The sequence below is a fragment of the Ruegeria sp. BC6 genome, from assembly GCF_056539185.1.
Genome location: NZ_JBQFUM010000004.1, coordinates 114,651 through 345,336, shown reverse-complemented (window position 1 = coordinate 345,336; position 230,686 = coordinate 114,651). Strand labels below are relative to the sequence as shown.

Here is a 230,686-nt window from a genome sequence, read left to right as displayed (position 1 = left end):
GGGGCTGGACGCGGCAAATGGTTGACGCGCCCCGCCCTGCATCGGATATGAGGCCCCACCGACCGATAATCCCCTTGACCTTGGCGGGTCGAAAGGGTCCCTGATGGTCGGGATTATTGATTTGCGTTCGAGGGTTTCATGCAACGGGTATTGATTACGGGCACTGCGGGCTTCATCGGGTTCCACCTGGCCAAGCTGCTGTTGTCCGAAGGGTTTCAGGTCCATGGCTATGACGGGATGACGGATTACTACGACGTCACTCTCAAACAGCGCCGCCATCAGATGCTGTTGCAGACGCCCGGCTTCTCAGCAACCGAGGATCTGTTGGAAAACCACGAACGTCTCATGCAGGTTGCCGACGAATTCCAGCCCGAGGTTATCGTTCACCTCGCCGCTCAGGCGGGTGTGCGTTACAGCCTTGAACACCCGCGCAGCTATATCGATTCAAACGTTGTGGGTACGTTCAACGTGATGGAGGTGGCCCGTCAGCACAAGGTCGGGCACCTGCTCATGGCATCTACCTCTTCGGTTTATGGGGCAAACGAAGACATGCCCTTTACCGAGGTGGAAAAGGCCGACACCCAATTGACGATCTATTCTGCCACCAAAAAGGCGAACGAAGCGATGGGACATTCCTATGCCCATCTCTGGGATCTGCCCACGACCATGTTCCGGTTCTTCACCGTATACGGCACCTGGGGCCGTCCAGACCTGGCCCTGTACAAGTTTGTCGATGCAATTCTGGATGGGCGCCCGATCGACATCTACAATCACGGCGAAATGTATCGCGACTTCACCAATGTAAACGACTTGGTGCGCGGGATCCGGTTGTTGATCGATGCGGTCCCCGCCCGTCCGGACAGCCCCGAGGATATCGAGAAGGGTGACAGCCTGTCGCCGGTCGCGCCCTATCGTGTGGTCAACATCGGGAATGGTGACAAGGTGCGTCTCATGGATTTCGTCGAAGCAATCGAGGAAGCCGTGGGCAAGAAGGCGATCCGGAATTACATGCCCATGCAGATGGGTGATGTTCCGGCGACATGGGCCAATACCGACCTACTGCAACGCCTGACCGGGTATCGTCCGCAGACCGATTTCAAGGATGGAATCGCTCAGTTTGTCGAATGGTTCCGCGAATACCACGGCAAATGATCTAGTGACCCGGACCTGACGTATGCTTGAAACGAACCCCAATTCCCGTCGGATCGCCGTGATCGGTCTGGGCTATGTCGGCCTGCCGTTGGCCGCTGCCTTTGGCAAGATCGGACCGGTTCTGGGCTTTGACATCAATCCCACGCGCATCGACGAGCTGCGCCAGGGCAATGACGCCACGCATGAGGTCAGCGAAGACGAGCTGTCCGCCGCCGGGGGTCTTAGGTTTACCACTGACCCCGCTGATCTGGCGGACTGTGACACGTATATCGTGACGGTGCCCACACCGATCACAGCACAAAAACAGCCAGACCTTGCACCGTTGCTGCGCGCCTCAGAAACGGTTGGACGGGTGTTGAAGCCTGGTGATCTGGTTATCTATGAATCAACCGTCTACCCCGGCGCGACCGAGGAAGACTGCGTTCCGATCCTTGAGGGGGAGTCCGGCTTGCGTTTCAACGTGGGTTTCTTTGTCGGGTACAGTCCTGAAAGGATCAATCCCGGCGACAAGGCGCATCGCATCGCCGATATCTGCAAGGTCACGTCGGGATCGACGCCTAAGGCCGCCGATCTGGTGGACGCGCTTTATGCGCGGATCATCACGGCGGGGACGCACAAGGCCGAAAGCATCCGCGTGGCCGAGGCTGCAAAGGTGATCGAGAACACACAGCGCGATCTGAATATCGCCCTGGTGAACGAACTTGCCATGATCTTCGGCCGCCTCGGCATCGACACTGATGCGGTGCTGCGGGCGGCGGGCACCAAATGGAATTTCCTGCCCTTCCGCCCTGGCCTTGTCGGTGGGCATTGCATCGGGGTCGACCCCTACTACCTGACCCACAAGGCCGAGGCCGTTGGCCATCATCCTCAGGTCATTCTGGCGGGGCGGCGCCTGAACGATGGAATGGGCGCATATGTAGTGTCCCAGTTGGTCAAGCGGATGATCCGCGAGCGGATCGAGATGACGGACGCCCGGGTCTTGGTCATGGGGCTGACCTTCAAGGAAAACTGCCCTGATCTGCGAAACACCCGGGTCGTGGACATCGTTCACGAGTTGCAGAGCTATGGGGTGACCGTGGACGTTCATGATCCCCATGCCGACCCACAAGCCGCACGTGACGAATATGGGATCGACCTGCTGGAGCACCCCAAGCCCGGCACCTATGACGGTATCGTCCTTGCGGTTGCCCATGATGCATTTCTTGCGATGGATCCAGCCGAAATCCGAGCGTTCGGAAAGGCCCGGAATGTCCTGTTCGACGTCAAATCCTGCCTGCCGCGCAGCGCCAGTGATCTGAGGCTCTGACCTGCGCCAGCACACTGACTTGAGAGCCACTCTCTGACTGTGAAACCTCTGTCCGCAAGGTCCGAGGCCCTGTGGGTTGCCGCCGGCCAATTCAGCCTTCTGACTGGCGGGCTGGCGCTTGGTCCGCTGTGCTGCGCGTCCTTGCTGTTGTGTCCGCGCTGAATGGCGCAGCGACCACCGCGCTGATTGCGATGGGGAATGCAGCACGTTCTCGTCGGGTGGGGTCAGGGCCGGGGCCTATTTCCTGTTGCGAAACGTGATTTGGCTCGGATTTTTGGATAGCCGCCAAGGGCGGCGGTTTCACCGGCTGCAGGGTCTTTGGTACAGTCGTCGTGTCAACCGGACGTTGGCGTTTGTAGAACGCTGCATGCGGAGCAACCGCGTTGAACCACCAACGGCAATACGCAGCGTTTTGGGTCTTGATGCTACAAAAATGAAACCGGCGCAATTTTGCGCCGGTTTTTTCTTAGCCACCAAAGTCGTCCAGCATGATGTCTTCGCGATCAACACCCAGATCCAGCAGCATGTTGATGACCGACTGGTTCATGATTGGCGGACCGCACATGTAGAATTCGCAGTCTTCGGGTGCCGGGTGGTTCTTGAGGTATTCCTCGAACAGAACGTTGTGGATGAACCCTGTGTAGCCATCCCAATCGTCGCCCGGTTGCGGGTCGGACAAAGCAACGTGCCACTCGAAATTTTCGTTTTCGGCGGCCAGCTGGTCGAAATCTTCAACGTAGAACATCTCGCGGCGCGAACGGGCACCGTACCAGAAGGTGATCTTGCGTTTCGTGTTCAGACGCTTGAGCTGGTCGAAGATGTGGCTGCGCATCGGGGCCATGCCTGCGCCGCCACCGACGAACACCATCTCCTTGTCGGTCTCGCGTGCGAAGAATTCCCCGAACGGACCCGAGATCGTAACCTTGTCGCCCGGCTTCAGGTTGAAAATGTAGGACGACATCTGCCCGGGCGGAATGCCTTCAGACCCCGGCGGGGGCGAGGCGATCCGTACGTTGAGCATGATGATGCCTTTTTCGTTGGGGTAGTTGGCCATCGAATAGGCGCGCTCGATCGGTTCGGTAACCGTGGATTTGTACTGCCACAGATTGAACTTGTCCCAATCCTCACGGTATTCCTCGGCGACGTCGAAATCGCTGTAGTCGACCTTGTGCGCCGGGGCGGCGATCTGGATGTACCCGCCCGCGCGGAAATTCACATCCTCGCCTTCGGGAAGTTCCAGCACCAGTTCCTTGATGAAGGTCGCAACGTTGTCGTTCGACCGGACGGTGCATTCCCATTTCTTGACGCCAAAGACTTCTTCGGGAACTTCGATCTTCATGTCCTGCTTGACGGCCACCTGGCACGACAGACGGTCACCGCAGGTGGCCTCGCGCTTGGTGATGTGGCTTTCTTCGGTTGGCAGGATCGACCCGCCGCCCTCCAGCACTCGCACCCGGCACTGCGCGCAGGTACCGCCGCCGCCGCAAGCCGACGGAACGAACAGCTTTTCGGCTGCCAGCGTCTGCAGCAGCTTGCCGCCGGCAGGAACCGAGATGGTTTTCTCACCGTTGATGGTGATGTTGACGTTGCCCGATGAAACCAGCCGAGACCGGGCCGCCATGATAAGCGCCACCAGGGCCAGAACGATCAGGGTGAAAAGGACAACGCCGAGCGAGAAAGTTTCCATGCCCCTGCCCCTTTACAGTTTGACGCCTGAGAAGGACATGAAGGCCATCGCCATCAGACCTGCGGTGATGAAGGTGATGCCGAGGCCCTGCAGTCCGTCCGGGATGTCGGAATATTTCAGTTTTTCGCGCACGCCCGCCATGGCGGTGATCGCCAGCGCCCAACCAAAGCCCGAGGACAGGCCATAGGTTGCGGCCTCGGCAAAGTTGTAGTCGCGTTCGACCATGAACAGCGAGCCGCCCAGGATGGCGCAGTTCACCGTGATCAGCGGCAGGAAGATACCCAGCGCGTTGTAGAGCGGCGGGAAATACTTGTCCAAAACCATCTCGAGGATCTGCACCATCGCGGCGATAACGCCGATGTATGAAATCAGGCCGAGAAAGGTCAGGTCCACATCCGGGAACCCGGCCCACGCCAGTGCACCCGGCTTGAGCAGATAGCTCAGCAACAGGTTGTTGGCCGGAACGGTGATGGCCTGCACGACCATGACCGAGATCCCGAGCCCCAGCGCCGTCGAGATTTTTTTCGACACGGCGATGAAGGTACACATGCCCAGGAAAAAGCTGAGCGCGAGGTTTTCGACGAAGATGGCCTTTACGGCCAGTGAGATGAGACCTTCCATCAGTGCGCCTCTACCTGCTGGATCTTGTATTCACGTTCCTCGACCTGGTTCGGCTTCCACGTGCGGAAGGCCCAGATGATCAGGCCGATGATGAAAAAGGCCGACGGCGGCAGCAGCAGCAAGCCGTTGGGCACGTACCAGCCGCCGTTGTTCACGGTTTCCAGAATGGTCACCCCGAACAGAGAGCCCGAGCCGAACAGCTCGCGGATGACGCCGACCAGCATCAGGATCAGGCCATAACCCATGCCGTTGCCCAAGCCGTCGATGAAGGACGCCACGGGCGGGTTCTTCATGGCAAAAGCCTCGGCCCGGCCCATCACGATGCAGTTGGTGATGATGAGGCCCACGAAAACCGACAGCGTCTTCGAGATCTCGAAGGCATAGGCCTTGAGGATCTGGTCGACCAGGATCACCAGAGACGCGATGATGACCATCTGTACGATGATCCGGATCGAGCCAGGGATCTGGTTGCGCAGGCATGAGATGAAGAAGGACGAAAACGCCGTCACGAACATCACCGCCAGCGACATCACGAAGGCCACCTGCAGCGACGAAGTTACCGCCAGCGCCGAGCAGATGCCCAGCACCTGCAACGTGATCGGGTTGTTGTCGACAAGCGGGTCGACCAGCAGATCTTTCTTGGTCTGTGACATCAGATCTCTCCTGCTTGCAGCTTGGCCAGGAACGGAGCATAGCCCGCGTCTCCCATCCAGAATTTCACCAGGTTGTCGACGCCGACCGTCGTCAGGGTCGCGCCGGCCAGCGCATCGATATAGAAGTCAGGCCCTGCGGCGGGCATCGTTTTGGCGACCGTGATCTGCAGATCACCCGCATCGTCACGCAGCTTCTTGCCGCTCCAGAGGGCTTTCCAGCGCGGGTTGTCCACCTCGGCCCCCAGGCCCGGCGTTTCGCCGTGCTGGTAGAATTGCAGCCCGAAGATGTCGTTGCCATTCGCTTCGAGCGCGATGAAGCCATAGAGCGTGGACCACAGCCCATAGCCGTGGACCGGCAGGATCACCTTGTCCAACGCGCCGTTTTCGTCGCGCAGCAGGTAGATCACGCGGTATTTTGCCTTGCGGCCGATGCCGGCAGGGTCGTCGGCAAGCGGCTCGCTCAACTCGGGGACACTGGCGGCGGCAACGTCGTCGAACGTGGCCGGGTCGAACTGGTCGTCGACGAATTCACCCGTAGCCAGTTCCAGCACGTGCGGTTCGAATGCGGCAAAAGCCTCGGCCACGTCGATGCCCGGCTCATAGACCCCCGCGACCTGCAGAACGTTAATCTGCTTGTCCTTGAGCTTGTTGGCCTCTTGCACCGGGCGCAGGCTGACCGCCGCTGCCGACACGATCATCGAAGCAACCAGACACACGGCAACCGCGATGAAGATCGTCTTGCCAACCGAGTCCGGCGAGGCCGCCAGGAACCTGGCGATGGCGCCTTTGGGTTCAGGGGATTGCGTATCAGACATGGCGACGCGCCCTCCGTTTGATGTTTGCCTGAACGACGAAATGGTCGATCAGCGGCGCAAAGACGTTGCCGAACAGGATGGCCAGCATCATGCCTTCGGGGAAGGCCGGGTTCACCACCCGGATCATCACGACCATCACCCCGATCAGCGCGCCGTAGATATAGCGGCCCATATTGGTGTGGCTGGCCGAGACCGGCTCGGTCACCATGAAGGCCAGACCGAACGCATAACCGCCCAGCACGACGTGCCAGTACCATGGCATCGCGAACATCGGGTTCGTATCCGATCCGATCAGGTTCAGCAGCAGGGTAAAGCCGATGGTTCCCGCCAGACAGCCCACGATCAGGCGGTAGTTGGCAATCTTGGTCATCAGCAGGAAGGCGAGCCCGACCATGCATGCCAGGGTCGATGTCTCACCAAAGCTGCCTTGGATCGAGCCGAAGAAGGCGTTCCACCATGTGATGCCCTCGGCCGCCAGCGCCTGATAGCCGTCAGCGGCCGAAACGGCCAGCGCGGTCGCGCCGGAAAAGCCATCGACCGGGGTCCAGACCGCGTCACCCGACATGGATGCGGGATAGGCGAAATACAGAAAGGCCCGCCCCACCAGCGCGGGGTTGAGGAAGTTCTTGCCGGTGCCACCGAACACTTCTTTGCCGATGACCACACCAAAGATGATCCCCAGCGCCACCTGCCACAACGGCGCGGTGGCCGGCATGATCAACGTGTACAGCATCGAGGTGACAAGAAAGCCCTCGTTCACTTCATGCCCGCGCACGGTGGCGAAAATCACCTCGAAGGTGCCGCCCGCGACCAGCGTGACTATGTAGATCGGCAGGAAATACATCAGCCCGTGCATCACGTTGGCAAAGATGCTGGACGGGTCCAGAGAAATGCCCAAGGCCTGCAGGACTGCGATGCGCCAACCGGTTGCCGACTCCGGGCCCAGAGTCGCGATGGCCGAGTTGGCCTGGAACCCGGTATTGTACATGCCCCACAGGATGCAGGGGATGGTGGCGATCACGACATAGGTCATGATCCGCTTCATATCCACGTAGGATCGCGCGTGCGGCGCCACGGATGTTACGGTTTTCGGAGTGTAGATGAAACTTTCCACCATCTCGTAGATGGGGAAGAACTTCTCGTACTTGCCGCCCTTGGTGAAGTTCGGCTCGATCCGGTCAAAGAAGCTGCGCAAACCCATGTGGATCAGCCCTCCTTTTCAATCTTGGTCAGGCAGTCGCGCAGCGCCAGCCCGTATTCATACTTGGCCGGACAGGCAAAGCCCACAAGGCCCAAATCCTCTTCATCCAGCTCCAGCGCGCCCAGGGCCTGCGCCGTGTCGGTATCCATCACCAACAGCGCCCGCAGCAGTTGCGTCGGCAGGTAATCCTGCGGCATGAGCTCTTCGAAGGTACCGGTGGGCACCATGGCGCGGCGGCCACCGTTCAGGTTCGACGTGAAGGCGAACAGCTTTTTGGCAAAGGCCGAACCCAGAACCGGCTGCACCGCGTATTTCGACGGCATCGGACGGATCCAGCCCATCGGGATCTGGTCGTGATCCTCGCGGATGATGCAGATCTGGTGCGCGAAGCGTCCCAGATAAGCGAACGGCCCGGTGGCGTGACGCCCCGACAGGACCGAGCCTGAAATGACGCGGGCCTCGCCGTCGACATTGATCTCGTCGCGGGTCAGATCCTCGGTCGAGGCCCCCATGACGGTGCGGATCAGACGCGGCTGACGCGCGCCAGGGCCGGTCAGGGCCACCACAACGTTCGGGTCCAGATGGCCCGACTGCAGCAGCCGCCCGATGGCGATCACGTCCTGATAGCCGATGGTCCAGACGGTTTTCGCGGCGGTCACGGGTTCGAGGAAATGGATATGCGTCCCGGCCAGGCCCGCCGGATGGGGGCCGCTGAAGGCCGCAGCCTCGACGCCCGGCAGATCGGCGCCGGGGATCGTGTCGCCATCCTTCTGGCACAGATAGGTCTTGCCTTCGGTCAGCTTGGCCACGGCGGCCAGACCGGCGGCAAAGGCCTCGGCCGCGTCATTGATGATCAGCGCGGCATCGGCAGCCAGCGGCTCGCTGTCCATGGCGGTGACGAAAATCGCGGCGGGCGCGGTGCCCGGCTGCGGCATCTTGGAATAGGGCCGTGTGCGGAACGCGGTCCACAGGCCGGCGGCGCACAGCTTGGCGGTGAGGCCCTGTGCGGTCTCGGCATCGCCCACGCCCGAGAAATCGACGCCGGGGTCGTTGGGGTCCGACACTTCGATGACGACGCTCTGCAACACGCGCCGCGCGCCGCGGTTGATGGCCACGACCTTGCCGGTCAGCGGCGCAACCATCATCGCCTCGGGCGCGTCCTTGTGGCAGAACAGCGGCGTGCCGCGCTGGACGGTGTCCCCTTCCTGCACCAGCATCCGTGGTTTGAGCCCGATATAGTCTCCACCCAGCACGCCCACCGAAGAATATGCTGGCCCAGGCTGAATGACCTGTTCAGGCGATCCCTCGATCGGAAGGTCCAGTCCCTTTTTCAGTTTGAAAGTTTGCATGTCGCTACGTTCTTCCAAGCCTTTTTCTTGCGCCCGTCATACAGCGCCCTTTGTTTTGGGCACTGAATAGCGCGGAGTCCCGTCAAGCCCGTCGTAAAAACGATGAGGACCAGCCGAAATCCGCGGGCGTCGCTCTGATTACGGCCCCTTTACGCGGCGAAGCGGCCAAACGCAAACCTGTTACCGCCCAAATCGCGCGCCGTGTAGCTATTTTTACCCGAAACCACGGGCGGAGTACCAAAAACTTGGTAGGAAATTTCGTGTCGCACGAATGGCCCTGCTGATATAAGCAGCCGGAATGGAAGAAACCGATCTTGAGATTTTTCTGGCCGCGACACCCGGTCTGGAGGCTCCCCTCCTCGCCGAAGCGCAGGAGGCCGGATTCGCAGAGGCCCGGCTCGCCCCCGGAGGTGTCACGGTTCGTGGCAACCTGCGCGAAGTCTGGCGGGCCAATCTCCAGTTGCGCGGGGCCAACAAGGTGTTGGTTCGGGTGGGTTCGTTCCCGGCTGTGCATCTGGCTCAGCTGGACAAGCGGGCACGAAAGTTTCCGTGGGGAGATTTTCTGAAACCCGATGTCCCGGTTCGGGTTGAGGCCACCAGCCGAAAATCTCGCATCTATCATGCCGGCGCCGCACGGCAACGGATTGAAGGCGCAATCTCTGACACGTTGGGGGCTCCGATCTCGTCCGAGGCGACGGTCCGTGTTCTGCTGCGAATCGAGAAAGACATCTGCACATTTTCCCTCGACAGTTCCGGAGAAGCGCTGCACAAGCGCGGGCACAAGGAAGCGGTCGCCAAGGCTCCCATGCGCGAAACGATGGCGGCGATGTTTCTGCGCAATTGCGGCTTTGACGGATCGGAGCCGGTACTGGACCCGATGTGCGGCTCGGGCACTTTCGTGATCGAAGCCGCCCAGATCGCTCTGGGCCTGCCGCCCGGCCGCGACAGAGCCTTTGCCTTTCAGGAATTTGCCGGATTCGACCCCAAGGCTTGGGCGGAACTCCGCGCCGACTGGGTCGTGACGCAGAGAGATACCGCGTTCCATGGCTCGGACCGTAATGACGGGGCGATCGCGGCCGCGCAGGCGAATGCCAGCCGCGCCGGGGTGGACGGCGCGACACAATTCCAAAAACGCGTAGTCGCTGACCTGAAACCACCCATGGGCGGGCCGGGCCTGATAATCGTCAACCCACCGTATGGGGCACGCATCGGCGATGAAAAACGCCTGCGGTCGCTGTATGGCAGCTTTGGCAAGGTGATGTTGTCCAGGTTTTCCGGCTGGCGTGTCGGCGTCGTCACCAGCAACCAGTCTCTGGCGCGCGCCACCCGCCTGCCGTTGCTACCTCCGGGTCCGATCGTCGATCATGGCGGCACGAAGATCCGCCTCTATCAAACCGAGGCCCTGCCCTGACCGGCCAATTCCTGCGGGTCCAAGCGGCAGAGTTAGTTCGGACAAAAAGCACACAGAATCCCTCTTGCGCATCAAATCCACTGGGTATAGATCACGCGCCACGGTCGGAGTGTAGCTCAGCCTGGTAGAGCACTGTCTTCGGGAGGCAGGGGTCGGAGGTTCGAATCCTCTCACTCCGACCAGTAAAACAAGGCGCCCTGTGGCGCCTTTTTTTGGTTGGTCGTATCTCCAAACATGTCCGGGGCAGCAACGTGATGAATTATTTGGCATCCGCGCACGATCTGCCATCTGGATAGGCGCTTCCCAGGGAATTGAGCGCAGCGCTCCGAGGGTGGCATTGCCTCGCTCTGCCTGCTTGGTCAGTTCGATGTTATGAACCAAACGTTGACCGTTGTTGTAGTCGAACAGAACCCGGACCGCGCCGATGCGATCCTCGAGGCCCTGAAAGCGGCGGGGAGCGTCGAGGCGCACGTGATCGATGGCGTGTCTGAATTGCCGCGCAAGATTGCTGTCCACAATCCCGATGTCGTTCTGATCGACATCGACAATCCATCTCGGGACATGCTTGAAGAACTGACAACCGCCTCCGGCCCGATGGAGCGGCCGGTTGCCATGTTCGTATCCGGGGCTGCAGGCGGCCTGTCCAAAGCTGCGGTCGAAGCAGGTGTCTCGGCCTATGTCGTCGACGGTCTGCATCCCGAAAGGGTCAAGCCCATCATCGACACCGCCATCGCCCGTTTCCAAGTACTGCGCCAAATGCGGACCGAGTTGGCCGAAACGAGACGCGCATTGGAAGAGCGCAAGGTGATCGACCGCGCGAAAGGGCTGTTGATGAAAGCAAAGGGCATTCAGGAAGATGAAGCTTATGCCCTGCTGCGCAAGACCGCCATGAATCAGAACCGCCGGGTGGCCGATGTGGCCGAGGCATTGGTGACCGCTTCGGGGCTGTTGTCATGAGGGCGGTCTCGCTCCGAGCGGCCTATATGCCGTTGGTCGATGCAGCCCCCCTGATCGTGGCGCACGAGATGGGATATGATCAGGCCGAAGGCATCTCTTTGGACCTGCGCCCTGCCCCGTCCTGGTCCTCGTTGCGGGACATGCTGGCCTTCGGACATGTTGATGCGGCGCATCTGCTGTCCCCTGTCCCGGTGGCCATGGCGCTGGGGCTTGGGGGGATCGTCACGCCCCTTTCGGCCGTATCGGTCCTGTCGGTAAATGGAAACGTGATCGGCGTCGGCCGCCAACTGGAAGCGCGGCTACGCGAAAATGGCTATGCCTTCGATTTCAGCGATGCTTTTGCGGCCGGAGCGGCCTTGGCAAAGGCGGCCGGTGGAACGCTGACCTTCGGGGTTCCGTTTCCGTTTTCCATGCATGTGGAACTGCTGCGATATTGGGTCAGCGGTACGGAACTCGCCTCGACCCAGGTTGAGATCCGCACCGTTCCCCCACCGTTGATGGCCCAGGCCCTGGCCGCCGGTGAGATCGATGCTTTCTGCGTGGGTGAGCCGTGGGGGTCGTTTTCCGTCGACGACCGGGTGGGTGCGCTTCTGCTGCCGGGGAACGCGATCTGGTCCTGTGCCCCGGAAAAGGTATTGGCCGTGCGAACGGATTGGGCACAGACGGAACCACATCTGACGGGCGCGCTGCTGCGGGCGATCTGGCGGGCGGGCCGGTGGCTTTCAAATCCCGAGAGCCTGACCACGGCGTCGGAGATGCTGGCGCAAAGGCTCTATCTGGATGTTCCCGCGGACCTGGTCGACCGGGCATTGACCGGTCAATTTGCGATTTCAGCGCGCGGAGACCAGCGTCAGGTCGACCGGTTTGTCACTTTTCATGAAGGCGCAACGGGCTTTCCTTGGCGCAGTCAGGCCAAATGGATCGCGCATCACATGGCGCGAAGATATGGACTGGATCCGTCAGATGCCGAGCGTACGGCAGCCGATGTGTTCCAAAGTGACCTGTATCGGCGCGAGCTGCAGGGAATCGGTGTTGTCATGCCCGCCGATTCTGAAAAGCCCGAGGGTGCCGGCAACGACCCGACGCTAGTGTCCGGCCCGGGTGGAAAGTTGATGTTGCCGCAAAACGTCTTTTTCGACAGTCGGATTTTTGAGCCTTCCCAGTAAGTGCGCCTAATTTTTTTGCACTGCAGCGTCAAATTATGCTGCGTTGCAGAATTTTCACCTGATGGCCGTCAATTTCGGATGACTCATCTGCTCACCGGTGCCTTTATCAGGACAACGGCAGGCAACGTCGCCCACCGTAGGAATTCGCCTGATGTCTTGGGCAAAACTTCTGAGCAAAGCCGCTCGACCAACCGCCTTCTCCTTCCGGCGGTGTGTGTCGGCGGCTTTTTTTTGGCCCGAACGTTGCTCGGGTCGCCACCCAGCCCGGTTTGGGCCGGACCGAAAGGAACAAAGATGAAAAAACTCATTCTGAGTCTTGTTGCGACGACAGCCCTTGTTGCGCCGGCCACCGCAGAAATGCTGGAGCTGGAAAAGGACGAACTGACCTTCGGCTTCATCAAGCTGACCGACATGGCGCCGCTGGCCGTTGCCTATGAGCAGGGGTATTTCCTGGACGAGGGCCTGTTCGTGACGCTCGAGGCGCAGGCCAACTGGAAGGTTCTGCTGGACGGCGTGATCGGCGGCCAGCTGGACGGTGCGCATATGCTGGCCGGTCAACCGCTGGCGGCGACCATCGGCTATGGAACCGAGGCGCATATCATCACGCCTTTCTCGATGGACCTGAACGGCAACGGCATCACGGTATCCAACGAGGTCTGGGCGGAGATGAAACCCAACATCCCGGTAATGGACGATGGCCGCCCGCAGCACCCGATCAGCGCCGAGGCACTGGCTCCGGTGGTCGAGAAGTACAAGGCCGAGGGCAAGCCCTTCAACATGGGCATGGTGTTCCCGGTTTCGACCCACAATTACGAGCTGCGCTACTGGCTGGCCGCCGGGGGCCTGAACCCGGGCTATTACAGCCCTGAAAACGTGACCGGCCAGATCGGCGCGGACGTGTTCCTGTCGGTCACACCGCCGCCGCAGATGCCCGCCACGCTCGAGGCCGGCACGATCCATGGCTATTGCGTGGGCGAGCCGTGGAACCAGCAGGCGGTGTTCAAGGGCATCGGCGTTCCGGTCATCACCGATTACGAGCTGTGGAAGAACAACCCTGAAAAGGTATTCGGCATCACCGCCGAATTCGCCGAGCAATACCCGAACACGACCTTGGCCGTGACCAAGGCGCTGATCCGTGCGGCGATGTGGCTGGACGAGAACGACAATGCCAACCGTCCCGAGGCGGTCGAGATCCTCAGCCGCCCGGAATATGTGGGGGCCGATTACGAGGTGATCGCCAACTCGATGACCGGCACGTTCGAATACGAAAAGGGCGACAAGCGCGAGGTGCCCGATTTCAACGTGTTCTTCCGCTACAACGCGACCTATCCGTTCTATTCCGACGCGGTCTGGTACCTGACCCAGATGCGCCGCTGGGGGCAGATCCCCGAAGCCAAGGCAGACAGCTGGTATGACGAGGTCGCCAAGTCGGTCTACAAGCCCGAGATCTATCTGCAGGCCGCGCGCCTTCTGGTCGAAGAAGGCCTGGCGGACGAGGCTGATTTCCCGTGGGACAGCGACGGCTACAAGGCGCCCACCCCGGCCGAGGACATCATCGACGGCATTCCCTTCGATGGCCGCGCGCCGAACGCCTATCTCGAAAGCTTGCCGATCGGCCTGAAAGGCGACCAGAAGGTCGTCGGGACCGAAGTCCAAGGCTGACCCCGAACCGCCCTGCCCGGCTGCGGTCGGGCAGGGCCCCTGAAACGCCCCGCCATCGCAAGGACGCATCAGATGACAACGGTCGATCCGGAATTCAACGCAGACGCCGCACGGGACGCGCGCCGCGCCCGTCTATTCACCCGCATCAACGCCGCCGACAAATGGTTCCAGGTGCTGGGTCTCAGCTGGGCCACCCCGGTTCTGAAGGCCGCCGCCGGCGACAATCCCCGCGCCCAGATGGCCGAGATCTGGCGGCTGCTGATCGTGCCAATCCTGTCGATCTGCGCCTTTCTTCTGCTGTGGGCGACGCTGGCGCCCAAGGTGCAGACCTCGCTTGGGGCGGTACCCGGCCCGGCGCAGGTCTGGGAGGAAATGGTCAACCTGAATCAGGACGCTCAGGCCAAGGCCGCCAAACGCGCCAAGTTCGAGGCGATGGTCGAAAAGCGGAACCAGAAGTTGATCGAGGCCGGACGCGCGGACGAGGCCAAGCAGGTCGCTTATACCGGCGCGCCGTCCTACTACCAGCAGATCTGGACCTCGATCAAAACCGTGTTCTTCGGCTTTCTGATCGCCACGGTCGTGGCGGTGCCGCTAGGCATCGCGGCGGGGCTGTCGCCTACCGCAAACGCAGCGCTGAACCCGTTGATCCAAGTGTTCAAGCCGGTCTCGCCGCTGGCCTGGCTGCCGATCGTGACGATGATCGTCTCGGCCGTCTATGTCACCAATGACGGCTGGTTCGCGAAATCCTTCCTGATCTCGGCCATCACGGTGACTCTGTGTTCGCTGTGGCCCACGCTGATCAACACCTCGTTGGGCGTGGCCTCGATCAACAAGGATCTGGTGAACGTGTCCAAGGTTCTGAAGATGAACACCTGGACCAAGATCACCAAGCTGGTGCTGCCCTCGGCGCTGCCGCTGATCTTCACCGGGCTGCGCCTGTCGCTGGGCGTGGGTTGGATGGTCCTGATCGCGGCCGAGATGTTGGCGCAGAACCCGGGCCTGGGCAAATTCGTCTGGGACGAGTTTCAGAACGGCTCGTCCAGCTCGCTGGCCCGGATCATGGTGGCGGTCTTTACCATCGGCATCATCGGCTTCCTGCTGGACCGGGTGATGTACGCGCTGCAGTCCCTGTTTACCTTTACCAACAACCGGTGAGCGTGATGAGCATCCTCAGTTTCGAAAACGTCTCGAAATCCTTCGGCGAAGGCACCGGGCGCACCGACGTTCTGAACGGTATCGACCTGCAGGTGCAGGAGGGCGAGTTCCTGGTGATCCTGGGCTTTTCCGGCACCGGCAAGACCACGCTGATCAACCTGATGGCCGGGCTGGACATGCCTAGCCGCGGGCAGGTCACCTTCAAGGGCGCGCCGATCAAGGGGCCGGGGCCGGAACGCGGCGTGATCTTTCAGAACTACTCGCTGATGCCGTGGCTGACGGTCAGCGGCAATGTCGGGCTGGCGGTCGATACGGTCTTTCCGGGCCTGCCCAAGGCCGAGAAGGCCGCGAAGGTAGCCCATTTCGTCAAGATGGTCGGCCTCAGCCACGCGGCGTCGCGCCGGCCGGCCGAATTGTCGGGGGGGATGCGCCAGCGGGTCAACGTGGCCCGGGCGCTGGCTATGAACCCCGAGGTCTTGTTGCTGGACGAGCCGTTGTCGGCGCTGGACGCGCTGACCCGCGCCAACCTGGCCGACGAGATCGAGCGCATCTGGGAAGCTGACCGCAAGACCTGCGTGCTGATCACCAATGACGTGGACGAGGCAATCATCCTGGCCGACCGGATCATCGCCCTGAACCCCGACGGCACGCTGGGGCAGGAGTTCCGCGTCACGATCCCGCGCCCGCGCGACCGGGCGGCGATGAACACCGATGAAACCTTCAAGCGCCTGCGCGCCGAGGTCACCAAATACCTGATGGATGTGGGGATCGAGGCCAAGGTCGAAGGCACCCGCATCCTGCCCGAGGTCACGCCGATCCACGGCGTGCCCGCCGCCGTGACCGAGGCACAGAAGGGCATGATCGACAGCCGTTTTTTAGATTTCTCGCAACTGCACAAGGTCTATCCCACGCCCAAGGGGCCGCTGACCGTGGTCGAGGATTTCGACCTGAAGATCGACAAGGGCGAGTTCATCTCGCTGATCGGCCATTCGGGCTGTGGCAAATCCACGGTGCTGACCATGGCGGCGGGGCTGAACGAGATTTCCAAGGGCGCGATCAAGCTGGATGGCCGCCACGTCGAAGGCGCCGACCCTGAACGCGCGGTAGTGTTCCAGTCGCCCAACCTGTTCCCGTGGCTGTCCGCGAAAGAGAACGTGGCGATCGGGGTCGACAAGGTCTATCCGAACGCCAGCCAGGCCGAGCGGCAGGACGTGGTGGAATACTACCTGGAACGCGTCGGTCTGGCCGATGCGATGGACAAGCAGGCCAGCGACCTGTCAAACGGCATGAGACAGCGCGTCGGCATCGCCCGCGCCTTTGCCCTGTCGCCCAAGCTGCTGCTGCTGGATGAACCTTTCGGGATGCTCGACAGCCTGACCCGCTGGGAGCTGCAGGAGGTGCTGATGGAGGTCTGGTCGCGCACCAAGGTCACCGCGATCTGCGTCACCCATGACGTGGACGAGGCGATCCTGCTGGCCGACCGGGTGGTGATGATGACCAACGGCCCGCAGGCCACGATCGGCAAGATCACCCGCGTGGACCTGCCCCGCCCGCGCACCCGCAAGGCGTTGCTCGAACATCCCGACTATTACGCCTACCGGCAGGAAGTGCTGGATTTCCTCGAAGAATACGAACACGGCGCCAAGCCGAAATCGCCCGCCCCCAAGGCCATTGCAGCGGAGTGACCCCATGAAACAGAAACTTGTCGTGATCGGTGCCGGGATGGCGTCGGGCCGCGTGCTGGAACATCTGACCGAGATCGCGCCCGATGCGTTCGACATCACCCTGTTCAACGCTGAACCGCGCGGAAACTACAACCGCATCATGCTCAGCCCGGTTCTGTCGGGCGAGAAGACCTATGAGGACATCGTCACCCATGACGGCGACTGGTACGCGCAGCGGGGCATCTCCTGCCGCTTTGGCGAGCATGTGGTGAAGATCGACCGCGAGATTAAAGTGGTCGAGGGCGAAAACGGTCATGTGCCCTATGACAAGCTGCTGATCGCCACCGGCTCGGCCCCGTTCATCATTCCGGTTCCGGGCAAGGACCTGCCCGGCGTCATCACCTATCGCGATCTGGACGACACCAACGCGATGATCGACGCGGCCGCCAAGGGTGGCAACGCGGTGGTTATCGGCGGCGGGCTTCTGGGGCTCGAGGCCGCGGCGGGGCTGGCCGAGCGCGGCATGACCGTCACCGTGGTGCACCTGATGGGCCACCTGATGGAACGGCAGCTGGACGAAGCCGCCGGATACCTGCTGCGCAAGGATCTGGAACGCCGCGGGATCACCGTGCGGACCCAGGCCTCTACCAAAGCCATTCTGGGCGAAGGGCGTGCGGAGGCGGTGCTGCTGGAAAGCGGCGAAACGCTGCCCGCCGATCTGGTGGTGATGGCCGTCGGCATCCGCCCCGAAACCCGGCTGGCCACCGATGCCGGGCTGGACGTTGCCCGCGGGATCGAGGTGAACGCGCAGATGCAGAGCTCGGACCCGGATGTGTTGGCCGTGGGCGAATGCGTCGAATTCGACGGCCATCTATTCGGCCTGGTGGCGCCGCTTTACGATCAGGCCAAAGTCGTGGCCAATACCCTGCTGGGGCAGCCCGATGCCTTCGTGGTCAAGGAGCTGGCCACCAAGCTGAAGGTCACAGGCTGCGATCTGTTCAGCGCCGGAGACTTCGCCGAGGGCGAGGGACGCGAGGACATCGTGTTCCGCGACCCGGCGCGCGGGGTCTACAAGCGGCTGGTGATCGAAGACGACCGCCTGATCGGCGCGGTCATGTATGGCGACACCGCCGATGGCAGCTGGTTTTTCGGCCTGATCAAGGACGGCACCGACATCGACGAGATGCGTGACACGCTGATCTTTGGCCCGGCCTACCAGGGGGGCGACACCGCGGACCCTCTCTCAGCCGTTGCAGCATTGCCGCCTGAGGCGGAGATCTGCGGCTGCAACGGCGTATGCAAGGGCACCATCGTCGAGGCGATCGCCGCCGGGGCCACCGATCTGGCCGCCGTGCGCGCCAGCACCAAGGCCAGCGCATCCTGCGGAACGTGCACGGGTCTGGTCGAACAGGTCCTGCGGGTCACGCTTGGCGATGAGTTCCAGATGCCGGCGGCGCAACCGATCTGCGGGTGCACTGACCTGACCCACGAGGACGTGCGCCGCCTGATCAAGGCGCAAGAGCTGAAAAGCCAGGCCGCCGTCTGGCAGGAGTTGGGCTGGGAAACGCCCAATGGCTGCCATGTCTGCCGGCCGGCGATCAACTATTATCTGCTGGCCGACTGGCCGCTGGAATACCGTGATGACCCGCAAAGCCGGTTCGTCAACGAACGCAAACACGCCAACATCCAGAAGGACGGCACCTTCAGCGTCGTGCCCCGCATGTGGGGCGGCATCACCAACCCGGCCGAGCTGCGCGCCATCGCCGACGCGGCCGAGAAATATGACGTGCCCACCGTCAAGGTCACCGGCGGTCAGCGCATCGACCTGCTGGGCGTCAAGGGCGAGGACCTGCCCGCCATCTGGGCCGACCTGAACAAGGCCGGCCTGGTCTCGGGGCACGCTTATTCCAAGGGTTTGCGTACGGTCAAAACCTGTGTCGGCACCGATCACTGCCGCTTCGGAACCCAGGACAGCACCGGCCTTGGCATCAAGCTGGAACAGATCCTGTGGGGCTCGTGGACACCGCACAAGCTCAAGCTCGCGGTCTCGGGTTGCCCGCGCAACTGTGCCGAGGCGACCTGCAAGGATATCGGCGTAGTCTGCGTGGACTCGGGCTATCAGATCGGTATCGGCGGGGCGGCCGGGATGGACGTCAAGGAAACCGAGCTGCTCTGCCAGGTCCCGACCGAGGACGAGGCGATCGAGGTTGTGATGGCCGTCACCCAGGCCTATCGCGAGGGCGGCAAGTATCTGGACCGGTTGTACAAATGGCTGGCCAAGGTCGGCATGGACTGGGTCAGGGCCAATGTGGTCGACGACCTCGAAAACCGTCGGGCATTGGTCGAGCGGTTCGAACTGTCGCAGAGCATCTATCGCAAGGATCCCTGGGCCGAGCATGTGCGCGACAAGGCGCCGAGCTATGCCCCGATTGCAGATTTCACCCTGGAGGCCGCGGAATGAGCTGGATCGACATCGGACATATCGACGACGTGCCGCTGCGGGGCGCCCGTCTGGTGAAAACCCGTCTTGGCTGCATCGCCATCTTCCGCACGGCCGAGGCGGAACTGTTCGCGGCCAGCAATGCCTGCCCCCACAAGGGAGGGCCGCTGTCCGAAGGCATCGTGCATGGCCAGTCGGTGACCTGCCCGCTGCACAATTGGGTGTTCGACCTGAATACGGGCGAGGCCCAAGGCGCGGATGAAGGCCGGATCACCACCTATCCGGTTCGGCTGGAGGGCGGGCGCATCCTGCTGGACGCCCGCGCCGTCACCGAGCGGAGCGCCGCGTGATGGACGGCTCGAACCTGCCCGAGGTGCGATCCACCTGCGCCTATTGCGGCGTGGGCTGCGGCGTGCTGCTGCGCCCGGACGGGGCGGGAGGTCTGACCGTGCGGGGCGACCCGGACCACCCGGCGAATTTCGGACGGTTGTGTTCCAAGGGCACAGCTTTGGGAGAAACGGTCGGGCTGGAGCACCGCCTGCTGACCCCGTGCGCCTTTGGCCGGGACGTGGGCTGGGACGAGGCGCTGCAACTGGTGGCCGACCGGTTCCGCGAAACGATCGCGGCGCATGGGCCCGACAGCGTGGCCTTTTATGTCTCGGGGCAGTTGCTGACCGAGGATTACTACGTGGCCAACAAGCTAATGAAGGGCTTCATCGGATCGGCCAATATCGACACCAATTCGCGGCTGTGCATGGCCTCGACCGTGGCCGGGCACAAGCGGGCCTTTGGCACCGACACCGTGCCGGGCACCTACGAGGATCTGGACCAGGCCGATCTGGTGGTGCTGGTAGGGTCGAACCTGGCGTGGTGCCACCCGGTTCTTTATCAGCGGGTTCTGGCGGCCCGGCAGGCGCGCGGGACCCGGATCGTGGTGATCGACCCACGGCGCACCGCCAGCTGCGATCAGGCCGATCTGCATCTGGCGCTGAATCCGGGCAGCGACGTGGCGCTGTTCAACGGGCTGCTGACCGAGATTCATCGGCTAGGGGCCGTAGACCCGGGCTTTGTCAAGCAAACCTCGGGTCTGGAAGCCGCTCTGGAAACGGCCGGAAACGACCAGATCTCGGAAACCGGCCTGCCTGCCGAAAAACTCGCCGCATTTTTCGATCTATGGATCAATACCCCCCGCGTCGTGACGGTCTTCAGCCAGGGAGTGAACCAGTCTTCCAGCGGGACCGACAAAGTCAACGCCATTCTGAACTGCCATCTGGCCACCGGTCGGATCGGGCGGCCGGGAATGGGCCCGTTCTCGGTCACCGGCCAACCCAACGCGATGGGTGGGCGCGAAGTGGGTGGTCTGGCCAACACGCTGGCTTGCCATCTGGACATCGAAAACTCTGATCATCGCGCCGCGGTTCGGGCGTTTTGGCAATCCCCTGCAATACCGCAGTATCCGGGGCTGAAGGCCGTGGACATGTTCCGCGCGGTCGAAGATGGGCAGATCAAGGCCCTTTGGATCATCCACACCAACCCGGCGGCAACCATGCCCGAAGTTGACAGGGTCAGCCGCGCAATCGCCGCCTGCCCGTTCACGGTCGTCAGTGACCTGACGTTGCACACCGATACGGCACGTCTGGCCGACGTCGTGCTGCCTGCCGCCGGGTGGGCCGAAAAGAACGGAACGGTCACGAATTCCGACCGAACCATCAGCCGGCAACGCGCCGTTCTGCGGCCACCGGGCCAAGCGCGTCCGGATTGGGACATCCTGGCCGAAGTTGGCCGCCGCATGGGATGGAAAACCGCGTTCGACTACGCTTCACCAGCCGAAATATTCCGGGAATACGCCGCCATGTCCCAAATCGCCGCGCGGTTCGGGAAAGACTTCGACATTTCGGGCTTCTCCGAAATTGACGAGGAAGGCTATGCCGAACTGGAACCCACCCGCTGGCCATTGGGTCGCAGGCGTGCACGTGGGAGATTTTTTGGTGACGGACACTTCTTTCACTCCGACAGGAAGGCCCGGATCGTTCCCGTTGCCCATCGACCTCCGGCAGCCCTACCCGGACAGCAATATCCCTTTGTGATGAACACCGGACGCACACGGGATCAATGGCACACCATGACCCGGACCGGTCTTTCAGCCCGCCTGTCCGCCCATCTTGCCGAGCCGTTTGTGGACATTCATCCCCAGGACGCCGCCCGCGAGGGGATATCCAGCGCAGACCTTGTCGAGGTCACCAGTCCCGCTGGGCGTGGCATTTTTCGCGCGCGCATCACCCAAGATGTTCGCATCGGTCACGTCTTTGCTCCCATCCATTGGACTGCGGAAACGGCCCCTTCGGGCCGGGTGGACATGCTGGTTCCCGGCACCACTGATCCGTTTTCCGGACAACCCGAAAGCAAGGCCACACCCGTTTCGATCTCGGTCATGCAGGCGGCGTGGTACGCCTTTGCCGTCTCCAGGAAACCCCTGAAACCCTCGGTCGCCTACCGCGCGACGGTCCGAACGGACAACGGTTACAGGACAGAGCTGGCTGATCATGCCCGGATACAGGATTGGGAACAAACCGCCCGCGAATGGTTTGCGCTGGCGGATGCGGACGCGGTCACGGCAGGTGATCCGGCCCGCGGGTCATTTCGCATTGCGTTGTCGCAGAACGGATGCCTGCAAGCGGCACTGTTCGTGTCGCCGCGCGCCCTGCCCCTGATGCGGGACTATCTTGCGACGATGCCTGACATATCACCCGCACAGGTTCTGACCGGCCGCGCACCCGCAGATGCCAAGGACACCGGACCGATCATCTGCGCCTGTTTTGGCGTCGGGTTGAAGACGATCGTCGACGCGATCTCGTGCGGGAAAGCGATCAGTGTCGACGCTATCGGCGCGGCGTTGAACGCCGGAACAAATTGCGGGTCTTGCCGGCCTGAATTGGGGGCCCTGATCGACCGGTATGCCCCGGATGCCGCTGACAACCTAAGCCGACAATTGCAGGGAGACGTCGCCTAACCCGATCGCATTTCTGTTGACAGGTGATCCCGCGATGGGCAGCATTTTTCCATCGGATCGACAATCAGAGTGACCCAGCCGTGATTGACTGCACCAAAGATACCCAAGGCCGCCGGGCAACCGGTTGCGACCTCGTCGTCTGACGAGGGACGGATTTTTTCGCAGTCTCCGGATGCTGAACCAACAGCCCGGTACGATCTGAAACTTCTGCCCATGGCTTCGTTTTATGCACAATCACGCTGGGCTTCGGCTGGCCGTCGATATTGGCGGCACGTTTACCGATACCGTTCTGATGGACGGGCAATCCAATATCCTCGCAACGACGAAAACTCCGACGACACCCGACAACCCAACCGTCGGTGCATTGACTGGTGCAAAGCGCGTTCTGGATGACGCCAATGCCGGTTTCTCGCAGGTTTCCGGGTTCATTCACGGCACCACTCTGGCCACCAATGCCCTGATCGAGCGGCGCGGTGCCCCTGTCGCGACAATAACCTCCGACGGGTTTCGGGACATACTCGAGATTGGGTATGAACGTCGTTACAGCCAGTATGACATCAATCTGGTCAAGCCCGACCTGCTGGTCCCACGCGCTCGTGCCTTCACGATCGGCGGGCGAATGGATGCACGTGGTGACGAACTGACACCGCTGGATGTCGCCGGAATGAGCGATCTGGTGCGCCGGATTGAGGATAGCGACGCCCAGGCCGTGGCGGTATGCCTGATGCATTCCTATGCCAACCCAAAGCACGAGCTGGCTCTGCGAGACCAGTTGCTCAGGGCGCTCCCCGACCTGGCCATCTCGCTCTCGCACGAAGTCAGCCCCGAGGCGCGCGAATTTGACCGCCTGTGCACCACCATCGCCAACGCCTATATCCAGCCCCAGATGGCCGGGTATCTGGCCGAGTTCCAATCCCGCTTCGCCGCAGAGGGGCTGACCTGCCCCATTCTTATGATGACGGCCGGCGGCGGTATGACAACCCTGGAAACGGCCGCCCGCCTGCCGATCCGGTTGGTCGAATCCGGCCCGGCCGGTGGGGCCATCCTTGCTGCACGGATCGCGGCTGAAACCGGTGCGCGCGCCGTAACCAGCTTTGACATGGGGGGGACGACGGCCAAGCTGTGTCTGATTGATGCTTTCCGCCCGCAGACCGCGCGCAGGTTCGAAATCGCAAGGGCCGCGCGCTTCATCAAAGGCTCAGGCATGCCGGTGCGCATCCCCGTGATCGAGATGATCGAAATCGGCGCAGGCGGCGGCTCGATTGCCAGAGTCGACCGGCTGGGTCGCCTGCAGGTTGGCCCCGAAAGTGCCGGCGCACAGCCAGGCCCTGCCGCCTTCGGCAATGGCGGCAGGGCGGCGACCGTAACAGACGCCGATGTGGTGCAGGGCCTGATCGAACCCGGCCGGTTTGCCGAAGGCCGACTGACGATTGACACGGCAGCCGCCGAACAGGCCATCACCGTGGAAATCGGGAGCGCACTGGATTTGGCGCCGGACCTGGCCGCACGTGGTCTCAGCGAAATCGTCGACGAAAGCATGGCCGCCGCAGGTCGAATGCACGCGGTCGAGTCCGGAAAAGAGTTGGCAACCCGAGTGATGATCGCCTTTGGCGGCAATGGGCCATTGCACGCAACGCGAGTGGCCCGGCGGTGTCAGGTCGACCAAATCGTGATCCCGAAGGACCCGGGCGTGGGGTCAGCAGTCGGGTTTCTATATGCGCCGGTCGCCTTCGAAATCGTCCGGTCGCGCTATGCCACGCTGGATCAGCCGGATCTCGACGGTCTCAACGCTTTTTTTGACGAAATGACAGCCGAGGCGCTGACCGTGGTCCGTGCCGGTGCACCTGAAGCCGAGTTGTCGATCCGAAAACAGGCTTTCATGCGGTACCACGGCCAGGGTCATGAGATCGAGATCACGCTTCCGGATCGGGCACTTGGGCCTGCAGACATCAAAACCCTGCGCCGGGATTTCGAATCCGAGTACAGCCGGTTGTTCCGCCGCGCGGTACCGGGAATGTCGATCGAGATTCTCAACTGGTCCGTCGAGGTGTCGTCACCCGCCCCTGCCCTCAGCCGGGTTCCTGACGCAGCCCACCAGCGCACGGTGCGCCCGTGCGGCCATCGACGCATTCTGTGTGATGTCAGCGGGCATTGGTGCGACGCCGGTATCTACGATCGATCCGGGCTTGAACCCGGCGATAGCTTGCGTGGGCCGGCGCTGATTACCGAGCCTCAAACCACCACATTCGTCAGCGCGGATTTTCAGGCCAGCGTCGATGGCGGCGGCAATCTCTGGCTCAACCGGATACTGGAGGACGCCGAATGAACACGACGAATACTCGTCTGCAGGTCATGTGGAACCGGCTGCTAGCGGTGGTCGAAGAACAGGGCCAGGCGCTGATCCGCGCCGCCTTTTCTCCGATCGTTCGTGAATGCGGCGACATATCCGCCGGTATTTTTGATGTACGCGGCCGTATGCTGGCCCAGGCCGTTACCGGAACGCCGGGCCACATCAACACGATGGCCGAAGCAGTTAAGACCCTGTGCGGGCGATACTCCAGCTCGGAAATGAAGCCGGGCGATATTTTTCTGACCAACGATCCTTGGATCGCATCCGGCCATTTGAACGATTTCCTGCTGATGATGCCGGTCTTTCATCGTGGCAATGTGGTTGGGTTTACGGCCTGCACCTCGCATCTGGTCGACCTCGGCGGTTTGGGCATGGGTCCCGAAGGCTCGGATATCTTCGATGAGGGACTCCGTATCCCGCCGTGCAAACTGGTCGACCAAGGTCAGTTGAACGCGCTGCTGATGGATATCGTCAAAGCCAACTCGCGCGAGCCCATCGCCAACGAGGGCGACATTTACGCATTGATCGCATGCTGCGAAACAGGCACAGCGCGTCTGGCCGATATGATGGTCGAGTTTGGCATCGATACTCTGGACAGCCTGGCCGATTACATCATCGAAACCTCGCGCCGCGGCACGATCGAGGCCATTTCGGCGCTGCCGAAGGGCACGTGGCACAATGTGCTGACCGTCGATGGATACGAGTGCGAGATCGATTTGCACGCAGCCCTGACCATCACGGACGACCGGGTTCTGGTCGACTTTTCGGGCACATCGGGCCTGTCGCGCAAAGGCATCAACGTGCCGCTCAACTATGCAACGGCTTACACGGTATTTGCCCTGCGCTGCATCATCGGCCCAGACATCCCCAACAACGCAGGCTCTTTGGCGCCATTCCACGTGACGGGACCGGCGGATTGCATTCTGAATGCGCAGCCACCCGCTCCGGTGGCCATGCGCCATACGTTGGGACAGATGACCCCGGATCTGGTCTATGGCTGCCTGTCGCAGGCTCTGCCGGACGCCGTGCCGGCCGAAGGCGCATCATGCATGTACGACCTGCCTCTGCGCCACGCACCCGAGGCGGTTTCGCGTGGCGGCACGCAGTTTGCTCTGGAATTGGTGTTCAGCGGCGGAACCGGCGCAAGGCCAAGCCTGGATGGCCTGTCGGCGACGGCCTTCCCCTCGGGTGTTTGGGGCAGCCAGGTCGAGGCAACCGAGGCTGTCGCGCCTGTCCTGATCACACGTCGCGAGTTGCGCCAGGACAGCGGTGGCCCCGGCCGCCAGCGCGGCGGATTGGGGCAGGACATCGAAATACGCTCCTGCACCGGCGAGGATTTCATGCTGTTCCTTTCGGTCGAACGCATCGCAAACCCAGCCAAGGGACGGCACGGCGGACTGGCGGGCGCGCCCGGTCGCATCCGTCTCGGCCCTGACGGCCCGGACTTGCCGGGCAAGGGCGAGGTGCGGATCGGCGGCGGCGAAACGCTGATTTTCCAAACTCCGGGCGGCGGCGGATTTGGGCCACCCAATGAAAGGTCACCCGTGGCCGTTCGACAGGATGTACGGGACGAGCTTGTGAGCGCCCGGGCCGCGCAGCATGTTTATGGGGTAAAGCCATGATCCGCCCCGTTTCCCATGTCGCTGCCATGTCGCCCTACGCGTTGGCTCAGCTGGATCCGCCGGCAGGACAGCGCCTTGTTTCGCTGTCGCAGAACGAAAGCCTGCGCCCGCCAAGTCCCTTGGTTGGACAGGCCGTCGCAGAGGCGGCCGCGAACGGCCAACTCTACCCGGACCCGGACTGGACGGCATTGCGTGCGCGACTGGCCGAGCTTCATGATCTGCCCGAGCAAGGTCTGTTGTGCGGGAACGGGTCGATGGAGTTGATTGCGGGTCTGGCGCTGGCCTTTGCCGGACCAGACGCCGCCGTTCTTGCCCCTGCGAACGCATACCCGTTTTTTCGTACCGTTGCGCAGTTGGCTCGCGCCCGTTTCGACACTGCCGCCGAGGTGGACGGATGCGTATCCGTCGATGCGCTTCTGGCAGCCATGCAGCAGGATACCAGGGTGGTATTTGTGGCCAATCCCGGCAACCCGACAGGGACACGTATCTCCCGCCGCGATCTGGTGCGGCTTCGGGAAGGGTTGCGGGACAACACACTGCTTGTGATCGACGAGGCCTATGGCGAGTTCGCCGATGATCTGAACGAGCCGATGTTCGACCTTGTCGCGCGGGGGGACACGGTCGTTCTTCGAACTCTGTCCAAGGCCTATGGGCTGGCCGGGTTTCGCGTCGGTTGGGGCCTGTTCCCACCGCAGATCGCCGTCCAGATACGCAAGGTGATCAACCCAAACAACGTGTCCGTGTGCGGACAGGCGGCCGCCTTGGCCGCACTGAACGATCGGGACTACATGCACGAGACATGTGCCATCACGGCCGAGCTGCGCGACCGGTTCGCCGATCGCCTTCGGTTTGCCGGATTCGACATTCCCAAAAGCCATACCAACTTTCTTCTGGTCCGCTTTGCGGACCAATCCACCGCGACCAGAGCCGACAAAGCCCTTCGGAAGAAAGGCATATTCCTGAGACCGCAATCCGGCGCGGGACTGGCCAATTGCCTACGTGCCACCATCGGTCAGACTGCAGACCTCGAACTCATGGCCGCGGTTCTGGAACGTTGGGCCGAGGAGTTTCAGCCATGACGCAGAGAAATTTCCACCCATCCCGGGGCCGGTCCTGTTTCGGCATTCTCGTGCCGTTCACGAACACCAATCTCGAACCCGACATGACGATGCTACGGCCCGAGGGCGTTTCACTGCACTTTGCCCGGATGGGTGGCTATGATCAGGAAGAAATACCCGATGCTGCCCAAATGCACGGTCTTGGCGCCGCCGATCTGGATGAGCCGCTCAGGCTTTTGCTCGGTGTCCGGCCGGATGTCATTCTTTATGGGTGTACCTCGGCAACGCTGACCCATGGCCCGGCCTTCGATCGCGAACTTGCCGACCGTATCAGGACCAGCAGCAGGGCGCAGACCGTTACGGCCGCGGGCGCCTTGGTGCATGCGCTGCGTACGCTGGGGGCAACACGCATCGGCTTTGCCTCTCCCTATGTCGCAGACATCAATGACTTGGCAATCCGGTTCCTGGCCGAGACTGGCACTTCAACCGTGTCGCGGTCCGAAGTGACAGGCCAGCTGGACAATTACGGCCAAAGTGCCCTGACCCCGCAGGCGGTGTTTGACCTGGGTTTGGCCGCAGACTGCCCCGAGGCCGAAGTGTTGGTTTTGTCCTGTACGGACATGCGCAGCGTGGAAATCATCGACCGGCTTGAGAAAGCTGTTGGCAAGCCCGTCGTCACTTCAAATCAGGCGATGGCATTTCAGGCAATGCAAATGGCCGGGATCACCACGCCGCCGGCCGGATTTGGCCGGCTGATGCTGAACCTGCATCGCTGAAGTCTTAGCCAAGAATGCGCTGTCGTTTCAGCCGAGACTTTTTAGGGTGTGCAAATCTTAAACGCCCTCAATGCCCTGGATTGCTCGTGCTGGAAATACCCGTTGCGGTCACACAGGTCGTTCAAATCGGATTGCAGTTCCTTGGCCTCCTTCGTTCTGCCTTCCTGCGCCAGAACCTGCACTTCGGCCGACAGCAGCCAGGCGACGAAGGCTTCCATTTCCATGTCCCGCGCCAGTTCGAGACCTCGGTTCAGGACCAGCCGGGCATCTGGAAGCTCACCCAACACCGACTGCACCCGAGCCAGAGGAGCCGCTGCGAAACAGCACAAAACATCGATTCCAGCATCGTCCGACACGCGCAAGGCGCGGCGCAACGCAATGGCGGCGTCAGCCGGTTCGTTTCGCTGCCAGCACCAGATCCCCCGCGCGATCAGCGCAAAACTCAGGTCATAGGCCTTGCCGGTTTCTTCCGCGATCGACAGCACTTCGCGGATCCCGGCATCCGCTTCGTCAAACCGATGCATCATGCTGTTGGCGTTGGCACGGGTCGCAAGCCCGAGCACCGAAATCGACCCGGTGGTGCCCGCTTCGGCCACACGGAACATCGTCTGGAACAGATCCGCATGTTGATCAATCGCCGCCCGTGCGGCCGCGAAGTTGCCGTGAAACCACGCAGCCTGGGCCAGCGCAAAGGCCGCGTTTGCCTGCAGTCGCGGATCTTCGGCGACGGTTGCGCTCCGCAGCGCGCGCTCAGACACCTCCATCGCTTGCCGCACATCCGCCAGGATCGTCAGCATGATCGCCTGGTCGACCTGAAACGCAACGCGCGCGGATGTGTCCCCCAACGCGTCGGACAAGGCTTCCGCCTCGCGTGAGATGGTCAGGATACGGTTGAAGTTCCCGCTGGCGACAAGCGATACGCGCAGACCGCGCCGGGCGCGTAGCCCGAGGTCAACAGCCACCTGAGTGCCGGTACGCTTTTGAACTTGGTCGATGCACCGCAGGGCGTTTTCGAAATAAGAGACGGCGGCCTCGAATGAAAACAGCTTGATCGACATCTCGCCGCACCGCGTATAAGCCTCGGCAGCCTCCAGCCACAACTCGCCCTTGTCCGCGTGACGGGCGATGGACTGTGCCACGTCCAGATCGTCGGATGTGCCGCGGCTCAGCAGAGTTTCATAGATCGCACGGTGCAGCCTTGCGCGGCGCTGGCGTGGAATACTGCGATACCCAACCTTCTGCACCAACGCATGGCTGAACCGCAGCTGCTGACCGTCCTGAGATTCCGGCAGCTCAAGAAAACCGCGTTCAATCAATGTCGAAATCTGGGTTTTGGCGTCGAAGCCCAGCCGTTGAAGCGTGTCGGCCAGAACACCCCACGTCCACTGCAACCCGCCGACGGCAACCAGCTGCAGAGCTTTGCGGTCCTCGCTTTGCAGGGCGTCAATCCGGGATGCGATCAACGGTTGAACCCGGGCGGGGATCTCGATGTCGCCCAGGCTGTCCATCGCTCCGTCCTTGAACCCGGCTTGCGACATGCGGTCCCGCATGTGGTGGGCAAATTCTTCAACGAAAAGCGGTGTGCGGCCGCTCATGGCTTCGATGTATGAGCCCAGCTGACCATCGATGTCGCTCTGGCCCAGCAAGCGCGTGATCAGGTCCTTGCAGGCCGCCTCGCCCAGCGGGGCGACCGGAACGACCTTGAGCAAACCCATCGGGTCGTTCGTGAACAGGTTCGCGTTGCGCGAAGTCAGGAGGATCAGTACATTCGTTCCCCGCACCTGACCCAGCAGGTTGTCGATGACGTCCAGAGTGCCCTGGTCGGCCCAATGCAAATCCTCGAACAACAGAAGCAGGGGCTTGTCCTGTTTCATCGACAGAACCAGCCGCGACAGCATCTGGTTCAATTGCCTCCGTCGGCGAGACGGGTCTACAGCCGACAGTGCCGGTTCCATTTGGAAACGGCTGAACAGCGAATACAGGGCCGATCGGGTATGCGCATCCAGGAACTTGGTCCCGCCCAGAACGTCGGACAGCTTTTGGTCCAGTTCTGCATCGGATTTGGTGTCCGACAGTCCCAACCGGGCATTGATCACGCGGGTGATTGGCAGATACGCAGCTTCCTGATCCAGCGAAAAGCAGTTGAACTCCAGAACCTGGTGCGCGCCCAGAGGCCAGTTCTCGACCAACTCATGCAGCAGCCGGGATTTGCCAACGCCAGCCGCCCCCAACAACAGAACGGAGTTGCCCTTGCCGTCGCGCGCCTGGTTCCACGCCGCAACAAGCTCGGCCAGTTCCCTTTCGCGTCCGACAAATGGCGAACGTTCGCGGCGCGCCCGCGCCATCCAGCGCGACACCTGTTCTTTGCGGCCGGTGATTTCGAACAGCTTGATCGGACCCGCACCCCCGTCCAGCTCGAGATCGCCCACATGTGTATGGTCGAACAGATCACCGGCATTCTCCAAAACCTGACCGGAAACCGTGACCACGTTCTTTCTGGCGGCGGCCTCGATCTTGCTGGCGATGTTCATGACCGGTCCTAGAAAGGCCTGCTCTTCCCCGAGGGTGTGTTGCAACTGGCCCACCAGCAATTCGCCGGAATGAACGCCAACCCGCACATCCAACTGCCGATCGTCCAGCTTGCCGATGCGGTCGATGATCCGCTGGGCGCTGGCTATTGCCTTGACCGCGTGATCCTCGTCCGCGTTCGGTGATCCAAAAACCGCGAGCGCGCCATCGCCGGTGAACAACGTGGTTGCGCCAAACTTTTCGCAGATCGACATGATCAGTTCGATGGCAGGGCCCAGATGGCTGACGGCGTCTTCGGGATCCAAACTGCCGATCATCATGGTCGAACGAACAATGTCGGCGAACAGAACCGTGCACATTCTGCGCTCGGTCGGTTCGATCTGGACCTGTTTCCTCATGTTCAAGCGCCCCCCGACTGCCCGAGTTCAGTATGTCGCTGATCAAGGCCTTTTTCCAGACACCACGCAAGGGTGGCGCGGACCATCCACGGCATTGATATTGAGTAAAAAAACTATTAACAATTGGCCTTGTATTGCGAAAGGAACAATTATGAGTGACCACCATACTCGGGGTTTGACCCTGGAAGATGTTCAGCAGATCATTGGCCGCGGCATCCTTGACGAGGCCTTTCGAAAAGAATTCATCGACAACCCCGAAGGCGTAGTAAACCGCTTGGGAATCTCGCTCGATCAGGATGGCGAGGCGCGCAAGCTGTTGGCCGCGATTGGGAACGTCTTTTCCGGTGAATCCGACCTGAAGTCGGCGATGCAAGACATCAAGAATGCCTACGAAGATACGTCCGACGGTGTGATCCGGCCCCGCTGCGCGTAACTTCGCATGAGCGAAAGCGCGGCCGTCTCCAGTCAGGACCAAGGCGCAGCCCTGCATCAGCTGTGTCTGGTGTCCATGCCGTTTTCTTCGCTGCAACATCCCGGGCTTGGGATGTCTCTTCTCGCACAGCTGGCGCGGGACAACGGCTTTGCGACGACCGAGAAATACTTCAGCTTCGACTATGCCGAGGCGATCGGTCTCGATGAGTATTTCATGCTGTCTGATGGCCGCTGCTATCAGGCGCTGCTGGGTGAATGGATATTCAGCGATCTGATCTATCCGCGCAGCGATCTGGACGCGATGGACTACCTGACCACGGTGCTTGGTGACTATGTGTCCGGAGTCGAGTGGCTGGCGTTCATGCAAAACGCCATTGCCGCCCGAAAGCAAGCCGGAGCATTCGTCGAACGTTGCGCCGATGAGGTGATGGAACAGAACCCGACCGTGATCGGGATTACGTCGTCGTTCCAACAGGTCATGGCCTCGATCGCACTGGCCCGGGCCGTGCGGAAACGGTCAGCCGACGTAATCATCGTCATGGGCGGCGCTAATTGCGAGGGGCCGCTCGGGCGCGCGCTTTTGCAGGCGCATCCTGAACTGGACGCGGTTTGCATAGGCGAGGGCGACCATGCCTTTCCCGAGTTTCTGAAAGCTCTGAAGCCCAGCAGACCCTTGCCCGTGGTCGAGGGGTTTCTGAACCGGAGCCAATTGGATAACCCGCTGGAGGAGTCTCGACCGCGCCTGACCACGGATCTGGACAAGCTGCCCATACCGGACTTCAACGCCTTCTTTGATCAATTTCAAAACACTGCGGGACTATCAGAGCGCCTTGTGCCATCTGCTACGATCGAAACATCGCGTGGCTGCTGGTGGGGAGCGAAACACCATTGCACTTTCTGCGGGCTGAACGGCCAATCGATGACCTATCGGAGCAAGTCAGCCGAGCGGGCTTATGCCGAATTCTGCACGCTTGCCGATCTCTATGGCCCGGATCTTGTCGTGGTCGACAACATTCTGGATCACCGCTACCTCAAGACCCTGATCCCGAAACTTGCGCAGGACACGAGACCATTCCTGATGCATTACGAGGTCAAATCAAACCTCTCGCCGACCGTGATCGCCCGTCTGGCCGATGCCGGCGTTCGAAAGATCCAGCCGGGGATCGAGACCTTCGATACTCCGACCCTTGCGCATATGAGGAAAGGGGTCAGCGGAATTCAGAACATCCAGACGCTGAAGCTGTGTGCCGAGGCCGGAGTTTTTGTCGAGTGGTGTTTCCTCTACGGGTTTCCCGGTGAAAGCCCCGAGGCCTTCGAACGGATGGCAAAGCTTATTCCGCTGCTGCATCACCTGCAACCACCCGGCTCGATTGGACCCGTGCGAGCGGACCGGTTCAGCCCGTATTTCGAACACCCCGAGGCATTTGGGGTCGAGGTCGAACCAGCGAAGCCGTATTCCTTCATATTCGACCTGCCGCCCGAAGAAGTCTGGAATTTCGCCTACCATTTCGACATCGTCGACAACGGTCCAAGCCCGCCAGCGCAGCGCGCGGCGTCGACGCTGGATGCTCTTTCTGTATGGCAAAGCGAGGCCGGTACGTCAGCCCTCTACGTCGAGGGCAACACGGTGATCGACCGGCGAGCGTCAGGCAAACGCGTTGTTCACCAATTGGACGATGCGGCTCGGGCCATCCTTGACCTGAGCCCAGTGATCATCGGCAGGGCGCTTCTTGGTGATCAGGTATCCGACTTGTACGGGGTGGACGCTTTTGACTCTGCGATGGACCGCCTTGAGAATCTTGGGCTGATTTATGTCGAGGACAAATCGGTGCTGTCCCTGGCCCTCAGATCGCCTGGCTTCCAGCGGGCGCCGACCTGGTCCGAGATCCGCAATGAGCCAGAACGTGCTTTCGCCGCTCAATTTCCCGCAGAATTCGCAAGTGAACAGGTAGCGGGACCACAACCCGCGGAATGAGACCGGACCCGGAGCGTATCAATTCCCCGGATCCGACTAACACTTATAGAGCGGCCCTGAACAATCCGGTCAGGTTTTCCTCGGTCAACTCGATGGGGTTGCCACCGCACGAGGGGTCGATGATCGCACCCTTGACCAGCTCCGGGATCGCATCCTCGGTCACGCCCAAATCGGACAGCTTGCGCGGGATACCCAGCGAGTCGTTGAATTCCTGCACGAAGGCCCTGAACCCGTCGAACCCGCCCGAAATGCCCAGATAGGCTGCGGCTGCTTCGAATCGGTCGGCGATTACAGGCGCATTGAACTCCAGAACCGCGGGCATGCAGACCGCGTTGGTGGTGCCGTGATGGGTGTTGAACACCGCGCCGATCGGGTGGCTCATGGCGTGGATCGCGCCCAGCCCCTTCTGGAAGGCCGTTGCACCCATGGCGGCTGCGCTCATCATCTGGGCGCGGGCTTCGATGTCGGTGCCGTCCGCATAGGCGCGCGGCAGGTACTCCTTTACCAGCCGCATCCCTTCCAGCGCGATGCCCTGGCTCATCGGGTGGTAATGCGGGCTGGAATAGGCCTCGACACAATGCGCGAACGCATCCAGGCCGGTTCCGGCGGTGATGAATTTCGGCATCCCCACGGTCAGTTCAGGGTCGCAGATCACCACGGTCGGCAGCACCTTGGGGTGGAAGATGATCTTCTTGGCATGGGTTTCCGAATTGGTGATGACACTGGCGCGGCCGACTTCCGAGCCGGTGCCGGCCGTCGTCGGCACCGCGATGATCGGTGCGATCGCCTCGGCATCCGCGCGGGTCCACCAATCGCCAATGTCCTCGAAATCCCAGACCGGGCGAGTCTGACCGGCCATGAAGGCAACCATCTTGCCCAGATCCAGCCCCGAACCACCGCCAAACGCGATCACACCGTCATGCCCGCCCGCCTTGTAGGCGGCCACACCGGCCTCGAGGTTCTTTTCATTCGGGTTCGGATCGACCTCGCTGAACAGGCCCCGGCCCAGCCCGGCGGCCTCAAGAATGTCTAGCGTCGCGGCGGTGATCGGCAGATCGGCCAGGCCGCGGTCGGTCACCAGCAGCGGGCGTTTGATCCCAGCCGCCGCGCAGGCCGCGGACAGTTCCTTGATGCGGCCCGCACCAAATTTGATCGTGGTCGGATAGGACCAGTTTCCAACAAGACTCATGTCAGCTTTCCTTGTGTCTAAGGCCTGCCCCGGCGAGGGGGTCGGTCCGGGGCAGGCAAATCGTCCTCAGCCCGTCACCTTCTTCAGGTGGTAGGATTTGGGACGTGTCAGGTTGTGATATCCGATGATCGACAGGCCCCCGCCGCGGCCGGTATTCTTGCACCCGGTCCAGCACAGACCCGGGTCCAGATAGTCGGCCCGGTTCATGAACACGGTTCCGGTCTCGATCCGGTCGCCGATGCGTTCGGCCCGCGCCACATCGCGCGTCCACAGCGAGGCGGTCAGGCCAAACTCGCTGTCGTTCATCAGGGCGATGGCCTCGTCATCCGAGGACACCTTCATGATCCCCACGACCGGGCCAAAGCTTTCGTCGCGCATCACGCGCATGTCGTGTGTGACATTGGTCAGGATCTGCGGCGTCAGGTAGGCGCCGCCGTCATCCTCGGCAAAGGTCTCGATATGCGCCACTGCACCGGCGGCCACGGCCTCGGCGGCCTGCGCGCGCACCTCGTCGGCGAAGCGAACGTTGGCCATCGGCCCCAGCGTCGTCTCCGGGTCCAGCGGGTTGCCCAGCTTGTAGCCCCTGACGATCTCGACCGCCTTGGCGACGAAGTCGTCATACAGGCTTTCATGCACATAGATCCGCTCGATCCCGCAACAGCACTGGCCCGAGTTGAACATGGCCCCGTCGATCAGCGTGTCGACCGCCGCGTCCAGATCGGCGTCCTCCATGACATAGCCCGGGTCCTTGCCCCCCAACTCGGTGCTGACGGGGGTAAAGGTACCGGCCGCCGCCCGCTCCATCGCCTGCCCTCCGGCGACCGAGCCGGTGAAATTCACGAAATCGAACGCCTTGCCGGCAATCAGATCGTTGGTCACGTCATGGCTCAGGAACAGGTTCTGGAACACGTCCTCGGGCACGCCAGCCGAGTGGAAGGCCCGCGCCATCCGCTCGCCCACCAACAAGGTCTGCGTGGCATGTTTCAGCACAACCGTATTGCCCGCGATCAAGGCTGGCGCCACCGTGTTGATCGCCGTCATGTACGGATAATTCCAAGGCGCCACGACGAACACAACACCATGCGGCACCCGCTTGATGTAGCGCTTGAACGCCTCGTCCTCGCCCACGGCAATATCAGCCAGCGCATCGCGCGCGATGCCCGCCATATAGGTCGCGCGTTCGCTGAAACCGCCGAACTCGCCGCCATAACGCACCGGCCGCCCCATCATCCGGGCCAGTTCCGGCACGATCTCATCATTCATCGCCCCCACGGCCGCGACGCCGGCCATCACCAGATCGATGCGCTCCTGCAGGGGCCGCGCTGCCCAATCCGCCTGCGCCGCCCGCGCCCGGCCCGCTGCGGCAAATGCCGCGTCACGATCCAGCGTGTCCCGCTCGGCAAACACCGATCCGTCGATCGGCGAGATACATTTCAACACCTGACCCATTGGTCACTCCATCCTCAAGCAAAGCAGGCCCGCTGCTTCATCTGGCCAAAAATATTCCGGGGAGCGTGAGGGGCTGGCCCCTCACATCCGCCCTCTAAGCCCGCTCGAACCCGCGGGCAATCTCCCAATCGGTCACCACGCGCTCGAATTCCTCGATCTCGACCTCGGCGGCGCGCACATAGTGGTCGACCACGTCATCTCCCATGGCCGCCCGCAGCATGGACGACCCATGCAACGCATGCCGCGCCGCGCGCAGATTGCCCGGAATCATGCCGGTATCCCCCTGATAGACATCGCCCTTGGTCGGCGGCTGCAGCTCCAGCCCTTCCTCGATGCCCGCAATCCCTGCGGCCAGCATGCCCGCGATGGCCAGATAGGGGTTCATGTCCGAACCCGGAATCCGGCACTCCACCCGCACCGCCTTGGTGCCATCCCCGCACAGCCGGAACCCCGCGGTGCGGTTGTCCACCGACCAGATGATGCGCGTCGGCGCAAAGGTGCCCTTCATGAACCGCTTGTAGCTGTTGATGTACGGCGCCATGAAACAGGTATAGTCGGGCGCGTATTTCAGCAGGCCCGCCATGTAGTTTTTCATCAGGTCCGACATGCCCAGCGGATCGGCCTTGTCAAAAAACGCCGGTTGCCCGTCCGTCCACAGCGACTGATGCACATGCGACGAACTCCCGACCCGGTCATGATGCCATTTCGGCAGGAAGGTCGCTGCATGGCCGTTCTGCCACGCGATCTCCTTGGCCGCGTTCTTGGCGATCGAGTGATACTCGGCCGTCTGCATGGCCGGGGCGTATTTGATGTTCAGTTCTTCCTGCCCGGCCTCGGCCTCGCCCTTGGAATTTTCGACCGGAATGCCCGCATCCCACAGGTGATTGCGGATCGGCCGCATCACATGCTCTTCCTTGGTGGTCTGCAGGATGTGGTAATCCTCGTTGTAGCCCGAGATCGGTTCCAGATCGCGGAAACCTTCCTTGCGTATCTGGTCAAAGCTCTTCTCAAAGAGGAAAAACTCCAGCTCGGTGGCGCACATCGCGTCATAGCCCATGGCCTGCAGCCGGTTGACCTGCTTCTTTAAAATTGACCGAGGCGCGTGCGGCACCTCCTCGTGCGTGTGGTGATCCAGCACGTCGCACATCACCATCACCGTGCCCTCCAGCCACGGCACCGGGCGCAGGGTGCTGAGGTCGGGCTTCATGACATAGTCGCCATAGCCGCGCTCCCAGCTGGTCGAGGCATAGCCGTCCGGCGTCGCCATCTCGAGATCGGTGGCCAGCAGGTAGTTGCAGCAATGGGTTTCTTCCCAAGCCCCGGCCACGAAATGACCGGCGTGGAATCGTTTGCCCATCAAGCGGCCCTGCATGTCCACCATGCAGACCAGAACCGTATCGACCGAGCCTTCGGCAACTTGGGTCTTGAGCGTGTCGAAGTTGAGCATGAGCCACCTATTTCTGCGCCGGCGCCACCTGCCGGACTGACGTTTTCGACGGCCTGCCCCCGGTATGAGGGCAGGCCGGTTTCACCTTAGCCGTACCGGTAGGGACGGCCAGCCTTTTGCATGTCGGCATTGTACTTCTTGATGATCTCGACAACCTTCGCTTTGGTCTCGGACTCGGCTGCAATCTCATCCCAGAAGGCCACTGCGGCGGCTTCGACCTGCGCCCATTCTTCATCCGGGATCGAGGTCAGCTTCATCTTGTCACCATTCACGCGCAGCGATGCCTCGCCGCCCCAATACCACCACTGACGGTAGTAATGCGACTGATCGGTGCAGACGCGGAACAGGGTCTGCAGGTCTTCGGGCAATTCGTTCCAACGGTCCATGTTGGCGAAGAACGACCCGGCCCAAGCTCCCGAGATGTTGTTGGTCAGGAAGTAGTTGGTCACATCCGCCCAGCCGACGGTGTAGTCCTCGGTGATGCCCGACCAGGCGATGCCGTCCAGCTCGCCGGTCTGCACGGCGACCTCGATGTCCTCCCACGGCAAGGTCACCGGGACCACGCCGAACTGCGACAGGAACCGGCCCGCCGTCGGGAAGGTGAAGACCCGCTTGCCCTGAAGGTCCGCCAGGCTGTTGATCGGGTCCTTGGTGGCGAAATGGCACGGATCCCAGGCGCCGGCCGAGATGTGCTTGACGCCCACCTTGGAATATTCTTCGTCCCAGATCTCGTTCAGACCGTACTGGTTGAACAGGACGGGAACGTCCAGCGAATAGCGCGATGCAAACGGGAAATAGCCGCCGAACACGGTCACCTCAGTGGGCGAGGCCATCGAGTCGTCATCCGACTGCACCGCGTCGATCGTGCCGCGCTGCATGGCGCGGAACAGCTCGCCCGTGGGCACCAGCTGGTCGGCATAGAACAGCTCGATCTGCATCCGGTCGCCGGCGATCTGGTTGAACATCTTGATGGCCGGGTCGATCACATGCTCAGCCAATGCCGGGCCGGCATAGGTCTGCATGCGCCAGCGGATCGTGGATTGCGCCAGCGCCGGGGTGGCCAGCGCGGCTGCCGGGGCTGCGGCGGCCCCTTTCAGGAATGTGCGTCTGTTCGTCATCTTCTCTCTCCGTTGTCGGTTTCGATGGGCGAGAGACCAACCTCTCGCATGTGCCCCGGTATGTCCGGGGTCATTTGTTGTAGATGTAGTCGGGCAGCAACAGCGCGATCTGCGGGAAGGTCATGATGATGGCGAGCGCCAGCGTCATCACCATCACGAAGGGCAGGATCGAGCCGTAGATGTCGCGCAGCGAAATCTCGGGCGGGGCCATGGCCCGCATCAGGAACAGGTTATAGCCGAAGGGCGGCGTCATGTACGCGATCTGCGTGGTGATCGTGTACAGCACGCCGTACCAGATCAGATCAAAGCCCAATTCCCCCACCAGCGGCACGTACAGCGGCGCCACGATCACCAGCATCGCGGTGTCGTCCAGGAAGGTGCCCATGACGATGAAGCTCAGCTGCATCAGGATCAGGATCAGCCAGGGGTTCAGGCCAAGGCGCTCGGTGAACAGGGTCTCGATCGCGCGCACGGCGCCCAGCCCGTCGAACACCGCGCCAAAGGCCAGCGCAGCCAGGATGATCCACATGAACATGCAGGTGATGCCCAGGGTCGAGCGCACCGAGACCTCGAACACCTGCCGCGTCATCCGCCCTTTCAGCACGGCGGCCGCAAAAGCCGTCAGCGCACCGATGGCCGAGCTTTCGACCAGCGAGGTCCAGCCATTGACGAATGGCACCATCATCGCCGCGAAGATCGCCAACGGCAGCAGTCCCGCGCGCAGCAGCCGCAGTTTTTCCGCCATCGGCACGTCGCGCTCTTCCTTGGACAGGGCCGGGCCGAGTTCCGGGTTTATCCGGCAGCGGATCACGATGTACAGGATGAACATGCCCGCCATCATCAGGCCCGGCAGGATGCCCGCCAACCACAGCTGCCCCACCGGCTGACGCGCGATCATCGCATAGAGAACCAGTACAACAGAGGGTGGCACAAGTATCCCAAGTGATGATCCGGCCTGGATCACTCCGGTCACCATCCTCTTGTCGTAGCCCCGTTTGAGCAGTTCGGGCAGCGCAATCGTGGCCCCGATCGCCATGCCTGCCACGCTCAGCCCGTTCATCGCCGAGATCAGCACCATCAACCCGATCGTGCCGATGGCCAGCCCGCCATTCAGTCCACCCATCCAGACATGAAACATCTTGTACAGGTCGTCGGCGATTTTGGACTCGGCCAGAACATAGCCCATGAAGATGAACATCGGCAGCGTCAGCAGCGGGTACCATTTCATCAGCTTCATCGCGGCCGAAAACCCGATGTCATAGCCGCCACGGTCGCCCCAGAGCAGAAGCGCAGCCACCACGGCCACGAAACCGATGGCGCCGAATACGCGCTGACCGGTCAGCAGCATCAGCATCATGGTCGAGAACATCAGGATGGCGATCAACTCATACGACATCAGATCACCTCGCGCGGGATGTCATCGCCCTTGAGGCGCAGAATATCTTTGAACAGTTCGGAAATGGCCTGCAGCAGCATCAGGATCAGCCCCACGACCATGATCACTTTGATCGGCCACAGATAAGGGCGCCACGCGGTCGGGCTGCGCTCGCCATATTGCAGGGAATAGCTGAGCGAGTCGAAACCGCCATAGATCATCACGCCGAGGTAGAAGATCAGGAACAGAACGGTGATGGCGTCGGTCCAGGCCCGGCGCCGGTGCGACCATTCGCTGTAGAGAAGGTCCATCCGCACGTTCGAACCCATCTGGATCGAATACGGCCCGCCCAGGATGTAATAGGCGACCATCGCAAACTGCGCGACTTCGAGCGTCCAGAGCGACGGAAGGAAAAAGGTCTTCGAGATCGACGACCACAGCAGGATGCCCATCATCACGAAGATGCCGTACATCACGACCCGCCCGATCCAGCGGTTCATGCGGTCGATGACCGCAATATATCCCCGCATGAAACTCATACCTGCACCCCTGCCCTCATGTGTTCTGCCCTGCGTCGGAAAAGGTTTCGACCGTGGCGGCCAGTATTGGCGTCAATAGCCCCACGATCCGATTGACCCCGGTCGGCGTGTCGATCAGATCATTGCGGATCTCGATCATCACGTTGGGCAAGCCCCGCGCGATACCGTGCTCGCGCAGGGTGTGCGTGACACCATCCTCTGGCGAATACGGTTCGTTCAACGCCACTCTCAGCCCGCAATGCGCCGCATGATTCAGCATGACCTGAGCCGCACGGTCATCAGAATCATGCAATATCCCCAGTTCGACCGCGCGGGTCTTGCCGTTGTAGATTGGTGTGAAACTGTGGATCGTAATCAGAACAGTCGGTTCTGGGCGGCGATCCAGCGTTTGCGACAAGAGACCCCGGAACGGTTCATAAATGTCGCGAACTCGCTGGGCGCGCTGTTCCGCCGTCAGACCCTGATTGCCGGGCACCGCAAACACCTCGCTGCGCGGAGGCATCGAATCTTCCCGTTCGGGCGGACGATTGCAGTCATAGACCAGCCGACTGACCCGCGAGTGTACGAGAGGCGTATCCAGGGCGCCGGCCAGTTCAACTGCAACCTCCAGTGCCCCGATATCCCAGGCCGCGTGTGAACGGGCCGCCACGTCGTCCAACCCCAGCCCATCCAAAGCCGCAGGAATGAACCGGCTTGCGTGTTCGCACACCAGAACCGCGCGTGCTTCGCCACGCGCGTTCAACAGACGTGCGGCGGGCGCTTCCAGCGGGGATAACAGGGATGACTCGGTCTTGGACTGCATGCGTAGCATTTGTTACAGCGGCCTTGGGCCTGTCAAGAAAATTTCTGTAGACAAAATTACAATCACTCATATCCTGTAGCAAATTGAATAACATGAGGGCGCCGATGGCCTCCGTCGCCAAAACGGTCAAACAACGCATTCAGGACGAACTTGAAGGCCTGACCCGCTCGGAACGGCAGCTGGGATCGGTTCTGTTGCAGGATTATCCGATGGGTGGGCTGCAATCGATCACCAAGCTGGCAGCGGCGGCGCAAGTGTCCACCCCAACGGTCATTCGCATGGCGCGAAAACTGGGTTTCGATGGGTTTCCGGCGTTGCAGGAGGCGCTGCGCGAAGAAGTTGCGGCACAGATCCAAAAGCCGATCTCAAAACGCGACGCCTGGATCGTGGATGATGAAACCGAGCATCCGATCACGCGTTTTGCTCAAGCCGTATGGACCAATATGCGCCACACGCTGGAGCGGCTGGACAAGTCGATGTTCGACGCGGTGGCGCAGTTGCTGGCCGATACCGAACGCCATTTGTATGTCGTGGGCGGCCGCATCACCCGCTCGAACGCCGACTATCTGTTCAACCACATGCAGATCATCCGGCCCAACGTGACCATGCTGGGCAACTCGGCCAACGTATGGCCGCAATACCTGCTGGACATGGACGAAAGCTCGGTTCTGGTCATCTTCGACATCCGCCGCTACGAGGCGCATCTGGAAAAGCTGGCGCAAGTTGCGTCCGATCGCGGGGTGAGCGTCGTGCTGTTCACCGACCAATGGGGGTCGCCTATCGGCAAATCGGCCAACTATACCTTTCACGCTCTGGTCGAAGCTCCATCAAGTTGGGATTCAACGATCGCACTTCAACTCATTTCGGAAACCCTGATCGCCGAGGTTCAGGAAGCCCGCTGGGAAGAAAGCAAAGAGCGTATCGAGGAGTTGGAACGCTATTTCTCGACCACACGGATTTTCCGCAGCCACGAGGCGTGACGAACAAACCACCGCCTTTAAGCCGGATTTTAGTTGTGAATGCCGCATCTGCTTGGTCGCCATCGCAGACGTCATTGGGAAATCTCCAGGAAATCCAGCTTAGGCAGTGCTGCTAAGACTTGCCTGAGTTTGCAAGAAGGCACGATACCTTTTGGCTCACGTTTTGCCTCCCGCGAATAGCCAGCTCACACCGCTTCGAGATTCCCAAGCAGGACCGACTTCATGTCCACACTGAACACCCCATCCAGGACGGCAACCGCAGCGCCGGTTTGATAGTCGACATTCGTGGGCGTGATTGAGGAAAGATCGGCGTTCTGGTCCAGATAGACCCATTCCGGCTCGTGTGCGGTGGGCAACCCAACGGCAACCTGCAGGATCGCCAGGGCATCCATTGCATTGACGGTGCCATCCTGGGTGATATCGGCCGCGATGAGGTTTTCGGGGGCTGCAGGTCCCCAGGTTGGTCCCAAACCGACCGCTATCCGCAAAACCTGCAGCGCATCCAGGGCCGTGATCTCTCCGCTGGCGTGGGAATACGATTTGATGATGTCCACATCACCCGACAACGAACCTGATGGCAAATCAAGATCGAATTGGCCCTGATCGTCGGCCTGTACCGATATCGGGCTGTTTCCAACTGGCGTGAACACGATCTCAGCATCGCTCAGCGCGGGGTTTGAACCGGAAGACTCTACCGTGATTGGACCCGTCACACCGGCCGAGGCCTCGGGCCCCGTGAGCACGCCAAAGTCAACGGGGATATGATCCGCCCCCTCAAAACCGGACCCGAAAATTTCGGCGCTGGTGAGTGTGCCACCGTCGGTCGAAAATAACTCGACGGTTTCATCCATGAACTCAATCCTAGCCCCTTGTGCCGTTGACGTCACGGTCAGCTGGCCGGGGTTGCGCAACATCGGGTAGTCGAACAGATCCAACCGATCAGTTCCGGCCTCGAAATCCGTGATCGTCGTCAATCCACTGCCGAACCGCATAACGAAGATGTCCGCGCCGGAACCGCCCTGCATGGTGGTTTCACTGCGACCGGCAATCAGAATGTCGTCACCGGCACCGCCCTGCAAATCAGTGTCTAGGACGCCTGCGCTCAGCATGTCGTCCTGAGCGGTTCCGGTTACGATTCCATTCCCCTCGATGACATTGCCCAAGGATTCCAAAGACACTGTCAGCTGGGTAAGCCCTGCATCCTGCTGCGATGCCACAAAGATTTGAAGGTCGCCGCCAACATGGGCCACCTCGATGGTCTCAACATTCTGAAGACCGCTATCCAGCGTATCCGCAAAGCTGTCCAGGTAGATCAGCTTGCCATCAGGGGTCATCGTCAGCAGGGTCACCCCGTCATCTCCGCCACCGGCAACGACAAAGACACGTCCATCGACTTCGACGGCCTTCATGTCCTGAACTGCGCCAAAACGGGTACCCAACGTGTCCAACGCATGATCCTGTGGAACCAGTGTTCCGTCTGCGCGCAGCTCCATCACGCTGATGGAGTTGCTGCTGGACCCGGCCACCAGAATCCAGGTGTGTCCATACGCATCAACGGTTTCCAACGCTGTCGGAGAACTGATCCCAAGCGTTTGGGTTGTCGTGTTGTCCACTTCGATCAGCGTCCCGCTTCCCTGATCGGCGCTGAACACCCGGATCGCATTGTCGGCGGCATTGGCGGTGACGACATACTGGTTGCTGCCCACCGCCGCGGTCTGCATCGCCCCGGCATTACCCGCGACCGAGCCGACATGACTGAGCGAACCATTCGAGTTCACCACGTAGGTGCCGATGAGCCCACTGTCCTGATGGGCCACCGTCAGGTAGTCGACCGCCCCCACCGAGTACTGGACCAATGCGGTGACATCACCGCCTCCGGGAATCGCCGCCGTTTCCTGCAGCGCCCCGATCGTGCCATCCGTATTCAACTCGTACCCGACAAGGCCTGAGGCGTTGTCGACGTCCAGTGCCAATAGGTCGCTTGCGCCCAATACGACCAGAGCACCAAGGCTGCCGACCTGCAACGATATAGTGCCGCTGAAATACTGATCGTCGTGGAATTGCGGAGCGCCACCGTCCACAAGCTGCCAGACCACGATGCCGCCGCCAGCCCGGGTCGTGCTGTACAGATACGTAACACCGTTAAGCGTTTTTAAAGCCGTATCGCCGATACCTGAATCGAGCGCCGGACTCCCCGTTGCAACCACTCTTTCGAACTGAAGCATCAACTCAGATCACCCCCAATGCCATCTCTGGCAGTCCCTTCGAGGGTGACGCGGTGCCAAGGCAAAGACGAGAACGAAATTGTGGTGAAAACGAGGAATTCGGCTCCAGATTAACTCAATTTTTCAAGGTCCGACCGCATGAAAAACTCGGCAGCAGGAAAGAAGAACAGAACTTGGCTTCTTCGGTCTTGCCGCGCGGGTATCCGCGGCCACCAATTGTGAGGACATGATGACGATGAAACCTGTTTCACACGAAGTCTCCATCCAGAAGGACTCACCAGATGCAGGGCATGAGAAGCATGTCCGCAAATGGGTCAAAGCGCGTCTGCGCCGATGGGCCGGATCGGGCGTCGGCGGTGGCTTGGCCTCTGCCCTTCTGGCCTTGCCGGCGCTGGCCCAAGCCACTGAGGAGGAGTTGAGCACATTTCAGTTTGCCGATGTCCTGCCCGGTGTCCAGTCGGTCAAACTGCTGCCAAACGGCGACGTTCAACTGAAGCTTTTGGACGGTCGCACAGTCCTGGTTTCCGCGGAAAACGTGCACGTTCTGGAAAACGGTTCGATCATGATTGCCGAAGACGTGGCCGTTGAAGTCGCGCAGCTTGCAGTGGCCGCTGAAGCCGCCGGAGCAGCGGCAGCCGGTGGTGGCGGCATGGGAGCCGCAGGCGCGGTGCTGGGTGGTTTGGGTCTGGCCGGTGCGGCCGCCGCTGGCGGCGGTGGCGGCGAAGATGCCGCGACGCCCGCGGAATCGTCACGCCCGCCCAGTCTGAACCTGTCACAGTTGCAGGGAAATTCGCTCAACAGCACCACCGCCAAGGCGACAGCACCTGATGGCACCGTTTCGGTCGAGGTAACCATCGGGTCGGTCACCAAAACCGTTTCAGCGGGGCCGGACGGCAGTTGGAGCGTTTCGCTGAGCCAAGTCGAGGCGGCAGGGTTGCCTCAGGGGGTCACATCCGTGACGATCCGACACCTGGATGGAGCCGGAGGTGAGATCGCTGTCGAAACAGCCACGTACAACATCGACACCATCGCTCCGAACATCGCGATCACAGGATTTTCCCACGGGGCGGTCATGAATGCGGCCGAGAGCGCGTCAGATCTGGAAATCAGTGGTACGACCGATGCGGAAAACGGTCAGATGGTGACTGTGGGGTTGAACGGTCAGATCTATACCGCAACCGTGTCCGGCGGCACTTGGAGCGTCACGGTTCCGGCCGCCGATCTGGCGTCTCTGCCCGATGGCGCGACCGTCACTGTGACCGCTGATGTGGTGGATCGGGCAGGCAATCCGGCGGCTCAAGCCACCAACAGCTTTGATACTGACTTTTCCGCCCCAGCCATAACAATAGACCCTGTCGCAGGCGGCCAGATTGATCTTGTAGACGTCGGATCGGACCTGACGATTACCGGCACGACGACCGGCGAAGATGGCCAACCGGTTGTGCTGACCTTCAATGGCCAGACTTACAGCGGCATCGCCTCAGGCGGTGCTTGGAGTGTGACCGTTCCCGCAGCCGACCTCGGCGTTCTGGTCAGTGGCAGCCCCATCAGCATCAGTGCCGCGATCAGCGATGCCGCCGGAAACCCGGCCACGCCTGCTGCGGTTTCGGTACCCGTGGATCTGAGCGGACCGTCCATCTCGATTTCGCCTCTATCCGTCGGTGCGGTGTTGAACGCAGTCGAAGTCGGGGCGGATCTGACGATCAGCGGCACGACCGGAAATGTCACCGATGGCCAGACAGTCACCGTAACTTTGGACGGGCAGACCTACACGGGCCCTGTGTCCGGAGGGACGTGGAGCATGACCGTGCCGAGCGCGGATTTGATTGCCTTGGCCGACGGCGCAACTTTCACCATCACCGCCGACGTGACGGATGCCGATGGCCTCGTGGCCCCGCAGGCGAGTGCAGGAGTTTCCAAAGACGCAACCGCCCCAACGATCAGCATCGACACGTTTTCGGACGGCGTGGTCATGAACGCGGTCGAACAGGGAACCAACCTCAGCATATCCGGAACGACGACCGCCGAAGACGGCCAGACCGTGACCATAGGAATGAACGGCCAAACCTACAGCGCCACCGTTTCAGGTGGAAACTGGAGTGTCAGCGTTCCCGCAGCCGATCTGGCCGGCCTCTCCGACGGAGCCACCGTCACCGTGACCGCCGATGTTTCGGACCTTGCTGGGAACCCGGCCGCACAGGCCACTGGCAGCTTCGACACGGACTTTACGGCCCCCACTCTGTCAATCTCGACGGTATCGGCCGGGGGCACCATGAACCTGGCAGAGCAATCCGGCGGAATGACCGTCTCTGGCATTTCCGACGCGCCTGATGGCACGATCGTCTCGATCCAGGTTCAACGAGCGGACGGGACTGTGGATGTCTCAGGCACCGCTACAGTGACGAGTGGCGCGTGGACCTACACCGCTTCACCCCTCGACCTTAGCGGCCTGCAAGATGCCGAATCCTACACGATTTCCGCGTCGGTCAGCGACGCAGCCGGAAATACACAGACGACTTCGACTGGGTTCAACACCGATTTCAGCGCCCCGACCATCTCACTGACCCCCCTGGGAACTGGATCGGTTCTAGACGTCACCGAGAAGGACAGCGACCTGACAGTATCGGGGACAACGACAGCCGAAGATGGGCAAACCATTACTGTAGGGCTGAACGGGCAGACCTACACAGCCACCGCTTCGGGTGGGGTCTGGTCGACCACCATACCTACAGCTGATCTGAACGCGCTTTCTGACGGAACAACCTATTCTATCACCGCATCGGTTTCGGACATCGCTGGCAACCCCGCTTCTCAGGCGGCAGCCTCGGTGACCACCGACTACCGACCCATCCTGACCTTGAATGAGGTCGGAACCAACGACGCGGTTTCGCTGAGTGACGCGCAATCCAGCGGCCTGACGGTCAGCGGTTCATCGATAGGTCTAGGCGCGGGACAAACCGTTGAGGTGATGCTGAACTCGGTCTCTGTCGGCACAGCCACGGTTGCGGCCAACGGCACGTGGAGCCTGAACGTACCTGCCACGGCGTTTTCGGGTACAACGGCGGGTGACCTTTTGGATTTTTCGGTTTCAGCGACGGTTGCCGGAGGACCGAACCCCCTACCCACGACAGACGTGGCGACGGCTCACGTTCCAGCGGCCTATTTCATCTCCGAGGCAGGCCGGAGCGGGTCGACGATAACTTTCGAAATACATGCCGATGCGGACCGGGACATATCCAGTGGGTTGGCTTTCACGGCCAACTTGGGTTTTGACCCCGCGGTCGTGACCTATGACACGGGATCCGAGGTCGAAAACACCGATTTTGATCTGTTTCTGGCAAATCCGAACGGGGCGGCGGAAATCGGTTTTGCCGGGGCCGCAACAAGCGTCAGCGACCTGACCCAGCCTGTCGTCACGTTCACGATGACGGTGCTGGACCCGACGAAGCCGATCGAGTTGACGATCAACACGCCCGACGGTGGCCCGACCCATTGGGTATTGGGAACAGACGGCGCAGACACATTGGCGGCCACGGGTATCGACGATGTCATCCGCGGTGGGGACGGCGACGATGTGATCGATCTGGCCGGCGCTGGCCGGGATCTTATCGTTTTCGAAGCGGACCCGACGGCCAACGGCACCGACATCGTAACGGGTTTCACCCTGGGGCCTGCAGCCGACATGGCCGACGCCATTATGTTCAGCGAGTTGGATGTCTCATCGCTTCGCGGTGATGGAACAGGTGTCGAAACACTGGCGATTGGCGACATGATCGCGACCGACACAGGTTTTGTAGGGCTGACAACCACACTCACCGATCTGACAACCGATACTCTGGAAGCCGCTGCCGAAACGCTTACTGGGGCTCAAGCCGGAGATGAGATCTATCTGCTGGCCAGCGATGGAACTGACAGTGTGCTGGTCAAGGTGGACTATTCCGCCCCAACCTCTGCCACGGTCAGCACGGTCGCGCAGTTTGACGGCCTGGGTGATCTGAGCGGTCTGAGCAGCGACAACATACTGCATACCGATCCGACCGGCGCGTCAAGTTGATCCTGACAAACATGAAAAGGTGGGGCCGCCCCGGCCCTTTCTTAACGGACCAGCGGAGACCTCAATGGCAAAGAACGGCCCAGTACCCGTCACTCTCGACAGACATTCCGATCGCTCGTGGCACAGATTTACATCCTACGATTTCGCGCGCTGCAGATTGGAGTGCGAGATCGTAAGTGCGGAAGTCTCAGAAGCAGCCGCCTCATTTCCAATTGCGTTTCGATCCTCTGGGGGCGGGGTATCGCCACATGCAATTCTGGCGACCGCAGCTTCTCCGGAAACACCATTTGTTTCGTACCAAGGACGCTGGCGGGCCACCTATGTTCCTTCCTTGCTGAGATGCCATCCGTTCTCAATCGAAATGGTCGGTGGCGAAGATGGATCGCGCACCAACTCAGGCAAGCTTGTTGTAGATGAAACCACCGGACTCGTGTCCTGTGACCAATCCGGCAGCCCGTTCTTTGCAAAGGACGGCTCGATCTCCTCTGAACTGGAAACGCTGAAGGGCTTCTTCAAGAGCTTTCTGGCCGATCGCAACGCAACCCGACGTGCCTGCGCGCTGATAAAGGAATTGGGCCTATTCGTCGAATTGACCCGTTTTCGGGATGCGGAGTTGCTCGACGGTTGGATGAGCGTGGACTTTCGACGCTTCAACCAACTTGGGCCGGCGCAGACAGCGGTTCTGCAATCTAGCGGAGCGATGCAGTTGATTTACGCTCATCAAGTCTCGCTCAACCATCTTCTGTGGATGCACCACTGCCAGACGCATTCTCCCAAGGTGATCAGCACTCCTGCAAACGGCAGGGACCCCGACCTTATGAGGTTCTTGGATGCCATTGCCGCGGAACGAGACTTGTCGGACGCGGAGGCCAAATATGCCTGCCTTTGATCGACTCATCTTGCCTCTACTGGTCGGTTCGGTGGCCGTGCTCACTGCGGCTTGTGAGCCGGTTCCGGATCTTGCCCCGATTGAGATGGCTTTTTCAGAAGGATCAACGGGCGCTGGCGCGACAAAGCCGTCGGGTCATCTGACTCGCAGTTCATTCGGCCAGAGAATACGGCGCGCGGTAGAAACCAGCCCGAACCTGGCGCAGAGCGAGACCGGCGTTGACGCAGCCTTTGCAGATATGGACGCGGCAGAAGGAGCCTTTCTTCCGCAGGTGTCACTTGGCGTAAATGCCCGATCGGAACGGGTGGACTCGGATATTGCGGATGTATCGCCATATCTGCGGGTTTCACAGCTTGTATACGACGGGGGAGCTGCCGCCGGAGACTTGGCAGCGGCGCGGGCCCGGGTCCTCGAAAGCCGCGGCGATCAGCTTCAATCCGCAGCCGCGACGGCCCTTGCCGCAATTGAAACCTATGTGTTGGTCATCGATCGGCGGAAAATCGTTGAAATCGCTTGGGAAAACGTCCGCCGCCATGAGGAGATCGAGAAACAGATCTCCGACCGCGCCGCGCAAGGGGCCGGTCCCGCTGCCGACGTTCTGACGGCGCGTTCTCGGGTCGCGGATGCCAGGACCAAGTTGGCGGATGCCCGGGCTCAGGCTGATCGTGCCAATGCGCGATTCCAAGAGGTGTTCGGGACCCCACCAGGCAAACTGGATCCCCCTGTCCCAGCGCCCAACCAGTCGAGAAGCGACGCCGACATCGTGATGGACAGCCCGCAGGTTCGACGCGCAGACGCTGCGGTTCTGGCGGCACAGGCAGACCGCTCTGCCGCAATTGCGAGGCGTCAGCCGGACGTGCGGGTTTCGGCATTTGCCAATCAGGACGACAGCAGGGACGCGAATTTCGGCGTAGACCTGTCGGTCAACTACGAGCTGGACAGCACCGGTCAGCGGCGGGCGGCAATTGCCGCCGCCGAAGCGCGGGTCAAACAAGCGGAATATGCCCGTGAGGTTCTTTTTCGGGAAATCCAGCGCGAGCTGGGTTTCATTCGATCCGACCAAAAGGCCGGTGCCCAGCGTCTGCGTGAGGCCCGCATCGCAGTTGCCGCAAATGCCGACAGCGTTGCCGCCACTCAAGAGCAATTCCAGATCGGGCGAAGCAGCTTAATCGAAATACTGGACGCGCAGCGCGATTATGTGAACGCCCAAGAGCGACTGATCCTGGCGGAGCAGAATTTCTTCCTAACGAACTACGCCGCGCTCAGCCTTACGGGCGACATCATTGATCTGCTCGGCATCCAGCTCAGAACATGGGGCAACAGACCATGACCCAACGCAGCCAGCCTCCTACATCCCTGCCCCTCACCAACTTTGAGGCATGTCTGCTGCATGTGGCGGCAGAGCTTGGCCGGCCATTGACCAAAGCCAGCCTTTTGGCGGCCCAATCCTCGGTCTCTGGTGGGTTGAAGGTGCAGGACGCGATCGCACTGGCCCATGACCACGGATTGCAGGCGGGCTTCGGGCCGCGCCGGCTGTCGGAGTTTGATCCCAGCCTCGCACCGGCGATACTGTTGCTCGAGGACCAGCGGGCCGTGGTTTACCATGGCCGTTCGAAGTCTGGCCGTCTGTTGATCCACGACCCAGAGCTTGGAGACAGCATTGGTGAGATGGATGAATGCCAGCTCGACGCCGTCTATTCCGGCTATGCGATGTTATTTCGTCGAGCATACTCCGAGGAAATTAAAAACAACCCAAGCCAACCAAGCCGTCACTGGTTCCGATCAGCGCTTGTGGCCAATCGTTGGTCGTACTTGCAGGTTGCTCTGGCCGCGGCTCTGACCAATATCCTGGGGCTTTCAACCTCGGTTTTCATCATGACCGTTTATGACCGGGTTCTGCCAAATGAAGCCGTGGAATCTCTGGTCGCTTTGACCATCGGTGTCGGCATCGCGCTGTTTTTTGACTTTGTGCTGAAGATCCTGCGCGCCAGTTTCATCGACAGGGCAGGACAGAATGCGGACATGTTGATGGGTCGGCGTGTTTTCGATCAACTTCTGAATATCCAGATGAAGTCCCGAACCGGCTCAACAGGCGCCATGGCGAACACGGTGCGTGAGTTCGAAACACTCCGCGAGTTCTTCACATCGGCTACGCTGGTCTTGGTGGTTGATTTGCCGTTCATCGGTCTGTTTTTGCTTACGATCTACATGGTCGGCGGACCGCTAGTTTTGATCCCAGCTCTCGCCGTACCAGTCGTGCTGGTCGCCGGGCTCGCCATTCAGCCGCTCTTGTCCCGCTTGGCGGAACGCAGTTTTTTTGATGGCCAGTCAAAGCAATCCGTGCTGATCGAAACTCTGGCCGGTCTGGAAACGATCAAGACGACCACTGCGGCCGGTACTATGCGGCGACGCTGGGAAGAGGCGATCGAACGACAATCCGGCAACAGTGTTCGGTCGCGTGCCATCACTCAATTCGCCTTGAACCTGACCGGTTTCACTCAGCAGGCGGCCCAGGTCTTGATCGTGTTTTATGGTGTTTTTCTGATAGCGGACGGCCTGACCAGCATGGGCGCTTTGGTCGCTTCAGTGATGCTGACCGGAAGGGCTTTGGCACCGTTGGGTCAACTGTCTCAAACCCTTACCCGGTTCAACCAGGCCCGTAGTGCGTATCGGAATCTGGACGCAATGATGCAAGCCGACAGTGAGCGGCCATCGGGGCGCACCTGGATCAGCCGCTCCAACTTCAAAGGGCGCATCACGTTCAACAACGTGTATTTCGCCTACCCAGACCAGGATGAGGACACACTGAAAGGCGTGTCCTTCGACATCAAACCGGGGGAAAAAGTTGCGATTCTCGGGCGGATCGGATCAGGAAAAAGCACCATCGCACGACTGCTTCTGGGATTGTACCAGCCCCGTGTCGGTTCGGTTCTTCTGGATGGGATTGACATCCGCCAGATTGATCCGGGGGACCTTCGGCGCAACATTGGATCGGTCCTGCAGGATATTTGGCTGTTTTCGGGCTCGGTCCGTGAAAACATCGCGGCCGGTGCGGTCCGCCCGCGCGACGAAGATCTAATCCGGGCCGGGCGTATTTCGGGCGTCGAAGACTTTGTATCGCGGCATCCCAGCGGGTACGATCTTATGCTGGCCGAACGTGGCGAGGGGCTCTCGGGCGGGCAACGTCAGACGATCGCCTTAGCCCGGGCATTGATCGGGCAGCCGCCCGTCCTGTTGCTGGACGAACCCACCAGCGCGATGGATCTCAAGAACGAGGCGAACATCATTCAGCGGCTGAAGGCAGCGGCTGCGGATACGACTATGGTCATCGTTACCCATCGGGCCAGTCTGTTGGAACTGGTCGACCGGGTCATCGTGATCGAAAACGGCCAAGTGGGCGTTGACGCCGTCAAGTCAGTTCTCACCAAACGAGCCAAAGACGCGCGGGGGCACATGAATGTCGCGGCATCCTGACCTTGCAAGATTAGCCCGCGAGATGAACGGTGGCTCGGGGTTTCGCGGTTCGGTTTTGCTGCTGGCCATAATGGGCTGCATGCTGACGGCCGGCGTCTGGGCTTTCGTCACCGAATTGGACGACGTGGTCCGCGCGGACGGTCGCGTTGTGCCGTCTGGCGACGTTCAGGTGATCGAAGCAACCGAACCCGGGGTTCTTCAGGCTGTTCATGTTCAAGAGGGTCAGATCGTCGACAAAAACGCTTTGCTGATGGAATTGGACGCGACACAAGTCGGCAGCGAGTTGGACGCCGAGCGGCAAAGGGCATTGGGACTAAGGGCGCGTATTAAGCGATTGCAGGCCGAAATTGACGGATCCGATTTGCGGTTCGAGCCCGAGCTTGTGCAACAAGCACCGGACGTCGTTCGCTCGGAAACGGCTCTTTATCTCGGCCGAAGATCGGAGTTGGCCGACGAGATCGCCATTCTGGAACGCCAACGTGAGCAGAGGCAGCGCGAATTGGAAGAGGGGTCGGTGGACCGGGTCACTGCAGAAGAAACACTCAAGGTCCTGTCCGAAGAGCGCGCTTTGATGGAGCCTCTGGTCCGCCGCAAGATGGAACCTGCGACAACTCTGCTGGCCCTGCGACGCAGCGAGGCCGAATGGAAGGGGCGCAAGGTAAGAGCCGAGGCCGCTGCAAACCGTCTGGAAACCGGGCTGAGTGAAATCGATGACCGCATCACGGCTACCAAAAGCCGGTTTCGCAGCGCGGCACTGACCGATCTTGCCATTGCCACTGCGCAGCTTGCGGCGCTTGAGCCCGCCCTGCCCGCGTTGGAGAACCGCGCGGCGCGCGCGCAGGTTCGTGCGCCAGTCCGGGGCATCGTAAACCGAATCCACCGCACGACTTTGGGCGGTTTGGCCCGCAGCGGCGAGGATCTTGTCGAAATCGTTCCGCTGGACGACAACCTGCTGGTCGAAGCCTATGTCCGCCCTGACGACATCGCATTTCTACGCGCAGGTCAGCAGGTCAAGGTCAAGATCACCGCCTATGATTTTGCCAGATACGGCGCGCTGGACGGCGAAATTGTTCGCATCGGTGCGGATACGATTACACGTTCAGAGCGGCAGGACGAGGAAGTTTTCGTGGTCGAAATCCGAACCAGCGGAACCTTGTTGGACGCCGATGGCTTGGAGGTAGAGATCATTCCGGGGATGATCGCACAAGTTGACATTCTGGCCGGCAGGAAGACCGTTCTCGACTATCTCATCCAGCCTGTTCTCAAGGTAAAGAACCAGGCTTTGCGGGATTGATTATGCAGCCGGTGTCTTGAATTGCTGATCGAACAGGCGGCGGAAGCTGCCATTCTGTTCCATCAACTCATCCAACTTGCCCTGTTCGATCACCTGACCGTCCTGAACAACCATGATCTTGTCTGCCTCAAGCACGGTCGACAGCCGGTGAGCGATGACGATCGTGGTCACGTTCTCCGTCAGCTTATCCAACGCCTGCTTCACCAGAGCCTCGGACTCGGCATCCAGCGCGCTGGTCGCTTCGTCGAGCAGCAGAATTTCAGCCTTCCGAAGAATGGCGCGGGCAATGGCCAACCGCTGTTTCTGCCCTCCCGACAGAAACGCACCGTTCTCTCCGACTTCGGTGTCGTATCCCTTGGGCAGCGACATGATGAAGTCATGCGCATGCGCGGCTTTGGCCGCATCGCGAATCTCGTCCTCGGTCGCATCGGGACGGGCATATCGCAGGTTTTCCATGACCGTCGCGGAAAACAAAAACGTATCCTGGCCAACATAGGAAATCTTGCGCCGTAGGGAGGCAAAGCTGACATCCTGCAAATTCTGTCCGTCGATCTCGACATAGCCTTGGTCAGGATCGTAGAACCGCATGATGAGGCCAAAGATCGTGGACTTGCCTCCACCCGACTGCCCCACCAGAGCGGTTGTCTTTCCAGCCTCGAAGGCCAGGTTCATTCCATTGATCACCGGCATACCACCGCTGTAGCCAAAGGTGACGTTCCGCAGGCGTACCTCGCCCGGACCGGACCGCAGCTCTTGCGGTTGCGGGCTTTCACGCATTGGGTCTTCCTGATCCAGCAGTTCGAACATCATCTCGATCGGAACCAACGTGGATTCGATGGTCACCCGCATCCGGGACAGCCGCTTGGCCGGTTCATAGGCCATCAGAAGCGCCGTGATGAAGGACATCAGCTGACCCGCGGTCGGCGGTTCAGTTCCGGCAATTCCCATTGTGCTGACGACCAACACGCCGGCAACGGCTACACCGGCCAGAAATTCCATCATTGGGCTGGCGATGGACTGCAGCTTGGCAATTTCGTTCGAGCGTTTTTCAACGCTTCTTATGGCCGAGTTCATCCGCTCGGTCATTCGATCTTCGAGTGCGAAGACCTTGATGATTTTGATCCCGGCCGATGTTTCCTGCAGAACCCGGATGATTTCGGCCAGTGATTTGAGCTCAGATTGCATGATCGAGCGGACGCTTTTCAACAGATAGCGCACGCTCAGCAGCGCGACCGGCCCAACAATGAAAAACAGCCCCGAAAGCACAGGCTGCTGGTAAACCATCACAAAAATGAGACCCACGAGCGTCAGCGCATCCCGAACGAACGTGGTCACGATCACGTCGACCAGCGTCCGCGCTGCCCCCGCGCCCCGGGTCACACGCATCAGAAGGTCTGAAGACTCGCTTTTGGAAAAGAAATCCACCCCACGCCGAAGCAGTTTTTTGTACAACTTCTCCTGCTGCTCGGCGATGATGCGGTTGCCGGCGCGCGCCAGAAACACGGACTGGACGTAAGATGCCAGCGCCTTGACCAGGAACAGCACGATTACTGCCGACGCGATGATATGAACCTGAGACCGCATGTCAGGCGACGTCATGGCATCGACGATGTTTTCCATCATCCAGGCCGTCCCTGCGGTGGTCGCGGCAACGATCATCATGGCAAACATGGCAACCGCATATTTCTTGCCTTGCGCCCGTAGGCTGTCACCCACCAGCCGACCGATATGGCCGGATCGCCACTTGGCCCAGGTTTTCCTGATCATAAGGGTCTCCAAATCAAGCTGACGCTTTCTTGCGCGTCAGCGCAGAGTTTGCAAGCTGCCATAGTTACGCGCTTCAATACCGCACCGCAAAGTGTAGCCGGCAGAAGTTAAGGTCGCTTCAGCCGGATTCCCAGAGGCAGCCCAAGAAACAAGAGCGCAGCACCAATGGTTTGGTTCGTCGTCGTGCAGGTCAAATCCAGCCCGCGGAATTGGTCAATCCCATGCGACATCCCCCAAAAAGATATACCCTGCGCCGTATATCGTCTTGATCAGGCGCGGGTTTTTCGGGTCTTCACCAAGTTTCGTGCGCAGGCGGGAAATACGCACGTCCATCGCCCTGTCAAAGCTTTCACCGGCTGCGCCACCCAGTGTTTCCTGCATCTGCGCGCGGCTGATCAGGCGTTTGGGACTTTCCAGAAACAACCGCAACACTTCGCCTTCGGCATGGCTGAACGGCGTTTCAGCGCCGGTATCGGACTCCAACACATAGCGATCGAAATAGGCGGTCCAGCCGTTGAACCGGGCCACATCCGAATGGTGTTGCTGTGCCTTGGGCGCACGCAGACGGGCGCGGATGCGGGCCACCACCTCGGCCGGGTCGAAGGGTTTGGTGATGTAGTCATCGGCCCCCAACTCCAGCCCCGTCACCCGGTCCTGCACCTGTGCCCGCCCCGAGATGATGATGACCGCCGCCCCCTGTTCCAGCGCCAGCCGGTGCACCAGTGCCAACCCGTCTGTATCCGGCAGCGACAGGTCCACCAGGCAGACATCGGGCGTGACCCGCTTCAGAGACGCTTCGAATTCGCGGGCGCGGGCAAAGCTCTGCGTTCTAAACCCGGCATCCTCAAGCGCCTCAGTCAGAATCCGGCGGATTTCGGGTTCGTCGTCCAGAATGGTCACCAGGGGTTGGGTCATCAGGCGGCCTCGGTTCGGATCAGCGCGGACAATTGCGCGCGGGTGAAGGGTTTGCGCAGCACCGGTGCCTTGGCAAGAGCCTGACGGTGCAGCGGATCATCATAGGGCAACGAGGTCATCAGGATCACGGGAATTGGCAGAGCAAGCCGTTCGACCAGATCAATGCCGGTGGCAGCGCCCTCCAGCCGGATGTCCGACAGGATCAGCGAGATGCCGTCCAGGCTGGTGGCCAGGACCAGCGCCTCATCCGCCGAGGTCGCCTCGATCACCGACAGACCCAGATCAACCAGCATGTCGCGGAACTGATGGCGCAGGTCGTCGCTGTCTTCGACCAGCAGCGCCAGGCCGGACTGAACGGGCGGCGCGGGCCGGTAGGGCAGTCGCAACATCACGGATGCGCCCGAGGGCGTGTTGCGCAGTTGCAGGTCTCCGCCTGCCAGCTTCACCGTATCATAGACCATCGGCAGGCCCAGCCCCGACCCCTTGCTGCCCTTGGTGGTGAAAAACGGGTTCAACGCCTTGTCCAGCGCATCCGGCGAAAACCCAGGACCGGTATCGGATACGGTGATTTCCACCCAGATCCGGCCGATCGCATGAGCACTGATGGTGATCTGACCGCTGCTGCCACAGGCGTCGCGGGCGTTCAGCACGAGGTTCAACAACGCGTCCTGAACCATGCCCGGGTCCAGCATCAGCGCCTCGTCCGGCAGGGTGTTGACCACCGACAGCCCCACCCCACGCGGGAGCGAAGGCGAGGCCAGCACCCGCAGATCCTCGAGCAGACCGCGCATGTCGGTGGCCTGTGGTTGCGGGGTGCGGTTGCCGGTCATGTCGGCGATGCGATTCAGAAGTTGCCCGCCGCGCCGCGCGGTCTGCTGGGTTGCTGCGACAAGCCCGGCGGCGTCTTCGGGTAGGTCCATCTTTTCCAGCTTGGCCTGCATCCCCAGGATGATGGTCAGCAGGTTCGAGAAATCATGCGCCAGTCCACTGGTCATCTGCGCCGCCATCGCCCGGCGTCGGGTCTGCTGCAGGGCCACGCGGGCCTGCGTTTCCTCGGTGATGTCCACCGACATGATATAGACGCCGCCCGTGCCATCGGGCGTGAACGAGACACGGATGCGGCGCGAATCCTGATCCTCGGTGAATTCGAACACCGAGGCCTGACCGTCATAGGCCTGTTGCAGATGCGGCCGGACCCGCTCGTAGGCATGCGCGCCGAGCGCCTGCGAGATGTGCAGCCCGAGGATGTCCGACGGCCGCCCCGGCAGGACCGAACTGAGCCGCCGGTTGGAATAGTCGTACCGCCCCTCGGCATCCAGATGCGCAATATGGGCCGGCATCATCTCGGTGGTCATGCGTGTGCGCGCTTCGATCTCGGTCAGCTGGCGCTTGGCCTCTTCCAGCGCGCTGATCGTGGCCGCCAGTTGCCGGTTGGTCGCCGAAAGCTCTTCGGCATGGCTCAGCAACTGGTCCGACAGCTCCTCAGACCGGCTGCGCAGCAGCTCTTCGACCCGCTTGGTGCTGGTGATGTCGGTATAGACGGCAACCCAGCCACCGGTGGGCAGCGGCGCGCCCTCAATCGAGATCACCTGTCCGTTGGGGCGCACGCGCTCCATGTAGTGCGGCTCGAACGCCAAGGCCTGTTCGACCCGGACGCTGACCAGATCCTCGACCGATTGATCGTGGCCATATTCGCCCCGGCTGGCCAGAAAATGGATCGTGTCGCTGAACAGCGCACCGGGCTGCACCAGGGCTTCGGGCAGGTCGAACATTTCCTGAAAGCGCTTGTTGCTGACCACAAGGCGCAGCTTGTCGTCATAGATCGACAAGGCCTGACCGATCAGGTTCAGCCCTGCGGTGGTCATCTCTTTGATGCGCTGTTCGGAAATGTCCAAGCCGATCCTCCCCTGGGCACAGGCCTATCACCAGATTTCGGGCAGGTGTAGGGGGCCCAGCTGCGACCGGTTGGCCCCTAGCCGGGTTTGCGGGCGATGATCCAGACGGGGTGATAGGTCAGGCGCACGCCTTCGGGGCCGGAAAACGCGGCGCGATAGCGCGCGCTGAAATCGGTCAGGTCGGCGCGGGTCCAGACCTGCGCCGCGCGGCCGTTCACCCCGGTCTCACGCAGGTGGCGCAGCACGTCCAACGGCGTGTCGAACCACAGCGGTTGCCGATCCTGCCACAGGTCGAGGATTTCAACCTCGGGGCCGATCCCCGCGGCCAGATCATTAGGGGCGCGCAAGCCGGGCGCGCGGGCGGCCGACCCCAGCGCGGACAGCTCGGCGTACTGGTCGGGGCCAAATCCCGAAATGGCCACCCACCCGCCGGGCGCGACCTGATGCAGGGCGCGGCGGACCACGGCCGCCGGATCGTCCAGCCATTGGACCGTTGAGGCCGAGGCGATCAGGTCGGGCCGCGCGGGCCATGTCACATCGCGGATATCGCCGGGCAGGAAACCCGCGCCCCATCGCCGCGCAGTCTCCTGGGCCTCGGCCATCAGGTCGTTGAGCGTGGACCGGGTGAACGAAAACTGCTGGTGCAGCGCCTCGGTCAGATGGCCGGTGCCGCAGCCGATTTCGAACAGGGTGCCAAATTGCAGGGACGCCCCGAGATCGACCAACCGCTGCGCCAACGCGCGGGCGATCCGGGCCTGCGGGCCAGCGGCGCAGTGATAGCTGCCGAAGCTGCGGCTGAAACTGCGCCGGATGCGGTCCGTCGGCATGGCGTTCATGCGAACCACTCCGCCCAGGTCTGCCCCGCCGCGAAAGGTTGGTGCGGGCCGGGGATGCCGCGCACGGTGTCCGATTGGCCCCAGGCCATTTCCTGCGCAGCCGTCGGCACGATGCGGTCCGAGGCGGAAATCCAGACCCGGTCGAACCCGGGATCGGGCGCAGGTCCGCGCGCTACGATGGCTCGCAGTTCCTCGGCCGCGGCGGCAACATCGATCCCGGGCGCGGGGCCATCCAGCCCGGCCCGGCGGCAGAACCGGGCAAAACTGGCAGCGCTCAGGCCATCGGCCGTGGCCGCCACCGTCTCGGGCGCGATGCCCCGGTCCGCATCCGCCGGAAACAGCGTGCCGTTGACCGCAACCTTGCGGATGCACATCAGCCCGTGGCCCGCCAGCCAATGCGCAGCCGACGCGACGCCGAAGGAATAGGCCAGCAGCCGGACCGTGTCATAATCGCCGGTTTCGGGCAGCGGGTCGTCGAGGCTGCGATAGTCGTCAACCACAAGAACGTCCGCCGCCCCGGTCAGGCGCGCAAACGGCGCAGGCCCCAGCGCCCACCCGCCGAACACCAGCGTCAACTGCGCTCCACCGTCACGGGTTAACCAGTGCCGCCTCATGCGTCGCCCCGCGCCAGTTCGATCATTGCCGCCGTCACCCGGCTCAGCTCGTCGCCCGAGATCACATAGGGCGGCATACAGTAGATGTTGCGCGCGAAGGGACGCAGCCAGACACCGGTTTCCGGCGCCCGCCGATGCGCGACACGCGGATCGACGGTGTCCTCCATCTCGATCACGCCGATGGCGCCCAGCACCCGCACATCGGCGACGCCGGGCAGGCCGCGCGCCGGTTCCAGTTCGGTCTTCATCTGCGTCTCGATAGCCCGCACGCGATCCTGCCAGCCGCCGTCCTCAAGCAGCCCCAGGCTGGCGATGCCGGCAGCGCAGGCCAGCGGATTGGCCATGTAGGTGGGGCCGTGCATGAACACGCCAGCCTCGCTGTTGCCGATGCCATAAGCCACCTGTTCGGTGGTCACTGTCGCGGCGAACGAGATATGCCCCCCCGTCAGCGCCTTGCCCAGGCAGATGATGTCCGGCGTCACGCCCGCATGGGTGGTGGCAAACAGCTCTCCGGTGCGGCCGAATCCGGTGGCGATTTCATCGAAGATCACCAGAACGTCATGGGCCTGACACAGAGCTTTGGCCCGGCGCAGCCACTCGGGGTGATAGAAATACATGCCGCCCGCGCCCTGCACGACCGGTTCAAGCACCAGCGCAGCCAGCCGGTGCGCCTTGTCCCGCAGCAATTGTTCTAGGGCGTCGAGCCCGTTCTGCGCCGGGTCCTCTGGCCAGTCATCGCCCAGGCGGACGGACGGGCGCGGCAGAAAGTGCTGGATCGACAGCGCGCCGCGGAACAGCCCGTGCATGCCGTTGACGGGGTCGCAGACGCTCATCGCCTTCCAGGTGTCGCCGTGATAGCCGCCGCGGATCGTGGCAAATTCGACCTTGTCGGTGCGGCCATGGGCCATCTGGAACTGCACCGCCATCTTCATCGCCACCTCGATCGAGACCGAGCCGCTGTCGCAATAGAAGATCCGATCCAGCCCCTCGGGCAGCAGGGCCACCATCTTGCGGCCAAGATCAATGGCGGGCCGGTGGGTGAGGCCTCCGAACATGACATGGGGCATCCGGTCCAGCTGTTGCTGCATGGCGGCGGTGATCGCCGGGTGGCGGTGGCCATGGATGGCGCACCACCACGAGGACATGGCGTCGATCATCTTCACCCCATCCTCGCGGTACAGATACACGCCCTCGGCCCGGTCGATCAGATGCATCGGGCCCGGGTCGGCCACGTTCGTATAGGGGTGCCACAGGTGGCGGGCGTCAAATTCCAGAGGGGTCACAGGGCACCTCGGATCGTGTCCATGTCGATCGCCTCGAAGGCGTGGCGCAGGGTGTCGGGCGTCAGAGTCTCGATCCGGCCGAGGCGTCCCAGGTGGGGCACCTGCGACATCTGGATGATGGTCTGTTCGACCTCGGGCTCTGGGTCCCCGATGAAGGCAACGCCAACCACCGGGCAACCGGCGTCACGCAGCGCCATCAGAGACAGGGTTGTGTGGTTGATCGTGCCCAGGGCCGTCCGGGCCACCAGGATCACCGGCGCCTGCCAGCGGACGAACAGGTCAAGATAATAGGCCTGCCGGGTCAGAGGCACCATGACGCCCCCTGCCCCTTCGACCACCAGCGGGCCATCGGTCTGCGGCAGGGTCAGCCGATCGAGGTCGATCTCGACCCCCTCGGCCTCGGCCGACAGGTGCGGCGAGGCGGGCAGGTTCAGCAGATAGGCCTCGGGCAGGATCGATTGGCCGGACAGGCGCGCCACGATTTGGCTGTCGGTTTCGTCCTCAAGCCCCGATTGCACGGGCTTCCAGTACTGCGCGCCGAGGGCCGCGGTCAGCCCGGCGGAAAACACGGTTTTGCCGACGCCGGTGTCGGTGCCGGTCACGATCACTGTGGTCATGCGGGTCCTGCCTGTTGTTCGGCGATGGCCTGAAACACCGCCGTGATGTCCTGTGCGCCGACGTTGCCGGTGATCGAAACCCGCAACCGCGAGCTGCCGCGCGGCACGGTGGGCGGGCGAATGCCGCGCACGTCAAAGCCCATCTGCTGGAGTTTTGCCGCGCGATCCATCGTGGCCGCGTCCTCGCCCACGATGACGGGCATGATCTGGCTGTGAAATCCGGTCAACGCGCACAGGCGCGCGGCCTCGGCATGGGCATAGGCCATCCGGTCGCGCGCGGCCAATGTCAGGCCCGGGTCCTGCCCCACGGCCCGCAACGCGCCCCGCACGATGGCGGCGTCCAACGGCGACGGGGCCGTCGCAAAGATGAACGGCCGTGCCCGGTTGATCAGGGTGTCGATCATTTCACGCGGTCCGCAGATCAGCCCGCCGCTGGCGCCCAGCCCCTTGCCGCAGGTGTGCAGGGTCAGCACCTCGGCGTCCAACCCATGCGCCAGCCCCTGCCCGTTCGGACCGAAGACGCCCGTGGCGTGGGCCTCGTCCACCACCAGCACCGCCTGCTCGGTTCGGGCCAGTTCGGCCAGGGCGGTCAACGGGGCCAGATCGCCCTCCATCGAATAGACGCTTTCGACCGCGATCCAGACCTGGCCCGTGCCGCCTTGCGCACGCCAGTCGGCCAGCACCGCGCGTGCCGCCGAAATGTCGTTATGCGCAAAACCACGGGCCTCGGCCCTGCCCAGGCGCATCCCCTCATGCGCGCTGGCATGGACCAACGCGTCATGCAGGATCAGATCCCCGGCGGCGGGCAGGGTCGAGAAAATGGCTTGATTGGCCTGAAACCCGCCGCCCATGTACAGCGCCGCCTCGGCGCCGAAAAAGGCGGCGGCCTCGGCTTCCAGCGCCTCGTGCTCGGGATGGTTGCCGCGCAGCAGGCGCGACCCGCCCGAGCCCAGCGGAACGCCCCGGTCCAGCGCGTCCTGCGCCGCGCGTTTCAGAACGTCGGACCCGGCCAGACCCAGATAGTCGTTGGATGCGAAATCCAGCCCCGTGCGGGGCGCAAGCCTGCGCAGCCGATGGCGCGTTTCCAGCACCTTCAGCGCATCGCCCAGCCTTGCGGTCGCTGTCATTCGGCCGCGTCCACGCGGGCCTCGGACTCCGCCTCCATCGGCTGGATGCCCAGCTTGGCGAAGAGGATCGCGTCCTTGCTTTCTTGGGGGTTCTCGGCGGTCAGCAGCGTGTCGCCGGCAAAGATCGAGTTGGCACCGGCAAAGAAGCACATGGCCTGCATCTCGTCGCTCATGTCGCTGCGGCCAGCGGACAGGCGGACATGGGATTTCGGCATCATGATCCGCGCCAGCGCGATGATGCGCACGAAATCGATCGGGTCGATCGGCTTGGCGTCAGCCAACGGGGTGTCGGCCTGCGGCATCAGCATGTTGATCGGAACCGAGTCCGGCGCCTCGGGCAGGTTAGCCAGCGTCACCAGCATGTCGATCCGGTCCTCGCCATTTTCGCCCATGCCCAGAATCCCGCCCGAGCAGACCTTCATCCCCGCCTCGCGCACGCGGTTCAGCGTGTCGATCCGGTCGGCGAAGGTGCGGGTGGTGATCACCTCGGGGTAGTAGCGCTCAGACGTATCGATGTTGTGGTTGTAATAATCCAGCCCGGCATCGCGCAACTGCACCACCTGGGTGTCGTCCAGCATGCCCAGCGTCATACAGGTTTCCATGCCCATCGCCTTGACGCCCTGAATCATAGCCACCAGCGCATCCATGTCACGCGCCTTCGGCTCACGCCAGGCGGCGCCCATGCAGAACCGGGTCGAGCCGGACTCGCGCGCCTTGCGCGCCTCGGCCAAAACGCGCTCGACCTCAATCAGTTTCGAGGCGCTCAGCTTGGAGCCGTTGCGCGCGGATTGCGAGCAATAGGCGCAATCCTCGGCGCAGCCGCCGGTCTTGATCGACAGAAGCCGCGACATCTGCACCTTGTTGGGGTCAAAATTCTCGCGATGTACGGTCTGCGCCCGATACAGAAGATCCATCAGCGGCAGGTCATAGATGGCCTGAGCGGTTTCGCGGGTCCAGGTGTTCGATGTAGCCGACATTTTATAGATAATTTTTCCCGATGATTCAGATTTACCCGGGTTTATCAATAAAGCCGAAAAACGCAACATCTGCGATGTCACAGGCGCAGAAAATGACCGTGACCGCTAACGGCGATTCAACCGTGAAGTGGCTTGTTGTTCGCCGCCCGATAGGCCTGCACATAACCGCGCGCGACCGAACGGACGGCGCGGCCGATCTGGGTGTACGCCTCGTCCGGCAAATTGGCGAACGATACCCGCGCGGACCAGTTCGGCGCATCGAAACCGCTGCCGTTCAGCAGCACGATCCCGTAGTCCTCGGCCAGTTTGAACGCGATGTCCAACGGGTGGACGTTCTTCTTGATCCAGTCCACGACCTCTTCGCCGACGTATTTGCGCAGCCAGAATTCGAAGTCGATGATGCCGTAGTAGGCATCGTAGTGATCGCCCGGCTGGACCTCGATCCCCAAGGCTTCGGTCAGCAGGTGGAACCGTCGATGCACCAGTTCGATACAGGCGGTCTGATAGGCTTTCTTTGTGTCGGCCAGCTCGCAGAGCGAGAACAACGTCATCATGACCTGCTGCGGCAGGGACAATCCGGCGGTGTGGTTCAGGGCCACATCCCGGCTGTCGGCCACGAGCCTGTCGACGAATTTGATCTCGCTGGGGTGCAGGCTGAGCGTGCCGTAACGCTTGTCGAGCTTCTGCTTGATCTCGGCCGGGTGCGCGGCGAGCTTTTCGTCAAAGATATTATCCTGCGCGACGGCGATCACGCCGAGCCGCCAACCGGTGCAGCCGAAATACTTCGAATAGGAATAAACACCAATCGTGTTGCGGGGCATGAAGCCCATGACCGAGGTGAAATCATGCACGAAAGTGCCGTACACATCATCGGTCAGGATAATCAGGTCCGGCCGGTGGTTCTCGACCAAATCCGCGAGTTTGCGCAGAGAAGCATCGCTAAGGGCCACCGACGACGGGTTGCCCGGATTAACCAGAAAGAAGGCCTTGACCTTGGGGTCCTTCAGCTTTTCGACTGCAGCATCGGTCAGTTGGAACCCATCTTCCTCGTCCGTTTCTACGTGAACCGACTCGAGGCTGTAATCCTCAAGTTCGGGCATTTCGAGATAGGGCGTGAAGATCGGCGTGCACAGGGCGATCGTGTCGCCCGGGTTCAGCAGCCGGTTGGCCTTGAGCGATTTGAAGATATAGCACATGGCCGCCGTACCGCCTTCCACCGCAAACAGGTCGAACTGCGCATCGGGACGGTGCCCGGCACACATGGCCCACATCAGGTATTCATGGGCGATGGCGGCGTTGTGCTTCAGAATTCGGTCGGGAACAGGGTAGTTGTCGCCGATGATCGAATCCGTCAGTTCGTGCACGAATTCGTCAGCGTCGAAACCAAAGGCCCGGATGGCGTGGTCGACCACATCCAAAAGCGTGTCGGCGCCCGGCATCTCGGAATTGGCCCTGCCCCACTCCAACAGACGGTCATGGCAACCTGCCATTGCCGGCATCCCCCCCAGACCCGCCGGATGATTCATGACGCGGCGCGACTCGGTCACCGCAAACTGGCCAAGCGCAAAGAACGCTTCGCGCGGGCGGGTGGCGACCCAATTGGGATTGCCCCGGCCTGCATTCAAAAAGGCGCTGTTGGATTTACGCGCCTCGACCGAGGCCAGCTTGATCAACTCGTCCTTGATCTGAAAGGGGCTGAGGACTTCGTAATCGTGCAGCTTCAATCTGTCCATGACTCAAGACCTTTCCAAATCAACTGAGGATCAAAACGACGACCATCCCGAATATCGTCAGCAGGGTGTTTCCGATCGCGTAGGGCATGCCGTAGCCCAGGGCTGGAATTCTGCTTTGCGCGGCCTCCTGGATCATGCCGAGCGCAGCCGTCGTAGTGCGGGCGCCCGCGCAGGCGCCAAACAGGATGGCAGGGTGGAATTTGAATACGTAATGCCCGACATAAACCGAGAAAATCATCGGCAAAGACGTGGCCACAATACCCCATAACAACAGCGCTATACCCGCCTGCTGCAAACCGGCCACGAAACCGGGCCCGGCCGATATCCCGATCACCGCGATGAAGACATTCAGGCCCAGTGTATTCATCAACCACAGCGACGGTGCGGGAATACGACCGAAGGTCGGGTGAACGGTGCGCAGCCACCCCAGCAGCAGCCCGGCCAGCAAGGCGCCACCGGTGGTCGACAGACTGATCGGAAAACCGCCCATTGTAATTGCAAGCGTGCCGATGACACCCCCGATGAAAATGCCCCAGCCCACAAAGGCCAGATCGGTCGTGTCAACGGGCCGGTCGGCGTACCCGATTTCGGCGATGGCCGCCTCGACATGGCGCTTGCTGCCCAAAATGGTCAGAATGTCACCGCGGTGCAGAACCGTGCCCGGCAGCAGCGGCAGATCAATCATGTTCCGCGTCAGCTTGGAAACATACACGCCACGGGCCTGAGGCATCCTGCTGAGCTCATCCAATGTCTTGCCGTGCACGTCCTTGCTTGTGATCAAAACGTCCAGTTTTTCCGATGGGATACTCAGCAGCTCGGGCGCATCCGCTTCCTTGAGGCTGGGCTCGAGCGCTCCGACAAGATCACCGCGCCGGCCTGAGAACATCACGACATCACCCGCTTGCAGCACCGTGTCCGCGTCGACCTCAACGATCTTGCCACCTCGGCTGAGGCGTTCGGCATAGACGCGGACACCGGGCAACAGGTCCTTGACCGGCTGGCCGAGCAACTCGCTACCTTCGGGAATCTCAAAGGCGCGCGCCTCGATCGCGCGATAGGCCGAAACGATGCCACCACCGGTCTCGACATCCTCGCCGCCACTCAGCTTGGCCTCGTATTCCTTGCAGGCTGCCACCAGATCGACACCGATCAGACGCGGGCCGATCTTGGCCAGAATGATCGCCGATCCGATCGTGCCGTAGATATACGTCACCGCATAGGCGACTGGGATCTGGTTGGAATAGGTTTTGGCCTGCTCAGCCGACAAACCCAACTGGTTGATCTGGTCGGTCGCCACTCCGATCGCCGCCGAAATCGTTTGCGAGCCGGCATACAGGCCCGCGGCGTAGCCAAGCTCGAGCCCGGCGATCTTGGCCGACACGACCGGAACGATCAGACACAGGGCGAGAACGCTCAGCGCAAAAAGCACCTCGCGCGCGCCGTCAACCTTGAGGCCGCGAATGAACTGTGGCCCAACGCCGTAACCAACTGCGAAGATGAACAGGATGAAGAAGGTGGACTTCACAGCTGAATCGATACTGATCTGTGCCTGCCCGATCACGACGGCCGCCAACAGGGTGCCCGTGACCGAACCCAGACTGAACCCCATGACCTTGATTGGTCCGACCAAAAACCCGATGCCGATGGCGAGGAAGACAGCCAGTTCCGGATAGGTTTGCAGGATATTCACCAGCCAATCGACCATACTGCGCCTTTCGGGTTTGTTGCGTCGCTCAGTCCACCCTGAACGTCAACTGTCCGGAGGCCCGGACGATTGCAATCAGCGCAGGAATTTCCAAGGTCACGATACCCCACGGGGACCGTTTGTCCATTGAATTATCTGAATTTGTTTGGCACCGGGGCCGCGTGGAACTGTGTCCGCCAGCGGCGGCACAGATTTTGAAAATCGTCGGCAACCGAATGGATCAATCGAACCTGCGCACTGATTTCGGCCCCTGCGATGTCACGGAATGCAGGGACAGGAAATGATCCATGTTCCGCATACGGTGGCGCAGCATTTCACGTCCAAGCCGCGCCAAATCAGCTGCGTAGTCAGGGTTTGCGGCGACATTCTCGGCCTCGCCCCGACCGTGGTGGTCGAACAACAACGGCGGCAGGTCGGCTGCAAACTCGACCAGGGTAAAGCGCTCGTCACGCAGGATGCCCAGACACGAGTCGCTGTGACCCGTCCCAAGATCACCCTGAAACTGAGTGGGCGTCAGCGGATCGGCAAAGTCCAGCTCACTAAAGGAATACCGGCGCCAGTCCTGAGGCACGGCACCACGCAGCAGCGGCAACAAGGATCGACCATCCATCGAGTTCGGGATCTCTTGCCCAACCCAGTCCAGGATCGTGGGCGCGACATCAATTGACTCGGTCGGCACCTCGACACGCTGGCCGGCCATCTGAGCGTTGCCAGGCATGCGAATGATCAGCGGCGTGTGGTAAGCCGCATCATACACCGACATTTTGCCCCAGGAATAATGATCGCCCAACATCTCGCCATGATCCGCGGTGATCACCACCAGCGTGTCATCGTACTGGCCGCTGTCCTTGAGAAAGCGGATGACCCGGCCGATATGATGGTCGACCTCGGTTGCCAATCCAAGATAGACGGCCCGCAGGGTCTGAGTGTTCTCATCCGTCGGCTCCACCTCGGCAAAACCTTGCACGCAGTCTTTTGGTGTATTCGAGTCCAGAGCGGGTCCAAAGAACGGGTGCACGGCCTTTTCGTCCTCGGGGCCGGGCAGACGGCTTGGCAAAGGCAACGCGTCGGGATCGTACATCCGGTTGTAGGGCGCGGGGGCCACCAGTGGCGGATGCGGACGGATATACGTCAAATGCGCGAACCATCCCGAGCTCCGATAGGCGGTAATTCCGTCCAGAAAACTGTTGGTCAGAAATGCGGTGTCGCTGTCCTCGGCCTTGTAGAGGGCCGGGTCGTTCAATTTTGGGGCCGACCCATCCGGCGAAACCGGCTTGTAGAGATCCCAGTAGTCTTCGAACTCGTATCCCCGGCGCATCAAGTAGGAACGCCAAGGATAGGACTCCTCAAGGCGCATTTCGAGTACTTCGTGAAACCCGTGCATCGGATTTTCGTAGGTCTTCACCGACGGATCATTCGGATGATGAACCCGTGGATCGGCCGAGGTGTCCGTATAGCCGAACAGCATCGGCAGATAGCCGGCTTTTCGCATCTCGGTCGCGATGTTCGGCGTGTCATGGCGCAGCGGCGTGCCATTGCGGACCGAACGATGGTTCATCGCATATTGCCCGGTCAGGATCGAGGCGCGGGACGGTCCGCAGGGATTGGTTACGGAAAAATGCCGGTCGAACGAAACGGCCTCGTCCATGAAGGCGCGCAGATTGGGCAGGTTGACATGATCAGCCAGAGCACCGCGCAGACAATCGGCCCGCAATTGGTCGATGATGATGAAAAGAACGTTTCCTGCTTGGCTCATGCCGTGATTCCCATTGGAAAACTGGTGTTCGACGGTGCGGACTGTGTCGGGGTTCCCTCGGGCAGGCAACCGGTTTTGCGCCAATTCTCGCCCCTTGGGCGACCCGGGCCGTGCAAACCGGTAACCCCCGCACCCAAATCGCCGCCCGGTTGAACAAAGCCATTGCGGCCCGGAACAGTTTCCCGTCTGATACCGGCATGACGAAACCCTCGATCGCAGTCGAACAGGAAGGCGGTAAAGCGCGCGTGATTGTGTCTGGCGAAATGCTGACACAGTCGTTGAGCGCCGTCGAAGACGCCTTTCGCGCCACCCGCCCGGATGCGGCGCATGTGACGGTCGATATGTCCGAAATCGATGCGCTGGACACCGGCGGCGCGTGGCTGATCGCGGACCTGAAAAACCGCTGCGCAGCCATGGGGGCGACCGTGGCTTTCGACGGGTTGAAACCGGCACATTCCGCGCTGTTGGAAACCGTCTCGGAGAACATTCCCAAGGACATTCCCGCCGAAGCCCCGCCACAAGGCTTCATGCCTTGGCTTGAGAGCCTGGGCCAATCAACGGTGGGCGCCGGGCGCGACACCATGTCGATCCTCGGCTTTCTGGGCCTGACCCTGCACCGGCTGGGCCGCACGATGATCATGCCGTGGCGCCTGCGCCGCGCCGCGGTCGTGTCACAGATGGAGGAAACCGGGTTCAAGGCCCTGCCCATCGTGGCGCTGATGGGGTTTCTGATCGGCGTGGTGCTGGCTTTTCAGGGGGCCACCCAGTTGAAACAGTTCGGCGCGGAAATTTTCGTGGTCGAGCTGATCTCGATCTCGGTACTGCGCGAGCTGGGTATTCTGCTGACCGCCATCATCGTGGCTGGTCGATCCGGCTCGGCCTTCACGGCCTCGATCGGCTCGATGAAAGTGCAGGAAGAAATCGACGCCATGCGCACATTGGGTCTGGACCCGATCGAGGTGCTCGTCATTCCACGGGTTCTTGCACTGCTTATCATGCTGCCGATCCTGGGCTTCGTGGCCGACATCGCAGGCCTTTTTGGCGGCGCCCTGATGAGCTGGATCGATCTGGGCGTCAGCCCCGGAATGTTCATTACGCGCCTGAAGGAAAACACCAGCGTCTGGCATCTGGCGGTTGGGCTGATCAAGGCGCCTTTCTTTGCCATGGTCATCGGGGTGATCGCCTGTTGGCAGGCAATGCAGGTCAAGGGTTCCGCCCAAAGCGTCGGCCAACGCACCACCGCGTCGGTTGTTCAGTCGATTTTCATGGTTATTGCCATCGACGCGCTGTTTTCCATTTTCTTCTCCGAGATCGGTGTCTGACATGGATGGATCCGCTCAGACATCGACCGCCAAGCTGGACGCGCAACGCGAAGCGGTGATCCGTGTGCGCAATCTGCGCAACCAGTTCGGACCACAGGTGGTGCATGACGACCTGAACCTGGACGTCTGGCGTGGCGAAGTGCTGGGCATTGTCGGGGGGTCCGGGACAGGCAAGTCCGTCCTTCTGCGCACCATCGTCGGGCTGAACAAACCGGCGGCAGGCAGTATCGAAGTATTGGGTGTCGACGTGCTGAACGGCCCCGAGGCCGACCGCCGCCGCATCGAGAAACGCTGGGGCGTCGCCTTTCAGGACGGGGCACTGTTTTCCTCGCTGACCGTGCTTCAGAACGTCATGGCTCCGTTGCGCGAACACACCGGCCTGAGCGAGAGCTTGATGCGGGCGCTCGGCAGCCTCAAAATCAGCCTTGTGGGGCTGCCACAGCTGAGTTGCGGCAAGTTCCCGTCAGAGCTGTCAGGCGGGATGCGCAAGCGGGCCGCGCTGGCCCGAGCATTGGCATTGGACCCCGAGATCGTGTTTCTGGACGAGCCCACCGCCGGACTGGATCCCATCGGCGCCGCGGCCTACGACGAATTGATCGGAGAATTGCAACAGGCCTTGGGATTGACCGTTTTCATGGTAACACATGACCTGGACAGCCTGTACGCGATCTGCGACCGCGTTGCGGTTCTTGCAGAAAAGCGTGTGCTGGTGGAAGGTCCGATTGAAGACATGACCAAGGTCGACCACCCTTGGGTGCAGGAGTACTTCACAGGCCCCCGGGCCCGCGCGGCGCAACAGAAGGGGCAGGACAGGTAGAGGCGATGGAAACCCGGGCGAACTATATCCTGATCGGCGCATTTACACTTGCGGGCATCCTCAGCGCGTTCGGCTTCTTCCTGTGGCTGGCCAAGTTCGAAGTCACGCGCCAATACGCGTATTATGACGTGCTGTTCGACAACGTATCGGGCCTGTCAGCCGCCGGTGGCGTCAGCTATAACGGTCTGCCCGTGGGACAGGTCATTTCGCTGGACCTGGATGACGATGATCCGTCCAAAGTAAGGGTCCGGCTTGAGGTTGATGCTGACATTCCGGTGACCACGGACACGATCGCGCAGTTGCAGTCGCTGGGGGTGACCGGCGTCAGCTATGTCGAGTTGTCGGGCGGGTCGCCCGATGCCGAACGGCTGCCGCAGAACAGCGTCATCAAAAGCAAGCGCAGCGCCATCCAATCCCTGTTCGAAGGCGCACCCAAGGTCCTGGACGAGGCGGTGACCTTGCTGGAGAACCTGAACGCAGTGGTGGATGACAACAATCGCAAGGCCGTGTCGGATATTCTCGACAACCTAGCTTCGGCCTCGGGCCGCTTGGACAAGACTCTGAACGATTTTGAATCCCTGTCCAGCGATCTGGGCGGCGCGGCAAAAGACATCGGGGCCTTCACCAAACGCCTGGATCAGTTGGCCGATACTGCAGAAACCACGCTGACCACCGGAACCGATACGCTGAACAGCATCAAAACGGCCTCGGAATCGGCAAAAACCGCACTGGACAGCGCGAACGAGACGCTGGCCACGGCAAACAAGGTCATCGAAGACGACGTCCGCCCCTTCATCGAGCGCGGGTCGCAACTCGCGGACCGCCTGATCGGGTTGTCGGACGAAGCCGCGGTCACCATGGCAACTGTCAACAACACGTTCGCAAACGCCAACCAAACGCTCGACTCGGTGACCTCGGCCATGGATACGGCGAAAGGAACTCTGGCATCCGCAGAACGCGCGTTCGACTCGGCCAATCGCGTGATGGACGAAGATGTCGCACAGGTTGTTGACGACATCCGAAACGCCGCCACCAAAGTGGCCGAAACGGTAACGAACGTGACCGACAAGATCGACCAGATTTCAGCGGACGTTCTGAGCGCGTCGCAATCGGCATCGGACCTGTTGGGAACGATCGACGGCATCGTTCAACAAAACCGCCGGCAGGTTTCAGACTTCCTGCGGGTCGGACTGCCACAGTTCGTTCGTTTCGTGGAAGAATCCCAACGCCTTGTCATCAGTCTGGACCGCCTTGTCGACAAGGTCGAGCGCGACCCCGCGCGTTTCCTTCTGGGCACTCAAGCATCGGAGTTCCGTCAATGATCAGGCCCCTTCTTCTGACCCTTGCAATCACGACGCTGGGCGGATGTGCCGGTCTGGGCACGTTGAAACAGGCCTCGAAACCGAACGACCTGTATCTGCTGACCCCCAAGAGCACGTTCTCGCAGTCTTTGCCCCGGGTGCAGAAACAGATCGTCATCCAGGAACCCACTGCGACCGCTGCGGTGAACACCGACCAGATTGCCGTGCAGCCGACGCCCCTGCAGGTTCAGTATCTGCCGCGTGCCCGGTGGGTGGACCGAGCACCTTTGATCGTTCAGGCGTTGATGGTCGAAAGCTTTGAAAACAGCGGTCGCGTCGCCGCCGTGGGCCGTTCGACGGTCGGCCTGCGCGCCGACTATGTCATCGTCCCGGACCTGCGCGAGTTCCAGGGGATTGTCGTCGGAGAAACCGAAAACTCGAAAACCGTAAAGATCGAAGTGCGAATGAACATCAAGATCATCGACGAATTCGAAGACAAGATCATCGCTTCAAGCTCGTTCCAGGAAGCCGTTGTCTCGACCAGCGACGAAACGCCGGATCTGGTTGCCGCGTTCGACACCGCCTTGGGCAAAACCATGCGCGACGCAGTTGAGTGGAGCGTGCGGAAGATTCATTCGCACGCTGCCAACAATCCGCGCCCGTCGTTGAACTGACGCGGATTGCCCACCCTTTATTTTGACAGGGATTGCGCCAGACGCATCAGGGTCACGGCTTCGGTCCGGTACCCGAAAGGATCGGCCCCACGGGCCGTGTTGCCCATCGCAATTGCATCATCATAGCTCCAGTCGGACAGGTAAGTGCCGCCGCGCAACAGCTGGCCGAAACCTGCAATCGCGACGGAAAACCTCACGTCATCCGTCTGGCGGCCCTGCCCGTCCAAGATCGGTTGCTCGATCAACTGGCTGCGCGTGTCGCCAGGTGTTTTGTACCGCAGCTTGAAATAGCCGATTTCATCACTGTCCGAAGCGGGGGCGGTGTTTCCATACCGTAGCGGTGCATTGCGAATTGCGTTGGAGCCGACCGGCGTGACTTCGTAGATCGCGGTCACGCTGTGGCCTGCGCCTATGTCGCCCGCATCAACAGTGTCATTCGAAAAGTCCTCGCGCCGCAAAGCGCGGGTTTCGTATCCGATCAGGCGGTATTCGGCGATTTGGGCAGGGTTGAATTCGACCTGAATCTTGACGTCGTTGGCAATCGGAAACAGCGCACCGGTCAGTTGGTCAACCAGCACTTTGCGGGCCTCACCCAGCGTGTCGATGTAAGCCGCCTGTCCGTTTCCGTTCTGGGCCAGGGCCTGCATCGTCGCGTCATCAAGGTTACCGCGCCCGAAACCCAGAACGCTCAGATATGTTCCGCTGTCGCGCTTGTCAGAGATAAACTCCTTGAGAGCTTCGGGATCGGACAGGCCAACGTTGAAATCCCCGTCCGTGGCCAGAATGACTCGCGTCACCTCGCCCTCGGCGGCCATGTCTGCAGCAACCTGATAGGCTTGCTGAAGCCCGGCTTGTCCCGCTGTGGATCCGCCCGCGTCCAATTGTTCGAGCGCCCGCAGGATCTTGGCCTGATCGGCCGCGGATGTCGGCTCCAGAACCTGGCCCGCACTGCCGGCATAGGTCACGATCGACACCTGATCCTCGGGTCGCAACTCGGGCAACATCAAGCGCAGGGACTGTTTCAACAAGGGCAACTTGTTGGCGTCCTGCATCGAGCCCGAGGTGTCGATGAGAAAGACAAGATTGAGCGCCGGACGCTCCTCGATCACCGGAAGCATTCCCTGAATGCCGATATGGACCAGTCGAGTACCGGTATTCCACGGGCTGTGCATGACCGTGATGTTTGGCTGAAACGGCACCGCGCCGTCCGGCGCCGGGTAGGAATAGGGAAAATAGTTTACCATTTCTTCAATCCGCACCGCGTCACGCGGGGGCAAGTGACCAGCCAGAAGCGAGGACCTGACGATGGCGTAAGATGCGGTGTCGACATCAATCGAAAACGTCGAAACCGGTTCTTCCGCGGTGACCTTGAGTGAGTTGGTTTCGGCGTTTGCAAATTCTTCGGACGACTGCTCGGGTCGCACTGGCGGGTGAAAAGCGTCGCTCGAGACCGAAGGGGCCACTGTGCTGTCTACGAGGCTTCCTTGCGAGAGAAGGCTGCGTTTTGCCAGAGGTTCCAGCGCTTCTTCCACAACCATCGGCGCTTCGACAACGGGTTCCTCAAGAACCATCTCGACCGTTTCAGCGTCTGATTGTCCGGTTGGCCGAACCGCCTGCGGCTGGCCGATCACCCGGGTCTCGGTACCGAACCTGGGGGACAGCACACCGTCCCGTGTCTGCGGCACGATCATGATCAGTGCCACGGCAGCGATGGCCGTTGTAGCGGCCAGCGCGCCGCGGGTCGAAATTGCATTCAACATGGCTTTGGTTCCTTCTGTCACGCGGGCCAACAGGCCTCGCTTGACATTGGGACGCGTACCGGGTCGGGATCCTTGGAGATCAGCAAAGTTTTTTCTAGCCAGCTCCAGATTGACGGCCCGCCGCTTTTCATCCGGTGCAGGCGTTGCGGCATCCATCAGTGTTTTCAGATCATCGAGCTCATCACTCATTGGGCAAGCTCCTCTTGTTTGATCGCGCGCAGGCGCTTTCGGGCTTCGGACAGGCGCCATGAGACCGTGCCCTCGGACACGCCCAGCACGTCGGCGGCCTGCGCATGGGTCATTTCATCATCCAGCGTCAGCGCCAGTGTCTGGCGCAGATCTTCGGGCAAGCTCTGCATGGCCCGTTGCAGCCATGACAGGGCCTCGGCCGTCTCGACGGCTTCGGCGCGCCGCATCTTTTCCACATCGCCCCAGCCGATAGCTGCCCGGTTTCGGCTGGCGGTTCGACGCCGCGCATCGTGTGCCGCGTTGCATACGACCCGATACAGCCAGGTCGTGAACTTTGAACTCGCTCGAAAGCCGACAATTTTTGCGGGCAAGGCTGCACATATGTCCTGCGTCAGATCTTCGGCGACCTCGGCGCTGCCGGTCAGCCGAAAGGCCAGCCGGAACACGCGGTCATAGTGCCGCCCAAGCAGCGTCGCGAACGCTTCCGCGTTCCCGTTGGTGGCCGCATGGGCCAATTCTTCATCCGAGGTCAGTTTGCTCATTCTGACTATTCAGACGCAAGACAGGAACGGATCCTTGGAACATTCGAGAAAAAATCAGAAATGGCTCGCCGACGCCTTCTGCCAATCCGCTGCAAATTCCTGCGGCACTGTGTCTTTCAACAAGGCACCCGGCTCGATAAAGGTGTAAAGTTCCGCATATGAGCACTCGCGCTCGTTGGCAATTCGGCGGTAGATATCGGATGGGCCAAGGTCAGATACGCGCTCTTTCCCCATTGCACCCAATATTTCGCGAAAGCTTTCCAGGGTGGCGTCATGAAAGCGGTGAACCCGCTTGCGTTTCTGCGGCACGTTGACCGCGCGCCCGCGAATGGGATCCTGTGTTGCGACGCCCGACGGGCAGCGGTTCGTATTGCAATGCAGGGCCTGAATGCAGCCCACGGCGAACATCATCGCCCGCGCCGCATTGCACATGTCAGCCCCCAGCGCGAATTTCTCGATCATGTCATAGCCGGTTGCCACTTTGCCCGAACAGATCACCCGGATCTTGTCCCGCAGACCTACTCCGCGCAGACAGTTGTTCACGAAGATCAGCCCTTCGTTCAACGGTACGCCCAGACGGTTGGTAAATTCCACAGGCGCCGCGCCGGTCCCGCCCTCGGCCCCGTCTACGGTGATGAAATCGGGCAGAATGCCCGTTTCCAGCATGGCCTTGCAGATCCCCATGAACTCGGACCGGTTGCCGATGCACAGCTTGAACCCGACCGGTTTGCCCCCGGACATTTCGCGCAGGTGCTGCACGAAATGCATCAGGCCCGTTGGCCCGTCAAAGGCCGAGTGAATGGGTGGCGAAATCACATCCTGATGCACGGGTACGCCACGAATAAGAGCGATTTCTTCGTCGACCTTGGCCGCCGGCAGAACACCGCCATGGGACGGTTTCGCGCCTTGGGACAGCTTGATCTCAATCGCCTTTACGACATCCTTCTGGGCATTCTGGGCGAACTTGTCCTTGTCAAAGCCGCCCTCTGCCGTCCGACAACCGAAGTATCCGGTGCCAATCTGCCAGATGATATCGCCGCCTTCGGCAAGATGGTGCGGCGACAGCCCGCCCTCGCCCGTGTTGTGTGCGAAACCACCATCCTTGGCCCCGCCGTTCAGGGCCCGGATCGCGTTGGCGCTAAGTGCTCCGAAGCTCATCGCTGAGACGTTCAGCCGCGATGCGAGATAGGGCTTTTCACACTGAGGACCGCCCAGCATCACACGCTCTTCGCTTTCCGGAACGTCCTTGGGCGCAAGCGAGTGATTGGCCCGGTGATACCCGACTTCGGTAATATCGTACTGGGTGCCGAAGGCCTGAGTGTCGACCTGTCCCTTTGCTCGTGAATACACCAGCGCGCGAATGATCCTGTTGAAGGGCCGCCCGCTTTCGTTGGTTTCCACGAAATACTGGCGGATTTCCGGGCTGACGAACTCCAGCATATACCGGAAATGGCCCAGAACCGGATAGTTGTTCAGTACGTTGTGTTTGGTGGTCAGCATGTCGTACAGCCCGACCAACGCGTAAGGGACCAGCAAAATCAGCAGCCAGAATGCCGGAGGCCAGTACACGCCCCAGACCACGGTCAAAGGCAGAACCACATAGGTCACGACATAATAGATTCGACGTACGATCATCTTGCTCTCCCTTGGGCCAACCGGTCAGAGATTGGCCTTGAGTTCCTTGACCCAGTTGTCCCACTGCGCGTGTTCACCCTTGGCCAGCAGGATGCCTTCTTTCAGTTTAGACATGCCGAAACCCCAGGCCATCTTGGTATCGATATGCGGAGGCATGACCAACTCGCCGGGCGTTACCACGGCGTCGATGATGAATGGCTTTCGGCTGGCTTTGGCCCGCGCGACGGCCTCGGGGATGTCAGCCGCATGTTCCACACGGACCCCATCTCCACCGCAAACCCTCGCGTATTCCGCAAAGTCCGGGTTCACCAGATCGGTAGCAGCGGGGTTCAGCGGATAACCCGCCACCTCCATCTCCATCTTCACGAAGCCGAGCGTCTGGTTGTTGAAGACCAGCACCTTGATGGGCCACTCGTAGCGCACGGCAGTCACGAAATCCTGCATGGACATGCCAAAACCGCCATCCCCGCAGAACGCCCAAACCTCGCGCTGCGGATCCAGCGCGGCGGCTCCCAACGCCGAAGGCAACCCGGACCCCAGTGACGAATGGTTGAACGACCCCACCATGCGCCGTCCGCCTTTCATCCGGGTCTGACGCGCCACCCAGACCGTGCATTCGCCGATATCCATTGCAAATATCGCGTCATCGGCAGCCTGGTCGGAGACCTGCCGCGCGAATAGCTGCGGGTGGAGTGGCTCGTTGTCGCGCTCGAGGCTGGAGTCGCGGTCTTGCTGCGCCAGCCATTTCGTACACAGCTTGACCTGACGATCGGCAAACGCCCTGTCGTCCTTTGCGGCCAGCTTTGGCAAGAGCAGATCCAGCGTCGCGCCCACATCTCCCAGCAATCCCGATGCGATGGGCGCGCGGCGTCCCAGATGTTCGACGTTGCGATCGATCTGGATGATTTTCGCTTTTTCCGGCAGGAACCACTCGTATGGGAAGTCCGTCCCCAGCATCACCAGCACATCGCAGTCGCGCACTGCGTGATACCCGCCGGGATTGCCGATCAACCCGGTCATCCCGACCACGTTGGGATCATCATAGTCAAAAATGTCCTTGCCCTTGAGGGAATGCGTGATCGGCGCGTTCAGCCGCTGCGACAGAGCCAGAACCTTGTCCTTGGCTTCTCTGCATCCCACGCCGGCGAAAAGGGCGACTTTCCTGCCCGCGTTGATGATCTCGGCCGCACGGTCGATTTCGGATTTGGGCGGGATCAGCGTTGATGGCGTTTTCAGGATCGGGTGCAGTTGGTGCAAGCTGGGCACCTGCTGTTCGGATACGTCGATGGGCAGTTCTATCCGCACGACCTCGCGGTTGATCAAGGCGCGTTGCACGGCAATCTGAGCCAGTCGCGGCATCTGGTCCGGCGAATTGATCACGGCCTGATAGCCGCAGACATCCTCGAACACTTTCTCAAGATTGACTTCCTGGTGGTATCCGGTCCCGCGCTCCCGATGAGCAACCTGACCTGTGATCGCCACGACCCCTGCACCCTCACGCCGGGCGTTGTACAGTCCATTGATCAGGTGAAGCGCTCCGGGACCGACGGTTCCGGCACAAATCCCGATCCCGCCGGTCAGATGCGCCTGGGCATAGGCTGCGTAGGCTGCGTTTTCCTCGTGCCTGACCCCGATCCATTCGAACCGGCTATCCCCGCGCATGGCTTCAAGCAGGGGGTTGAGCGCATCGCCCGTCACGCCGAAGATCTGGCGCCCTCCGGCATCCGCGAGAATATCCAGCAATACCTTGCATACGGAATTCGACGTCATGACCTGCCCTCTGGTTCCGACCCCATCGGGCCTGTCCCGATAGATCGTGGGCAGGTTGCCCTTTGATTGCAAGCCTTTGTACGGCCACCCCTAGCATCGGGCGGATTTGCGGTGGCTTGGTTGCGGCGGTTGAACCCGGGCGGCACAGCCGCTATCCAAATCCAAACCCCACAGGCGGAGAAGCGTCCTTGGCCAAAACTCAGGCGGCAGTTTCGGGGAAGCCCATGATGTACGCCGCCGTCTTTGTCGGCGGGGCGGCTGGGTCGATCCTGCGCGAACTGTTTGCGCTGGAAATTCCGGGGATGCCGTTGCTGACATCGACCTTCGGCATCAATGTCGTGGCCTGTTTCATTCTGGGATGGCTCTACGCCATACGAGGCCGGGTGCATGCCCATGTTCTGCACCTCGGGGCCGTTGGTTTCTGCGGCGGATTGTCGACGTTTTCGTCCTTTGCCGCCGAACTGGAACGGATCGCTGAAACCGACGGCTGGTCGGTCATCTTCCCGTTGGCGGCCGAAGTCATCTGTGGTTTGGGCGCGGCCATTCTGGGCGAAGCGATCGGACGCCGCCGCCGCTCAGGAGGGCCGGCCGAATGACCGATCTGTATCTGCATGCGGTGTTCGGGCTGGGCGGCGGACTGGGAGCAGTCCTTCGTCACTGGGTCGCACGGGCCATCACCCACGACCTCCCGGTCTCGACGCTGGTCGTGAACGTATTGGGCAGCCTGTTGTTGGGGCTTTGGATCGGGTACTTAGGCGGGCCCGTGGAGATGGCCGAAGAAGAAAAGCGCCTGGTTTTCGGCTTTTGCGGAGGGTTCACGACATTCTCCAGCTTTGCCTACCAGTCTCTTGAACTGCAGCGTGAGCGGACGATTGTCCTTGCGGGTGGAAACATCCTGCTCAGCCTCGGACTGTGCTGGCTGGCCTTGTGGCTGGGACTGTGGGTGATGGGCTAGCCGGTCGCTACATGCCCGGCATGTGCATCCGCATAGCCAGATTGCCCAGGATCCAGACCGTTCCAAGAATGATGATCAGGAGAACCAGCGTCGAGAACAGGACCAAATCCAGATCTTCGCGGCTGCTGCGGCGACGGTCGATATGCAGGAAATAGACCAGCTGAACAATCAGCTGCGCCAGACCCAACAGCCCAATTGCCAGATAGACACCTTTGGTCTCGATGCCGAACCAGTAGGCGATCGCAAACACGATGAGTGTCAGCAACAGCGAGCCGCCATAGCCGATCACATACCGGCGCCGCTCGCGCCTGTGCATCTCGGACCGTTTATCCATAGGTCAGCCCTCCGAAATACACGATGGTGATGATGCCGATCCAGATCAGGTCGAGGAAGTGCCAGAACAGTGCCAGCCGCACCACGCGCGAAATCACGAGGTCGGTCATCCCCATGACCCGCAGTTGAATGCCCAGAACGACCAGCCACACACAGCCCGCAGCGACATGCAGCCCGTGCAGAGGCACCAGCCCGTAGAAGGCGGACAGGAAACCGCTGCGCTGCGGGATGCCGCCCTTTTCCGCCATCGACATAAAATCGCGGATCTCGAGCACCAGGAAACTCAGCCCTAGCAGCAGCGTGACCCCGAACCACAGGACGATGCGACCGCGCGGCAGGTTGTATTTCAGCGCCAGCATGGCAAGACCAACAGTCAGGCTGCTGGTCAACAAGATCAGCGTCTGGGCAAAGATGCTGTAGAGATCGAACAACTCGTGCGGACCCGGACCACCGGCCTGCGCGTCGATCATGGTGATGTAGACGCCGAACATCAGCCCGAAATAGACCAGGTCGCTCATCAGAAAGACCCAGAAACCGAAGGTCACCACTTCGGTCGCCTTGTGCGCGCTGGCATGACGCCGCCCAAGGTTCAGACCGGGGTAACTGTGGGTTGGTGCAGGCTTCATGTCGCCGCCTCCAGATCCGGTCGGGCAAGCCCGGTGTTTTCTGGCGCACCTTCGTGATCCCGATTCACAGGGGTCGCGTTGCGGACCAAGTCCAGCCAGGCTTCGTGCTGCCTGCGCACCTCGTCAGCAGAAACCACTTCTTCGGTATCGGTCTGAAAGGTCCACAGGATAAACGACAGGATCATCATCACTGTCACCAACGCCGCCAGCCACCAGATCCACCAGACCAGCGCAAACATCCACACACCGCTGAGCACGCAGAGCACGAAACCGATGCTGGTGTTGCGCGGCATGGTGATGTCCTCGTACCGGTCGGGGTGCGGGTAAGCCTCGCCACGCTCTTTCGCGGTGGCGAAATCGTCGCGGTCCGTGACATGCGGGATGATCGCGAAATTGTAGGGCGGCGGCGGCGCCGGGATCGACCATTCCAGCGTGCGGGCGTCCCAGGGGTCGCCAACCGGAACGCGGCTCTGTTCGCGATTGCGGATGCTGACCCACAGCTGCACGACGACCGACAAAAGCGCGGCCAGAATGACCATCGCACCGATGACGGCCGTGATCATGTAGGGGTGAAAGCTCGGGTCCTCCCAGCTGTAGGAGCGGCGCGGCATACCCATCAGACCCACGAAATACAGCGGCAGGAAGGTCAGCATGAAGCCCACCGTCCACAGCACGACCGAAATCCGCCCCCAGGCCTCATCCAGGCGGAAGCCGAACGCCTTGGGAAACCAGTAATTGTAGCCCGCAAGCAATCCGAACAGGACACCCGGCAGCAACACGTTGTGGAAATGCGCGACCAGGAACAGCGTATTGTGCACCTGATAGTCAACGGTTGGGTTGGCCAGGATCACCCCGCTGAGCCCACCGATCACGAACAACATCAGAAAGGCCAGCCCGTACAGCATCGGCACCGAGAACCGGATGCGGCCGCGATACAGGGTGGCCATCCAGTCATAGACCTTGACGCCGGTGGGTATGGCGATCAGCATCGTGGCGATGCCGAACACCGCATTGATCAGGGCGCTTTGGCCCATGGTGAAGAAATGGTGCAGCCAGACGGTAAACGACAGCACCGCAATCGACATGGTCGCGATCACCAGCGAGTTGTAGCCATAGAGCCGCTTGGCCGAGAAAGTCGCGAAGACTTCGGAAAAAATGCCATAGGCCGGCAGAACCAGCAGGTAGACCTCGGGGTGGCCGAACAGCCAGAACAGGTTGGCATAGTTCATCATGTTGCCGCCCAGGTCATTGGTGAAGAAATGGAAATCAAGATATCGGTCGGCGGCCAGCAACAGCGCCGCCACCCCCAAGGGCGGCATGGCGAATACGATCAGGATCGAACTGCAGATGATCGTCCAGCAATACATCGGCAACCGCATGAATTTCATCCCCGGCGCGCGCAGCTTGTAGATCGTGACGGCAAAGTTGATCCCCGTCAGGGTGGTGCCAATGCCCGACACCACGATCGCCCAGATCCAGTAATCCGGCCCCACACCCGGATTGAAGGCCGCGCCGGTATAGGGCGGATAGGCCGTCCAGCCGCCGGTGGAAAACTCGCCCACCACCAGGCTGACCATCAGCATCATCCCCGCCGAAACCGTCAGGCCGAGGCTGATCTGATTCATCACCGGAAAGGCCACGTCGCGCGCGCCGATCATCAGCGGGACGAGGAAATTCGCCAGTCCGAACACGAAGGGCACCGCGACGAAGAAGATCATGATCGTGCCGTGGGTGCTGAACAGTTCGGCAAAGTGTTCGGCTTCTAGGAACCCTTCGCCCGGCCCGGCCGCCTGTTGGGCGCGCATCACGACGCCTTCCAGAACGCCGCGCGCCAGCATGACGATGGCAAAGACGATATACATGATGCCGATCTTCTTGTGATCCGCGCTGGTCAGCCAGTCGCGCCACAGCGGCCCCCACAGGCGAAACCAGGTGAGCAGCCCCAGAACCGCAACCACACCGACGATCACCACGCCCGCCGCGGCATTGGCCACGATTTCATTCGTATTGGGATCCTGGATCAGCCCGGCGATGGGGAAGGCATCCCAGGTCAGACGGCCGAAGAAACCGGACTCGGCAGATGTCATTGCTCGTCCTCCTGCCCGTATTGAGCGGTTCCCGGCTGCTGATCCTGCTGCAGAGGTTGCCCGTTGTGATACCGACCCAGAATGCTGTGGAACAGATCGCCATCATCCAGACGGAAATACAGCACATTGTCCGGCATCTGCGCAGTGCCAAGCGCGGCCTGAACCTCGTCCCGGTCCGTCCGCATGGCCAGCGTCCGGTAGGTTGCCGGGTCCAAAACGATACCGTTCTGCCGAACACGGTCGACCCATGAGTCGAAGCCCGGGTGCGGCATCGCGACAGTCTGGAATTTCTGCTTGGTGAACCCGCGCCCGTTGTACTGGGTGTTTTCGCCCTGCATTTGTCCGGGGGCATCAGCCACGAGATGCAATTGGGTCGTCATTCCCGGCATGGCATAGATCTGCCCCGCCAGGGCGGGAACCATGAATGACTGCATCACCGTGTCCGTCGTCAGTGTCAGGGCGACTTGTTGTTTTGTTGGCACCCCGAACTCACCCACCGTCGCGATGCCCAGGTCGGGGTAGATGAACAGCCATTTCCAATCCAGCCCCACCACCTGCACACGCAGGGCCGGTTCATCGCCGAACGGGGCCGCGTAAGGGTCCAGCCGGTGGGTTGCTTTCCAAAGATAAAAGGACAGCAGCGCCACGATCACCACCGGCACACCCCACATCGCGGTTTCCAGCATGGGCGAGAAATCCCATTTGGGCCGATAGGCAGCCGGGCTTTGCGCGCGGCGCCGATAGCGAAGAGCGATCAAGGGAACCAGAACCAGAACCGGAATGACCGCAATCAGGATCAACGCGGTCGCGCGCACCAGGTGTGTTTTTTGGACCGCCGCAATAGGGCCTTGAGGATCCATGAAACTGTCGCTGGCCAGAGCCGATTGCGCCGTGCCCAACCACAATACGACCACGATCAGCGCTGTCAGTACCGCAGGTATAGTCCTGTTTCCGCTCACGCCGGATCGCCCTCATCAAACTTCAGGTTGGTGCAACTATCGGCAGAGTCAGCAGATTTCACAAGGTTTTTCCCCGGCAGCCGGGAACCACCTCACCATCGAGTTGACTTGACCAGTGGCTCGCGTCAGTCATTGGGTCATGCGTTTACTGCTTATTCTGATTGGACTGATCGCGTTTTCCGGCGCAGCGATCGCGCAGGACCGAGCCGCGGTTGAGCGGCAGTTTCAGGACTGGTTGCAGCAACAGGTCTGGCCGTTGGCTCGGGCGCAGGGTGTATCGCGCCGCACGTTTTACAGCGCAACCGACGGGGTTCGCCTGAATTGGGAACTGCCCGATCTTGTTCCGCCGGGCTCTCCGGCGCGGACGCCCAAAAAGCAAAGGCAAGCCGAGTTCGGGTCCCCCGGCCGGTATTTCAACGCAAATTCGGTTCAGGGTGCCGCCGCCGGCGGTCGGCGTATGGCCAAGCGTCATGAGGAAACGCTGCGCCGGGTCGAGGAACAGACCGGCGTTCCCGCCCGGATCATCCTTGCGGTCTGGGGCCGAGAAAGCGGCTATGGGCAGGTTCCGATCCGGCATGACGCAATCCAGGTGCTGGCCACCAAGGGATTCATGAGCACCCGCGCGGATTATTTTACCGGCGAACTGATCGCCGCGCTGCAGATCGTCGAGGCTGGTCACGTGAACGGCCGCGCGATGAAAAGCAGCTGGGCCGGCGCGTTGGGCCAGCCCCAATTCATGCCGACCAGCTTTTTGAACCACGCGGCCGACGGCAATGCAGACGGCCGGGCCGACATATGGGGGTCGGCTGACGACACGATCGCATCGATCGGAAACTACCTCGCGCGGCACGGTTGGGTCAGCGGCCGCGATTGGGGGTTCGAGGTGACCGTACCGGCATCTGTGTCCTGCGCGCTTGAGGGTCCCGATCAGGGTCGCCCGATCCGCGACTGGGTCGCCATGGGCGTCACCCGCGTCTCGGGACGCCCTTTTCCCGAACACGAGCTGCGCGGAGAGGGCTACCTGATGATGCCGGCTGGCCGGAACGGTCCGGCCTTTGTCGTAACGCCTAATTTCTACGTTCTCAAAGACTACAACATGAGTGACCTCTACGCCTTGTTCGTGGGCCATGTGGGCGATCGCATTCAGTATGGCGTGGGCGATTTCAAAGGGCGCTGGGGCAAGGTGGGCGGTCTTTATCGATCGGATATCGCCGCCATGCAGCAGGCGTTGATCGCGATGGGGCACGACGTGGGCGGTGCCGACGGGCTCCCGGGATACAAAACCCGCCGGTCGATCGGCCGCTGGCAGGAAGAAACCGACCAGCCCCCCACCTGTTTCCCCGAAGCCGGGATGAAGTCGCGGCTGCGTCCCTGACCGCTGGCGATTCGCCTGATCGGGCGAAAGCGAGCGGCGAAATTCTGCCGAAACAGATCGCGCCTCGGGCTGCAATCCGGGCGGCCTGGGCACAAAAATATCGCAACGATACACGCCATCGTTACAAAATTTCAGCGACCACGCGTCACGAAGTTTCTTTCTACCTTTAGGCGATCCGGACTCATGGGAAGGCTTTAACCCTGCCCAAAATAGTGGCACGGTCTCGGCCAGCGAGAGGAAGCTCTTGCATCCACTTCACCGACTGCAATCCAGAAAGCTGCGACGCAGTGTTCCTTGCGAATTGGCACAACCCAAAATTCAAAAGAACCGGGTCCCAGCGGATGTCGGGCAACCAGGGCCGCCGGACGCCATCCCATATGGATGCGCAGACCGCCGCCACAATAATTGGGAGAAGATCATGAACACCATCCTTCGAAACTCGGTGGCGGGCCTGCTGTGCTCGACCTTCATCACCGGAGCCGCGCTGGCCGCGGGCACCCATCCGGTCACCGGCGAGCCGCTGGCCGATGACCAGACCTTCGTCTACCGCGTGCTGGACGAGCACAGCTCGGTCGACCCGCAGGTGGTCGAGGACGTGTCGGGCGCCGAGATTGTCCGCGACCTGTTCGAAGGTCTGATGAACCAGGACGAAGACGGCAACCTGGTTCCGGGCGTGGCCACCGGCTATACCACCAACGAAACTAAGGACGTTTACACCTTCACCCTGCGCGACAACGCCAAGTGGTCGAACGGCGATCCGGTCACCGCACATGATTTCGTTTTTGCGTGGAAACGCGCCGTCGATCCGGCCCTGTCCTCGCCCTATGCCTGGTTCATGGAACTGATGTCGATCGAGAACGCCGCCGAGATCATCGCGGGCGACAAGCCGGTCGACGACCTGGGCGTCAAGGCGATCGACGACCACACGCTGGAAGTGAAACTGAGCGCGCCGCTGCCCTATTTCCCGCAGATGACCACGCACTCGACCACCTTCCCAGCCCCGCAGAAGGTCATCGAGCAGTTCGGCGATGAATGGACCAAGCCCGGCAACATCGTCTCGAACGGCGCCTATGTCCTGACCGAGCACCTGCCCAACGAACGCTCGTTGCGCGAGCGCAACCCGATGTACTGGGACAACGACAACACCATCATCGACAAGGTCGTGGCGCTGGTCATCAACGATGAAAACGTGGCCCTGACCCGCTATCTGGCCGGTGAGCTGGACCGCACCGAGGTGCCCGCAGGCCAGTTTCCGCGCCTGAAGAAAGAATACCCGAACGAGGCGATCAGCTTCCCGCGCCTGTGCAACTACTACTACACGTTCAACCTGTCCGACGGCGGCCCCGAGGCCTTCAAGGACCCGAACGTGCGTCAGGCCCTGTCGCTGGCGGTTGACCGTAAGATCATCACTGAGAACATCCTGGCCGGCGGTCAGCCCGAAGCCTATACCTTCGTGCCCGAAGCCACCGCAGGGTTCACCCCGCCGGTCGTGGAAATGGCGTCGATGACGCAAGCCGAGCGCGACGAGCTGGCCAAGGAACTGCTGGCCGAGGCCGGATACGGTCCCGACAACCCGCTGAGTTTCGCGATGGTCTACAACACCTCCGAGGCGCACAAGAAAGTCGCCGTGGCCCTCAGCCAGATGTGGAAGCAGAAGCTGGGCGCGCAGGTCGAGCTGGCCAACATGGAATGGAAGATCTTCCTGGAAGAACGCGGCAACCAGAACTTTGAACTGGCCCGCGGCGCATGGTGCGGCGACTACAACGAAGCCTCGACCTTCCTGGACCTGCTGCAGTCGGATTCCGGCTACAATGACGGCAAGTACAACAATGCCAAGGTCGACGAGCTGCTGGCTCAGGCCAAAACCTCGGACGATCCGGCCCCGCTGTACACCGAGGTTGAGCGGATCATCGCACAGGAAACCCCTGTGATCCCGATCTACCACTACGCCGGTGTCTACATGATGGACAGCGACGTGGGGAACTGGCCGGTGAACAACGTCGAGCAGAACTGGTACTCGAAGAACCTCTACAAGATCGCCGAGTAATCATCATCCTTTGATCGCGCCCTGCCCCGGACATGCTCTGGGGCAGGGCCAATAATTGGGGGCATGAAATGCTTGCCTATGTCATCCGGCGACTGCTGATCGCCGTTCCGACGATCCTGTTGCTGATCGTCGCCAGTTTCTTTCTGATGCACTTCGCGCCCGGCGGGCCCTTCACCTCGGAGCGGCCGTTGCCGCCGCAGGTTCTGGCCAATATCGAGGCGCGCTACGGGCTGGACCAGCCGCTGTGGAAACAGCTGTGGGATTACCTGTACAACATCGTGGTGCATTTCGATTTCGGCCCGTCCTTCAAGTTCAAGGACCGCGACGTGAACGACATCATCGCGCAGGGCTTTCCGATTTCGCTGACCTACGGGATGCTGTCCTTCCTCGTGGCCACGCTGGTGGGCGTCAGTTTGGGCATCGCCGCCGCGATCCGCCACAACAGCTGGATCGATTATTTCGCCGTGGGTCTGGGCATCGCCGCCCAGGCGCTGCCGAACTTCATAATGGGTCCGATCCTGATCCTGACCTTCACCCTGTGGCTGGGCTGGCTGCCGGGCGGCGGCTGGAACGGGGGCCAGTGGCAATACCTGATCATGCCCGTCATCGCGCTTGCGACCTCGTACATGGGCTCGATCGCGCGGATCACGCGTTCGTCGATGCTCGAAGTTCTGAATTCGAACTTCATCCGCACCGCCCGGGCCAAGGGCCTGCCCACCCGCACCGTGATCTGGCGCCATGCGCTGAAACCCACGCTGCTGCCGGTGGTGTCCTATCTGGGGCCGGTCTTCGTCTATGTGCTGACCGGGTCGGTGTTTGTTGACATCTACTTCTCGACCGGTGGGCTGGGGCAGGCCTATGTGGGTTCGGCCTTGTCACGCGACTATGCTGTGCTGCTGGGGGTCACGATCCTCTATGGCGTTCTGACCGTTCTGGTGAACCTGCTGACCGACCTGGCTTATGCCTGGTTCGATCCGAAAATCCGTTACTGAGGGGGCTGGCAAATGCTTGGAAAATCTCAGAAAGCCGCCCATCTGGCCGAAGACATCACCGATTACACGGTCATTCAGGGACGTTCGCTTTGGCAGGACGCGCGGATGCGTTTTGTCCGCAACAAAGCCGCCATGGCCAGCGTGTTCATCCTGGGCCTGATCGTTTTGTTCACGATCATCGGGCCCTACTTTGCCGTCTGGAGCAACGAAGAAATCGACTGGAACGTCATGGGCGACGTGGCCGGCATGGGGATGCCGTCCATCGAGACAGGGCATTATTTCGGCGTCGACGATTTGGGGCGCGACCTGTACAGCCGGGTCATCCAGGCCACCACCACCTCGTTGCTGGTGGGTCTGATCGGGGCGGCCACCGCGCTGATCGTGGGCACGTGCTATGGCATCGCCGCCGGTTACATCGGCGGACGCGTCGACGGCGTGATGATGCGCTTCGTCGACATCCTGCTGGCTATTCCGGCCACGCTGGTCATCATCCTGCTGCTGGTCGTAGCGGGGCGGTCGTTCTTCATGCTGTTCATCGCGCTGGGTGCGGTGGGCTGGCTGACCATGGCGCGGATCGTGCGCGGCCAGACCCTGACCCTGAAAAACCGCGAGTTCATCGAGGCCGCCCGCGCCGCCGGTGTCAGCGAGTTCACCATCATGTACCGCCACATCCTGCCCAACCTGCTGGGCGTGGTGATCGTCTATGCCTCGCTGCTGGTGCCCGAGATGATCCTGACGGAAAGCTTCATCTCGTTCCTGGGGCTGGGGATCTCCGAGCCCTATACCTCGTTGGGTCGTCTGATCGCCGAGGGCGCCGGAACCATGGGTTACGGCACGTTGTGGCAACTGATGTACCCCCTGGCATTTTACGTCACAATCATCATAACGATGTTCTTCATCGGCGATGGCCTGCGTGACGCACTGGATCCGAAGGACCGCTGACATGAGCCTGCTTTCCGTAAAGAACCTGAGCGTTCAGTTCGACACGTCCGACGGGGTGGTCGAGGCCGTCAAGAACATCAGCTTTGACATCGCGCCGGGCGAATGCCTGGGCATCGTCGGCGAAAGCGGGTCAGGCAAAAGCCAGACCTTCATGGCCGCGATGGGGCTGCTGCCGCCGGCGGGCCGGGCCACCGGGTCGGTGCTGCTGAACGGGCAGGAAATTCTGAACCTGCCCGTGAACAAGCTGAACCAGATCCGCGGCGATGACGTGGGCATGATTTTTCAGGACCCGCTGACTGCCCTGACCCCGCATTTGCGGGTCGGCCAGCAGATGCGCGAAGTCTTGCAGGTGCACGAAGGCCTGCAGGGTTCGGCCGCGCGGCAACGGTGCCTGGAATGGCTGGACCGCGTGCGCATACCCGAGGCCGCGCGCCGTCTGGACCAGTTCCCGCACGAGCTGTCGGGCGGGATGCGCCAGCGGGTGATGATCGCCATGTCGATGCTGTGCAATCCCAAGCTGCTGATCGCCGACGAACCGACCACCGCGCTGGACGTGACCGTTCAGGCCGACATTCTGGATCTGATGGTGCGACTGCAAAAGGACGAAGGCACCGCCATCGCCCTGATCACGCATGACATGGGCGTCGTGGCCCGCATGTGCGACCGGGTGCAGGTCATGCGCCTCGGTGAGTTCGTCGAGGCCGGCGACACGCGCGAGATCTTTCACGCGCCCAAGCACGACTATACCCGCACCCTGATCGAGGCCATGCCCCGCATCGACGCGGGTGACGCGCCCAAGGCGGTGGAGACCGACGCGGCGCCGCTGCTGAAGGTCGATGACGTCAAGGTGCATTTCCCGATCCACGTTCCGGGCGGCATCTTTGGCCGCAAGGTGCCGTTGAAGGCGGTGAACGGCGTCAGCTTTGACATCCGCAAGGGTGAAACCCTGGGCGTGGTCGGTGAATCGGGCTGCGGCAAGTCCACCCTCGCCCGTGCCGTGCTGCAGCTGATCGAACCGAGCGCCGGCAATGTCAGCTGGCTGGGCCATCCGATCGTCGGGCTGAAACGGGCCGAGCTGAACAAGTACCGCAAGGATCTGCAGATCGTGTTCCAGGACCCGCTGGCCAGCCTGGACCCGCGAATGACGATCTCCGCCTCGATCGCGGAACCACTGAAAACCTATCGCCCCGACCTGACCGAGCGCGAGCGCAAGCAGATGGTCGCCGAGATGATGGAACGAGTCGGCCTGAACGCCAACATGATCAACCGCTACCCGCACGAGCTGTCGGGCGGTCAGAACCAGCGGGTGGGTATCGCACGGGCGATGATCAACAAGCCCAAGCTGATCATCTGCGACGAGGCGGTCTCGGCGCTGGACGTGTCGATCCAGGCGCAGATCGTGCAGCTGCTGAAGGAACTGCAGCAGGAGTTTGGCCTGTCGATGATCTTCATCAGCCACGACCTGTCGGTGGTGCGGGCGGTGTCGAACCGGATCATGGTTCTGTATCTGGGCCGCATCGTCGAACTGGGCGATGGCGAGGTGATCTGCTCGAACCCGGTACATCCCTACACGCAGTCGCTGATCTCGGCGGTGCCGATCCCGGACCCTGATGTCGAGCGCAGCCGCCAGCGACTGAAACTGCCGGGCGAGTTGCCCTCGCCCATGGATCCCAAGGCTGCGCTGCGGTTCCTGCCCAGCCGTCTGGCGGCGGGTCAGACCGACTATGTTCCCGCGCTCAGCGAGATTGCGCCCGGGCATTTCGTAGCCGAGCATGATCCGCTGGAAGCGATCATGGCGGGCGCTTGATCCTGTCCCCGAAGCCGGGCAGCCGGCTTCGGGGTGCTTGCCCGTTAGGGCAGAGTTATTGGGACTGGGTGTTTTGACTTTGCCATGACCAGATGGCACCCTTCGGTCGTTTTCGGCCTGTTTTTTCGGGCATCATTGATTGATCCGGTTTCGCAGCCTAAGAGGAAGCCCCGGATGCACCACGTCCACCGGCTAAGTTTTTGAATTTGAGAGGTCACATGTCACGCAAGGTCACCAAGGCGATTTTCCCTGTCGCAGGATTGGGCACCCGGTTTCTTCCGGCAACGAAATCCGTTCCGAAGGAAATCATGACGCTGGTTGACCGGCCTCTCGTTCAATATGCCATCGACGAAGCCCGCGCTGCGGGTATTACCGAGTTCATCTTCGTCACATCACGCGGGAAATCGGCGCTCGAAGACTATTTCGACCACAATCTCGTGCTGGAGCAGGAGCTGAAGGCCAAAGGCAAGGATGATTTGCTGGAGGTTCTCGAGAACACCAACATGGAAAGTGGTGCTATCGCCTATATCCGCCAACACAAGGCTCTGGGGCTGGGACACGCCGTCTGGTGCGCCCGCCGCCTGATCGGCGATGAACCCTTTGCGGTCATGCTGCCGGACGACGTTATTGCAGCCGACAAACCCTGCCTGCAGCAGATGGTTGAGGCTTATGAGGAAACCGGCGGCAACATGGTCGCCGCGATGGAGGTCGCACCCGAAAAAACCAGCTCGTACGGGATTCTGGACGCCGCCGACAGTTCCGGCAAGGTGATCCGCGCCCGCGGCATGGTCGAAAAGCCCAAAGCCGACGAGGCACCGTCGAACATGGCGGTGATCGGTCGATACATTCTGGGGCCATCGGTGCTGTACAACCTCAATCAGATGAAGAAAGGCAGCGGCGGAGAGATCCAGCTGACCGATGCCATCGCCGAAGACATCGGCAACGGTGTCCCGGTTTTCGGATACCGCTTTGATGGTCAACGCTTCGACTGCGGATCAAAAGCGGGCTTCCTGCAGGCTACCGTGGCCTTTGCCCTGGCCCGGAATGACCTGCGCGACGACCTGAGCGCCTATTTGAATGATATTGTTGCCACAGGTCGGGCCGCCCAATAAGCAGCGGTCCTTCACCCACCCTGTGATGACTGCGATAAAACGTCAGAAAATCAGCCGAAAAGCCCATTCGTCATGACCACCATCTATCCTGTCATTCTGTGCGGCGGCTCCGGAACCCGGCTTTGGCCGCTGTCCCGAAAAAGCTATCCCAAACAGTTCGTGCCTCTGGTCGGAAACAGCAGCCTGTTGCAGGACTGTGCGGACCGGATGCGAGGGCCCAAGGACGCACCGTACGCCAAGCCCCTGATACTCACCAATGAATCGTTCCGCTTCATCGTCACCGAGCAGCTTACCGCCATTGGTGTCGACCCCGGTCCGATCCTTATCGAGCCTGAGGGCCGCAACACGGCTCCGGCGGTCTTGGCGGCCGCGCTTTACCTGTCGAAGGTAGACCCGGATGCTTTGATGCTGGTGGCGCCGTCCGATCACGTCGTTCCCGACAAGTCCGCGTTCCACGCGGCGGTTTCGCAAGGTGTGACCGCCATCGAGAGGGACCGCCATCTGGTGACGTTCGGGATTACTCCGGACCGGCCGGAAACCGGATATGGATATCTGAAGCTCAGCGCTGCGCCCGACGCGACAGGTGCTGCGGTCGCATTGGACCATTTCGTTGAAAAGCCCGATCTGGATCGGGCCAAGGCCATGATCTCCGATGGCAGTTACCTGTGGAATTCCGGCATTTTCCTGTTTGCGGTGCGCGACATCATCGCTGCGTTCCAGGATCATGCACCCAACCTGTTGCCGCCGGTGCAGACTGCCGTCGAGGACGCGAAGGCCGATCTTGGCTTTCTGCGACTGGACGCATTGGCCTGGGGGAAAGTCGAAGACATTTCGATCGACTACGCGGTCATGGAACGGGCCAAAAACCTGAGCGTTGTTCCCTATGCCGCCGGCTGGTCGGATGTCGGCAGCTGGTCGGCCGTCCAGGAGCTGAGCAGCCCCGACGAAAACGGCGTTGCGACCACCGGTGAGGTGACGACGATCGACTGTAACAACGTGTTGATCCGGTCCGAGTCAGCCTCCCAAGAAGTCGTGGCCATGGGGCTCGAGAACATGATCGCTGTGGCCATGCCGGATGCCGTTCTGGTGGCCAGCATGGACAAGGCACAGGATGTCAAACAGGCCGTGGCCGCCCTGAAGGCCAAAGGGGCACCGCAGGCCGAAGCTCTGCCGGTCGACCATCGCCCCTGGGGCTGGTTCGAGAGCCTGGTCGTGGGCGAACGATTCCAGGTCAAACGGATTCACGTAAACCCCGGCGCGGCCCTGAGCCTGCAGTCCCACCACCACAGGTCCGAGCATTGGATCGTCGTAGAAGGTACCGCCAAGGTCACGATCGATGACGAGGTTCGTCTGGTCAGCGAAAACCAGTCTGTCTACATCCCCCTTGGCGCGGTTCACCGCATGGAAAACCCCGGCAAGGTGCCTATGGTCCTGATCGAGGTTCAGACCGGCGCCTACCTCGGAGAGGACGATATTATCCGGTACGAGGATGTCTACGCCCGCAACTGATCCTGGCTGAACACCGCGGCTCCGGTCGCCAACGGTTCACGCTTTGGGCGTACAGGTCAGAATCAGCTGACCGACCTCCATACTAAAAATATCCACAGCCGCCCCAAAAGGGCGGCTTTGTTTCGTATTTGGAAATCCACAAGTAACCAAATCCTTTTTGTGTCGTTCGCACGTGAAAGCGGGGATTCATCCCATCCGCGGCAGGGTGGCGCGCAGCGAATTCCGTGAATCGATGGCCCAAGGAGGATCCCGCCCGTGTCCCAAATCACCCCCCGTTTGAATCTGCCGTTTCTGCAACCCTCACAGGCGCAAAAACACGTCACCCACAACGAAGCGCTGCGGCAGCTGGACCTGATCGTGCAGCTGAGTGTTGTGGCTCTGGATGAAACCATTCCACCTGCGGAACTAGATCAAGGTGCCATCTACGGCTTGGGGGCCAGCCCGACAGGCGCCTGGGCGGGGAAGCCTGGGCAACTCGCGGCTTGGCTGGACAATGCTTGGGTCTTTGTCACTCCAGCAAACGGATGGCGCGTTTGGGACCAAGCCAACGCCGCGCTCAAGGTCTGGGACAACGGCGGATGGATCGATCCTCCGGTCAATACTGCGAACCTTGCCGGGGTCGGGGTCGCAACCGGATACGATCCGACCAACCGCCTGTCGGTTCGGGGTCCCGCCACATTGCTGAGCCACGACGGGAGCGGCCACCAGTTGAAGATCAACAAAGCGAGCGCGACTGACACGGCCTCACTCCTGTTTCAGTCCAACTGGACCGGCCACGCCGAGATGGGCCTTGCGGGCAGTACCGATTTTTCCATCAAGGTTTCACCGGACGGAGGCTCTTGGACCGAGGCGGTGCGCGTGGATGCCAAATCGGGAACGATCAGCGGCGCGGCCGTTCAAGCAAACCCTGAAGATGTAACACCCGGACGGCTGATGCGAGCCGACTACGGATATGGACCGGGCAACCTCGTGGGTCCGGTGACGCAGTCTGGCGGGACCCCGACCGGCGCAGTGATCGAACGCGGCGCAAATGCGAACGGCGAATTCGTTCGTTTCGCGGACGGAACCCAGATCTGCACCCTCGCGGCGAGTGCGGTGGCCTGTACCGCCGGCATGGGGCCACTGTTTGCAAGCGCCCAGAATACTTGGACTTTCCCCGCGCCTTTTGCTGTGGGCAGTACTCCGACCCTTAGCGGCAGCGGTAATGCTCTGGGACGGTTCATCAGCTTCGATTTGCCGACCGAAACGCAGGTAGCGTGGCAAGTTCTGTCGGCGGTGTCCGATCCGGCAACAATAAGCCCGACAGTCGCCGCCATCGGCCGCTGGTTCTAATCACCGAACGCACCCGGTCTTTGGGCCGGGTGCCTATTTGGCCCGCAGGTCGTCGGCCGATCGATCAAGGAACCAAGCATAGGTCTCGCGGATACCATCTTCGAGGCCTATGCGTGCCTTCCAGCCCATCTTGGCCAACCGGGAAACGTCCATCAGCTTGCGCATCGTGCCATCTGGCTTGGTGGTGTCCTGCGTGATCCGGCCGGTATATCCGGTGATCTTGGCGATCAGTGCGGCCAGCTCGGCAATTGAAACGTCCTGCCCGCAGCCCACGTTTATGTGGCTCAGCATGGGTTGCGTATTCGCCTGATACACGTCCTGCGGCAAATCCATTACGAACAGCGATGCCTCGGCCATGTCATCGACATGCAGGAATTCACGCCGCGGCTTGCCAGTTCCCCAAATCACCACCTCGTCCAGCCCGTCGCGTTTGGCTTCGTGGAAGCGGCGGATCAGTGCTGGCAGAACATGGCTGTTCTCAGGGTGGAAATTGTCGCCCGGCCCATAAAGGTTGGTCGGCATGACCGACCGGTAGTCGACCCCGTGCTGGCGATTGTAGCTTTCGCACAGCTTGATCCCGGCGATCTTGGCAACCGCATAGGGTTCGTTCGTCGGCTCCAAAACACCTGTCAGCAACGCGTCTTCGCGCATCGGCTGCGCTGCTTCACGCGGGTAGATGCAGGAACTGCCCAGCTGCAGAAGACGCCGTACGCCGGCCGCAAAAGCCTGATGGATCACGTTGCACTCAATCATCAGGTTTTCGTAAATGAAATCTGCAGGATACGTGTTGTTTGCGTGGATCCCCCCCACCTTGGCAGCGGCCAGGATCACTACGTCTGGGCGCTCGGCCTGCATGAAGGCGCGGACGGCCGCCTGATCCGTCAGATCCAATTCGGAATGGGTTCGGGTCACCAGTTCAAACGGCTCGCCATCGGCCTGGCGCGCCTTGAGCTGACGCAGGATTGCTCCACCCACCATGCCACGATGTCCGGCGATGTAGATCTTGCGCATTTCTGCCTCCTCAGCCGTTTTCCAGGCTGACCGGCAATTCGAATCCATGCTCTTTCAACAAGGCGTGGCGCTTGGCGGTTTTGAGGTCTTCCCGCACCATCTCTGCGCACATTTCCTGCACGGTCAGCTCCGGCTCCCATCCCAATTTGGCCTTGGCGTTCGACGGGTCGCCCAGCAGCGTCTCCACCTCGGCTGGGCGGAAATACTGCGGGTCGATCCGCATGATCACGTCGCCAGGTTTCAGCGCTGGGGCGTTGTCGCCGTCGATCGCCGTCACCGTAGCGACCTCGTCCACACCGCTGCCCGAAAACTCCAGGGTGAGCCCAAGCTCGGCCGCCGACCATTCGATGAATTGGCGCACGGAATACTGCTTGCCGGTGGCAATAACGAAATCCTCGGGCTTGTCCTGCTGCAGCATCATCCACTGCATCCGCACGTAGTCCTTGGCATGGCCCCAATCGCGCAGACTGTCGATATTCCCCATGTAAAGGCACTTCTCCAAGCCCTGGGCGATGTTGGCTAGACCACGCGTGATCTTGCGGGTGACAAAGGTTTCGCCGCGGCGCGGGCTTTCGTGATTGAACAGGATTCCGTTGCAGGCATACATCCCGTACGCCTCGCGGTAATTGACCGTGATCCAATACGAATACAGCTTGGCCACCGCGTAGGGCGAGCGGGGATAGAACGGAGTCGTTTCGCGCTGCGGAGTTTCCTGGACCAGCCCATAGAGTTCCGACGTTGACGCCTGATAGAACCGGGTCTTGTTTTCAAGTCCCAGGAACCGGATCGCCTCAAGCAGGCGCAGGGTGCCGATGGCATCGACATCCGCGGTATATTCCGGCGACTCGAAGCTGACGGCCACGTGAGATTGGGCACCCAGATTGTAGACTTCGTCGGGCTGAACCTCCTGGATGATGCGGGTCAGGTTCGAGGTATCGCTCAGATCACCGTAGTGCAGCCGCAGCTTCGGATCAGGCTCGTGGGGATCCTGATAGATGTGGTCAATCCGTTGGGTATTGAACGAGGATGCCCGACGCTTGATCCCGTGAACTTCATAGCCCTTTGCCAACAGAAATTCGGCCAGGTAAGACCCGTCCTGTCCTGTAACTCCAGTGATCAGCGCTTTTTTGGTCATCAGTTTGTTCCACCAGTTTCATGGACGCCCATTTGTCGCCCCAAAAACAGCAAGATGTCATGGAATGCAACCCGAGGCCACTGTCAGGCATTGAAACCGGCGGAAGTTTCTCCGAATGTGTGGCCGCCCGAGGTGGCATTGGTAACAAGGGAATTTGAATAATGCGTATTGCGATGATCGGCACCGGATATGTGGGTCTGGTGTCGGGTGTGTGCTTCTCGGATTTCGGCCATGACGTCATTTGCGTCGACAAGGCCGAAGCTAAGATCCAGATGCTGCGGGACGGAAAGGTTCCGATCTACGAACCGGGACTGGATGTTCTGATGGCCAAGAACGTGGCCGCCGGCCGGCTGAGCTTTACCACCGATCTGGCGAATGCAGTGAAAGGCGCGGATGCCGTCTTTATCGCCGTCGGGACACCAACCCGCCGCGGCGACGGCCATGCGGATCTGACCTATGTGATGGCAGCAGCCGAGGAAATCGCCCATGCCATGGATGGCTACACCGTGGTGGTGACCAAATCCACGGTCCCGGTCGGGACCAACCGCAAGGTTCAGGAAGTTGTCGCAGCAGCCAACCTCAAAGCCGACTTTGATGTCGCCTCGAACCCGGAATTCCTGCGCGAAGGCGCTGCGATCGACGATTTCATGCGCCCGGACCGCGTCGTTGTAGGGGTCGAGAACGACCGCGCCGCCGAGGTGATGGCCGAAATCTACCGCCCACTTTACCTGCGCGATTTTCCGATCCTGACGACGGATCTGGAAAGCGCCGAAATGATCAAATACGCGGCAAACGCCTTTCTCGCCACCAAGATCACGTTCATCAACGAAATCGCAGGCCTGTGCGAGCGGGTCGGTGGCGACGTCAAGGAAGTGGCGCGCGGCATCGGTCTGGATGGGCGCATCGGAAACAAGTTTCTGCATGCCGGCCCCGGCTACGGCGGATCATGTTTTCCCAAGGACACCGCGGCGCTTGCGCGGATCGGACAGGAACATGCCTTCCCCATGCAGATCACTGAAACCGTCATGCGCGTGAATGACGAGGTCAAAAAACGCATGATCGAAAAGATCCGCGAAGCCTGCGACGACAGTTTCAACGGCAAGACCGTGGCGGTTCTGGGGGTGACGTTCAAACCCAACACCGACGACATGCGCGACGCTCCATCACTGACCATCGTGCCCGCCCTGATCGGCGGCGGCGCCAAGGTTCGCGTGGTCGACCCTCAGGGCCGATCCGAGGGTGAGGCTCTGCTACCAGGTGTAGAGTGGGTCGAAGACCCGTATGCCGCAGCCAAGGACGCGGACGCAGTGGTGCTGTTGACCGAATGGAACGAGTTCCGCGCGCTGAACCTGACGCAGATGGCCGCTGAGATGAAATCTCCTCGCATGGTCGACCTGCGGAACATCTATTCACGCGACAAGGTCAAGAAATCCGGTTTCGAAACCTATGTCGGGGTTGGGCGCTAGGCGTCCAATCCCCTGGCGTTTGGGTTTCGAACCCGGCTCAATCATAGAGCGGAACGGTGGCCTTGGCCCCAGCTGCCAGCGCCTTGCCCAGATCGCGGCGCACCCGTTCGTACAGGGCAAGCGACTCGTCGGAAAACAGGGTGGCGGGCGGATCAACATGGATGAAATTTCCCTGCCGGTCCTCTCCGCGCGCGACCATCGCGTAGTCGCGGTCCGCCACCAACTGCTTCGCATTCGGGCTGATATAGCGGATGGCCATCCCGATACGCCGATCGTCCGACCGGTTCGGACCCGAGCCATGAATGGTCAGCCCGTGGTGCAGTGACATCTGCCCGGGCGCCAATTCGATATGGGTTTTGTCTTCCTCGGCCACTTCGACTGCAATCTCTTGCCCGCGCGACAACAGGTTGGTCTCGGAATAGGTGTCATTGTGCGGAAGAATGGGGTTCTTGTGGCTGCCCCGGACAAAATCCATGCAGCCGCTTTCCACGGTTGCCGGCGACAGGGCCAGCCAGGCCGTAACCTGATCCGGGGTCTCGCCCATCCCCCAATAGGTCAGGTCCTGATGCATGCCAACTGTCTGGACGGTGCGCGGCTCTTTGATGAAAAACTCGGCCGACCAGATCATGATGTCCGGACCCAAGACGCCTTGGACGGCATCCAGAATACGCGGATCCATGGCCAGTCGCGCCGCCAGCGGCATGACGAGGTGTGAATTCACGCGCTTGTAGGTATTCAGCGGCAGAGGCAGATCGGCGGCCATCCAGTCGCGTTCAATCTGTTCGAGTTCCGAGCGCACCTGCGCGGCCTCGTCAGCAGACAGGATATCCAGCGGAAACAGGAAGCCGTCTTCCCAGTATTGCGCTGCTTGCGATGGCGTCAGTTTGTGCCGGGTCAGGTCTTGGATGTCGGGCATGGGTGCACCTTTTCGGATCGGTTCATGCACAGCCTAGCCGAACCGGTCTTGCGACGAGAACGCAAAGCCTTGCCTGTCAGGATAAGTTCAGCTTAGCCTGATTGCCATGTCGACCCGCATCCCCTCTCTCAACTGGCTGCGCGTTTTCGAGGCCGCGGCCCGCACCGAAAGCTTTGCCCGTGCTGCCGCCCAACTAAACATGTCGGCCGCCGCCGTCAGCCAGCAGGTCAAGGCGCTGGAAACTCGTCTGGGGACGCCGCTGTTTCATCGCCATGCCCATGCCGTCACTTTGACCGAGGCCGGGCGGGCGTACCTGCCGGTCGTGCAGCAATCTCTGGTGATGCTGGAATCAGCCACTACTGGCCTGTTCGGCCAGACCCGGGACCAACGGCTGTATGTCCAATCCGTGTTGTTGTTCGCGCAAGGGGTGCTTGCGGCTGGCCTGACCCAGTTCCAAAAATCCCATCCTCAGATCAACCTGTCCCTGACGACCGGGAACCGGATCGCCGACTTCGCCAATCGTTTTACCGACCTGCAGATCGTGTTCGGCAACCCGACGCTGTTCGGGGCCGAAGGTGACATGCTGTTGACCGAGACCCTTTTTCCCGTGGCGCCACCGGACATTGCCGACCAGATCAGCACTCCGCTGGATCTGGCCCGGTTTCCGCTGATCGAGGTTTCGACCCACAGGGCCAGTTGGCCGCACGTGTTCGAAGCCCTGCGGCTGCCGACCGGGCAGGCTCAGTATTTCTTCGCGGACAACTCAGTGATGGCGGCCGAGCTGTCCGCGCAAGGGGTCGGGATCGCCCTGGCCCGCGCGCCCGCGTCTGACCGGATCATGCGGATGTCTGGCCTGGTGCCATGTCTGCCCGAGGTGGCCGTGCCGGGCCGAGACGCCTACCACCTGATCTACCCTTCACGGGCCACATTGCGGCCACCCGCGCGCGCGTTCCGTGAATGGTTGTTGGACTACAGCGCGGCAGCCCAAACCCGATAACGGCCCTGCCCGGTCACTTCGCGGATCAACCCACGTTCGGTGAACTTGTCGAGATTGCGCTGCACGGCTGCACGCGATGCCTGCGTCAACTCCTCGGCCAATGGCGCAGATACCATGGGCCATGCGGTCAGCACATCGATCAGGACCGGCGGCGTCCGCCCGCTGAGATCCGTGGTGGCCTCGCGTGCCCGGGCCTCCCACGCGCTGACGCGATCCAGATGCAGCAGCGCGGCCAAGGCTGCCTGCCCTGCCCCCCGAACCCAAGCGTTGAGTTTTTCCTCTGGCGTGCCGATGCCGCGCAGCGCCCCGGGGCCCGACAATGCCAAGGGCATGAACAGTGCCCCGCCCCGACCCATCGTGGCCGCATGCCGCGCAGCGATCACCGCTGCTTCGGTATCCTGTCCCATTCCCTGCGACAGCGCGCGCCACGCGTGAAAGGCAATGGCCGACTGCGTGACAGGGTGCAGGGCTTGTGCGCTGTCCATCACCTCGGCCAAGTCCGCGACCGCTTCTGGAACTTCGTCTATCCCCTGAGCCATCCGGTCCAGAAAGGCGGCCAGTCCCGATTGCCAGCCGCCGTCCGACGGCCCTGCGCCCGAAGTCAGTCGCCGAACCGCCCAACCCGCCCGAAACAATGCTTGCACATCGTCCCCGGTGGCTCCGATGCGCAATCCGGTCCACAGGGCAAGCCGATCAACACTGATCCGGTCACCGGTCCACCACCCCAGGTCGGATACGTCCATCAGGGCCAGCCGGTGGGTCCACCCCTTTGGACCACTGCGCAGCCGCTCGTCCAGCGCCCCGAAGGTCAAGGCCAGATCCGCCAATCCCTGCGCCACTTCAGCTTGGGCGGCGCGCCAGTCCCGTGGGTCGAACAAAGCGCCCCGATCGGCACGCGGACCCGGCGGCAACATGTCCTCGGGCGCCACTACATCTTCGGGCGGCAGAAACCAAAGGTCTTCGTCGTCCGGCGGGTCGACGTCATAGATACTGCGCGGACCGTCCATGACATCGTCCTCGTCGGGGTCCGGGTTCGTGGCCTTGGTCGTCATGCCAGCATTGTTCGGCCAATCGCACCGGTTCACAAGAGGTTTCGCGCAAGGCGGCTCAGCCGGCGAATGTCTGAGCCAGGTAATCCAGCTGCACGGTCAAATCGTTGTCCGGCCGGTTCCCCAACAGCATGTATCCGTACCCGTCGCGCGCCCACCGGGCCGTTGCAAGCCCGCTCAGGACTTCCTGTTTCAACGCTGCATTCGGCGCGCCATCGCCCTGACGGATCACACACAGCGCAAAGGGATTGCCATCAGCGTCGGCAAAAACGATCTGAACCAATGGTTTGCCCTTGAAGGACAAAACCTGCGCGGCCTTCAGTTCCAGCCCCGGCAAACCTTCAAGCGAATCCCGGTTCAGCGGGCGGCCCAGTTTCTCTTCGGCCAATGAGATCTGGGCGTCGACGAACGCCGGCGGGTATTCCAGCGTTGCAATCGAATCCGGCGTGTAAAGCGACTGGTACAAGGCCGCCTGTTCTGCCCATCCCATCGGCTGTGGGCGGGTCAGCCAAAAGGTCAGAGATACGGCCAACACGGCCGCGGCAGCCGCGACGCCCAACAGGCGCCAGGGCCCCGCCGAAGTCGGAATCCTGGGCGGCAGTTCAACTTGTGGCGCCGCGTCGGGAATGTCTCGGAACACCTCGCGAACCACCGGCGCGATCGGATCCAGATCCATCAGGCGCTGTTCCAGTTCCGGATCGTTCTCAACAGCGGCCTCGATGGCATCGCTTTCCTCAGACCCCAATGAGCCTTGCAGATAGGCTTTTAGCGTATCGTCGGAAAAGGTCATGAGTCCCTCCGTCGGTCGGACGCACCGGCATCCTGCGGCATCGCAGCTTGCAGTTTCTTGCGGGCATTGGAAAGCCGGCTCATGATCGTACCAATCGGAACCTCCAGCAACGCGGCGGCCTCGCGATAGCTGTAGCCCTCGACAAAGACCAGCATGACCGTTTCGCGTTGCGCCTCGGGCAGTTGCATCACCTGTGTAAACACTTCCCGCGCAAAAATATTCATTTCGGCGTCGGTACCCGGCGCGATCAATTCGGCGTCCGGCGTTGCGGCCAACCCCTGGGACTTGCGCACGGTCCGCGCCCGCAGCTCGTTTAACCAGATCGACCGGCAGATCGTCATCAGCCACGAATCCAACCGATCAGTATGCGTAACCTGATGGCTGCGCTCCAACGCGCGCAGGCAAGTGGCCTGGGTCAAGTCGTCGGCAACATCCTGCGCCCCCGACAGAGCCAGCGCAAACCGCCAGACGCGTCTGGAATACGCCCCAATCGCCTGACGCACGGCCTGTTCCGAACTGTTGAGGTCATCACTGGGCACTTGGTCGATCCATGTTTCGGCACGCATCCCGCGACGCCAGAACTGGCACAGACAGAGAAGAATTGAAAACGCTTTCTTTCCGGTCGCTTGGCGTCAGCGTCCGACCGCCTCCTCGGACGCTCGCTTGGCAGCCACCAGTGCCAACAATTGGTCCTTGGTTCGTCCGATATGCGCGGACAGAAGCGCACAGGCCTGCTCGACCTGCCCATCCCGGGCAAGGCGCAGCAATTCGCGATGCTCTTTACGGGCCGGTTCGCGTTGTTGCATCACACTGAGATGCATTCGGACATAACGATCCGACTGAAGGCTCACGCGGTGCAGCAGCTCGTTGGTCAGGCTTCGGTTCGCGGCCGCGTAGAGGGCCGAGTGGTACTGATAGTTCAGCGCGCCCCACCGGCTGACGTCATTGGCGTCGTACGAGGCCTCCATCTGCTCCAGCAGGTGTTCGCAGCGCGCAAAGTCAGACCCGGTCATCTGCGGAATTGCCCAGCGGAACAGGTCGGTCTCCAACAGCGACCGCAGGTCGAAGATCTCGCCGATCTCGGACAGAGAATGGCGCGTGACCCGCGCCCCGCGGTTGTTCGTCAGCTGAACCAGACCTTCGGCATCAAGCTGTTTCAGCGCCTCGCGCACCGGCATGCGCGACACGTCATAGTCTTCGGCCAATGCCTCTTGACGGATGGTCTCGCCTTCCGCCAGATCACCGCTGAGAATGCGTTCACGCAAGTCGGACGCAATTGCATCGGGAAGGCTTTGACGGGTGATTGCGCGTTTTGCTGCCAAGGATCTGTCCGCATTTGCATTTTGGATACAAATATCCGCCCCGAGGCGCTTTTCCAACCGCCTATCGGGTTGAACAGGGCTAGGGTTCCCCGCTACCCCTTTGGCAACCGAGATCAAACCCAGGAACGGAACATGAGCGAAACGGTACGGCTGACGCCTAAAGAAATGACCGATCTGAGCCTGAAGGTTCTGTCCCATGTGGGTTATGGCCCCGACCACGCGCGGGCGATCGCGGAACTGCTGACCACCTGCCAAATGGACGATTGCCAGTCGCACGGTCTGTTTCGTCTGTTCATGTGCGCCCAGACCATGCAGGCGGGCAAGATCGACGGCCATGCGCAGCCCCAGGTCGCCGCCTCGGACAATGCCATCGTCCGTGTTGACGCGCAGGGCGGCATGTCGTTGCTGGCGTTCCAGAAAGGCCTGCCGCATCTGGTCGAGAAGACCCGCACCCACGGGATCGCGGCCATGGCGATCAACCGCTGTTTTCATTTCTCGGCCCTGTGGCCCGAGGTCGAGGCCCTGTCGGCCCAAGGGCTTGCAGCCATGGCGATGGTGCCCAGCCATTCCTGGGTGGCCCCTGCGGGGGGCACGCGCGGCAGCCTGGGCACCAACCCGCTGGCCTTCAGCTGGCCCCGCATGGGCAAGGACCCGTTCACCTTCGATTTCGCCACCAGCGCCTTCGCCCGCGGCGAGATCGAGCTGTACAAGCGCGCGGGCAAACCTCTGCCCGAAGGCGTGGCGATCGACAAGGACGGCAACCCCACGACCGACCCGCAAGCGGCGCTGGACGGCGCGATGCTGACCTTCGGCGGCTACAAGGGCTCGGCCATGTCGATCATGATCGAGCTTATGGCCGGCCCGCTGATCGACGACCTGACCAGCCTGGAGAGCATGGAGTTCGCCCAAGGCACGGGCGGCGCGCCTTACCACGGCGACATCATCATCGCCTTCGACCCCGACCAGTTCAGCGGCGGGCGGCGACAGGCCAACGACGCGCGGGCCGAGCGCCTGTTCGCCAATATCCTCGATCAGGGCGCGCGCCTGCCGTCACAGCGCCGCTTTGCCGCCCGCGCGCGCAACACCGCCCGGGGATATGCCGAAGTATCCGCGCAACTGCACCGCGACCTGCTGGCCCTTCTGGACTAGGCACCCCAAGTGTCGCGCAGGCGGTAACCTTGCGGCCATGGGTCGTCGGGGTCCAGCATGTGCTGGTGGATGCCGGTGATCCATCCGCGGCCCGAGATCTCGGGCAGGATGGCAGGATGGTCTCCCACCTGGGTCGCGCCCAGTATCCGGCCGGTGAAGCGCGAGCCGATGATCGACACCGCCTCAAAGCTCTGGCCCGGCCGCATCTGCCCACGCGCGGCCATCAGCGCCATGCGGGCCGAAACGGCGGTGCCGGTGGGCGAGCGGTCGACCTTGCCGGGCTGGATCGCCACCGCGGATCGGCCGGTCAGGCCGGTTTCGGTTTCAGTCAACGGTCCGCAGAACGCGCAGAACGAGATGTGGTTCCAATCCGGGTTTTCGGGATGCGCAAAGCCCAGCTGCGCATTGGCGGCGTCGGTGATCGCCACCCCCAGGCGGGCGATGTCGGCGGCCTCGTCCTCGGTGATGCGCAGCCCCAGCGCCGCGGCGTCGACCACCACGAAACTGTCCCCGCCATAGGCGGTGTCCACCGTCAGGGTCCCCAGCCCTGCGACTTCGAGCGGCGCGGCGAGGCGGTCGGCAAAGCTGGGCAGGTTCTGGACGTAGATCCGTTCGGCCTTGCCGTTGCGGCATTCGGCCCGCACCCGCACCAGCCCGCCCGGCGCTTCGAGCGTCAGGTGGGTTTCCGGCTCGGTCATCGGCAGGATGCCCCCGTCCAGCAGCACCGTCGCCACGCAGATCGAGTTCGATCCGGACATGGGCGGGGTGTCCTCGGGCTCCATGATGATGAAGGCGGCGTCGGCTTCGGGGTGTTTGGGCGGCACCAGCAGGTTGACATGGCGGAACACTCCGCCGCGCGGCTCGTTCAGCACGAAATTGCGCAGGGTCTGGTCGCGGGCGATGAAGCTGCGTTGCTCCCAGATCGTGTCGCCCGGCGGCGGGGTGACACCGCCGACGATGACGTCGCCGACCTCGCCCTCGGCATGGGCCGAGATCACGTGGATGGTCTTGCTGCTGCGCATCCCCCGCTCAGAACCGGGTGGCGGCGAAGGGGTCGACCGGGATGGCCGGATCGGTGCCGTCGACCAGTGCGCCCACCAGTTCGGCGGTGCCGGCCGACTGGGTCAGGCCCAGATGGCCGTGCCCGAAAGCATAGACGAGGTTCGGCGATTTCGAAGACCGCCCGATCACCGGAATGCTGTCGGGCAGCGAGGGGCGGAACCCCATCCACTGCGTCCCGCCTTCGGTCTTCAACCCCGGCAGGAACTGGCGCGCCTTGTTCAGCAAGGTATCGCCGCGTTTGAAATTGGGCGGCAGGTCAAGCCCGCCCAGTTCGACCGCACCACCGATGCGCACACCACCGTTGATCTTGCTGGCCACGAAGGCATGACGCGAGAACGCCAGGTGCAGCCGCAGGTCGAACGCGCCCGGCGGCAGGGTCGTGTTGTAGCCCCGCTCGGTTTCGAGCGGGATCAGATCGCCCACCGTTCGGGTGAGGTTGTGCGACCACGCGCCCGCGGCCACGACCACCTTGCTGGCATCCGCCGCACCCTGGTCGAAGCGCACCCAGACGCCCGTGTCCGACAGCTCCAGCGCGCGTACGGGGCGCGTTTCGATCACCCCGCCACGGTCGCGAAACACCTGTGCCAGATGCTCGACCCAGCGTTTGGGATCGACGGTATTCCACCAGTGTGGCGTGAACCCGGCATGGGTAAAACGCGGGCTGAGCCCGGGCTGGATCTCGGCGATCGCTTCGGGGCTTTCCAGCAGATCGAAGGCGATGCCATGCCGGCGACGCAACTCCCACGTGGGCAAGGCGGCGCGGAACTCGGCCGCGCTTTCGTACAACTGCAACTGCCCGTCGCGCTGCATCATCGCCTCGCCACCCGTATCGGCGATCTGCCGTTCGGTCGCGGCCTGGCACAGGCGCATCAGGTTGGCCTGCGCGGCGACCAGCGCCTGGTACCGGCTGGGGCGGCTGGCCCGCCAGAACCGCCACATCCACGGCGCGATCTGCAGGGCATAGGCGGGCGGGATCGACAGCGGCCCCAACGGATCGAGCAGCCATTTCGGGGCCTTTTTCATGATCCCCGGCGTGGCCAGAGGTTCGACCTCAGGGAAGGCGAACGCCCCGGCATTTCCCGCCGAACTGCCCGCGGCCACGCCTTCGCGGTCCAGTATCTGAACCGTGTAACCCCGACGCTGCAATTCCAGCGCCGCGCTGATACCAACGACGCCGGCACCTATGACGATGACATCTTTCTTCATGTGATCTCTATACCCGAACGGAATGGATCGGCGGGATCAAAAATCAAACGGCTTTCGGCCATCACGAAAGCCTGACCGGTGATCGAGGGGATCACCCCGCCGTTCGGACCCGGCTGATAGGACAGCCGATAGGGGCTGCCGATGACGCTAGCCTGCACGATTTCTTCACCCGGCGCCAAGCGCCCGTCGGCCGCCAGACAGGCCAACCGCGCCGAACTGCCCGTGCCGCAGGGCGAGCGGTCATAGGCGTCATCGGGGCACAGAACGAAGTTTCGGCTGTGCACGTCAGGGTCCGGCGCGGCCTCCTGAAAGATCACATGATCGATCGGCTCGCCCGCTTCGCCGCCCACGCCCTGCGCGACCGAGGCCTGTCGAATGGCGACGCCCAGATCGGTCAGTTGCCGGATATTCGCGGGCTCGACCGGCACCGGGCTGGGATCGACGATAAAGAACCAATTGCCGCCATAGGCCACATCACCTGTCACCGGCCCGAAATCCGGAACCTCGATCGTCACGGCCTGATGCACCCGCCGGCTTTCGATGTTGGTTACTGTCACTGTGTTGGGATCTTGCAGCTCCACCGAGACCACCCCTGCGGGCGTTTCGATCCGGTGGATGCCAACACCGATCCGCCCCAGATGAGCCAGCGTCACGGTCAACCCGATCGTGCCATGCCCGCACATGCCAAGCACCGCATCCACGTCGAAATAGATCACCCCGGTCACGCAGGACGGATCGACTGGAGGCACCAGCAGCGCCCCCACCATAGCTGGTTGACCGCGCGGCTCCAGCATGATCGAGCGCCAGAACCGGCGGTGCTGGGTCGCCAAAAGCCCTGCGCGCTCGGACAGAGGACCGCTGCCCAGATCGGGCGCGCCGTCCAGAATCACGCGCGTGGGCTCTCCGCCGGTATGGCTGTCGATCACATGCACGTGGCAATCACCCCGCCTTGCTTTGACCAGTCTGCAAACCAGGCGCGGAACAAGCCGTACTGCTGTTCGCAATAGTTGCGCTGCGCATCGGTCAGCGCGTCAGTTTCGTTGAAGTGCAAGCGGTATTCATCCTCGCCGTTCAGCACCAGAAGGCGCTTGTAGTACAGAACCAGATCAGGGCCTTCATCGAAACTGGACAGCACGTGGATGGCCTCTGTCAACTCCTGCGCGCGCTGGCGGGCCTCGGTATTGCCAGTAGCCGCTTTTTTCGACAAAGCGGTCAGCAGCAGAACCTCTTTGGGCAGTACGTTGCCGATGCCGGTGATCGCGCCAGTTGCGCCACAATTGACGATGCCATGATAGACCGCCGTATCGACCCCCACCATCAGCGTCACCTGGTCATCGCGGCTGGTGATGTTCTCAGCCGCATAGCGTAGATCGTCCTTGCCACCGAATTCCTTGAAGCCCACCAGATTGGAGTGCTCGGCCCGTAGCGCAAAGAAGAGGTCGGCGCGGGTGGCGAACCCGTAATACGGACTGTTGTAGATGACCGCCGGAATACCCGGTGCCGCCGACAGGATGGCCTTGAAATGGTTGCGCTGCGCCGTGACGGAACTGCCACGCGACAGGACCCGCGGGATAACCATCAGCCCCGCTGCACCTACCTTTTGCGCATGCGCTGCATGCCCTACGGCGGATTGCGTGTTGACCGCCCCGGTGCCAACCACCACGGGCACGCCCGCGCCGATCAACCGCTCGACCCCTTCCATCCGCTGTGCGTCGGTCAGCAGCGGCCAGTCGCCCATCGACCCGCAATAGACCACCGCAGACATGCCCGCCTCGATCATCTGCTGACCCTTTCGCACCAAGGCGTCAAAGTCGGGCTGACGGTCGGGCGTACAAGGGGTCATGAGCGCGGGCATGGTGCCGGTAAAGACGTCGGGTGACATGTGGCCGATCCTTTCCAAGTTGCCCGCGTCCATCGCCGGGCGGTCAGATTTCCTGTCTCAACCCCGCAGTATCGGATTTTGTATCCAAAATCCATAGGATTCGTCTGGCAAAAGGAAAACGCGCCAGGCAGAGGGCCCGGCGCGTTTACATTTTCCAATTGAACAACGGTTCAGCGCAACCGCATCCCGCTTTCCGGGTCAAACAGCATGGCGCGTTCGGGCCGAACCGAGATTCCGATCCGTTCGCCCGTTTTGCTGCGCTGGTCGTCCCGCTCTTCGACGATCAGCTTGTCGCCGTTGGGCGTCAGCAAATAACTGTAGGAGACGCCGCCAAGCGCCTCGGTCAGATCGACAGTACAGGTGTCGCCGGATCGATCCACGGCAATATGTTCCGGACGGATCCCCAGGATCACCTTCCTGGCATCGGTCGGCACGCCATTGGTGACGGGGATCGAGTCCGTCAGAGCGGGGTGACGCACCGTTCCATCAACGACATCGCATTCCAGAAAGTTCATTGCGGGCGAGCCGATGAACCCCGCCACGAACCGGTTGTCGGGGTCGCGATACAGATCCATCGGAGCGCCGACCTGCTCGATCCGACCATCGCGCAGCACTACGATCTTGTCGGCCATGGTCATCGCCTCGACCTGGTCGTGGGTGACGTAGATCATCGTCGCGCCGATCTCCTGGTGCAGTCGGGCGATTTCGACCCGCATTTCTACGCGCAACTCGGCATCGAGGTTCGACAGCGGCTCGTCAAACAAGAAAACCTCGGGGCCGCGGACGATGGCCCGGCCGATGGCGACCCGCTGACGCTGCCCCCCCGACAAAGCCTTGGGCTTGCGCTTGAGATACTGGTCCAGTTTCAGGATTTCCGACGCTTCGGCCACCTTCTTGTCGATCTCGGCCTTGGGCACACCGTTCATGCGCAGACCAAAGCCCATGTTCTCGGCCACGGACATGTGCGGATACAAGGCATAGGTCTGGAACACCATCGCGACACCGCGCTTGGCCGGGTCCATGTGGGTCACATCGCGCTGACCGATACGGATTTCGCCCTCGGTGGTTTCCTCCAGCCCGGCGATCATCCGCAACAGGGTGGATTTGCCACAGCCCGACGGCCCGACGAAAACGCAGAACTCGCCGTCCTCGATTTCCAGATCAATGCCGTGAATGACCTGGGTCTGGCCATAACGCTTGATTGCGCCCTTCAGGGTAACGCCTGTCATGATGCTTGCATCCTGTCCTTGCGGCCCTCGGGGAACCGCCATGCTTCGGCTTCAGCCCCGATCTGGTCGGCCGATCGCCGAACCCGAGGGACCCATTTCTTCAACTGGTCGAAATCCATGCGCTGGGTCGATCCGGTAATCGAGATCGCCCCCAGCACCCGCCCGCCCGATGTCAGGATCGGACAGGCCACGCAGATGATGCCGGGCTCGTGCTCTTCATCATCCATGGCGAACCCCCGTTCGCGGATCCGGGCCAAATCCGCCCGCAGCACCTCCTCCGAGGTCAGCGTCTTGTCGGTAAAGCGGTGAAAGCTTTGCTGCGAGATCGCCTTGTCCAGCCGGTCATCATCCAGAAAGGCGAGCATCGCCTTTCCCACACCGGTGCAATAAGCCGGGCCAACTTTTCCGGCCTCGGAATACATTTCGACCGGGTTCTTGGCATTGCGCTTGTCCACATACAGAACTTGGCTCGAATCCAGCTGCGCGAGGTGCACCGTCTCGCCGGTTTCCAGGCTGAGCGCATCCAGGATCGGCCGCGCGATCGGCGCGAGCGAGCTTTGCGTCCAGGCCGAATGCGCCAGCCGCACCAGCCGCAGGCCGGGCGAATAGGTCTGCCGGTCTGGGTCGTAAGACAACATGCCCTGATTGGTCAGCGACTGCAGAAACCGGTACAGGGACGCCTTGGGAAAGCTGCTGCTTTCCAGCAATTCGGCAAACCGCACAGGCCGGCCGAACGCCGCGACCTGTTCCAGCACGTCACATGCCTTGCCGATGGTTCCGTCACCTGCCACGGGTCTGATTTCTCCTCCACTTCCCCTTGCGGACGGGCCGCGAGGGTATTGACAAGCCTAGCCGATTCGATGTGTAGTTTTCAATATATAAAACTTGGTTTCACTATTTGGAACCACAAAATGGAAGCTAAGGGAGGAAACCATGCATTCCATGTTCAAGCGCACTGCGGCGGCTCTGGCGGCCAGTGTGGCACTTGCAGCGCCCGTTTCGGCAGAACTGACCGGCGAGCTGCGAATCTTCCTCGACACATCGAATCCGGCGCCGCGCGCGACGATGGAAGCGATGATCGAGCGTTTCGCGGCACAGCACCCGGGTCTGGAGATCGAGACCACGGTCATCGACCGTGAGGCGTACAAGACCCAGATCCGCAACTTCCTGACGGCGGACACGCCCGACGTCGCGACCTGGTACGCGGCCAACCGCATGAAACCTTATGTCGAGGCCGGACTGTTCGAAGATGTATCGGACCTGTGGGCCGAGCCGGAAATCGCCGAAAACCTGGCCTCGACCAAGGGCGCGATGACCATCGACGGCAAGCAGTGGGGCGTGCCCTACACCTACTATCAGTGGGGCGTCTACTACCGCAAAGACATCTTTGACGAGCTGGGCCTGTCCGAGCCGACCACCTGGGAAGAAGAGCTGGCCAACTGCCAGAAGATCGTCGACTCGGGTCGCGCCTGCTATACCATCGGCACCAAGTTCCTGTGGACTGCTGGCGGCTGGTTCGACTACCTGAACATGCGCACCAACGGCTTCGACTTCCACCAGCAACTGGCCAATGGTGAAGTCAGCTGGGAAGACGACCGGGTCAAGCAGACCTTCGCCAACTGGAAGCAGCTGATCGACATGGGTGCGTTCATCGACAACCACCAGACCTACAGCTGGCAAGAGGCCCTGCCCTTCATGGTTCAGGGTGATGCAGCGGCCTATCTGATGGGCAACTTCGCGGTGGCTCCGCTGCGCGAGGCCGGTCTGACAGACGACCAGTTGGACTTCTACCAGTTCGTCGCGATCAACCCCGATGTCGAGCTGGCCGAAGATGCGCCGACCGACACGTTCCACATCCCGGCCAACGCGTCGAACAAAGAAGCCGCGCGCGAGTTCCTGCGTTTTGTCGTTTCGGCTGACGAGCAGACCGAAATCAACAACGGCAAGAACCTCGGACAACTGCCCGTCAACGCCAAATCCTCGGTGGACGACGACAAGTTCCTGCAGGAAGGCTTCAAGATGCTGTCGACCAACAGCCCCGGCGGCGTCGCCCAGTTCTGGGACCGCGACGCACCGGCGGAAATGGCCAAAGTGTCGATGGAAGGCTTCCAGGAATTCATGGTCAAGCCGGACAACCTGGACAGCATCCTGGCCAAGCTGGAACGCGCACGTCAGCGCATCTACGACAACTGATCGGGTGGTGGCCGGGGCAACCCCGGCCACACCATAGCCAAACGCAGGACGGGCACGATCCCGTCCTGCCCATTCCAAACCGGGATTGCCCATGACCGCTGTCGACGCCACCGAACACGAAAGCTGGTTCCACAGAAATCAGCAACGTATCGCACCCTGGCTGTTTCTGGCTCCGGGCGTGCTGTTCTTCATGGTCTACGTGATCATCCCCGTATTCCAGTCCTTCAACCTGTCGCTTTACGAATGGGACGGGCTGGGCGCGGCCGAATATGTCGGTATGCGCAACTATGAGGACCTGTATTGGGAATGGGTCGATCGTGACGCCTTCTATGTCTCGCTGAAGAACAACCTGATCTGGCTGATCATGTACCTGCTGGCAATCCCGGCAGGCCTGTTCATCGCGCTGTTCCTCAACCAGACGGTCTGGGGAATCCGGTTGTACAAATCCCTGTTCTTCTTTCCCTTCGTCATCAGCCAGGTCGTTGTCGGGCTGGTCTTCACCTGGTTCTACGACCCCACTTTCGGGCTGCTGAACGAGCTTTTGGGCTTGGTCGGGTTGGGTCCGCTGAACGTCCTGGGTGACGAACGCTTCGTAACCTACGGCATCATTTTCGCGGGCCTCTGGCCGCAGACCGCCTATTGCATGATCCTGTATCTGACCGGCCTGAACGCCGTGGACCCCGAACAGATCGAGGCCGGCCGGCTGGACGGCGCCAAGGGCGGGCGGATGCTGTGGCATATCATCCTGCCGCAGCTGCGCCCGGCGACCTTCATCGCCTTCGTGGTGACCATCATCGGCGCGCTGCGCTCGTTCGACCTGATCTCGATCATGACACAGGGCGGGCCGTTCGGGTCAAGCCGCGTGCTGGCCTATTACATGTTCGAAGTCGCCCTGTCGGAGTACGGGTTCCGCATGGGCTATGGCGCGGCCATCGCCGTGATCCTGTTCCTGATCATGCTGTGCTTCATCGCCTACTTCCTGTGGTCGATGTACCGCGAAGAAAAGGGGCACTGAGATGTTTCCCAAACCGATCGAAAAACAACCCCGCGCGGCGCAGATTTCCTATCAGGCGATGCTGCCGGTCGCTCTTCTGCTGTGGCTCGGCCCGCTGCTGGCGGTGGCCCTGTTTTCCATCAAGCCCGAGGCGGATTTCACCAACGCCAACTACTGGGGCCTGCCCTCCAGCTTTGAAGGCGCACGGAATTATGGTCAGGTGTTCTTCAACTCGGACATGCCGCGCTATCTGCTGAACTCGTTCCTGATCACGGTTCCCACGGTGATCGGCGCGGTGGCGCTCAGCTGCATGACCGGGTTCGCGCTGGGGATTTACAAGTTCAAGTCGAACCTGTGGATTTTCTTCATGTTCGTGGCCGGCAACTTCGTACCCTTCCAGATCCTGATGGTGCCGGTGCGCGACCTGACGCTGGACTTGGGGCTCTACAATACGAAAACCGGGCTGGTACTGTTCCACATTGCGTTCCAGACGGGGTTCTGCACCCTGTTCATGCGCAACTTCATCCGCGCCCTGCCCTTTGAGTTGATCGAGGCCGCCCGGGTCGAGGGCATCAGCGAATGGCGCATCTTCTGGTACGTGGTCCTGCCGCTGATGAAACCCGCAATCGCCGCGCTCAGCGTTCTGATCTTCACCTTCATCTGGAATGACTATTTCTGGGCCGTCGTGCTGACCCAGGGGGCCGAGAGCCAACCCGTCACCGCCGGCATCACCAGCTTCAACGCGCAGTTCCGCGCAGCGTATCACTTGATGAGTGCCGGCTCGATCGTCGCGGCCCTGCCGCCGGTGGCCATGTTCTTTCTGATGCAGAAACACTTCATCGCGGGTCTGACCCTCGGTGCCGTAAAATAACGCCTAGTCAAGGTTTACAGTCATGACCAAGATCACCTTCATCGGTGCAGGTTCCACGATTTTCATGCAAAATATCGTGGGCGATGCCCTGCTGACCCCGTCGCTGGCCGACAGCCATTTTGCCCTGATGGACATCGACCCCGAGCGTCTGGCCGAGAGCGAAAGCGTCGCGCGCGCCATGATCCGCTCGGTCGGGACCGGCGCGACCGTGTCCACCCATACCGACCGCCGCGCGGCGCTGGACGGGGCCGATTTCGTCATCACCGCCTTCCAGATCGGCGGCTACAAACCCTGCACCGTCACCGATTTCGAGATCCCCAAGCAATATGGCCTGCGCCAGACCATCGCCGACACGCTGGGCGTGGGCGGCATCATGCGCGGCCTGCGCACCGTGCCCGTCCTGTGGGATGTGGCCCGGGACATGGCGCAGCTGTGCCCGAATGCCACGCTGCTGCAATACGTCAACCCGATGGCCATCAACACCTGGGCGCTGGCCGAACGTTTCCCGGCACTGAAACATGTTGGGCTGTGCCACTCGGTCCAGAACACGGTCGAGGAGCTGGCCCATGACCTGGACCTGCCCAAGGATGAAATCCGCTATCGCGTTGCGGGCGTGAACCATGTGGCGTTTTTCCTGCGGCTGGAACATCAGGGCCGCGACCTGTATCCGGCGCTGCGCCTTGGCTATCACGCGGGCCAATTGCCCAAGGCGCCGCTGCTGATGCCGCGCTGTCCGAACAAGGTGCGGTACGAGGTGATGGATCACCTGGGCTATTTCTGCACCGAAAGCTCGGAACACCTGGCCGAGTATGTCCCGTGGTTCATCAAGGACGGGCGTCAGGACTTGATCGACCAGTTCCAGATCCCGCTGGACGAATACCCCACCCGTTGCGAGGAGCAGGTCGCGAATTGGAAGGAACAGGCCAAGACCCTGATCGACGGGCGCGACATCGAAGTGATCCGCAGCCACGAATTCGCCGCCGACCTTATGAACGCAATCGTCACCGACACGCCCTATGTCGCCTATGGCAACCTGCCCAATACCGGGCAGATCCCGCAGCTGCCGCTGGGCGCGGCGGTCGAAACGCCCTGTCTGGTCGACAGCAACGGCGTGCAGCCCTCGGTCGTGACCGGCATCCCGCCGCAGCTGGTCGCCCTGATGCGCAGCCAGATCAACGTGCAGGAACTGACCGTGCGCGCCCTGGTCGAGGAAAACCCCGAACACATCTACCACGCCGCCATGATGGACCCGCACACCGCCGCCGAACTGGACCTGCGCCAGATCCGCAGCCTGGTAAGTGACCTGCTGACCGCCCATGCCGACTGGCTGCCGGATTGGTGCCGTCCGGCCCGCGCGGCCTGATCATCCGGCAAACACACAAGAAAACCACGACCCAATACGAAAAAGAAACAAAGACATGAAGAAACGCCGCTCACAGCACTGGTACGGCAAGCTCGACAAGGACGGGTTCATCCATCGGTCGTGGATGAAGAACCAGGGCTTTCCCGATCATGCGTTCGACGGACGCCCGATCATCGGCATCTGCAACACATGGTCGGAACTGACGCCGTGCAACTCGGGCCTGCGCGACCTCGCCGAAGGCGTCAAGCGCGGCGTGTGGGAGGCCGGAGGCTTTCCGGTCGAATTCCCGGTGATGTCGCTGGGCGAAACCCAGATGAAGCCCACCGCCATGCTGTTCCGCAACCTGCTGGCCATGGATGTCGAGGAATCGATCCGCGCCTATGGCATTGACGGCGTGGTGCTGCTGGGCGGCTGCGACAAGACCACGCCCGGCCAGCTGATGGGCGCGGCCTCGGTCGATCTGCCCACCATCGTGGTCAGCTCGGGGCCGATGCTGAACGGCAAGTATCGCGGTCAGGATATCGGCTCGGGCACCGATGTCTGGAAGTTCTCGGAAGCCGTGCGCGCCGGAGAGATGACCTTGCAGGATTTCATGAACGCCGAATCCGGCATGAGCCGGTCCAAGGGCGTGTGCATGACCATGGGCACGGCCTCGACCATGGCGTCGCTGGTCGAGGCGATGGGCATGAGCCTGCCCACAAACGCCGCCCTGCCCGCCGTCGATGCCCGCCGGATGGCGCTGGCGCACATGACCGGCAAACGCATCGTCGAAATGGTGGACGAGGACCTCAAACCCTCGGACATCCTGACCAAGGCGGCGTTTGAGAACGCCATTCTGGCCAATGCCGCGGTGGGTGGGTCCACCAACGCCGTGGTGCACCTGCTGGCGCTGGCCGGCCGGGTGGGCGTGGACCTGACCCTGCAGGATTTCGAGATCGGCTCGGACATTCCGCTGCTGGTCAACTGCATGCCCTCGGGAAAATACCTGATGGAAGATTTCTGCTATGCCGGCGGGATGCCGGTGGTCCTGTCCGAGCTGAAATCGCATCTGCGCCCGGCCCGCACCGTTCTGAACAAGGACATCTCGGCCCACTATGAGGGCGCGGAATGCTTCAACCGTGACGTGATCCACGCCTTTGACGATCCGGTGAAACCGGCCGCCGGGCTGCGCGTTCTGCGCGGCAACCTGGCGCCGAACGGGGCCATCGTGAAACCCTCGGCCGCCACAGACAGCCTGCTGGAGACGGAAGGTGAGGCCTATGTCTTCGACAGCATCGAGGACCTGAAGGCCAATATCGACCGCGACGACCTGCCTGTGACGCCCGAGACCATACTGGTGCTCAAAGGCTGCGGGCCCAAGGGCTATCCGGGCATGCCCGAGGTCGGCAACATGCCGATCCCCGCCAAACTGGTGAAACAGGGCGTACGTGACATGATCCGCATTTCCGACGCACGCATGTCGGGCACCGCCTTCGGCACCGTGATCCTGCATGTCAGCCCCGAGGCGCAGGCGGGCGGTCCTCTGGCGCTGGTGAAAACCGGTGATCGCATCCGCGTCTCGGCCAGCAAGGGCGAGCTGGAACTGCTGGTCGACGAACAGGAACTGGCCGCCCGCCGCGCGGATTGGCAGCCCGACGACCCGCATTACACCCGCGGCTATGCCAAACTGTATATCGACCATGTCCTTCAGGCCGACCGCGGCGCTGACCTTGATTTCCTGGTGGGCAAGGACACCCGCCTTGTGACCAGAGAGAGCCATTGATGACCCAGCCAGCAACCTTCCATGACCTCGACGGCGCGTCCGTCTTCATCACCGGCGGCGGGTCGGGCGTGGGCGCGGCCCTGACAGACGGGTTCCTGGCCCAGGGCGCAAAGGTCGCCTTCATCGGCCGGTCCGACGCCAGCGCATTCGTCGAAGAGATGCGCGCCAAACACGGCCGCGCGCCCTTGTTCCTGCAGGGCGACATGACCGACACCGCGCTGCTGCACGAAACAATGACCAAGGCTGCCGAGGCCCACGGTCCGCTGAACGTGCTGGTCAACAATGCCGCAAACGACAAGCGCCACAGCCTCGAGGAAACCACGACCGAGTTCTGGGATTGGATGATCGAGGTCAACCTCAAGGCCTATTACTTTGCCTGCCAGCAGGCCGCGCGCCAGATGGCCGAGACCGGCGGGTCGATCATCAACTTCAGCTCGATCAGCTACATGATGGGCAATGCGGGCTATCCGATCTATACGACGGCCAACGCCGGAATCACCGGCATGACCCGCTCGCTCGCGCGCGAGCTGGGGTCGAAGAACATCCGCGTCAACGCGCTGGCGCCCGGCTGGGTGCTGACGCAGAAACAACTGGACATGTGGGCCACGCCCGAGGATCTGGCCGCGCATATGGATCGACAGTGCCTGAAGGAACATCTGAGCCCGGACGACATGATCGCGCCGACGCTGTTCCTGGCATCGACTGCCAGCCGCGCCATGACCGGGCAATGCATGGTCGTCGATGGCGGCGTGGTCACAACGGGGTGAGGACATGAACACCGAGTGGATCGCAGTAGACTGGGGCACCTCGCATCTGCGCGCCTGGGCGATGCAGGGCGACACGGTGCTGGACCACGCCCAATGCGACCGGGGCATGGCAACGCTGGGCCGGGATCAGTTCCAGGACGCGCTGCTCACGCTGGTCCAGGGCTGGCTTGGCGTGGCGCCCGTCGACGTGATCGCCTGCGGCATGGTCGGTGCCCGGCAAGGCTGGGTCGAGGCGCCCTATGTGGCGGTGCCGGCCAAGCCGATCTCGACCGTTCCGGTGCGCGTGCCCGGCACCGATCCACGCATCCGCGCCTTCGTGGTACCCGGCCTGAAACAGGGCGATCCCGCCGACGTGATGCGCGGCGAGGAAACCCAGATCGCCGGCTACCTGTCCACGCGCCCGCATTGGGATGGCGTGATCTGCCTGCCCGGCACCCACACCAAATGGGTGCAGGTCAGCGCCGGCGAGGTCGTCAGCTTCCGCACCTTCATGACGGGTGAACTGTTCGATCTGCTGGGACAACACTCGGTGCTGAAACACTCGGTGGGCGAAGGCTGGGACGACGACGCCTTTGCCACGGCCGTGGCCGACACGCTGTCCAAGCCCGAGCAACTGGCCGGGCGGCTGTTCGGGCTGCGCGCGGCCGATCTGCTGCACGGGCAGGATCCGGCCACCGCCCGCGCCCGCCTGTCCGGTGCCCTGATCGGTGCCGAACTGGCCGCCACCCGCCCCTATTGGCTGGGCCAGCAACTGGCCATTATCGGGGCCGAGGCCCTGTCGAACATCTATGCCAACGCGCTGCAGCAACAGGGCGCGTTCGTCGAAACCGCCGACGCGACCCAGGCCACGCTGGCCGGTCTGCTGCAGGCCCGCACCCTCACGAGGCAAACCGCATGAGCCGCCCCATCATCGCCATTCTGCGCGGGCTTGACCCCGCGCAGGCCGAGGCCGTCGGCCAGGCCATTCTGGATGCCGGCATCGACCGGATCGAAGTGCCGCTGAACTCGCCCGACCCGCTGGACAGCATTGGCAGTCTGGCCCGTTCGATCGGCGACCGCGCGCTGGTCGGGGCCGGAACCGTCCTGACCGTGGACGAAGTCGAGCAGGTGGCCGCCGTGGGTGGCAAGCTGATCGTGTCGCCCAATTGCGATGCCGAGGTGATCGTGCGCACGGTGGATCTGGGCCTGCAAAGCTGGCCCGGAGTCTATACCCCGACCGAAGCCTTCACCGCCCTGCGCGCCGGAGCCACCGGGCTGAAACTGTTTCCCGGGGTGATGGCCGGACCGGTGGGGCTGGCGGCCATGCGCCCGATCCTGCCCAAGGGCACGCAGGTTTATGCCGTGGGCGGCGCGGGGCCCGAGAATTTCGGCGACTGGCTCAAGGCCGGGGCCGACGGTTTCGGCATCGGCTCGGCCCTGTTCAAACCCGGCATGTCCGTGGACCAGATCGCCGAAAACGCCCGCCAGATCGTCGCCGCCTTTGACGAGGCCGCGCGATGAGCCAGGTCTTTGACGACCGCCCGTGCGCGTTGGGCGAAGGCCCGCTGTGGCACCCCGAACGGCAACAGCTGTTCTGGTTCGACATCGTCAACAAGCGCCTGATGACCCGCGACGCGAATGGACCGCAAAGCTGGGATTTCGCCGAGCACGTCTCGGCCGCAGGATGGATCGACCGCGACACGCTGCAGATCGCGTCGGAAACTGGACTGTGGCGGTTCGGGCTTGAGACCGGTCACAAGGACCGCATCGTCGCGCTCGAGGCCGACAACCCGGTGACCCGCTCGAATGACGGGCGGGCTGATCCGTGGGGCGGTTTCTGGATCGGCACCATGGGCAAGCGCGCGGAACCGGGCGCGGGGGCGATCTATCGTTTTTGGCGGGGTGAGCTGCGGCAGCTGGTTCCGGACGTGACCATCTCGAACGCGATCTGTTTCGCGCCCGACCGGTCCTGCGCCTATTTCTGCGACACGGCCACCGGGCAGGTGCGGCGCTGGGGTCTGAACCCAGAAACCGGCTGGCCCGAGGGCGACAGCGCGGTGCTTCTGGACCTGCGCGCCGAGGGGCTGAACCCCGATGGCGCGGTCGTCGATGCCGCGGGCAATCTGTGGCTTGCACAATGGGGCGCGGCGCAGGTTGCGGCCTATGACGCCGGCGGAACCTTTCTGCGCGCGGTGCCATTCGCGGCGGCCCATACCTCGTGCCCCGCTTTCGGCGGGCCGGATCTGACGACGCTGTTCTGCACCTCGGCCCGTGAGGGGCTGGATGAGGACACCATCGCGTCGCACCCCACCAACGGAATGACCTTTGCCGCCGAAAACGCGGGCCAAGGTCAGGCAGAACACAGAGTCATCCTATGAACCCCGAACTTGGCGTTTGCTATTACCCCGAACATTGGCCCCTGTCGATGTGGGCCGAAGATGCCGCGCGCATGGCCGAGGCCGGTCTGCGCTGGGTCCGGATCGGCGAATTCGGATGGAGCCGGATGGAGCCGGAACCGGGCCGGCTGACATTCGACTGGCTGGACCAGGCCATCGAAACCCTTGGTGCAGCCGGGCTGAAAGTGGTGCTTGGAACCCCAACCGCCACGCCGCCGCGCTGGATGCTGGACCGGCACCCGGACATGCTGGCGGTAGATGAAAACGGGCAGCCGCGGAAGTTCGGCTCACGCCGTCACTACTGTTTCAGCCATCCCGGATATATCGAGGAATGCGTCCGCATCGCCCGGATCATGGGCGAACGTTATGGCCGCAACCCGCATGTGGCCGCCTGGCAGATCGACAATGAATATGGTTGCCACGACACCACCGTCAGCTACGGCGAGCCTGCCCGGAAGGCCTTCCGCCGCTGGCTGGCCGAACGCTATGGCTCGATTGAGGCGCTGAACGCGGCCTGGGGCAACGTGTTCTGGTCGATGGAATACAGTGATTTCGATCAGATCGACCTGCCCAACCTGACCGTGACCGAACCCAACCCCGCGCATGTGCTGGCCTTCCGCCGGTTCAGCTCGGATCAGGTGGCGGCCTTCAACCGGGCCCAGGTTCAGGCGCTGCGGCCCCTGACCGATGCGCCGCTGCTGCACAACTACATGGGCCGGATTCTGGATTTCGACCATTTCGAAGTGGGCGCCGATCTGGATATCGCCACCTGGGACAGCTACCCGATCGGGTTCCTGTCCGACCGGCTCGAGGCCGACGCGGCGCACAAGGCGGCCTTTCTGCAGCAGGGCGACCCGGACATGCAGGCCTTTCACCACGATCTGTACCGCGCCGTCGGGTGCGGCCGCTGGTGGGTTATGGAACAACAGCCCGGACCGGTGAACTGGGCGCCCTACAATCCGGCCCCCCTGCCAGGCATGGTGCGGCTCTGGTCGCTCGAGGCCGTGGCCCACGGGGCCGAGGTGGTCAGCTATTTCCGCTGGCGGCAGGCGCCTTTTGCGCAGGAACAGATGCACGCGGGCTTGCTGACGCCGAACAACCGCCCCGCCCCAGGTCTGGCCGAGGCGCAGCAGACGGCCGAAGAACTGGCCGCGCTGGGACCGGTCGAACCGGTGCAGGCGCGGCTGGCCATCCTGTTCGACTACCCGTCGGATTGGGCCTGGGCGACCCAGCCGCAGGGCGCGGGGTTCAACTATTTCCGGCTGGTGTTTTCCGCCTATTGCGCCCTGCGCCGCGCCGGGCTGTCGGTCGACGTCGTTCCGGCCACGGGCATGGACGACGCCGACTATGATCTGATCCTCGCCCCCGGACTGGCCACGCTGGACGACGCGCTGGCCGACCGCCTGCGGGCAGCGGCCAAACTGACGGTTCTGGGCCCGCGCGCCGGAGCAATCACGGCTGATTTCCAGATCCCGGCCCAAGGCCGCCCCGGCCTGCAGGCGTTGGACTGCGACGTGGCGCTGGTGGAATCCCTACCGCCCGAGATCACCCGCCCGGTTCAGGACGGCGGTGCCGCGCAACACTGGGTCGAGCGGCTGACCGGCAACGCGCCCGATCTGTTGATCTTTGCGGACGGAACCCCGGCGCTCAAGGGCGGTGACCAGCTTTGGTATCTGGCCGGCTTCCCGGACGAAGACCTGTGGGACCGGATCGTTGAGATGGCCGCGCAGAAGGTCGGGCTGACCCTGCACCCGATGCCGCCCGGCCTGCGGCGGCGCGAGACCGCGACCCATGACTTCCTGATCAACTACAACGCCACACCGGTGGATTGGAACGGCCACAGCATCGCTGCCTGCGGAGTCGCCATCCTGAAACACAATCCGCCCGGCAAGAAATGAACCTGAACCGGGCGGATGTGGTGCTCTGGTAGGCGCTTCTTCCTACTCGTCGGTCTTCAGACTGTTTGGATCGAAGACGTTGCCGAACCCACTGTTGCCCGAAGGCTGATCTTCAGGCTCGGCTGAGCTTTCGTCGTCCTGACCACCCAATGTGTTCGGAGCGAACACATTGCCAAAACCGCTGTTGTTCGACGGTTTGGGCGTGGATTGCTGAGCGTCGCCTTGCTCGGCCTCGCGCTGCTTGCGCTGCTCCTCGCGTTGCTTGCGCAATTCCTGAATGCGCTGCTCGGCTTCCAGACGCTTTTCTTCCTTGACGTCCGCGATGCACTGGGCTGGGTTGTAGGCCATGGCCGTCCCGACGACAGTGATCGTTGCCACGGCAAACATGACCAGCAGCACGGCCGCCATGTTCCCCGAGAAAAAGCTGGGTAGTTTGATCTTGCCTGCCAGCTCCTCGACCGTGGCTTCCTTGCGCGCGGCGGCGACCAGTTCCTGACGCTTCAACTTGGCTTCGTTCAACAGGGCGAAGAACACGGTCAGCGCCACGATGATAAAGGCCAGCGCCGAAATCGCAGGTGTAATGCCGTAGCGCACCTTCTGAGCCAATTCGATTGTCAGTGTCGGATATTCGCCGAACGTGAAGGTGGTGGTGTTGTAGTTCTCGAACGAGGCAAGAAACGCCAGCACCGCCGCCGAAGCAATCGCCGGGCGCATGAACGGGAGCAGGATCTTGCGAAACGCCTGTGCATGCGTTGCACCAAGGTCCAGTGCCGCCTCGGTCAGCGCCAGGTCATATCGCTGCAGCCGGGCCACCAGAACCAACATGCAATAGCTGGCGATGAAGGTAGATTGGCCAATCACGGTCAGGAAAATACCGTTCGACAAAAAGCTGTCGGCGCCCAGCCCCAGCATCCGGTTGATCCGGTCCCAGAAGACCAGCGTCGAGATACCCAGAACAACGCCCGGGATCAGGATCGGTGCGATGATGATCGTGTAGTAGGTGGCGCGCAGCTTGGGCCAGATTTGGGTCAACATCAGCGCTCCGGCCAAGCCCATCGCCACCGACAGAACCACGGTTCCCGCGCCGATGATCAACGAGTTCTTGATGCCGTTCAGGATGCGTTGGTCCTGAAACAACTCGCCGAACCACTGGAAGGTCAGGCATTCCCACGGGCTCATGCGCGGGAAACCGGACGAGTTGAAGGCGGTGATCGACATGATCACCAGGGGACCCAGCAGGTAGGCGAAGAAGATCGCCAGATAGACCCAGATGCTGATACGGAGGAAGGACATGTTCATTTCCCGATATCCCCCATGTTCACCTTGAACAGGCGCATCATTGCCAACACGAACAGGATACAGGTGACCAGCAGAACGATGGCGTAGGCTGCGCCTTGTGGCCAGTCGTTGTTGTCATTGAACTGCTGATAGATCAGCTGCGTGAACCACAGACTGGACGGCCCACCCAGGATTTGCGGTGCGGCCAGCGCACCGGCCGACAGCATGAACACCATCGTACAGCCGGAACTGATGCCAGGCTTGGCATAGGGAATGACCACCCTCCAGTGGATCCGCCACCACGGAGCGCCCAAGTCGCGCGCCGCTTCGATCTGGTTTCCATCCAGGCTTTCGATGACGTTGTACATCGGGAAGATCATCAGGAGGATGTACGCGTAGCCGAGGCCCGCATAGAGCGCGATGTCGTTGCGGATGAAATCGAACGGCGTGTCCCAGATCCCCAATCCGACGAACAGCGTGTTCAGAACGCCGGTTTCTCCGAAGATGATGCGCAGCGCAAAGGCACGCAGGATCTCGTTGATCCAATAGGGGATGATCAGCATGATCGCGAAGATACGAATGTGATTGCCCTTGGACTGACCCAGGTAATAGGCAATCGGATAGCAAATGATCAGGTTGAAGATCGTCACGCAGACCGCGGCGATCAACGTCCGGAAGAACACACGCAGATCAACGGCGTTGTAGGACTGGCTGCCGCCTTCCGGGCCGTAGATCAGGTATTTGTAGTTCTCCAGCGTGTACACGTCCTTGGGGCCGCCGATTTCCGGGGGCGGCAGGTTCGGACGGAAGGAAAAGTCCAGCATCGACAGCTGCGGCAGGATGATCAGGCCGATCGTCCAGAACAGGACAAGTCCCAGAATCGCGAGCCCCATACCGAAGCCGTTGCGGTTGAAGAAGTCCCTGAGGAAGCCAGGCATCGTCGGGCCTCCTTATTCCGCAGCCAGCTCACCCGCCGGAACGACGACCGCGTTGCGGGTTTCGTATTCCAGCGTGATGTTCTGACCGGTGTGATCTTTGAACGACTGCCCGTGGTTCGGGATCGAGACCTTGATCTCCTTGCCGCCCTCTCCTTCGGTGAAGATATTGAAGACGTTGCCTTCGAATTCCTCGTGGGTCACCCGTGCCGTGACGAAGTGATCGCCGCTCGTCCCCTCGGGTGCAATCGAGAACGCCTCGGGTCGGATGAACATCATGGCGTCGTCACCTTCGGCCAACTTGCCCTGATTGGCGGTCGATATCCGCGCCACCAGATCGCCGGACCGGTTGGTCGAGATCAGGGCCTCTTCGCCCATCACTCTTTTGACCTTGCCGCGGAAGACATTGTTCTCGCCCACGAACGAGGCGGCAAAAGCGGTTGTCGGGTCGTTGTAGATGGTCTTGCCGTCGGCGATCTGGTCGATCACGCCAGCGCGCATCACGGCGATGTTGTCAGACATGGTCAGGGCCTCGCCCTGGTCATGGGTGATATAGATGAAGGTGATGCCCACACGCTGCTGGATCTCACGCAGTTCGGTGCGCATATGCTGGCGCAACTTGAGGTCCAGCGCCGATAGCGGTTCGTCCAACAGCAGCACGTCCGGTTCGGCGCACAGGGCCCGCGCGATGGCGACACGCTGGCGCTGGCCGCCTGACAATTCGCTGGGCAGCTTGTCGCCCTGGCCCGGCAGCGCGATCATGTCCAGCAGCTCATCCGCGCGTTTGCGGCGCTCGGCGGCGCTGGCGCCCTTGATCTCCATCGAAAAGGTAATGTTCTCCCAGACCTTCATCAGCGGAAACAGCGCAAGGTTCTGGAAGATCAACGCGGTCGGGCGCTTGTTCGGCCCGATGCCCTTCATATTCTTTCCACCGATCAGCACATTGCCTTCGCTGGGCTCCAGGAACCCGGACACCGCGCGCAGGATCGTTGTCTTGCCGCAACCCGAAGGCCCCAGAAACGAAAAGAAATCGCCCCCGTTGATGTTCACGTTCGCATCTCGCACAGCGACAAAGTCGCCAAAGCGGATCCACAGGTTTTCCAGATCAACTCCGATCCCTGCACTCATTTTTGGTATCTCCCTGTGATGCAGCCTCAGGCCGCACCGCATCGTTGTCCGTCACGCGGGGCAAACGCGTGCGGGGTCCAAAGGCGCCCCGCGCGAAAACGCGAGGGGCGCGATCTCAAGGCGATCAGGCGCTCTTGAACTTGTTGACGAACTCGGTCCGGGTCTCGGCGTACCAAGGTGCTTCGGCAGGCCACGGGTTCAGGTTGGCCAGCGAGTCGCCCGGATAGGCCTCGGCAAAGTTCTTCTTGTAGGTGTCGCCCGAATACTGGTCGGCACCCAGAACAGGCGAGTTGTAGCCGTGGCTGTCGATCGCGACACCGGCCGGCTTGGCCTGATAGGCGAAGTCGATGAAGGCGTAGACCTGGTCGATATTGGTTGCGCCGGTCGGCATCGACATGCCGTCGACCCAAGCCATCGCACCCTCGACCGGAGCCTGGTAGTGCACCGGTTCGCCAGCGGATTTCAGTGCCAGCGGCGGACCATCCCAAGTCTGTCCGACGACAACCCCTTCGTTCAGCAGGCCGTTCTTCTGGGTGTCGGCATCGTTCCAGATCAGTTTGATCCGGTCCTTGCGGGCGATACACCAGTCGGTGATCTGACCCCAGACCTTGCGCATGGTGTCTTCGTCGCCATATGCGGCCCAGACCGAGCCGGGCTCCATCTCGCCGATGCGCTCCATGTACAGACCCGCGCCCAGCATCATCGAATGCGCGCGACCCATGGTCTTGCCGGCGTTTTCTTCCGACCAGACGTCACCATAGGACGGGGCGTCGCCCTCGGGCAGCCACAGGTCAGTGCGATAGGCAATGCCTTCGGTACCCCAGATATGCGGCAGCCAGTGCGCGCCGCTGTCACCAAAGTTCCAGGCATCGGTACCGATCTTGGCCATCGCCGGGTTGACCTTGTCGATCGGAATCCTGTTCATGTCGAACGGCTGCAGAAGCTCCAGCGGCTCCCACTGCAGCGACCGGTTGTTGGTCGGCGAAACGATATCAAAGCCCTGGCCCTTGGTGGCCTTCATCTTGTTGATGATCTCTTCGTTCGAGCCAATTCCGGTGTAGTTCACCTTGATCCCGGTCAGGGTTTCGAACTCTTCGATGAAGCTGGGCGGCAGGTAATCCGACCACATCAGGATGTTGACTTCGCCCGAAGATGCCAGGGCGCTTTTGCTGTACAGAGGTGCCGCCAGCGCAGCTGCTCCGGCCCCTTTCAACACCGTACGACGGCTGAAGTTTGACGATTTGGTCATTCGTGTTTCTCCCGTGTTTGGACTGAGTTTTGTTTTTTATCCGTGCGTCACGTTAGAGTTTTGCGATCGCCCCGTCAGTCCAAAAAGTGACAGTTTGCGAAATTCTTAGGTCCAGTTCCCTTGGAAGCCCAAGCCCGGAGCCCGCCCAAACAGCGCGCGACTCTGCGGGAATTCGCGCGAGGATCATATATCAAAAGGGCCGACGATACCTAACGGCGCATCGGAACTGGCCTCATGTCACACAGGGAGATCACGCGAATTTTTTTGCGCATCCGCCTAATCGATGCGCATCATTTCAGCCGCAAAAATCGAATTGCGACAAATTCAGACCAGAATCACGACACGGTCGGAGCTATTTGCGCATTGACCGGCCGTCATGGAACAGGTGGATCTTCTCCGGCGCGGCAGTCACCGAAACCGTCTGGCCACGCAAGCCACGATGGATGCCCGGCAGTTTGCCGATCACCGACTCGGCGCCGGGGGCTTTCGCGAAATAGAGCAACGTCACCTCGCCCAATGCTTCGGTAAAGTCCACGGTCCCGGTCAGGATGGGGTCACCGTCGGCGACCACCAGATCCTCGGGGCGCACACCCACGTTGACCTTCTTGCCGGCGTCGGCGTCCTGGGTCGGGATGGCCGAAACTGCCGTGCCGCCACAGTCCAGCGCGACGGTCGTGGTGGCACCGGTGCCGGTGATCGTGCCCGGCAGCAGGTTCATGGCGGGCGAGCCGATGAACTGGGCCACGAATTCATTGTCAGGCGTCTCGTACAGTTCCAGCGGCGTGCCGACCTGCGCGATACCCTTGTTGGCCAGAACCACGATCCGGCTGGCCAGGGTCATTGCCTCGACCTGGTCGTGGGTGACATAGATCATCGTGCTGTCGGGCATCGCCTCTTTCAGGCGCGCGATCTCGATCCGCGTGGCCACCCGCAGCGCGGCATCCAGGTTCGACAGCGGCTCGTCGAACAGATAGACCTTGGGGTCGCGCACGATGGCCCGACCGATGGCCACCCGCTGACGCTGACCGCCCGATAGAGCCTTGGGCAACCGGTCCAGAAACGGTTCCAGCTGCAGGATTTGCGCCGCGCGGTTCACCGCCGCGTCGATCTGATCGGCGGGCATCTTGGCGATCTTCAGGGCAAAGGCCATGTTCTCGCGCACGGTCATGTGCGGATACAGCGCATAGCTTTGGAACACCATGGCGATGCCGCGCTGTGCCGGGGGCACGTCGTTCATCACCTGCCCTTCGATCTCCAGCGTCCCGCCCGAAATGCGTTCCAGCCCCGCGATCATCCGCAGCAGGGTGGACTTGCCGCAGCCCGAGGGGCCGACGAACACGATCAACTCGCCGCGCTCGATCTCGAGGTTGATGTCCTTCAGGACATCGACATTGCCATAGGTCTTGGCGACATCGGTCAGCTTGAGCTCGGACATGGGTTACCCTTTCTCTCGGACCATCAGGCAGAATTGCGACGGCGCCAGCGTGGCGCAGCCCTGCGCCTCGACGGCGCCCAAATCCTGGCCGATGCAGCGCCAGTTGCCTTCGGGCAGGTCGATTTTGGCGGCGACATCGCCCAGATTGAAAGCACCGAACACCTGCTGGGTGTCATCCTCACGCAGGAAGCTGAGGATCGGGCCGGTTTCGCGCATGTTGGACTGGGTGCCCGACATCAGCGCCGGATATTCATGGCGCAAGGCGATGGCACGACGATAGTGGTTCAGCACCGACTGCGGGTCGGCGTCCATCCGGTCCACGGCGCGCTCGGCCTGCGGGGTGCTGACGGGCAGCCAGGGCGCACCGGTGGTAAAGCCCGACTGTTCGTCCTGCGCAGCCCAGACCATGGGCGTGCGGCAGCCGTCGCGGCCCTTGTATTCAGGCCAGAACTCGATGCCATAGGGGTCCTGCAGGTGCTCAAAGGGCACGTCGGCCTCGGGCAAGCCCAGCTCTTCGCCCTGATACAGGCAGGCCGAGCCGCGCAGGCACATCATCAGAACCGCGTGCTGCCGGATGCCGGCCTCATCCAGATCCCAGCGCGAGGCGTGGCGCTGCACGTCGTGGTTGGAGAACGCCCAGCACGGCCAGGCGTCGCCGGCCTTGGACAGGAGCTGGTCGAACACATGCTTGGTGTATTCTGCCGTCAGGCGGCGTTTTTCCAGAAATTCAAAGGCATAGCACATGTGCATACGCTTGTCGCCACGGGTGTATTCGCCCATGATCTCAAGCCCGCGCTGTGCGTCGCCCACCTCGCCCAGACAGGCGCGACCGTCATATTGATCGGTCAGGGCGCGCAGCCGTTCCAGGAAGGCGATGTTTTCGGGCTGGCTCTTGGAATACAGGTGGTCCTGATGGTTGTAGGGGTTGACCATCGGCGCGATGGTTGCGTTGCGCTGATCCAGCAGCAGCGCCGGGTTGTCGCGCAGTTGCGCGTCGTGGAAGTAGAAGTTGATCGTGTCCAGTCGGAACCCGTCAACGCCCATGTCCAGCCAGAACCGCGCCACGTCCAGCAGCGCGTCCTGAACATCGGGGTTGTGGAAATTCAGGTCCGGCTGCGAGGTCAGGAAGTTGTGCAGGTAATACTGCTGCCGGCGCGTATCCCACTGCCAGGCCGAGCCGCCGAAGATCGACAGCCAGTTGTTGGGCGGGGTCCCGTCAGGCTTGGGGTCGGCCCAGACATACCAGTCGGCCTTGGGGTTTTCGCGGTTGCTGCGGCTTTCGACGAACCACGGATGCTGGTCCGAGGTATGCGACAGAACCAGGTCGATCATCACCCGCAGACCCAGACCATGGGCGCGGTCCAGCAACGTCTGGAAATCCTCCATCGTGCCGAACATCGGATCGATGGCGCGATAGTCGCTGACATCGTACCCGAAATCCTTCATCGGCGACTTGAAGAAGGGCGAGATCCAGATCGCATCAACCCCCAGACCAGCGATGTAATCCAGCCGCTGGGTAATGCCCCGCAGGTCTCCGATGCCGTCGCCGTTGCTGTCCTGAAAGCTACGCGGGTAGATCTGATAGATCACGCCGCCGCGCCACCAGTCGGACGCCGTCTTGGTTGAGTGCTTGAGGTCCACGTTGTTCTGCACGTTCATCACACGCCCTTATTTGACTGAACCGGCCAGCAATCCGCGGACCAGGTATTTCTGCATTGCAAAGAAGACGACCAGCGGCACCGCGATCGACACGAATGCGGCCGTGGCCAGGATTTCCCAGTTGCCGCCACGGGTGCCCAGAAGCTCGACGATACTGTTGGTCATCACGGTAGTCTCGCCGGATGCGTCGATCAGGAACACCTTGGCCACCAGCAGGTCGTTCCATGTCCACAGGAACTGGAAGATGGCGAACGAGGCCAGCGCCGGAAAGCTCAGCGGCAGGATCAGCTTGGTGAAGATTTGAAATTCGGTGGCGCCATCGACCCGCGCATTCTCGATCAGGTCGCGGGGCAGCCCGGCCATGTAGTTGCGCAGAAGATAGATCGCCAGCGGCATGCCAAAGCCGGTATGGGCCAGCCAGACGCCCAGATACCCTTTGCCGATGCCTATGTTCAGGTGGAATTTCAGCAGCGGGATCAGCGCCAACTGCAAGGGAACCACCAGCAGACCGACCACCGCGGCGATCAACAGCGCACGGCCCGGGAAATCCATCCAGGCCAGCGCATAGGCCGCGAAAGCCGCCACCAGGATCGGAATGATCGTGGCCGGAATCGTGACTGTCAACGTGTTGAAGAACGCCTTGGCCATGCTGTCAGTGCTGTCCTCGGCCAGCAGGACCTTGTGGTAGTTGTCCAGCGTGAACTCGGGCGGCAGTTCGGCGGTCACGAAGACGCGCGACCCACGGCTGCCGGTGAATGCTTGGGTGTTCTCCATCCGGTAGTCACCATTGGCCTGAACGGTGATCGAGCCGCCCTTGCGCAGCTCGGCCGTCTGGCCCGGTTCAAACGCATCGATCTCGCGCGAGCTGATGCCCCATTTCGAGATGCGTGCTTTGGTGCCCGCGTCAAACAGGTTGCCCTCGATCACATACAGGCCGTTTTCCTGCACCTGGGTGTCAGGCGCGGCGCTACGCAACGTCAGGTTCTGCTCGGACGGGAATATCGCCCGCCACCAGCCGCTGGTCGCGATCTGGTCCGCCGTGCGGAAGGACGAGATGAACAGGCCCAGCGTGGGCACCACCCACAGCACCACCAGAAACAGAACCGAGGCATGTACGGCCCATCTGAGCGCCGGGCGGGTTCCTGCGATCTCACTCATGACGCGCCCTCCTATTCCATTTCCTTGCGCGCGTTGCGCACGTTCCAGACAAGGATCGGCGTCACCAGCAGCATGATGACCATGGCCGAGGCCGAACCCACGCCCCAGTCATTGGCGCGGAACAGCTTGTCGAACATGTAGTTGGCCAAGACCTGTGTCTCCCACTGGCCGTTGGTCATGGCGAAAACGATGTCGAACACCTTCAGCACGACGATGGTGATCGTGGTCCACACCACCAGAATCGTCGTCTTGATCTGCGGCACCTTGATCTTGAAGAAGATCTGGAACGGGCTTGCGCCATCCAGAATGGCGGCCTCGACCGTCTCTTCGGGAATGCCGCGCAGGGCCGCCGAAAGGATAACCATGGCAAAGCCCGTCTGAATCCAGACCAGCACGATCATCAGGAAGAAATTGTTCCAGAACGGAATCGTCAGCCAGGTCTGCGGGTCGGATCCGCCAAAGAACATGTACAGGGCATTCAGCATGCCGATCTGGTCCTGCTCGACCGGACGGGTGTCATAGACAAGCTTCCAGATCACCGATGCGCCCACGAACGAGATCGCCATCGGCATGAAGATCAGAGATTTGGCGACATTGCCCCATCGGATGCGGTCGGTCAACTGGGCGACCAAAAGGCCAAATGCTGTCGACAGCGCCGGGACCACGATCAGCCACAGCATGTTGTTTCGCATCGCTTCCCAGAATTTGGGCTCTCCCATCATCTGGGCGTAGTTGTCCAGACCCACCCACTCGTATCCGCCGCCGGGCACCCGGTCGGTCAGGGACAGGCGTAGCGTTTCCACCACAGGGTAGGCCAGGTACAGCCCCAGCGCGACCAGAGCGGGCAAAAGAAACAACCATGGCCGGACCATGTTTGCCCGATTGATGTTGCGTCCGGCGTTCGGGCCGCGCGGCGGGAACAGAATCTTGTCCAGAAACTGGTTGGACAGGTAGAAGTAACCAACACAGCCGGATACGCCGATGGCGATCGTCAGCAGACCTTGCAATGCGGGATGCATGTCACCCTCCCTGGCGACAATGGGTCGGGCAACCCGGAGGTCGGATTGCCCGGTTTCATGGCTTTACTGGATCGCGTCCCAAGACGCCTGAATCTCGTCCGCCACGTCTTGCGCGGGTTTGCCACCGGCATAGTCGACCATGCCTGTCCAGAACGTGCCTGCGCCAACCGCACCCGGCATCAGGTCAGACCCGTCAAAGCGGAAGGTGGTCGCACCCAGAAGAATGTCGTTCATCTTCTTCAGCGTCGGGTCCGAGAAGGCCGATTTATCGACACCCTTGTGCGGGGTCAAAAAGCCGCTGAGCGCCATCCAGGTCTCATGCGCCTCGGGGGTCTGCAGATAGGCGATCAGGTCATGCGCCGCGGGGCTGTCATTGGTGATCGCCCACAGGGTGCCAGCGCCCAGTACCGGGCTGCCCAGATCCTTGCTTTCATAGGCCGGGAAGTAGAAGAAATCGGCATCTTCACCCACGACCGTTCCTTCGGGGAAGAAAGCCGGGATGAACGAGGCCTGACGGTGCATGTAGCACTGCGGCGGCGAGCTGAACATGCCTTTGGGGCTGTCGCGGAAATCAGTGGTCGCAACCGCACCTGCCCCACCGGCGACGTAGTCGTCATTGCGGGCGAATGCGCCGAATTCCTCGATCGCGGCCACGACCTTGGGATCGTTGAACTTCAGCTCGTTGGCAACCCACGCGTCATAATCCTCGGGGGATTGGGTGCGCAGCATCATATCCTCGACCCAGTCGGTCGCAGGCCAACCGGTCGCGCCACCCGACCCCAGACCGATGCACCAAGGCGTGCCGCCATCGGCGACGATCTGATCGGTCAGGGCCTTGAGCTCTTCCATCGTGGTCGGAACTTCATACCCAGCGTCCTCAAAGTTCTCGGGTACGTACCAGACCAGCGATTTCACATCGACCTTGTAGAAGAAACCATACAGATGATCCTGACCGTCCGGCCCGGCATAGGTGCCCAGGTCGACCCAGGACTGGCCCGCGGCATAGTTGTCCCGGATCCAGTCGGCGGTCCCGTCAGCAAGCGGCGTCAGAAACCCGGCCTTGGCCATATCGGCTGCAAGACCCGGCTGGGGGAACACGGCGATGTTCGGGGCCGATCCTGCCTCGGCGTCGATGCGGATCTGCTGCTCGAAGCTGTCCGACCCGACATAGGCATATTCATGACCGGTGGCTGCGGCAAAACCGTCCAGAACCTTTTCGACATTTTCCTGGTCCGGACCAAGCCATGGGCCAAACACGGTGACCTTTTCGGCCTGTGCCGCGCCCGCCATCAGGGCAAACGTGGCCGCACCTGCCAAAAGCGAGTGTTTCATTGATTTTCCTCCCAACTGTATCCGCGCGTGTGAGACTCAGTTTTCAAAGCGCTTTGAATGCGGCCGTTATCCGCTAACATGTTGGCCCTGTCAATGGCTAGATTTTGACATGGGCCGTCCGTGTCCATGTTTTCTTGACATATAGCAAAGAATGGCAAAACAACTTGACGCAAGCCGCAAATCCCCACACAACAGGGCGCACACAAGCATTGAAAGCCTTTTGAAACCGCTATGAACCTCAAACAGCTCTCTCAGATCCTGGGTCTGTCACAGACAACGGTCAGCCGCGCGCTGAACGGTTACCCAGAGGTGAACGAAGAGACTCGCATGCGGGTTCAGGCGGCGGCGGCCAAACATGGCTATCGGCCGAACGCGCGCGCCAAGGGGTTGGCGACGGGTCGTTCGATGGTGATCGGCCACGTGATCCCCAGCTCGTCGCGCCACGAGATGGTGAACCCGATCTTCGGCGATTTCGTCGCCGGCGCGGTCAAGAAATATGCCGAGCATGGCTACGACATGATGTTCACCAATGCCGACGACACCTCGATCGAAGACGCCTATCGCAGCCTGTTCCAACGCGGTGCGGTCGACGGCGTGGTGCTGCAGGGCCCCAAGGTGAACGAGCCGCGGATCGAGGTTCTGACCCGGATGCAGGTGCCGTTCATCGTGCATGGCCGGTCGACCGGCGTCAGCGTGCCCTATGACTGGATCGACGTGAACAACAAAAGCTCGTTCCTGCGGGCCACCCGCTTTCTGATCGACCTGGGCCACCGGCGGATCGCGCTGATCAACGGTCTGGAAGACATGGATTTTGCCCAAAGGCGCCGCGACGGGTATCTTGAGGCGCTGAAACAAGCCGGTCTGTCGCCCGACCCGGCCCTGATGCGCAGTGCCGAGATGACCGAGGTCTATGGCCATCACGAAACCCGCGACATGCTGCGACTCGACGATCCGCCGACCGCGATCCTGACCTCGTCGATGATCTCGGCCATCGGAGTGCGGCGCGCGCTGGACGAGGCCAGGCTGAAGATGGGCCGCGACGTGTCGGTGATCGCACATGACGACGACCTGTCCTATCTGAAGAACGGGCAGGACGTTCCGATCTTTACCGCCACCCGGTCTTCGGTGCGCCACGCCGGCGAACTGGCCGCCGAGATGCTGATCGAGCGCATCCGCGCGCCCCACGACCCGGCCAAGACTAGATTGCTCGAGGCCGAACTGGTAGTCGGCGGCTCGACTGGTCCCGCCCCCAACAGGTTCTGAACATGAAATACACCCGCGCTGATTTCCCCAAAGACTTCCTCTTTGGTGTCGCAACCTCGGCCTATCAGATCGAAGGCCACGCACAGGGCGGCGCCGGCCCGACACATTGGGACAGTTTCGCGGCCACGCCCGGCAACGTTGTGCGTGCCGAAAACGGCGATCTGGCCTGCGACCACGTGCACCGTTTCGAACAGGATTTCGACCTGATCCGCGAGGCCGGGTTCGATTGCTATCGCTTTTCTACCAGTTGGGCGCGCGTGCTGCCCGAAGGGCGCGGGCCGGTGAATCAGGCCGGGCTGGACTATTATGACCGGTTGGCCGACGCCCTGCTGGAACGCGGCATCCGCCCCTGCGCCACACTTTATCACTGGGAATTGCCCTCGCCGCTGGCTGATCTGGGCGGCTGGCGCAACCGCGACATCGCCGACTGGTTCGCCGATTTCACCGAGATCATCATGGGCCGCATCGGCGACCGCATGTACAGCGTCGCCCCGATCAACGAGCCCTGGTGCGTCAGCTGGCTGAGCCATTTCGAAGGCCACCACGCCCCCGGACTGCGCGACATCCGCGCCACGGCCCGCGCCATGCATCACGTCCTTCTGGCCCATGGCCGCGCGATTCAGGCGATGCGGGGCCTTGGCATGTCGAACCTGGGCGCGGTGTTCAACCTGGAATGGGCCGAACCTGCCGATGACACCCCCGAGGCCGGCGAAGCCGCCGATCTGTACGACGGCATCTACAACCGGTTCTTCCTGGGCGGCGTGTTCAACAAGGCCTACCCCGAGAATGTCCTGCAAGGGCTCCAGTCCCACCTACCCGACAGGTGGCAGGATGATTTCGACACGATCGGCACGCCGGTCGACTGGTGCGGGCTGAACTACTATACCCGCAAGCTGATCGCGCCCGCCGACACGCCCTGGCCCAGCCTGCAAGAGGTCCCCGGCCCCCTGCCCAAGACGCAGATGGGGTGGGAGATCGAGCCAAGCGCGCTGACTCGGTTCCTGACCCGTACTGCGCGGGACTACACGGGCGATCTGCCGATCTATGTCACCGAAAACGGCATGGCCAGCCCCGAGCGGCAGCAGGATGACGACCGAATCGACTATTTGAATCAGCATCTGGCGGCGGTTCAGGACGCGCTGGATCAGGGCGTTCGGGTCAAGGGCTATTTCATCTGGTCGTTGTTGGACAACTACGAATGGGCGCTGGGATTCGAAAAGCGGTTCGGCCTGGTCGATGTCGATTTCGACACGCTGGAACGCCGCCCCAAGGCCTCGTTCCGGGCGATGCAAGCCGCTTTGGCCCAGGGCGATCCGGTCTCGGTTCCGATGGCGCAGCCCAGGGGCGCGATGCACGACTACTGGAACCTGGTGGCCGATATCGGCGGCACCAACACGCGGCTGGGGGTCGTCACCAATGGCACCCTCACCGATCTGCGCAAATCGCCGACCGGCTCCCTGCCCGAGTTTCTGGCCGCCCTGCACGACCTATGCGCCGAGATCGGAACGCCGCCGCGCGCCGTGGTCGCCGCGGGCGCGGGCCCGGTGCGCAATGGCACGATCCGTCTGACCAATGCCAATCTGGACCTGTCCGAGGCCGACATCGCCACGGCCACCGGCGCGGACCATACCTTTGTCATCAACGACTTCACCGCCGCCGCATGGTCGGTGGCCGAGATCACCGGCGATGACGTGCAGGCCCTGCAGGGCGACCCGACCCCGCCCAAGGGCACCCGACTGGTGGTCGGCCCCGGCACCGGGCTGGGCGTCGGCGCGCTTTTGTATTCCGAAGGCCACTATCACACCGTCTCGGGCGAGGGCGGCCATGTCGGCCTGTCGCCCCGCACCCGCGACGAGGTGGACGTGTTCGAAGCCGCCCGCCGGATCGCGTCCGAGTGTTTCTTTGGCGACAGCCTGACGCTCGAGGCAGAGATGTTCCTCAGCGGCACGGGCCTGCCGATCCTGTACCGCGCCGTGGGCATGGTCGCGGGCCAGCCCGACACGCCCGCCCTGCCCGCCAGGGACATCCTGCAGGCCGCGCGCGACGGGTCCGATCCGCTCGCCATGCGCGCCGCGCAGATCTTCACCACCCATCTGGGTGCCGTGATGGGCGACATGGCCGTCACCGTGATGCCCACCGGCGGCGTCTTCCTTGTGGGCGGCGTGGCCGAGAAGAACCGCTGGCTGTTCGGCGACGACTTCCTGGCCGCCTTCAACGCCGGCGGCCGGTTCGACGCGCTGCGGCAAGGCTTTGGCGTTTATGTGTCGGAACAGGCTGAATTTGGCATTGTTGGCGCTAACAACTTCTGCAAAAATGCGCTCGCGCGGTAAACTCACCGCCAGATCTTTGCAGAAGGAAGGAGCCGGGACATGATCCTGTGCTGTGGCGAGGCCCTGATCGACATGATCGCGGAGCCGACGGTTTCGGGCGCGCAAGGTTTCGTGCCGCATTCGGGTGGCGCGGTGTTCAACACCGCCATCGCCCTGGGCCGGCTGGGTGCGCCTGCCGGAATGCTGACCGGGTTGTCGCGCGACATGTTCGGCCAGCAACTGGCGCAGGCCCTGAAAGACAGTCATGTGGATGGCTCGCAGGTTGTTCTTTCGGACCGTCCGACCACGTTGGCCTTCGTACAACTGCAGGACGGGCACGCCACCTATTCCTTCGTCGATGAAAACTCGGCCGGGCGGATGCTGCGCCCCGAGGACATGCCGGACCAGCTGACCGCGACCTCGGCGCTGTATTTCGGCGGCATCAGCCTGGCCTGCGAGCCCTGCGCCGATGCCTATGCCGCCCTGCTGGACCGTCACGGGGCCGAGCGCGCGGTGATGATCGACCCCAACATCCGCCCCGGCTTCATCCAGGACCAGACCCGCTATCGCACCCGGCTGAACCGGATGATCGCGCAGGCCGACATCGTCAAGGTCTCGGACGAAGATCTGGACTGGATCGTCCCCGGCCCTGAAACGCTGGAAGAAAAGGTGCCGCTGCTGCTGCAGGCCGGCCCCGCCGTGGTGATCGTCACGCGCGGCAGCCAGGGCGCGACCGGGTATCTGGCCGATGGCCGCACGGTTTCAGTGCCGGTCACGCCGGTTCAGGTGGTCGACACGGTGGGCGCGGGCGACACGTTCAACGCCGGGGTACTGGCGCAACTGCACCGCACCGGGCTGCTGACCAAACAGGCGCTCCGTGCGATCTCGCCCGACGACCTGCGCGCCGCGCTGGAACTGGGCGGCAAGGTTGCTGCCGTCACCGTATCCCGCGCCGGGGCCAACCCGCCCTGGGCACACGAGCTGTAAGTCATCGAAAGCACCGATATGAAACGATCCGAGATCAACCGCATCAAGGCCGAGGCGCAGGCCTTCATCAATTCGTTCGGCTTTGCGCTGCCGCCCTTTGCCGACTGGACGCCCGAGCAGATGCGCAGCCCGCAGGCCGCCGGCATCCGCGCCCGTGGCCTTGGCTGGGACATCACCGATTACGGCCAGGGCAGGTTCGACGAACTGGGCCTGTTCCTGTTCACCCTGCGCAATGGCGACGAAAAGGACCTGAGCGCAGGACGGGGCATGCTCTATGCCGAGAAGTTGTTGATTTCGCGTGACAAACAGCTGTCGCCGATGCATCGCCACATCGTCAAGGCCGAGGACATCATCAACCGCGGCGGCGGCGATCTGGTGATGGAGATCTACGCCTCGGCACCCGATGGCAGCATCGACCGCGACACCACCGTCACCGTACCCAGCGACGCCTGCCCGGTGACCATCCAGCCGGGCGAACATCTGCGCCTGAAACCGGGCGAAAGCGTCACGCTGATGCCCGGCATCTGGCACGCCTTCTGGGCGGAAAAGGGCGATTGTCTGATCGGCGAGGTCTCGACCGTCAATGACGACCGCACCGACAACGTGTTCGAACAGCCGATCCCGCGCTTTGCCACGATCGAGGAAGACACCGCGCCCGAATTCCTGCTGGTTGCCGACTACTGAACGCGCGGGGCCCGACCAAAGGGCGGGTCGGAGGCCAGCGTCAACGCGACCCGGCCCGGGCTTGCGGCTTGGGCCAGCCGGTCGCGGACGGCCTCGAAGGCTTCGATCGTCACGGATTCGGCGGGTTTCAGATAGACAAGATGGAACAGCGCCCGCCCGCTGCGCACCGTCGCCACGTCCAGCACTTGAAACGGGCTGTCTGCACAGATCCAGCGGGCCTGCCCAATGATCTCGGCCCGGGCATCGGCCGGCAGCGCCACACCCACGATATCGCGCAGCGCGCCCAGAAACACCTTGATGGGCTGCGGCAGCAGCACCAGGCACAGCAACAACACCACCAGCGCATCCGACACCGGAACCAGACCGGCAAGCGGCCCGCCCTCAAGCAGGTTGATCGCGAAAAACGCCGCCCCGGCCCCAAGGCTCAGCACACCGTCGACCATCGCGGCCCGGGACTCGACCCGCAGCAGATCGCTGGTCTTGCCGGTGCGGCGCCAGTTCCAGCGATGATAGGCGAACAGCGTCAGACAGATCGCCGCCATCGCCCCGGCATAGATCAGGATCCATTCCAGAACCACCGGCGCGGCTTCGCCCGTCTTGGCATAGGCCAGCAGCCGGTTCACCGCCGAACCGGCTGCCATCAGGATGATCCCGAACAACAGCAGGCTGCGGAACATCACGAAGACGGATTCGTCGATCTCGTATCCAAAGGGGCGGTTCTGGTCCGGGGCGCGACGGATCGAGGCGGCGACCCATCCCGCCACCACAGCCGTTGCGAAATTGAGCCCCGAGAACAGCCCGTCCAGCAACAGCGCATCGGAGTTTGCCAGCAACCCGGCCACAACCCCGGCGCCCGCCATGAACAGGCTGGCCCATTTTGCCGCGTTCAGCGACCGGCGTTCAAAGATCAATGTGTCCTGCATCGGTTCAGCTTTTCGGTTGATGAGGCTGGCGGTCATTTGTGCCCGACGGGCCAAGGCGCAAGCCCCATTTTCATGCCCGTCCGCGTATCATGTCGGCAGCCATCTCCGCGATCATGATCACGGGCGAGGCGGTATTGCCCGACACGATCTTCGGCATGACCGAGGCATCGACCACCCGCAGCCCCTCCAGCCCCCGAACGCGCAACCGTGGATCGACCACCGCGGCGGCGTCACTGCCCATGCGGCAGGTGCCGACCGGGTGAAAGATCGTGGTGGCGATGTCGCCCACCGCATCCAGCAGACCCTGTTGGTCGTTGATCTCAGGGCCCGGCAGAACCTCTTGCGGGTGGTAGGGTGCCAGCGCCCGCGCGGCCATCACCTGCCGGGCCTGCTGCACGGATTTGACCGCCACCTGCCGGTCACGCTCGGTCGAGAGGTAGTTCAACCTGATCTCGGGCTGGGCCTTCGGATCGGGCGTGGTGATGTGGCAGTGCCCCCGGCTTTCGGGCCGCAGATTGCAGACCGAGACTGTGATCGCGGGGAACGGATGCAGCGGGTCGCCCAGCCGGTCGGTCGACAACGGCTGCACGTGATATTCCAGATCCGGCGTGGCCAGCATCGGGTCGGATTTGGTGAACATGCCGAACTGGCTGGGCGCCATCGCCATCGGACCCGACCGAGTCAGGGCGTATTGCGCCGCGATGCGCGCCTTGCCCCACAGGCTGTTGGCCATGGTGTTCAAAGTTTTCACGTTCCGCACCTTGAACACGGTTCGGATCTGCAGGTGGTCCTGCAGGTTCGCCCCCACGCCCGCGCTTTCATACTGAACCGCGAGTCCATGCGCCGCCAGCACCTGTGGATCGCCGATCCCGGACAGTTCCAGCAGCTTGGGCGAGTTGATCGCCCCCGCCGCCAGCAGAACCTCGGCCCCGGCCAGGGCCCGGTATTCGGTGCCGCCACGAACAAAGCGCACGCCACGCACGGTCTTGCCCTCGAGGATCAGGCCCAGAGTCTCGGCCTCAGTCAGGACCCGCAGGTTGGGCCGTTTCATCGCCGGGCGCAGAAATCCCTTGGCCGTGTTCCAGCGCACGCCGTTCTTCTGGTTGACCTCGAAAAACCCCGAGCCTTCGTTATTGCCATCATTGAAATCGGCACTCGGCTGGATGCCGATCTCGCGCGCGCCGGCCTGCACGGCCTTCAGGATCTCCCAGCTCAGCCGCTGTTTCTGAACCTTCCACTCGCCGCCGGACCTGTGCATTTCGCTGTCGCCGGCGTGGTGATCTTCGGATTTCAGGAAATAGGGCAGCACATCGTCCCAGCCCCAGCCCGCATTGCCCAGCTGCCGCCAATGGTCATAATCGGCCGCCTGTCCGCGCATGTAGATCATCCCGTTGACCGAGCTGCACCCGCCCAGCACCTAGCCGCGCGGATAGACCAGCGACCGCCCGTTCAGCCCAGGCTCGGGCGCGGTTTTCATCATCCAGTCGGTGCGCGGATTGCCGATGCAGTACAGATACCCCACCGGGATGTGGACCCAATGGTAATTGTCCGACTTGCCCGCCTCGAGCAGCAGAACCCGTGTCCTGGGGTCTTCGGTCAACCGGTTGGCCAGCACGCAGCCCGCCGTACCCGCGCCTATGATGATATAGTCGTATTCACCCTCAAGCCGGGCGGTTTCAGATGTGGCGGAATTCATTCTCGGTCTGCTCTGTGCATTGTTCCTGATCCTGCGAAGCGCAGCTTAGCAGCTGTTGCGGGCAATGCACGGGCTCGATGTCGCATTCCGCAACAGTATTTCGCAATCCTGCAGGTCGCGCCCCCAGTTGCTGGTCAGACTGGTGTCAAAGGAGGCCCAGAATGACCCAGACCGCCACCCGCGTCCGCTCCGGAGGCCGCGCCGCCCGCCGCGCCCTGCGCACCGCGCCCAGCTTTGACATGTTGCCGGTCCTGACCCGCAACATCCCGCTGTGCGAAGTGATGGACGGGTCACAGGTCGAGCGGATCGACGCAACCTCGATGGACATCCTCGAAAACGTTGGCGTGCAGTTCCGCGACCCGATTGCGCTGGCCGACTGGAAGGCGGCCGGTGCCAAGGTTGACGGCGAGCGGGTGTATCTTGATCGCGGGCTGGTCCGCGACTTGATCGCGACGATCCCCTCGGACTTCATCTATCACGCCCGTGACCCGCGCAAGAATGTGCGCCTGGGCGGGCCGCACGCGATTTTCGTGCCGATGACCGGCGCGCCGTTTCTGCGCGATCTGGACGACGTGCGCCGCAATCCGACACTGAACGACCTGGCGATATTCCACAAGCTCAGCCACATGCTGCCGGCGCTGCATTCCAGCGCCCACCACATCGTCGAGCCCTATGATCACCCGATCAGCCAGCGCCACCTGCGCATCACCTATTCGTCGATCAAATATTCCGACAAGACCTTCATGGGCATGACCAACTCGCCCAGAAACGCCGAGGACGTGATGGAGATGTGCGCGATCCTGTTCGGCGAAGAGTTCATGGAGGATCACCCCGTCACCACCGGCAACTGCAACGGCAACTCGCCGCTGGTCTGGGACGAGACCATGCTGGGGGCGATGCGCGCCTTCTGCCGCCGCAACCAGCCGGTGCTGTGCTCGCCCTTCGTGCTGGGCGGGGCCAACACGCCGGCCAGCGTGCCGGCGACGGTCGCGCAGCTGAACGCCGAGGCGCTGAGCGCGCTGGCCTATACGCAGGTGATCCGGCGTGGCTGTCCGGCGATCTATGGGCATTACCTGTCGACCGTCAGCATGAAGTCCGGCGCGCCGATGGCGGGCACGCCCGAGATCAGCCTGATGAACTTCATGATCGGCCAGATGGCCCGGCACTACGGCGTGCCGTGGCGCAGTTCGAACACGCTGGGCGGGGCCAAGACATTCGATGCGCAGGCGGGATATGAATCCGCCACCACGCTGTCGGCGGTGATCCATGCCGGGGCCAACTATATCTGGCATTCGGCGGGCTGGAACGAGGCCGGGATGCATTGTTCGACCGCCAAGTTCGTTGTCGATGCCGAGCAATGCGCCATGGCCTACCGCATGGCCGAGGGTCCGAAATGGCACGACTTCGACGAGGCCGTTGCCGCCGTGTCCGATATCGGCCCCGGTGGGCATTACCTGGGCCATCCGCATACGCAGGGCAATTTCCAAGAGGCGTTCTTCATGCCCGAACTGTTCGACAACAACTCGATCGAACAATGGGTGGCCGAGGGCGAGGTCGAGATCACCGAGCGCGCCCTGAACCACGCCCGCAAGCTGCTGGCCGAGTATCAAGAGCCCCGCCTGGACCCGGCCACCGACGAGGCGCTGCGCGACTACATCGCCCGGCGCGAGCGGGAGATCCCCGCCGCCGACGAGTTGAACCAGCACTATTAGGAAACACTCCACTTGCCCGCCTGCCTGTCAGGCGGGCCTTTTTCATTCGTCGCGCGCGCGCCATTCCTTCCAGCGCAGCACCATGTTGGCGCCGATCTCGCGTAAGGGTCGGGGCGGCAGGCGCTTGGGCCAGTCCTCGGCGCCGAAATGCTCGCTGATCCCGGACCGCACGCCACAGGCCATTTCGGCCGCGGCGATCCCGGTCAGGGTGCCGCGCGCGGTGCCCAACCCGTTCTGGACGCAGGCGGAATAAACGCCGGTCTCGATCTCGCGGGTGACCGAGACGCCGTTCAGGCTCAGGCATAGATGGCCGGCCCATTCGTACTCCATCGCGATGCCGCGCAACTGCGGAAAGCGCCGGTCGAACTTGCGCCGCATCACCGCAGCTGCGCGCCGCAGGTCCGCTGCCCGCGCCTCCATGCCCGGGCGCAGCACGGCGCAGGTGCGGGTGATGATCCGGTTGCCGCCCTGCCCGGTGTCGATCCGGCGCATGGTGGTGCCCATCGGATCGGACGGGGTCACGCCCCAGCGCGGCCGGCCACCCAGCCGGGCCAGCGCATCGGCCTCCAGTTCGCGCGTCATCGCCGCGAACAGAAACAGCTGCATCAGTCGGCCACGTTCGACACCGAAACTTTCCAGATGGCCGTTCACCGACAGGATCAGTCGGCCGGTCGAGACCTGCCCGCGCGCGGTCTGCACGCGCCAGCCTGCCCCGTCGCGCTGGAACCCCGCGACCGCACTGTTTTCAAAAATCTGCACCCCATCGGCCGCCAACCCCGCCGCCAAACCGCGCACATAGCCCGCCGGCTGCAGCATGACCGTGCCGGGTGTAAACAGCCCCGATACATAGTGCCCGGACCCAGTGAGTTCCTGCATCTGCTGCCGGTCCAGCATCTCGGACCGCTCGCCGAGGCTGTCCAGATGGCGAGCATAGCTTTGGTTGTGCGCGTGTCCCGCCGGGCTGGCCGCGCCGTTCACCTTGCCCGCCGGATCGAAATAGTTGGAGTCGATGCCGTAGTCCTCGACCGCCGCGCGGGCAAAAGCGATAGCCTGCCGGTTCAGCCCGATCATCGCCCGGTCATCGCCCGCCCCGGCATAGTCGTCCGAGGCCAGATCATGCGGCAGATCGATCATGAAGCCCGAGTTGCGCCCCGCCGCGCCTTCCGCCACACGCCCGGCTTCAAGCACCACGATCCGCGCCTCGGGCACCAGCTGCCGCAGACGCCGCGCCGCAGACAGCCCGGCAAAGCCTGCGCCCACGATGGTGAAATCGGCGGTGAAATTGCCCAAAAGCTGCCGCGCCGGAGGTTGCGGACCCAGCAGGGCATTCCACGCCGCCGGGCCGCGCTGAACCGGCAGGCGGCACGCGGTGAACCGCGTCAATCCACCGCCTCGTCGGCATCATCCGACAGGTCGATCCACAGCGTCTTCAACTGCGTGTACTGGTCATGCGCGTGCAGCCCGTTGTCCCTCCCGCCAAAGCCCGACTGCTTGTAGCCGCCGAACGGGGTCGAGATGTCGCCCTCGCCAAAGCTGTTCACCGTCACGGTCCCGGCCCGGATCGCGCGGGCGCCGCGCAGGGCGCGCTTGGCATTGGCGGTGAACAGCGACGCGCACAGCCCATATGGCGTGTCATTGGCCATCGCGATGGCCTCGTCGAACCCCGCAACCTCGATCACCGACAGAACGGGCCCAAAGATTTCCTCGCGCGCCAGCGGCGCGTCATTGTCCGGCAGCTCGACCACGGTTGCCTCGACGAACCCGTTTTCAGCCTTGCCGCCCAGAAGAACTGACGACGCCTTGTCGAGATAGCCGCAGACCTTGTGGAAATGGTCTTTGCTCACCAGCGCGCCCAGCCGGGTTGCAGGGTCCAGCGGGTCGCCCACGTTCCACTGGCGGGCATGATGGGCGACGCGCTCCAGCAACTCGGGTTTGACCGCACGGTGCACAATCAGGCGCGACGTGGCCGAGCAGTTCTCGCCCATGTTCCAGAACGCCCCGTTCACCACATGGGCGGCAACCCGGTCGAGGTTCTCGGCATCCTCCAGCACGATGGCCGGGTTCTTGCCGCCCATTTCCAGCACCACCTCCTTGGCGTTGCTTTCGGCGGCATAGGACAGGAATTTCTTGCCCGTTACGGTCGAGCCGGTGAAGGACACCATGTCGACATCCATATGCCGCCCGATGGGTTCGCCCACCTCGGCGCCGCCACCCGGAACCACGTTCAGAACCCCGCGCGGCAGCCCGGCCTCGGCCGCCAGTTCGGCCAGACGCAGCGCGGTCAGCGGGGTTTCCATCGCCGGCTTTACCACCACCGAGCACCCTGCCGCCAGCGCCGGGCCGATCTTCCAGGCCAGCATCAGCAAGGGGAAGTTCCACGGCAGCACCAGCCCAACCACCCCGATCGGTTCGCGCAGGATCATCGCGATGTGGTCGTCGCTGGCGGGCGCGACTTGATCGTAAATCTTGTCGATTGCCTCGGCGTGCCATTTCAGGCAGTGGATCGCCTCGGGCACATCCACGGTTTCGCAGTCAAAGATGGTCTTGCCGCTGTCGATGCTTTCCATCACCGCCAGTTCGCGGGCATTGCGGGTCATGAGCTTGGCCAGGCGAATCAACACATCTTTGCGCGCCGACGGGTGCAGGCGCGACCAGCGGCCGTCGTCGAAGGACTCGCGCGCCTTTTCTACGGCCAGGTCCACATCGGCGGCGGCGCAGGCCGCGACCTCGGTCAGCACCGCGCCTGTGGCCGGGTTCACCGTGGGAAACACCGCGCCCGAGATCGCCGGGCGATAGCCGCCGTCGATGAAAGCGCCGGTGGGCAGGTCCAGCCCGGCGGCGATGGATGCGTATTCGTCCCGTGTCAGCAAGCCCATGCCTCAGCCCTCCGCCATGATGTCTGCGATCTTGCGTTTCAACACGCGGGTCACCTGTTCCAGCGCGCGCTTGTCATCCTTGTTCAGCCCCTTCAGAGGCGGCCGAACCGCGCCCGCCGGGATGCCGTTCATCGTGACCCCATGCTTGATGGTCTGGATGAACTTACCGCCCTGTTCGAGCACTCGCATCAACGGCATCAGCGCCGACATGATCCGGCGGCCCTTGGCGAAATCGCCTTGCAACACGCAGGCCTCATAAAGCGCCACATGCTCGCGCGGCAGAAAATTCGACCCGCCACAGACCCAGAACGGCGCGCCCCAGGCGAAGAATTCCAGCGCCTGATCGTCCATGCCGCAGCCCAGCTGGATATGCGGATAGTCCCGCGCCAGCATGTGTAAGCGGTTGATGTCGCCCGAGCTTTCCTTGATGCCGCAGAAATTGCGGCTGCGCCCCACACGGTCGAGGAACTCCGCCCCCATCATCGTGCCGGTGCGGTGCGGATAGTTGTACAGCATCACCGGCAAATCAGCCGCCTTGTCGATGGCCAGCGCATTAAGGGCGTTTTCCCGATCCGTCGGCACCGAATAGGGCGGGCTGGCCAGCAGGATGGCATCGGCCCCGATCTGGCGCGCGCCTTGAGCCAACGCGATCGAATCCGGCGTCAACATCGCGCCGGTCCCGACCACCAAAGGCAACCGACCCTTCAATCGCTGGTGGGTAAAACGCGCCAGTTCCAGCCTTTCATCAACGGTCTGGGCATAGTTTTCGCCCGTGGACCCGCCCGAGATCAGACCGTGCACGCCATTCTCGACCAGGTATTCGATCACCTCGGCCAGCGCATCCCAATCGACGCTGAAATCATCGGCATAGGGCGTCACCACCGGGGTATAGATCCCCTGAAATCTGAACACGGGCGTCATCTCAATCCTCTTGCCGGGCACGCATGAAGCTTGCGCCCGACACCAAGGCTAAGAAAAATACAAGATGTGCACAATGCAGATTCCCGACATGAACGGCCCAGGGTCCGACATGTCGAGGAAAATCAGACGACCATGGGTCGGCCTGAACACCGTCAGCTGAGTGCGTGACCTTCCTGCCAGACCTGGAGCATCCCGTGGTCGGAGACATGCAGCACATTGGCGCAGGCACCGGCCGCCAAACGGCCAAGATCTGATCTGCCGATCAGGTCTGCGGGCAACCGGGTCGCCATGTCGAAAGCAGCTTGCAAAGGCAGTTGCGCGAAGGCAACCACGTTGCGAACCGCGTCCAACAGCTCGAGATGCGCACCGGCGAGCGTTCCATCGGCGAGGGTCAACCGGTTGCCGTCGCGCAAGATCTGACGGCCGTTCAGCAGGAAGCTGTCGATATCCGACCCGGCGGTCGCCATCGCGTCGCTGACAAGAAAAACACAACCCGGCCCTGTTTTGGCCCGGATGGCATTGCGCACTGAAACCGGGTGGACGTGAATTCCATCCGCGATCAGGCCCGCAGACAGCTCGCCAAGCGCCAGCGCCGCGCCTACGACGCCGGGCTCTCGGTTACCCATCTGGCTCTGAGCATTGAACAAATGTGTGACGCAACGCGCGCCGGCCTGAGCCGCTTTCTGACAGGTTTCAAAACTCGCACCCGTATGGCCCAGCGATACGACGATCCCCGCTTGGGTCATGGCATGTATCTGATCATCGGTCACGCTTTCCGGCGCCACCGTAACCTTGAGAACCGGCAACCGTGCGGCTGTGTCCAGCAACAAATCCAGATCAGCCTGCGCCATTGGTCGGATCAGGGCAGCATCATGTGCACCCTTTCGGGCTTGGGACAGGTGCGGGCCTTCCAGATGAAGCCCGACAATGCCGGGAACACCCTCGTTCACGGCTGCAATCGTGGCCGCGATGGCCCGGCGCGTGACCTCAGGCGTATCCGTGATCAGCGTTGGCAAGATCGACGTTGCTCCGATACACGCATGTGCCACCGACATTGTGCGGAGCGTTTCCAGATCGGGGGCGTTGTTCAGCATTGCCCCGCCGCCGCCATTGACCTGCAGATCGACGAAGCCCGGAACCAGCAGGCCACCGTCCAGCCGCGACACCCTCGCTGTGGCAGGAGTGTCGGAGACAGGCGTCACGCCCTCGATACGCCCTTCCGCGAACAGAAGGGCATGATCCTGCAGGATACCTGCAGGGGTCAGAATGTCCGCGCCCACCAGAGCCTGCAGTTCGCTGGTCATACGGTTTCCGTCACCTTGTTCAGATGCCGCGGTGCGTCCGGATCGATCCCGCGCGAGGCGGCAAAGGCCTCGACCATCGCGTAGAAGGAGACGATCAAGCTCAGCGGATCAGTCAGGGCATGGCCCGTGCGGACATGCGGAATGCGCGTCGCGGCAGTAACCCTGTCCGTGGTCGCAAAGACACGGGCACCCTTGGCGCTGATCGCGTCAGCCACCTCCGCCAACGCAGGCTCCGCCGCATCTGCCGCTGCAAAGCTGAGTACCGGAAAACCTTCCTCGACGATGGACACCGGCCCGTGCAGAACCTCGGCCGAGGAATAGCTTTCAGCGTGCAACTGGCAGGTCTCCTTGAACTTCAGCGCAGCTTCGTTCGATACGGCCAGTGCCTGACCTCGGCCAAGCGTGAACAATGACGGGTGAGCACCAATAGCGTCACGCACTTCGGGCCAATCGATCCGGGCCGCCTGATCCAGCTGCTCGGGCAGGTCGCGCAACGCCGCCAGCAACGCCGCATCCTGCCCCCACTCTGCCAACAGCCACAAGCCGGCCACCGCCGAGGTGACGAATGTCTTGGTGGCCGCAACACTCAGTTCGGGGCCCGCCTGTATATCTACGGCGTGATCGCTGACTTCGGCCAACGGTGAAGCCGCGTCGTTGGTCAACGCTACTGTCAATGCGCCGTCGCGTCGGGCATTGCGAGCCATGGCCACGATGTCGGGGCTTTTGCCGGATTGCGACACCGACAGGCACATCGCCTGGCGCATGCGCAGAACCGAGTCGTAGATCGATCCGATCGACGGCCCGACCGAGGCCACCGGCACACCCAACAGGATTTCCGAGGCGTATTTGAGATAGGTGCAGACGTGATCGGAAGACCCGCGTGCGACCGTCACGACAAATGTCGGGTCCAGTTCGCGGGCAACCGAAGCGACCGCCTCAATATCGGCCTGACCCCGGCTAAAAAGCCGCTCTACCGCCACAGGGATTTCATCAATTTCCCGGCGCATCCGGGTGATCTGCTGTTGCATGATGTGTCCTAGCTGTTGGCCAACCGCAATTCGGCGACAAAATCATAGGCGTCGCCGCGATAGATCGACCGAGTGAATTCAACGACCCGCCGATTGGACAGGTATGATGTTCGAACAATGCGCAGCCCGGCCGCACCGGGTTCGACCCCAAGCAAACCCGCGTCGGCGCTGTCCAGATTGATCGCCGATATGCGCTGCAGCGCCCGTACTGGCCGGTTTCCATCCCGCTCCAGGACTTCGTACAATGAGGCTTCGACCTCCTGCGGGCGCGGCAGAATGTCGATCGGCAGCGAGGCCCGTTCGATCGCCATGGGCCGGTCATTGGCCATACGCAGGCGCGAGATGCGCGCAACCGCTTCACCCGAGGACAGGGCCAGCGCCATCACCTCCTCGGGCGACGGAGTGTGCACACCTCGCTCAAGCCACTCGCTTGAGGATTCAAGACCGCGTCGATTCATGTCCTCGGTGAACGAGGTCAGCCGTGACAGAGATTGCTCGACCCGAGGCGTGCCATCGGCCACGAAACTGCCCGAGCCCTGGCGCTGAATAACGATTCCCCGATCTACCAGATCCTGCATCGCCCGACGCACGGTGACGCGGGAAAGGCCCGTGAGGTTTGCGATCTCGCGTTCGGCCGGAAGCGGTGCACTTTCCGCCAGCAGACCATTCTCGATGCCCTCTTCGATCCGCTTGCGCAACCGAACGTACCGCGGTCCCACGGCCCGCTGCATCCAGTCACCGGTCCTGAGGAAGGTTTCGATCGTTTCGGCGGTCATGCGGCCCCCAATCTGGCGCGCTCGGCCAGCTGTGCGGCGAGCTGCAGCGCCCCGTCAAGGGCGGTGCCCGCCGGTTCGATCATCGCGCTCTGAACCTCGACGGAAAGATAGGGGATGTAATGCGATGCCACCCCGCCCACTGCACAGACCGGCTCGGGATCATCGCGACCAAGGGCCTGAAGCCCTGCAGCGACATAGTCGGCGCCCTCGCGCATCAGGGCCACGGCCACCACATCGCCTTTTTGAGCCGCCGCAATGATTTCGGGTGCGAAGTCTGCGATTTCGGCCGGCCGTGCCTGCCCCGCAAATCGCACGATCTGCATCGGGTCTTCGTCAAAACGTCTGCGTACGGATCGTGTCAGCGCGCTGTCGGGGGCTATTCCGTCCGCTGCAAGCAACACCCGCCGCAGCAGCTGCTGTCCCAGCCAATACCCGGACGCATCATCACCGATGAGTGCCCCATATCCGCCAATCAACCGGATTTCGCCATCGCTTTGCCGCGCCAGGAACGATCCGGTGCCGATCCCGATCAAACATCCATCGACCGGCCCCAACGCCCCAACCACGGCCGAGCGGCGGTCATCCTCGACCTGCACAATGCGCGATGGCAGGTGCCGTGCGATTTCAGCGCCTGTGTCCGCGTCGGTCACGCCAGCAAGCCCTGCGTAGATCGGAATCCCGGTCAAAGCCGCTTCGGGCATCGCAGCACGCTCGGCCAGTGCCCGCAGCCCGGCATTCAGCGTTGAGATAGCCGCCGCGCGATCCGAATAGACATTGGCGCTTCCCAGAACCAGATCATGCCGCCCGGTGGGGCCGGCCATGGCAAACCGGCAGCGCGTACCGCCACCGTCAATTGCAATGAGATATGGGAGGGACTCATCCATATAGATACCTTTACAATACCTTTCGGATGAAAAAAAGACCTCTTGTGGCCAAGACTCGCTATTTTTTGCGCTTTTTGGTGAGTATTTGGTGATATGAAACGAATGGTAGACAAAAGGTATTATATAGGTATTATCTTCGGTGCCAAAGGGGAATCACATGACGCCGCACATGCTGCCGCAAACCGAAATGCTGCGCGACGAATCCGAGGGGCTGGACCTGCGCCCGGACGCCGAAGTTCTGCGCCTGCTGCTGGATGCGCAGAAAGCCGCGCTGAACGGGCTGGATGCTTGCCTTCCGGATATCTCGAGAGGTGCGGCATTGATGGCAGAAACCATCCGCGCCGGCGGGCGGCTCTATTATGCCGCCGCCGGGTCGTCCGGGCTGATGGGCTTGGCCGATGGGGCGGAAATACCGGGAACATTCGGCCTGTCGCCAGATTCGATCGCCATCTGCATGGCCGGCGGCATACCAACCGGGGCAGAGATGCCGGGCCACACCGAAGATGACACTCGGACGGCCGAAATCGCCGCTGCCGAACTCCGCCCCACAGACACGGTGATCGCGATATCCGCCAGCGGCACCACGCCCTACCCGTTGACCTTTGCCGGAATTGCAAAGTCCCGCGGCGCCAAAACTATCTGCATCGCCAACAACGCCGACGCACCGCTGTTCGATTACGCCGATTGCGCAATTTGCCTGAACACCCCGCCCGAAGTCATTGCCGGATCGACCCGACTGGGCGCCGCAACCGCGCAGAAGGCGGCGCTCAACATGCTCTCGACCCTCATGGGTGTCAGGTTGGGGCATGTGCATGACGGCATGATGGTCAACGTGGTCGCCGACAATGCCAAGCTGCGTCAGCGCGCAGAAGGAATCATCCGGAACATAACCGGCGCCACACCTCAGCACGCCGCTGATGCCCTGGATCGCGCCGAAGGCAACCTGAAGCTTGCCGTACTTTTGGCCGCCGGCGCCGCAACTCGGGCGCAGGCCAGTGAACTGCTGGCGGCATCGGGCGGCCATCTGCGCCCTGCGTTGGACCAGATTTGAACCAAGAAGAAGACCAAAAGGGAGAATACATCATGAGAACAACCACACTGACCGCCGTGCTGCTGGCGTCATCGGCCCTGGCCGGTGCGGCAATGGCCGAAACCACGCTGACCATCGAAAGCTGGCGCAACGACGACCTGGCCCTGTGGCAGGAAAAGATCATCCCGGCCTTTGAGGCCAAGCATCCCGACATCAAGATCAAGTTCACCCCATCGGCCCCGGCGGAATACAACGCCGCCCTGAACGCCAAACTGGATGCCGGCTCGGCCGGAGACCTGATTACCTGCCGCCCCTTCGACACCTCACTTGGCCTGTACGAGGCGGGCAAACTGGCCGATCTTTCTGATCTGGAAGGCATGGCGAACTTCTCGGACGTCGCCAAATCGGCGTGGCAGACCGATGACGGCTCGGCCACCTTCTGCGTGCCGATGGCCTCGGTAATCCATGGGTTCATCTACAACAAGGACGCGTTCGACGAGCTGGGCCTGTCGGTTCCGGAAACCGAAGCCGAGTTCTTTGCCGTTCTGGACAAGATCAAGGAAGACGGTACCTATATCCCCATGGCCATGGGCACCAATGACCAGTGGGAAGCGGCCACCATGGGTTACAACAACATCGGGCCGAACCACTGGAAGGGCGAAGAAGGTCGCCTCGCCCTGATCGAAGGTTCTCAGAAACTGACGGACGAGCCGTGGGTCGCCCCCTACCGCCAGCTGGCCAAATGGGGTGCCTATCTGGGCGACGGGTTCGAAGCGCAGACCTATCCCGACAGCCAGAACCTGTTCACGCTGGGCCGCGCCGCCATCTATCCGGCCGGCAGCTGGGAGATCAGCGGCTTCAACAACCTGGCCGATTTCGAGATGGGCGCTTTCAAGCCGCCAGTCCAGAATGCCGGGGACGAGTGCTATATCTCGGACCACACCGACATCGCCATTGGCCTGAACGCAGCATCGCCCAACGCCGATGCGGCACGCACCTTCCTGAACTGGGTCGGGTCCGAGGAATTCGCGCAGATCTATGCAAACGCCCTGCCCGGCTTCTTCTCTCTCTCCAGCTTCGATGTGGCGATGGAGGATCCACTGGCACAGGAATTCGTCAGCTGGCGGAACGAGTGCAACTCGACCATCCGGTCCACCTATCAGATCCTGTCGCGTGGAACGCCCAACCTTGAGAACGAGACCTGGAACGCATCGGCTCAGGTGATCAAGGGCGAGGAATCGCCCGAGGACGCCGGCAAGCGCCTGCAGGACGGGTTGGCCAGCTGGTACGCCCCGCACCAGTAACCCGTCTTTCGTAACGCAAACGGCTCTGGCCAGACGGCCAGAGCCACCCTGAGCTTTCGAGGAACAACATGGGCAATCGCCGGATCAAATGGCACATCGTGGTGTTTCTGGCACCCGCAGTGCTGGTCTACTCGGCCGTCATGGTCTTTCCGCTGTTCAACACGCTGCGGCTGGCGCTTTACACCGAGGTCGATCAGGCCCGTGTGTTCGTAGGCCTGGACAACTTCCGCACCCTGTTCGGCGACCCGATTTGGTCGGATGCGTTCTGGAACGCACTGGGCAACAATTTCTGGTTCTTCTTCATCCACATGCTGGTGCAGAATCCGATCGGGATCGCACTGGCAGCGATCCTCAGCCACCCTCGCCTGCGCTTTGCGGCGTTTTACCGTTCGGCCATCTTCATCCCGACGATCCTGTCCTTCGTGATCGTTGGCTTCGCCTGGAAGCTGATCCTGTCGCCGATCTGGGGCATCGCCCCCGATATGCTGGCCGCGGTCGGACTCAAATCTCTGTTCGCGCCTTGGCTGGGCAAAGAAGAATACGCGCTGACCACGCTGGCCCTGATTTCGGTCTGGCAGTTCGTGGGTATTCCGATGATGTTGATCTATGCCGCCCTGCTGTCGATCCCCGAAGAAATCCTCGAAGCTGCCGAGGTTGAAGGCATCACCGGCATGTCCGCCTTCTGGAAGATCAAGCTGCCGCTGATCCTGCCCTCGATCGGCATCATCTCGATCCTGACATTTGTCGGCAATTTCAATGCGTTCGACCTGATCTACGCATCCCAGGGTGCGCTGGCGGGGCCGGACTTCTCGACCGACATCCTTGGCACGTTCATGTACCGAACCTTCTTCGGGTTCCAATTGCAACTCGGTGACCCGCATATGGGATCGGCCATCGCAACGGGCATGTTCGCCATCATCCTGACGGGGGTCTGCATCTATCTGTTCCTGATCCAGACCCGCATCCGCCGGTATCAGTTCTGAGGGGCCCGAAGAGAATGAACAAAGCCCGCAGAAACCCCTTCAACATCGCCGCCATGCATGGCGCGCTGATCCTCTATACGCTGATCGCCCTGTTTCCGGTCTTCGTGATCGTGATCAACAGCTTCAAATCGCGCAAGGCGATCTTCCGTGAACCTTTGGCCCTGCCGGATGCCGACTCGTTCTCGATGATCGGATACCAGACGGTGATGAAACAGGGCGACTTTTTCCTGTATTTCCAGAATTCGATGATTGTCACCGTCGTGTCGCTGTTCCTGATCCTGCTGTTCGGCGCAATGGCGGCTTTCGCGCTCAGCGAATACCGGTTCAAAGGCAACACGCTGATGGGCCTGTACCTTGCATTGGGCATCATGATTCCGATCCGCATCGGCACGGTTGCGATCCTGGACATGATGGTGGCGACCGGTCTGGTCAACACGCTGATGGCGCTGATCCTCGTCTATACCGCACAGGGCCTGCCGCTGGCCGTATTCATCCTGTCCGAGTTCATGCGGCAAGTCAGCGACGACCTCAAGAATGCAGGCCGCATCGACGGGCTGAGCGAATACACCATCTTCTTCCGCCTTGTTCTGCCGCTGGTGCGTCCGGCGATGGCGACCGTGGCCGTGTTCAACATGATACCTATCTGGAACGATCTTTGGTTCCCGCTGATCCTGGCCCCGGCCGAAGAGACCAAGACCCTGACCCTCGGTAGCCAGGTCTTCATCGGGCAGTTCGTCACCGACTGGAACGCGGTGCTTTCCGCGCTCAGCATGGCGATCCTGCCGGTCATGGTTCTGTATGTCATCTTCTCGCGGCAACTGATCCGCGGGATCACTTCGGGGGCGGTCAAATGATCCGGGTTCTGATCGCAGGTTTGGGCAACATGGGTCTCAGCCACGCGCTGGCGCATCATCACCATCCCGACGCCCAGATCGTGGGTCTGGTGAACCGATCCGGGACAGTGGATCACCCGGATTTGCAGGGGTATCCGGTCTTCACCGATTTCCATACGGCGCTTGCGGACACCAACCCTGATCTGGCCGTGATTGCCACCTATTCCGACAGCCATGCCGATTATGCCTGTGCCGCAATGGACGCCGGTGCGCATGTGTTCGTCGAGAAACCCTTGGCCACCACTGTCGCGGACGCACGCCGTGTCGTCGAGAAGGCCACTGAAGCCAACCGCAAGCTGGTGGTTGGGTACATCCTTCGGCATCACCCCTCTTGGATGCGGCTGATATCCGAGGCGCGTGACCTGGGCGGCCCCTATGTCTTTCGCCTGAACCTGAATCAGCAGTCCGACGGCCCGACATGGGAGACGCACAAGGCGCTGATGCAGACCACCTCACCCATCGTGGACTGCGGTGTGCATTACGTCGACGTCATGTGCCAGATTACCGATGCCCGGCCCGTTCGGGTCAACGGAATGGGCCTGCGTTTGTCGGACGAGATCGCGCCCGACATGTACAATTACGGCCAGTTCCAGGTGGTGTTCGAAGATGGCTCGGTTGGTTGGTACGAGGCTGGTTGGGGTCCTATGATGTCCGAAACGGCGTTCTTCGTGAAAGACATCGTTTCACCCAACGGCGCGGTTTCCATTACCGAAGGCAACAAGGGCGCATCCGACGATGTGGACGGCCACACAAAGGTGGGCGGCATTCTGGTGCATAAACCCAGCGGAGACACCCTGATCGAGATGGATGGCGAACCTGGCCACCAGGAACTGTGCGACGCCGAACAAGCTTACATGCTGCAAGCCATCGCGCAGGACATCGACCTGACCCGCCATATGAATGACGCGGTGCAATCCCTGCGGATCTGCCTTGCCGCCGACCAAAGCATTCGATCCGGCCAGCCGGTCGACCTGAAGGAGACGTGACGTGACCGCCCTGAAACTGACCAATGTGTGCAAGTCCTTCGGACAGGTAAACGTGCTGAAAAACATCGACCTGACCGTCGAGGAAAACGAATTCGTGGTCTTTGTAGGCCCCTCGGGATGCGGCAAGTCCACCCTGCTGCGCGTGATTGCGGGGCTTGAAGAGGCGACCTCGGGAACGGTAGAAATCGATGGCCAGACCGTCAACGAGGTCCCACCCGCCAAGCGCGGCATCGCAATGGTGTTCCAGTCTTATGCGCTGTATCCGCATCTGACTGTTCGGGGGAACATGGAACTGGGCTTGAAGCAGGCCGGGCATCCCAAGGACGAAATCGCGCGCCGCATCACCGAAGCCAGCCGCATGTTGTCACTGGATCCCTATCTAGAACGTCGCCCGGCCGAGTTGTCCGGCGGTCAGCGCCAGCGCGTCGCGATCGGCCGCGCGATCGTGCGGAACCCGAAGCTTTTCCTTTTTGACGAGCCATTGTCCAATCTGGATGCCGCGTTGCGCCTGAACACCCGGGTCGAAATCGCAAACCTGCACCGCCAGATCGACGCCAGCATGATCTACGTGACCCACGACCAGACCGAGGCGATGACTTTGGCGGACAAGATCGTCGTGTTGCGGGACGGCCGAGTCGAACAGATCGGCAGCCCGATGGAGCTGTACAACAACCCCGCCAACCGGTTCGTGGCCGAGTTCATCGGATCTCCAGCGATGAATTTCGTGCCCGCCGATCGGATCGGTGGATCTGGCCAGCAACTCATCGGCATTCGCCCTGAATACGCTCGCCTTGGGCAGTCGGGTCCGCTTTCGGGCACAGTCGTTCACGTGGAAAACCTTGGCGCAGATACCAACGTGTTGGTCGATATCGGTACCGACAAGCCCTTTACCGTTCGAGCCTTTGGTCAGCATCAGGTGTCCCCGGGGACGCAGGTCGGCATCGACTATGATCCGGCCAATGCACTGACGTTCGGAGAGGACGGGTTGCGGGTTTGACCGGGCGCGTTCAGCGCCCCCAATTGTCGGCCGGGTCGCTGTCGGCATAGTCGCGCAGCTGCGGAATGTCCGAGATTTCGGCATGGTTGCGGTTGATCTTCACCCCAACCGCCTTGAGCCGCGAAAACGCACGGCTCAGGCTTTCGGGTTTCATGCCCAGACGCCCGGCGATCAGCATCTTGTCATAGGGCAGCTCGACTTCGCAGGCGCCTTCGTCGCAGTCACACAGGTTCAGCAGGAACTCGGCCACCCGCTGCGCCCCGGTTTGGGCCTTAAGCTGTTCCAGCTGCGACACCAGCGAATGCAAATGTGTGAAGGTCGAAGCCAGGATCGAGATCCCGATCTCGGGATCGGTCTTCATCAAGGAAATCAGCACCGGGCTGGGAATGTGCATGATCTCGCAGGCCGAGACCGCCTCGGCCGAAACCGGATAGGGCACGTTGCGCAGCGCCACCGCCTCGCCGAAACTTTCGCCGCGGGTGAAAACGCTGACCACGGCCTCGGCCCCGGTGGGCGACATGCGGAACAGCTTGACCCATCCGGCCAGCACCACATGCACGGCCTGGGCGCTTTCTTCCTGCACAAAGATCGTCTCGCCACGGTCATACTGGCGCCAGATCGCGTGGCTCAGCAGGGTTTCGACATGCTGATCCGGCAGGCTTTTGAGCAGCAGCGACTGCCGCGCAATGGCTTTTTGTGCTTCATGCGCCACGAAGGCATCCCCTTTCGTCCGGCCGAAATCCCGGCCCATCCATCCCTGCGCCAGCCTATGCCAAACCCGCGCGCCGCGCACCACCCTTTTCCCGGCGTCGCTTGACTATTGTCATGTTCCCGGCGTGCGCGCACCCATAGTCTGCCCGCCAACAGCCAGTTTTCCGGGGAGATCGAGACATGGATTACGAGCGTTTTTTCAGCCAGAGCCTCAGCGACCTGAAGGCCGAGGGCAACTATCGTGTTTTCATCGACCTGCAGCGCAAATGCGGCGCCTTTCCCAATGCCCGCCAGACCGATGGCGCGGCGGCACGGGACGTGCGCATCTGGTGTTCGAACGACTATCTGGGCATGGGCCAGCACCCGTCGGTTCTGGCGGCGATGCATGATGCGCTGGACCGCTGCGGCGCCGGTGCGGGCGGCACCCGCAACATTTCCGGCACCACCCATGACCACGTCCTGTTGGAACACGAACTGGCCGACCTGCACGGGAAAGAGGCGGCGCTGCTGTTCACCTCCGGCTACGTCTCGAACTGGGCGGCGCTGGGGACGCTAGCGGCAAAGATCCCCGGCCTGATCGTGTTCTCGGACGCGCTGAACCATGCCTCGATGATCGAGGGCATCCGCCATTCGCGGGCGCAGAAGGTGATTTGGAAGCACAACGATCTGGACGACCTGCGCGCCAAGCTGGCCGCCGCCGACCCCGAGGCGCCCAAGATGATCGCCTTTGAATCGGTCTATTCGATGGACGGCGACATCGCTCCGATCAAGGAAATCTGCGACCTGGCCGATGAATTCGGCGCCATGACCTATCTGGACGAGGTCCATGCCGTCGGCCTCTATGGTCCCCGCGGCGGCGGCATCGCCGAGCGCGAGGGTCTGATGCACCGTCTGACCGTGATCGAGGGCACGCTGGGCAAGGCCTTCGGCGTGGTGGGCGGCTATATCGCCGCGTCGGCCGCGCTGTGCGACTTCGTGCGCAGCTTTGCCAGCGGCTTCATCTTCACCACCGCCCTGCCCCCGGCGATCGCCGCCGGGGCGGCGGCCTCGATCCGGCATCTGAAACAATCGAATGCGGAACGCGACCTGCAGAAGGCGCGCGTGGCCCAGGTGCGCGCCCGGCTCGACACCGAGGGCATCCCGCATCTGCCCAACCCCAGCCACATCATCCCGGTGATGGTGGGCGACCCGGTCAAGTGCAAGTTCATCTCGGACACGCTGCTGGAAGAGTTCGGCATCTACATCCAGCCGATCAACTATCCCACCGTGCCCAAAGGAACCGAGCGGCTGCGCATCACGCCCTCACCCGTGCACACCGATGCCGATATCGACCATCTGGTCGGCGCGCTCTCGGCGCTGTGGCAACGGTGCCAGATCGCCCGGATGCCGATGGCCGCGCAATAGATTTCTGTCCCTGAACTGGCAAGCCGCCGTGCCCCTGTGCGCGGCGGTTCTTTTTTGCCTCAGACCAGGTAGAGCGCAAAGATGAGTGCCACAAAGGTGCTCAGCACCAGCGTGAAGCCGCGCAGCCAGGCCGGGCTGCGTTCAAGGTCGAGATACCGCGCCAGGATGACGCGGGCCTTGAACAGGGCCAACAGCAGGATACCGCCCCCGACCGGTCGGGACCCTACGGGCATGAGGGTCAGCAGGGCCGAGGCCAGGCTGAGCGCGATCAGGCCGGCCCAGGCGCGCGTCAGGCGATCCGCTTGGGTGGGTCGAGCAAAGAAGAACCTCGGCATCGCGTCACCCCAGCAGGTAGATCACGGGAAACAGCAGGATCCAGACCAGATCGACCATGTGCCAGAACTGGCCGCCGGCCTCGATATTGCGGGGATCGTCGCGCCAGGCGACAAGCAGCAGAATGGCGACCCCGGCCAGCACATGCGCGGCTTGAAACCCGGTGAGAAGGTAGTAGAACAGGAAAAACGGGTGGGTTTCGTAGCTGATGCCCTGCGCGGCCTTGCCCGCATATTCCGCGCCCTTGATGATCAGGAAAACCACCCCCAGCAGGGCCGCGCCGATCAGGGCCAGCCGCGCGGCACCGCGTCGCGCCGCGTGCCGCCAGCGCAGCGCCCGCGCCGCCAGAAAGCCTGATGTGACCAGAACGCCGGTGTTGAGCGCGGCCCCGGTTCGGTAGAGATGGGATTGCGCCTCGGCAAAGCCTGCCGGGTCGGTCAGGCGGACGCCCACGAAGGCGGTCAGCCCGGCCCCGAACACCAGCAGTTCCGAGACGATCAGAACCCACATCAGCAATTCGCCGGGCAGCTCGTCGATCAGCGTAGCATCACTCATGCGCCGACCAGTTGGCGATAGATCTGCGGCAGGGCCATGGTCAGGCGGTTGGGGTCGGGGATCACCGCGAACCCGCCTTGCCCGAACATGCGCGGGAACCAGCTTTTGCCGGTCTTGTCGATGGTGACGCCAAAGACCGACTGCCCCGCCCGGCGCGCCTCGCGCACGGCCATGCTGGTGTCTTCGATGCCGTGGCGGCCCTCGTAGTGGTCCAGATCGTTGGGCTTGCCGTCGGTGATCACCAGCAGCAGCCGGCGTTTGCGCGCCTGCGCCGCCAGATCGGCCGAGGCATGACGGATCGCCGCCCCCAGCCGCGTGTAATGGCCCGGCCGCAGCGACGCGATGCGCTGCTCCACGGTGGCGGTCATGGGCTCATTGAACTTTTTGCAGCGCTGCACATAGACCCGCTGGCGTTTCAGCGAACTGAAGGCGTGGATGGCAAAATCGTCGCCGCAGGCGTTCAGACCCCAGGCCAGCGCCGCCAGTGCCTCGCGTTCGATATCGATCACCGCACGCCCCGCGACCGCGCTTTCGGTCGATCGGCTGACATCCAGCAGGATCGACACCGCCAGGTCGCGCGCCTCGGGGCGGGATTGCATCCAGATACGCTCGTTGCCCTCGCCATTGGCGTGGCGGTCCACGGCGCTGCGCACGGCGGCCTCGATATCCAGCTGGTCGCCGTCCAGATGGCCGCGGGTCATCACCCGGCCCGGGCGCAGCGCCTCGAACTGGCGTTTGACGGCGCGGATGCGGCGGGCGGTGGCCGGGTCCTTACCGAACTCGGCGGCATCCTCGCGGATATCGGCATCCGAGGTCAGAACGTTGACGTGATCGGGCAGATACTGCCCTGTGCGCACATCCCATTCCGGGTACAGCACACGCCCCGACAGGCGCTCGCGGTTCACGTCCTCGGGCGCGAGATCGAGATGCAGCTTCAGCCGGGTCGGCGGCGCCTTCGATATCTGACCCAGCCCGATTTCGTCCTGATCGTCGGCGGCCTTTTTCGCGTTGTCCGGATCGTCATCGTCGATACGACGGTTGAGGTTCAGGAATTCGGCCCAGCTGAGGATCGCTTCGAACTTGTGCAGGATCAGACTGTCCTGCCGCTCGGCCTGGTCGGATTTGCGACGGCGGGCGCGGTGGGTCTTTTCGCCCGATTCCTCGGGCGGGCCCTCGGTGTCGCGGCTTTCGACCTCGTTATGTTCGGAAAAGGCGACCGCGCGCAGTTCGGGCCACAGGGGCACCGGGCGAAACGGCTGGTACCCGCGCGGGGCGGCCACGTCATCGCCCAGGGCGTCGTAGGCCCGGGCGCGGGCGGACAGGGGGGCCGGGTCGCCCAGCATCCGGCGGATCAGGTCTTCGACGGCGGCCTCGGCCGGGGGCAGGCCGGGCAGGTCACGCTGATACAGCACGCCCTTGCACAGTTCGGTGTAAAGCGGGCGCAGGCCCGGCGCGTCATCGAGCGTTGCGGCGACCATCGCGCGGGCCGCCTGCAGGGCGCGCAGATCGGCGCGCAGGGGATCATCCTCGTCGATGCGGGTTCCGGCATGGGCGGCCACCGCCGCCAGCCAGACATAAAGCGCGCCGTTGGCTTCTCGCGCGGGAAACACCGCCAGCCGGTCGGGCAGGCGCAGGACCTCGCCGTCGAAACTGGCCCTTGGGATCAGCTCGGCCTCGGTGGCCAACTTGCGCCGCCAGCCCAGCCGGTGGCGCGAGAGCTCGGGCGAAACCGGGCGCAGCTCGACGCCCGGACTGCCGCCCAATCCCCGGAAAAGAACGGCCAGCCGCCCCGCGACCTGCGACAGGTCGACCGCGGCTCCTTCGTGCACCTCTGGTGCATCAAGGCGGCTGGCAAGGCTGTGCCACAGTTTCCCGATGGTTTCTTCGGGTTCCCATGGCTCAAAGTCGATCCTGACCATCGCCGGCCTCACCCAAAGACGGCGGTGACAAGATCGAGGAGCCCGCGTTTGATATCCTCATCATCGGTTAGAGGTTCGATCATGGCGGCAAGGATGGCGCGGTCGGTGGACATGCCCTGCGCGATCAGCGTCGCGGCATAGACGACCAGGCGGGTGGACACGCCTTCCTCGAGGTCCTGACCCTTGAGCCCGCGCAGTTTTCCCGCCAGCCGCACCAGCGGTTTGCAGCGGTCCAGCGGCAGTCCGCTTTCCTGCGCGACCACTTCGGCCTCCAACTGAGGCGAGGGAAAGTCGAATTCCAGCGAGATGAACCGCTGCCGGGTCGAGGGTTTGAGGGTTTTCAGGATATTCTGATAGCCGGGGTTGTAAGACGCCACCAGCATGAAGCCGGGCGCGGCCTCAAGCTCTTCTCCGGTGCGGTCGATCGGCAGGATGCGCCGGTCGTCGGTCAGCGGGTGCAGCACCACGGTCACGTCCTTGCGCGCCTCGACCACCTCGTCCAGATAGCAGATCGCGCCCTCGCGCACGGCGCGGGTCAGAGGGCCATCGACCCAGACCGTCTCGCCGCCTTTCAGCAGGTAACGCCCGATCAGGTCGGCGGCGGCCAGGTCGTCGTGGCAGGCCACGGTATAGAGCGTCCGACCCAGGCTGGCGGCCATATGGGCCACGAAGCGGGTCTTGCCGCAACCTGTCGGCCCTTTCAGCAGGACCGGCAGCTTGTTGGTATAGGCGGCGGCGAACACGTCGCATTCGTCGCCCTGGGGCAGGTAGAAGGGGGCGTCTGCCGCCCCCGTTCCCAGTTTCATGGCGCCGTCCATATCCATCACTCCGCAGGAGTTTCCGCGACGCCGGGTTCGATGACCTCTTTACGCGGGACCCAGATCGAGTAGATGAACAGCAGCGCACCGATGACCACGACCAGACCGGAGCCAAAGCGCATCCAGTAGAAGATCGCGACCTGATCCTGCACATCCATGTAGTAGTCACCTACCACGCGCTGCATGTGCGTCTGAACGGTGCCGGCAAAGGTCAGCACGAAGGTCATGAAGACCATGCCGCCGGTCATCAGCCAGAACGAGGCCATATTCAACACCTGGTTGTACGGATCCCGGTTCTTTAGGATCGGCATCGCATAGGTGAAGATCGCCAGGTTGAGGCAGACATAGGCGCCGTAGAAGGCCAGGTGCCCGTGGGCCGCGGTGATCTGCGTGCCGTGGGTATAATAGTTCACCCCGTGCAGCGTGTGCAGGAAGCCCCAGACACCGGCGCCGAAGAAGGCCAGGGTAGCACAGCCCAGCGACCACAGCAGCGCGGCCTTGTTGGGGTGGTCCCGACGGCCTTTCCAGACCATGACGAAGGCAAAGGCCATCATCGCAAAGAACGGGATCACCTCGAGGCTCGAGAAGATCGACCCGATCCACTGCCAGTAACCCGGCGTACCGATCCAGTAATAGTGGTGGCCGGTGCCCAGGATGCCCGAGAACAGCGCGGCGGCGACGATGACATACAGCCATTTCTCGACCACCTCGCGGTCAACTCCGGTCAGCTTGAGCATCAGGTAGGCCAGGATCGAGGCCATGATCAGCTCCCACACGCCTTCGACCCACAGGTGAACGACGTACCACCAGTACTGCTTGTCGAGGCTCAGGTTGCCCGGGTTGTAGAAGGCGAACAGGAACAGCAGCGCCAGACCCCACAGGCCCAGCAGCAGGATGTTTGTGATGGCGGTCTTCTTGCCCTTCAGAACGGTCAACGACACGTTGTAGAGGAAGATCAGCGCTGCCACGACGATGCCGGCCTTGACCCATTTGGGTTGTTCAAGGAACTCGCGCCCCTCTTTGCCCAGCAGCCAGTTGCCTTCGAACAGGTTGAAGACATAGGTCAGCACCACACCCAGCGTGCCCAGAATCAGGATCGCCAGCTGGATATAGGCCAGCTTGGTCGAGTGGATCTCGCGCTCGGCCTCTTCGGGGATCAGGAAATAGGCCGCGCCAAAAAAGCCGGTGATCAGCCATACGATCAGCGCGTTGGTGTGCAGCATCCGCACGATGTTGAACGGCAGAAGCTCGCTTAGAAAGTTGGGGGATACATAGATCCAGCCGGCCAACAAACCGCCGATCACCTGGATCGCGAACAGGGCCATTGCGAATGCGAAATAGGCATAGGCCACTTTTTGGGATTCGTATTTCATTGCTCCGTTCCCTTCTCAGCCCGCGTCATTCGGGGGCCAGTCCTGAGCGTCGATATTGTCCGTCCAGATCAGGAAGTTGGCCAGATCACGGATCTCTTCGTCGCTGAGGTTGAACCTTGGCATCTGCCGGCGACCGGGAATGCCGGTGGGTTGCGCCTCCATCCAGCCCTTGAGGGACTCAAAGGCCGATTCCGGGTCGTCCAGAACGCCCCAGCGGGTCATCACGTTGGCGACCTCGGGGGCGAAATAGGCACCCTCACCCATGATCGAGTGACAGTTGATGCAGGCGTGTTTTTCCCAGACATGTTTGCCCCGGATCACGCTCTCATCCAGCTTCGCCGAGTTCGGCGAATTGACGATGTACAGGTGTGAGTGGGCCGACAGGGCCAGAAAGATTAAGATGAAGAACAGTGACCCGCCATAGAATATGTTGCGGGCCATGCTCTTGGTCATGACTTCTCGCATTGCGCTCTCCTTTGCGCCGCTTTGCTGGTGGTGGGACAATGGCGGGATGGGCGGTTTGCCGCCTTAACGAAAGTCAAGACTCTGTCCTGGCACGCGGCCAATAGGCTACATTCCCTTAAAATAAGCGTGAAATGCCCCGAAATCGCCTTGAACCGCTGCTATCAGGGTGCGAAGTCAGATGGAGTTTCCGGGTCCGTGATGTGCTGTTCCGGTGTCTTTGATTGAGCGAGTGAACGAGTAAGAGATGGCAAACTATTCCTATATCGGCTACGCGCCGGGTGTGATTTCATTTGGTTTTTCTGGGTTTAGCCGCACCATCACTCTGAGTTCAGGCTATGATCCGAACACCGATCGCCGGGTATTCGACGTAACCGACGCGGCCGGTGGAACGCTCGTGAACGGAGATCCGGACAATGGAACTGATTTCAACGGCGACCGTTTCAACGACGAAGTCGGCGATGACCTGACACAGACAGGCGTCGTCACCAGCCTTGACGGATCAACCACCTTTGATTCCGGCGCTATCTATCTGGAAGAATCCTATGCCCTGGCCAAACCGGGCGGCGGTACGATCGATGTTTTCCGGGTCGAGGTTGAAGGAAACCTTGTCGGGTACATCACGTCCGAGCCGTTGGTACCCGGCACCACATATACCTTCACTCGTTCGAATGTGACCCCGTCGAACGCACCGGACACCTCCGATCCCACAGCCATTGTCGACGTGCCCTGCTTTACCGCCGGTACGCTGATCGATACGCCCACCGGCGCCAAGGCGATAGAAGATCTGGCCGAAGGCGATCTGGTTCTGACGCTCGATCACGGCTCGCAACCGATTCGCTGGGTCGGCTCGCGCACCCTGACATCGGTCGATTTGCAGGCCAACCCACGCCTGCGTCCGATCTGCGTGTCAGCCGGAGCGCTGGGGGCGGGTCTACCGCGGCGCGACCTGCGGGTCTCTCCGCAGCACCGGATGCTGGTTCGCTCGGCGATTGCCGTGCGCATGTTCGACGCCCAAGAGGTGCTGATCCCAGCCCACAAGCTGGTCGGCGTTCCCGGCGTTCATGTCGATGAAACCGCCAGCAGCGTGACGTACTACCACATTCTGTTCGACCGCCATGAAATCGTGACCGCCGAGGGGGCTCCGTCGGAAAGCCTGTACACCGGGCCCGAGGCTCTCAAAAGCATTGGCCGCGATGCCCGAGACGAGATCTTCGAGATTTTCCCCGAGCTTGACGACCCGGATCATGTCCCGATCGCCGCTCGGCCCATTCCCGAAACCGGCAAGCGTGCGCGGCACATGATCCATCGGCATGTCAAAAACGCGCGACCTTTGATCGACCGGGCCTGAGCCGCTCAGGACGGTACCGCACGCGGACCCACCAAGGCCGGCCACATCGCCACCACATACAGCGCCATCGCGCTGATCCACAGCCCGTCGGCAACCAGCATGGCAGTCAAGAATTGCGCGTCCAACCCGGACCCAATCCAGCGCAGAATCGCAGCCAGAGCCATAGCTCCGTAGGCGACGACCACCGGCGCGGGGGCGACCAGCGCCCGTCCGCTATGGCCAAGCGCCGCGCGGCTCATGACCGCCAGCGTCATGCCACCGACGCAGCCGATGCCCAACACATGCAGCGCACCAAGTTCACTGCCGAGGCCCAACAAGCCCATTCCCCACAGAACCAAGCCAAGGCCCAGCATCCCCAGGGCCAGATGCAGCGCAAACAGGATCGGCTGCCGGAGCGCCCAAGCCCCCCGCCAACCTGACAGGCGCAAGCCCTGTATCACTCCGAGGACCAGTGCCATTATCGCGACTGCGTACCCGGCCCCGAAGATCAGCATCGCAGCGGGCAGCAGCAGGGCAAGCACCATGTTGTTTTTTTCCATCCAATCACGACTGACAGGCCAGTCAGCTTCGGGCACGCCCGCGCGCTTCATTGCGTTGCGCGTAAAGGCCGGAGTGATCCGACCTCCCAGAATGGCGATCATGGAACACAAGGCCAGCAAACCTGTGCGCAGACCGACATCCAGGGTTCCGGCTGTCACACCGATCCAGTCCAGATGGGTCAACAGGTTTGAGACCCAGATGTAGGCCAGCAACAGAAGAAAGATCATGTTCTGCGGCTTGGGTCGCCGGATCAGCTGGGTGGCGATCTTGGCCGCAAGAACCGGCACGAAGCCGAGGTCGAGCACCGCGACAATCACCGGGTCGATCGCACCCGAGAACCACAGTGCAACGCGCCCCGCCAACCATAGCGCCGCTGCAGCGGCAATAAACAAGCGCCGCGCCTCAGGGGCGCCGGTCCAGTTGGGGACGGCGGTCAGAAAGAACCCGCCCAGTGCGGCACTGGCATAGCCGAAAATCATCTCGTGCGCGTGCCACATCGGCGGGCTCATGGCAGAGGGCGCTTTGGTCCACATTTCGATCCCGGCCAGCGTTGCCAGCCACCCGCCCCAGGCCAGACCGGCAAACACGCCGTAAAGACCTGCAAACAGAAAAAAGACCCGGAACCCCTCACCCATAACGCGCGTGATTGCCGATGGCATGCCTGCTCTCCTTGGCCAAGCTGTTCGTTTGCCAAGCACTAGCAACCGCTGGGCCCGCGCCCCTTAACCAAAATCAAGCGTCGGCGAAAACATGACCCCAAAAAGCACTTATTTTCATGGCTTTTTTCCACCCCATTTCCCTCTGAACGCCCCCTCCGTTGACTTTCGTCAAGGAGAAGACGCCCGTCCCGGCGCAGTGTCCGGCCTGCCTCACCAGCAAACGGAGAGTGATCATGTCACTTGGAATCAGCCATTACACCACCGGCCGCGCCTTCAGGGTCGGTCTGGCCATGTTGTTGGGCAGCGTCGCTGCTCCGACATTCGCCGAAGAGCCAACCCTGAGCGACGAGGCCTTCGAGGCTTCGAAACAGCTCTACTTCGAACAATGTGCCGGTTGCCACGGCGTGCTGCGCAAGGGCGCCACCGGCAAGAACCTCGAGCCGCACTGGAAGAAAACCGCAGCCGACGGCACCGTGACCGAAGGCGGCACCCTGCAACTGGGCCAGGAGCGCCTTGAAAAGATCATCGCGTGGGGCACCGAAGGCGGCATGAACAACTTCTCGGACATCATGACCGAGGAGCAGATCCGCGACATGGCGACCTACATCATGATGGACGCGCCCAAGCCGCCGGAAATGTCGCTGGAACAGATGAAGGCGACCCGCAAGGTCTATGTCGAAGAGGCAGACTATCCGACCGAGCCGCTGCACGGTCGCAACTGGGAGAACTTCTTCGTCGTCATCGAACGTGACGTGGGCAAGGTTGCCGTAATCGACGGCGACACCAAAGAGGTACTGACCCACATCCCCACCGGCTATGCCGTGCACGTTCTGAAAGCGTCCGAACACCATAGCCTGACCGAACCGGAACATCCCGGCCGCTTCTGGTACACCATGGGTCGCGACGGCAAGATGACCAAAATCGACCTCTGGCAGACGCCGGACAAGATGTTGGTCTCTGAGGTCAAGATCGCCTATGACGCCCGCGACGTCGCAGTTTCCGGCGATGGCAAATACGTCATCGGTGGTGGTTACTGGCCGCCGCACTTCGCGATCGTTGACGCCAAAACCATGGAGCCGCTCAAGGTCGTTTCGACCCGCGGCGTGAACGTGGACGGCGACTATGTCGAAGAAAGCCGCGTGGCCGCGATCTACACGACACCGAACGAACCGACCTGGATCGTCGCCGTGAAAGAGTTGGGCCAGTTGTGGCAGGTCGATTACACGGACCTCGACAACCTGCGCATCGACAAGATCGACAGCGCCAAGTTCCTGCATGACGGTTTCTTTGACCCGACGGGCCGCTATTTTCAGATCGCCGCGAACGCGTCGAACAAAATGGTGGTCGTCGATACCGAGACCCACAAGCTGGAGGCGATGATCGACACCGCCGCCCTGCCGCACCCCGGACCGGGCGCAAACTGGGTCGATCCGAACTGTGGACCGGTTGCCGGCACGACCCACCTGGGTGTCGGTACCGTGACCGTTTGGGGCAACGACCCCGAAGGCCACCCGGATCAGGCTTGGAAGGTCTGCTACGAAGTAGAGACGGACGGCCCCGGCCTGTTTGTCCGCACCCACCCGAATTCGGACTACATCTGGGCTGACCAGACCAAACACCCCGAGCCGGAAATCCAGCAGTCGGTGCAAGTCATCTCGAAAGAGACCGGCGAGATCGTGAAAACGATCCAGATCACCGAGGACGAAGGCAGTGCCGCCGTTCACTTTGAATTCAATGCCGACGGCACCGAGGTCTGGGTCTCCAAGTGGAACCTGTCGGACTCCAAGGAACCCAACGGTCAGATCGTGATCTTCGACGCCAAGACTCTGGAAGAGATCGGCCGCATCGACGGGCTCTATGCGCCGACCGGCAAGTTCAACGTCTACAACCGCTCGAACCACGTCACCTGACGGGTTGACAGCAAGCACAGGAAAGGGCGGGCCCCTCGCCCGCCCTTTCCACGTTTGTCCGCGGCGCCCTGCCCGGCATCCCAACCGCCATTCCAACAGGCCTGACACCCAAGGCCAGACATGACAGCCAAAACGGAGCCTGGACATGACCCAGTCCGAACCGGAAAAGAAAAAACCGATCTGGCGCCGGTATTTCCTGTGGGGAATGCCCGTGGCCGGCATCGCCGCGGCCTTTGTCGCCGGCATCATCTTCTGGGGCGGGTTCAACACCGCCATGGAAGCCACCAATACCGAGAAATTCTGTGTCTCGTGCCATGAGATGCGCGACTATATCTACACCGAGTACAAGGGCACGATCCATGACGTGAACCGCTCGGGCGTGGGCGCGGTCTGTTCGGACTGCCACGTGCCCAAGGACTGGACACACAAGATCATCCGCAAGATCAAAGCCTCGAGAGAGCTGTACGGCAAGATGGTCGGCTCGATCAGCACGCCCGAGAAATTCGAGGCCAAGCGCATCCATCTGGCCATGAACGAATGGCAGCGGATGAAAAAGACCGACTCGCGCGAGTGCCGCAACTGCCACGATTTCGAGTCGATGATGCCCGAGTTCCAGAAGCCACGCGCGCGGCAGCAGCACCTGAACGCGATGGAGGTGGGCCAGACCTGCATCGACTGCCACAAGGGTATCGCACACTCGAACATCCGTGACCGCGCACCCGAAGATTTTCTGGAAGAGCTCGAAGCCCCGAACCCGGCCTTCGCCCGTCCGATCCCGCCGGAATACCTGGCCAGCCTGGAGCGGATCGAAGCCAAGGAGGCCGCCGAGGCCGAAGCCGAGAAAGCCGCCCGCAAAGCCCAGCAGGAGGCGGTGCAGGCGCAGATCGCTGCAGCGGTCGACACCGCCTTGGCCGAGGAACGCGCCAAGGCCGATGGCACAGCAACCGACGCCGCGGCCTCGGGCGGCAGCGACGTTGGTGGCAACATCGACTGGAACGCCGTGGCCAGCACCGATCTGAAACTGTTCTATCCGGGACAGGCTTCGTTCGAATGGGTGCAGAACGGCAAGACCCACGGTGGCGCACGCCCTCTGACCAAGGGTGGCGACCAGTGCTCGACCTGCCACGCCAAGGAGCTGGACGCGATCGGCAACAAGATCGTCGCTGGCGGTGATCTCGAACCGACCCCCATCCCCGGCAAGCGCGGGGTGATCGACGCTACGGTTCAGGCCGCGCATGACGACGAAAACCTGTATATCCGGCTGCAATGGGCGGATGCGGGCCACAATCCCGCGCCCTTCGTCGACGGCGGCAAGATGGACCCGGACAACCCGATCAAGGTCGCCATGATGATCACCGGCACCGGGATCGAGCTGGGCGAACAGGTGGGGTGCTGGGCCTCGTGCCACGCCGACAACACCTATATGCCCTTTGCGCCCGATGCCGAAACCATCGCCGCCAACACGGACGTGGCCGCTCGCCTGACGGCCAAGGACACCGTCACCAAGTACATCAGCGAAAGCCGCACCGAGGTCGAAGTCAAAGGCCGGCGCGGCAAGCCGCTGGGCGGTTGGGACAAGCTGCAGGCCGAAGAACAGATCGCGCAGTACCTGCAGGACGGCACTTTCCTTGACCTGATGCGCGTCTATGCCGATGGCAGCGCCACCAACGGCTATCTGCTGGAACAGCGCGTGGTCAACGATGGCGAGATCTCGGCCTCGGCCAGCCTGTCGGGCGGCATGTGGACGGTGGTGTTCTCGCGGCCGCTGAACTCGGGCGCACCGGGCGACGTGCCGCTGGAGCCGGGCAAAACCTACACGGTGGGCTTTGCCATCCACGATGACCACTCGGCGGCGCGGTTCCACCACGTCACGCTGAACACCAGCCTCGCGCTGGATGACGACAGCGCCGACATCAACGTGGTCAAACAGTAACGAAAAGGGGCCGGCATTCCGGCCCCTTTTCCACAGCCGAGGAGACACGCGACCATGACCACCAAGCCCCTTCTGACCGCTGTCCTGACCCTAGCGATGGTTCTGCCAGCCCTAGCCGATGAAGCCGACCAGATCTGCGCCGAGGCCGAGGAAAGCTATGTCGAACTCTTCGGCGATCCTTCCGACGCCGTGCTGGATGCCGAGGTGGTGCTGATGTACAAGTACCACTTCTGCCCGGCCCAGATCACGGTCAAGCCCGGCACCACGGTGCGCTGGGTCAACGTGGACAAGCGCACCAGCCATTCGGTGCTTTTGAAGGACGGCAGCCAGCCCGAATCCGACCGCATCTTCCCCGAGGAATCGGTCGAGATGACGTTCCTTGAACCCGGCCCGCAGAACTATCTGTGCGGCCCGCATTGGGAAACGCAGAACATGGTCGGCATGGTCACCGTCGAGCCCTGAACGCAGGCAGACATACAGGCAAACTAAAGGAGCGCGGGCGCAAATCCCGCGCTCCTTAACTTATGTCAAGGAGGCCTCTTTGCGAATGCGCCAGTCTGCGGCCATGACACGCCCGGCCATCCCAGCAACGTCCCGATCCGCCGCTCTGTCCGCGCTCGGAACCGACCGGAACACCCGGGTCCCGATGACATTCAGACCAAGCGAGATTGCACCATGAGCGGTAAGGTTTTTCTGATCGGCGCCGGACCCGGAGACCCCGAATTGATGACCCTGCGCGCCTTGCGCATGCTGCGCGAGGCGGATGTGGTGGTCTACGACCGTCTGGTTTCGGAGGAGATCCTGGCCATGCACGCCCCCGGTGCGCGGCTGATCCCCGTGGGCAAGGCGCCCAAATGCCATACCGTGCCGCAGGACCGGATCAACCAGATCCTGCTGGAACAGGCCCGCGCGGGCTACAGGGTTGCCCGCCTCAAGGGGGGCGATCCGATGATCTTTGGACGCGGCTCGGAAGAGGCGGCGTTTCTGATGGACCATGGCATTGCGGTTGAATACGCGCCCGGCATCACCGCGGCGCAGGGGGCAAGCTGTTCGACCGGCGTGCCGCTGACCCATCGCGGGCTGGCCACCTCGGTTCAATATGTCACCGGCCATCGTCAGGCCGATAAGGTGCTGGACCTCGACTGGAAGCGCCTGGCGGACCCTGACACCACCTTGGTCATCTACATGGGCGTCGCCAATATTGGCCAGATCGCCATGGGCCTGATGACCGAGAACCTGCCGGGAACGACCCCCGTCCTGGCCGTCGGCAAGGCGACAACCCCGGACGAACGCCGCCTTGTCTCGCGTCTGGACCGTGTCGCCGCCGACGTGCGCGCGGCCGGTCTGGCCGCCCCTACCCTGTTCATCATCGGCAAGGTCGTGTCGCTCTATGCCGAACGGCCGGTTGCCGAGTTGCTGGAGCACGCTCATGGCTAGGACTCTGCCCATTGAACCGGCCCGCCGGGACTGGCCCGGGCGCGCGGTGCAGACCGCCGCTGTGCTGGTGGCCACCTCAGCCTTTGCCGCCGACACGCTGGACCCCAACGCGCTGAAGCGTCTGGTGCATCAGGATTGCGGGTCCTGCCACGGCCTGACCCTGAAAGGCGGGCTGGGCCCCGATCTGCGGGCGGGAAACCTGCAGCACTATGACCCCGAAATCCTGACCGGCGTAATCCTGGACGGCATCCCCGACACGGCCATGCCGCCCTGGCGGCCCCTCATCAGCGAGGAAGAGGCCGAATGGATCGCCCGTTATCTGCTGAAACCGGAGGCGCAATGAAACAGTTTGTCCTTGGCCTCGCGGCCTCGTTGCTGATGACCGCAGCCCATGCCGAACCCACCGCCACCGGAGACCTGGGGCTGGTGATCGAACGGGCCACCGGCTCGGTTCTGCTGGTCGATCAGTCCGACCGTGCCGCGCTGGCCCGGATCGAAGGACTGGGCGATCTGTCCCATGCCTCGCTGGTCTATTCGCCCGACGAACGCTTTGCCTATGTCTTCGGGCGCGACGGCGGGCTGACCAAGGTCGATATCGTGACCCGTCAGATCGCCAAGCGCGTCGTGCAGGCCGGCAACGCCATCGGCGGGGCGATCTCTGACGACGGCACGCTGGTGGCGGTGTCGAACTATGAACCCGGCGGGGTGCGCGTCTTTGATGCCAACACACTTGAGATGGTCGCCGATTTCCCCACCGGCAGCAAGACCATCGGCCTGGTCGATGCGCCGGGCCGCCGTTTCGTGTTTACCATGTGGGATACGGGCGAGACCTGGATCGCTGATTTCGCGCGCGGCACCGACCCGCAGATCACCAAGATCACCGACATGGGCAAAAACCCCTATGACGCGCTGATCACCGCAAATGGCCGCACCTACATCACCGGTCTGTTCGGGCAGGACGGGCTGACCGCGCTGGACCTGTGGGCAGACACCCCCGAACCGATCCGGGTGCTGCCCGGCTATGGGCGCGGCCAACAGGAAATGCCCGTCTACAAGATGCCCCATCTGGAAGGCTGGGCTCATACGGGAGAGGAATTCGTATTGCCGGCCGTCGGCCATCACCAGGTGCTTTGGGTCGATGCCGACACACTCACGGAAACCGGGCGCACCCAGACATACGGCCAGCCCGTCTTTGCCATGGCGCGGCCCGACGGCCGGCAGGTCTGGGTCAACTTCGCCCACCCGCTGAACGACACGATCCAGGTGATCGACACGGTCAGCAAACAGGTCATCCACGAGTTCAAACCCGGCCCGGCGGTGTTGCACATGGAGTTCACCCCGCGCGGGCACGAGGTCTGGATCAGCGTGCGCGATGCAAACAGGATCATGGTCTATGACACCCACAGCTTTGAAAAGCTGCGGGAAATTCCGGCCGACAGCCCCTCGGGCATCTTCTTCACCGCGCGTGCGCACAGAACGGGGCTGTAAGCGATGTGCCATATCACCGACCCGATCGACCGCAGGCTGCTGGACGACTGGCAGCGCGATTTTCCCGTTGCCGACCGGCCGTTCCAGGTGCTGGCCGCGGCGCTGGGGCTGGATGAGGCCGAGGTGATCGACCGCCTGTCTCGCATGCGCGCCGCCGGGCGCATCACCCGCGTCGGCGCAACGGTCGCGCCCGGCGTGGCCTCGGCCAGCACGCTGGCCGCCGTTGCCGCACCCGAGGACAAGGTGGAACAGATCGCCGCCCTGATCGACGACGAGCCGGGCGTGAACCACAATTACCAGCGCGAGGATGACTGGAACCTTTGGTTCGTGGCCACCGGCCCCGACCGGGCACATGTGGACGCCACCTTGGCCCGGATCAGCGACCGCACCGGGCTGCGCGTGCTGGACCTGCGTCTGGTCCGCCCGTTCAACGTCGATCTGGGTTTTCGCATGTCCGATTGTTCGCGCCGCGTGCCACGGCCGCGTGCGGTCGACCGGAGCGTTCTGCGGCAAGGCGACCGCGACATCCTGCAGGCGCTCAGCGCGGGGCTGCCGCTGATGGCCGACCCCTATGCGGCGCTGGCCCAATCCCTGAACCGCACTCCTGAGGACGTGATGGATCGCATCCGGGTGTTGCACAGGGCCGGCGTTATCTCGCGCCTGGGGGTCATCGTGCGGCATCGGGCGCTGGGGTGGTCGGCCAACGCCATGGTCGTGTGGGACCTGCCCGCCGACCGGATCGACCACGCAGGCCCCGCACTGGCCGCGCATCCCGGCGTGACACTGTGCTATGAGCGCCAGCCGGTCGAAGGCGTGTGGCCCTATCGGCTCTATTCCATGATCCACGCCCGGTCGCGCTCCGAGGCGCGGGGTATCCTGGCCGGCGCCGCCGCCCTGCCCGAACTGTCGGGCGCCGCGCACAAGGTTCTGTTCTCGACCCGGTGCTTCAAACAGACCGGCGCATTGATCAAACCGAAAGAGGCCGCCGCATGACCCCGCTGGACGACACCGACCGCCGCCTGCTGAACCGATTGCAGGAGGACCTGCCGCTGACCCCCCGCCCCTATGCCGATGTGGCGGCCGAGTTGGGGATCGCCGAGCAGGACCTGCTGGACCGGCTGGCGCGGATGAAGGCCGACCGGGTCATCACCCGGTTCGGCCCGTTCTTCGACGCCGCCGCCATGGGCGGGGATTTCTGCCTGTGCGCCATGGCGGTGCCCGAGGACGAGTTTGAAACCGTCCTGACCAAAGTCAATGCGCACCCCGAGGTGGCGCATAATTATGAGCGTACGCACCGGCTGAACATGTGGTTTGTTCTGGCGACCGAAACGCCCGAGGCGATCACCGCCACGGCCGACGCGATCGAACGCGAGACGGGGATCACGGTTCACCGGTTCCCGAAACTGCAGGAATTTTTCATCGGCTTCCGGGTGGCAGCATGATCGACGCAACCGACAGACGGATCATCGAGGCTCTCCAAGGCGGGCTGCCCCTGGTGCCCGCGCCCTATGCGCAGGTCGCCGACGATCTGGGGATCGAGGAAGCCGCTCTGCTGAACCGGCTGGCCGCGTTGAAGGCGCGCGGGGTGATCCGGCGGATCGCCGCGGCCCCCAACCACTACAAGCTGGGCATGACATCGAACGGCATGACCGTCTGGGACGTGCAGGCCGACCTGATCGGCGAACTCGGCGCCCATATCGGAGCGCTACCCTTCGTCACCCATTGCTACGAACGGCCCCGCGCCCTGCCCGACTGGCCCTACAACCTGTTCGCCATGGTTCATGGCAGCTCGCCCGATGAGGTCGAACAAAAACGCGGCCAGATCGCCGCAATCCTTGGATCGGCCTGCCGGGGCAGCGACATCCTCTATTCCACGCGCATCCTGAAGAAAACCGGGCTGCGCCTGAAAGCGAAAGGCTGAGACCGATGTTCCGCCTGACCGAATACATGCAGCAGCTGGTCAACCCGACGCCGGTGCGCAAACGCCGCCCCGGACCGGTGAAACCGGTGGTGATTTGGAACCTGACCCGGCGCTGCAACCTGAAATGCCGCCATTGCTACACCGTGTCCGCGGATGTGGCCTTCCCGGGCGAACTCAGCCACGAGCAAGCCATGGTCACCCTTGAGGATCTGGGCCAATTTCGCGTCCCGGCCCTGATCCTCTCGGGCGGGGAGCCATTGGACCGGTTCGATTTCTTCGACATCGCCCGGCGGGCGCGTCAGCTGGTACCGATGCTGGCGCTGTCAACCAACGGCACACGGATCCACGACGAAACCGCCGACATGATCGCCGACGTGGGCTTCAACTATGTCGGCATCTCGCTCGACGGGATCGGGGCCACGAATGACTGGTTCCGCGGGGTCGAGGGCGCCTTTGATGACGCCCTGCGCGGTGTGCGCGAATGCAAGAAGCGCGGCATCAAGGTTGGTCTTCGGTTCTGCCTGACCGAAGGCACCCAGCACCACCTGCCCGACCTGCTGAAACTGTGCGACGACGAGGGGGTGGACAAGTTCTATCTCTCGCATCTGGTCTATGCCGGGCGCGGCGACAAGAACCGGGGCGAGGACGCGGAACATCAGCGCACCCGGCAGGGGCTCGACCTGTTGCTGGACCGCGCATGGGAGGCCGCCTCGGGCGGACGCCCACTGGACATCGTGACCGGCAACAACGACGCGGATGCCGGGTATTTCCTGAACTGGGCCGCCGCCCGGTTCGACGCCGACGCCGTCGCGCATGTGCGCGGACACCTGGCCCATTGGGGCGGCAATTCCAGCGGTCTGGGCGTGGCCAATATCGACAATCTTGGCCGCGTCCATCCCGACACCTACTGGTCGGACTACACGGTGGGCAACGTCAAGCTCACTCCGTTTTCCGAGCTGTGGACCGGGGATGACCCGATGCTGGCCCTGCTGCGCACGCGGCCGCGCCCGTTGAAGGGGCGGTGCGGCGCCTGCCGGTTGCAGGATGTCTGCGGCGGCAATACCCGCATCCGGGCCCTGCAACTGACCGGCGACCCGTGGGCCGAAGACCCGGCCTGCTACCTGACCAATGATGAAATCGGCGTGGACGGTGCCGGCGAGCGCCTGCAGGTCACGCCTTTCCGGGGGAAAAGCCATGATCCGGCGCATCAGTTCTTTTAAGGCACTCAAATTCGGTACTTTGTGCTCGGTGTTGCTGGCTGGAACGGCCTGGGCGGATGCTCAATCAGATTACGCCGAGCATTGCGCCAGCTGCCATGGCGAGGCCCGGCTGGGCGGCGTCGGTCCGGCGTTGATCCCCGAAACGCTCAAACGCATGCGCGGCCCCCGCGTGGCCGCCGTCATCGCCGAGGGGCGCCCGGCCACCCAGATGCCCGCCTTCGCGCACGAGCTGGACGCCTTGCAGATCGAGGAACTTGCGGGCTGGCTGAAATCTCCGCTGGAGATCGACCCCCAATGGGATGCCGAACAGATCATGGCCAGCCGCACGCTGGATGCCGATTACGCACCGGTCGATGCGCCGGTTTGGGACAGCGACCCGATGAACATCACGCTGGTGGTGGAAACCGGCGATCACCATGTCAGCGTTCTGGATGGCGACACCTTCGAGGTTCTGGACCGGTTCGAGACCCCCTTTGCCGTGCATGGCGGCCCCAAGTTCAGCCCCGACGGGCGCTATGTGTTCATCATGTCGCGCGATGGCTGGGTGCAGAAATACGACATCTGGGCCCTGAAACAGGTGGGCCGCATCCGCGCCGGCCTGAACAGCCGCAACATCGCCATGTCGGGCGACGGCAAGTGGCTGGCCGTGGCGAACTATCTGCCCAACAGCCTGACCCTGCTGTCGACCGAGGATCTGTCGGTGGCCAAGGTGGTCGAGGTCAAGGGCAAGCAGGGCAAGCCCAGCCGGGTCTCGGCTGTGTACCAGGCCCCGCCGCGCGAAAGCTTCGTGCTGGCGCTCAAGGACGTGCCCGAGATCTGGGAAGTGTTCTATGGCGACAACCCGCCGCAATTCGGGCTGGGCCATGATTTCCGGATCGAGGGGCAGTTCAAGAACCCCGACCCCTTCCCCGTCCGCAAGATCACCACGCCCGACTATCTGGACGATTTCTTTTTCGACCAGAGCTATGAATACGTCATGGGCGCGTCGCGCGATGGCAAGGGCGGTCAGGTGATCGACCTCGTGATCGGGCAGAAAGTGGCGGATCTGGACCTGCCCGGCATGCCGCATCTGGGCTCGGGCATCACCTGGCAGCGCGATGGCACCACGGTGATGGCCACGCCGCACCTGACCGAAGGCACCATCTCGGTCATCGACATGAGCACTTGGGAAACGATCAAGCGGATCGAGACCGAAGGCCCGGGCTTTTTTATGCGCAGCCACGAGAACTCGCCCTATGTCTGGGCCGACGTGTTCTTTGGCCCCAACAAGGATGCGATGCATGTGATCGACAAGCAGAGCCTCGAGATCTTCAAAACCCTGCGGCCCGCGCCGGGCAAGACCGTGGCGCATGTGGAATTCACCCGCGACGGCGCCCATGCGCTGGTGTCGATCTGGGAGGATGACGGCGCGGTGATCGTCTATGACGCGCAGACGCTCGAAGAGATCAAACGCCTGCCGATGCGCAAACCTTCGGGGAAATACAATGTCTGGAACAAGATCACCTTCTCGGAAGGCACCAGCCACTGACGGGCGCTGGCCGGTCTGGAAACTGGCGATTCTGTTGTATCCGGCGACGGCGCTGACCGTCGCCATCAACCTGTTTCTGGCCGGGTTGATCGCCCATGCGCTGGGGTTCGGCGCAGTTACACCGGTGGCCGCGCTGATCTGGTGTGTGCCCCTTGGGGTTCCGGCCAGCTGGCTGGCGGGGCGCTGGGTGCGGCGGCTGATGGATGAGGCCGACGGCTGATCCCGAGCGAACTGCCCAGGGCCGAAGTGCCATTTTTTTGACCACCTGATCGAAGTCAAGTCGTGCCGCCTGCCAATCCCTTACGACTCGGGCAACATCAAATTCGAGTCGGAGTCTCCATGCCCGCCGCCCGCCAAAACCACAGCCTCCCGGTCCGCGCGACACGCGTGGCAGCCGGGCTGGCGGGCATCTTTCTTTTGATGTTGCAGGTGCTTGGGCCAGCGCTGGCGAGTCCCGGCCAAGGTACCTGGATGGAGATCTGCTCGGAGGCAGGAGCGGTTTGGGTTCAGGTGGACCTAGAACAAGACACCGGCGACCCGACCGCGCCCTGCCCGAAATGTGCCGATTGCGCCTTGTGCGCAATTGCGGCGGCGGCACCAGTCCCGGACCTGCCGCAGCTGCAGCAGCCCGGATTTGTACAGATCACACGGTGTAAATTCCCTGATCTGATCGAACCGTACGAGTCCAGACGGCTGTGGCCCGAAACCCGCGGCCCCCCGGCCGCGCCCGAAATCAGAACCGAACGCGCGCCGCGCGCGCCCATGGCGTTAGCCCGAACCGAAGGAGGTGCGCCGTGGTCGTAACACGCGCAGCCCATTTCTTTTTGGCCCTAGTTCTGTCCTGCCTGCTGGCGTTTGACGCGCGGGCCGACAGTCTGTCCAGTTTCCTGCCCGAGATCGAACCCGCCGAACTGTCGCCCGGTGCCGATGCCATTGGTCCGGTACGAGATGACGTGCCGGTGGCCCCGGTGCTGAAAGGCGGCGAAACCATCGCCTGGGCCTTCCTGACATCCGATTTCGTGGGCACCACCGGCTATTCCGGCAAGCCCATCCATGTCGTCGCCGCCATCGACGGTGATGCGGTGCTGACCGGTGTCAAGCTGGTCAAACATTCCGAACCCATCGTTCTGATCGGCATTCCCAATTCGCGCATGGTCGAGCTGACCGAAGGCTATGCCGGGCTGGACCTCAAGCGCGAGGTCGAGACCGGCGGGGAGGGGCATGATCTGGACATCATTTCGGGTGCGACGGTGACGGTGATGGTCATCGACGACAGCGTCGTGCGCGCCGGGATCAAGGTGGCCCGTGCCATGGGTCTGGGTGGGTTGTCCGAGGTGCAGGCCGACGGACCCAAGCGCGAAGTCGACATGGCCAAGGCCGACACCCAAGACTGGGCCACGCTCTCGGGCGACGGCTCGATCCGGCGGCTGACGCTGGACGTGGGTCAGGTCAACGCCGCCTTCGAGGCCACCGGCGACCAGCGCGCGATCAAACGCCCCGAGAAGGGCAACCCCGAAGACACCTTCATCGACATGCATGTGGCGCTGGTCTCGGTGCCTTCGATCGGCAAGTCGCTGCTGGGCGAGGCCGAGTACCAGAACCTGGTCAATTGGCTGGACGAGGGCGAACACGCCATCCTGGTGTTGGGCCGCGGCAAATACAGCTTCAAGGGCTCGGGCTATGTGCGCGGCGGGATCTTCGACCGGATCCAACTGATCCAGGGCGACAATTCGGTGCGGTTCTTCGACCGTCAGCATCGCCGCCTGGGCACGGTGGCCGCCGAGGACGCGCCCAGCTTTACCGAACTGGACATCTTCAAGATCCCTGCCGATGCCGAGTTCGACCCGACCGAGCCGTTCCGCCTGCAACTGCTGGTGCAGCGGGCCATCGGCGCGGTGGAAAAGACCTTCCTGACCTTCGATCTGGGCTACAAGCTGCCCGAACAGTACCTGTTGCCGGTTGCGCCCGCGCCCAAGGTCGTGGACGATGCCACCGGCGAGGCCGCCGCCAAGTCGGCCCTGTGGCAGCGCATCTGGAAAGACCGCCAGGTCGAGATCGCCGTGCTGGGCGCCATGCTTCTGGTGCTGACGGCCACCTTCTTCTTCCAGTTCCACGCCACGATGAACGCACGGGTCTTCTACTGGTTCCGCATCGGGTTCCTGACGATGACGCTGTTCTTCATCGGCTGGTACGCCAACGCGCAGCTGAGCGTGGTGAACATCATGGCGCTGGCCGGCAGCCTGCGCAGCGGTTTCACCTGGGATGCCTTCCTGCTGGACCCACTGGTGTTCATCCAATGGTTCGCCGTGGCCGCCGCGCTGCTGTTCTGGGGGCGCGGAGCCTATTGCGGCTGGCTGTGCCCCTTCGGTGCCCTGCAAGAGCTGACCAACAAGATCGCCCGCGCGTTGAAAGTGCCGCAATGGACCCTGCCCTGGGGCCTGAACGAGCGCCTGTGGCCGATCAAGTACATGATTTTCCTTGCGCTGTTCGGCCTGAGCATGGTGTCGATCCCTCTGGCCGAGAAATACGCCGAGGTCGAGCCGTTCAAGACCGCGATCATTCTGAAATTCATGCGCGACTGGCCTTTCGTGGTCTTTGCGGTGGGTCTGCTGGTGATCGGTCTGTTCATCGAACGGTTCTATTGCCGCTATCTGTGCCCGCTGGGTGCGGCGCTGGCGATCCCCGCCCGTATCCGCATGTTCGACTGGCTGCGCCGCTACAAGGATTGCGGCAACCCCTGTCAGACCTGCGCCAACGAATGCCCCGTTCAGGCCATCCACCCCACCGGTGAGATCAACCCGAACGAGTGCGTCACCTGCCTGCATTGTCAGGTGCTCTACCAGTCCGAGAGCAAATGTCCCGTCGTCATCCGCCAGCTGAAACGGCGGGCCAAGACCGGGTCGGTCAAACTCAAGACCCCCCTCGGACAACCACCGGCGAACCATCCGAACGCCAAACCGCAAACCGTTTCCTAAAAGGAGGAACGATCATGTCGGATCATGACACCAAACTGAACATCACCCGCCGCGGGTTGCTGGGGGCCTCGGCCACCGGGGCCGTGCTGGCCGGAACCGGGCTGGGCGTTGGCGGCACGCTGATGACCGCCAAGCAGGCCAGCGCCGCCGCGAAGGTCGAACTGGCCCCCGGCGAGCTGGACGAATATTACGGCTTCTGGTCCTCGGGCCAGACCGGCGAGCTGCGCATCATGGGCTTCCCGTCCATGCGCGAGCTGATGCGCGTGCCGGTGTTCAACCGCTGCTCAGCCACCGGTTGGGGCCAGACCAACGAGTCGCTGAAGATCCTGACCGAGGGCCTGCTGCCGGAAACCAAGGAGTTCCTGGCCAAGCGCGGCATGAAAACCTATGACAACGGCGACCTGCACCACCCGCACATGTCGTTCACCGACGGCACCTATGACGGCCGCTATCTGTTCATGAACGACAAGGCCAACACGCGCGTGGCCCGCGTGCGCTGCGACGTGATGAAATGCGACAAGATCATCGAGATCCCCAACGCCAAGGCGATCCACGGTCTGCGCCCGCAGAAATTCCCGCGCACCGGCTATGTCTTTGCCAATGGCGAGGACGAAACCCCGCTGATCAACGACGGCAGCGTGCTGGACGATCCGTCGCAATACGTCAACATCTTCACCGCCATCGACGGTGACACGATGGAGATCGCCTGGCAGGTGATGGTGTCGGGCAACCTCGACAACACCGATTGCGACTATCAGGGCAAATACGCCTTCTCGACCTCGTACAACTCGGAAATGGGCATGAACCTGGCCGAGATGACCGAGAGCGAGATGGACCACGTGGTCGTCTTCAACCTCAAGGAAATCGAGGCCGGCATCGCCGCGGGCGACTATCAGGAGATCAAGGGCGTCAAGGTTCTGGACGGGCGCAAGGGGTCGAACAAGAAATACACCCGCTACATCCCGATCCCGAACTCGCCGCACGGCATCAACACCGCGCCCGACGGCAAACACGTCTGCATCAACGGCAAGCTGTCGCCGACCGTGTCGATCATGGACGTGACCAAGCTGGACGCGCTGTTCGAAAGCGACGCCGATCCGCGGTCGTGCATCGTGGGCGAGCCGCAGCTGGGCCTTGGCCCGCTTCACACCGCCTATGACGGTCAGGGCAACGCCTTCACCACGCTGTTCCTGGACAGCCAGATCGTCAAATGGAACATTGACAAAGCCATCCGCGCCTACAATGGCGAGGACGTGGACCCGATCATCTCGAAGGTCGACGTGCACTATCAGCCAGGCCACAACTCGACCTCGATGGGTGAAACCAAAGACGCGGACGGCAAGTGGCTGATATCGATGAACAAGTTCTCGAAAGACCGGTTCCTGAACACCGGTCCGCTCAAGCCCGAGAACGAGCAGGTGATCGACATCTCGACCGACGAGATGAAGGTTGTTCATGACGGCCCGACCTTCGCCGAGCCGCATGACTCGATCATCGTGCGCCGCGACATTGTCAACCCGGTCAACGTCTGGGACCGCAACGACCCGACCTGGGAAGATGCGCGCAAGCAGGCCGAGGCCGATGGTGTCGATCTGGAAGAAGGTGCCGAAGAGCCCATCCGCGACGGCAACAAGGTGCGGGTCTACATGGTCTCGCAGGCCCCGACCTTCAGCCTCGAGAAGTTCACCGTCAAACAGGGCGACGAGGTCACGATCTACGTCACCAACCTGGATGACGTGGACGATGTGACCCACGGCTTCTGCCTGGGCAACTACGGCATCGCCTTCGAGGTCGCGCCGCAGGCCACCGCATCGATCACCTTCACCGCCGACCGTCCGGGCGTGCACTGGTTCTACTGCCAGTGGTTCTGCCACGCGCTGCACATGGAAATGCGCGGCCGGATGCTGGTCGAACCGCAGGGAGCCTGACCCATGCGCTGGCCCCTGCTCATCCCGCTTCTGTTCGGCTCGCCGCTTTGGGCGGCGGACTGGGACGTGCCCAACCGGGCGGGGGCCATCACCGAGACACTGGCGCAGGCGGCGGATGGAGACACCCTCCGCCTGAGCCCCGGCGTCTATGCCGAACGCCTGGTTCTGGACCGGCCCTTCACCATCGACGGGCAGGGCCAGGCCACCATCGACGGTCAGGGCACCGGCAGCGTCATCACCGTGACCGGGCCCGACGTCACCCTGCGCGGCCTGACCGTGATCGGGTCGGGATCGGACCATGGTGAGATCGACAGCGGCATCCAGCTGACCAAGACGGCCCGCGCCGCCGTGGTGGAAAACAACGTGCTGCTGGGCAATCTCTATGGCATAGACATCCACGGCGCCGATGACAGCATCGTGCGCGGCAACCGGATCGAGGGCCGGCAGGACCGCCGGATGAACGACCGCGGCAACGGGGTCTATGTCTGGAACGCGCCCGGCGCTGTGGTCGAAGGCAATGACATCCGCTTTGGCCGCGACGGGATCTTCGTGAACTCGTCCAAGCAGAACACCTTCACCGGCAACACCTTCCGCGATCTGCGCTTTGCCGTGCACTACATGTATGCCGACGATTCCATCGTCAGCGACAATGTCTCGATCGGCAACGATCTGGGCTATGCGGTGATGTTCACCTCGAACGTGCAGGTGATCAACAACGTCTCGGTCGGCGACCGCGAACACGGGGTCATGCTGAACTATGCCAATGACAGCGTGATCTCGGGCAACGTGGTGAAAGGCGCCAAGGAGAAGTGCACCTTTCTGTACAATTCCAACAAGAACGAATTCACCGACAACTGGTTCGAAGGCTGCGGTATCGGGATCCATTTCACCGCCGGCAGCGAACGCAACCGGATCGTCGGCAACGCCTTTGTCGGCAACCGGACACAGGTGAAATACGTCTCGACCAAATGGGTCGAGTGGTCGGAAGACGGCCGCGGCAACTACTGGTCCGATTTTGCCGCCTATGACGTGAACGGCGACGGCATCGCCGACGCCCCCTATCGCCCCAACGATAGCATGGACCATGTGCTGTGGACCCAACCCGCAGCCAAGCTGCTGCTCGGCTCGCCCGCCGTGCAGCTGGTGCGCTGGTCGCAATCGGCCTTTCCCGCGCTGCTGCCGGGCGGCGTGATCGACAGCCACCCCTTGATGCAAGCCCCTCAACCCCCAGCCATGAAAAAGGTGCCTCATGACGGATAAGGCCCTGACCATCGAAACGGTCTGCAAGGATCGCGGCAAGATCCGCGTTCTGAGCGATATCTCCCTGACGCTCGAGCCCGGCCAGCGCGTGGCGCTGCTGGGCCACAACGGCGCCGGAAAATCCACCCTGATCAAGTCGATCCTGGGTCTGACGCCCATCCAGGCCGGCACGATCCGCATCGGCACCGCCGCCCCCGGCAGCGCGCAGGCGCGCCGCGACACGGCCTATCTGCCCGAGGCGGTCTCGTTCCACCCGGCCCTGACCGGGCGCGAGCAGCTGACCCTGTTTGCCAAGCTGTCAGGCACAAAAGCCGACGTGCCCGCCCTGCTGGACCGTGTCGGGCTGGGCGATGCGATGGACCGCCGGATCGGTGCCTATTCCAAAGGGATGCGGCAGCGGCTGGGCCTTGCGCAGGTGCTGCTGGGTCAGCCGAAACTGGCGCTGCTGGACGAACCCACCTCGGGGTTGGACCCGATCTCGCGCCAGGACCTGTACGCCATCATCGACGAGTTGGCCGCGCAGGGCACCGCGGTGCTGATCGCCAGCCATGCCCTGACCGAGGTCGAGGCCCGCACCGACCGCATCGCCATCATGCGCAAGGGCCGGATGGTGGCCGATGACACGCTGGCCAACCTGTCGGCGCTGGCCGGGTTGCCGATCCGTCTGCGGGTCCGCGCGCGTGCCAATGCCGACGCGCTGGCCGCCGAACTGGGCGGCAACCGGATCAACGGCGCCTCGGTCGAATTGCTGTGTTCGCCCGCCGACAAGATGCAGGCGCTGCGCCGCATCGCCGGTCTGGGTGATGCGGTGGCCGACGTGGAAATGACCCCGCCCAAGCTGGAAGACCTCTATCGCCACTATGCTCAGGAGGCGCTGCAATGACCCGTTTCCTTGCCATAACCCGCACCGAGATGCTGATCCTGCGCCGCAACCGCTGGCTGCTGGTGGCGACGCTGATCATGGTTCTGTTCGCACTGGCGCTGACCTTTGCCGGCAGCGCGCCCACCGGCACGCTGGGGGTCGACATGCTGACGGTGTCGGTCGCCTCGATGACCACGCTGTCGGTGTATCTGGCACCGCTCCTGGCGCTGATGATTTCCTTTGACGCCATCGCCGGTGACGTGGACCGGGGCAGCCTGTCGCTGCTGCTGTCCTATCCGGCGGGGCGGGGCGAGATCCTGCTGGGCAAATTCACCGCCCACCTGGCGGCGCTGGCCTTCGCCATGATCGTCGGTTTCGGCACTGCCGGGGCGGTCGCCGCGTGGTTCGGCGGCGCGGGCGCGGACAGCCTGTTCGCGCTTGGCCGGCTGATCGTCACCTCGATCCTACTGGGCGCCGTGTTTCTGGCGCTGGGATACCTGCTGTCCGCCCTGGCGAGGGGCGCAACGGCGGCGGCAGGTCTGTCGGCCGGGCTCTGGCTGGTCTTCGTCGTCCTCTATGATCTTGGGCTGTTGGGAGCCGTCGTCATGGACAAGGGCGGCGTCTTCACCCAATCCGTCTTTCCCTGGGTGATGGTGGCCAACCCGGCCGACGCTTTCCGTCTGTGGAACATCGCCGCGACCGAGGGCGTGGCGATGGCGTCCGGCATGACCGGCGCGGCGCAGGCCCTGCCCGTCTGGGCGGCGCCCGCCTCGCTGCTGATCTGGCCGGTTCTGGGCTTTGCCCTAGCCCGGTTGGCGTTCCGGAGGGTGGAGCCATGACCCGCCTTGCCCTGATCGCGCTGATCGCGCTGGCAGCCTGCAAGGAAGAACAGGCCGCCGCCCTGCCGGATCCGGTCGATCTGACCGAAACCGCGCTCAGCTATTTCTGCCAGATGAACGTGGCCGAACACGGCGGGCCCAAGGGGCAGATCCATCTGGAGGGCTATCCCGCGCCGCTGTTCTTTGCCCAGGTGCGCGACATGGTGGCCTATCTCAAAAGTCCCGAACGGGATGCCGAGATCACCGCGGTCTATGTCAGCGACATGGGCGCGGCCCCCAGCTGGAACGAGCCAGGCATCTCGAACTGGATCGCCGCCGATCAGGCCACCTTCGTGGTGGGCGCCGGCGTGGCCGGCGGCATGGGCGCGCCCGAGATCGTGCCCTTTGCAACGCCGGGCGCCGCCGCGCGGTTCATCGAAACCTATGGCGGCACCGCCCTGCCCCTGACCGACATTCCCGACGAAGCCGCTTTGGGGCCCGTCGATCTGACGCAATCCCTGGAGACACCCGCATGACCACCCTGTCCCGCCGCCGTTTCCTGACCATCTCGGCCGCCTGCGCCGCCTTGCCGACCGTGGCGCGCGCCGCACCGGTGGCCGGCTGGCGCGGCACCGCGCTGGGGGCACCCGCCAGCCTGCAGCTGGTCGGGCTGAGTGACGCGCAGGCCGCGCCGATCATCGCCGCGCTCGAGGCCGAACTGGACCGGTTGGAGAATATCTTCAGCCTGTACCGCCCGGATTCGCAGCTGAGCCGCCTGAACCGTGACGGCACCCTGCCCGCCCCGGCGCCGGAGCTGCTGCAGGTGCTGACCCAAAGCGCCGCCCTGCACGACGCAACCGGCGGTGCGTTCGACCCGACCGTTCAACCGCTGTGGATGGCGCTGGCGACCGGCGCGACGGATGCCGAAGCGGCGCAGGCCCGGGCGCTGGTCGGCTGGCAGGAGGTTTCGGTCTCGGCCGACGGCATCCGCCTGCCCCATCCGGGCCGTTCGGCGCTGACGCTGAATGGCATCGCGCAGGGCGCCGTGACCGACCGGATCGCGGCGCTGCTGCGGGCGCAGGGGCTGACCGATGTGCTGGTCGACATGGGCGAGATAGCCGCCATCGGCACCCGCGCCGACGGGTCGGACTGGCGCGTCGGTCTGGCCGGCCCCGAGGGCGTGACCCGGCGCATCGAACTGCGCGACCGGGCGGTGGCGACCTCGGCCCCTGATGCGACACAGCTGGCCGGGCGTCATGGCCACATTCTGGGCCCGCAGGGTCAGCCGGTCCGGCATCGGGCGGTTTCGGTCTCGGCCCCGGACGCGGCGCTGGCCGACGGGCTTTCGACCGCGCTGTGCCTGCTGCCCGCCGACCGGATCGCGCCGGTTCTGCAACGCTTCCCCGAGGCCCGGCTCGAGATGCTGATCTGACCGGAATGACCGTCCCGGAACTCTGCCGTTGAAATTTGTCGCGCGATAAGAAAAGGTAAAACAGCGACAAATTCAGAGCGGCGCGGGCCTGGCCCCGCGCCAGAGGCAAGGCATGGCACCCAGAAAAATCCGGAACATGGAGGAGTTTGCGGCGGTCAGCGGGATCTCGCGCCCGACGGTATCGAAATATTTCAACGATCCCGACAGCGTCCGACGGTCGACCCGCGAACGGATCGAGCAGGCGCTGGAGCGGTTCGACTATCGCCCCAACATCTTTGCCATGAACCAGAACCGCAAGCTGACCAAGAATGTCGGCATCGTGGTGCCCTATCTGGCCGACCCGTTCTTTGCCGAGATCGCCCGCAACATCGAAGAAAAATGCATCGAGGCCGGGTTCCGTCCGACGCTCTACAGCGCCTATGGCGACCCCGCGCAGGAGGCCGAGATCCTCGACAGCCTGCGCGCGCTGAAACCGGCAGGCGTGCTGCTGGCACCGCTGGGGCGCGATTCCGACCGATCGTTCATCGAGAAGTTCTGCAAGGACATCCCCACCATCCTGTTTGACAGCAACCTGGAGGGTATGGGCGCGGCCTTTGTCGGATCGGATAATGCCAGCTTCATCGAACAGACCGTCGATTACCTGTGCCGCAGCGGCGAGCCGCCCGCGTTCTTCGAGATGCGCCACCCCGCCAACCCCAACGCCAACAAACGTCGAATCGCCTATGTCAAGAAGATGGAGAGCCTGGGCTTTGAGCCGCAGGTGATAAAGGTCGACGGGCGCGGCTGGGGATTCGAGGAAATCGGCCGCGAGGGCGCATTCAAGCTGTTGGAGCAGCCCAGGCTGCCCTCGCGCACCATTCTGTGCAGCAACGACCGGCTGGCCATCGGGTTCCTGTCGGCCTGCTATGAAAAGGGCCTGCGGGTCGGGTTGGGCGACGACTGCGACCTGCGCGTCGCCTCGCATGACGACCATCCGTTTTCCAAGTTCACCTGCCCGTCGCTGACCACCGCTGCGCATGACTACAACGCGGTGTCGAATCGCTCCGTCGAGACGCTGACGCAACTGGTCGAATCCGGCGGGCGGCTGAGCGCGCGCACCGAAACCCTGTTTCCCGCGCGTCTGATACTGCGGAGTTCGGCCTGATTTTCGACATTTTTTTACGCGCGTAAAATTTTAGTTGACGCGCGCCAAATAATTCGTGATGCTTTCCTCCAGGTAATTCGACACCAGGGAGGAAAGAATGTACCTGAAATCTGTTCTATGGGCGGCCAGTGCCGCGGCCCTGACCGCCGGCGCCGCGTCGGCCGAGACGATCACGATCGCCACCGTCAACAACGGCGACATGATCCGGATGCAGAAATACACCGACAAATTCACCGAAGCGACCGGCCACGAGGTGGAATGGGTCACGCTGGAAGAGAACGTATTGCGCCAGCGTGTGACCACCGACATCTCGACCAAGGGCGGCCAGTTCGACATCATGACCATCGGCATGTACGAAACGCCGATCTGGGGCGCGAACGGCTGGCTTGTGCCGCTGGACGGAATGTCCGCGGAATATGACGTGGACGACATCCTGCCCGCGATGCGCGGCGGCCTCAGCCACGACGGCACGCTGTATGCGGCACCATTCTATGGCGAAAGCTCGATGATCATGTACCGCACCGACCTTATGGAGAAGGCCGGTCTGGAGATGCCCGAGGCGCCGACCTGGCAGTTCATCCGCGAAGCGGCGGCTGCGATGACGGACCGCGACAACGACATCAACGGCATCTGCCTGCGCGGCAAGGCCGGTTGGGGTGAGGGCGGCGCCTTCATCACCGTGACTGCGAACTCGTTCGGCGCGCGCTGGTTCGACGAAGACTGGAAACCCCAGTTCGATCAGCCCGAGTGGAAAGAGGCGCTGACCTTCTTCGTAGACATGATGAACGAATCCGGCCCCGCCGGGTATGCCACCAACGGCTTCAACGAAAACCTGTCGCTGTTCCAGCAGGGCAAATGCGGCATGTGGATCGACGCCACCGTTGCCGCATCTTTCGTGACCAACCCCGACGACTCGACTGTCGCCGATCAGGTTGGATTTGCTCTGGCGCCGAACTCGGAAGGCGTTGACAAGCGCGCCAACTGGCTGTGGGCCTGGGCCCTGGCCATTCCGGCCGGCACCCAGAAAGAGGACGCCGCCAAGCAGTTCATCGAATGGGCCACTTCGAAGGAATACATCGAACTGGTTGCCGAGAACGAGGGCTGGGCCAACGTTCCGCCGGGTGCGCGCACCTCGCTGTACGAGAACCCCAACTACAAGGACATCCCCTTCGCGCAGATGACGCTGAAGTCGATCCTTGCGGCCGATCCGGAAAACTGCTGCGTCAAGCCGACGCCGTATACCGGGATCCAGTTCGTCGCCATCCCCGAATTCGCGGGCATCGCCACCCAGGTGAGCCAGGAATTCTCGGCGGTCTATGCCGGACAGCAGTCAGTTGACGAAGCTCTGGCCAAGGCACAGGCCTTTACGGCCGAAGAAATGGAAGCCGCAGGGTACTGAGGCCTCCTCCCAGCGGGTGGGCAGATTTCTGTCCCCCGCTCTCCCCCTTCCACAACCCGTGTTAGTCTCGCAGGCAAGAAGCCGCCTGAACAGAGAGGTCTTGCGTCATGGCAACTCAACACTCCCGATCCGTCGCACGCCTGATGATGGCGCCCGCCGTGGTCCTGCTGCTGGGCTGGATGCTGGTTCCGCTGACGATGACTCTGTATTTTTCCTTCAAGAAATACCTGCCGCTGCGCGGCGGTGACCTGGGTTGGGTCGGGTTCGACAACTACGTCCGGTTCGTGACCTCGAGTTCCTTCTGGCCCGCCGTTCAGGCGACGCTGGTGATCGTGGGCGGTGTGCTGGCCATCACCGTGGTGCTGGGCATCCTGCTGGCGCTGCTGCTGGATCAGCCGATGTGGGGCCAGGGCGTGGTGCGCATTCTGGTGATCGCCCCGTTCTTCGTAATGCCCACCGTTTCGGCGCTGGTCTGGAAGAACATGTTCATGGATCCGGTCAACGGCCTGTTTGCCCATCTGTGGCGGTTCTTCGGGGCCGAGCCAATCTCGTGGCTGTCCGAGGCGTCGATGCCGTCGATCGTGATGATCGTGTCCTGGCAATGGCTGCCCTTTGCCACCCTGATCCTGCTGACCGCGATCCAGTCGCTGGACAGCGAACAGCTGGAGGCCGCCGAAATGGATGGCGCGCCACCGCTGAAACGCTTCTTTTTCATCATTCTGCCGCATCTGAGCCGGGCGATCACGATCGTCATCCTGATCCAGACGATCTTCCTGCTGTCGATCTTCGCCGAGATCTTCGTGACCACCGGCGGCGCCTTCGGCACCCGCACCCTGACCTATCTGATCTACCAGCGCGTGCTGGAAAGCCAGAATGTCGGGCTGGGCTCGGCCGGCGGAGTCTATGCCATCATCCTTGCCAACATCGTCGCCATCTTCCTGATGCGCATTGTCGGCAAAAACCTGGACGCGTGAGGAGGACGAAAACATGGCCCGCACCGTCACCACACCACGCAAGCTGATCAACACCGCCTTTGCCTGGGCTGTCGGCCTGCTGATCTTCTTCCCGATCCTCTGGACGATCCTGACCAGCTTCAAGACCGAGGCCCAGGCCATCGCCAGCCCGCCGATCTTTCTGAACTTCGACTGGACGCTGGAGAACTATGCCGTGGTCCAGGAGCGGTCGAACTACATGCGGTATCTGTGGAACTCGATCATCATCGCGGGCGGGTCCACCCTTCTGGGCGTGATCGTCGCGGTGCCCGCCGCCTGGGCCATGGCCTTCGTGCCCTCGGCGCGCACCAAGGATATCCTGTTGTGGATGCTGTCCACCAAGATGCTGCCGGCGGTGGGGGTTCTGTACCCGATCTACCTGTTGTTCATCCAACTGGGCCTGTTGGACAGCCGCGCCGGGCTGGTGGTGGTGCTGATGCTGATCAACCTGCCGATCATCGTCTGGATGCTGTACACCTATTTCCGTGAAATCCCCGGCGACATCCTGGAAGCCGCGCGCATGGACGGCGCCACGCTGAAAGAGGAAATCCTTTACATCCTGACGCCGATGGCGGTGCCGGGCATCGCCTCGACCGTGCTGCTGAATTTCATCCTGGCCTGGAACGAGGCGTTCTGGACCCTGAACCTAACCGCCGTCGACGCGGCCCCGCTGACCGCGTTCATCGCCAGCTATTCCAGCCCCGAGGGCCTGTTCTTCGCCAAGCTCAGCGCGGCATCGACCATGGCCATCGCCCCGATCCTGATCCTTGGGTGGTTCAGTCAGAAACAACTGGTCCGCGGCCTGACCTTCGGCGCCGTGAAGTAAGGAAAGACACATGGGACGCATCGTACTTGAGAAAGTCAGCAAGAGCTTTGGCGACGTGGAAGTCATTCCGCCGCTGGATCTGGAAATCAACGACGGCGAATTCGTGGTGTTCGTGGGCCCATCGGGCTGCGGAAAATCCACCCTGCTGCGCCTGATCGCGGGGCTAGAGGACGTCAGCGGCGGCCGCATCCTGATCGACGATCAGGACGCCACCGCGGTGCCGCCGGCCAAGCGGGGCCTGGCCATGGTGTTCCAGTCCTACGCACTTTATCCGCACATGACCGTGCGCAAGAACATCGCCTTTCCGCTGCGCATGGCCGGGCTGGACAAGGCCGAGCAGGACCGCCGCGTCGAACAGGCGGCCGAGGTTCTGAACCTGACCGACTATCTGGACCGCCGCCCCGGCCAGCTTTCGGGTGGCCAGCGCCAGCGGGTCGCCATCGGTCGCGCCATCGTGCGCGAACCGGCGGCCTTCCTGTTCGACGAGCCGCTGTCGAACCTGGACGCGGCGCTGCGCGTAGGCATGCGGCTGGAGATATCCGAGCTGCACAACCGGCTGGAAACCACGATGATCTACGTCACCCATGACCAGGTCGAGGCCATGACCATGGCCGACAAGATCGTGGTCCTTCAGGCAGGCGTGATCGAACAGGTGGGCTCGCCGCTCGAACTGTACCGCGCGCCGCGCAACAAGTTCGTGGCCGGCTTCATCGGCTCGCCCAAGATGAATTTCATCGAAGGCCCCGAGGCCGAAAAGCACGGCGCCCACACGATCGGCGTCCGCCCCGAGCACATTGCCGCCTCGCCCAACGAGGGCCTGTGGAAGGGCACGGTCGGGGTGTCCGAACATCTGGGCTCGGACACGTTCTTTCACGTCCATGTGGACGGCTTCGCCGAGCCGATGACCGTGCGCGCCGGCGGCGAGGTCGGCCTGCGCCACGGAGACACGATCCATCTGACGCCGGAGGAGGACAAGATCCACCGGTTCGACGCGGCAGGGCTGCGGATCGCATGAACCGGCTGGTTGGAAAACGGGCCCTGATCACCGGGGCGGCGCGGGGCATCGGGCTGGCCTTTGCCCAGGCCTATGCCGCCGAGGGCGCGCAGGTGGCGCTGGCCGACATCGACGTGCAGCAGGCGCGCAAGGCCGCGCGCGCGATCGGGCCGCAGGCGATTGCGGTCGAAATGGATGTTTCGCAGCAGGACAGCATCGAGGCGGGCGTGGCCGACGCCGCGGCGCGGATGGGCGGGGTCGACATCCTGATCAACAACGCCGCGATCTTCACCGCCGCCCCGATCGTGGAAATCACCCGCGCGGATTACCAGCGCGTGTTCGACATCAACGTTGCCGGCGCCCTGTTCACGATGCAGGCGGTCGCGCGCCACATGATCGAGCAGGGCACCGGCGGCAAGATCATCAACATGGCCAGCCAGGCCGGCCGCCGGGGCGAGCCACTCGTGGCGGTCTATTGCGCCAGCAAGGCGGCGGTGATCAGCCTGACGCAATCGGCCGGGCTGAACCTGATCAAACACGGGATCAACGTGAATGCCATCGCCCCCGGCGTGGTGGATGGCGAGCACTGGGACGGCGTCGATGCCTTCTTTGCCACATACGAAGGCAAGGCGCCGGGTCAGAAAAAGAAGGAAGTGGGCAAAGCGGTGCCCTTCGGCCGGATGGGCCGGGCCGAGGACCTGACCGGAATGGCGGTCTTTCTGGCCTCGTCCGAGGCCGACTACATCGTGGCCCAGACATACAACGTGGATGGTGGAAATTGGATGAGCTGATGGTGGAGCGCCCCGCAGATACCCGACCGGTCCGGTTGTGTCAGGCCAATCTGGGCGCGTTGCCCAAAAGTGTTCTGCGGCCCGAGTACGATCGCGCCGCGCTGACGCCGGGGATCGTGCATATCGGGGTGGGCAATTTTCATCGCGCACATCAGGCCTGGTACCTGCACCGGCTGATGCAGCAGGGCGCGGCGCAGGATTGGGCCATCATCGGCGCCGGCGTGCGCGCTTATGACGCCGAGATGCGGCGCAAGCTGCTGGCGCAGGACTGTCTGACCACGCTGGTCGAGTTGACCGAGGGCCAGCGCCGTGCCGAGGTGACCGGCGCGATGATCGACTACCTGCCCCCGAAAGAAGACAACGGCCCGCTGATCGCGCAGCTGGCCGACCCGGCGATCCGCATCGTCTCGCTGACCGTGACCGAGGGCGGCTATTTCGTGCACCCTGTGACCAAGGGGCTGGACACCGACCACCCCGACATCCGCCACGATGCCGCCAACCCTGACCGTCCGCGCACCGCCTTCGGTGCCATCGTTGCGGGCCTGCGACGGCGGCGCGATACAGGCGTTGGTCCGTTGACCGGGCTGAGCTGCGACAACCTGATCGGCAACGGGCAGGTCCTGCGTCAGGCGGTGGTAGGGCTGGCGCGCCTGTCGGACCCGGATCTGGCCGACTGGATCGCCACGCAATGCACCTTTCCCAACTCGATGGTCGATTGCATCGTGCCCGCCACCGGCCCGACCGAACTGGAGCTGGTGCGCGCGCTGGGGATCGACGACGCCGCCCCCGTCACCCATGAAAGCTTTCGCCAATGGGTGATCGAGGATGCCTTTTGCGCCGGTCGCCCGGATTGGGACAAGGTCGGCGCCACATTTACCGACCGCGTTCATGACTATGAGGTCATGAAGCTGCGCATTCTGAACGCGGGCCACCAGGTTCTGGCCAATGTCGGCGAGATCCTGGACCTGAATACGATCGCAGACTGCATGGCCGATCCACTGGTTTCAGCATTCTTCCGAAAGGTTTTGGTCGAAGAAATCGCGCCTTTCGTGCGTCCGGTGCCCAATCAGTCGGTCGCGGACTACATAGCCTTGATCGAGGAGAGGTTCCGCAATCCAGCCATCGTCGACACCACGCGCCGCGTTGCTTTTGACGGATCCTCCCGGCATGTGGGATTTGTGCTTCCCACCGTCTATGATGCATTGGCCGCCAGCGCACCGATCAACGGGCTGGCCCTAGTCGAGGCGCTGTGGGCCCGCATGTGTGCCGGCACTCGCGAGGATGGAAGTATCATCGAACCCAACGATCCCAACTGGTCCGATCTTGTCTCCTCGGCCAACGCGGCCCGCGACAACCCGACCACCTGGCTTGAGCAGACCCAGTACTACCAGGACTTGGCGCAATCGGGCGCGTTTCGCGACGCGTTTGACCGTTGGCTCAGGGTGATCTGGGATCAGGGAGCGCGCCAGGCCCTGACGACGTATCTGGGCGACCAAACCTGACCGGTGCAGGATCTAGCAGTGTGCGGCTTTGCCCAGACCCTCTTCTGCATCGAACAGGGTTTCGGCAACCGAGGCCGCATCGTCCAGATGCCGTTCGACGGCTCGGCGCGCGGCGGAGGGGTCGCCGGACTGAATCGCAGAACAGATGGCTTCCATATGTTCGATCCCGGGGCGGTCGCGTTCTATTGCCGTCAAGGTCATCATCCGCAAACGGCTGATCCGACCGTTCAGGCGCTGGACCACATCCCAGGCCACATGATGCCCTGCCCCCTCGAAAATCTCTGAGTAGAAATCGGAAGTGGCGCGGAAGATCGAGCCCGGCGTCTTGTCCACGAAACCCTGCTTGAGCCGCTCCAGCGCCCTATGCAGGCTGCTGGCCCTGTCTGATGTGATATTGCGCGCGCAGTTCTCGGCGGCCGCGGTTTCCAGCATGCGGCGGATATCGTAGATCTGCCGTGCCTCGTCCCGTGTGATCGAAGCCACGATCGGCCCGCGCCCGGGCAGAATTTCGACCAGTCCTTCGGCCTCGAGATAGCGGATCGTTTCCCGGATGACTGTCCTGCTGACACCAAGCTGATCACATAGCGGACGTTCCACCAGCCGTTCTCCGGGCTGGAAAACACCTTCGATGATGGCCTCGCGCATGCGCTCTTGCACCATGTCGCGCAGGGTTGCCGGGGGATGATCGATCTTGGTCAGTCTTGGCGTTGTCATGGATGGGAATCTACCGGTCGCGCGTTGCCTCAGCAAGGTATGATTGACATCCTGTCTTATGGTATACCATCATGCCGGAAACGGAATCACAGGACCTTTGCGATGCCCGCCACCATCCGTAAAACACTGCTGCATGTCGAAAACACGCTGATTGAAGGTGGCAAAGCCGCCGAGCGCCCTTTGACCTTGATCGCGGCGGTCGCCGTTGTGACCAACCCCTGGGCCGGCCGCGGCTTTGTCGAAGACCTGCGTCCAGAGATACACGATTGTGCTCCGGGGCTGGGCCAAATGCTGACCGAGATGATTCTCGAGGCGTCCGGCGGCGGTGATCGGGTTGAAGCCTATGGCAAAGCCGCCGTTGTCGGAGTGAATGGTGAGGTCGAGCACGGGTCGGCCCTGATCCATACCCTGAGGTTCGGAAATGCCTATCGCGAGGCGGTCGGCGCAAAATCCTACCTTGCCTTCACCAACACGCGCGGACCGGCGAATGCGGCCATGCAAATTCCCCTGATGGACAAGAATGATGGTGGGCGGCGCAGCCACTATCTGACCATCCACCTGCAGGTCGCAGACGCTCCGGCCCCGGATGAGATCATGATCGCTTTGGGTGCTTCGATCGGAGGGCGCCCGCATCACCGCATCGGGGATCGTTATCAGGATCTGAAGGATTTGGGACATGACGTCGACAATCCGGCAGCTGTCTGAACCTTTCGGACGCCTTGGCTTGCGCTTTGCCGCCCCCCCCGATGGCGAACCGCTGGTCCTGCTGCACGGGGTCGGTATGCAGTCGGAGGCCTGGGCGCCGCAGATCGATGCCTTGTCCGACTTGCACGCGGTCTACGCGCTGGATCTGCCAGGGCATGGCCAGTCCGACCCGATCGCTGTGGGGGCGCAGCTACCAGCATTTGTGGAGTGGCTGCGGGCGGCGCTGGACGCTTTGAACCTAGATCGTGTGAACCTTGCCGGTCATTCGATGGGCGCACTGATTGCCGGCGGGTTTGCGGTCGAACATCCCGATCGGGTCCGGCGCGTCGCCTTGCTGAACGGAGTCTTTCGGCGGGACGATCAGGCCCGGGACTCTGTGCTGGCGCGCGCCGGCTTGATCAGCGCCGGAACCTTTGATCTGGAAACCCCGCTGCAACGTTGGTTCGCAAACAGTCCGGCCGACCGCGCCGCTCGGGACAGGGTCGCGGCATGGTTGGCCGCGGTCGACATAGACGGCTATGCGGCGGCCTACGATGCCTTTGCCCGGGGCGACATGGTCTACGCTGATCGCTACTCTCAGATCTCTTGCCCCTTGCTGGCGTTGACGGGTGCTGAGGATCCGAATTCCACACCCGACATGACCCGCGCCATCGCCGCGGCCGCCAAGGGGCAGGCGGTTGTCGTCGAGGGTCATCGGCACATGGTGAACCTCACTGATCCAAAGACTGTCAACGCGGCCCTTGTTCAATGGCTGAAGACCCCAACGCACGAAAGGTCGCCCACATGACCGATTTCGACCCTCGCGCCCTGCGCAGCGCGTTCGGAACCTTTCTCACCGGTGTCACGGTGGTCACGACCCATGACGAATCCGGCCGACCGATCGGCTTTACCGCCAATTCTTTTTCCTCGGTTTCGCTGGACCCTCCGCTGATCTCGGTCTGTCTTGCCAATACATCCAGCAATTTCAACACATTCTCTGAAGCCACCGGATTCGCCGTCAACATCCTGTCGGAGGATCAGATCAGTGTTTCGAACACCTTCGCACGCCCTTCACAGGACCGGTTTGCCGGTGTCGATTGGAAGCCAGGACCCAACGGCGCACCAATCCTTGACGGGGTTTCAGCCTGGTTTGACTGCTCGGTTTTCAAGACGGTCGAAGCCGGCGACCACCTGATCCTGATCGGTCGGGTCGAGGCCTTCGACCACTCGATCGCACCTGGCCTGGGTTATGCCCGCGGCGCCTACGTGACGCCTGCCGCCGAAGCCCGGGCGCTGAACCGTCGCGCGGGCGTCGTGGTTTCCGCGTTGATCGAGCGGGACGGCCAGATCCTTCTGCTGGACGATGGCAACGGCGGCCTGACCATTCCGGCAACCGAGGACATGGCGAACGGCGCCGATACTGCAATGGCCCAGTTGATCGCGGGATGTGGGATCAAGGCAGAACCGGGCTTTATCTATTCGGTCTACCAGGACAAGTCGCGACGACAGCATATCTCGTTCCTTTGCCAAGCCGAGGACGGCACTCCAGCCAACGGGGCTTTTACGCAGATCGTCGAGTCGACGCTGATGGATGTCGCGGACCCGGCGATCTGTACGATGCTGGAACGTTTCGCCCGGGAAAGCCGTTTGGGCAATTTCGGCATATACTACGGAGATGAAACCAGCGGACAGGTCAAACCGTTGGTTCGGGAGAGTTGAAATGAAGTTCTCGCTGTTTGCGCATATGGAGCGGATTTCGCCAGAGCAGGACCAGAAGCAGTTGTATGACGAGTTCATCCAACTGTGCAAAATCGCCGACGACGGCGGGATGCATGCCGTCTGGACGGGCGAGCACCACGGGATGAACTTTACAATCGCGCCCAACCCGTTTCTCAGCCTGATTGACGTGGCTCGGCATACCCGGAATGTCCGGCTGGGCACCGGCACCGTGATCGCGCCCTTCTGGCATCCGATCCGTTTGGCAGGCGAGGCCGCGATGACGGACATCATAACCGACGGTCGGCTGGATCTGGGCATTGCCCGCGGTGCCTACAGTTACGAATACGAACGTATGATGCCTGGCATGGATGCGTGGGAAGCCGGGCAGCGCATGCGCGAACTCATCCCTGCAGTGAAACAGCTTTGGCAGGGAGACTACGCCCATGACGGCGAATTCCACCAATTTCCCAAGACCACCTCGTCGCCCCTGCCCCTGCAACCTGGTGGGCCGCCCATCTGGGTGGCGGCACGCGACCCCAACAGCCACGAATTCGCCGTAAGCTCAGGGTGCAACGTACAGGTCACGCCATTGTGGAACGGCGACGACGAAGTCATCGACCTGATGGCCAAGTTCAATGCCGCCTGCGCAAAGTTTCCTGACATGCCGCGCCCCAAGATTATGTTGCTGCGCCACACTTACGTGGCCGAAGATCAGAACGACGTAAAACAGGCCGCCATCGAGTTGAACCGGTTCTACTGCTATTTCGGCGCATGGTTCATGAACAAGCGTGACGTTACCCAGGGGCTGATTGCCCCGCTGAGTGATGCCGATATCGCCGAGCATCCGTTCTATTCGCCCCAGAACATGGAGCGGGACCTTGTCATCGGAACAGCCGATACCGTGATCGACCGGCTTCGGAGATGCGAGGAACTGGGGTATGACGAGTATTCATTCTGGATCGACTCCAGCATGCCGTTTGAACGCAAAAAGGCCTCGTTGGAGCGTTTCATCAAGGATGTGATGCCGGCCTTTCAATAGGGGAATTCTGGATGCAACGGTTTCAGAACTATATCGGCGGCACTTTCCGCGATGGCGACACCTGGTTCGAAAGTGTCGACCCATCCACAGGTGAGGCTTGGGCGCAGATGCCCGCCGCCAGCCCAGCTGATGTGGACCAGGCCGTGATGGCAGCGGACCAGGCTTTCAGATCCCCGGAATGGGCGTCACTGACCGCAACTGCGCGGGGCAAGCTGCTATACCGGTTGGCAGATCTGATTGCTGAAAACGCACCGAGACTGGCCGAGCTGGAAACCCGCGACACTGGAAAAATCATCCGCGAAACCTCGGCGCAGATTGCCTATGTCGCGGATTACTATCGTTACTACGCGGGCCTCGCGGACAAGATCGAAGGCGCCCATTTGCCCATCGACAAGCCAGATATGGAAGTTTGGCTGCGGCGAGAACCCGTGGGGGTTGTCGCGGCGATCGTGCCCTGGAACTCACAATTGTTCCTGTCGGCGGTCAAGATCGGCCCGGCCCTAGCGGCCGGTTGCACAGTGGTGCTGAAGGCCTCGGAAGTGGCCCCTGCCCCAATGCTGGAGTTCGCGCGGATCTTTCACAAGGCCGGGTTTCCCGAAGGCGTTCTGAATGTTCTGACGGGTGGGCCCGATGTCGGCGCTGCCTTGACCCGGCACGAAAGAATTGCCCATGTCGCCTTTACCGGCGGGCCGGAAACGGCTCGGCATATCGTGCGAAACTCGGCCGAGAATCTGGCGTCTACCTCTTTGGAGCTGGGTGGAAAGTCGCCCTTTATCGTGTTCGAGGATGCGGATCTGGACAGTGCGGTCAACGCTCAGGTTTCCGGAATTTTCGCGGCGTCGGGTCAAAGCTGCGTTGCCGGGTCGCGGCTTGTGGTTCAGGCATCGATCAAGGACGCGGTCCTGGACCGTCTGCGGCAAAAGGCCGAAGCGGTCGTGATCGGCGCACCGGATGATATGGCGACCGAAGTCGGGCCCCTGTGCACGCAGCGGCAGCAGAAATGGGCCGCCGAACTTGTCACCCGGTCGCAGGCCCAAGGCGCGCAATTGATTACTGGCGGCCAGCCACTTGATCGCGCGGGATTCTACTTTCCACCGACCATTCTGGATTGCAGTCGGGCGCGCGATGCTGATTGCTTGACGCACGAATTCTTCGGCCCCGTCCTGTCGGTCGTTTCCTTCGAAACAGAGGATGAGGCCATCGCGATCGCAAACGATACCCGGTTTGGCCTGGCCTCGGGCGTGTTCACGCAAAACCTCACGCGGGCCCATCGGATGGTTCGGTCAATCCGAGCCGGCATTGTCTGGGTCAACACCTACCGCGCAGTCAGTCCGATCGCTCCGTTTGGGGGGCATGGATTGTCGGGGCATGGGCGCGAGGGCGGGCTGCAGGCTGCATTGGACTACACCAAAATCAAGTCCGTTTGGCTGCGCACCAGCGACGACCCTATTCCTGATCCTTTTGTCATGCGCTGACCCGCCGGCCACCTCCAAATGTGGAAAATTCGGCAGGAAACTCAGAGACCACGAAACATATCGGCTTGGCAGTAGCTTGCCCACCGTTAAACACTGCGCATCCCGGTTGCAGCGTAAACGAGTTGCAAAACAAGGGTTCAGATTCCACAAGCCGATTTCGAATTGTGCGTGAGATTCACCGCGCCCGAATTCACTTCGCTCTGCCCGATGAAGGGACAGGCTGGCTTGTCAGGTCGAAGTCGCTGAAACTGTTTCTGGGATCGCTCCGAAACCACGGCTCCTTCCAAGAGAACTGCACCGTTTCCATTGCCCGGCGCCGGGTCAGGTTTCCGACGCATCGATGGTTGCGGATTGGAGGGCACTGGTATCCACATTGCGGCATTCCGATCGACCTGTCCTGGCAAACAGGCGCCATGCCCGAAAATGTCTCGATCTCCGATCAGTGTGTGCCCGCCCGATCGCGGAAGGAGGTAATCTTTGGAAAACCCCGCGCCTTGATCAGTGGACAAATGTCGCGAGCGCAGGGTCTGCGGTTTGGTCAAACCTAAACAGAAGCAGCCTTACTTGGTGGCGCTCACATCTCCGGGGATGCACCCACGGGCGCAGAACCTCATGTCACTGGGCGCAACGGACCAAACGTCAACGTCATTCGGCGGCTTGTTCTTGAAGTCGATATCAAGGCAACTTGCGGCCTTCGGAGTGTAGTACTTGTTTCTGGGGTCGACATTGCCGAGTTGGTCAAACCCGGATATTAGACGCATATCCGGTCCCCATCTTTCGCCATGCAGTGTCAGATTGGAGTAATAAGCCATCAGCTTGATCGATTTACCCTGCGCGAACATCTTGTAGGTCATCTGGACCCCACCGATTGTCTTGTCGATCGGCCCCTGTTCCAACCCGGACCCAATCGAGATGACCCACCGGCGCTTGAGCGGGATGGAAATATCAACTCCGTCTTCACTGCATTCCAGCAATTTGTACGAAAAAATGTTCAGCACGGCGTTTGTTCTAATCGGGTTCGTGTGAAGCCTCAGAACGCTGTAAACCGGCTTGATGGTGGCACTTTGGATCGGAGCGCCGTTGACGACACAATTTTTCTGCAGCACCGCAAGTTCCGTCAGAACCATGTCCGAAAAGGACGACGCAAAACCGCCTTCCAGGGACTGCGCCATAAGCGCCGACATTCCGGGGGCCTCCAAAACCCGAGTGGAGTCTCCGTATTCACGGAAAAGTTCAACGGGATCCAAGGAATCCAACTGACGGTCAGCTGAAAACAGCAGGTTCTCAGGATCGTTTTCATTGACGACTTGATGATATTGAAAAGTAAACAACTCGGTGCCGCCTGAGTACTGCGGTATCCCATCTTCAAATTTTACGGTTCCGTCTTCGGACAAAATCTCCTGTGCTGTTGCTGGTGCGTGGATTGCAAGCGCCATCACTGCGCCAAGAATTGAAACGCCTAAAGCCTTAAGTCTGAACATGATTATCCCCAGTTTTTTGATCTAAAAATCGAAACAATGCCGTCAAACACTATCAAATTTTCGTATATGTTTCAATAATCGCGCCTTTCGGCAGTTCGGCTGAAGTTATGTCCAGACTAAAAACTTGGCACAAAAAGTGCGTCGACCGGGTGGCTCACTTCATTGCGACTTCTGACTGCGCATTGCGCAAGGCCGCCTCGACCCGGTCGGTGAACGGGAGCTGATACCGGACGCTCCAAGACTTCTCACCCGCTCGCACAAGTTCGATCACCTTCAAGCCTTCAGCAATCTCTTCAGCCATCAAGTGCGCGTCTGCGAGCAAGGTCTGAGCGTAGAGAACGATCTGAGTTGAACCTGTATCAACATAGGCGTCGATACCGGCCGAGATCTCGGCGATCCCCTCGGCAGGGTGACCTTCTGATGCCCGCGCCCAGCCGTGCAGGATGCGGCCCCAGGCATCCCAGTAGTGGAACTCCCGCTGCCCACTGATCTCGAGCGCGCGGTTGACCATATCCAGCAATGACCCTGTGTCGCCCAATATCTGATAGATGGTCGCCAGGATGTTCAGCCCGTAGCACCGGGTGAAATCGTGTGGTTCACGACTGATCCGCTCAGCCAGTTCCGCTAGCTCGGCGCGAAACGTTTCGCCGTCTCCGCTTTGCAGCACCACGGCCCAGCACCTCATCGCCTGATCAACCAAGTATATGTCTGCCTCGTGATAATTCAGCAGATCGTCCGGGCCGGTTGCCCCGCGCAACGCAATCGCACGGTCGAAAGCAGAAATGGCGACCTCCAGACGGCCAAGCATGAAGTTGCTCATGCCGATATTGTGCGCCGCGAGCGCCTCCATCGTCGGGTTTTCCGCGCGCCGTGCGACCTCCTCCAGGTAATCACACAAAGCCAACGCGCCCCTCGGATCGCCCAGAGTCAACTGAGCACCGAACTGCACATGCACGGCCAGAAACGCATCCGTCACACTGGCGGAGGAACGGTCAAGCAGGTGGCGGAACCGGTCCAGATTGGCCAAAACCTCTTTCGACCCGAACGCCCTGGTACTGAGGGCCACGTTCAGCATCTTGCGCAGCGAAATCTCTTCTCGATCCCGTTCGGGGCTTGGGGTGATTTTGTCGTTCTCGGTCAAGGCTTCATTGAGATGGTGGATGGTTTCTTCGTTGGCAAATCGCTCGCCCGAGATGACTGCCGCCCGGCGCCACGCGTCCCGGGCCTGTTTGGGCATGTCCGCGCGGGCATAGTGCTGGGCCAGCAATTCAGGGTTCTGACCCACAAGGTCACTGAACGAAGTGTCGAGGACCTCGGCGATCCGGGTGTGCACCGCCCGCGCCCGACTGGGCAACATCAGGTCATAGGCTGCGTCCCGTATCAAAGCGTGGCGGAACGCATAGGCGCCTCCCATATTGACCCCGCGCCGCACCAATATTTGCGCTTCGACCAACTCGTCCAACATGCGCAGGGTTGCCTCGTACGATTGACCGCTGACCGAACTGACCATCGCAGGCAGGATGTTGCGGTCAATGGCGGCGCAGACCGGCACGATATCGCGGGCCGTGCTCAGCCGGTCGAACATGGCCCAGAACAGTTCCTTGAGTGTCGATGGCAGTGCCTGTTGCATCTGCATTGCGGACGCGTCCGTCTGGTCGAAGAACCCGTCCTGGATCATTCGTGCCATCTCTTCCGCAAACAGAGGGACGCCATCCGTCCTGTTCGCGATCCGGTCTTTCATGGTCTGTGTCACTTGCTTGGACTGCAAAAGCGCATCCAGCATCTGGTGGACGTGGTCCCGGTCGAGGCGGGAAATCGTCAGCGGGACGACACCCTCCCGGCCTTCCCACGGTGGATGGTAGGACGGGCGGAACGTGCACATGATCATGACGGGCATGGACCTGAAGCGCTCGATCAACAAAGCGATGATTTCCTCAGTCGAGGGATCGATCCAATGCAGGTCTTCAAACAGCAACAGAACCGGTCGATGCCGCGCCAGCGCAGCAACGGTCTGCACCAAGGCCTCCTGAAACTGCTGCTTGAGCCGGTCAAAGGGCAGTTTCAGCAGGTTTTCCTCGGCCTCCACCGGCAACGACATGGCATAGGCAAACAAAGGAAGATAGTTTTCCGGAACCTCCGACCATTCCTGAAACAGTTGCCTGAGTTTGCGCAGCTTCCGCTGGTCAGAGTCGGTTCTGCGGAAATCGGCCATGTGGCTGATCCAGCTGAGAACCGGGAAATGGGCACTTCGCTCGTGGTTGGGCGAGCATTGGAACCCAAGCCGCAGAAATTGTTGTTCCTCGAATCCGCGGGTCGATTCCTCGACAAGACGAGATTTTCCGATGCCGGCCTCACCGGACACCATAACCGCCTGCCCTTCCCCATTCAGTGCGGCCTGCCAATGCTTCTTGATCGTCGCGATCTCATCGACCCGGTTGACGAAGGGCGAGCCTTGAACCCCGGGACGCGCCTGAAACCGCAGCATCGGCTCTTCCGCACTCAGAACTTTCCAGATGCCGATCGGGTTCTCAAACCCCTTGAGGCTTTGCTTCCCCTTCCACTCGCAGCGAAAGTTGCTGCCGATCAGCAGCTTGGTGTGCTCGCTGATGGCGACCGTTCCAGGGTCCGCCAGTTCCTGGATACGGGCCGCCAAATTCGGCACCTCACCGACCACCAGACCTCCCAAAGTCGAGTGATTGTCGACCACGGCTTCCCCGGAAGAAATCCCGACCCGAACCCCGATGACCTCACCCTTGCCGTGTTTGATACGACCAATGGAGCCACAGATTTCCAGTCCGGCGGCAACGGCCCTTTCCGCATCGTTCTCTTCGACCGTCGGATAACCGAAATAAGCAACCACTCCATCTCCGATGAATTGGGCAATGTGCCCGTGGTGCCGGGTCACGACATCAAAACAAAGGGCTTGATAGTCGTGCAGAACGGAGCGGTACTCCTCAAGATCCAGATGACTGGACAATTCAGTCGATCCAACGAGATCGACAAAGACCAAAGTCAGATACCTGCGCTCGGGGACACCTTCCAATGCCGTGGGTTGAGGCGCGTGAGGCCCAATTTGCGATGACGTGAGAGCATTCTCGGAATGTGATACGCCACCTTGATCCGAGCGAAGCGCCTCGATCGCCCGCATCATGCGTTTGCGATCCCCGAGGTTCAGTCCAAGCTCGACCAGGTCATTTTCAGTGAGGGTTGCAAGAACATCCAATTCGATCGCGTTCGAGGCAAACACATCATGGTATTTCTCAAGGGAATACCTCTCCAACCACGCCCTGATGTCAGCCATCTTCAGTCCTCGGTCGAAATTACTTCAATGTGCTTTGCCTTTTGTCCAATCGGCGTCAGTCAGAGAGACCTGGTTTCTGACGAAGCTAAAATATGTCCGACCGTATGCCGGCCCTTATAGTCAGCGTGTTGCGTATTAATTGCCAATGCAAGGCGGAACGCCCGCATTGTTGCCCCAGCACGAACCTATCCCAAGTCGGAATTTGCGTCTACTGGCTGGCAAAATGCACCTTCGGGCCAAGCGGGATTCAATCAAGAACGCATCCAGCCAGAATTGGCCCAGCCGACGTTCACACTACCCAAGTTTCAGTCTGTCTCTCCGCTACTCATAGCGGTGGCGGTTCGGCGTCAAAATGGTCAAACGCCGGCGTATTGGAAACAAACCGAGCGTCCGTCATAATGATCATAATTATGCCTTTTTGCATACTACAGGGGAAGTGGCGGAAAGGTACCTGTTTACAGGAAGGTTTGGCCGGTGGAAGCACAGGCCAAACCAATGGTCAAAAATGGTCAGCCCAAATGCTCAACTAGCCGTTCCAACAACCGCGCGGCTTCGTCTACGCTCAGAGTCCGACCGCGAAGATGTATCCGCAATTCGCCCGCTGATACCTCTGCTCGCAATTCTCCGCCTTTGGGCAGCGTCTGAATAGGCAGCCGTTGAATCTGTTTCGGGCGGCCCCCACGCGGCTTTTCCTGAGTCGGTGCAGGCGCGTCTTTCAACGCAGCCTCTATCACGGTCAGTTCCGATTTCGGGTCCGTGGCCTCACCCCGGGACAAGGCCTCCCTCAGCTTGGCCTGCGCGCCATCCCGGATAGCCGCGGCAATCCTGAGACCTGCCTTTTCCGACAACGCAACCGGGTACTGCAGTAAGTCGCCCAAGGCCTCGTGAACCACCGCAAAGCTGCGGACCTTGGACCTTTTGGCCTTGGAGGCTGCGGCGAACAGAACATCCACGGCGGCTTCGGTCGACGGGAACACACCCTGCCCCACAGCGAGGACAGCGATGCGCCCACGTTCATACGGGCTGAGGTTTGATCGAAGTTCGTTCTCCTCGACCATCGAAACATACGCCCCCTGCCCTGCGCCAGCCTGGCGCACGAACGCGGGAATTTGGGCGAATTTCGGGCCACCGCCGGCCAAACGGCGGAAGGCGTCCAACCGGCGATAGCCCGATATCAGGCCATAGCCATCCTCGGTTTTGGTCACCTCGATCGGCGTCCGCAGCCCGTTGGAGCGCAGAGATTCCAGCAGTTCGGACATTGCCTCTTCGTCATCGACCATGCGGTCGCGCCGCAAGAAATCGGCATCGATCTGATCTATGGGCACCATCTCTGCGACCAGACCGGCGTCCTGGGCATCCCGCCAACGCGCAGCGTCGCCTTGGTCTTTTGCAAGGGTTGCACGGTCGGTCACTGCTGCCATGCCATTCAGCGTCGCGGCCTCGGCCGCGACCTGCGCGATTGGCGGAGTTGACGGGTTGGCCTCGAACGGACTGATCGAGGGTTTCGCGGCGAAACCAGCCTCGAGTTGTTCAAGCTCCGCCGCATCCGGCGCCGTCAGTCTTCTGCGTTTAGCCATCTGCCTGTCCTCCCATCTGGGCGTCGCGCCACCAACACCCGATCAGCACTTCTTTGAATTCCGCGTAAGTTCGATCGAAGGTCTCTCGCCCCCGGACATAGGTGTCGCGGTTAAAGTCACGGTAGTCCGCTTCGTAGATTCCGTTCACCTGTTCTCCGGCCTGCCCTACCAAAGCGGTGTAATCCTGCCGATAGGCGTTCATGAAATCACCGAAATACGCCTGTATCACGTTGGCCATGTCCGTCTGCTGACTGGCGTCGAACCGGGTGATGATCGCGCGCACGACATCCCATTCGAACTTGAGTTCGGGCAAGCCAGCTGCCCTTTGTGCCGCGTTCTCGCCATCCTCGATACTGGCGAACGTGGTGTAGAGCATGTCGAAGAAGCGCCCGGTGGAATCAAATTCCAGGAATGAAGCTCCGAGCGGCACCAGCAAAATATCCGCTGCGGCCAGCGCATTGATCGTTAGGTACCCAAGTGCAGGAGGAGTATCGAGGAACACGATGTCGTAATCATTCAATACGGCCTCGTCCTGCAAAAAGTTGGTGAGCCCGTCCCACAGCGGCCAACTGCGAAGGCCCATCCGCCAGACCGGGATCTGAAATTCAGCCCAATAGAGGTTCAGTTGAGCACCAATGAGATCAATGTTGGGCCAATGGGTCTTCTGGATAACATCTTGAGGTTGGGTTCTCAGTGCCTCTTGCAGAGTTTCATCCAATGGGATTTCGGGTTGACCGGCAGCGGCGCGGACCCTGTTCTCTTCCTGAACCGCGCGCGCATAGTCTTTTGCGATCAAGGGGAAGACTGTCTGCCATTCATCCGCGACGCGACCACCCAGGATCGACGTCATGGATCCCTGGCTATCAAGATCAATCACCAGCACTTTATAACCGTCCAACGCGGCCGACATTGCCAGATGAGCAGCGGTGGACGTCTTGCCCACGCCACCTTTGAAATTGGCAACGGCAACAACTTTTGCCGGCAGATTTTCCGGCCGGTAGGGCAGGTATTCCTTGGTGCTTACACCTTCGGCCGCGAAATGGCGCCTCAAGGTCAGAACTTCTTCGAGGGTGAACCATTTCGATCCTGCTTCGCCTTCGCCTTGCGGGAGGTCAGGATTTGCCTTGAGGACGCGGCGCAGGTGGGCCGGAGCCACCGGGATCAGGTATTTGGTAATCTCCCAAATCGAAAACCGGCGGAGGCGCTTTTCGCCATCGGGCGCATACCCGCGGCGGGCTAGATCTTCGCGCCCTTTGGCGCAGAAGGTTGCAGCTTTTGCGAATCGAGATGTCCCGATAGGATCGGGTAACTTTGATGCAGCCTTGGCCGGATCCAGGTTGAAGTACGGCGGTAGAGCAGGTTGTTTAGATTTTGTCACTGTCGATGCCTCGAATAATGTTCGCCTTTCCGGCGTATATCAGGAAATGTACCGAACATTTTCCTTCTGCGCTATCCTCGAAAGAGCAGTTTTCCACAGAAGAATGCCGAAGAGTTCGGTTTCGCGACGAAACCGGCATTTATTCTCAGAAAAGGGCACACCAAAGAGTTTATTTTCTTTAAGGGTTTTAGATTCTTTGACGACAGAAAACATAAATAAATCATATATTTGTGGTCGCATCGGCACCCGGATACAGGACCAATGGTTCCTGGCTTCGGGTTAAAAGGGACCTGTATACAGGATCAAAGGGTCCCGAATCCGGGGAGAAGGGCACCGATTCGCGGTTCGGCTCTATCGTGGACTATTTAGGGTCTAATCCGAGTGCGTTGATCGCCGCCTACGCGGGTCACGACTCCAAGTTTGAACCAATTGGCGCCCGCTTCTGTGGATAACTGGGTCGCCGATTCGGATAGGTACCTGTCTACGGGATTCACTCCATCCTGCATATGGGGACCCAAATTTGGTTGATCCACGGGTACCTTTTGTGTCACAAACTTTGGAAACGAGCAGCCGGGCAGAATCATGCCGGATACACAACTGGACATGGATCACCTTTCAGGCGCTTTGCGTCGGGAAACGGTGAAAAAGAATGTGGCCGCGATCCATATCAGCGGTAAGCTGACGCTGTTGCAGCGCAAGCTGTCCAACGTGTTGCTTCTCAATGCCTACGACTCACTGACCACGGCGCAGACCCATACGATCGATGCCCGCACCCTGGCGATGATGGTGGGCTACAACTCTAACGACTTCGACACATTGCGCGCCAGCCTGAGAGCGCTTGCCGAGACAGTGGCCGAATGGGACATGCTCGACGAAAAAGGTCGGCAAGAGTGGGGCGTGTCGTCCTTGCTGAGTTTCGCCAAGCTCAAGGGCGGGATATGCGAATACGCCTATTCTCCGGCCTTGGCGCAGAAGCTGTACGATCCGAAGATCTATGCGTTGATCAATGTGCATATCCAGCGCAATTTCAGCTCGGGGCACGGCTTGGCCTTGTATGAAAACTGTTATCGATTCGTGCGCACCGGGTCGACCGGGTGGTGGGCGCTCGAGGTGTTCCGCAAGTTGATGGGTGTGGACGGCAGCGACTATTACACAAGCTTCAAACACCTGAATGCCAAGATCATCAAACCCGCAGTGGCTGAGGTGAACAAAAGCTCGGATATTCTGATCGAGCCCGAGTTCCGCAAGAAGGGCCGAAGCGTCACCGACATTCGGTTCCTGATCAAGGCGAACCCGCAGAAGGCAATGTTCGAGATCGACGACAGCGATGGGGTGCGCAACCTGGCGGTCTACAAAACCTTGCGCAAACAAGGGGTGTCCGATCGGCTGGCGCGGCAGTGGATCTCTGAGCATGGTGAGGATTACGTTCAGCAGAAGCTGGACTATGTAGCCGGGCAGGGGGACGTGAAATCAACGCTGGGATATCTTTCGGCCGCCCTGCGCGATGACTACAAGGCTCCCGCGGCAGAGACCGTGAAGCCGCCTAGTCCCGAGGCGCTGGCCGCAGCCAAGCAGCGGGAGGAAGAGAAAGCGCGCGAAGATCAAGCTTATGCCGCGCGCGTGGCGGAGCGCGCCGAGCGTGCCCGCAAGCTGGCCATAGTCGAAGACCTGGTTTCGCGGCGAAACCCCACTCAACGGGATGCCGACAAACGCTTGTTCATGTCGACTCTGTCGGACGAGCTAGACCGAGAGAACTTCCGGCAACACGGATGGCGATCAGGTTTGAACGCCAATGCCATTTTTGCCTTTTGGGAGGAGTTGGAGCCCGACGCGTTCCAGACGGAAACCCCCGCCTGAAGTTCAGGCGGGGCAGGGGGCTTATTGATTTTTCAATGCATTTCGCAGCGCATCCCCAATCGCACTGTGCTGCGCATTATGGGGTGATTTTGCGCGTTGTGAATTCGGTATGCCTGTATTCTTTCCGCGCGCGCTCTGGCCTTTGACGTCGCGATCTTGCCGGTCGGAGGCAGCGCCATCCTTGCGCATGCTCAGCCCGATCCGCTTGCGCGGCACGTCGACTTCAACCACACGAACTCGAACGACCTGTCCGGCCTTGACCACCTCGTGCGGGTCTTTCACGAACCGATCGGCCAACTGGCTAACATGCACCAGACCGTCCTGATGCACGCCGATATCGACAAAGGCGCCAAAGGCAGCGACGTTGGTCACGGTGCCTTCCAGCACCATGCCGGGTTTGAGGTCGGTGATCTCTTCGACGCCCTCCTTGAAGCTGGCGGTCACGAAGCTGGGGCGCGGGTCGCGGCCGGGTTTTTCCAACTCGGCAAAGATGTCGCGCACCGTCGGCAGACCGAACCGGTCATCCACGAACTGTTCGGCGCGCAGACCACGCAGCGCACCGTCATTTCCCATGATCTGACGGATGTCGCGACCGCAGGCCTGCACGATGCGGCGGGCCACGTCATAGGCTTCGGGGTGGACGGCCGAGGCGTCCAGCGGCTCATCCCCGTCGCGGATGCGGAGGAAGCCCGCGCATTGCTCGAAGGCGCGGGGGCCAAGGCGGGCGACCTTCAGCAGATCCTGTCGCGACCGGAACGCGCCGTTCAGGTCGCGGTGCGCCACGATGGCTTCGGCCAGACCGGGGCCCAGGCCCGAGACATGGGCCAGCAGCGGCGCCGAGGCGGTATTCAGATCGACGCCAACGGCGTTCACCACGTCCTCGATCACCGCTTCCAGAGACTGGCTCAGCCGGTGTTGATCGACGTCATGCTGATATTGGCCGACGCCGATGTTCTTGGGTTCGATCTTGACCAGCTCGGCCAGCGGGTCCTGCAGGCGGCGGGCGATCGACACCGCGCCACGTAGCGAGACATCCAGATCGGGAAACTCGCGCGCGGCCAGTTCCGAGGCCGAATAAACCGAGGCCCCGGCCTCGGACACCACGACCTTGGTGGGCGCCTGCACCCCCTTGGGCAGCAGTTTCAGCGTGTCGGCCACCAGCCGCTCGGTCTCGCGGCTGGCGGTGCCGTTGCCGACGGCGATCAGTTCGACTTTGTGGGTGGCGATGAGGTTCAGAATGGTGGCCTGTGCGCCGCGCAGATCGTTCTTGGGTTGGAACGGATACAGCGTGGCGGTCGCCACCAGCTTGCCCGTGGCGTCCACCACCGCGGCCTTGACGCCGGTGCGGATGCCCGGGTCCAGCCCCAGTGTAGGGCGGGGGCCCGCGGGGGCCGAGAAAAGCAAGTCTTTGAGATTGCGTGCAAAAACATGAATGGCCTCCTCCTGCGCGCGGCTGCGGAGATCGGCCATCAGCTCGACCATCATCGACAGCGACAGCTTCACCCGCCAGGTCCAGCCTGCGACCTTGCGCAGCCAGACATCGCCCGGCCCGTCACCGCGCGTGTGCAGACGTGCGGCCACTATCGCCTCGGCCCGGGCGGCGCCGGTTTCGCGGTCGGGCGCGATGTCCAGCGTCACGATCACCTCTTTCGACGCGCGCAGCATCGCCAGCGCCCGGTGCGAGGGCACCTTGGCCCAGGGCTCGGCATGATCGAAATAGTCGCTGAACTTGGCGCCTTCCTGTTCCTTGCCCTCGATCACCTTCGAGGTCAGCAGCGCCTCGGCCTGCATGAAGCTGCGCAGCTCGCCCAGAAGGGCGGCGTTTTCGGTCAGACGCTCGGTGATGATGTCGCGCGCGCCGTTCAGCGCGTCTTTGGTGGTGGGCACGGCCTCGGTCACAAAGGCCTGGGCCAGCGCCTCGGGCTCGGCGCTGCGGTCGGCCAGGATCGCGTCGGCCAGCGGCTCCAACCCGTTTTCCCGCGCGATCATCGCCTTGGTGCGGCGCTTGGGTTTGTAGGGCAGGTAGATGTCCTCCAGCTGCGCCTTGGTCTCGGCCCGGGCGATTGATTTGGCCAGATCGTCCGTCAGCTTGCCCTGATCCTTGATCGAGTTCAGGATCGCCTCGCGCCGCGCCTCAAGCTCGCGCAGGTAAGCCAGCCGGTCGGACAGGGTTCGCAGCTGGCTGTCGTCCAACCCGCCCGTCACCTCTTTGCGGTAGCGCGCCACGAAGGGCACGGTGGCGCCTTCGTCCAGCAGCTTGACCGCCGCTTCGACCTGTTGCGGCCGGGCATTGATTTCGGTGGCGATGGTCTGGGTGATGCGATCCAACGGGGCCTCCTTGATCTTTGGTTGGAGGACCGTCTTAGCCAGCGTCCGCGCCAAGGAAAAGGCGTCGCTTGTCGTCGGCGGGCTGAAAATCCGGGCATTTGCGCGGTTTTGCGCAAACTGGGTCAAAATGCGCGTTCGGATGCGATTGATCCCGGGCCCCGGGTGATTTAAGGGAAGCCCTGTCAAATCAGAGTCACCCCGGAGCGGAACAGCATTCACGCTCCTCGCACGCCGCGCCGTACGCGGCACAACTCTCGGATCGCACGCCCCTGAAAGGCTTAAAAAAGGTAAGGGAACATGGCAGAAAAATCGAACTTCGACATATTGTATACCATCGTAGACGAAGCGCCGGAGCTGGCCAGTGCCTCGTTCCTGCCCATCATCCGCAAATTCGCCTCGGCCGCGGGCGTCAGCGTTGGAACCAAGGATATTTCGCTGGCCGGGCGCATCATCGCGGCCTTCCCCGAAAACCTGACCGAAGAGCAGCGTCAGCCCGACGATCTGGCCGCCCTGGGTGAGCTGGTGAAAACCCCCGAGGCCAACGTGATCAAGCTGCCCAACATCTCGGCCTCGGTGCCGCAGCTGGTCGCTGCCATCAAGGAACTGCAGGGGCAGGGCTATGACATCCCGGACTACCCCGAGGATCCCAAGACCGACGCCGAGAAAGAGATCCGCGCCCGCTATGACGCGATCAAGGGCTCGGCCGTGAACCCGGTTCTGCGCGAGGGCAACAGCGACCGCCGCGCGGCCAAGGCGGTCAAACGCTATGCGCAGCAGCATCCGCATTCGATGGGCGAATGGACGGCCGACAGCAAGACCAAGGTGTCGTCGATGCCGGGCAATGATTTCTATGCCAACGAGAAATCGGCCACCATCACTGCAGACCAGGCCGGTGACGCGCGGATCGAATTCGTGAGCAAGGACGGTGGTGTTACCGTCCTGAAAGACGGCTGGACGCTGGAAGAGGGCACCGTTGCGGACGCCACTTTCATGTCAGTCAAGGCGCTGTCGGAGTTCCTGGATGCCGCGATTGAGGACACCAAGAAAGACGGCACGATGTTCTCGCTGCACATGAAGGCGACGATGATGAAGGTCAGTGACCCGATCATTTTCGGCTATGCCGTCAAGTCGTGGCTGGCGCCGGTGTTCGAAAAATTCGGCGACCGCATGGCACAGCTGGGCGTCAACCCGAACTCCGGCTTGGGCGATCTGCTGAACCGCGTCAAGGACGATGCCGAGATCATGGCCGCGATCGAAGCGGTCAAGGCCGAGCGTCCCTCGATGTACATGGTCGACAGCGACAAGGGCATCACCAACCTGCACGTGCCGTCGGACGTGATCATCGACGCCTCGATGCCGGCCGTGATCCGCGCGGGTGGCAAGGGCTGGGACGAGAGCGGCAAGAAGGGCGACACCAACTGCGTGATCCCCGACCGCTGCTATGCGCCGGTCTATGACGAGACCATCAATTTCTTCAAAGCCAACGGCGCGCTGAACCCGGCGACCGCCGGTTCGGTGGCCAATGTGGGCCTGATGGCCCAGAAGGCCGAGGAATATGGCAGCCACCCGACCACATTTGAGGCGCCCGCCGACGGCACGATCCGCATCGTTCTGGCCAATGGCGAAACCCTGCATTCGCATGAGGTCGAAAAGGGTGACATCTGGCGCGCTTGCACCGCCAAGAAAGCCCCGATTGAGAACTGGATCCAACTGGCGATGGACCGTCAGCGTCTGACCGGCTCCGAGGCGATCTTCTGGCTGGATGCGAACCGCGCCCATGACGCCGAGCTGATCAAATACGTCAAGCCGGCGCTCGAGGCTGCGGGCGTAGCCGACAAGTTCCTGATCCTGGCGCCGCGTGAGGCGACCCGCAAGTCGCTGGGAACCATCACCGCCGGCAAGGACAGCATCGCCATCACCGGCAACGTGCTGCGCGACTATCTGACCGACCTGTTCCCGATCCTCGAACTGGGCACCTCGGCCAAGATGCTGTCGATCGTCAAGCTGATGAATGGCGGCGGCCTGTTCGAAACCGGTGCAGGTGGCTCGGCGCCCAAGCACGTTCAGCAGCTGGTCGAGGAAAACCACCTGCGTTGGGACTCGATGGGCGAATTCTGCGCGTTGGGTGAATCGCTGAATTTCCTGGCCGACAGCCGCGGAAACGCCAAGGCCGCCGTTCTGGGCGCTGCGGCCGAGGCCGCAACGCAGGGCATCCTGGACCACGACCGCTCGCCCAGCCGCAAGGTTGGCGAGCCGGACAACCGCGACAGCCACTATTGGTTCGCCCGATACTGGGCCGAGGCACTGGCCGCGCAGTCGGATGATGCTGAACTGGCCGCGCATTTTGCTCCGATCGCCAAAGAACTGGCGGAGAAGGAAGAGCCGATCCTCTCCGAACTGCTGGCCGCTCAAGGCAAACCTGCAGATCTGGGCGGCTACTACCACGGCGATCGCACCAAAACTGCGGCGGTGATGCGCCCCAGCGCGACACTGAACGCGATCATTGGCTGAATTCAGAAGGCCGGGCGAATGAGCCCGGCCTTTTTGTTTCGTCGGATCAGGCGACAGTTATTTTTTTTCCGAGCTATTGTTTGCTTTTGCTTGATTGGCCGGACCTGAACAGTTCCAGCACGACCTGGGTTGGACAAAGGGAGTTGCGGCACGGTTCTCAGCCGGTATCATCCCAGAAAGTTTGCACCGTCGAACGGTTCGGCCGGACAGTGCAGTTGATTTGTTAAAGGGTGTTTCAGAGCTCCTGTGTTCCCAGAAATTGGAACCAGGGCTGGCGCTGGATTTAGATTGCCGGACACGGTCGGCGGAGAGTGGTCATGAGTACGCTGAAGATCGCGGTACTGTCCGACATACATGGAAACGCCACGGCGTATGCGACCGCGATCCAAAAGGCCGAAGCTTTTGTGCCGGATGTCGTCGTCATGTTGGGCGATCTGCTGACATATGGTGTGCGCCCTCGGCAGGTGTTGGAACTGACCGACCAACTGATGGCTCGCCAAAACTGCGTGTTCATCCGCGGCAACCACGACCAGTTCTATTTCGATCTGGATAAAGGTAACCCGTCCTTCTACGACAACATTGCAGGATTTGTGTTGGAGTCCGTCGAATGGACGCATGGTGAGGTCCGGGGCGACCCACCGTTGGCTGACCGATACCCATGGGCCGACCGCCATAGCATGGGGCCGATCCTGTTCTCACATGCCAACCCTTACGATTATGGGGACTGGTCCTATGTCTCGAAACCGGAACAATGGGCACCAGCGGCAGTGGCCTTGCGACACATGGGAAAGACGGTCGGGGTCTTTGGGCATTCGCACCGGGCCTTTGCCGTCATGATCGACGAAGCCGGAAGACCGACACCTGCGGATCAACGCAAGTGGATAAGGATTCCGAAAGGGTCTGTGCTACTGCTGAATCCCGGAGCGGTCGGGCAGGGGCGGGGCACGGGCCTGTCTTATCTGACCCTCGAGCTGGATGGCGACCGGGTTAGAATCGACATCCCGTCGATCAGCTTTGATCTGGAACAGATCCGCGCGGATATTCAGGCCACTGACCTCAGTCAGGGGACAAAGGAACGGCTTATTTCATTCATGGAGAAATGAATTGATCACGGTTTTGGTTACAGGTGCGGGTGGCGGAGTGGGCCAGGGCATCATCAAGTCGCTCAGGCTGATTTCTGATCTGCCGCTGCGTATTCTTGGAGCCGACATGTCTGCCCTATCCGCCGGCCTTTATGCCTGCGACAAAGCCTTTCTGGTCGAAGGGTGCCGCTCGCCGGGATACCTCGACTCACTGGCGCGGATATTTCAGGCAGAGTCCGTGGATTACTATTTCCCCGGTACGGATATCGAACTGGCACTTTGTGCCGAAAACCGGGATCGCATCGCGGAACAGTTCGGGACAAAGGTCGTGGTCAACAGTCCAGAGACGGTGCGTATTGCCGATGACAAGGGACTGACCTCGGCTTTTTTGGCGAATAACGGGCTGCCCTATCCGCGCACGTGGCCCATGGCCGAGGCCTTGGAAATGGATGATCTTATCTACCCGGTCATTGCCAAACCGGCGGTCGGGTTTCGGTCCATCGGGGTCGAACGGGTGAATTCTCGGGACGAGCTGGCCAACTACCCCGGTGATCCGGCGGCAACCATCGTACAGGAGCTGATCGGCGATGACGCGCGCGAGTTCACGTGCACGATCGTCGGGGCGAAGGGGAGTCTGTCGCCGGTTCTGGCACTGCGTCGAGTGCTTCGGTCGGGCGATACATATCGGGCCATTCCCGAGCGGAATCCGGTGATCGAAGACTATGTCACAGCTATCGCGCGAAAGCTGGACGTCGAAGGGGCCTGCAATTTTCAGCTGCGCCTTGGCGACGACGGAGTACCCAAGGTGTTCGAAATCAATGCCCGGTTCTCTGGTACTACACCGTTCTGTGCTCAACTGGGATTCAACCCGGTCGAATGTTACCTCAAGACCGATCGCGGCCTTGCCTATGAGCCAAAAATCGCTTGGGACAGCATGGTTCTGCGGTATTGGAGTGAGCTGGTCGTTCCGCGTTCAATGACAGATACATTGGATCAGGCCGGACAGTCGGAACCTCAGATCCCGGCCCAGTTCAGCCTCTATGGCGGGACGTCATGAAAGTTGCCCTGACAGGGGCGACCGGCTTGCTGGGTCGCCATCTTGTGGCCTGGCTAAGCCGACGTGACATTCCTGTTGCGCGGATCGACCGGTCGGACTGGGATCTGCAGGACGCGATCGCCCATGACAGGCTGGATCAACTGGCGCAAGGTGCGAATATATTCGTGCACTGCGCGGCCCGGATTGACCTTGCCGGGCCTGCGGATGACGGCTCGGCTTGGCGGGTGCTGTTTGACAGCAATGTCCGAGCCACGTTGAATGCGGCGCGTTGGGCGGCAGATCGTGATGTGCACTTCATCTTTGTGTCCAGCGGGTCGGTTTATCGCGATCCTCATGCCCGCAGAATCGACGAAAGCGCGGAAACCGCCCCGGGGCTACTTGGGGGTGATTACGCTACAACCAAGCGTCTGGCCGAAGCGGGGCTCGCTGAGCTTGCCCAGACTTCTGGAGCGCGGGTGACCGTGCTCAGACCGTCGGCGCTCTATGGTCATGGGCTGCCTGATGACAAGTTTCTTGTGCGGATGCTGAATGATGCGGCCGCGGGGCGAAACATCACAGTAACAGGTCCAAGAAACAGCATTGATTTCGTGCATGCGCATGACCTGAGCCGGGCGATTTTGCAATCGGCCCAGGCCAGAGCTTACGGTGTATTCAATGTCTCCGGCGGAGATCCGGTTTCCTTGGCGGATTTGGCGCAGGAGATCATGTCCGTCGCAGGTGGCCGGGGTGTGATCGAAACCCGACCCGGAGACAGTCCGCCATTCACCCGCTTCGATCTGTCCTCGGACGCAGCCCGGGCAGCATTCGGCTATGCGCCGGCTGTGGACATTGCAACGGGTCTGGAAATGACGTTGAGGGGCCAATTGCTGCCGGGAGCGGCATGACCCGGTCCGGCAGCCGGGCGATGGGAGCCGGAAACATGTTTTTTGAAGGTATCTTGGGTGTTACCCTTGTATTCCGGGTACCAGTCTGCGGGCCAGGTAACCCACCGCCGTTTGGATTGTAGAATATGGTGCCAGTCAACAGTATCAGTCGGCCTAAGCCGATTTTGGAGCAGATCGAATTCGCGTGTCTGATGACTGCGTTGCTGTTCAGCACGTTCACTGCCTTTCGCCATCCGGCGGTTCTGTTCACGGCCAGCGACATGTTTTTGACGGTTGCCGTGATCCTGCGGTGCAACCGCAGCCTGCCGCTGTTTCCGTTGCAATCCGCGTCTTCGGTCTGGTTTATCGGCATGCTGATGATGGTGGCGGGACTGTCGATCGGCTCTATCGCGCACGGCGATCCGGTGTCGGCCTTCGTGGTCATCGTGCAGTATTTCTTTTCGTTTGTTCTTCTGCCTCTGGCGATCCTGGGCCGCCCATATGAAGAGGCTGTTACTCTTGCAAAGGTCGGCGTGATCTCGATTGCCTTGAACTGTCTTGTCGGGATGATCGCCTATGGCGTGGGCTATTCCGGTGGCGAATCCCGGTATTTCATGCTGGTCAGCGGCAACTACCGCGTGGCGGGGTTGGTGGATAATCCAAACGGGTTGGCTGGACTGATCGTGCTTTGGTTCCCGGTATTGTGGTATCTTGGGCTGACGGGTGCGCTAAGAAAACTGCCATTCTTGGCCCTCTTCGGGCTGCTCGCCATCACTTTGATCTACGCAAGTTCGAATTCCAGCCTTGCCGGTGCGGTCATCTGCGGTGCTCTGTTCCTGCTGCTGGTCGGAAATCAGCGCGTGCTGATGATCTGGGGAACAGCTGTGACGACGATGGCTTGGATCAGTATCCAATGGGCCGAGTTCATCTTTCCGCCGACGTTCCGCAACCGGGTATTGTCACCTCTGCTCGAGGGGGACCTGAGTCACGCGGGTACATTCGAGGACCGCGCCGATCTCATGATCGAAGCCTGGCGGTTTCTGCCGGATTACTTCTTGGTCGGTATGGGCGCGGGACAGTATCGCGAACTGAGCAGTCAAGGCATTCCCGTTCACAACCTGTACCTGTTGCTGGCCAACGAAGGGGGCATTCTGGCCTTGCTGGGATTGTGCTTCGTTTTGGGGTCCGCCATCGTCTACGCTGTCATGGCCCGGCACAACGTGCCGAACAGGGTGTACGGGCGCGCGACCGTGGTGACTGTCACGCTGACCTTTGCGGCGCTGTCCATGAACTACACCCATGTTTACCAGCGCGGTATGCTGATCCCGTGGATCGTGGCATTGGGGCTGTTGGCTGCGTCCGATCGGTACCGGCGCCGCTAGCGATACACGTCACGGGTTGCCTTGCCCCATCCCGGTCCCGTCGCCAGCCAATTCGTGCAGGAACTCCTCAAGGTTGGTCCAGCCATCTTCGTCCGAATCTGCGGTTGCGTCCATCGGGTCCGTGGGATTCAGGCCCCATTGCATTTCCCATTCGTCCGACATCCCGTCGACATCGCTGTCTGCATAGGGCAGGGCGCTTTCAAGCTCGGGCCAACCGCCGACCTTTTCAGGGTTCTTCTTTAGGATTTTGCCGGAACGGTCACGGACCTCCTGAACAACCCTCTGATCCACCGCGTCGCGAGACGGGCGTGTCGCTCCAGCGTTTTGCAGGACCGTTTCGAACACTGTCGAAACCGGATCGGCCTGGACCAAAGGCGGGGTGACCGGCTCATCAACCACATAGACACGATGTTCGGGGGCAAGAACCAGTTCCTCGGGAAGGTCCAGACTGTTGCGGTTGTCTTCATCAAGATTGTCCCGAAGGTACAGCCGGTAGCCGTTCTTGAAGCCGTCGAACAGGTGCACCAGTAGATTGGAATCGATGCTTTCACCGGACAGCTTCAGGTTGCCAATGATATTGGCGTCCAGCTCGGTCCAGCGATTGTCCAGCGAAACGACATATTGCCAGATCGGTGAGTACATCAGGTTGTTTACGATTTCGGTCGTGGTCCCGGGAGTCTGGGGTGCGATTTGCGGGTTTCTGAACATCCCGTGAGAGAACAGGTTGTGATGGATGCTGAAGTCTCCGCCCTTTGTCAGCAGCATGTTGCGGGCCCGGTTGCTTTTGCCTGGTCCGCCATGCAAGAGGGGCTCGCTGATGATGCTCCACTGAAAGGTCAGCCGTTCGGCGTTTTCTGAGTCAATCGTCTCGTCGCTGCCCCAACTGGCGGAAATGTGGTCGAAGATCACGTCACGCGCGGCTTTGGTGTAGACGCCAATGGCCCCTGAACAGCAGGACTCTACGTCGTGCGGCCCGGGCCGGAACCGAACATGGCGCACGATGACATCATGCGTCCGGATTTCCAATGATGGGCGCAATTGACGTGGGCCGTTTCGGATCGCAATCCCACCGCCCGGAGCGGTTTCTCCGGCGATGGTCAGAAAAGGACTGTTTGCGATCAGAGACGCCTTTTCCAGTGTAATCGTTCCGCTGACTCGAAAGATGCAGGTTCGAGGTCCTTTGGCATCAATGCATGCACGTAGGGAGCCGGGCCCGAATTCTTCGGTAGTGGTGACATAAATCGCGCGCCCGCCGCGCCCACCTTTGGCCGCGGCGCCATGCCCTTCAGCGCTGGGAAATGCTCTTTGGGAGCCATCCGGCAGTTGCGCCGAAAAGGACCGGTTCGCGTTCTCGGCCAGCAGTGTGCCAGGGCTGCAGCCAATCGCCAGAACAGTCGCAAAAAGCGATACTTGGAATACGGCGAGCAGTCTTGGCCTTTTTGCAATGGGCATTCTAAAAACCTTGGCTGTTGTCAAAATTCTTCTGCCTTTGGTCTAGGGCGCGGTGTCCCGGGTTTGGGCTTTGGTCGCGCAGACCATCATTGAATCCCGCAGGTGCACTGGGATCACTAGGTCAGCCAGCCGTGCCGGAACCTTGAAGCGCGCCCATCTGGGTAGATAACGATGCACTCTTTCAACCAGATATCCTAACGGAAAATACCAAGTTGGACGATGAAATTCGGTTTGCTGCAAGCCAGCTTTGGCCAAGGCAAAGCGCAGTGTTTCAGGGTCGAAATAGCCGATATGCGCAACACGATAGTGCCACCATTGGTCTCCCATGACGCGCGCCAGCAGGGACGAGCGGTCGGGCGTAACGACGACCAGTACTCCGCCATCGGCCAGCAACCGCGCAGCCTGAGTGATCAGGTCCAGCGGATCCGGAACATGTTCGACCACGTCTACCAGAGTGACTACATCGTAGGGGCCGGTCAGATCGGGATGTGGAAGAACGCCTTGGACCACCGGCAGGCCATGATGTTTTGCCCGGGCGCAAAACCGTCGCGACGGCTCAACCCCGATCGCGTCGTAACCACAGGCGATGGCCTCCTCGACCAGAATACCGGTTCCGGCCCCCACATCCAGCAGCCGGTTCGCGCCGGCAGTGGGTCTTGGCAGCCTGTTTAGCAGCACCCGTTTCTGCCGCGCCCTCTGCAGGCGCGTCATCTCATAGGCCGGGTCTTCGAGGTCTTCGTAGAATTTAAGGACATCGATCATATCCGTGCATTGGCAAAAACCGCAGCGGACGCACTGGTCGATCGCGGCGGTTGTACCGTAGTCGGCATTCGAAATTTCAAAGTTCCGCGACGTCGGATCCCCGCGCAGGGTGCTTTCCTTTATCCTCCTGAGGCCGCCGGTGCCGCACAGCCAGCATCGCCGGATCGGTGCGGATACAACATCATCTGAAGGCTGGTTCACCATGCGCGCATCACCTCCAGTCTGGCAGCAAGCCGGTCCGTTGCCCGGCACCTATGACCCGACTGGCCGGATTTCAAGCAACTGTTCAAAGAACGGAAGCTTGATCTCGAGCAGAACGAACATGACCACCACCAGCAGAATAACCTGAAAAACAAGGCCGCGTTGTTTGTACAGATTTTCGGGGGCCTGTGCGATCGAGTCCCGGGCCAGCCCGACGGCAAGATAGCGCCCGAACAACATCGCCACGAAGGGCAGAGACAGCAGAAGCTCGACTTTGTACTTTGTCAGGAAAACGCCCAGGAAAGCGGTGGACAAGATTGCGTAGACCAGCGCCGACACCAATAGCTTCGACTCGTCATAGTCTTTGAAAGATGCGCGGTACCGCGCGGCAAGCGCCGGGTCGTCAATGGTACGATATTCGGCAAAGCGCTTGATCGCCATCAGATACGCGCCCCCGAACCAGTACGAGATCAACACGCTGGATGGTGCCACGATCGGCGGAACCATAATGAACCAGCCCGCAAAGAACCGGATGGGGTTGTTGATGGCCTCGCTCAGAACGTCCAAATAGGCGCGGTCCTTGGACCGGATTGGTTTGACGTTGTAGATGATCCCCATGATCAGCAGGGACAGCGCCGTCAGGAATAACGGCGTATTGATCAGCAGCGCGAGTCCTAGACCTACGATGGCCAGACCCAGCCATTGCAACCAGACGATCCGACCGTCGATCTCAGTCACGACCGAGGCACGCTCTTTCTTCTTCGGGTGGTGTCGGTCGAATTCACGGTCCAACCACTCGTTGATGGTATAGTTGGCCGATGCGATCAGACAGATCGAAAAGATTCCGACGGCGAGGTCGATTACCGACCGACCGGTGAACTCGGCACCCATGATGACCGCAAGAACGGCACCCGGCAGAATGAAGATGTTCTTGAACCAATGGTCGATGCGCGCAATGGACAGATAGTCTTTGAATCCGGCTTTTACCATTGCAACCACTTTCACCGACACAACAACATTTGCCGGACCCGAAAAGGCGGGAAACAGAACAATACGGGCGGCATGTCAGATTTCCAGACTGCGCCTTGCGTGCTTCTTCCGGCGATCATAAAGCTTCAAAACCACAAGGAAACTAGCACATATGACCACCGCGACGATAGGCCAAAGTGCTGCAAGATACCTTACCGACGCAATGGATAGTGTTGCAGACAGAAACAATAACGCATGCAGGCTCAGCACCCCCAACCCAGCCAGGGTCAGCATCTGACGTCCGGGCCAGTTTCGGCGCAGCCAAAGGATTGAGGCCGCCAGGATCAAGATCGAAGCCAGCCAACCTATCGCAAGCGCGGAATGGATAAGACGTGCATGCGGCGGATCAAATACATCGCGGGTGATGTAGCCGAGCGCATTGTCCATCGGGAACGGCCCATTCTGCGCGATGTAGGCGGTGATGTCGTTCGCGGTTACGGCATGGTAGAAGGGCTGCCAGAGGGCGGCATAGTGTTGTAGCGGCAACCGCAGAAACCCCGTTGGATTCGCCAGAATTCGTCTTGAACCGATTTCGGCCATGAGTTCAGTTTTTGGAATGCCAATTCGGTTGGCAGTGGACTGCAACCGGTCCTTCTCGTACAGAAACATCAAACTGGCTTCGTAGCTGTGCATCAGAAAAAAGGAGACCGGTCCAAATGGCGCCCGGGAAATCGCCTCGCGTGCTTCTGCCGGGCCCTCTTCTTCAAGAATAATCCAGACTTCGGTTCGTGGGTCATCGGGGGCATAGGGGCTTGGGCCTGCTGCGAACATGGCGCTTTTTGCGAATAAGACGTTCCCCAGCACGCTTTCGCGAGGTTCATCGTGGCGAAGATCGTAAGCGGCGCGGTCTGCAAGCAGCACGAAGGTGACGCCCAGAACTGCCAGAGCCAGCCCAGCCCACGGGCGCCTGCCATTGAAATAGCTCGCGCAAAGCACCACCACGATAAGGATGGGCAGAAGAGCAAAACCAACTGGGCGGATCGCGATCATGACGCCGACCGTCATGCCCAGGGCTGCAAAGTGCCAGGGCTTGGGGCCGTGGATCGCTTGCACCAGACAGGCAAGATAGACGCATGTCGCGCTCTGGAACAGAGACTCGGACAGGATGCTGTAGTTGAAGTAGATCGTCATCGGGTTGATGATCAGAAGCCCAAGCAGGACCAGACCGGCACCGGAGTGGCCAGTGGCCCGGGCCAGCGTGACCGACAACAGACATGCTGCGGCCGAGAATACCCATATCTGGCCCACAACAGCGGCGCGCAGCGGGTCTGCGAACCCGTCGAAAAGGTCCAGAAAAAAAGGATATGCAAAGCCGCGATAGGCGGCGGCTTGAACGTAGTCTGCAGAGTCGCTGGAGAAGTTTACGTCAACCAAGGGAAAAGCCGTCTGAATCACCGCCTGGACCAGTGCCAGCGCGATGATTATGAGTCCCCCGTTTTCATCTGCCCTTGAAGAAGCTTTCCCCAAAACCCACTCCAAGCAAAGTCCGGTATTTCCGACCGCGCCGCACGTCGGCCAGTACCCGCGCGCAGCATTCGGTGCCCGCATGGTAGCACAGACTCGGCCACCAGACATCCCCGGTGGCCGGAACGGCGCGGTCGCCAGGTTTTCTAGTAGTCGTCGTAAGTGCCGTAATACCCTTCGTATGTGGTCCAGCGGTACTTCTTGGGGTCGACGTCATTCAGAATCGTACCCAGCACATTGAAGCCGGATGACTGAAGCCGTTTTGCCGCGGCTTGCAACGCATGCTGTGGCGTTTTTCCCCAGCGCGCGACCAGCAGAACGGCGTCGGCGAGGATGTCGTTGCGGTACACTTCATCCATCACCAGTGCCGGGGGTGTGTCCACGATAATGATATCGTATTGATCCAGCAGCGTTTCTTTGAGTTGCTTGAGCTTGTTTGACGCGGCATCAGACAGCTCGTGCGTAGGCGAGGCTGCGGTGATCAGATCCAGTGACCCTTTGGTTTCGGTGGTCAGAGCATGCTGCAGGGTGACACTGTCAGAATAGATTTCCGAAAGTTGCACCTCATCCATGTCCGGAATGAACGTCTTCGTCGCGCCGCGACGGTGCGTGTCCAGATCAATCAGCAGAGCATTCAGTCCGTCGACCGCCGCCGAGGTCGCCAGAACGCTGCTGACGAAGGATTTGCCCTCGTTCGGCAGGCCAGAGGTGATCAGGATCACCTTGGAATGCTGGAACTTGATACAATTGGTCAAGATGCCCCGGGCGGCTTCGGCCAGCGGCGATTTCTGGCTCTGCAACAGGTTTTCGATCGCCTTGTTCTCACCGGCGAACATTTTGCTGCGTCGCTGCCGGGCGATATATCCCAGGTTGCTGAGGCCGGTCATTCGGAAGATCTGGTTTTCGCTGCGCACCGTTCTGTCCAGGCCCTCGCGCACCAGCGCGATGATGAAGCCAACGATCATGGCGAACAGGCCGGCCAGCACCGTGATCAACGACCTGCTGGGGGCATAGGGTTCAACCGGGATGCGTGCTTTGGAAACCTGAATCGTGCCGTCCTCAAGCTGGCCGATGCGAGTTTCCAGCAAGGTCAGGTTGTCGATCGTGGTTTGATAGCGGGTTCGCAGTAGTTCGACCTCGCGTTCCCGGCGCAGCAACGACAGCTCCAGACGGGTGCGGGCCTCCAGCTCCTGCTCGGATGTGACCAGCTGTTCCTGGAGGGCCAGAATTTCGTCTTCCGGCAGGTTGCGTTCGATGCCGATGCGCAGCTGGGCCTTGCGCCGCTCAACCTCGGCGCGCAGCCGGGTCACGACCTGTTCGTCATCCAGATTGTCCTCGCGGATGAACTCGGCCAAATTCGATTCCGCCTGGGTCAATTCTTCGCCAAGGATACCGACCCGGCGTTTGAGATTGTCGATCGATGTCATCAAGCGATTGACGCGTGCATCGCGTTCGTTCGCGATATAGACGGCAATGACGGTATTGGGCAGGGCTGCAGCCAGCACCGGCGATGTGGATCGGCCTTCAATGCTGATGGCGAGGCTTTCTCCCGCGCGGGAGACGGAATAAGAGGCCAGAACCTTGTCGGTGACTGCAGCGCGGTGAATCTCTTCATCCGCCTCGCTGTCCGCGCCGGGGGCACGGCGCACAAAGCTGGGGTCGTCGAACAGACCCAGGCGGTCTGCCACCTGCTCGGCAAAGTCGCGAGACCGCAGTCGGGCTAACTCGGTTTCCACGCTCGACCGGTTCAGTTCATAGGTTTCCAGCTGTCCGGTCGACTCGCTGAATCGTGTTTCCGTGAGAGCCAGAACCATCTGCGCGTCCGACCGATACTGGTCGGGGATAGTCGACATGTAGAAGGCTGTTGCCGAGACCGCACCAACGACCAACAGAAAGATGACCAGCAGGTTCCGGCGCAGCAGCAACCAGATGTTGATGAAATCGTTGGTTTCATGCTGGTTGGCAATTACGTCGTCACCGGATTGCACGAGTGTTCTCCATTTTTTTCGGACCGTGAATACGGCTTAAAATCGGCGTCAGAATCGAACTGTTTTTTATCATATTGTTTTACCTGTACTTTGATCGGCTCGATAGATTTATCTAGCCATATCAGGCCAAAAGGCCGTCCCTGTGCGTTTGGCGGGCAAAAAAAGCGATGCAAATCCGAGAGCAGAGAGTTTTTGGCCGTTCTGGCGTCGGGCGAAGAGCTGCCTTCTTGAAGTTTTAAATTTGTGAACAAAGCGCTTGGTTGCCGGCGTTGTTTCCAAAGTCGATACAGTGGGTTTGGTCCGGCATACCTACCTTCCGGCGTCCTGCGCCCGGGCTTCCGGTGGTTCAGCAGCAGGCTCGCGAAAGGTGATTTTCCAGTTCAGGGTAAAATTCAGGATGAATATGCACCCGGTCACGAACGCCTGAATGATCAAGTAGTGGAAAGGCAACAACGCAAAGAGAAGAGAGAACAGCGCCACGTTTATCGCCGAGGTCGTCGCCGTGACCAGAATGAACCTCTGTAGGGCGCTGCGATGTGGAACGCTTGACCGAAACACCCATAGTCTTTGGATGCAGTAATTGAATGTGGCCCCCATCAGGAACCCGATTGCCGAAGCGATCGTTTCGTAGATGCCCAAGACCTCGACCGAGAACGCCATCGCCGAGAAATGGATGATGACGGCCGTGCACCCGGTCACGAAATAGCGACCGACCAGAACCGAGACGTGTTTGAGGTCTTCAAACTTCATCAATCAATCCTTCAGGGCGTGAATGCAGAGCCACCCGATTGAATATCATCGATCCTATCATTGTTCGGCCCCGAGTGTTGGAACAAGCTTCATGACATTCGATCCTTCATTCGATCGGTTTGAAACTGGCGGGAGATCCATAGATCCGCCCGTCGGCCTCCTCATAGAGCAGCGTCAGATCAGCTTCGCGGATCAGCCGTTCCTCATCGACCAGATAGAACCGCCAGTCGACCTCGTTCAGGATGGCGACAACCGCGTTTTGGTCGGCCACGCGTTTGCGGACCTCCTGAATTTCTTTATCTGGCGATGTACCAGGGTCCGGCCTGCCGGTTCTGCGCTCGAACAACTCAGGGGACTTGAGCGCATTCACGCCCTTGACCAGCCGAATGACATCATAGCCGTTGGAATAGACCACGACACCGTCCCGCAGATTGTCCAGATGCGCCAAAGTCGGAGAGTTCTTCCAGACCGGTGAGGCATAGAAATTCCCCTCCGTCATGTGGGTGCGGGTCATCGCTGCTGTACGTACGGCATAGGTTCCGGTCAACGCCAGCGCAAGTATGAGAGCTACGGGACGCAGCCGGTTCATCACATCCGTTCCGGGCTGACCGCCAACGAGAGCAAACCCCAGAACCAGAGTCGAAATGAACACTGGCAACAGGTACCTGGCATGGATGGTCAGATTGGCCTCGATAAACAGGGCCAGAACAAGGAAAGGAACGTAGACTAGCAAAAAGAATGAGATCGTACGCGCAACTGGCAGACCGGGAAGGTCATCAGGGTTGGTCTGAACCTTCAAAGCTGTGCCGATCAGAGCAATGACGAATCCCAAAACCACGACCAAAGCGGTCAACGTGACAATCGGCGGCAGAGAGCTTGGCAGCACGTAGGCTGACAGGGTGGTCAGTGCCGCACGGAAGGTCTCGGTGTCGGGATCCCCAAGGAACGCTGCTTGACGCCCGATGCCGGTCCCGCCGGAGGTTTGATTGTACAGGTACCACCCGATGATGATTGCTGATGCGATCAGGCCAAACACAATCGCCGAAACCAGTCGACGGCGCAGATCACCGTGCCCGTAAACAAGGATTGTCAGCGAGCAGGCCGCGATCAGTGGGACCAATGCGAACCGGGTCAGCACGCACAGGGCGGCCAGGCAGCTTGCCAATACAAAGGCGGACACGTTGTCGCCGCGCAGGTAACGGGACATGAAGAAATAGGTGCCCAGCAAGCAGTTTGTCGTGAGTGGTTCCGACAGGATCGTGACATGCGCATACATGAACTGGGGGCTCAGGATCATGATCAGTGCTGCCAGAAAGATCATCCGCGGCCGAACCTTGCAGTCGTTCAGGATCAAGAACATCAAAGCGATGTTCAGGACCAGGCTGAGGATATTCAGTACGGTGGCCGCAAGCACAGGCTGGACACCCATTCCGGCCAGCAGATCAATCAGCGCGGTATAGGTTGGCGCCTGTTGAAACCGGTCAGGGGACAGCCCCAGATAGGCCATAGAATCCGGACGCATTCCGATTCCGTGCCAGGTGCCGGCGGCAAAAAGCCCGGCTGCACAGGCAACGAGGAAAAAGAAAAATACCTTCAGTTCGGTGGACTGCCGCATGAATTCAACCCAAAAACACTTTTACAACCAACAGCGTGAAACATTGCCGAATGTCGCAAGTAACCGTTTTCGAATTCGGCGTATCCATAATTTTTCACCGGCGGAGACGATGACCCAGAACGCTAAGTAGGGTCACTTTTGTTGTCAAGTTTACCCACAGCCGCCGCTCGGACCGGCCTAGTTTCGACCTCCGTGCGGACAGCATTGCGCCGGATCGAATGAAGCTGGATCCGCAAGAGGCGATACATTCACATACAGGCTGAGCGCCACAATTCCACTCAACAGCAAGCCAAGACCCGGCTTTTCCCTCAGCAGAATGACCGAACCCAGGATTATGGCCGTGGTCCAGTGAGAGCTGTAAAGCAACACTTCGAGTGGGTTGAAAAACAGGTAGAACACAAAGAACGTGCCCACCAACGTCCACACTGCCAGCACGAGCGGGGCGCGGCCAGGTGTTCTGGTGCCGGAAACAATTGCCCATCCGATCAGGATTGTCGCCAGAATTGTCAGGGTCAAACGGCTTGGATCGCGGAGAATCTCCCATAGCCGATCCAGCAAAAAGCGGCACTGAACGGTTTCGGCCGGCGCGACCCAGGAAAACAGGAAGAAGCCGGCGGCATAGTCTTTGATGATTTCCGGGTTGGTGAAGTTCGCAGCGTCCGCGTACCGGCCAACCATCTCGGTCGGTTCCATGAAAGGATCACCGTCCAGAACGATGCCAAGAAAAACGACCGGAGCCATCATGCAGATTACGGCAATCACCGACGGAAC

189 protein-coding genes, 1 tRNA gene and 3 pseudogenes (2 of these 193 only partly in view) are annotated in these 230,686 nt (G+C 61.8%); 105 read left to right on the top strand and 88 right to left on the bottom strand.

Translation table 11 applies throughout. The features are described 5' to 3' along the window. The 3 genes from ACR0MM_RS14175 to tviB all read left to right on the top strand — a co-directional run. Nucleotides 1-25 carry the final stretch of a hypothetical protein gene (locus ACR0MM_RS14175; RefSeq protein WP_480696867.1) on the top strand. The gene continues 248 nt to the left of window position 1, outside the view, so the window shows 25 of its 273 coding nt (coding positions 249-273); its start codon lies beyond the left edge, outside the window; its stop codon occupies nt 23-25. Between the two features lie 113 nt (nt 26-138). Continuing rightward, entirely contained in the window at nt 139-1,152 is a 1,014-nt protein-coding gene (locus tag ACR0MM_RS14170; RefSeq protein ID WP_170372559.1) for a GDP-mannose 4,6-dehydratase, read from the top strand. A 22-nt stretch (nt 1,153-1,174) separates the two neighbouring features. After that, on the top strand, nt 1,175-2,458 hold the full coding sequence (gene tviB / locus ACR0MM_RS14165) for a Vi polysaccharide biosynthesis UDP-N-acetylglucosamine C-6 dehydrogenase TviB (RefSeq protein WP_480696865.1): 1,284 nt from the start codon (nt 1,175-1,177) through the stop codon (nt 2,456-2,458). A 466-nt stretch (nt 2,459-2,924) separates the two neighbouring features. Here tviB and nqrF read toward each other — a convergent pair whose 3' ends face one another. From nqrF to ACR0MM_RS14135, 6 genes are read right to left on the bottom strand one after another with little or no spacing between them, the layout of a single operon-like run. Next, nucleotides 2,925-4,145 (bottom strand): NADH:ubiquinone reductase (Na(+)-transporting) subunit F, encoded by a 1,221-nt coding sequence (gene nqrF / locus ACR0MM_RS14160; protein ID WP_170341483.1) that lies wholly within the window; start codon nt 4,143-4,145, stop codon nt 2,925-2,927. Nucleotides 4,146-4,157: 12 nt separating this feature from the next. Then, entirely contained in the window at nt 4,158-4,766 is a 609-nt protein-coding gene (nqrE, locus tag ACR0MM_RS14155) for an NADH:ubiquinone reductase (Na(+)-transporting) subunit E (RefSeq protein ID WP_480692487.1), read from the bottom strand. Further along, the gene (locus ACR0MM_RS14150) at nt 4,766-5,419 is read right to left on the bottom strand and encodes an NADH:ubiquinone reductase (Na(+)-transporting) subunit D (protein ID WP_170341481.1); all 654 of its coding nucleotides are present in this window, start codon (nt 5,417-5,419) and stop codon (nt 4,766-4,768) included. Before ACR0MM_RS14150 ends, nqrE begins: the two co-directional genes overlap by 1 nt. After that, the gene (locus ACR0MM_RS14145) at nt 5,419-6,234 is read right to left on the bottom strand and encodes a Na(+)-translocating NADH-quinone reductase subunit C (RefSeq protein ID WP_170593377.1); all 816 of its coding nucleotides are present in this window, start codon (nt 6,232-6,234) and stop codon (nt 5,419-5,421) included. The genes ACR0MM_RS14150 and ACR0MM_RS14145 overlap by 1 nt, the downstream gene beginning before the upstream one ends. Continuing rightward, nucleotides 6,227-7,435 carry an NADH:ubiquinone reductase (Na(+)-transporting) subunit B gene (locus tag ACR0MM_RS14140; protein ID WP_170365861.1) on the bottom strand — a complete coding sequence of 403 codons (1,209 nt, stop codon included), beginning with the start codon at nt 7,433-7,435 and terminating at the stop codon, nt 6,227-6,229. The genes ACR0MM_RS14145 and ACR0MM_RS14140 overlap by 8 nt, the downstream gene beginning before the upstream one ends. Before the next feature lie 5 nt (nt 7,436-7,440). Further along, nucleotides 7,441-8,784 (bottom strand): Na(+)-translocating NADH-quinone reductase subunit A, encoded by a 1,344-nt coding sequence (locus ACR0MM_RS14135; RefSeq protein ID WP_480696863.1) that lies wholly within the window; start codon nt 8,782-8,784, stop codon nt 7,441-7,443. A 298-nt stretch (nt 8,785-9,082) separates the two neighbouring features. On the opposite strand from ACR0MM_RS14135, the gene ACR0MM_RS14130 reads away from it, so the two are divergent. The 14 genes from ACR0MM_RS14130 (at nt 9,083) to ACR0MM_RS14065 (ending at nt 28,055) form a co-directional block, all read left to right on the top strand. Further along, nucleotides 9,083-10,195, top strand: coding sequence for a THUMP domain-containing class I SAM-dependent RNA methyltransferase (locus ACR0MM_RS14130; RefSeq protein WP_480696861.1), 1,113 nt, complete (start codon nt 9,083-9,085; stop codon nt 10,193-10,195). A 105-nt stretch (nt 10,196-10,300) separates the two neighbouring features. Further along, a tRNA-Pro gene (locus tag ACR0MM_RS14125) sits at nt 10,301-10,377 on the top strand. 190 nt (nt 10,378-10,567) lie between these two features. Next, entirely contained in the window at nt 10,568-11,152 is a 585-nt protein-coding gene (locus tag ACR0MM_RS14120; protein ID WP_170341425.1) for an ANTAR domain-containing response regulator, read from the top strand. Next, the gene (locus ACR0MM_RS14115) at nt 11,149-12,318 is read left to right on the top strand and encodes an ABC transporter substrate-binding protein (protein WP_170341423.1); all 1,170 of its coding nucleotides are present in this window, start codon (nt 11,149-11,151) and stop codon (nt 12,316-12,318) included. Before ACR0MM_RS14120 ends, ACR0MM_RS14115 begins: the two co-directional genes overlap by 4 nt. A 294-nt stretch (nt 12,319-12,612) precedes the next feature. Next, on the top strand, nt 12,613-13,980 hold the full coding sequence (locus ACR0MM_RS14110) for a CmpA/NrtA family ABC transporter substrate-binding protein (protein WP_480696859.1): 1,368 nt from the start codon (nt 12,613-12,615) through the stop codon (nt 13,978-13,980). Nucleotides 13,981-14,052: 72 nt separating this feature from the next. After that, nucleotides 14,053-15,135 carry an ABC transporter permease gene (locus ACR0MM_RS14105; protein WP_480696857.1) on the top strand — a complete coding sequence of 361 codons (1,083 nt, stop codon included), beginning with the start codon at nt 14,053-14,055 and terminating at the stop codon, nt 15,133-15,135. Nucleotides 15,136-15,140: 5 nt separating this feature from the next. Further along, entirely contained in the window at nt 15,141-16,820 is a 1,680-nt protein-coding gene (locus tag ACR0MM_RS14100; RefSeq protein ID WP_170341417.1) for an ABC transporter ATP-binding protein, read from the top strand. 4 nt (nt 16,821-16,824) lie between these two features. After that, a complete protein-coding gene (gene nirB, locus ACR0MM_RS14095) occupies nt 16,825-19,260 on the top strand; it encodes a nitrite reductase large subunit NirB (protein ID WP_480696855.1) in 2,436 nt (811 codons plus the stop codon). After that, on the top strand, nt 19,257-19,589 hold the full coding sequence (gene nirD / locus ACR0MM_RS14090; RefSeq protein WP_093963084.1) for a nitrite reductase small subunit NirD: 333 nt from the start codon (nt 19,257-19,259) through the stop codon (nt 19,587-19,589). Before nirB ends, nirD begins: the two co-directional genes overlap by 4 nt. Further along, nucleotides 19,589-22,249 (top strand): molybdopterin-dependent oxidoreductase, encoded by a 2,661-nt coding sequence (locus ACR0MM_RS14085; protein WP_480696853.1) that lies wholly within the window; start codon nt 19,589-19,591, stop codon nt 22,247-22,249. The genes nirD and ACR0MM_RS14085 overlap by 1 nt, the downstream gene beginning before the upstream one ends. Before the next feature lie 226 nt (nt 22,250-22,475). Next, on the top strand, nt 22,476-24,575 hold the full coding sequence (locus tag ACR0MM_RS14080) for a hydantoinase/oxoprolinase family protein (protein ID WP_480696851.1): 2,100 nt from the start codon (nt 22,476-22,478) through the stop codon (nt 24,573-24,575). Further along, nucleotides 24,572-26,221, top strand: coding sequence for a hydantoinase B/oxoprolinase family protein (locus ACR0MM_RS14075; protein ID WP_480696849.1), 1,650 nt, complete (start codon nt 24,572-24,574; stop codon nt 26,219-26,221). The genes ACR0MM_RS14080 and ACR0MM_RS14075 overlap by 4 nt, the downstream gene beginning before the upstream one ends. Beyond that, the gene (locus tag ACR0MM_RS14070; RefSeq protein ID WP_480696847.1) at nt 26,218-27,300 is read left to right on the top strand and encodes a pyridoxal phosphate-dependent aminotransferase; all 1,083 of its coding nucleotides are present in this window, start codon (nt 26,218-26,220) and stop codon (nt 27,298-27,300) included. Before ACR0MM_RS14075 ends, ACR0MM_RS14070 begins: the two co-directional genes overlap by 4 nt. Beyond that, nucleotides 27,297-28,055 carry a maleate cis-trans isomerase family protein gene (locus ACR0MM_RS14065; RefSeq protein WP_480696845.1) on the top strand — a complete coding sequence of 253 codons (759 nt, stop codon included), beginning with the start codon at nt 27,297-27,299 and terminating at the stop codon, nt 28,053-28,055. The genes ACR0MM_RS14070 and ACR0MM_RS14065 overlap by 4 nt, the downstream gene beginning before the upstream one ends. 41 nt (nt 28,056-28,096) lie before the next feature. On the opposite strand, the gene ACR0MM_RS14060 is transcribed toward ACR0MM_RS14065, so the two are convergent. Continuing rightward, a complete protein-coding gene (locus tag ACR0MM_RS14060) occupies nt 28,097-30,982 on the bottom strand; it encodes an ATP-binding protein (RefSeq protein ID WP_480696843.1) in 2,886 nt (961 codons plus the stop codon). 151 nt (nt 30,983-31,133) lie between these two features. Between ACR0MM_RS14060 and ACR0MM_RS14055 the strand changes: the two genes are divergently transcribed. Together ACR0MM_RS14055 and ACR0MM_RS14050 are read left to right on the top strand one after the other, a co-directional pair. Continuing rightward, nucleotides 31,134-31,415 (top strand): Os1348 family NHLP clan protein, encoded by a 282-nt coding sequence (locus ACR0MM_RS14055; protein ID WP_170341400.1) that lies wholly within the window; start codon nt 31,134-31,136, stop codon nt 31,413-31,415. A 6-nt stretch (nt 31,416-31,421) separates the two neighbouring features. Next, the gene (locus ACR0MM_RS14050; RefSeq protein ID WP_480696841.1) at nt 31,422-33,389 is read left to right on the top strand and encodes a RiPP maturation radical SAM C-methyltransferase; all 1,968 of its coding nucleotides are present in this window, start codon (nt 31,422-31,424) and stop codon (nt 33,387-33,389) included. Nucleotides 33,390-33,432: 43 nt separating this feature from the next. Here ACR0MM_RS14050 and ACR0MM_RS14045 read toward each other — a convergent pair whose 3' ends face one another. The 7 genes from ACR0MM_RS14045 to ACR0MM_RS14015 all read right to left on the bottom strand — a co-directional run bounded on the left by ACR0MM_RS14045 (nt 33,433) and on the right by ACR0MM_RS14015 (nt 41,317). Then, complete coding sequence (locus ACR0MM_RS14045; RefSeq protein ID WP_480696839.1) at nt 33,433-34,578, bottom strand: iron-containing alcohol dehydrogenase; 1,146 nt, start codon at nt 34,576-34,578, stop codon at nt 33,433-33,435. A 66-nt stretch (nt 34,579-34,644) separates the two neighbouring features. Continuing rightward, on the bottom strand, nt 34,645-36,027 hold the full coding sequence (locus ACR0MM_RS14040) for an aldehyde dehydrogenase family protein (protein WP_480696837.1): 1,383 nt from the start codon (nt 36,025-36,027) through the stop codon (nt 34,645-34,647). 94 nt (nt 36,028-36,121) lie between these two features. Further along, the gene (locus tag ACR0MM_RS14035) at nt 36,122-37,474 is read right to left on the bottom strand and encodes a glutamine synthetase family protein (protein ID WP_480696835.1); all 1,353 of its coding nucleotides are present in this window, start codon (nt 37,472-37,474) and stop codon (nt 36,122-36,124) included. Nucleotides 37,475-37,560: 86 nt separating this feature from the next. Continuing rightward, nucleotides 37,561-38,592 carry a TRAP transporter substrate-binding protein gene (locus ACR0MM_RS14030; RefSeq protein WP_093963096.1) on the bottom strand — a complete coding sequence of 344 codons (1,032 nt, stop codon included), beginning with the start codon at nt 38,590-38,592 and terminating at the stop codon, nt 37,561-37,563. A gap of 70 nt (nt 38,593-38,662) precedes the next feature. Beyond that, nucleotides 38,663-39,988 carry a TRAP transporter large permease gene (locus ACR0MM_RS14025; RefSeq protein WP_480696833.1) on the bottom strand — a complete coding sequence of 442 codons (1,326 nt, stop codon included), beginning with the start codon at nt 39,986-39,988 and terminating at the stop codon, nt 38,663-38,665. Beyond that, nucleotides 39,988-40,506, bottom strand: coding sequence for a TRAP transporter small permease subunit (locus ACR0MM_RS14020; protein WP_170365895.1), 519 nt, complete (start codon nt 40,504-40,506; stop codon nt 39,988-39,990). Before ACR0MM_RS14020 ends, ACR0MM_RS14025 begins: the two co-directional genes overlap by 1 nt. 16 nt (nt 40,507-40,522) lie before the next feature. Next, nucleotides 40,523-41,317: an N-formylglutamate amidohydrolase gene (locus ACR0MM_RS14015; protein WP_480696831.1), complete on the bottom strand. Its 795-nt coding sequence runs from the start codon at nt 41,315-41,317 to the stop codon at nt 40,523-40,525. A gap of 95 nt (nt 41,318-41,412) precedes the next feature. Between ACR0MM_RS14015 and ACR0MM_RS14010 the strand changes: the two genes are divergently transcribed. Next, nucleotides 41,413-42,288 (top strand): MurR/RpiR family transcriptional regulator, encoded by an 876-nt coding sequence (locus ACR0MM_RS14010; protein ID WP_480696829.1) that lies wholly within the window; start codon nt 41,413-41,415, stop codon nt 42,286-42,288. 185 nt (nt 42,289-42,473) lie between these two features. On the opposite strand, the gene ACR0MM_RS14005 is transcribed toward ACR0MM_RS14010, so the two are convergent. Continuing rightward, nucleotides 42,474-44,513: a dockerin type I domain-containing protein gene (locus tag ACR0MM_RS14005; RefSeq protein WP_480696827.1), complete on the bottom strand. Its 2,040-nt coding sequence runs from the start codon at nt 44,511-44,513 to the stop codon at nt 42,474-42,476. A 235-nt stretch (nt 44,514-44,748) separates the two neighbouring features. Here ACR0MM_RS14005 and ACR0MM_RS14000 point away from each other — a divergent pair, with 235 nt between their 5' ends. The 5 genes from ACR0MM_RS14000 to ACR0MM_RS13980 all read left to right on the top strand — a co-directional run bounded on the left by ACR0MM_RS14000 (nt 44,749) and on the right by ACR0MM_RS13980 (nt 54,224). Then, the gene (locus tag ACR0MM_RS14000; protein ID WP_480696825.1) at nt 44,749-48,567 is read left to right on the top strand and encodes a beta strand repeat-containing protein; all 3,819 of its coding nucleotides are present in this window, start codon (nt 44,749-44,751) and stop codon (nt 48,565-48,567) included. A gap of 64 nt (nt 48,568-48,631) precedes the next feature. Further along, nucleotides 48,632-49,456, top strand: a complete 825-nt coding sequence (locus tag ACR0MM_RS13995; protein ID WP_480696823.1) for a SapC family protein — start codon at nt 48,632-48,634, stop codon at nt 49,454-49,456. Beyond that, entirely contained in the window at nt 49,398-50,786 is a 1,389-nt protein-coding gene (locus tag ACR0MM_RS13990) for a TolC family protein (RefSeq protein WP_480696821.1), read from the top strand. The genes ACR0MM_RS13995 and ACR0MM_RS13990 overlap by 59 nt, the downstream gene beginning before the upstream one ends. Then, nucleotides 50,783-52,930: a type I secretion system permease/ATPase gene (locus tag ACR0MM_RS13985; RefSeq protein WP_480696819.1), complete on the top strand. Its 2,148-nt coding sequence runs from the start codon at nt 50,783-50,785 to the stop codon at nt 52,928-52,930. The genes ACR0MM_RS13990 and ACR0MM_RS13985 overlap by 4 nt, the downstream gene beginning before the upstream one ends. Then, a complete protein-coding gene (locus ACR0MM_RS13980) occupies nt 52,914-54,224 on the top strand; it encodes an HlyD family type I secretion periplasmic adaptor subunit (RefSeq protein WP_480696817.1) in 1,311 nt (436 codons plus the stop codon). Before ACR0MM_RS13985 ends, ACR0MM_RS13980 begins: the two co-directional genes overlap by 17 nt. Here the strand turns inward: ACR0MM_RS13980 and ACR0MM_RS13975 are convergent, their stop codons facing one another. The 12 genes from ACR0MM_RS13975 to ACR0MM_RS13920 all read right to left on the bottom strand — a co-directional run bounded on the left by ACR0MM_RS13975 (nt 54,225) and on the right by ACR0MM_RS13920 (nt 69,449). Further along, nucleotides 54,225-55,991, bottom strand: a complete 1,767-nt coding sequence (locus tag ACR0MM_RS13975) for an ABC transporter ATP-binding protein (RefSeq protein ID WP_480696815.1) — start codon at nt 55,989-55,991, stop codon at nt 54,225-54,227. It abuts the gene before it with no gap. Between the two features lie 213 nt (nt 55,992-56,204). After that, entirely contained in the window at nt 56,205-56,906 is a 702-nt protein-coding gene (locus ACR0MM_RS13970; protein WP_170341365.1) for a response regulator transcription factor, read from the bottom strand. After that, nucleotides 56,906-58,771 carry a PAS-domain containing protein gene (locus ACR0MM_RS13965; RefSeq protein ID WP_480696940.1) on the bottom strand — a complete coding sequence of 622 codons (1,866 nt, stop codon included), beginning with the start codon at nt 58,769-58,771 and terminating at the stop codon, nt 56,906-56,908. Before ACR0MM_RS13965 ends, ACR0MM_RS13970 begins: the two co-directional genes overlap by 1 nt. Before the next feature lie 107 nt (nt 58,772-58,878). Then, complete coding sequence (locus ACR0MM_RS13960; RefSeq protein WP_480696813.1) at nt 58,879-59,637, bottom strand: methyltransferase domain-containing protein; 759 nt, start codon at nt 59,635-59,637, stop codon at nt 58,879-58,881. After that, the gene (locus ACR0MM_RS13955; RefSeq protein ID WP_480696811.1) at nt 59,634-60,251 is read right to left on the bottom strand and encodes a pimeloyl-ACP methyl esterase BioG family protein; all 618 of its coding nucleotides are present in this window, start codon (nt 60,249-60,251) and stop codon (nt 59,634-59,636) included. The genes ACR0MM_RS13960 and ACR0MM_RS13955 overlap by 4 nt, the downstream gene beginning before the upstream one ends. Further along, nucleotides 60,248-61,534 carry an adenosylmethionine--8-amino-7-oxononanoate transaminase gene (bioA, locus tag ACR0MM_RS13950; RefSeq protein ID WP_480696809.1) on the bottom strand — a complete coding sequence of 429 codons (1,287 nt, stop codon included), beginning with the start codon at nt 61,532-61,534 and terminating at the stop codon, nt 60,248-60,250. Before bioA ends, ACR0MM_RS13955 begins: the two co-directional genes overlap by 4 nt. Continuing rightward, nucleotides 61,531-62,151, bottom strand: coding sequence for a dethiobiotin synthase (gene bioD, locus ACR0MM_RS13945; RefSeq protein WP_480696807.1), 621 nt, complete (start codon nt 62,149-62,151; stop codon nt 61,531-61,533). Before bioD ends, bioA begins: the two co-directional genes overlap by 4 nt. Beyond that, complete coding sequence (locus tag ACR0MM_RS13940) at nt 62,148-63,278, bottom strand: 8-amino-7-oxononanoate synthase (RefSeq protein WP_480696805.1); 1,131 nt, start codon at nt 63,276-63,278, stop codon at nt 62,148-62,150. Before ACR0MM_RS13940 ends, bioD begins: the two co-directional genes overlap by 4 nt. Next, a complete protein-coding gene (bioB, locus tag ACR0MM_RS13935) occupies nt 63,275-64,255 on the bottom strand; it encodes a biotin synthase BioB (protein WP_480696803.1) in 981 nt (326 codons plus the stop codon). Before bioB ends, ACR0MM_RS13940 begins: the two co-directional genes overlap by 4 nt. 116 nt (nt 64,256-64,371) lie before the next feature. Beyond that, entirely contained in the window at nt 64,372-65,988 is a 1,617-nt protein-coding gene (locus ACR0MM_RS13930; RefSeq protein ID WP_480696801.1) for a bifunctional aspartate transaminase/aspartate 4-decarboxylase, read from the bottom strand. A gap of 19 nt (nt 65,989-66,007) precedes the next feature. Further along, nucleotides 66,008-67,693: an aspartate-alanine antiporter gene (aspT, locus tag ACR0MM_RS13925; RefSeq protein ID WP_480696799.1), complete on the bottom strand. Its 1,686-nt coding sequence runs from the start codon at nt 67,691-67,693 to the stop codon at nt 66,008-66,010. A 220-nt stretch (nt 67,694-67,913) separates the two neighbouring features. After that, on the bottom strand, nt 67,914-69,449 hold the full coding sequence (locus ACR0MM_RS13920; RefSeq protein ID WP_480696797.1) for a sulfatase-like hydrolase/transferase: 1,536 nt from the start codon (nt 69,447-69,449) through the stop codon (nt 67,914-67,916). 197 nt (nt 69,450-69,646) lie between these two features. On the opposite strand from ACR0MM_RS13920, the gene ACR0MM_RS13915 reads away from it, so the two are divergent. From ACR0MM_RS13915 to ACR0MM_RS13900, 4 genes are read left to right on the top strand one after another with little or no spacing between them, the layout of a single operon-like run. After that, nucleotides 69,647-70,771 (top strand): MlaE family lipid ABC transporter permease subunit, encoded by a 1,125-nt coding sequence (locus tag ACR0MM_RS13915; RefSeq protein WP_480696795.1) that lies wholly within the window; start codon nt 69,647-69,649, stop codon nt 70,769-70,771. A gap of 1 nt (nt 70,772) precedes the next feature. Continuing rightward, nucleotides 70,773-71,588 (top strand): ABC transporter ATP-binding protein, encoded by an 816-nt coding sequence (locus ACR0MM_RS13910; RefSeq protein ID WP_170341340.1) that lies wholly within the window; start codon nt 70,773-70,775, stop codon nt 71,586-71,588. A gap of 5 nt (nt 71,589-71,593) precedes the next feature. Beyond that, nucleotides 71,594-72,910, top strand: a complete 1,317-nt coding sequence (locus tag ACR0MM_RS13905) for an MlaD family protein (protein WP_480696793.1) — start codon at nt 71,594-71,596, stop codon at nt 72,908-72,910. Continuing rightward, the gene (locus ACR0MM_RS13900) at nt 72,907-73,563 is read left to right on the top strand and encodes an ABC-type transport auxiliary lipoprotein family protein (RefSeq protein ID WP_170341335.1); all 657 of its coding nucleotides are present in this window, start codon (nt 72,907-72,909) and stop codon (nt 73,561-73,563) included. Before ACR0MM_RS13905 ends, ACR0MM_RS13900 begins: the two co-directional genes overlap by 4 nt. A gap of 17 nt (nt 73,564-73,580) precedes the next feature. Here the strand turns inward: ACR0MM_RS13900 and ACR0MM_RS13895 are convergent, their stop codons facing one another. From ACR0MM_RS13895 to ACR0MM_RS13880, 4 genes are read right to left on the bottom strand one after another with little or no spacing between them, the layout of a single operon-like run. Further along, a complete protein-coding gene (locus ACR0MM_RS13895) occupies nt 73,581-75,512 on the bottom strand; it encodes a vWA domain-containing protein (RefSeq protein ID WP_480696791.1) in 1,932 nt (643 codons plus the stop codon). Beyond that, entirely contained in the window at nt 75,509-76,054 is a 546-nt protein-coding gene (locus tag ACR0MM_RS13890) for an RNA polymerase sigma factor (RefSeq protein WP_480696789.1), read from the bottom strand. Before ACR0MM_RS13890 ends, ACR0MM_RS13895 begins: the two co-directional genes overlap by 4 nt. A gap of 54 nt (nt 76,055-76,108) precedes the next feature. Continuing rightward, nucleotides 76,109-77,689: an FMN-binding glutamate synthase family protein gene (locus ACR0MM_RS13885; protein WP_480696787.1), complete on the bottom strand. Its 1,581-nt coding sequence runs from the start codon at nt 77,687-77,689 to the stop codon at nt 76,109-76,111. Nucleotides 77,690-77,713: 24 nt separating this feature from the next. Then, nucleotides 77,714-79,459, bottom strand: coding sequence for a thiamine pyrophosphate-dependent enzyme (locus ACR0MM_RS13880; RefSeq protein WP_480696785.1), 1,746 nt, complete (start codon nt 79,457-79,459; stop codon nt 77,714-77,716). 224 nt (nt 79,460-79,683) lie between these two features. Here ACR0MM_RS13880 and ACR0MM_RS13875 point away from each other — a divergent pair, with 224 nt between their 5' ends. Next, nucleotides 79,684-80,055, top strand: a complete 372-nt coding sequence (locus ACR0MM_RS13875) for a fluoride efflux transporter FluC (protein WP_254429010.1) — start codon at nt 79,684-79,686, stop codon at nt 80,053-80,055. After that, on the top strand, nt 80,052-80,414 hold the full coding sequence (locus tag ACR0MM_RS13870; RefSeq protein WP_170341325.1) for a fluoride efflux transporter FluC: 363 nt from the start codon (nt 80,052-80,054) through the stop codon (nt 80,412-80,414). Before ACR0MM_RS13875 ends, ACR0MM_RS13870 begins: the two co-directional genes overlap by 4 nt. A gap of 7 nt (nt 80,415-80,421) precedes the next feature. On the opposite strand, the gene ACR0MM_RS13865 is transcribed toward ACR0MM_RS13870, so the two are convergent. From ACR0MM_RS13865 to ACR0MM_RS13850, 4 genes are read right to left on the bottom strand one after another with little or no spacing between them, the layout of a single operon-like run. Then, nucleotides 80,422-80,748, bottom strand: a complete 327-nt coding sequence (locus ACR0MM_RS13865; RefSeq protein WP_254429009.1) for a cytochrome o ubiquinol oxidase subunit IV — start codon at nt 80,746-80,748, stop codon at nt 80,422-80,424. Further along, complete coding sequence (locus tag ACR0MM_RS13860; protein WP_093963125.1) at nt 80,741-81,373, bottom strand: cytochrome c oxidase subunit 3; 633 nt, start codon at nt 81,371-81,373, stop codon at nt 80,741-80,743. Before ACR0MM_RS13860 ends, ACR0MM_RS13865 begins: the two co-directional genes overlap by 8 nt. Further along, a complete protein-coding gene (locus ACR0MM_RS13855) occupies nt 81,370-83,460 on the bottom strand; it encodes a cbb3-type cytochrome c oxidase subunit I (RefSeq protein ID WP_480696782.1) in 2,091 nt (696 codons plus the stop codon). The genes ACR0MM_RS13860 and ACR0MM_RS13855 overlap by 4 nt, the downstream gene beginning before the upstream one ends. After that, on the bottom strand, nt 83,457-84,419 hold the full coding sequence (locus ACR0MM_RS13850; protein WP_480696780.1) for a cytochrome ubiquinol oxidase subunit II: 963 nt from the start codon (nt 84,417-84,419) through the stop codon (nt 83,457-83,459). The genes ACR0MM_RS13855 and ACR0MM_RS13850 overlap by 4 nt, the downstream gene beginning before the upstream one ends. A gap of 139 nt (nt 84,420-84,558) precedes the next feature. On the opposite strand from ACR0MM_RS13850, the gene ACR0MM_RS13845 reads away from it, so the two are divergent. The 8 genes from ACR0MM_RS13845 to ACR0MM_RS13810 all read left to right on the top strand — a co-directional run bounded on the left by ACR0MM_RS13845 (nt 84,559) and on the right by ACR0MM_RS13810 (nt 95,535). Then, nucleotides 84,559-85,794: a lytic murein transglycosylase gene (locus ACR0MM_RS13845; protein WP_480696778.1), complete on the top strand. Its 1,236-nt coding sequence runs from the start codon at nt 84,559-84,561 to the stop codon at nt 85,792-85,794. A gap of 418 nt (nt 85,795-86,212) precedes the next feature. Beyond that, entirely contained in the window at nt 86,213-87,841 is a 1,629-nt protein-coding gene (locus ACR0MM_RS13840; RefSeq protein WP_480696776.1) for a peptide ABC transporter substrate-binding protein, read from the top strand. Between the two features lie 68 nt (nt 87,842-87,909). Next, nucleotides 87,910-88,833, top strand: coding sequence for an oligopeptide ABC transporter permease OppB (oppB, locus tag ACR0MM_RS13835; RefSeq protein ID WP_093963128.1), 924 nt, complete (start codon nt 87,910-87,912; stop codon nt 88,831-88,833). A 12-nt stretch (nt 88,834-88,845) separates the two neighbouring features. Next, nucleotides 88,846-89,775, top strand: coding sequence for an ABC transporter permease subunit (locus tag ACR0MM_RS13830; protein ID WP_170341315.1), 930 nt, complete (start codon nt 88,846-88,848; stop codon nt 89,773-89,775). Nucleotide 89,776: 1 nt separating this feature from the next. After that, nucleotides 89,777-91,582, top strand: coding sequence for an ABC transporter ATP-binding protein (locus ACR0MM_RS13825; protein WP_480696774.1), 1,806 nt, complete (start codon nt 89,777-89,779; stop codon nt 91,580-91,582). A 218-nt stretch (nt 91,583-91,800) separates the two neighbouring features. After that, on the top strand, nt 91,801-92,694 hold the full coding sequence (gene galU / locus ACR0MM_RS13820; RefSeq protein ID WP_093963131.1) for a UTP--glucose-1-phosphate uridylyltransferase GalU: 894 nt from the start codon (nt 91,801-91,803) through the stop codon (nt 92,692-92,694). Nucleotides 92,695-92,766: 72 nt separating this feature from the next. Then, entirely contained in the window at nt 92,767-94,203 is a 1,437-nt protein-coding gene (locus ACR0MM_RS13815; RefSeq protein WP_170461520.1) for a mannose-1-phosphate guanylyltransferase/mannose-6-phosphate isomerase, read from the top strand. 255 nt (nt 94,204-94,458) lie between these two features. Next, nucleotides 94,459-95,535, top strand: coding sequence for a DUF2793 domain-containing protein (locus ACR0MM_RS13810; RefSeq protein WP_480696772.1), 1,077 nt, complete (start codon nt 94,459-94,461; stop codon nt 95,533-95,535). 33 nt (nt 95,536-95,568) lie between these two features. On the opposite strand, the gene fcl is transcribed toward ACR0MM_RS13810, so the two are convergent. Both fcl and gmd read right to left on the bottom strand, forming a co-directional pair. Beyond that, nucleotides 95,569-96,546: a GDP-L-fucose synthase gene (fcl, locus tag ACR0MM_RS13805; RefSeq protein WP_480696770.1), complete on the bottom strand. Its 978-nt coding sequence runs from the start codon at nt 96,544-96,546 to the stop codon at nt 95,569-95,571. Between the two features lie 10 nt (nt 96,547-96,556). Next, a complete protein-coding gene (gmd, locus tag ACR0MM_RS13800) occupies nt 96,557-97,681 on the bottom strand; it encodes a GDP-mannose 4,6-dehydratase (RefSeq protein WP_170421430.1) in 1,125 nt (374 codons plus the stop codon). Between the two features lie 161 nt (nt 97,682-97,842). On the opposite strand from gmd, the gene ACR0MM_RS13795 reads away from it, so the two are divergent. Continuing rightward, the gene (locus tag ACR0MM_RS13795) at nt 97,843-99,147 is read left to right on the top strand and encodes a UDP-glucose dehydrogenase family protein (RefSeq protein WP_480696768.1); all 1,305 of its coding nucleotides are present in this window, start codon (nt 97,843-97,845) and stop codon (nt 99,145-99,147) included. Between the two features lie 37 nt (nt 99,148-99,184). On the opposite strand, the gene ACR0MM_RS13790 is transcribed toward ACR0MM_RS13795, so the two are convergent. Further along, nucleotides 99,185-100,063, bottom strand: coding sequence for a phytanoyl-CoA dioxygenase family protein (locus tag ACR0MM_RS13790; protein ID WP_170582660.1), 879 nt, complete (start codon nt 100,061-100,063; stop codon nt 99,185-99,187). A gap of 106 nt (nt 100,064-100,169) precedes the next feature. Between ACR0MM_RS13790 and ACR0MM_RS13785 the strand changes: the two genes are divergently transcribed. Beyond that, nucleotides 100,170-101,060, top strand: a complete 891-nt coding sequence (locus tag ACR0MM_RS13785; protein WP_170407463.1) for a LysR substrate-binding domain-containing protein — start codon at nt 100,170-100,172, stop codon at nt 101,058-101,060. On the opposite strand, the gene ACR0MM_RS13780 is transcribed toward ACR0MM_RS13785, so the two are convergent. From ACR0MM_RS13780 to ACR0MM_RS13765, 4 genes are all read right to left on the bottom strand, one after another. Continuing rightward, nucleotides 101,033-102,112 carry a helix-turn-helix domain-containing protein gene (locus ACR0MM_RS13780; protein WP_480696765.1) on the bottom strand — a complete coding sequence of 360 codons (1,080 nt, stop codon included), beginning with the start codon at nt 102,110-102,112 and terminating at the stop codon, nt 101,033-101,035. The two genes, ACR0MM_RS13785 and ACR0MM_RS13780, sit on opposite strands and share 28 nt — an antisense overlap. A 55-nt stretch (nt 102,113-102,167) precedes the next feature. After that, nucleotides 102,168-102,899 (bottom strand): hypothetical protein, encoded by a 732-nt coding sequence (locus ACR0MM_RS13775; RefSeq protein WP_480696763.1) that lies wholly within the window; start codon nt 102,897-102,899, stop codon nt 102,168-102,170. Continuing rightward, complete coding sequence (locus ACR0MM_RS13770) at nt 102,896-103,465, bottom strand: RNA polymerase sigma factor (RefSeq protein WP_170452817.1); 570 nt, start codon at nt 103,463-103,465, stop codon at nt 102,896-102,898. The genes ACR0MM_RS13775 and ACR0MM_RS13770 overlap by 4 nt, the downstream gene beginning before the upstream one ends. 66 nt (nt 103,466-103,531) lie before the next feature. Beyond that, on the bottom strand, nt 103,532-104,221 hold the full coding sequence (locus tag ACR0MM_RS13765; protein ID WP_170341289.1) for a GntR family transcriptional regulator: 690 nt from the start codon (nt 104,219-104,221) through the stop codon (nt 103,532-103,534). 132 nt (nt 104,222-104,353) lie between these two features. On the opposite strand from ACR0MM_RS13765, the gene ACR0MM_RS13760 reads away from it, so the two are divergent. Continuing rightward, the gene (locus ACR0MM_RS13760; RefSeq protein WP_480696761.1) at nt 104,354-105,370 is read left to right on the top strand and encodes an Ldh family oxidoreductase; all 1,017 of its coding nucleotides are present in this window, start codon (nt 104,354-104,356) and stop codon (nt 105,368-105,370) included. Here the strand turns inward: ACR0MM_RS13760 and ACR0MM_RS13755 are convergent. The 6 genes from ACR0MM_RS13755 to ACR0MM_RS13730 all read right to left on the bottom strand — a co-directional run bounded on the left by ACR0MM_RS13755 (nt 105,367) and on the right by ACR0MM_RS13730 (nt 111,540). Further along, a complete protein-coding gene (locus ACR0MM_RS13755; protein WP_480696759.1) occupies nt 105,367-106,392 on the bottom strand; it encodes a trans-3-hydroxy-L-proline dehydratase in 1,026 nt (341 codons plus the stop codon). The two genes, ACR0MM_RS13760 and ACR0MM_RS13755, sit on opposite strands and share 4 nt — an antisense overlap. Before the next feature lie 7 nt (nt 106,393-106,399). Beyond that, complete coding sequence (locus ACR0MM_RS13750) at nt 106,400-107,638, bottom strand: NAD(P)/FAD-dependent oxidoreductase (protein WP_480696757.1); 1,239 nt, start codon at nt 107,636-107,638, stop codon at nt 106,400-106,402. Continuing rightward, nucleotides 107,635-108,570: a 4-hydroxyproline epimerase gene (locus ACR0MM_RS13745; RefSeq protein WP_170525821.1), complete on the bottom strand. Its 936-nt coding sequence runs from the start codon at nt 108,568-108,570 to the stop codon at nt 107,635-107,637. Before ACR0MM_RS13745 ends, ACR0MM_RS13750 begins: the two co-directional genes overlap by 4 nt. After that, nucleotides 108,561-109,520 (bottom strand): dihydrodipicolinate synthase family protein, encoded by a 960-nt coding sequence (locus ACR0MM_RS13740; RefSeq protein ID WP_170525820.1) that lies wholly within the window; start codon nt 109,518-109,520, stop codon nt 108,561-108,563. Before ACR0MM_RS13740 ends, ACR0MM_RS13745 begins: the two co-directional genes overlap by 10 nt. A 170-nt stretch (nt 109,521-109,690) precedes the next feature. Beyond that, a complete protein-coding gene (locus ACR0MM_RS13735) occupies nt 109,691-110,749 on the bottom strand; it encodes an ABC transporter ATP-binding protein (protein WP_170525819.1) in 1,059 nt (352 codons plus the stop codon). After that, nucleotides 110,746-111,540, bottom strand: a complete 795-nt coding sequence (locus tag ACR0MM_RS13730) for an IclR family transcriptional regulator (protein WP_170369408.1) — start codon at nt 111,538-111,540, stop codon at nt 110,746-110,748. The genes ACR0MM_RS13735 and ACR0MM_RS13730 overlap by 4 nt, the downstream gene beginning before the upstream one ends. Before the next feature lie 142 nt (nt 111,541-111,682). On the opposite strand from ACR0MM_RS13730, the gene ACR0MM_RS13725 reads away from it, so the two are divergent. The 10 genes from ACR0MM_RS13725 (at nt 111,683) to ACR0MM_RS13680 (ending at nt 122,972) form a co-directional block, all read left to right on the top strand. Further along, on the top strand, nt 111,683-112,942 hold the full coding sequence (locus tag ACR0MM_RS13725; RefSeq protein WP_093963148.1) for an ABC transporter substrate-binding protein: 1,260 nt from the start codon (nt 111,683-111,685) through the stop codon (nt 112,940-112,942). Nucleotides 112,943-113,033: 91 nt separating this feature from the next. Beyond that, nucleotides 113,034-113,957, top strand: coding sequence for a carbohydrate ABC transporter permease (locus ACR0MM_RS13720; protein ID WP_480696754.1), 924 nt, complete (start codon nt 113,034-113,036; stop codon nt 113,955-113,957). Between the two features lies 1 nt (nt 113,958). Beyond that, nucleotides 113,959-114,807 (top strand): carbohydrate ABC transporter permease, encoded by an 849-nt coding sequence (locus ACR0MM_RS13715; RefSeq protein WP_093963150.1) that lies wholly within the window; start codon nt 113,959-113,961, stop codon nt 114,805-114,807. Nucleotides 114,808-114,829: 22 nt separating this feature from the next. Then, on the top strand, nt 114,830-116,170 hold the full coding sequence (gene melA / locus ACR0MM_RS13710) for an alpha-galactosidase (RefSeq protein ID WP_480696752.1): 1,341 nt from the start codon (nt 114,830-114,832) through the stop codon (nt 116,168-116,170). A gap of 55 nt (nt 116,171-116,225) precedes the next feature. Further along, nucleotides 116,226-117,932, top strand: coding sequence for an IlvD/Edd family dehydratase (locus ACR0MM_RS13705; RefSeq protein ID WP_170341254.1), 1,707 nt, complete (start codon nt 116,226-116,228; stop codon nt 117,930-117,932). After that, the gene (locus ACR0MM_RS13700) at nt 117,932-118,699 is read left to right on the top strand and encodes an SDR family NAD(P)-dependent oxidoreductase (RefSeq protein WP_170341250.1); all 768 of its coding nucleotides are present in this window, start codon (nt 117,932-117,934) and stop codon (nt 118,697-118,699) included. Before ACR0MM_RS13705 ends, ACR0MM_RS13700 begins: the two co-directional genes overlap by 1 nt. A gap of 4 nt (nt 118,700-118,703) precedes the next feature. Beyond that, on the top strand, nt 118,704-119,597 hold the full coding sequence (locus tag ACR0MM_RS13695; RefSeq protein WP_480696750.1) for a 2-dehydro-3-deoxygalactonokinase: 894 nt from the start codon (nt 118,704-118,706) through the stop codon (nt 119,595-119,597). After that, on the top strand, nt 119,594-120,199 hold the full coding sequence (locus tag ACR0MM_RS13690) for a 2-dehydro-3-deoxy-6-phosphogalactonate aldolase (RefSeq protein ID WP_480696748.1): 606 nt from the start codon (nt 119,594-119,596) through the stop codon (nt 120,197-120,199). The genes ACR0MM_RS13695 and ACR0MM_RS13690 overlap by 4 nt, the downstream gene beginning before the upstream one ends. Further along, the gene (locus ACR0MM_RS13685) at nt 120,196-121,056 is read left to right on the top strand and encodes an SMP-30/gluconolactonase/LRE family protein (protein WP_480696746.1); all 861 of its coding nucleotides are present in this window, start codon (nt 120,196-120,198) and stop codon (nt 121,054-121,056) included. Before ACR0MM_RS13690 ends, ACR0MM_RS13685 begins: the two co-directional genes overlap by 4 nt. Next, nucleotides 121,053-122,972, top strand: coding sequence for a beta-galactosidase (locus ACR0MM_RS13680; RefSeq protein ID WP_480696744.1), 1,920 nt, complete (start codon nt 121,053-121,055; stop codon nt 122,970-122,972). Before ACR0MM_RS13685 ends, ACR0MM_RS13680 begins: the two co-directional genes overlap by 4 nt. 42 nt (nt 122,973-123,014) lie before the next feature. Here the strand turns inward: ACR0MM_RS13680 and ACR0MM_RS13675 are convergent, their stop codons facing one another. The 9 genes from ACR0MM_RS13675 to ACR0MM_RS13635 form a co-directional block, all read right to left on the bottom strand. After that, on the bottom strand, nt 123,015-124,271 hold the full coding sequence (locus tag ACR0MM_RS13675) for an ABC transporter permease (RefSeq protein ID WP_480696742.1): 1,257 nt from the start codon (nt 124,269-124,271) through the stop codon (nt 123,015-123,017). Further along, on the bottom strand, nt 124,268-125,188 hold the full coding sequence (locus tag ACR0MM_RS13670) for an ABC transporter permease (RefSeq protein WP_170341829.1): 921 nt from the start codon (nt 125,186-125,188) through the stop codon (nt 124,268-124,270). Before ACR0MM_RS13670 ends, ACR0MM_RS13675 begins: the two co-directional genes overlap by 4 nt. A 12-nt stretch (nt 125,189-125,200) precedes the next feature. Beyond that, the gene (locus tag ACR0MM_RS13665) at nt 125,201-126,313 is read right to left on the bottom strand and encodes an ABC transporter ATP-binding protein (RefSeq protein ID WP_170341232.1); all 1,113 of its coding nucleotides are present in this window, start codon (nt 126,311-126,313) and stop codon (nt 125,201-125,203) included. 124 nt (nt 126,314-126,437) lie between these two features. Further along, complete coding sequence (locus tag ACR0MM_RS13660) at nt 126,438-127,562, bottom strand: extracellular solute-binding protein (protein ID WP_480696740.1); 1,125 nt, start codon at nt 127,560-127,562, stop codon at nt 126,438-126,440. A gap of 352 nt (nt 127,563-127,914) precedes the next feature. Next, nucleotides 127,915-128,997, bottom strand: coding sequence for an ABC transporter ATP-binding protein (locus ACR0MM_RS13655; protein WP_170441039.1), 1,083 nt, complete (start codon nt 128,995-128,997; stop codon nt 127,915-127,917). A gap of 3 nt (nt 128,998-129,000) precedes the next feature. Beyond that, nucleotides 129,001-130,656 (bottom strand): alpha-amylase family glycosyl hydrolase, encoded by a 1,656-nt coding sequence (locus tag ACR0MM_RS13650; RefSeq protein ID WP_480696738.1) that lies wholly within the window; start codon nt 130,654-130,656, stop codon nt 129,001-129,003. A gap of 9 nt (nt 130,657-130,665) precedes the next feature. Next, nucleotides 130,666-131,814 (bottom strand): carbohydrate ABC transporter permease, encoded by a 1,149-nt coding sequence (locus ACR0MM_RS13645; protein WP_480696736.1) that lies wholly within the window; start codon nt 131,812-131,814, stop codon nt 130,666-130,668. Between the two features lie 11 nt (nt 131,815-131,825). Next, a complete protein-coding gene (locus tag ACR0MM_RS13640) occupies nt 131,826-132,833 on the bottom strand; it encodes a carbohydrate ABC transporter permease (RefSeq protein ID WP_480696734.1) in 1,008 nt (335 codons plus the stop codon). A 63-nt stretch (nt 132,834-132,896) separates the two neighbouring features. Beyond that, complete coding sequence (locus ACR0MM_RS13635; RefSeq protein WP_480696732.1) at nt 132,897-134,165, bottom strand: ABC transporter substrate-binding protein; 1,269 nt, start codon at nt 134,163-134,165, stop codon at nt 132,897-132,899. A 231-nt stretch (nt 134,166-134,396) separates the two neighbouring features. Here ACR0MM_RS13635 and ACR0MM_RS13630 point away from each other — a divergent pair, with 231 nt between their 5' ends. The 5 genes and pseudogenes from ACR0MM_RS13630 to ACR0MM_RS13610 all read left to right on the top strand — a co-directional run bounded on the left by ACR0MM_RS13630 (nt 134,397) and on the right by ACR0MM_RS13610 (nt 139,408). Further along, on the top strand, nt 134,397-135,428 hold the full coding sequence (locus ACR0MM_RS13630) for a LacI family DNA-binding transcriptional regulator (RefSeq protein WP_480696730.1): 1,032 nt from the start codon (nt 134,397-134,399) through the stop codon (nt 135,426-135,428). A 2-nt stretch (nt 135,429-135,430) separates the two neighbouring features. Further along, a pseudogene (locus tag ACR0MM_RS13625) lies at nt 135,431-136,729 on the top strand (GH1 family beta-glucosidase); the annotation flags it as partial. Then, a complete protein-coding gene (locus tag ACR0MM_RS13620; protein ID WP_480696938.1) occupies nt 136,715-137,758 on the top strand; it encodes a glucokinase in 1,044 nt (347 codons plus the stop codon). The pseudogene ACR0MM_RS13625 and the gene ACR0MM_RS13620, both read left to right, overlap by 15 nt. 39 nt (nt 137,759-137,797) lie before the next feature. Further along, nucleotides 137,798-138,724 carry a carbohydrate kinase family protein gene (locus ACR0MM_RS13615; protein ID WP_480634142.1) on the top strand — a complete coding sequence of 309 codons (927 nt, stop codon included), beginning with the start codon at nt 137,798-137,800 and terminating at the stop codon, nt 138,722-138,724. Between the two features lie 18 nt (nt 138,725-138,742). Then, a complete protein-coding gene (locus ACR0MM_RS13610; protein ID WP_170529815.1) occupies nt 138,743-139,408 on the top strand; it encodes a D-lyxose/D-mannose family sugar isomerase in 666 nt (221 codons plus the stop codon). Here the strand turns inward: ACR0MM_RS13610 and ACR0MM_RS13605 are convergent. Continuing rightward, entirely contained in the window at nt 139,402-140,367 is a 966-nt protein-coding gene (locus ACR0MM_RS13605) for a cation efflux transmembrane domain-containing protein (protein WP_480696728.1), read from the bottom strand. The two genes, ACR0MM_RS13610 and ACR0MM_RS13605, sit on opposite strands and share 7 nt — an antisense overlap. A 34-nt stretch (nt 140,368-140,401) precedes the next feature. Then, nucleotides 140,402-142,027: pseudogene (locus tag ACR0MM_RS13600) on the bottom strand (GMC family oxidoreductase). Between the two features lie 161 nt (nt 142,028-142,188). Between ACR0MM_RS13600 and ACR0MM_RS13595 the strand changes: the two are divergent. After that, nucleotides 142,189-143,739 (top strand): trimethylamine methyltransferase family protein, encoded by a 1,551-nt coding sequence (locus tag ACR0MM_RS13595; RefSeq protein WP_480696726.1) that lies wholly within the window; start codon nt 142,189-142,191, stop codon nt 143,737-143,739. A 42-nt stretch (nt 143,740-143,781) separates the two neighbouring features. Here ACR0MM_RS13595 and ACR0MM_RS13590 read toward each other — a convergent pair whose 3' ends face one another. The 7 genes from ACR0MM_RS13590 to ACR0MM_RS13560 all read right to left on the bottom strand — a co-directional run bounded on the left by ACR0MM_RS13590 (nt 143,782) and on the right by ACR0MM_RS13560 (nt 151,528). Continuing rightward, entirely contained in the window at nt 143,782-145,122 is a 1,341-nt protein-coding gene (locus ACR0MM_RS13590) for an NAD(P)/FAD-dependent oxidoreductase (RefSeq protein WP_480696724.1), read from the bottom strand. Then, nucleotides 145,119-146,615 carry an aldehyde dehydrogenase gene (locus ACR0MM_RS13585; protein WP_480696722.1) on the bottom strand — a complete coding sequence of 499 codons (1,497 nt, stop codon included), beginning with the start codon at nt 146,613-146,615 and terminating at the stop codon, nt 145,119-145,121. The genes ACR0MM_RS13590 and ACR0MM_RS13585 overlap by 4 nt, the downstream gene beginning before the upstream one ends. A 3-nt stretch (nt 146,616-146,618) precedes the next feature. Further along, nucleotides 146,619-147,536 (bottom strand): dihydrodipicolinate synthase family protein, encoded by a 918-nt coding sequence (locus tag ACR0MM_RS13580; RefSeq protein ID WP_480696720.1) that lies wholly within the window; start codon nt 147,534-147,536, stop codon nt 146,619-146,621. Between the two features lie 152 nt (nt 147,537-147,688). Further along, entirely contained in the window at nt 147,689-148,840 is a 1,152-nt protein-coding gene (gene nagA / locus ACR0MM_RS13575; protein WP_480696718.1) for an N-acetylglucosamine-6-phosphate deacetylase, read from the bottom strand. Next, nucleotides 148,837-149,868: an SIS domain-containing protein gene (locus ACR0MM_RS13570; RefSeq protein WP_480696716.1), complete on the bottom strand. Its 1,032-nt coding sequence runs from the start codon at nt 149,866-149,868 to the stop codon at nt 148,837-148,839. The genes nagA and ACR0MM_RS13570 overlap by 4 nt, the downstream gene beginning before the upstream one ends. A gap of 8 nt (nt 149,869-149,876) precedes the next feature. Beyond that, a complete protein-coding gene (locus ACR0MM_RS13565) occupies nt 149,877-150,644 on the bottom strand; it encodes a GntR family transcriptional regulator (RefSeq protein ID WP_170341182.1) in 768 nt (255 codons plus the stop codon). Next, nucleotides 150,641-151,528, bottom strand: a complete 888-nt coding sequence (locus ACR0MM_RS13560; RefSeq protein WP_170461586.1) for a glucosamine kinase nucleotide-binding domain-containing protein — start codon at nt 151,526-151,528, stop codon at nt 150,641-150,643. Before ACR0MM_RS13560 ends, ACR0MM_RS13565 begins: the two co-directional genes overlap by 4 nt. A gap of 157 nt (nt 151,529-151,685) precedes the next feature. Between ACR0MM_RS13560 and ACR0MM_RS13555 the strand changes: the two genes are divergently transcribed. From ACR0MM_RS13555 to ACR0MM_RS13530, 6 genes are all read left to right on the top strand, one after another. Then, nucleotides 151,686-152,579: an N-acetylmuramic acid 6-phosphate etherase gene (locus tag ACR0MM_RS13555; protein WP_480696714.1), complete on the top strand. Its 894-nt coding sequence runs from the start codon at nt 151,686-151,688 to the stop codon at nt 152,577-152,579. A gap of 32 nt (nt 152,580-152,611) precedes the next feature. Next, entirely contained in the window at nt 152,612-153,862 is a 1,251-nt protein-coding gene (locus ACR0MM_RS13550) for an ABC transporter substrate-binding protein (protein WP_480696712.1), read from the top strand. A gap of 68 nt (nt 153,863-153,930) precedes the next feature. After that, nucleotides 153,931-154,845: a carbohydrate ABC transporter permease gene (locus tag ACR0MM_RS13545; RefSeq protein ID WP_093963180.1), complete on the top strand. Its 915-nt coding sequence runs from the start codon at nt 153,931-153,933 to the stop codon at nt 154,843-154,845. A gap of 14 nt (nt 154,846-154,859) precedes the next feature. Then, nucleotides 154,860-155,699, top strand: coding sequence for a carbohydrate ABC transporter permease (locus tag ACR0MM_RS13540; RefSeq protein WP_170341791.1), 840 nt, complete (start codon nt 154,860-154,862; stop codon nt 155,697-155,699). Continuing rightward, on the top strand, nt 155,696-156,724 hold the full coding sequence (locus ACR0MM_RS13535; protein ID WP_480696710.1) for a Gfo/Idh/MocA family protein: 1,029 nt from the start codon (nt 155,696-155,698) through the stop codon (nt 156,722-156,724). The genes ACR0MM_RS13540 and ACR0MM_RS13535 overlap by 4 nt, the downstream gene beginning before the upstream one ends. 1 nt (nt 156,725) lies before the next feature. Beyond that, a complete protein-coding gene (locus tag ACR0MM_RS13530) occupies nt 156,726-157,721 on the top strand; it encodes an ABC transporter ATP-binding protein (RefSeq protein ID WP_170421547.1) in 996 nt (331 codons plus the stop codon). 10 nt (nt 157,722-157,731) lie between these two features. Here ACR0MM_RS13530 and ACR0MM_RS13525 read toward each other — a convergent pair whose 3' ends face one another. After that, nucleotides 157,732-158,433, bottom strand: a complete 702-nt coding sequence (locus tag ACR0MM_RS13525) for a Crp/Fnr family transcriptional regulator (protein ID WP_093963736.1) — start codon at nt 158,431-158,433, stop codon at nt 157,732-157,734. Nucleotides 158,434-158,612: 179 nt separating this feature from the next. Between ACR0MM_RS13525 and hemA the strand changes: the two genes are divergently transcribed. After that, nucleotides 158,613-159,836, top strand: a complete 1,224-nt coding sequence (hemA, locus tag ACR0MM_RS13520; RefSeq protein ID WP_170582622.1) for a 5-aminolevulinate synthase — start codon at nt 158,613-158,615, stop codon at nt 159,834-159,836. 59 nt (nt 159,837-159,895) lie between these two features. On the opposite strand, the gene ACR0MM_RS13515 is transcribed toward hemA, so the two are convergent. From ACR0MM_RS13515 to ACR0MM_RS13490, 6 genes are read right to left on the bottom strand one after another with little or no spacing between them, the layout of a single operon-like run. After that, nucleotides 159,896-160,171 carry a cytochrome C oxidase subunit IV family protein gene (locus ACR0MM_RS13515; protein WP_170457583.1) on the bottom strand — a complete coding sequence of 92 codons (276 nt, stop codon included), beginning with the start codon at nt 160,169-160,171 and terminating at the stop codon, nt 159,896-159,898. 4 nt (nt 160,172-160,175) lie between these two features. After that, nucleotides 160,176-160,724 (bottom strand): cytochrome c oxidase subunit 3, encoded by a 549-nt coding sequence (locus tag ACR0MM_RS13510; protein ID WP_480696708.1) that lies wholly within the window; start codon nt 160,722-160,724, stop codon nt 160,176-160,178. After that, nucleotides 160,721-162,643 (bottom strand): nitric oxide reductase activation protein NorD, encoded by a 1,923-nt coding sequence (locus tag ACR0MM_RS13505; RefSeq protein ID WP_480696706.1) that lies wholly within the window; start codon nt 162,641-162,643, stop codon nt 160,721-160,723. Before ACR0MM_RS13505 ends, ACR0MM_RS13510 begins: the two co-directional genes overlap by 4 nt. 8 nt (nt 162,644-162,651) lie before the next feature. Further along, nucleotides 162,652-163,449 carry a CbbQ/NirQ/NorQ/GpvN family protein gene (locus ACR0MM_RS13500; protein ID WP_437342563.1) on the bottom strand — a complete coding sequence of 266 codons (798 nt, stop codon included), beginning with the start codon at nt 163,447-163,449 and terminating at the stop codon, nt 162,652-162,654. A 17-nt stretch (nt 163,450-163,466) separates the two neighbouring features. Further along, entirely contained in the window at nt 163,467-164,834 is a 1,368-nt protein-coding gene (locus ACR0MM_RS13495) for a cbb3-type cytochrome c oxidase subunit I (RefSeq protein ID WP_170541839.1), read from the bottom strand. A gap of 15 nt (nt 164,835-164,849) precedes the next feature. Beyond that, nucleotides 164,850-165,299: a c-type cytochrome gene (locus ACR0MM_RS13490; RefSeq protein WP_005977183.1), complete on the bottom strand. Its 450-nt coding sequence runs from the start codon at nt 165,297-165,299 to the stop codon at nt 164,850-164,852. 244 nt (nt 165,300-165,543) lie between these two features. Between ACR0MM_RS13490 and ACR0MM_RS13485 the strand changes: the two genes are divergently transcribed. Further along, nucleotides 165,544-166,647 (top strand): Hint domain-containing protein, encoded by a 1,104-nt coding sequence (locus tag ACR0MM_RS13485; protein WP_480696704.1) that lies wholly within the window; start codon nt 165,544-165,546, stop codon nt 166,645-166,647. A gap of 5 nt (nt 166,648-166,652) precedes the next feature. On the opposite strand, the gene ACR0MM_RS13480 is transcribed toward ACR0MM_RS13485, so the two are convergent. After that, the gene (locus ACR0MM_RS13480) at nt 166,653-167,846 is read right to left on the bottom strand and encodes an NnrS family protein (protein WP_480696702.1); all 1,194 of its coding nucleotides are present in this window, start codon (nt 167,844-167,846) and stop codon (nt 166,653-166,655) included. 233 nt (nt 167,847-168,079) lie between these two features. Here ACR0MM_RS13480 and ACR0MM_RS13475 point away from each other — a divergent pair, with 233 nt between their 5' ends. From ACR0MM_RS13475 to ACR0MM_RS13345, 27 genes are all read left to right on the top strand, one after another. Next, nucleotides 168,080-169,756: a cytochrome D1 domain-containing protein gene (locus ACR0MM_RS13475; protein ID WP_093963191.1), complete on the top strand. Its 1,677-nt coding sequence runs from the start codon at nt 168,080-168,082 to the stop codon at nt 169,754-169,756. A gap of 145 nt (nt 169,757-169,901) precedes the next feature. Next, nucleotides 169,902-171,689 (top strand): NapC/NirT family cytochrome c, encoded by a 1,788-nt coding sequence (locus tag ACR0MM_RS13470; RefSeq protein WP_480696700.1) that lies wholly within the window; start codon nt 169,902-169,904, stop codon nt 171,687-171,689. A 54-nt stretch (nt 171,690-171,743) separates the two neighbouring features. Then, nucleotides 171,744-172,151, top strand: coding sequence for a cupredoxin domain-containing protein (locus ACR0MM_RS13465; protein ID WP_170359694.1), 408 nt, complete (start codon nt 171,744-171,746; stop codon nt 172,149-172,151). A 213-nt stretch (nt 172,152-172,364) separates the two neighbouring features. After that, nucleotides 172,365-173,126: a uroporphyrinogen-III C-methyltransferase gene (gene cobA / locus ACR0MM_RS13460; protein WP_170341148.1), complete on the top strand. Its 762-nt coding sequence runs from the start codon at nt 172,365-172,367 to the stop codon at nt 173,124-173,126. Further along, nucleotides 173,119-173,469: a c-type cytochrome gene (locus tag ACR0MM_RS13455; RefSeq protein WP_480696698.1), complete on the top strand. Its 351-nt coding sequence runs from the start codon at nt 173,119-173,121 to the stop codon at nt 173,467-173,469. The genes cobA and ACR0MM_RS13455 overlap by 8 nt, the downstream gene beginning before the upstream one ends. Beyond that, nucleotides 173,466-174,614 (top strand): cytochrome D1 domain-containing protein, encoded by a 1,149-nt coding sequence (locus ACR0MM_RS13450; protein ID WP_480696696.1) that lies wholly within the window; start codon nt 173,466-173,468, stop codon nt 174,612-174,614. Before ACR0MM_RS13455 ends, ACR0MM_RS13450 begins: the two co-directional genes overlap by 4 nt. A gap of 3 nt (nt 174,615-174,617) precedes the next feature. Beyond that, nucleotides 174,618-175,607 carry a siroheme decarboxylase subunit beta gene (ahbB, locus tag ACR0MM_RS13445; protein WP_480696694.1) on the top strand — a complete coding sequence of 330 codons (990 nt, stop codon included), beginning with the start codon at nt 174,618-174,620 and terminating at the stop codon, nt 175,605-175,607. After that, on the top strand, nt 175,604-176,056 hold the full coding sequence (locus ACR0MM_RS13440; RefSeq protein WP_480696692.1) for an Lrp/AsnC family transcriptional regulator: 453 nt from the start codon (nt 175,604-175,606) through the stop codon (nt 176,054-176,056). Before ahbB (ACR0MM_RS13445) ends, ACR0MM_RS13440 begins: the two co-directional genes overlap by 4 nt. After that, a complete protein-coding gene (gene ahbB, locus ACR0MM_RS13435) occupies nt 176,053-176,535 on the top strand; it encodes a siroheme decarboxylase subunit beta (RefSeq protein ID WP_480696690.1) in 483 nt (160 codons plus the stop codon). The genes ACR0MM_RS13440 and ahbB (ACR0MM_RS13435) overlap by 4 nt, the downstream gene beginning before the upstream one ends. A 5-nt stretch (nt 176,536-176,540) precedes the next feature. After that, nucleotides 176,541-177,755 (top strand): heme d1 biosynthesis radical SAM protein NirJ, encoded by a 1,215-nt coding sequence (gene nirJ / locus ACR0MM_RS13430; RefSeq protein ID WP_480696688.1) that lies wholly within the window; start codon nt 176,541-176,543, stop codon nt 177,753-177,755. Next, nucleotides 177,730-179,283, top strand: a complete 1,554-nt coding sequence (locus ACR0MM_RS13425; protein WP_170391600.1) for a nitrite reductase — start codon at nt 177,730-177,732, stop codon at nt 179,281-179,283. The genes nirJ and ACR0MM_RS13425 overlap by 26 nt, the downstream gene beginning before the upstream one ends. Next, complete coding sequence (locus tag ACR0MM_RS13420; protein WP_093963201.1) at nt 179,240-179,503, top strand: hypothetical protein; 264 nt, start codon at nt 179,240-179,242, stop codon at nt 179,501-179,503. Before ACR0MM_RS13425 ends, ACR0MM_RS13420 begins: the two co-directional genes overlap by 44 nt. Nucleotides 179,504-179,622: 119 nt before the next feature. Further along, entirely contained in the window at nt 179,623-180,087 is a 465-nt protein-coding gene (locus ACR0MM_RS13415; RefSeq protein WP_480696686.1) for a DUF2946 family protein, read from the top strand. Further along, complete coding sequence (locus ACR0MM_RS13410) at nt 180,078-182,258, top strand: 4Fe-4S binding protein (protein WP_480696684.1); 2,181 nt, start codon at nt 180,078-180,080, stop codon at nt 182,256-182,258. Before ACR0MM_RS13415 ends, ACR0MM_RS13410 begins: the two co-directional genes overlap by 10 nt. A gap of 14 nt (nt 182,259-182,272) precedes the next feature. Beyond that, nucleotides 182,273-184,186: a TAT-dependent nitrous-oxide reductase gene (gene nosZ, locus ACR0MM_RS13405; protein WP_170439455.1), complete on the top strand. Its 1,914-nt coding sequence runs from the start codon at nt 182,273-182,275 to the stop codon at nt 184,184-184,186. Between the two features lie 3 nt (nt 184,187-184,189). Further along, on the top strand, nt 184,190-185,446 hold the full coding sequence (locus ACR0MM_RS13400) for a nitrous oxide reductase family maturation protein NosD (protein ID WP_480696682.1): 1,257 nt from the start codon (nt 184,190-184,192) through the stop codon (nt 185,444-185,446). Continuing rightward, nucleotides 185,436-186,329: an ABC transporter ATP-binding protein gene (locus ACR0MM_RS13395; RefSeq protein ID WP_480696680.1), complete on the top strand. Its 894-nt coding sequence runs from the start codon at nt 185,436-185,438 to the stop codon at nt 186,327-186,329. Before ACR0MM_RS13400 ends, ACR0MM_RS13395 begins: the two co-directional genes overlap by 11 nt. Then, nucleotides 186,326-187,147 (top strand): ABC transporter permease, encoded by an 822-nt coding sequence (locus ACR0MM_RS13390; protein ID WP_480696678.1) that lies wholly within the window; start codon nt 186,326-186,328, stop codon nt 187,145-187,147. Before ACR0MM_RS13395 ends, ACR0MM_RS13390 begins: the two co-directional genes overlap by 4 nt. Continuing rightward, a complete protein-coding gene (locus tag ACR0MM_RS13385; protein ID WP_480696676.1) occupies nt 187,144-187,662 on the top strand; it encodes a nitrous oxide reductase accessory protein NosL in 519 nt (172 codons plus the stop codon). The genes ACR0MM_RS13390 and ACR0MM_RS13385 overlap by 4 nt, the downstream gene beginning before the upstream one ends. Then, the gene (locus tag ACR0MM_RS13380) at nt 187,659-188,558 is read left to right on the top strand and encodes an FAD:protein FMN transferase (RefSeq protein ID WP_480696674.1); all 900 of its coding nucleotides are present in this window, start codon (nt 187,659-187,661) and stop codon (nt 188,556-188,558) included. Before ACR0MM_RS13385 ends, ACR0MM_RS13380 begins: the two co-directional genes overlap by 4 nt. Nucleotides 188,559-188,670: 112 nt before the next feature. Beyond that, a complete protein-coding gene (locus tag ACR0MM_RS13375) occupies nt 188,671-189,702 on the top strand; it encodes a LacI family DNA-binding transcriptional regulator (RefSeq protein WP_093963209.1) in 1,032 nt (343 codons plus the stop codon). 97 nt (nt 189,703-189,799) lie between these two features. Continuing rightward, the gene (locus ACR0MM_RS13370; protein WP_480696672.1) at nt 189,800-191,101 is read left to right on the top strand and encodes an ABC transporter substrate-binding protein; all 1,302 of its coding nucleotides are present in this window, start codon (nt 189,800-189,802) and stop codon (nt 191,099-191,101) included. 107 nt (nt 191,102-191,208) lie between these two features. After that, the gene (locus ACR0MM_RS13365; RefSeq protein ID WP_149775359.1) at nt 191,209-192,075 is read left to right on the top strand and encodes a carbohydrate ABC transporter permease; all 867 of its coding nucleotides are present in this window, start codon (nt 191,209-191,211) and stop codon (nt 192,073-192,075) included. A gap of 13 nt (nt 192,076-192,088) precedes the next feature. Continuing rightward, nucleotides 192,089-192,919, top strand: a complete 831-nt coding sequence (locus ACR0MM_RS13360; protein WP_170341115.1) for a carbohydrate ABC transporter permease — start codon at nt 192,089-192,091, stop codon at nt 192,917-192,919. A 10-nt stretch (nt 192,920-192,929) separates the two neighbouring features. Continuing rightward, a complete protein-coding gene (locus ACR0MM_RS13355) occupies nt 192,930-193,934 on the top strand; it encodes an ABC transporter ATP-binding protein (RefSeq protein ID WP_170589078.1) in 1,005 nt (334 codons plus the stop codon). Next, the gene (locus ACR0MM_RS13350; RefSeq protein WP_480696670.1) at nt 193,931-194,704 is read left to right on the top strand and encodes an L-iditol 2-dehydrogenase; all 774 of its coding nucleotides are present in this window, start codon (nt 193,931-193,933) and stop codon (nt 194,702-194,704) included. The genes ACR0MM_RS13355 and ACR0MM_RS13350 overlap by 4 nt, the downstream gene beginning before the upstream one ends. Then, on the top strand, nt 194,704-196,206 hold the full coding sequence (locus tag ACR0MM_RS13345; protein WP_480696668.1) for a mannitol dehydrogenase family protein: 1,503 nt from the start codon (nt 194,704-194,706) through the stop codon (nt 196,204-196,206). The genes ACR0MM_RS13350 and ACR0MM_RS13345 overlap by 1 nt, the downstream gene beginning before the upstream one ends. A gap of 12 nt (nt 196,207-196,218) precedes the next feature. Here the strand turns inward: ACR0MM_RS13345 and ACR0MM_RS13340 are convergent, their stop codons facing one another. After that, on the bottom strand, nt 196,219-196,920 hold the full coding sequence (locus ACR0MM_RS13340) for a GntR family transcriptional regulator (protein WP_480696666.1): 702 nt from the start codon (nt 196,918-196,920) through the stop codon (nt 196,219-196,221). Nucleotides 196,921-197,022: 102 nt separating this feature from the next. On the opposite strand from ACR0MM_RS13340, the gene ACR0MM_RS13335 reads away from it, so the two are divergent. From ACR0MM_RS13335 to ACR0MM_RS13310, 6 genes and pseudogenes are all read left to right on the top strand, one after another. Continuing rightward, complete coding sequence (locus ACR0MM_RS13335; RefSeq protein ID WP_480696664.1) at nt 197,023-197,625, top strand: amino acid synthesis family protein; 603 nt, start codon at nt 197,023-197,025, stop codon at nt 197,623-197,625. Further along, complete coding sequence (locus ACR0MM_RS13330; RefSeq protein WP_480696662.1) at nt 197,597-198,412, top strand: alpha/beta fold hydrolase; 816 nt, start codon at nt 197,597-197,599, stop codon at nt 198,410-198,412. The genes ACR0MM_RS13335 and ACR0MM_RS13330 overlap by 29 nt, the downstream gene beginning before the upstream one ends. Then, nucleotides 198,409-199,323, top strand: coding sequence for a flavin reductase family protein (locus ACR0MM_RS13325; RefSeq protein WP_480696660.1), 915 nt, complete (start codon nt 198,409-198,411; stop codon nt 199,321-199,323). Before ACR0MM_RS13330 ends, ACR0MM_RS13325 begins: the two co-directional genes overlap by 4 nt. A 1-nt stretch (nt 199,324) precedes the next feature. Further along, the gene (locus tag ACR0MM_RS13320) at nt 199,325-200,362 is read left to right on the top strand and encodes an LLM class flavin-dependent oxidoreductase (RefSeq protein ID WP_170372682.1); all 1,038 of its coding nucleotides are present in this window, start codon (nt 199,325-199,327) and stop codon (nt 200,360-200,362) included. Nucleotides 200,363-200,373: 11 nt separating this feature from the next. After that, nucleotides 200,374-201,837 (top strand): aldehyde dehydrogenase, encoded by a 1,464-nt coding sequence (locus tag ACR0MM_RS13315; RefSeq protein WP_480696658.1) that lies wholly within the window; start codon nt 200,374-200,376, stop codon nt 201,835-201,837. 132 nt (nt 201,838-201,969) lie between these two features. After that, a pseudogene (locus ACR0MM_RS13310) lies at nt 201,970-202,289 on the top strand (preQ(1) synthase); the annotation flags it as partial. A gap of 108 nt (nt 202,290-202,397) precedes the next feature. On the opposite strand, the gene ACR0MM_RS13305 reads toward ACR0MM_RS13310, so the two are convergent. The 4 genes from ACR0MM_RS13305 to ACR0MM_RS13290 all read right to left on the bottom strand — a co-directional run bounded on the left by ACR0MM_RS13305 (nt 202,398) and on the right by ACR0MM_RS13290 (nt 209,574). Then, nucleotides 202,398-203,318, bottom strand: a complete 921-nt coding sequence (locus tag ACR0MM_RS13305; RefSeq protein WP_480696656.1) for a hypothetical protein — start codon at nt 203,316-203,318, stop codon at nt 202,398-202,400. Between the two features lie 154 nt (nt 203,319-203,472). Next, nucleotides 203,473-206,619 (bottom strand): adenylate/guanylate cyclase domain-containing protein, encoded by a 3,147-nt coding sequence (locus ACR0MM_RS13300; protein ID WP_480696654.1) that lies wholly within the window; start codon nt 206,617-206,619, stop codon nt 203,473-203,475. 509 nt (nt 206,620-207,128) lie between these two features. After that, complete coding sequence (locus tag ACR0MM_RS13295; protein ID WP_480696652.1) at nt 207,129-208,196, bottom strand: ParB/RepB/Spo0J family partition protein; 1,068 nt, start codon at nt 208,194-208,196, stop codon at nt 207,129-207,131. Beyond that, nucleotides 208,189-209,574, bottom strand: coding sequence for an AAA family ATPase (locus ACR0MM_RS13290; RefSeq protein WP_170341760.1), 1,386 nt, complete (start codon nt 209,572-209,574; stop codon nt 208,189-208,191). The genes ACR0MM_RS13295 and ACR0MM_RS13290 overlap by 8 nt, the downstream gene beginning before the upstream one ends. A 582-nt stretch (nt 209,575-210,156) precedes the next feature. Here ACR0MM_RS13290 and ACR0MM_RS13285 point away from each other — a divergent pair. Further along, nucleotides 210,157-211,431: a replication initiation protein gene (locus ACR0MM_RS13285; RefSeq protein ID WP_093963740.1), complete on the top strand. Its 1,275-nt coding sequence runs from the start codon at nt 210,157-210,159 to the stop codon at nt 211,429-211,431. Nucleotides 211,432-211,452: 21 nt separating this feature from the next. Here the strand turns inward: ACR0MM_RS13285 and ACR0MM_RS13280 are convergent, their stop codons facing one another. After that, nucleotides 211,453-213,759 carry a Tex family protein gene (locus tag ACR0MM_RS13280; protein WP_480696650.1) on the bottom strand — a complete coding sequence of 769 codons (2,307 nt, stop codon included), beginning with the start codon at nt 213,757-213,759 and terminating at the stop codon, nt 211,453-211,455. Between the two features lie 297 nt (nt 213,760-214,056). Between ACR0MM_RS13280 and ACR0MM_RS13275 the strand changes: the two genes are divergently transcribed. The 5 genes from ACR0MM_RS13275 (at nt 214,057) to ACR0MM_RS13255 (ending at nt 220,654) form a co-directional block, all read left to right on the top strand. Further along, nucleotides 214,057-216,270, top strand: a complete 2,214-nt coding sequence (locus tag ACR0MM_RS13275) for an NADP-dependent isocitrate dehydrogenase (protein ID WP_170367452.1) — start codon at nt 214,057-214,059, stop codon at nt 216,268-216,270. 317 nt (nt 216,271-216,587) lie between these two features. After that, the gene (locus ACR0MM_RS13270; protein WP_480696648.1) at nt 216,588-217,373 is read left to right on the top strand and encodes a metallophosphoesterase family protein; all 786 of its coding nucleotides are present in this window, start codon (nt 216,588-216,590) and stop codon (nt 217,371-217,373) included. 1 nt (nt 217,374) lies between these two features. Next, on the top strand, nt 217,375-218,409 hold the full coding sequence (locus tag ACR0MM_RS13265) for an ATP-grasp domain-containing protein (RefSeq protein WP_480696646.1): 1,035 nt from the start codon (nt 217,375-217,377) through the stop codon (nt 218,407-218,409). After that, nucleotides 218,406-219,293, top strand: coding sequence for an NAD-dependent epimerase/dehydratase family protein (locus ACR0MM_RS13260; protein ID WP_480696644.1), 888 nt, complete (start codon nt 218,406-218,408; stop codon nt 219,291-219,293). Before ACR0MM_RS13265 ends, ACR0MM_RS13260 begins: the two co-directional genes overlap by 4 nt. Nucleotides 219,294-219,484: 191 nt before the next feature. Next, nucleotides 219,485-220,654 carry an O-antigen ligase family protein gene (locus ACR0MM_RS13255; RefSeq protein ID WP_170367456.1) on the top strand — a complete coding sequence of 390 codons (1,170 nt, stop codon included), beginning with the start codon at nt 219,485-219,487 and terminating at the stop codon, nt 220,652-220,654. A 9-nt stretch (nt 220,655-220,663) separates the two neighbouring features. Here ACR0MM_RS13255 and ACR0MM_RS13250 read toward each other — a convergent pair whose 3' ends face one another. The 8 genes from ACR0MM_RS13250 to ACR0MM_RS13215 form a co-directional block, all read right to left on the bottom strand. Beyond that, complete coding sequence (locus ACR0MM_RS13250) at nt 220,664-222,106, bottom strand: hypothetical protein (protein WP_480696642.1); 1,443 nt, start codon at nt 222,104-222,106, stop codon at nt 220,664-220,666. A 42-nt stretch (nt 222,107-222,148) separates the two neighbouring features. Then, nucleotides 222,149-222,868 carry a class I SAM-dependent methyltransferase gene (locus ACR0MM_RS13245; protein ID WP_480696640.1) on the bottom strand — a complete coding sequence of 240 codons (720 nt, stop codon included), beginning with the start codon at nt 222,866-222,868 and terminating at the stop codon, nt 222,149-222,151. A 252-nt stretch (nt 222,869-223,120) separates the two neighbouring features. Continuing rightward, entirely contained in the window at nt 223,121-224,059 is a 939-nt protein-coding gene (locus tag ACR0MM_RS13240) for a UbiA family prenyltransferase (protein WP_480696638.1), read from the bottom strand. A 75-nt stretch (nt 224,060-224,134) separates the two neighbouring features. Then, nucleotides 224,135-225,577, bottom strand: coding sequence for a hypothetical protein (locus ACR0MM_RS13235; protein ID WP_480696636.1), 1,443 nt, complete (start codon nt 225,575-225,577; stop codon nt 224,135-224,137). 131 nt (nt 225,578-225,708) lie between these two features. Beyond that, nucleotides 225,709-227,550 (bottom strand): GumC family protein, encoded by a 1,842-nt coding sequence (locus ACR0MM_RS13230; RefSeq protein ID WP_170341739.1) that lies wholly within the window; start codon nt 227,548-227,550, stop codon nt 225,709-225,711. A gap of 309 nt (nt 227,551-227,859) precedes the next feature. Beyond that, on the bottom strand, nt 227,860-228,300 hold the full coding sequence (locus tag ACR0MM_RS13225) for a GtrA family protein (protein WP_480696633.1): 441 nt from the start codon (nt 228,298-228,300) through the stop codon (nt 227,860-227,862). 106 nt (nt 228,301-228,406) lie between these two features. Then, nucleotides 228,407-229,915 carry an ArnT family glycosyltransferase gene (locus ACR0MM_RS13220; protein WP_480696632.1) on the bottom strand — a complete coding sequence of 503 codons (1,509 nt, stop codon included), beginning with the start codon at nt 229,913-229,915 and terminating at the stop codon, nt 228,407-228,409. A gap of 177 nt (nt 229,916-230,092) precedes the next feature. After that, nucleotides 230,093-230,686, bottom strand: the end of a protein-coding gene (locus ACR0MM_RS13215; protein WP_480696631.1) for a hypothetical protein. It continues 660 nt past the right edge of the window; the window shows 594 of its 1,254 coding nt (coding positions 661-1,254); its start codon lies beyond the right edge, outside the window — the gene reads right to left on this strand; the stop codon is at nt 230,093-230,095.

Excerpts from the sequence above, each read along its gene's own strand:
- ACR0MM_RS14170 (WP_170372559.1), top strand. The coding sequence starts at position 139 with ATGCAACGGGTATTGATTACGGGCACTGCGGGCTTCATCGGGTTCCAC.
- tviB (WP_480696865.1), top strand. The coding sequence starts at position 1,175 with ATGCTTGAAACGAACCCCAATTCCCGTCGGATCGCCGTGATCGGTCTG.
- nqrF (WP_170341483.1), bottom strand. The coding sequence starts at position 4,145 with ATGGAAACTTTCTCGCTCGGCGTTGTCCTTTTCACCCTGATCGTTCTG.
- nqrE (WP_480692487.1), bottom strand. The coding sequence starts at position 4,766 with ATGGAAGGTCTCATCTCACTGGCCGTAAAGGCCATCTTCGTCGAAAAC.
- ACR0MM_RS14150 (WP_170341481.1), bottom strand. The coding sequence starts at position 5,419 with ATGTCACAGACCAAGAAAGATCTGCTGGTCGACCCGCTTGTCGACAAC.
- ACR0MM_RS14145 (WP_170593377.1), bottom strand. The coding sequence starts at position 6,234 with ATGTCTGATACGCAATCCCCTGAACCCAAAGGCGCCATCGCCAGGTTC.
- ACR0MM_RS14140 (WP_170365861.1), bottom strand. The coding sequence starts at position 7,435 with ATGGGTTTGCGCAGCTTCTTTGACCGGATCGAGCCGAACTTCACCAAG.
- ACR0MM_RS14135 (WP_480696863.1), bottom strand. The coding sequence starts at position 8,784 with ATGCAAACTTTCAAACTGAAAAAGGGACTGGACCTTCCGATCGAGGGA.
- ACR0MM_RS14130 (WP_480696861.1), top strand. The coding sequence starts at position 9,083 with ATGGAAGAAACCGATCTTGAGATTTTTCTGGCCGCGACACCCGGTCTG.
- ACR0MM_RS14120 (WP_170341425.1), top strand. The coding sequence starts at position 10,568 with ATGAACCAAACGTTGACCGTTGTTGTAGTCGAACAGAACCCGGACCGC.
- ACR0MM_RS14115 (WP_170341423.1), top strand. The coding sequence starts at position 11,149 with ATGAGGGCGGTCTCGCTCCGAGCGGCCTATATGCCGTTGGTCGATGCA.
- ACR0MM_RS14110 (WP_480696859.1), top strand. The coding sequence starts at position 12,613 with ATGAAAAAACTCATTCTGAGTCTTGTTGCGACGACAGCCCTTGTTGCG.
- ACR0MM_RS14105 (WP_480696857.1), top strand. The coding sequence starts at position 14,053 with ATGACAACGGTCGATCCGGAATTCAACGCAGACGCCGCACGGGACGCG.
- ACR0MM_RS14100 (WP_170341417.1), top strand. The coding sequence starts at position 15,141 with ATGAGCATCCTCAGTTTCGAAAACGTCTCGAAATCCTTCGGCGAAGGC.
- nirB (WP_480696855.1), top strand. The coding sequence starts at position 16,825 with ATGAAACAGAAACTTGTCGTGATCGGTGCCGGGATGGCGTCGGGCCGC.
- nirD (WP_093963084.1), top strand. The coding sequence starts at position 19,257 with ATGAGCTGGATCGACATCGGACATATCGACGACGTGCCGCTGCGGGGC.
- ACR0MM_RS14085 (WP_480696853.1), top strand. The coding sequence starts at position 19,589 with ATGGACGGCTCGAACCTGCCCGAGGTGCGATCCACCTGCGCCTATTGC.
- ACR0MM_RS14080 (WP_480696851.1), top strand. The coding sequence starts at position 22,476 with ATGCACAATCACGCTGGGCTTCGGCTGGCCGTCGATATTGGCGGCACG.
- ACR0MM_RS14075 (WP_480696849.1), top strand. The coding sequence starts at position 24,572 with ATGAACACGACGAATACTCGTCTGCAGGTCATGTGGAACCGGCTGCTA.
- ACR0MM_RS14070 (WP_480696847.1), top strand. The coding sequence starts at position 26,218 with ATGATCCGCCCCGTTTCCCATGTCGCTGCCATGTCGCCCTACGCGTTG.
- ACR0MM_RS14065 (WP_480696845.1), top strand. The coding sequence starts at position 27,297 with ATGACGCAGAGAAATTTCCACCCATCCCGGGGCCGGTCCTGTTTCGGC.
- ACR0MM_RS14060 (WP_480696843.1), bottom strand. The coding sequence starts at position 30,982 with ATGAGGAAACAGGTCCAGATCGAACCGACCGAGCGCAGAATGTGCACG.
- ACR0MM_RS14055 (WP_170341400.1), top strand. The coding sequence starts at position 31,134 with ATGAGTGACCACCATACTCGGGGTTTGACCCTGGAAGATGTTCAGCAG.
- ACR0MM_RS14050 (WP_480696841.1), top strand. The coding sequence starts at position 31,422 with ATGAGCGAAAGCGCGGCCGTCTCCAGTCAGGACCAAGGCGCAGCCCTG.
- ACR0MM_RS14045 (WP_480696839.1), bottom strand. The coding sequence starts at position 34,578 with ATGAGTCTTGTTGGAAACTGGTCCTATCCGACCACGATCAAATTTGGT.
- ACR0MM_RS14040 (WP_480696837.1), bottom strand. The coding sequence starts at position 36,027 with ATGGGTCAGGTGTTGAAATGTATCTCGCCGATCGACGGATCGGTGTTT.
- ACR0MM_RS14035 (WP_480696835.1), bottom strand. The coding sequence starts at position 37,474 with ATGCTCAACTTCGACACGCTCAAGACCCAAGTTGCCGAAGGCTCGGTC.
- ACR0MM_RS14030 (WP_093963096.1), bottom strand. The coding sequence starts at position 38,592 with ATGACGAACAGACGCACATTCCTGAAAGGGGCCGCCGCAGCCCCGGCA.
- ACR0MM_RS14025 (WP_480696833.1), bottom strand. The coding sequence starts at position 39,988 with ATGTCGTATGAGTTGATCGCCATCCTGATGTTCTCGACCATGATGCTG.
- ACR0MM_RS14020 (WP_170365895.1), bottom strand. The coding sequence starts at position 40,506 with ATGAGTTTCATGCGGGGATATATTGCGGTCATCGACCGCATGAACCGC.
- ACR0MM_RS14015 (WP_480696831.1), bottom strand. The coding sequence starts at position 41,317 with ATGCTACGCATGCAGTCCAAGACCGAGTCATCCCTGTTATCCCCGCTG.
- ACR0MM_RS14010 (WP_480696829.1), top strand. The coding sequence starts at position 41,413 with ATGGCCTCCGTCGCCAAAACGGTCAAACAACGCATTCAGGACGAACTT.
- ACR0MM_RS14005 (WP_480696827.1), bottom strand. The coding sequence starts at position 44,513 with ATGCTTCAGTTCGAAAGAGTGGTTGCAACGGGGAGTCCGGCGCTCGAT.
- ACR0MM_RS14000 (WP_480696825.1), top strand. The coding sequence starts at position 44,749 with ATGAAACCTGTTTCACACGAAGTCTCCATCCAGAAGGACTCACCAGAT.
- ACR0MM_RS13995 (WP_480696823.1), top strand. The coding sequence starts at position 48,632 with ATGGCAAAGAACGGCCCAGTACCCGTCACTCTCGACAGACATTCCGAT.
- ACR0MM_RS13990 (WP_480696821.1), top strand. The coding sequence starts at position 49,398 with ATGCCATTGCCGCGGAACGAGACTTGTCGGACGCGGAGGCCAAATATG.
- ACR0MM_RS13985 (WP_480696819.1), top strand. The coding sequence starts at position 50,783 with ATGACCCAACGCAGCCAGCCTCCTACATCCCTGCCCCTCACCAACTTT.
- ACR0MM_RS13980 (WP_480696817.1), top strand. The coding sequence starts at position 52,914 with ATGTCGCGGCATCCTGACCTTGCAAGATTAGCCCGCGAGATGAACGGT.
- ACR0MM_RS13975 (WP_480696815.1), bottom strand. The coding sequence starts at position 55,991 with ATGATCAGGAAAACCTGGGCCAAGTGGCGATCCGGCCATATCGGTCGG.
- ACR0MM_RS13970 (WP_170341365.1), bottom strand. The coding sequence starts at position 56,906 with ATGACCCAACCCCTGGTGACCATTCTGGACGACGAACCCGAAATCCGC.
- ACR0MM_RS13965 (WP_480696940.1), bottom strand. The coding sequence starts at position 58,771 with ATGACCACCGCAGGGCTGAACCTGATCGGTCAGGCCTTGTCGATCTAT.
- ACR0MM_RS13960 (WP_480696813.1), bottom strand. The coding sequence starts at position 59,637 with ATGAACGCCATGCCGACGGACCGCATCCGGCGCAGTTTCAGCCGCAGC.
- ACR0MM_RS13955 (WP_480696811.1), bottom strand. The coding sequence starts at position 60,251 with ATGAGGCGGCACTGGTTAACCCGTGACGGTGGAGCGCAGTTGACGCTG.
- bioD (WP_480696807.1), bottom strand. The coding sequence starts at position 62,151 with ATGACCACAGTGATCGTGACCGGCACCGACACCGGCGTCGGCAAAACC.
- ACR0MM_RS13940 (WP_480696805.1), bottom strand. The coding sequence starts at position 63,278 with ATGACAGCGACCGCAAGGCTGGGCGATGCGCTGAAGGTGCTGGAAACG.
- bioB (WP_480696803.1), bottom strand. The coding sequence starts at position 64,255 with ATGTCGGCTACATCGAACACCTGGACCCGCGAAACCGCTCAGGCCATC.
- ACR0MM_RS13930 (WP_480696801.1), bottom strand. The coding sequence starts at position 65,988 with ATGGACAGATTGAAGCTGCACGATTACGAAGTCCTCAGCCCCTTTCAG.
- aspT (WP_480696799.1), bottom strand. The coding sequence starts at position 67,693 with ATGGTCGATTGGCTGGTGAATATCCTGCAAACCTATCCGGAACTGGCT.
- ACR0MM_RS13920 (WP_480696797.1), bottom strand. The coding sequence starts at position 69,449 with ATGAGCCAAGCAGGAAACGTTCTTTTCATCATCATCGACCAATTGCGG.
- ACR0MM_RS13915 (WP_480696795.1), top strand. The coding sequence starts at position 69,647 with ATGACGAAACCCTCGATCGCAGTCGAACAGGAAGGCGGTAAAGCGCGC.
- ACR0MM_RS13910 (WP_170341340.1), top strand. The coding sequence starts at position 70,773 with ATGGATGGATCCGCTCAGACATCGACCGCCAAGCTGGACGCGCAACGC.
- ACR0MM_RS13905 (WP_480696793.1), top strand. The coding sequence starts at position 71,594 with ATGGAAACCCGGGCGAACTATATCCTGATCGGCGCATTTACACTTGCG.
- ACR0MM_RS13900 (WP_170341335.1), top strand. The coding sequence starts at position 72,907 with ATGATCAGGCCCCTTCTTCTGACCCTTGCAATCACGACGCTGGGCGGA.
- ACR0MM_RS13895 (WP_480696791.1), bottom strand. The coding sequence starts at position 75,512 with ATGAGTGATGAGCTCGATGATCTGAAAACACTGATGGATGCCGCAACG.
- ACR0MM_RS13890 (WP_480696789.1), bottom strand. The coding sequence starts at position 76,054 with ATGAGCAAACTGACCTCGGATGAAGAATTGGCCCATGCGGCCACCAAC.
- ACR0MM_RS13885 (WP_480696787.1), bottom strand. The coding sequence starts at position 77,689 with ATGATCGTACGTCGAATCTATTATGTCGTGACCTATGTGGTTCTGCCT.
- ACR0MM_RS13880 (WP_480696785.1), bottom strand. The coding sequence starts at position 79,459 with ATGACGTCGAATTCCGTATGCAAGGTATTGCTGGATATTCTCGCGGAT.
- ACR0MM_RS13875 (WP_254429010.1), top strand. The coding sequence starts at position 79,684 with ATGATGTACGCCGCCGTCTTTGTCGGCGGGGCGGCTGGGTCGATCCTG.
- ACR0MM_RS13870 (WP_170341325.1), top strand. The coding sequence starts at position 80,052 with ATGACCGATCTGTATCTGCATGCGGTGTTCGGGCTGGGCGGCGGACTG.
- ACR0MM_RS13865 (WP_254429009.1), bottom strand. The coding sequence starts at position 80,748 with ATGGATAAACGGTCCGAGATGCACAGGCGCGAGCGGCGCCGGTATGTG.
- ACR0MM_RS13860 (WP_093963125.1), bottom strand. The coding sequence starts at position 81,373 with ATGAAGCCTGCACCAACCCACAGTTACCCCGGTCTGAACCTTGGGCGG.
- ACR0MM_RS13855 (WP_480696782.1), bottom strand. The coding sequence starts at position 83,460 with ATGACATCTGCCGAGTCCGGTTTCTTCGGCCGTCTGACCTGGGATGCC.
- ACR0MM_RS13845 (WP_480696778.1), top strand. The coding sequence starts at position 84,559 with ATGCGTTTACTGCTTATTCTGATTGGACTGATCGCGTTTTCCGGCGCA.
- ACR0MM_RS13840 (WP_480696776.1), top strand. The coding sequence starts at position 86,213 with ATGAACACCATCCTTCGAAACTCGGTGGCGGGCCTGCTGTGCTCGACC.
- oppB (WP_093963128.1), top strand. The coding sequence starts at position 87,910 with ATGCTTGCCTATGTCATCCGGCGACTGCTGATCGCCGTTCCGACGATC.
- ACR0MM_RS13830 (WP_170341315.1), top strand. The coding sequence starts at position 88,846 with ATGCTTGGAAAATCTCAGAAAGCCGCCCATCTGGCCGAAGACATCACC.
- ACR0MM_RS13825 (WP_480696774.1), top strand. The coding sequence starts at position 89,777 with ATGAGCCTGCTTTCCGTAAAGAACCTGAGCGTTCAGTTCGACACGTCC.
- galU (WP_093963131.1), top strand. The coding sequence starts at position 91,801 with ATGTCACGCAAGGTCACCAAGGCGATTTTCCCTGTCGCAGGATTGGGC.
- ACR0MM_RS13815 (WP_170461520.1), top strand. The coding sequence starts at position 92,767 with ATGACCACCATCTATCCTGTCATTCTGTGCGGCGGCTCCGGAACCCGG.
- fcl (WP_480696770.1), bottom strand. The coding sequence starts at position 96,546 with ATGCGCAAGATCTACATCGCCGGACATCGTGGCATGGTGGGTGGAGCA.
- gmd (WP_170421430.1), bottom strand. The coding sequence starts at position 97,681 with ATGACCAAAAAAGCGCTGATCACTGGAGTTACAGGACAGGACGGGTCT.
- ACR0MM_RS13795 (WP_480696768.1), top strand. The coding sequence starts at position 97,843 with ATGCGTATTGCGATGATCGGCACCGGATATGTGGGTCTGGTGTCGGGT.
- ACR0MM_RS13790 (WP_170582660.1), bottom strand. The coding sequence starts at position 100,063 with ATGCCCGACATCCAAGACCTGACCCGGCACAAACTGACGCCATCGCAA.
- ACR0MM_RS13785 (WP_170407463.1), top strand. The coding sequence starts at position 100,170 with ATGTCGACCCGCATCCCCTCTCTCAACTGGCTGCGCGTTTTCGAGGCC.
- ACR0MM_RS13780 (WP_480696765.1), bottom strand. The coding sequence starts at position 102,112 with ATGACGACCAAGGCCACGAACCCGGACCCCGACGAGGACGATGTCATG.
- ACR0MM_RS13775 (WP_480696763.1), bottom strand. The coding sequence starts at position 102,899 with ATGACCTTTTCCGACGATACGCTAAAAGCCTATCTGCAAGGCTCATTG.
- ACR0MM_RS13770 (WP_170452817.1), bottom strand. The coding sequence starts at position 103,465 with ATGCGTGCCGAAACATGGATCGACCAAGTGCCCAGTGATGACCTCAAC.
- ACR0MM_RS13760 (WP_480696761.1), top strand. The coding sequence starts at position 104,354 with ATGAGCGAAACGGTACGGCTGACGCCTAAAGAAATGACCGATCTGAGC.
- ACR0MM_RS13755 (WP_480696759.1), bottom strand. The coding sequence starts at position 106,392 with ATGCGCAGCAGCAAGACCATCCACGTGATCTCGGCCCATGCCGAGGGC.
- ACR0MM_RS13750 (WP_480696757.1), bottom strand. The coding sequence starts at position 107,638 with ATGAAGAAAGATGTCATCGTCATAGGTGCCGGCGTCGTTGGTATCAGC.
- ACR0MM_RS13740 (WP_170525820.1), bottom strand. The coding sequence starts at position 109,520 with ATGTCACCCGACGTCTTTACCGGCACCATGCCCGCGCTCATGACCCCT.
- ACR0MM_RS13735 (WP_170525819.1), bottom strand. The coding sequence starts at position 110,749 with ATGACAGGCGTTACCCTGAAGGGCGCAATCAAGCGTTATGGCCAGACC.
- ACR0MM_RS13725 (WP_093963148.1), top strand. The coding sequence starts at position 111,683 with ATGCATTCCATGTTCAAGCGCACTGCGGCGGCTCTGGCGGCCAGTGTG.
- ACR0MM_RS13720 (WP_480696754.1), top strand. The coding sequence starts at position 113,034 with ATGACCGCTGTCGACGCCACCGAACACGAAAGCTGGTTCCACAGAAAT.
- ACR0MM_RS13715 (WP_093963150.1), top strand. The coding sequence starts at position 113,959 with ATGTTTCCCAAACCGATCGAAAAACAACCCCGCGCGGCGCAGATTTCC.
- melA (WP_480696752.1), top strand. The coding sequence starts at position 114,830 with ATGACCAAGATCACCTTCATCGGTGCAGGTTCCACGATTTTCATGCAA.
- ACR0MM_RS13705 (WP_170341254.1), top strand. The coding sequence starts at position 116,226 with ATGAAGAAACGCCGCTCACAGCACTGGTACGGCAAGCTCGACAAGGAC.
- ACR0MM_RS13700 (WP_170341250.1), top strand. The coding sequence starts at position 117,932 with ATGACCCAGCCAGCAACCTTCCATGACCTCGACGGCGCGTCCGTCTTC.
- ACR0MM_RS13695 (WP_480696750.1), top strand. The coding sequence starts at position 118,704 with ATGAACACCGAGTGGATCGCAGTAGACTGGGGCACCTCGCATCTGCGC.
- ACR0MM_RS13690 (WP_480696748.1), top strand. The coding sequence starts at position 119,594 with ATGAGCCGCCCCATCATCGCCATTCTGCGCGGGCTTGACCCCGCGCAG.
- ACR0MM_RS13685 (WP_480696746.1), top strand. The coding sequence starts at position 120,196 with ATGAGCCAGGTCTTTGACGACCGCCCGTGCGCGTTGGGCGAAGGCCCG.
- ACR0MM_RS13680 (WP_480696744.1), top strand. The coding sequence starts at position 121,053 with ATGAACCCCGAACTTGGCGTTTGCTATTACCCCGAACATTGGCCCCTG.
- ACR0MM_RS13675 (WP_480696742.1), bottom strand. The coding sequence starts at position 124,271 with ATGAACATGTCCTTCCTCCGTATCAGCATCTGGGTCTATCTGGCGATC.
- ACR0MM_RS13670 (WP_170341829.1), bottom strand. The coding sequence starts at position 125,188 with ATGCCTGGCTTCCTCAGGGACTTCTTCAACCGCAACGGCTTCGGTATG.
- ACR0MM_RS13665 (WP_170341232.1), bottom strand. The coding sequence starts at position 126,313 with ATGAGTGCAGGGATCGGAGTTGATCTGGAAAACCTGTGGATCCGCTTT.
- ACR0MM_RS13660 (WP_480696740.1), bottom strand. The coding sequence starts at position 127,562 with ATGACCAAATCGTCAAACTTCAGCCGTCGTACGGTGTTGAAAGGGGCC.
- ACR0MM_RS13655 (WP_170441039.1), bottom strand. The coding sequence starts at position 128,997 with ATGTCCGAGCTCAAGCTGACCGATGTCGCCAAGACCTATGGCAATGTC.
- ACR0MM_RS13650 (WP_480696738.1), bottom strand. The coding sequence starts at position 130,656 with ATGAACGTGCAGAACAACGTGGACCTCAAGCACTCAACCAAGACGGCG.
- ACR0MM_RS13645 (WP_480696736.1), bottom strand. The coding sequence starts at position 131,814 with ATGAGTGAGATCGCAGGAACCCGCCCGGCGCTCAGATGGGCCGTACAT.
- ACR0MM_RS13640 (WP_480696734.1), bottom strand. The coding sequence starts at position 132,833 with ATGCATCCCGCATTGCAAGGTCTGCTGACGATCGCCATCGGCGTATCC.
- ACR0MM_RS13635 (WP_480696732.1), bottom strand. The coding sequence starts at position 134,165 with ATGAAACACTCGCTTTTGGCAGGTGCGGCCACGTTTGCCCTGATGGCG.
- ACR0MM_RS13630 (WP_480696730.1), top strand. The coding sequence starts at position 134,397 with ATGAACCTCAAACAGCTCTCTCAGATCCTGGGTCTGTCACAGACAACG.
- ACR0MM_RS13620 (WP_480696938.1), top strand. The coding sequence starts at position 136,715 with ATGCAAGCCGCTTTGGCCCAGGGCGATCCGGTCTCGGTTCCGATGGCG.
- ACR0MM_RS13615 (WP_480634142.1), top strand. The coding sequence starts at position 137,798 with ATGATCCTGTGCTGTGGCGAGGCCCTGATCGACATGATCGCGGAGCCG.
- ACR0MM_RS13610 (WP_170529815.1), top strand. The coding sequence starts at position 138,743 with ATGAAACGATCCGAGATCAACCGCATCAAGGCCGAGGCGCAGGCCTTC.
- ACR0MM_RS13605 (WP_480696728.1), bottom strand. The coding sequence starts at position 140,367 with ATGACCGCCAGCCTCATCAACCGAAAAGCTGAACCGATGCAGGACACA.
- ACR0MM_RS13595 (WP_480696726.1), top strand. The coding sequence starts at position 142,189 with ATGACCCAGACCGCCACCCGCGTCCGCTCCGGAGGCCGCGCCGCCCGC.
- ACR0MM_RS13585 (WP_480696722.1), bottom strand. The coding sequence starts at position 146,615 with ATGGGCTTGCTGACACGGGACGAATACGCATCCATCGCCGCCGGGCTG.
- ACR0MM_RS13580 (WP_480696720.1), bottom strand. The coding sequence starts at position 147,536 with ATGACGCCCGTGTTCAGATTTCAGGGGATCTATACCCCGGTGGTGACG.
- nagA (WP_480696718.1), bottom strand. The coding sequence starts at position 148,840 with ATGACCAGCGAACTGCAGGCTCTGGTGGGCGCGGACATTCTGACCCCT.
- ACR0MM_RS13570 (WP_480696716.1), bottom strand. The coding sequence starts at position 149,868 with ATGCAACAGCAGATCACCCGGATGCGCCGGGAAATTGATGAAATCCCT.
- ACR0MM_RS13565 (WP_170341182.1), bottom strand. The coding sequence starts at position 150,644 with ATGACCGCCGAAACGATCGAAACCTTCCTCAGGACCGGTGACTGGATG.
- ACR0MM_RS13560 (WP_170461586.1), bottom strand. The coding sequence starts at position 151,528 with ATGGATGAGTCCCTCCCATATCTCATTGCAATTGACGGTGGCGGTACG.
- ACR0MM_RS13555 (WP_480696714.1), top strand. The coding sequence starts at position 151,686 with ATGACGCCGCACATGCTGCCGCAAACCGAAATGCTGCGCGACGAATCC.
- ACR0MM_RS13550 (WP_480696712.1), top strand. The coding sequence starts at position 152,612 with ATGAGAACAACCACACTGACCGCCGTGCTGCTGGCGTCATCGGCCCTG.
- ACR0MM_RS13545 (WP_093963180.1), top strand. The coding sequence starts at position 153,931 with ATGGGCAATCGCCGGATCAAATGGCACATCGTGGTGTTTCTGGCACCC.
- ACR0MM_RS13540 (WP_170341791.1), top strand. The coding sequence starts at position 154,860 with ATGAACAAAGCCCGCAGAAACCCCTTCAACATCGCCGCCATGCATGGC.
- ACR0MM_RS13535 (WP_480696710.1), top strand. The coding sequence starts at position 155,696 with ATGATCCGGGTTCTGATCGCAGGTTTGGGCAACATGGGTCTCAGCCAC.
- hemA (WP_170582622.1), top strand. The coding sequence starts at position 158,613 with ATGGATTACGAGCGTTTTTTCAGCCAGAGCCTCAGCGACCTGAAGGCC.
- ACR0MM_RS13515 (WP_170457583.1), bottom strand. The coding sequence starts at position 160,171 with ATGCCGAGGTTCTTCTTTGCTCGACCCACCCAAGCGGATCGCCTGACG.
- ACR0MM_RS13510 (WP_480696708.1), bottom strand. The coding sequence starts at position 160,724 with ATGAGTGATGCTACGCTGATCGACGAGCTGCCCGGCGAATTGCTGATG.
- ACR0MM_RS13505 (WP_480696706.1), bottom strand. The coding sequence starts at position 162,643 with ATGGTCAGGATCGACTTTGAGCCATGGGAACCCGAAGAAACCATCGGG.
- ACR0MM_RS13500 (WP_437342563.1), bottom strand. The coding sequence starts at position 163,449 with ATGAAACTGGGAACGGGGGCGGCAGACGCCCCCTTCTACCTGCCCCAG.
- ACR0MM_RS13495 (WP_170541839.1), bottom strand. The coding sequence starts at position 164,834 with ATGAAATACGAATCCCAAAAAGTGGCCTATGCCTATTTCGCATTCGCA.
- ACR0MM_RS13490 (WP_005977183.1), bottom strand. The coding sequence starts at position 165,299 with ATGCGAGAAGTCATGACCAAGAGCATGGCCCGCAACATATTCTATGGC.
- ACR0MM_RS13485 (WP_480696704.1), top strand. The coding sequence starts at position 165,544 with ATGGCAAACTATTCCTATATCGGCTACGCGCCGGGTGTGATTTCATTT.
- ACR0MM_RS13480 (WP_480696702.1), bottom strand. The coding sequence starts at position 167,846 with ATGCCATCGGCAATCACGCGCGTTATGGGTGAGGGGTTCCGGGTCTTT.
- ACR0MM_RS13475 (WP_093963191.1), top strand. The coding sequence starts at position 168,080 with ATGTCACTTGGAATCAGCCATTACACCACCGGCCGCGCCTTCAGGGTC.
- ACR0MM_RS13470 (WP_480696700.1), top strand. The coding sequence starts at position 169,902 with ATGACCCAGTCCGAACCGGAAAAGAAAAAACCGATCTGGCGCCGGTAT.
- ACR0MM_RS13465 (WP_170359694.1), top strand. The coding sequence starts at position 171,744 with ATGACCACCAAGCCCCTTCTGACCGCTGTCCTGACCCTAGCGATGGTT.
- cobA (WP_170341148.1), top strand. The coding sequence starts at position 172,365 with ATGAGCGGTAAGGTTTTTCTGATCGGCGCCGGACCCGGAGACCCCGAA.
- ACR0MM_RS13455 (WP_480696698.1), top strand. The coding sequence starts at position 173,119 with ATGGCTAGGACTCTGCCCATTGAACCGGCCCGCCGGGACTGGCCCGGG.
- ACR0MM_RS13450 (WP_480696696.1), top strand. The coding sequence starts at position 173,466 with ATGAAACAGTTTGTCCTTGGCCTCGCGGCCTCGTTGCTGATGACCGCA.
- ahbB (WP_480696694.1), top strand. The coding sequence starts at position 174,618 with ATGTGCCATATCACCGACCCGATCGACCGCAGGCTGCTGGACGACTGG.
- ACR0MM_RS13440 (WP_480696692.1), top strand. The coding sequence starts at position 175,604 with ATGACCCCGCTGGACGACACCGACCGCCGCCTGCTGAACCGATTGCAG.
- ahbB (WP_480696690.1), top strand. The coding sequence starts at position 176,053 with ATGATCGACGCAACCGACAGACGGATCATCGAGGCTCTCCAAGGCGGG.
- nirJ (WP_480696688.1), top strand. The coding sequence starts at position 176,541 with ATGTTCCGCCTGACCGAATACATGCAGCAGCTGGTCAACCCGACGCCG.
- ACR0MM_RS13425 (WP_170391600.1), top strand. The coding sequence starts at position 177,730 with ATGATCCGGCGCATCAGTTCTTTTAAGGCACTCAAATTCGGTACTTTG.
- ACR0MM_RS13420 (WP_093963201.1), top strand. The coding sequence starts at position 179,240 with ATGTCTGGAACAAGATCACCTTCTCGGAAGGCACCAGCCACTGACGGG.
- ACR0MM_RS13415 (WP_480696686.1), top strand. The coding sequence starts at position 179,623 with ATGCCCGCCGCCCGCCAAAACCACAGCCTCCCGGTCCGCGCGACACGC.
- nosZ (WP_170439455.1), top strand. The coding sequence starts at position 182,273 with ATGTCGGATCATGACACCAAACTGAACATCACCCGCCGCGGGTTGCTG.
- ACR0MM_RS13400 (WP_480696682.1), top strand. The coding sequence starts at position 184,190 with ATGCGCTGGCCCCTGCTCATCCCGCTTCTGTTCGGCTCGCCGCTTTGG.
- ACR0MM_RS13395 (WP_480696680.1), top strand. The coding sequence starts at position 185,436 with ATGACGGATAAGGCCCTGACCATCGAAACGGTCTGCAAGGATCGCGGC.
- ACR0MM_RS13390 (WP_480696678.1), top strand. The coding sequence starts at position 186,326 with ATGACCCGTTTCCTTGCCATAACCCGCACCGAGATGCTGATCCTGCGC.
- ACR0MM_RS13385 (WP_480696676.1), top strand. The coding sequence starts at position 187,144 with ATGACCCGCCTTGCCCTGATCGCGCTGATCGCGCTGGCAGCCTGCAAG.
- ACR0MM_RS13380 (WP_480696674.1), top strand. The coding sequence starts at position 187,659 with ATGACCACCCTGTCCCGCCGCCGTTTCCTGACCATCTCGGCCGCCTGC.
- ACR0MM_RS13375 (WP_093963209.1), top strand. The coding sequence starts at position 188,671 with ATGGCACCCAGAAAAATCCGGAACATGGAGGAGTTTGCGGCGGTCAGC.
- ACR0MM_RS13370 (WP_480696672.1), top strand. The coding sequence starts at position 189,800 with ATGTACCTGAAATCTGTTCTATGGGCGGCCAGTGCCGCGGCCCTGACC.
- ACR0MM_RS13365 (WP_149775359.1), top strand. The coding sequence starts at position 191,209 with ATGGCAACTCAACACTCCCGATCCGTCGCACGCCTGATGATGGCGCCC.
- ACR0MM_RS13360 (WP_170341115.1), top strand. The coding sequence starts at position 192,089 with ATGGCCCGCACCGTCACCACACCACGCAAGCTGATCAACACCGCCTTT.
- ACR0MM_RS13355 (WP_170589078.1), top strand. The coding sequence starts at position 192,930 with ATGGGACGCATCGTACTTGAGAAAGTCAGCAAGAGCTTTGGCGACGTG.
- ACR0MM_RS13350 (WP_480696670.1), top strand. The coding sequence starts at position 193,931 with ATGAACCGGCTGGTTGGAAAACGGGCCCTGATCACCGGGGCGGCGCGG.
- ACR0MM_RS13345 (WP_480696668.1), top strand. The coding sequence starts at position 194,704 with ATGGTGGAGCGCCCCGCAGATACCCGACCGGTCCGGTTGTGTCAGGCC.
- ACR0MM_RS13340 (WP_480696666.1), bottom strand. The coding sequence starts at position 196,920 with ATGACAACGCCAAGACTGACCAAGATCGATCATCCCCCGGCAACCCTG.
- ACR0MM_RS13335 (WP_480696664.1), top strand. The coding sequence starts at position 197,023 with ATGCCCGCCACCATCCGTAAAACACTGCTGCATGTCGAAAACACGCTG.
- ACR0MM_RS13330 (WP_480696662.1), top strand. The coding sequence starts at position 197,597 with ATGACGTCGACAATCCGGCAGCTGTCTGAACCTTTCGGACGCCTTGGC.
- ACR0MM_RS13325 (WP_480696660.1), top strand. The coding sequence starts at position 198,409 with ATGACCGATTTCGACCCTCGCGCCCTGCGCAGCGCGTTCGGAACCTTT.
- ACR0MM_RS13320 (WP_170372682.1), top strand. The coding sequence starts at position 199,325 with ATGAAGTTCTCGCTGTTTGCGCATATGGAGCGGATTTCGCCAGAGCAG.
- ACR0MM_RS13315 (WP_480696658.1), top strand. The coding sequence starts at position 200,374 with ATGCAACGGTTTCAGAACTATATCGGCGGCACTTTCCGCGATGGCGAC.
- ACR0MM_RS13305 (WP_480696656.1), bottom strand. The coding sequence starts at position 203,318 with ATGTTCAGACTTAAGGCTTTAGGCGTTTCAATTCTTGGCGCAGTGATG.
- ACR0MM_RS13300 (WP_480696654.1), bottom strand. The coding sequence starts at position 206,619 with ATGGCTGACATCAGGGCGTGGTTGGAGAGGTATTCCCTTGAGAAATAC.
- ACR0MM_RS13295 (WP_480696652.1), bottom strand. The coding sequence starts at position 208,196 with ATGGCTAAACGCAGAAGACTGACGGCGCCGGATGCGGCGGAGCTTGAA.
- ACR0MM_RS13285 (WP_093963740.1), top strand. The coding sequence starts at position 210,157 with ATGCCGGATACACAACTGGACATGGATCACCTTTCAGGCGCTTTGCGT.
- ACR0MM_RS13275 (WP_170367452.1), top strand. The coding sequence starts at position 214,057 with ATGGCAGAAAAATCGAACTTCGACATATTGTATACCATCGTAGACGAA.
- ACR0MM_RS13270 (WP_480696648.1), top strand. The coding sequence starts at position 216,588 with ATGAGTACGCTGAAGATCGCGGTACTGTCCGACATACATGGAAACGCC.
- ACR0MM_RS13260 (WP_480696644.1), top strand. The coding sequence starts at position 218,406 with ATGAAAGTTGCCCTGACAGGGGCGACCGGCTTGCTGGGTCGCCATCTT.
- ACR0MM_RS13255 (WP_170367456.1), top strand. The coding sequence starts at position 219,485 with ATGACTGCGTTGCTGTTCAGCACGTTCACTGCCTTTCGCCATCCGGCG.
- ACR0MM_RS13250 (WP_480696642.1), bottom strand. The coding sequence starts at position 222,106 with ATGCCCATTGCAAAAAGGCCAAGACTGCTCGCCGTATTCCAAGTATCG.
- ACR0MM_RS13245 (WP_480696640.1), bottom strand. The coding sequence starts at position 222,868 with ATGATCGATGTCCTTAAATTCTACGAAGACCTCGAAGACCCGGCCTAT.
- ACR0MM_RS13240 (WP_480696638.1), bottom strand. The coding sequence starts at position 224,059 with ATGGTAAAAGCCGGATTCAAAGACTATCTGTCCATTGCGCGCATCGAC.
- ACR0MM_RS13225 (WP_480696633.1), bottom strand. The coding sequence starts at position 228,300 with ATGAAGTTTGAAGACCTCAAACACGTCTCGGTTCTGGTCGGTCGCTAT.
- ACR0MM_RS13220 (WP_480696632.1), bottom strand. The coding sequence starts at position 229,915 with ATGCGGCAGTCCACCGAACTGAAGGTATTTTTCTTTTTCCTCGTTGCC.